The following is a 230,686-nucleotide window of genomic DNA, read 5'->3' as shown; positions in this document are numbered from 1 at the left end:
AGGTCAACGCACTGCAGCTCCGCGTGCAGTATATGTTCTAAGCGCGTAGCCGACTACACTCGATACCGCAGCGGGGCGGGGCAACGACTCAGTTGCTCCGCCCCGCTCTCTTTCTCTCCCATAGGAGTATAGCCCCCATCTACAGGGCTTCACGCCAAGCTCTCATCGCCTATGGAGTACGCATTGGCGTGACGACGATTCTGCGATCTATATTGGTCAGCGGGCTGACCTATATTGGTCGTGACGACGACCTATATAGGTCGCAGCGTGATTCTATATAGGTCAGCCCACCGACCCATATAGGTTCATACCACCCCTCCCCACGGAGGCTCAGTCCTCACGAATGAACTATCTTTGCATAGATATACTTATGCTTAAGCATAGTTTACTCACAAATAGATTTGATTTAGCTCTCAAATGGGAAGTATCCTCGTCATAGTCATCGCTCTCGCCGTCCTCGGCGCCATCGCTGCTCTCGCAGCCACCATACAGTCGTACCTCAAGGCCCGACGCATCGCCCGTGGCGAGGTCATCGAGCCTGAGCCTCAGGAGCTACCCCACGGAGAGGGCTGCTGCGGCAACCACCTGACCTGCGAGACCGATAGCCTGCTGGCTGCCGTCAGCCAGCGCATTGAGTACTTTGATGACGAGGAGCTGGACCGCTTCAAGGGTCGCAGTGCCAGCGCCTACAAGGAGAGCGAAGTCGAGGAGTTCCGCGACGTCCTCCTCACGCTCGATGCCGACGAAGTACCCGCCTGGGTGCGTAGCCTCCAGCTGCGTGGCGTTGAGTTCCCCGAGACGCTCCGCCCCGAGCTCTACCTCATCGTCGGGGAGAACCGCGACTACCACGCCATCGTCGGCCGTCACGAGCCCAGCCCCGCAGCCTAAGTCCCCAGCGCACCGACCTCGACACTATGCCGAGTATCTTCGCCTATCAGTTCTTCCAAAACGCCCTTGCGGCGTCCCTCCTTACCGCCATCGTCTGCGGTATCGTGGGCGCATATATCGTCGTGCGACGCATCGTCTTCGTCAGTGGCGGTATCACGCACGCCTCCTTCGGTGGGATAGGGCTCGGCATCTACCTCGGCATCAATCCCATCCTCTCTGCTGCGGGTGCAGCCATCCTCGCCGCCTTCTCTATCGGCAAGCTCAGCCGTACCGAAGGCATCCGTGAGGACTCTGCCATCGCCAGCATCTGGGCACTCGGCATGGCCCTCGGCGTGCTCTTCATGACCCTCACCCCTGGCTACGCCACCAGCCTCCCCGCCTATCTCTTCGGCAATATCCTGCTCGTCACGGCGGGCGACCTCATCGCGCTCGCCCTCCTTGCCGTACTCTTGATAGCACTCTTCAGCGTCGGCTACCGACAGATACTCTATACCGCCTTCGACCGAGACTTCGCCCGTGTGCGTGGCATGAATGTCGGGCTGTGGGAGCGTGGACTACTCATCCTCGTGGCCGTGAGCCTCGTGCTGACGATCCGCTCGGTGGGTATCATGCTCCTCCTCTCCCTCCTGACCCTTCCCCAGACGACTATCGGGCTCTTCACGGCGGACTTCCGCAAGATCATCTGCGGCTCCATCGTCCTCTGCCTCATCGCCAACGTCGGCGGCCTGCTCCTAAGCTATTACCTCATCAGCGTCCCCTCGGGTGTGCTGATCATCCTCCTGCTCTTCCTCTTCCTTGCCCTCGGCAAATGTCTCAGCGCCATCACACGACGCAGAGCCCAGCACGCCCGAGGCTAAGCCCCCGCGCACTCGGCTCCCTTCTCCTTCTCCTTGCGCTCCTCGGGGCCTGCTCCCGACGCGTGAATACCGCGAGCTCCCGCACGTGGCAGGCCTTCGTCACGCGCTACAACGTCCTCTACAATGCTCGCGAGGCGTACCAGACCACCTACCAGACCGCACTCGATGGCACGACCGACGACTACACGCTCCGTCTGCCAGTCGATCCCGTACTCGCTCGCGCCACGACACCCGGCGCTGCTCCCCGCTTCACCCGCACCATAGAGAAGGCCACCAAGGCCATCGAAGAGCATAGCATCTCCCGCAAGCCCGCTCGCCCTGCCCACTGGAGGCAAGACCCTCGTGCCGTGCGTATGCAGGAGAAGACCGAGTACAATCCCGCCCTCGCCGAGGCGTGGCTCCTCATCGCCCGCAGTCAGCTCTATGGCGGCGACCTCCCCGCAGCACACACCACCCTCACCGACATCCTCCGACGCTACGCTACCGAGCCTGAGGTCGGCGACATCGCCCGCCTCTACCTCTGCCGTCTCTACACCCTGCGTGGCGAGCTCTTCGATGCCGAGGAGGAGCTACAGCAAGCCACCCGTCGTGAGGGAGAAGTCCTCCGCCAAGCACCCCTACTCTACCATACCGCAGCGGCCGAACTTGCCCTTGCCCGTGGAGAAGACTCCACCGCTCTCACACACCTCACCGCCCTCGCTCACTCGGAGAAGACCGCCCTACAGCGTGCCCGCCTCTCCTTCCTCATCGGACAGATCCTCGAGGCTCAGGGCGCACGCGAGGCCGCAAAGGCGGCTTTTGCCCGTGCGGAGCGCACAAGCCCCCAGCCCGCCCTTGAGCTCGCCGCCCAGCTCCGCACTCTTGCGCTCACTACCGAGAGCGAGGCGGGCATCCATCGCCTGCAGCGTCTGGCACGTCTACGCCGCTACGCCCCCCACCGCTCCGCCATCTACCTCGCTCTGGCCGAAGCGCTCCTGGCCTCCGACCAGCGCGAAGCCGCCCGCACCGCCCTCCGTCAGAGCATCGACTCGGCACAGACCTTGCGAGGCGCTGCTGCCGAAGCCTACACCCGCTTAGGCCTGCTGGCGCTCGAAGACCAGCGCTACATAGAGTCCGCCGAAGCCCTCGAGAAGGCCTTCCCCCTCATCCAGCGCCAGCACCCCCACTACGCTACGGTGGAGCGACTCCTACCCGGACTTCGCCTCCTCGCCCCTCACGCACGCACCGCCCATCGTGCCGACAGCCTCCTTCGCCTTGCCGCTCTCCCCACCGACCAGCTGGAGCGCCACATCGATAGCCTCATCGCTCGTGCCGAAGCCTCGGAGGAGAAGGTGCACGATCTCGGTGATGCCGCTCGCTCGCCCTTCGACGAACCGACCACGACCCCACGAAGCACCTCCGCGGGCTTCTACTTCGACGACCCTCAGCAGATCGCTCTCGGCCGTATCGCCTTCCGCCAGCGCTGGGGGAGTCGTCCGCTCACCGACGACTGGAACCGCAGTCTGCGCGCCCTCGATGCCGCGCCCGTAGCCCCAACCACTCCCGAGGAGGCAGGCGCCTCCGATGCCACTTCACCCGATAGAGGCCGAAGCCGTGAAGCCTACCTCCGTGCCCTTCCCCTCACCCCCAAGGCACGCGAAGCGCTGACGGACACCCTCGCCAGCGCCCTCTTCCATATGGCATCCGTCCTCGACGACCCGCTCCAGCGCCTCGATGAGGTGGGTGCCCTCTACACGCGCCTCCTTAGGGACTTCCCCCACTTCGCCGAACGAGAAGAAGTCGCCTACCGTCAGATCCTCCTCGCCCTCCGACAGGGGCGTGATGCCGAAGCCGAAGCCTTACGCAGGGAATACCTACGTCTCTTCCCCAACTCTCCCCGTGCGAAGCTCCTCCATTCGCCCGAGCTCAGACACTCCCTCCAAAGGCTTGCCAACCGCTCCACCGAGCTGTATGATGCCGCCTACAAGGCCTACCGCACGGGCGATGTCAGCCGCGCACACGAGTACCTCACCGAGCTGGATGCCCTCCCCTACCACGACGAAGACCTGCGCCCGAAGGCACTCCTCCTCACCGCCCTCACCGAGGTGCAGGCAGGACAAGAGGCCCAGCTACGCAAGCGCCTGGAGGACTTCGTCCAGCGCTATCCCGAGACCCCGCTGATGCCCTACGCTTCGAGCCTGCTCGCCGCCCTACGTGCGGGGCGCCCCCTCACCACTCCGCCCCTCCTCACTCACCCCGTGACGGGTAGCACCGAGGGGATAAGCGAGACCGAAGGGCCTGCCACGACCTTCGCCCCAACCGCAGCGGGAGAAGTCGTCAGCCTCGTGCTCCTCTACCCCGAGGGGAGCCTACCGCGCCACGAGGTGTACTTCGCGCTGATGAGTTTCGTCTATTCGCACTTCACGCAGTGGACGCTCCAGGTCAGCCCGCTCCCCACGGAGACGGGGCTCAAGGGCTACCTTATCGAAGGCTTCCCCACAGCGAGCGACCTCAAGACCTTCCGTGAGCGCGCTACCTCTGCGACGGGGCTCCTTCCCGCCCTCCCCGAAGGCTCGCTCCTCCTTCCCCTCAGCACGACCAACCGCCCCCTCCTCACCCGCGAGACCCTCGCCGACTACCGCGCCTTCCTCGGCGAATAATCCCCCACCTTTTCCCCACACCTCTTCCCCGCTCCCCTCACGGTGCGAGGCGGAAGGCCTGCGCCCACCCAAAATCAACCAGTACTGGTCACTCGTCTGACCAGTACTACTTCGCGCGGTGACCAGTACTGCTTCCTATGGGTGACTAGTACTGGTTCGATCGCTGACCAGTACTGGTCGCAATCCCCCTCCTCCACGCCTCCTCCCACCTCGCTCTACAATAAGCACTTACACACCCTCCATTTTCGCCTCCCGACCGCCCTTCCTTCCCCCTCCTCCTCCGCGAAAGCAAAGAAGCTTCACCTATATCCAGAAAGCTGATTATTCGCTAATTTTACCCCACATAATACCCCTCATCGCCCGCCCCTCCAGCGGATAAATCCCATGCCTATGGACTCAAACTCTACGCCCTCTTACTCCCCAAAAACAAAGATTAACCAAGTCATAGACAGGCTATTTGCCTACCTACAGCGACGGTGGCGACTCCTTGCCTTAGTTATCCTCTACATCTTCTTTCATCCCACCTTTGAGAGTAAGTTCGTAGCACTCCTACAGTCTTTTGCGCCCAGCTGGGGGAGCTTCATCGTATGGTGTGGGATAATTGTGACTGCACTAACCTATACCTATGTCCTTTGTCGGAGGAGATATGTCATTAGTGAAGGCGTGCGTGCTTGGACTGCCTTCCTATTTCTGGGCTGGGCATACTATCGGTTTATTGGAGTCGAAGACTACGTAGCTACTCCAACCCCCATACCAGGGGTTTGCTATGTAGACCTCCTTCCTATCTTGGGGAGCTGTGTGGCATTGGTTATGGGGTGGTCACATTGGAAGCGCACAAAACCCAAGCAAAAGGATGTCATTAGTAAAGGCGTGCTCTTTGGGACTGTCGTCCTACTTGTGGGCTGGGCATACTATCGTTTTATTGGAGTCGCAGACTACGTAGCTACTCCAACTCAAATACCTGGCATATGCTACGTAGACCTCCTTCCTTTCTGCGGGGGCTGTATGGCAGTTGTAGTGTGGTGGTCGCATCGGCATCGCACAAAACCCAAGCAAGAGGGAGTGGATAACTCTATACGTGGATTTGAAGTCGAATACCCTTGCACATATAAGGATAACGATCTGTTAGGGCGAAGAAAGGAAGCAGAGAATTTAACAGAGAAGATCTTCCATACAGATACTTCAAAGGCTGCATTTACGCTGGGGCTCACTGCACCTTGGGGAGCAGGGAAGACCTCTTTCATGCTTGCTATGCAGCAGTACCTTAGAGATAACCACTGCAGTGAGATAATCCTCATAGAGTTCAACCCTTGGATGTACCGCAAGGCCCCCAATCTGACACAGATCTTCTTCGAGGAACTCAGCCGTACGTTAGCCCCCTACAACTCAGCATTAGCCTCAGGCTTCACACGCTATGTAGATCATATCTTAGATAAGGATGACAGTGCTTGGATACAGCTTGGAGCGCGTCTCTTACCTCAAGGCTTCAAAGCAAAGAGTACAAGTGAGCAGTACGAGTTCTTGAAGAAAGAGATCGGTAAGCTCGGGAGGAAGATAATGATCTTCATCGATGATGTAGACCGCCTTGATGGAGAAGAGCTAATCGAACTCTTTAGCTTGATACGGAATAGCTCTTTATCCTTCCCTAACATGAGCTATATCCTAACTTATGATAAGGAGTATGTTGCCTCCCAGCTCCAAAACAAGTTCGACGCACATACCTACCGCTACATGGAGAAGATCCTGCAGGAGGAATATCCCCTAGCGAAGATTACTCCCGAGCAACTAGAGGAGGCTCTTAGACTAGAGCTTAAGAGAATTGGATATGGTGACCTCTGGAGAGATATTAAAAACTCGGGGTTGCAGCTTAGCCACCATCTCCCCACTCTCCGAGTAATTAAGCGGATCTGCAATACCCTATCATCACGTCGTAAGGAGCTAGAGAGCAATGTTGCTCTCTTCGACTGGTTCATTATCGAACTGATACGTATCCAATATCCTAGATTATTTGACTTCTTAAGAGAGAATTATAGCCGAGTGTTTGATATTCTAGAGAACAAACGAGCAATTAGGACAAATGACTCAAAGGGAGATAAAAGTAGCTGGATGCAAGAGGCGCTATCAGATCATCCAATATATGGAGATAGAATTAATTTTAGCAAGTACATCTCTGAACATCATAAGGATCTTCAGATCAAGCATGTTGGTTTAGTTATGGAGCTTCTAGTAACTCTTTGGGGAGGAGATCGAGATGCAAAGCCACGACAGGCTAATCATGGCGACTACATAGGAATATACTTCTACGGGACTTTACGCGCCGTCGAGATTGATGATCATGAGTTTCAGATAGGTATATCTCAATCTATTGAGAAGGTTCTGCGATATGCTGATCTAAAGTTTAATCAAATGCAGGAGCAGAGCTTATATCGCAAGGTCAAACAAGTGAATATTGATTCCAAGGAGAAGGGGGAAAAGATTCTATCTACACTCTTTTATATAGCGTCTAAAAGTTTGGCACTCGTTACAAGAATAGATATTGACGATGCTATACATGCGCTCAATAAATACATGCCAGAAGGGGAGAGGAAAGAGAAACAGAAGGAAATTTTTGCAAGGCCAGATATCCGACTTGGCGTTCTTCTCTATCTCATAATGGCCATTCGATATAGCGAGCCACCCGAACAAGATCGATATACAGGAGAGGATAAAGGGGCACTCTATTTTTCTTCAGCAGAACTTAATGCTACTAAAGAAGAACTATTCTTAAAGTACCTCAGAGAAAACAAATCCACCCATCCTGGATTCTGTTATATCTTGTGGCGTGAGTGTCGAACCTTTGAACCCACGGGGCTACAGAATAGATGGGGGGAATCGCAACTGAAACCCGTGGTACGTCACCCCGAAATGGATAAGGAGATGAAACAGGCTATCCAAGAGAACTTAGAGGCGGTAATCCCTTACTTCATAGCTCCATACATAGCTCCACTCCGCCCTCCCCAAAAGAACGTCTATACGCTTCTCTTACCTGAACCTATCTGGGGTATATACCCCGACGAGACCTTTGAGAACGAGTCCTTTTGCGACTTCATCAATCGGCAAGATGGTGATTCATCACCAGTGATTAAGGAGTTTCAGGAATTTCTCAAGAGGTGGATCGAGAATAAGGATAGGGCTCAGTTTTATAATGAAGACGAAGATCCTGTGGTTGTAGGGTTTCGCTTTAATCATATTGAACCCAAGGGACGGGAATCCCTTTTCCGAAATGAGGACTGTAAGCCTAGAAACTACCCCGAGGATGAATCAACAGAGGTGTATTGATTCGTCTGGAGCAAGTAGGAATAGTAGGGAAGTTTGGCTAACTTTGCTACAACACCTCTCTTACTAAGGACCGAATCGATTATGCCCGAATTCATCTCCCTCCTTCCAGTATGGCAGCTGTGGCTCGTCGCCGCACTCATACTCTTCGCCCTTGAGGTCATCACGCCAGGCTTCATCTTGGCCTGCTTTGGCGTGGGGGCCCTTCTGGCTATTATCCCAGCGCTCTTCGGCGGAAGCTGGCTCATCCAAGCGATCTTCTTCGGCGTCGGTAGCCTCCTTGCCCTGTGGCTTCTGAAGCCCCTGATGGCACGCTGGTTCGCTGCCCGCGACACCAAGACGGGTATGGATGCCCTCATCGGCCGCAAGGCCTTCGTGAGCGAAGCCATCAAGGTAGGTGATGGTGGTGGCCGCGTCGCTGTCGACGGCGATAGCTGGCGCGCTATCTCCTCCGTCGCCCACGACCTCCCCGCAGGGAGCGAAGTCCGTATCACTGGCTATACCAGCCTCGTCCTTCAGGTCGAGCCTATTCAATAATCACCTTCATTCTCTCCTCTACCATGCCTATTGAGTTCATTATCCCCATCGTCATCGGTGTCCTGGCTATCGTCACCATCTACCAGGGGCTGTGCATCGTCCAGCAGTCTCAGACGGTCATCATCGAGCGACTCGGCCGCTACTACCGCACGCTGTCCTCTGGGGTGAACATCATCATCCCCTTCATCGACCGTCCACGTCCTATGCGCTGGCGCTACACGCTGCCAGGAGCCAACGGGCAGACCCTCGTGCGCTTCACCGAGATCACGAATATCGACCTGCGTGAGACCGTCTATGACTTCCCCCGCCAGAGCGTCATCACGAAGGATAACGTCGTCACCGAGATCAACGCGATCCTCTACTTCCAGATCGTAGACCCCATGCGTGCGATGTATGAGATCCAGAACCTCCCCGACGCTATCGAGAAGCTCACCCAGACGAGCCTGCGTAACATCATCGGGGAAATGGACCTGGACGAGACGCTCACCAGCCGCGACACGATCAACAACAAGCTCCGCATCATCCTCGACGAGGCTACGAACAAGTGGGGTGTGAAGGTCAACCGCGTCGAGCTGCAGGATATCAACCCTCCCCGCGACATCCGTGACGCCATGGAGAAGCAGATGCGTGCCGAGCGTGACAAGCGCGCACAGATCCTCAATGCCGAAGGGCAGAAGGAAGCCACAATCCGCGAGTCCGAAGGGCGTATGCAGCAGGCGATCAACCACGCAGAAGGGGAACGCCAAGCTCAGGTGCTCCACGCTAAGGCCGAGGCCGAAGCCAAGCTCCTCACTGCCGAAGCCGAAGCTCAGGCCATCCGCAAGATCGCTCAAGCTGTCGAAGGCTCAGGTGCCAACCCCGCCCAGTACCTCATCGCTGTCCGCTACCTCGAGACCCTCAAGGAGATGACCTCTGGGCAGGACAACAAGACCGTCTACCTCCCCTACGAAGCCTCCGGCGTACTCTCCTCGCTCGGCGGTATCAAGGAGCTCCTCAAGTAACTCTCTCAGACGTCCATCGGGGGATAATAGACCTCGAGGACACTACGTTATATCTATGCCCTGGGGTACGCTCCAGCGTGGTGTTACCCCAGGGCATCCATTATTCATTCATTATCCCAAACTGCTTATGCAACAAGCCTACCCCCGTACTGACAAAGAAAAACTCAATCTTATTGCCCGTACAGTCTTCGAGCGCACACAGCCTCGGCACCAAGAGACGCTTCGTCAGCTGCGCCTCTTAGCTGCGCTCTTCTAAACCACCTCCCTTCCCTCACCCCCCCCTTTCACTCCAGACTCATGAGCAAGAAGCAGGCGATCGTATCGCCTTCGCTCCTCTCGGCGAACTTCCTTCGCCTAGAGGATGACGTGCGCCTCATCAACCAGAGCGAGGCCGACTGGCTCCACATCGACGTCATGGATGGCGTCTTCGTGCCCAATATTTCCTTCGGGTTCCCCATCCTTGAGGCCATCCGCCCCATCATTGAGAAGCCGCTGGATGTGCATCTGATGATCGTAGAGCCGATGAAGTTCGTCCGCGAGCTGGCAGCTCTGAAGGTCGATACGATGAACGTCCACTACGAAGTCAGCCCACACCTGCACCGCTCCATCGGCGCGATCAAGGACGCAGGGATGAAGGCCGCAGTGACCCTCAATCCTCACGTACCTGTAGAGCTCCTCGTCGACGTGCTCGCTGACCTCGATATGGTCCTCCTGATGAGTGTCAACCCCGGCTTCGGCGGTCAGAAGTTCATCCCTCAGACGATCGACAAGGTCCAGCGCCTGCGTCGTATGATCGATGAGCGCGGACTCTCTACCCTCATCGAAGTCGACGGCGGAGTGAACGCCTCGACGGGTGCCGCCCTCGTAGAGGCTGGCGCCGACGTCCTCGTGGCAGGGAGCTATGTCTTCTCGCATGAAGACCCCAAGGCCGCTATCCGTAGCCTCAAGGCACTCTCTCGTCCATAGGCTTCGTCTAAGCTACGAGCGGGGACTCGTCGCCTCGGTGGTCACGGCCGTGAGCCGTAGCTACACCACCCTCGCCCTCGGTATCCTCCTCCTCGGCTATCTCTCCACAGAGCTCCTCCCCCATAGAGCGCTGAGCCTCGGCTTGGCCCTCTGTGGGGGAGGAGCTTTCCTTTATGGGGCGCTCGTCTCCTTCGCCGAAGGCACACGCCTCAGCCACTATGTAGCGCAAGTAGGGCGCACCCGTGCGCTCCGTCTCGGGCTCACGCTCCTACTGCTTCTCATAGCACGCCTCTACTACGCTCACAGCGTCGAGGCGATCACCGAGGTGAGGCTACCACTCCACACGTCCCTGCGCGCCGTCCTCACCGAAGAGGAGGAAGTCCAGGACACCACGCTCCGCCTGCGCATCCGCCTTTTAGCCGAAGGCAATATCCTCACCGCGCTCCTCCAGCTCACCTGCAGGCGCCCTGACAGCGTGTCTATTCGGGTGGGCGATACCCTTACCCTCAGTCTTGACAGGCTAAGCTATGTCCGTGAGCTACCCGCCGAGCGGGAGGGCTATGCCCGCTACCTCCTGAGCGAAGGCGTGACTGCCCTTGGCCGTGCCCACATCCTCGCCCACCAGCCGACACCCAGCAGTACGCTCCTTCTCCACGCCCCTACACGCTATGCCCGCAGGCTCCGAGATGGACTTACCGCACATATCCGAGCGAGCGCACTCAGCCCCTATGCCCAGCATCTCCTCATCGCGATGGCACTCGGTGAGAAGCGTCACGATGCACTCGGTAGGGAAGTCAGTGCGAGCTTCGTGCGGGGCGGTGTAGCGCATCTCTTAGCCGTGAGTGGCTTCCACTTAGCCGTCGTCATCGGGGCACTGACCTTACTTCTACGATACATACCCTACGTAAGGCGGAGAGACAGACTGCGATGCGCCCTACTCCTCGCTGCTGCATGGGCCTTCACCCTCCTCACGGGAGCGAGCATCCCTACCCTCCGTGCTGCGGGTATGCTCACGATGTATCTTGGCTTCCGCCTCCTGCGTCGCCCCGTCTGCCTCCTCGAGGTCTTCACCCTGCCCGCCCTCCTTCAGCTCCTCTACGCCCCGACGAGCCTCTTCAGTGCGAGCTTCCTCATGACCTATCTTGCGATCATCAGCATACGTCTCTTCTACCGCCCCATTGAGGGACTACTTGGCGAGCTACGCCAACCCCTCCTACGCTATCTGTGGGCGCTCCTTGCGATGACGCTCGCCGTCCAGCCCCTCCTCCTACCGCTGAGCCTCTATCTCTTCGGTGAGAGTTCGCTGGCCTTCCTCTGGACGACGCTCCTTGTCGTACCACTCTCGGCGCTCCTCATCCCTACGAGCCTCCTTATCTTCCTCCTTCTCCCTCTCATCGGGACAGCACCGAGCGGACTCCTTGCCCCACTGGAATGGGGTGCAGGGCTGATGCGGGAGGGCGTCGTGCTTGCCGAAGGGATCCCAGCGCTTATGCTCCACTATCCGCTGGCGCTCGGTGCACTCCTCCTCTATTATATCCTCCTTGCCCTCACGGTCTTCGGCTACCGTCTCCATCGGGAAGAGCTCCCCGCATTGGCCTACTGATAAAGCATACGCCCCCGCAGACACATCGTCGGTCTGCGGGGGCGTATGTATTAGGAGGTAGGGCGGAGCGCCTTAGTCCTCGTTGATCATACTGAAGAGCTCTTCGGCAGCAGCGCGAGGACCGGTCTTTGAGTGGCCTTCGACAGCCAGACCGGTATGCATCTCCCCGACCTTGACGTGGTGCTCAAAGAGTGAGGCGAAGAACTGGCGAATCAGCTGACCTGCCAGCTCCGGCTCCTGCACAGGGCCGAAGGGGTTGGCGAAGTACGAGGTGACCAGACCTTGCTCGGTCGTCGTCCCCTTGGCGCGGCGTGCACCAGCTTCGAAGACCTTGATAGCCTCCTCCATATCGCTGAAGAGGGAGATCTTCTTCTCTACATCCTCGTAGTTATTGGCGTAGAGGAAATAGTCGACGGGGAAGCCCTTTGAGATCAGCTCGTACGTCGAGATGGGGATGGTCACGCGGGCATTGACCTTATCGGGGTTCGTGTAGATCCCGCGATCCAGCTGGCTGAAGGCATAGGTAGGATCGAGGTCGTCGGTGCGGACGAAGGCACCGATCTCCGTACCGTAGGCACGCACCACGCCGTCATCGCCGAGACGGAGGTAACCCATGTCGTCGAAGATGACGCGCATATGGCGGATGTACTTCTCGTTGAGCGTGCGGAAGGCTTCGAGGCTTTCGCTCTTCCCAGCACCGCTGTCACCCATGATGATGATGTTTGCCTCACGGCCATTCTTCAGGATGATATTGACCATAGCCCCGTGGATGGGGAGGTTGCCACGGCTCATCTGCTTGAGGTTGTGCAGCGTGAGGAGCATCTTCTTCATATATCCGAAGTAGTCGATCTCATCGCAGTAGTTGGCGTAGCCGATGAGGATATCATTCTTCTTGTCCTTGTAGTAGAAGGTGCGCTTCTCCTCGTGCCCATCGGGATAGCCGAAGATATAGATCATATCTGGCTTCTTACCGATATACTCATCTTCCTGCGCCAGCTCGAAGAGGTTGGCCAGCCCAAGGCCATGACACATGAAGTCCTTGTGGAAGTAGACGAAGGCCAGGAGGTCACCGACCTTAGCGGGGTATAGGAACCATTCGTCCTCGTTGAGGATCATGTTCGCTACGGGATTCAGCGTATGCTCGCGGAAGATGCCGTCGCGCGTATTCTTCTTTGTGTAGGTGACGTAGGGAGGGTTGATGACGATGGAGTTGATGAAGGGGATCGCCGAGAGGCCCTTATACTCCATAGGGTAGTTCCAAGGGGCATCCATGAGGATGAGCCCAGCGTTGGCTCCAGCAGTCGTCTGGCGGTAGACCTTACTTGCGAAGCCATTGACGACCTCCTTCGTGCGGCGGTAGATCGAGAGGATCAGCTCGTTGAAGAGCTCATAAGCCTGGACGAAGCGGACGTTCTGCACACCATCTCCCTGACGCTGGTTGTGGACGACGGCGATGCGCTCCATACGGCGCCAGTAGTGATAGAGGAGCTCGACGACCTCGAGGAAGAGGTCACGGTCCTTGAAGAAGGGGGCATACTTATTGTTTACCTCGAGGATCTCTTCGACGCTGCAGACGCTCAGTAGGCGGATGACCTCCATGAAGTCACGTATCAGCTCGTCCTCATCGCGGAAGCCCTGGATGAAGGCCTCATAGATGACGGGGTTGTCTCTGCGTAGGTGGGCGATGAAGGATTCGACGACCCGGCTATAGGCGTAGCTGGTAAGGATCTTACGGCGGTTATCGCAGTACTTCGAGGTAAAGTTGATGATCGCTCTACCACGGTTGAGGGTGAATTCCTGTAACATGTTCTCGATTGGTTTAGAGCGGAGCTACGGCGTGTAGGACCACTACAAATATAGATAAAGTTCCTTAATCAAGGGTTACTCGTAGGCTCTCTGCGAAGCTGGTCGCGGGGAGGGAGGAAGGGGTGAGAGAAGAGGAAGGGTAGCACCACTACGAAGCCCCGCAGATAGGGGCGCTGGTCGGTGCTGGATTACGCTCGCTTGTGTAGTGCAAACGTACGCAGAAGGATGAAGAAATACAAGCCTTTACCCCCGTCCAGAGCAAAATACCGAGCAGTAGGTATCTGCCCTCTTACCCGATCCGCTCTCTCTCACGGAATGATGCGATATATCATCTGATAAATCGCTGTCCGCAGCATCTCATCCCTCTCCAGCACTGGGGGATATGCCTCTCCGAAGTGATACACAAGCCCTTCGCCTTATCGTGAGTATTCCTCTTATCCTGCGGAGGGAAAAGTGTCCTTCTCGTGAAGAAAAAAGCACCTTCACGTAGTGGCTTTTCTCTATCTATGCACGTAGTCTTAAAGACCAGGTACGTCAATCCAAATATCCACGTACGTAGATATTAGAGCTACGTACGTAGCCAAAACTTTTCTACCACTCGTCCGCAACTTTTATCCCTATGCAGAGCAATAACCCATATATAGGTTCACCCGCCGACCAATATAGGTGCACACCACCCCTTCGGGGAAAGGGGTATGGGACGAGAAAAAAGTAGGTACGACCCTCTGGCGATATGGCTATCGTCGGAGAGGCGTACCTGTACGTGGAGTTTGTATAGAGTCGCTCTACCGATTAGGCGAGTACCTTAGAGTAGGTAGCGATAGATGAGGTAGCAGATGAGTACAATCGCTATGATGACCTTGAATATGAACTGATAGCGAGCACTTTCTGGGGACTCTGGGTCTGGGGTGTGGCCCTCATAAGTGATCTCAGAGGCGGGGAGTCCGAGGTCGCTTTGCGTGATGGGCTGTAGCTTGAACCCGTCAGGCTCGCCCTTCTTCCCAAAGACGACATAGGGGATATCCTGGCGCAGTGCAGCCTTTTTGTAAGAGACCCCATATTCGGGGAGCGTGTAGATGACGACCCCATCGAAGGCATCGCTGATCATCGAGATGGCTGTCGGCTCCTTGGCATATACCTTGGTGTGCTTCCCCGTCTCTGGCTCCAGCGTCCAGTAGTCTGGGCCTGCACCCATCATCGAGTCGTAGCGCATAGGTCCATAATCAAGCGTGGCAACAGTGGCCTTGATCTGCTGCAGCGTTTCTTGGGCTATCTCGGTACCCTTGATAGGGAAGGCATAGACGCTGTAGAAGCTCTCGTCATAGCAGAAGCGACGAATGGGATAGTTCCGGATGACGCGCGCTTCACTGAGCTTCTGAAAGCGCTTGGATAGCTTCTCGATCACCTTGGGATTGTAGCCCTCGGGTAGCGCTCCTCCGGTGAGCACCGATGTGATCTTGGGAATTTCGTCCATAGGATATTTAATTATTGAGAGGAGATCATATATGCGGATAGGGAGTCAGGGAAAGGGGGAGATACCAGCAAGGGGCTGTATGCAGCCTGTCGACCTGCGAAGCAGAGTAACTTCCTCTGCTCGGCATACACACGATGACGGCTCTGAGCCTACGCATACGTATGTATCTTGTGTAGCAAAGGTAATTGAAGCAACAGATACAGGCAACTATTCACACATCATCAATCCCTTGAGACTTGCAGGCTCTACACCCCTACTCTTAGGATGATCCATCTGGGCGTGAAGTCAAGCATACCACAGCATCAGTCCACCTCGGGCCAGTATAGCTGAGGCGATGGATATAAGCAGTCGAGGCGCTGCGGAGTCGGATGACTCGGCAGCGCCTCGATGATAAGAGGGACTCTACGAAGAGAGCTTAGTTGTTGTTGTTACGGAAGCCGTCGTTACCCTGATACTTCGTAGAGTAGGGGCGAAGCACCTGATAGGTATAGGTACGCAGACGACCACTGACAATCTTGTACTCGCTTGAGGTCTTGGAACGTGGTGTGATCACCCAAATACCACCCTTAGTATCAGCGAATCCATAGATACGATTAGTCGTTCGCTCTCGGTCTGTGGGGAAGTAATCATTGATCATTAAGTTAATCAGTGGATAATAGTCTCTCTGACCAAGGACCTTCCCCATCCATACGTTCTGCGGAGCATCACACCAGTGATTCATCAGAGGTGCAGCCTTGGTCTTGATCTTAAAGTCATCCTTACCCGCGTCCAGCAGTATCTCCTCTTCGCTGATCTGATTGTAGTCGAAGGTGGGGACATTGAGCAGCGCGCGGTCGACACGGTCACGAACGACCTCGGGCTTCTGCCAGAAGCTATTCCCATCCTCGGCATAGAGGAAGGGCTGCGATGCACCACGTGTGACATACAGGGGAGCTGTCATGACATTACCGACGAAGTACTTACCGACGTAGAGCGACTCCATCGTCAGCGTACTGGGATAGATATTATCGCCACCTCGCTGGGGACTATCATCCTCGACATAGATCGTGCTACCCGTCGTCATGACACGCATGATCGTCTGGTACTTACTGCGAGGCTGGTATCCCTTGCTATTGCGGGGCTCCATATAGAGCTGGCGATAGACGGTGCCAAGACCATTCTCTGGTAGCGTCTGGCTTGCGACATGGTAGTCCGCATAGACGAAGCCCTTAGACTGGAAGGGGGTCGATGCACTTGCATCATCCTTGTAGGGAAGCTGTGCTGGGACTACCTGACCGCGATAGGATGGCGTGAAGCCTGCAAGCTCCTTATAGCGCAGATCATTCTTAGGCTTCTCAAACTCGAGAGGACGATTCAGTCCAATGAGGTTGAGCCAGTCTTCATTGGGTAGGTACATCTTCCCCTTAGCAGTCGTCACTCCACCGTTTGCGACACGTGCCTCAGCAGCCTGAGCAGAGTTAACAAGGAGGATGTTATCTGCAGTCGTCTTGCGGTCATCCTTACCTTTATTCTTGAAGCCAGTACCATTACTTGGACTCTTCTTCAGATAGAGACTTGGGTCATTGGAGCCACCACCATCGAAGTTATAGTCCTTCCACGTCGCATCATTTTCCTTGTAGACATAACCCTTAGCGAAGTAGCCCAGCATCTGACGGGGCTGCTCGTAGAACTCGCAGTTCAGCGTGTAGGCCTTACCGCTCTCAGGCGTGAGGTTGGCTCCACCGATAGGCGCGATGCTATAGTTAGGACGTGAAGGCGTCTGACCACCCACCTTGACGTTCTGCCCGTAGACGTGCAGGACAGAGGTCGAGGGAGCAAAGGCGTTGGCCTCCATAGCACTACCATTAGCAGCCGTCAGCTTGTTAGAAGGTGAGACTGCTGTACTCCCCCCCGTATGGAAGCCCCAGAAGACAAATGCCTTGTCAGAGCGCGCGCCACCAGCGGGGACAGAGAAGCTGGAAGAGAAGTCCTTGAAGAAGTACGTGTAGTCTGAGCCACCATTCGAAGACTTCACATAGGAGCTCTTATAGCCAACCGTATTGGAGAAGGCACCACTCTCGATACTATAGGATACGGTCTTATTTTCGTTGTTAGGCCCGAAGAAGGAGTTGGACACCGCGGTGATCCCATCGAAGGTAACCGTCTGCTGCATGTTGTTGCGGAAGGTCACCAGGAGGAGCGAGCCAAGGGGCTTGAGCGTCCCGACAGACGAGCTATTGTCAGGCTTAAGAGCACCGTTCACCACCTTGAAGGCAACGGGCTCAGACTTATAGAGGATAGGCAGCTCGATAGGAGTCGTGGCAAGATCCCTGAGGCTCACCTCTTCCATTACAGACGAGAGCTTGAAGGTCTTATTCGCCTCATCGTACTCACCACCCGCATAGAGCGTGATAGTGGTCGTCGCACCAGAGGCCTGCGCCTGAGTGACCACCGCCTGAGGGATTTCGATATCACCACCAAAGGTGTACTTATCCTTCGTAGGACTGTATTCCATCTTAGCCTGACCGATATAGGTCTTGGTAGCGGAGCCCGCTGGCTTAACGTCAATCTTGACGACAGCGTCGAGGGTAGGATTCTTCTCGATGAACTTAGCACGTGAGCGCGTAAGCACCTTCTGAGCTACAGAGGAGTCGGAGAGGTCGTCATTGAGTTCCTTCTTGCTACCATCCTTGACCGTGATAGGGGTCTTGACGCCTGTATAGGCGCGCGCTTCCTGATCAAGGGACTTGGGGGCATCAAAGGCATCAACGGATACCTCGAGCTCGATGGGTACGGCTACGCGAGGGCCGTCTTCGAGCTGCGTCTTGTTGTCTGCCTGGGGGGCTTCCTGGGCGCAAGAGCCGAGGAGGAAGAGCCCGCAAAGGAGGGCAGAGCACTTGAGTAAATTAAGCTTCATTGAATTCTTGTTAATGTTCCGGAGTAGAAATAATAGAGGGACTCTGAGAAGAGGAGCTTAGAGAGCTTCGCCTTCTTCAAAGTCTTCGAAATCTGCATCACCTGAGAACTGGACACAGATATTCATAGGAGCAGCGCTGAGCGTGAAGCTTTCAGCGATAGGCGCTTCGTAGGGAAGCTTGAAGTCAATTCTATTCATACTATAAATTAATACTGTTTGGGCGGAAGGGAGAGAGCCCTAAAACTCTCTTGTGCTTGGATAAATGGCAGCGCTTAAAAGGCAAGAGCGCGACACCAAAGTGCCAATGAGGAAATACCCTCCCTTGTAATTGCGTTGCAAAGATAATCAAAGCGTTATACATGAACAATTATTCACACGACTATTAATAAAATTCTTTCAGAAGCCCTTTTATATACGCACCTTCCAGCACCTCAACACCCCACATACATATTACAGATCAGCCATATACCTCCCAAGAAAAGCCCACCATCACCAAGAGCAAAGTGTAAAAACGAGACGCTGCAGAGTCGGATGACTCTGCAGCGCCTCAATATCTGAAGGGCTCTGCGATGAGAGCTAACTTATCGTGCCTTCGCTGCTTTTATCCATCGAGGAAAAGAGGGCCCTTAGAGGGCTTCTCCTTCTTCGAAGTCTTCGAAATCTGCGTCACCAGAGAACTGGATGCAGATATTCACGGGAGCAGAGCTGAGCTCAAATTCCTCAGCAGCGGGTGCTTCATACTGAAGCTTTGAATCGATTCTATTCATAACTATAATTATATTCTTTCAATCAAAGAGTGGCTCCTTAAGCCTCCAAGTGCCCAGATAAATAGCACCATTTCAATCACAAAAGCGGTGCCTCGAGGACCATGGAGAGGATACATCTTGTAAATTAACCGGACGCAAAGATAATCAAAGTCGGGTATCTGAGCAATTATTTCTATCTATAGAATGATAAAAAGATACACACATTCTAACAATTGACTAGCCCCCTTCGCCCGGGTTATCCCGAGGCAAAGGGGGCTAGTCATCAATCAGGCGCACCTGTCGCACGCCTGGAGAAGGGGGGCTACTAAAGGGGATCCCCTTCCTCAAAGTCTTCGAAGTCGGCGTCACCCGAGAACTGTATGCAGAGGTCCAATGGCGGAGAGCTCAGCTTAAAGCAGTCGGCCGACGGGGCTTCGTAGTGAAGCTTGCTCGTGGGTGTATTCATACATCACAATGAGATTAAAACAATAGGGAGGTGCGCTGGTGATGCCCATGCAAAGGTGAACGACACGGCTTAGAGGCAATGGCGGAGTGCTCGAAGGGCACGAACTCCTCCCATGGCGAATATTCGCACAAATATAATGAAAACCAATATCATAGCACCACTCCTTGCCCCCCCTGTCCATCAGACCGCCCCCTTCTCAGACAGAGAGGGACGCACCTCCTGCACACAGCTCCCTCCTCTCCTCACACCCGCCAGGAGCACACCTTCGTGAGGGATGAAAAGTGACCAGTACTGATCACCGATCGGAGCAGTACTGGTCACCTATATCAACCAGTACTGGTCGCAACGCTGACCACTACTGGTCACGACGCTAACCAGTACTGGTTACTCATCCCTCCTTATACGAATTCGCTCCCCTACACCGAGCAAAGGCTTATAGGCAGCTGTATCACAGCCCCCTCTACTGCCACGATAGGAGCCAGCAAACCAGGGGAGGAAAATGCCTTGCACCCTGCCAAGCAGCGCTGCGATGAAGGCGCACTTCATAGCGCGGCGAAACGAGGGACTTGGCTCTATCAAAAATAATTCATAACTTTGCCGAGCAAAAAGGACAGCTCCGTCCTCCTAAACCCCAAGCGGGCCTATAGCTCAGCTGGTTTAGAGCACCTGCCTTACAAGCAGGGGGTCATAGGTTCGAATCCTATTGGGCCCACACCGCTGGGGATCGGGAAGGAGCACACCTCACGCACAGCACTTAGGGCCTATAGCTCAGCTGGTTTAGAGCACCTGCCTTACAAGCAGGGGGTCATAGGTTCGAATCCTATTGGGCCCACCTAAGGAACATCCAATGATGTGAATCAATCTGCAAGAGCGGCGATCACCGAGAGGCGATCGTCGCTCACTTTTTATCCCCACGTGAGGGCGCACTCCTGCACTGCACGCCTTCTCCCCCACCCCACACAAAGAGCAAGCCCCAGACACTCATCGCGAGTGCCTGGGGCTTATTACTTGTCTATCACTGAAGCGCTGGAGCGCTCAGCGACGACGCTGATTACTTGCGGCCCGTAGCCTTAGGAGCGGCAGCAGCTGCAGCCGTAGCCTTGATGCCGAGCGCATCCTTGACAGCCTGCGTCAGGTCGAGAGCGCTGCTTCCCATAGCGAGGAGGGCACCCGACTCAAAGATGTAAGCGCAGCCGTTGGCTTCACAAACCTTGTTGATAGCCGTGGTGACCTTCGTGCGGATAGGAGCCATGAGCTTTTCCTGCTCCTTCTGGATCTCTTCCTGCATCATCTGATAGCTATTCTGCGTGCGAGACTCCATCTCCTGGAGCTCCTGCTGACGGCGCTTCTTGATGACGTCGGTCATAGAGGCTTCTTCCTTCTGATAAGCTTCGAGCTTCACCTTCAGCTCATCCTGCATACGCTTGATCTCAGAGTCGTACTGCTTAGCGAGATCCTGGATCTTCGTGGTAGCAGCCTTGACATCGGGCAGGGCTTCCATGATGGCAGCGGTATTGACGACACCGATCTTCTGCTGAGCGTTAGCCGAGAATGCCAGAGGGAGCATCAGGAGGAGGGAAATGAGGAACTTCTTCATTGTCTTGGGTTATTACGTTTAATTAGTTGATTTGACTATTACTATCGGTCAAGACCGAGGGTCGAGACGACTGCTTCGCTGATATCCAGACCTGGGTCAGCGTAGACGATCTTAGAGGAGGAGCGGTCGATGATGAGCTGGAGGCCACCGCGACGAGCGAGCTCCTTCATAGCGGCCCATACGCGATCCTGAATGGGCTTCATCAGCGACTCGCGCTTCTTGAAGAGCTCCCCTTCGGGACCGAAGTACTTACGCTTGAGCTCATAGGCCTGCTTCTCGAGCGCCACGATAGACTCTTCGCGCTGCTTCTTCTGCTGGGCAGAGAGCAGAGCAGCCTCGCTCTGATAAGACTGGTAGGCCTGCTCGGCTTTCTTCTCGTAGCCAGCGACCTCAGCCTGCCACTTCTTCGACAGGTCTTCGATCTGGCGGTTCATCACCGCATACGAGGGGTCTTTCTTGAGGATGTACTCCATATCGACGAGTGCGATCTTCTGGGCCTCGGCAGCTCCGAGAGGGAGCAGGAGCAGGGCCAGAAGGAAAAGAATCTTCTTCATACTGCAATCTTAGGATTTAGTGTGAGACATCACCTCGGCGCGTAGGCTCTACGCACCGAGGCCTTGACTTATGCCACTACAGGTCACGCCCGAGGACAAAGTGGATGTTGCTACCGCCACGCTCATTGTAGCCATTGGGTCGGTCGAAGCCATAGCCCCAGTCAAGCCCGAGGAGCCCGATCATAGGCATCATGACGCGCACACCGACACCAGCCGAGCGCTTGAGGTCGAAGGGATTGTAGCGGCTGATATCCGACCAAGCATTCCCTGCCTCAGCAAAGCCGAGGACCCAAACGGTAGTCGACTGCTCGAAGATCAGCGGATAGCGGAGCTCGAGCGAAGCCTTCATATACGAGTAGGCGTAGTCGTAGTTAGCCCCAGCGATGGAGCCGTTCTTATACCCGCGCAGCCCGATGGTCTCGTTCATATAGTTGCCCATAGAGCCAGACATCATATCACCACCCATATAATAGGCACCGAAGGGCGAGCGCTTGTACTTGTTGTAGCTATTGATGATACCGCCCTCGACGCGTGCCATCAAGACAGGAGTACGCTTGACAGTCGTGGGGTTCATAAGCGGCAGGAAGACCTTACCAGAGTACTTCCACTTGTGATACTCCAGGAAGCGGTATCTATCCGAGAGGGGAAGAGACGGATCGGAGTAGTCCTTCTTATCGAAGAGCGAGTAGGGAGGCGTGAAGCTGACCGAGAAGGAGAAGTCCGAGCCACGACGCGTGTAGACGGGGTTGTCCACGGAGTTGCGGTCGATACGGAGCTCCAGGTTGAGGTCATTAGCCGAGCCCTGGTGGTAGTTCTGGAAGGTGTTGTACGTCCAGTTATTGAGTCGGTAGTGGGTGAAGTTCAGCGACGCTGTGAGCTGGAACCAGTTGTCGGGCCAGTTCAGACGGCGACCATTTGCGATGGTCAGACCGAGGATGCTGAGCAACTTATCCGAGTCGTAGGAGTCTTCGTAGAGCGAGCTCTGAGCCTGACGCGTCTGATCGTAGTAATTGCCATAGCCACCATAGCCGTAGCCACTATAATAGGGATTGTAGTAGCCCGCGCCGTAGTAGTTGCGAGCCTGACCTGAATAGTAGCGCTGGTTGATAGCCGTCATACGTGAGTAGAAGGCACTTACCGAGAGGAGGTTCGGGCGCTTACCACCAAACCAAGGGTCACTGAAGGAGACGCTGATCTGATTGTAGTAGCGGGCATTCGTCTGACCGTTGATCGAGAGCTTCTGACCGTCCCCCTGAGGGATGATCCCCTTGTACATGCTGGGGCGGAAGAGGTTCTGGATCGAGAAGTTCGTGAAGGTAAAGCCGATCGACCCGATGATACCCGTCTGGCTCCAACCGATAGAGAGGTTCAGCTGGTCATTGCTCTTAGGCGTGAGGTCGTACTCGATGTCCACCGTACCGCTCTGAGGATTGGGCACGGGCTTAGGCACGGACTTCTCCGCGTCGAAGTGACCGAGCTGGTTGAGGATACGGAAGGAGTTCATAAGGTCCTCCTTACTGAAGAGCACACCAGGCTTCGTGTAGAGCTCACGGCGCACGACATCTTCATAGACGATGTCATTACCGCGGATCTTCACCTTATCGATGGTCGCCTGAGGCCCTTCGGTGACGCGCACTTCGAGGGAGACAGAGTCGCCCACGATGTTAGTCTCCACGGGATCGACACCAGCGAAGATATAGCCATTATTATAGTAGAGGTTGCTGACAGCATCCTCATCTACGGAGAGACGGTTCTCGAGGCGCTTCTGGTCGTAGACATCCCCTGGGCGGATAGCCAGAAGCTGCGAGAGCAGCTCGGAGGGGTACTTCGTGTTCCCGACGAAGCGGATATCCTTGATATAGTACTTCTGCCCTTCGTTGACCTTGAGGTAGATGTCTACCTTACGGGTACCTGGGACGGGTACGATACTATCGCTCACCAGCTCGGCGTCACGATAGCCCGCAGCCTGGTAGCGCTTGATGAGGTTCTGCAAGTCCTCCTTGTAGTCTGCGTCGACGAACTTCTTTTGCTTGAAGATCTTCAGCAGCGAAGACAGACCACGGCCACGCGAGAGTGCGAAGCCTTCGTTCGTCTTCCCCATCGCCATACGCAGCTGGTAGTCCGTGAGGGAGTGATTCCCCTCGAAGTAAATGTCACGCACCTTGGTCTTACCGCTACGGTCGATGTCGAGGGTGAGGTTCACATAGCCAGGCTGGCCAGGAGCCTCGGTCTCACGTATCGTCATCTTCATGTCACGGAAGCCCTTCTCATCGTAGTACTTCTTGACGAGCTGGCGGGCACGGTCGAGGGTGTTGGGAGAGATGAGTGCCCCCTTCTTCAGGCCCGTGCGCTTCTCGAGCTCCTCACGATCCCCCTTAGAGACGCCCGTGAAGGTAGCCTCAGAGAGACGTGGACGCTCGGTCAGGGCGATCTCCAGGAAGACCTTATCCCCCTCGTACTTATTGATGAGGACACGGACATTGGAGAAGTAACCCGACTGGAGGAAGCGGTTCACCGCAGAGGTCAGTGCGGCCCCTGGGATCTGGATCTCGTCCCCCACGTTGAGGCCAGAGAGGCTGCTCAGGACGAAGTCATCATAGCTCGTCGAGCCCGTGATCTTGACCTCAGCGATGGTCTTCGTCACGGGGCGCTCGTAGCTGATGGAGGGCGCGATGACGACCGACGAAGTGGTCTTCGTCGTGTCAGCGGCCAGCTGAGGGGCGGTATGGGGTGCGGCTTCCACTGCACCTGCCGACAGGAGTGCGGCAAGGAGTAGGAGTGCGGGGATTCTCTGCATAGGATCTTATTATCGTCGTGCTGGAGTGGCCTTAGCGAAGGCTAATCCTCCAGTTGTATTTGTTCGCTTGTCTTGCCAAAGCGGCGCTCACGTGCCGTGTAAGCCTCAAGGGCTTCACGCAGGGCCTCACGGCCGAAGTCGGGCCAGTAGACCGAGGAGAAGAAGAGCTCGGCATAGGCGGCCTGCCAAAGCAGGTAGTTGCTGATACGCTCCTCGCCGCCCGTACGGATCAGGAGGTCGGGATCAGGGAAGGCAGCCGTGTCGAGGTGAGCGGAGATGGTCTCCTCGGTAAGGCTGTCTGCCGAGAGGCGACCTTCGGCGACCTCACGGGCTATCTGGGTGGTGGCACGCAGGATCTCGTCGCGCGAGGAATAGCTGAGGGCCACGATGAGCGTGATGCGCTCACAGGCAGCCGTCGCCTGGATACTCTCGCGGAGGGCCTGCTGAGCGGCCTCGGGTAGACGACTAAGATTGCCAATGGCCTCCAGACGCACCCCTTCCTCGATGAGACTTGGGGTCTCGGAGTGAATCGCCGAGACGAGCAGGCTCATCAGGGCATCGACCTCCTCCTGAGGGCGGGACCAGTTCTCCGTACTGAAGGCGTAGACCGTCAGATAGCGGATACCGAACTCCGCTGCAGCGCGTAGGGTCGCTCTCAGAGCGTCCTGACCACGGATGTGCCCGTCGGTACGGGGCAGTCCACGCTGCTTGGCCCAGCGGCCGTTCCCATCCATGATGATAGCCACGTGCTCTGGGATACGGAGCTCCGTGGTGGGCGCGGATGACTGGGGGGACATTGTCGTTGACACGTTATTCTTATCGTCTTATTAGGCCAGAGACTATGCCCCTAACCTGATACAAATATAGCTATATCTTTTAGTCACAGCTGTACCGCCGCTGTGGCGAGAGGCTGTAGTGCACCCCAACGGACCAGTAGCCGTAGCTATCATGGCCCTTGAGGCTACGACCTCCATCGAGTCCAAAGGGGTCAGCCATCCAGCTTACCGAAGGCTCCAGCCCCTCCAGTCGGTCGGAGAACGTGCGGCGCAGCGACCAGCTTGCCGTGAGCCCCCAGCGCGTGCTGAGGCGGAGCTTCAGGCCGAGACGGGCATACACACCCGGCAAGAGCTGTAGGCGACGATCACTCATCCCACCTGCGAGCCCCAGACCTGCCCCGAGGAAGGGCGTCCAAGAGCGTGTGCCGAGGTAGCGCTCGCGTGCGCTGTAGGGGAAGAAGTTGAACTCTCCTCCGAGAGCCAAATCCAGCAGGGTGCGATGAAACTCACGGCTCCCTACGGCCGATGAGGGGAAGGCATCAGCGGCATAGTCCGCCTTACCACGTAGCCCTCTTAGGGCAAGCTCCCCCATAAGCGCCCAGCGCAGCGACACAGGGCGTCTAAGCTCTAACGCTATCCCCGGCGCTTGTGGTGCTATGAGTCCCCGACGTCCGATATCCCCGAGATAGTAGCTTGAGGAGACGCTCCCTCCGAGTTCGTAGCGATAGTCCTGCGCCGTGAGGCGAGCCGTGAGGCCTACCAAGAGGAGGACTAAGCCAAGCGGGCGGAGCATACGGCCGAGGGGCGGGGTGGGACTATTCGGTGACAGTCTTCAGACCACCGAACTTCCCGACGAAGAGCTTCGCAGACTCTCCTGCGGTCTTAGCCCCACGCAGGAGGTAGACCGTCTCGCCATCCGATGAAGGGAAGGCGACGAGGGGATAACCAGCGAAGTCCGTGCGGGTCAGCCCCGTGAAGGCTACCGTACGAGCCTCCTGCCACGTAGCACCGCGGTCATCCGAGATGTAGAGCTCCAGCGTCGATGCCGTCGAGACGAAGCGATAGATACGCTTCTGCGACTCGACGTAAGCCTGACTCTGTGAGACTGCGCTGACACCAGCCTGAGCCTTACCACCGACGATGAGCCAAGCGGTACCGTTGGTCGTCGCCCAGAGGTTGGGGCTTGCCTTGCCGTCAGCCGTACGGCCACCCGACACATAGAGGGCAGCGCCGTCATAGCTGCTACCGGTGAGCTCATAGCTCAGCGTACTTCCAGCCGTGGGGAAGGAGGAGCTGGGCGTCTCTCCGATCGTGGAGATCGTACCAGCAGATATGTTGTAGCCAAGGAAGGTCGTCGCACCTGCCGCAGTCTTCCCTACGAGAGCGAGGGTGGGCTTACCATCGACAGAGAGCCCGCCGAGGAGCGTCTGAGGCGTAGCCGTCGTGGGGAAGGTCTTTGCTGTGAATGCCGTACCGAGTGCCGAAGCCTCATAGAGGCGCGAGCCGCTCGTCGTAGCGTAGAGCTTGCCTCCATAGGTAAGGAGCGAGCTGAGGCGCTCACCCGAGCCGAGGCCCGTGAGGCTGGAGGTCGTCCAAGCCCCCGTAGGAGTAGTGAAGCTGCTCACCGCATTCGTCCCGTCAGCCTTGACGTAGTAGAGCGCACCACTATTGCCCGAGAGCTCGACCTGTGAGAAGGTGGAGGTGAAGGCGGGAAGTCCCGTCACGGAGGCCTCTGACCAAGCGAAAGCATGGGGATCCTGCTGATAGCGCTTGAAGGTCACCTTATAGGTATAGGTGTTCGTCGAGGTGCCACTACCAGCCGTCGTGATACGCAGCTGGATACCCCTCAGAAGGTCGCTGCTCTTGAAGGTCTGCGTAGCATCCTTCCACGCTACGGTCGTGCCGTCAGCGAGGATGACCTCTACGGTCGCATTGCTGGCAGCCTTCGCCAGGCGCAGGTGCACATTGTAGTCGGCACTGCTATAGGGGAGCGCCTGAGTATTGTAGATCGCCCCAGTAGCCGTATTGCGGATGACGAAGGGGATAGCAGACACAGCTTCCTTCAGCGTAGCCTCATCGGTCGAGAGGGCGAAGGCCGTGATCTGGTTGTCGTAGATCTGGAAGTCCTCCAGCTCTACCTGCTTGGTCTTACAGCTTGTCGTACCGAGCGTGAGTGCCAGAAGGCCCAGAGCTGCGGGGACAAGGGTAGTGATACGTCTCATTGCTTCTATATATATGGAGCGAAAGATACTTGCTCGGATCATCGGAGCTATGCGGAGCGTCTTACTCTAAAGCCTACTCTGCACTATAACTCTAAGTCGCAAAGGTATAAAGAATAACGCAAGTCTCGTGCGCGCAGGTATCCAGCGCACGGACTTGCGTCTAAGTCACTGCCCCAGCAGGGGCTAAAAGCCATTAGCGAAGCACATACTATGCGCTCCGATGATGGGGATTCAGTAGATGATCCTATAAGGCACGGAGTAGTATCCTACTCCTTTTTCTCCATCGTTCCTCCTCAATCGGAGTCTACTGCATAGCGCCCACCTTCTTTGCTCGTACGATAGGAAAGCCACTCCAGATGTAGGCCCAACTTCTTCAAGCGACGACTCTGCTCCAAGGCCTCCTCACTCACGGCCGAGGGCACATCCTCCGTACAAGGGATATAGCCACGGGCATTCAAGAGCACGGGGTGCAGGGCCTCGGGGTTGATGGCATCACGAGGAGCCGTATAGTAGAGACCAAAGACATTTAACTGACAGTAGCGTGTGTGGAACACTGGATAGACCCGAATGCCCTCGCTCGTCACCCGCACGATATAGATCTGCTTGGGTAGACACCTGAGGTCATAGGTGTAGTCACTCACCAGCTTGTCGAGGAGCTTCATCGAGGTAAACTTCACTCCGCGAAGCCACTCTTGCGAACGCTCCATCGGCTCCTCCTTCACATAGAAGGCAAGAAGGCGGGACTTGTTGGCAGGCGACCGTAGTTCATCAGCCATCGAAGCATAGTAGTAGCGGAAGGCGGGATAACTCGCAGAGTCCTGCACACCGCGCCAAGCGGGAGCGAGGAACTCCCACCCAGCGTTAATCATCTCCTTATAATTATGCTTAGCCTTAGCGCGGCTGATCTTATCAGGATCGCGCATCCAGTGCCGGCTCTCTTGATCGTGGTCCAGCAGATAGACCGTATCGGGGAGAGCTGGAAGAGGGGAGGTAGCCCGACGCTTACGCTGTGCCGTAAGAGGTAGTGCCGTAAGAAGGATCAGAAGGGCACATAGTAATGCTCCCTTTTGATTGAGAATATGTACCATAGTTATAGTAGTTCTTTCCTGAGATGGAGGGATAGCTCCCTGCCCTACTCCTCGTCCTTTGTAGTTACCCCGAACTCGGAGAGGTCTGTTAGATAGCGCCCACTGTCTTTGCGCGTGCAATAGCTAAGCCACTCCAGGTCCAAGCCCAACTTCTTCAAGCGGCGACCCTGCTTCAGAGCCTCCTCTATCACAGCCGAGGGCACCTCCTCCGTACAAGGGATATAGCCTCGGGCATTCAAGAGTACGGGATGCAGAGCCTCGGGGTTGATGGCGTCAGAAGGAGCCGTGTAATAAAGACCCAAGAAATCTGCCAGACAGTAGCGCGTGTGGAACACAGGATAGACCCGAATGCCCTCGCTTGTCACCCGCACGATATAGATCTGCTTAGGCAGGCACCTGAGGTCATAGGTGTAGTCATTCACCAGCTTATCGAGGCGATTCATCGAGGTAAACTTCACGCCACGAAGCCACTCCTGCGAACGCTCCACGGGCTCCTCCTTCACATAGAAGGCGAGGAGGCGCGGCTTATTGACTTTTGAGCGAAACTCATCATCCATCGAAGCATAGTAGTAGCGGAAAGCGGGATAGCTCGCTGAGTCCTGCACCCCACGCCAGGCGGGAGCAAGGAACTCCCACCCTGCGTTAATCATCTCCTTCGGACCACGCTTGCGTTCTCTCTCGAGACGCTCATCCAGAGACATGCGACGCCACTGCAGACTCTGCTGGTAGTGGTCGAGGAGATAGATCGTGTCAGGGAGAGATGTTATGCCATTTCGCCTACGATTCGCAGCAAATTCCTCTTCCGTGGGAGGAGACGGTATGTACGCAGGATCACACTTATCCAGCTTCTGATACTCCTCATCTTCATAGCATATATAGTAGCTAAGCCAGGGCACAGTAAGATTATGCGCCCTCAAGCGACGGCTCTCGGCAAAGGCTTCTTCACAAGCAGCCACCGAAGGACCACGCTCCGACCCTGGGGCTTCATACGAATAGAAGGTTGCGGAATGCAACCCTTCGGGGTTAATCCGAGTAAATCTAAACCCCAACGATTGGAGTGCCGCATGCAACCGACTTGTCCAGCTACACTCCGTGTGGAACACCGAGTACATCTGGACAGAACCACCCGTGACCCGCACAATGTAGATTTGCTTAGGCAGACGACTGAGATCGCTCTCCTCGTAGTCCACCAGCTTATCGAGGCGATTCATCGGGGTAAACTTCACACCACGAAGCCATTCCTGCGAGCGCTCTACAGGCTCCTCCTTCACATAGAAAGCAAGAAGGCGCGGCTTATTGGTACTCGACCGTAATTCATCGTCCATCGAAGCATAGTAGTAGCGGAAGGCGGGATAGCTCGCAGAGTCCTGCACCCCGCGCCAAGCAGGAGCGAGGAACTCCCACCCAGCATTAATCATCTCCTTATAATTATGCTTAGCCTTAGCGCGGCTGATCTTATCAGGATCTCTCATCCAGTGCCGGCTCTCTTGATAGTGATCCAGCAGATAGACCGTATCAGGGAGAGCCGGAAGAGGGGCGGTAGCCCGACGCTTACGCTGTGCCGCGAGAGGTAGCGCAGTAAGGAGTATAAGGAGGCCAAGGAGCGGCAAGCGATGCCGACGAGGAGTATGATAGGTCATCATACGGAGCGGTGTTGCGAGGTTAGCGTAGTCTGTGCTGCGTGGTGTGAAGCCTTGCGTTTGGAAGAGCAACGACTTCATCCTCAAAGGTAATGATTTTCTCCACCAAACAATACGCCCAGCCGAGCCCCTCAAGGCAATAGTATCCAGTCGCTTTACCCTCATTCATCCGAAGGCGTACAAAGCAGACTTATCGAGGGAGCGAAGTGGAGCAATAGTCGGACGGCGTCAGACCAATAGTGGTATCGGGTACAAACGAGTAGTGGTATGCATACCAAACGAATAGTGGTTTTTCTCTATCTACGCACGTAGTCTTAATGACCAGGTACGTAAATCCAAATATCCACGTACGTAGATATTAGAGCCACGTACGTAGTCCAAACTCATCTACCACTCGTCCGCAACTTTTATCCCCACGCAGAGCAACAACCTAATAGAGGTCACGTCACAAAGCTATATAGCTTTACCCACGTACCCATATAGCTATATATGGAACCATTGCGCAAAGGCACTAAGAATGAAGACATAAAGAGGGCCCGTAGAGCGAATCATCTACGGGCCCTCTCGTGTAATAGGAGCCTATCGGCAAGCAGTCAAGTAGCCGACTGCGATCGTATCACCAGCCCCAGCGAAGGAGCGTGCGGCGGTAGAGTGCGAGTGCTATGCGGCGGAGCGTATCGTTTTCGGGCCAGAGGTACTCATAGCGCCACCAGAGCTTGTCCCCGACTTCGATGACCTGCTTGCCACGGTGGACAGCCGTCACTTCGGCCAAGATCTCCTCCTGGGTGCACTGCTCACGCTGGTAGGGATTGCCGTCGCCACGTAGGGTGAAGACGCCTCCATCGATACGCGCGATGCGGTGCACCAGATAGCCACGGGCGATGCGCGCCAGGACGACGCGCCCCACCTGATAGGAGTCTTCGGTGAGAGGTGAGAGGACGATCTGATCCTTTCCCCCGCGGATGAAGGGGCGCATACTCGAGCCACGAGGCAGGAGACGAGGGCGCTTGCCCTCAGCGATACGGCTAAGGATCTCGGCGAAGAAGAGCTCGTTGTGTATCAGCAGCTCGCGACGCATAGATGGCGGCTGGGGAGAGTGCCCCATACTAAGAGGCGGATTGAGCGAGGAGTGCTTCGGTCAGGCGCACCGCAGCTTCGTCAGGACGGCAGTCGAGGCGGTAAACGGGTACACGCTCCAGCACGTCGGCCACAGTGTCGAAGGTAGCCAGATGGCGGACCTTATCCGAGTGGAGGAAGGCCGAGGAGGAGTAGATCGAGTCGAAGCTATCACGCCCACGGAGCTTGGTGAGCTTGTTCTCGGGGCTCTGATAGAGATGGACGAAGGCAACGACTCGCGCCGAAGCATTGCGATAGCAAGGTGTGCTTCCGCTCCAAGGGCAGCCGTAGACGCGCACTTCACCGTCATCCATGATACGCACGATGGGCTCATCGTCATTGAGGAGACGCGCACCAGGGACGAACTGACGCCACAGACGGCTATGCGTACTCTTACCCGTGCCGCTGACACCGAGGAAGATCAAGGCACGACCATTCAGCTCAGTGACCGAAGCGTGGACCTTGAGCATATGCTTAGGTGCGATAGCCACACCGTAGGCGATCATGATCAGGCGGTTGATGAAGAAGAATGCCGAGGGGTCATCGAGCAAGACATCTGAGCGCACCTCCTTCCAGTCACGATCGACCTCAATAGCGTGGGAGCCTTGGCGCGTAGCGATCTCGAGACGGCGCTGCCCATCGATGAGCTTGTACACACGGGCACGTACGCCCTCGGAGAGCTTATCTTCGAGGAGGGTCTTGGGCTGGTCTGACGAGAGGCTCTCGCCCCCACGGAAGGTAAAGAGTGGTTCACAGCCATCGGGAAGCTCGGGCACCAGGAAGGGCTCGTAGTTAGGGAGGAGTTCGCGGGTAGCCTCGGCCGATGGGGTATAGAGCAGGATATACTCTTCAGCGATGCGATAGATGAGTTGTTCGTCCATAGTGATGTAGAATTTATTAGCTATGAGCAGGAGTATAGCGCTTCATAGCGAGGAAGAGTCGAGGGGCGGTGAGGAAGAGCGTACGACGGAAGCGCTCTCCAAGGGGTGCCGCAGGGTAACGAAGGCCCCGAAGGCGGCGGGTGTAGGGGCGAAGGGCAGCGAGAAGCCCAGGAGCCTCCTTCTCGTGGCGCATAGCCCACAGCGAGAAGATCAAGAGGCGACGATAGAGCGTCTCATGCAGGAGCGGCAGGGCCTCGGGCGAGGTCGCCCCAATGGGAGCCTCGAGGTCCAGGAGATTCTCAAAGAGGTAGACAAGGCGCTTGTCATAGACCTCGGTGATGCTCCCCACTCGGGCCACGCGGTAGCAGTAGCCGAGCCAAGAGAGGTAGCGGTAGCGTGTAGCACGCGTAAGTGCCTCAAAGATAAAGGGGGTGTCTTCGTAGGGGCGCCCCACTGGGAAGCGCAGTGCCCCCATCGTAGCGGTGCGGAAGATCTTCCCCCAAGCCATCCCCATGACACCGGAGAGGGCTGCGAGGCTTTGGAGGGCTTCCTGTGAAGAGAGCTCCCTCCCAGCAGCCAGCACCAGGCGCTCAGCGCCCGTGCGGCAGTTGATCTCGGTATAGCCGAGCTCGAGGATATCAATGAGCGGGTTCGCCGACAGGACGTTCATCGGCTGCTCCAGGGCATCCTCGGGCAACCAGTCGTCAGAGTCCACGCAGACGAAGAAGTCCCCACGCATCACGTCCATAGCAGCATTGCGCGCTGCGGAGAGCCCAGCATTCGCCTGATGGATGAGGCGAATACGAGCATCACGCTCGGCATAGGTATCACAGATCGCCCCACTACCATCGGTAGAGCCGTCATCGACGACGATCACCTCCAGTGCCGAGTAGGACTGGCTGAGGATCGAGTCGAGGCACTGCTCGAGGTAGGGCGCTACGTTGTAGACGGGGACTATGACCGAGAGAAGCGGCGTGGGTAGACTCATTGAATAAGATAGGTGAAGGGGCGCCTTAAGGCTCACCCTTCGGCTACTCTGAGTAGCGTAGCAAGGAGTATGAGAGAGCCCACCCCCGTCCTTATGGATGGGGTGGGCTCTTATGAAGATTAGCGGAGGCCTAAGCGGCGCAGAAGACCCTTTTTCTTCTTCTTGTTGCCGTAGCCGTAGCCATAGCCGTAGCCATAACCATAGCCGTAACCATAGCCGTAGCCGTGACCACTCTCAGTAGCACCGTTGAGGACGATCGACATATTCGTCAGGATGTTCTCATCATAGAGGTGCTGCAGCTCGGGCAGAGCACGGCGGTCGAGGCGGCCTGCTCGCAGGACGAAGATCGTAAGGTCGGCGATACGGTTGGCGATAGCTGCGTCAGCTACGCTACCGAAGGGCACGTTGTCGAAGAGGACGAAGTCAAACTGCTCAGCGAGCTTCGCTGCCAGCTCATCGAGGCGCTCTCCGAGGAGAAGCTCAGCGGGGTTAGGAGGTACCGCACCCGAGGTGATGACCTGAAGTTTCGGCGCATTGGGATCCTTGTGGAGGATCTGATCAAGGCGTACGTCGGGGTTAGAGAGATACTCAGTAGCCCCCATACCAGCCAGACCGATACGACGTGAGAGCGTACCCTTACGGAGGTCAAGGTCGACGAGGACGACGCTGTGACCAGCGAAGGTGAGTGTCTGAGCGAGGTTGTACGAGACGTATGACTTACCAGCCGACTCCCCGAAGGAGGTGAAGATAACCTTCTTCGCCTTCTTACCTCCGGTGCCGATCATGAAGCGCATGTTCTCACGCAGGACACGGAAGGCCTCGGAGGTTTCGTCACCACCCTGCTCACGCACACCACGAGGCTGGGACTTCTTGCCACCACGCTTCTCTTCTCTGGGGATATCACCAAGGAAGGGAATCGAGACGCGGTCCATAACATCCTTACGCGAGCGCACCTTATTGTCAGCCAGCAGACGGATGATGAGGTAGACCGAGGGAAGGACAAGACCTATGAGGATCGCAATAAGGGCGACACGCAGCGTGTTGGGGCTGACGGGCTTTGAGGGAGCATCATCCATATCAAGCACGTAGGCACTATCCTGCGTCATAGCCTGACGGAGAGCGTACTCCTCACGCTTGTTCAGCAGCTCCGTATAGAGGCGCTGGCGGATCTCCAGACGGCGGTCGATATCAGCCTTTTCGCGACCCTGGTTAGATACCTCGGGGAGCTTAGAGAGGAGGCTTGACTGCTGACCCTGAGTATCCTTGAGGCGCATACGCAGTACAGCAGCCTGCTGGTTGAGGCTTTCGATAGCATTCTTACGCAGCTGAGAGAGTGCGTTGTCGTACTCGGTGATGACAGGATTCTCCGTGCTACCACCAGCACCTTCGACGAGCTTATCGCGCTGCGACTTGAGCTGGTTGTACTGAGCGATATAACCATCCAGCGCCTGATCGGGTACCCCGACGTTCAGGGGGAGGTAACCGTTCTTACGGTGCGAGTTGGAGAACTCCGAGAGCATATAGGAGATGAGCTTCAGCTGGGTCTCAATCTGTAAGGCCTCTGCTTCGCTCTCGAGTGAGCGCGAATTATAGACACCGACCTTACCTTCAAAGTCAAGGGTACGGTTGTTCATAAGGAAGCGCTCCATATCCCCTTCGACAAGACCAAGCTCCTTGCCGAGAGCAGCAAGACGCTCATTGACGAAGTCTGCGGTGTTCTTAGACACCTGGTTGCGCATATCCATCTCCTCCTGGTTGTAGGCTGAGACCTGAGCGAGGAGGATATCAAGAGCACGCTTCTTCGTACGGTCTTGCAGGCGGAGAGTTAACGTAGATGCACGGTTCTCTGGTTCAGCAACAAGAATCGCGTGCTGGTAATAACGCACCGTCTGAGTGAATGGCATGCGATTAACTTCAATGTGCTTATACTCCCAAGGGGTATTGAAGTTCTGATGAGGCTCAATAATGAAGCGCTCATCGCCCAGCTGCACGGGGACGTTAAGTGGCACCACCTGGCTCTTACCCGTGTGTGCAGGAGTGACACGCACATGACCTGCATCTTGGAAGGCTACCTCGTAGGCGCTCTTGTGCTCTGTCGTATCAAGAAACTTCATCGAGAATGGAGCATCGGAGTAGAGCTCAAGGGTGCGTAAGCCACTCTTCACATTATAGAAGACGTTGGCATTGGCCATCTTGACCGTACGCTCAAGGACGCGACGAGATACCAGCTGTACATGCTCATTGTCCATATTGAGACGAGCAGCGCGTGCATAGCGTAGCATTTCTGTATCCATCATCGCACGCTGGGAAGCATCCTTGATGAAGATCTTCACCGAGGACTCGTAGACGTAAGGCTGCTTAGCATTGCGATAGAGAGCCACAGCAAGTACCACACCGATACTCAGGAGGTAGAGCCACCAGAATCGAAGGAGGTAGAAGAAAATATCAAGCAGATTGACCTCCGCAGTCTTTTCACCGGTCTGATTTGGCCGATTCGTTTGTGTAGACATAGGGCTTATGGACTAACGCTTGAAGAGAGCAATAAGAGCGGCAGCAGAAAGTGCGATCGAGAGAGCCGTCGTCACATACCCGAGGGTCGTGAGGACCTTCTGCTCGGTATCACGCTTACGATAGCGGTACTCGGCATAGATGATATCATTCTGCTGGAGGTAGAAGGCGGGCGACTCGAAGATATTCTTTGACTGCATGTCGAGTCGGTAGTAGACATACTCATTACCCACACGACGAATGACATTGAGCTTGCCGAAGTCAGCCTGCTCAGAGAGCCCTCCGACAGTAGCGATAAGCTCAAGGATATTCGTCTGAGCATTATCTAGGTGGAAGGAACCACGATCGGTGATAGCCGCACTTGCAGCACTCTGATTCAATCCCTCGAAAGCACCAAGGAGATAAACGCGGAGGTTCGCAAACTTTGTGATGACGTGAGCATCTGTGAGATAGCGACCAGCCGTGAGCTTGGTACGAATCACTTCACTCACCTGCTCTAAGCTAAGCCCCAAGACGGGAACATTCCCGATGATAGGAAACTGAATATTCCCCTGCGCATCAACCAAGTAGGAAGAGCTGGTATCAGCAGGAGCGACATTCGCCGTGTTCAGAGAGAGACCACCTGCGATGTTGGATGGAGTAGAAGCCTGAGCAGTCTGACGAGTGTTGAAGGGAACCGTCAGCTCAGGATTGCGTATACTCGTCACGAGGATACGTAGCTTATCGCCCTTCTGTACAACGATGCCAGTGTCATGCTTGACACCATAGGTCTTGGCGATCTCAATATCTTGCAGATAATTCGTCTTCTTAGCCGAATCACAAGAGGAGAGCGCACAGAGCGAGAGGACACCGAGGGCAAGTGTCCAGGCATGAGAGAGTCTCTTGATCATTATCATAGGGGTGTATTACTCAGAATTTCTTACCAAATATAATAGAAAAGGCTGTAAGGAAGATAATCTTAACGTCCGTAAAGAGCGAATAGTTATCCAAATACTTGAGGTCAAGACGCAGGCGCTCCAGCATCTTCTCAATGGTGTCAGTGTACCCATTATAAAGGGTAGCGTAGGAGAAGAGCCCTGGACGTACCGTATAGAGGCGAACGTAATCAGGGTTACGCTCCATAATCTGATCAATGAAGAACTGGCGCTCAGGGCGAGGTCCGACGAACGACATCTCCCCCTTGATTACATTCCAAAGCTGAGGGAATTCATCGAGGTGGTGAGCACGGATGAAGGCACCGACCTTCGTCAGACGGCTATCCCCATCGGTGAAGAGCTGAGGACGATTCCCCGCCTCTGCATCCATACGCATAGAGCGGAACTTATATAGCGTGAAGGGTTTACCCTTATAGCCAATACGCTCCTGGCGATATATGACATCCCCCTTGGAGTCTTCCCACTTGATAAGCAGGGCGATCAGAGCGATCAGGGGGGAGAAGAAGATCAGCGAAACCAAGGCTAAGGTAAAGTCAAAGGCTCGCTTGATGATGCGTTCGAAAGTATTCATTACTCGATCTATTTTGAAGGATTTAGGAGTTCTGTATAGATATTGATCAGACTATTGATCATCTCATCTTTAGTAAAGACGTCATAGAAGCGACGACGAGCACCCTTGCTATAGGTCTTCCAAAGCTCTGGATCATCACATATCTTATGGATAGCCTCTGCCAAGGCTGGTGCATCCTCGACTGGGACATTAATCCCAGAGACCCCATCTTCATTGACCCAAGAAACCCCTGATTCGGGAATCTTTGTCGCCACGACTGGGCGAGAGAGAGACATTGCTTCAACCAAAACAATGGCATAAGCCTCCGTTTTGATCGTAGAGCTGAGGCAGAAGATATCACAAGCTGCAAAGTAGGCTGGCTTGAGCTTATCAGAGATAAAGCCAAGGAACTTCACTCGCTCTTGCAAGCCAAGCTTCTCGGTCAAGGCCAAAAGCTCTGCACGCAAGGGACCATCCCCACCAATGAGTAGGACATAGTCATCGCTAAGATACGTCATAGCCTCAATCAGATGGTGGTATCCCTTATAAGGAACAAGGCGTCCCATATTGAAGATAATCTTCTTACCTGGGTATTGCGCACGTATTGCTTCGATCTCATCCGAGAGCCAGGGGTAAGGGTCTACGCCGATTGGGAGAAAGGACGTTTTCTCCTGTACCTTACGAAGGAAGGGCGACTCCTCCACATAAACTGGCGTTGTACCCAAGATCAGGTCCGCACGACGAATCAGCCAGCTCTGGAAAGGCGAGAAGAAGCGTAGCAGGAACTTCTGCTTTAGAATGTCACTGTGCCAATGTAAGACCACCTTCCCTCGGTATCCTGAAAAGAAGAGAGCCAAAGTAGCCATGGGGTCGGGATGGTGCACATGGATGATATCATATTCTGAACAGATACGCCGAAGGCGGAAGATCATCTCGGGGGAGATCATCGTCGCAGCCAGCTTTGTCAGACTCTTTGTACGAAAGATTCGCGACTCCTCAGAGAAGACGATATCAGTCGTCTCCCCATCATGTGAGGCACAGAGCATGTCTGAGGCAAAGCCTCGCTCAGCAAGGCCTTCAGTGAAGATCTCCATGACCTTCTCCACTCCACCTTTGATGGGGTAGAACTTACCAAGTTGTAGAACTTTCATCTTACAATATCTTGTGCCTAAGGAGTAGGCTGGGTAAAGCTATTTGGTTGGGTAGCACCATCGTTCGACAGGAGGAGCTCAAAGAGCTCTGCCCACGATCGTGCACAAGGAGCCAGCAAGGGGCGCTGTGGGACAGGCTTTAGCTGAGTATGATCACCTCGAAGAACTTGCTCCATAGCATCAGCCAAGGCTACGGCAGAGCTCGGATCAAAGAATCCCACAGCACCAGCACCAGCTGCTGTTTCGTGAGCAAATGGGAGATCCGACAAGAGCATCGGGCGATTATAGGGAAGGAATTCCGAAATTGGGAGTCCCCAAGTTTCGATCCGTGAAGGGAAGACCAAGCAGTCAGTACTGGCATAAGTATCCTGGAGCTTATCGCGAGACATAAATCCAGCAAAATCAAGGCTACTCACATTGCCCCACGTAGAGTGAAGCCACTGTGCATACTTATTCTCCGTACCATCGATAGTAAGGACTGTACGGAAAACCTCTGCTCCGACACGCTGCTCCAAGATGCGAGTAGCCTCGGTGAGTAGCTCAAAGTTCTTGTGCACATCAGCAGTCGCAGCAAAGAGGAATGTGAAGCGATGACCATCTGAATGAATCGTAGACTCCTTGGGGGGCAGCTGCTCTCGCTGAGGTGGTGCTACTATAAAGCGATCTTCCGAAAGGCCAAACATCTTGCTAAAGCCCTCTCTCAACCACTGTTGCTGGACGATCAAATAGCGATTACGACGAATCCCAATTTGGTAGGCGAAGCGGGTAAACATCGCAAAGAGTGGGATCTTCTTATCGAAGCGAAAGTCTCTCAGTCTCCATCGAAGGAACGGGAAAGAGGTCTGGCAGTAGACAGCCTGACGATAAGCTTGAACTCGTGGGGTCGTATCGTGTAGGGAAAGCCACAGGTCTATTGCCCCCAGCTCTCGAGAGATTTTCCCCATAGTCACGTACTCACACCAGAGACGCTTCCCCCAGCCATCAATTGCCCAAGGCAACTCTATATACTGGATATTGGGATAGTCTGCCAGCTCCTGCTTGTGCACCAACGCCGTGACTCGATAGCCATGTGCAGGAGCCCATTCAGATAGGAAAGCGAGGCACTGACGGAGGATCGTCAATGTCCCCCCCTTGCGGAGATTGACTGCGGAGATGACAATCTGCTTCATACCGTAGAGGATTAATTGGGGACAAGTGATGAGAAGAGGTCCAACCACTGCCCCATCACGGCATCCACGTCATAGCGAGCAGAAGCCTTGCGAGCATTAGCTCCCATTCGGACACGCTCAGTCTCCGAATCCATCAGCCGGCGGAGGGCCGTAAGGAAACCTTCATCATCTCCCTGAGAGATGAGATAGCCATCTTTTCCTGGATGAATCACATCCTTGGGGCCACAGGGGCAAGCAAACGACACAATCGGAAGCCCCATATGCTGCGCTTCAATAAGGACCATAGGGAGCCCCTCATAGCGAGAGGTCATCGCATAGATTGATGCGCTCTGGTATACCTCCTTCATCCGATGGGTTGGCTTAGCTAGCGTCACAGACGAGGAAAGGCCGAGACGATTCACCTGCAACTCAAGCTCTGGTCTCAGAGCTCCATCCCCATAGATTTCAAGCGACCAGTCTGGATATGCAGGTGCAATACGTCCCCAGAGAACAAGCAACTTAGAGAAGTTCTTCTGGAAATCATAGCGTCCAACAGCAATAACCTTGTGTGAGGTACAAGGTGAAGTCTCTTCAGACACAAAAGGCAGAGGATTCGGAATTACTCGAATATTGGGCAGCGCTCCCCAGTAGCCAGCATCTTCCTCAGTCAATACTACAAAGCTATCATAAGGTCTCACCGTACGCTCGTCAAGCTTTGTGCGAAGGATGTCAACGAGACGCCATAGACCAGTGCGACCATATTGTAGGCGCTTTAGCTTTGAGAAGTGGTATTCTAAGACCTTGCGACTACCATCCTTCATCTGGGGAAGAAGTGTCGCATCCTCCCCAAACATCGAGACAACGATATCCGCACGGAGCTGCCCCAAGAGTTCGCTCAAACGTTGACGATGAAGACGCTTCTTCTTGGGATAAGCCGAGAGCTTAGCCAAGATCCCTTGACCATTGTTCTCGTCATAATTAATGCCGAGGTCATATTGCTTGACTGAACCTTCAAGCGAAAAAAAAGGCTTAGCACCCTTTTGGTCTGTAGTAATGATAATGAGCTCATGGCCCTGCCCCACCAGATAATTTACCTTGCGCGTCAGGACACGCTCCATCCCCCCTGAGTTGGAGGTAGCTGGGATACAATAGACTATTCGCATAACTCTGGTGTTGCTTCGGGGAATATCCCATTAATATGATCACTCTCTTCGGCTGTGAACCAGAAGAAGAAGACGTAAATCATCAAGATATCCGTAGACACCTTTATCCATACGAGGAAAGTCATTGCTAAGAAGCTCACAAAGAGCCAAACATAGCGGGGATACTTGCGAGCGAAGTAATAGGCATAGTAGACGAAGCTCGATGCAAACGTCACAAAGCCGATAAGCCCTGAGTAGAGGATTAATCGGCAATAGCCAATGTCGGTACTGTAGACGAAACCACCATACCATCCCGATCCAATGATCCAGGTCTTATCATCTTCTGGCCAGCGCCACATGGTCTGAAGGACCTCCGTAGACCCCGTCGTGAACTCCCCCTTATTGAAGTAGTTGAAGAACCCTTCGAAGGCAAACATCAGTTGTCCTCGGAAGTATTCACTGGTATTGTAGAGGAGAACCCCAGCAACAGAGAAGAAGACTAGCAGCAAGCTAAAAGTTGCTATCGTCTGTACCATCTCCTTGCGAATCCTAAATCCAATCGCATTACTCCTGAAGAGCAAGAGAACAAGCCCCATAGCCATGCCTGTAGAGGTGGTACGAGCTACCATATTTCCGAGTGCAGAGATAAGAAAATAGGATAGGAGAAGTGAAAATACGGTCCACCGACTCCTCTGCACCTCTGTATCGGTACAAATAACCGTAGAGATAAGAACCAAAACAAGAGAGAATCGCACACCAGCAGGGTCGAGTGCAACACTAAAGCATCGTATTCGGTCGATACTTTCATAGAATTCACCCGCTGTAAATACAATAGAGTCTGTGAAACTCTGCATCGCGGGGAAGTTATCATTCAATAACCCCGTGACACACTGGAAGACAGTCACGCCGACTAAGTAATATGCCATACGGGGGATCGTGACCTCTCCATGGACAATACGTATGCACCGTATCGCAGGGTAGACCGAGAATACCCACACCAAGAAGGTGGTGATATAGTTGGCATAGCTATAGTCATCCGTATTATTTACTTCTACAGCTACTAAGTTGACTAGCGAATATAGAATTGAAAAGATAGCTCCACCAAGGAGTACGCGGGGGATAGATACGCCTTTACCACCACGCCACGAATCATAGAGAAACCAGAGCACCCCGAAGAGCGCTAGGATCATCTTTGTGTTAGGACCAGAAGCCCAGAACGCAAAGTTAAATGAATAGTAGGAGCCGTTCACAAGAACGGCTATGGTCAGGATCTGAATAAGCTTCCACATATACACTACTATTCTTAGCGATAAAGAGCCTTATAGAGCCACTGCATGACGACCTTATCGTAGAGTCTCACAAACCAAAACTGGCCTCGTGAGGCCATCCACTGCAATAGCTTCGTACGCAGCGGGAGATGCTGGTTCTTGAGGATATATTCATTGCTCTCTGGATACATACGAGTCCAGCGCTCATAGTTGCAAGCGCTGTGTGAGAGCAAAAGGGGAAGCTTGAGATTGAGCTTCAGATAGTGGAGAAGCTCCAACGACTCCTTGGAGGCTTGTAGCGTTAGATAGCGCTCAAGCTCCAAGACATTAGTCTGTACTTGCTGCCAGTGCTCGGGGCGATAAGTACTAGTAATTTGGCTATCTGAGCGAACATAGGTATAGAAAGGTTGGTGGACAATAGCCACTCGACCTGCACGCTGGAGCAACTTTCCCATAAGCATCAGGTCCTCCCCCATATTCTCACCGGGAAGGAAGCGCAGTGCAGGGGACCGCTCTATCAGGCTACGACGAAGGAGGAAGAGCCAAAGATTCCACTTCATTCGCCCATAACATATCTGAGCAAAAGCTTCACTCCCTGTCTGCACATCGGGTTGCGTAATAGGTCGCTGACTCGTCCCCTCCTGTAGTAGGTACTCGCACCCAACGACATCAGCCCGATACTCTTCTGCTACTTGGACTAAGGCTGCAATGGCTGTTGGCTGCAAAAGGTCATCAGCATCAACCGAATAGATGTATTCACCTCGAGCAGCATCAAGCCCTGTATTACGAGCAACAGCGACCCCACGGTTAACTTCATGATGCAGGATCGCCACCTCTATACCCGAAGCCTCTAAGCCAGAGCGCTCGCTCTCGAGATATGCAAGACCATCGTCAGGGCTGCAGTCATCAATAAAGACGAGCTGGAGTGGCCGATAGGTCTGAGCCTTCAGCTGAGCTAAACATGCAGGGAGCGTCTCGACTGCACGATACACAGGGATGATAATGGAGACTAGCGGACTCATCAGCCTTCAGTTCAGGGGGTAGATAGGGCTAAAATCTCTTGGAGAAATGCCTTATTACGCGAATTAAATTTGCGAGCAAAGAGATACTCCGTCTGCTGAAGTGCAGGGAGATCCTGAGGGGTAAAATCTATAAGCTGTCCATCATCCCTCCAGCCAATATAGCGCATGGCTCCTCGACTTTCATCGGTGGCATCAAAAAGGCGATCCATGAAGGGAGTACCCCAAATAAGAGTTGGGACGAAGTATTCGTCCGCACCAAAGGTACGAGAAAAGATGGTGAGCGCACTATCCTCTTGCTCCAAGAGATAGTCTATAAGCTTACGAGTAACGCTAACCCATTGCCCCCCCTTGTGGAAGGGAATTGTGGTATTACGTCGGATACCTAAGAGGACCTGGATCTGAACTACCAAGAAGCGAAGTATACGCTTGATCTCAAAGATAGATCCATTCCCTCGGAATGATCGAGTGAAAGGATGCCAATAATGTAGTGCCCGGTCAGCCCGGCTATTCATCGGAAGTTGATGCAGCCCTATAAACTCCTTTCCCTGGTGCTGAGCAAAGAAGCTGTGGATATAGTCTTGATTCTTCAGGGGAAGATCCACTCCAGAGATAAGATGATGATGGCTGTACTGACGGCCAGAGTCCACGACCGCATGGAAGAGCTTATACTCTGCCTCAATCATGCTTACGTCAGCCCAGCGAACATCCACTCGATCCTTGAGGATGTAGAGCCCGGCATGCTGGGTCTTAACGTCAGGTAAGAGTGTTAGCTTACGGTCAAAATGGATATAGATATCATTGCGCGCATCATCCAGTCTCCCGATGAGAAGCGAGAGAAGCTCAGGCTCATTATGAGCCAGTATGAGGTAAGCGTGTTTCATACTGAAATGATGCAGAGAGCAATAGTGTAGTGTAGCTAAATGTAAGGGCCTCCCCCTTAGTAGAGACTATGAATAGCTCAGACTAAAGAGGGAGGCCACTTAGGGGGCTGACCCTGGAATGCAACGAGAGTTGCCTACCCAGGGTCAGTAGGGGGAGTAAGAGGATTACTCAGCGACCTTCGACAGAACTGAGCGGCTGCAACGGGGGTCGTTGTAGTACATGTTAGCAACACCACCGTGCGAATCCTTCTTCAGCTGAGACTCTGAAACACCGAACTCGTTAACGAGGCAGTTGTAAACAACTTCAGCACGCTTGCGAGCGAGGAAGATGTTACGCTTTGCGCTACCCGTACCCTTGTCAGCATAACCAGAGACAGAGTAAACGAGCTTGGGGTTAGCCTTGAGAGCTTCAGCAAGGAAGCCGAGGTTTACACGATCCTTGTTGCTGAGCGTCCAACGGTTGATGGGGAAGGTAACCAGAAGAGGCATACCTGAAGCAACGTTCTCGGGAGTAACTTCGCGGTTGAGAGCTTCCTCGAGCTGACGACGGAGGTCGCTGTTCTGACCTTCGAGGTCGCTCAGACGGCCACGGAGGTCGTTGAGGACGTTTTCGTTGACACGGATCGTGGTGACCGTGCTACGATCCCAACCACGCTTGGGGAAGTTGTAGCTAACACCTACAGTAGCGGTCAGGAGACCTTCACCCCAGCGACCAGACGTATTAACGGGCTGACCAGAAACGGTAGCAGAAACGTCTTCCTGATCGAAGTGGTCACCAACGTAAGCACCACGGATATCGAGGTTGATATCCCAAGCACGGTTGATACGGAAGCGGTTGAGGATACCGACGCTTGCAGTCACTTCATTAGAGTGACGACCCGTCGTAGAAGCACGCTCGAGAGTCGTAGCGAAGCCAAGACCAGCGTAAGGAATCAGCGAGTAGAAGCGATCTTCGTTGTAACCGCAGACCATCTGCGTAAGGTTGAAGAGCACGTCAGCGTGAGCGTGGATGTACTGCTGTTCGGTTTCATAGAGAGGATAACCTACGTTAGCGTGCTGGTAGACCTTACCAGTGTGCGTAGCGGGATTCCAATCCGTGATGAAGCCACCGTAGTTACCGCGGTTGAGACTGGGGATAGCATTGTTGTGTCCCGTCCAACCAGATACACCCTTGATCTTATAGCCATTAGCACCAAGACGGATACCAATACCAGGGGTGAACCACTTACCGAAGTAAGCTTCGAAGTTAGGGGTGATACGGTCGACAAAGCGCATCTGCTTGTCGTGGTCACCAAAATACATCTGTGCACCAGCACCAATACCAGCGAACCAGTTAGCGCCGAAGCGATTCGTTTCTACACGATACTTATCAGCATCCTTCACCTCTACCGTGTACACGGAGTCGGTCGTCTGCTGAGCACGCAGAGCAGGAGCCAGTGAAAGGCAAGCAACTGCAGCAATTAAACTCTTTCTTAACATCATATTCATATTTAATTATTGAGTACACGTTCTTCTTTACACTCACAGATGGGCTAGGGCAGACAGCGTGAGGCGCACGCAAAGTCCTTGAGAGAGGCGACCTTGAGCTGTTTTACAAGGATCTCTCATTCATCTATGGGAGGCAGAGTAAGCCCCTAAAGCAGCAAGCCGTAAGCAGGGACACACCCTGTGGCCCTTCGCATAGAGCCACATTTACACACGGCAAAGATAACGTTTTTATACGAAAACGCAATGAATCCCAATTATTGACCTTCATAATATCAGCAGATTGCACCGACTTCTGAAGGCAAAGGGCTGGCTACGCTTCGATCAAGGTAGGTCAATAAGCCCCTGCTCTCCCTGGGGGATACTCAGCTCTTCTGCTACCGAAGGATCAGCCTGACAGAGAGCCAAGAGCGCACGATGCGCAGCATCCTGGTGGGCAACCTTTTTATTCGGACCACTCCCGACGCCGACCTTGCGCTCATCGACGTAGACTCCACAGACGAAGGGTGCTCCACTGCGCTTCGGCTCCTGAAGCATACGGAAGTCAAGAGTAAGGTGGTGCTTCTGCGTCCACTCTAAGAGCAGCGACTTATAGTTCGTCGTCTGCTCTCGTAGGCTTGCCTCAAGCTCCGTAAAGAGGGGCACCATACGCTGGTGGACGAACGCCTCGGCACGGGCATAGCCCTGATCAAGGAAGATTGCCCCGATGAGCGCCTCCAGCGTATTACCATATATATCGGTACTACTCTGACGTGCCTCGCGACGGATCTGAAGCAGACGATCAAGGCCCATGCGCTGGGCGACAGCGTTGTTGACCTTGCGCCCGACGATAGCACCACGGCGCTTACTCATCTCTCCTTCATCCCAGTGTGGGTGACGCTGGTAGAGGTAATGACTCATTGCCGTGGCCAGCACCGAGTCACCGAGGAACTCCAAGCGCTCATTATTGAGCTTGAAGCCCTCCTTGTCGGTCTTACTCACCGAGCTGTGACGGAAAGCCAAGTCGTAGAGCTCGGGGTCATGTGGTTCAAAGCCGAGGAGCTCGACGAGTAGGAAGAGAGGCTCCTTGGGCTTGCGCCCAAAGAGCCTCATAAGTCCGTCTCGCACGATACGTATAATCATAGAGCTATAGAGGGAGTCTTGATAATACGTGGCTGTGGAGCCGTATTACTTCTCGTACTTCTTGAAGATGACACTCGCGTTGTGCCCACCGAAACCGAAGGTGTTCGACAGGGCAGCACGGACGGTACGACGCTGAGCCTGGTTGAAGGTGAAGTTCAGCTTGTAGTCGATCTCGGGATCTCCGTCGTCGGCAGCATGATTGATCGTGGGGGGGACAATGTCCTCCTCTACGGCCTTGAGCGCGAAGACAGCCTCGATAGCACCAGCGGCGCCGAGGAGGTGACCCGTCATAGACTTCGTAGAGCTGATATTCAGCTTGTAGGCAGCGTCACCGAAGACTTCCTTAATAGCCTTGGACTCGGAGATATCCCCGACAGGCGTAGAAGTCCCGTGTACGTTGATGTAGTCAATATCTTCAGGGGAGAGCCCTGCATCCTCGAGTGCATTAGTCATCACCAGCTTAGCACCCAGCCCATCAGGGTGAGTAGCCGTGAGGTGGTAAGCATCAGCCGAGAGGCCAGTACCTACGAGCTCAGCGTAGATATGTGCACCACGAGCGACGGCGTGCTCGAGCTCCTCGACGACGAGGCAAGCAGCACCTTCGGCCATGACGAAGCCATCACGCGAAGCGCTGAAGGGGCGGGAAGCACCCTGAGGGTCGTCATTGCGAGTGGAGAGGGCATTCATCGCATTGAATCCACCGACACCAGCAGCGCAGATAGAGGCTTCGGCACCACCAGTGATGATGACGTCGGCCTTACCGAGGCGAATGAGGTGGCAGGCATCGATCAGTGCGTTCGTAGACGAAGCACAGGCCGAAGCCGTGGAGTAGTTGGGCCCGTGGAAACCATACTTCATCGACACCTGACCTGCGGAGATATCCGAGATCATCTTGGGGATGAAGAAGGGATTGAAGCGAGGACCTGCTTCGGCGTCATAGCCGCGCACTTCCTCTTCAAAGGTCCCGAGACCACCGATACCGGAGGCGATGATGACCCCGACACGGTTCTTATTTACTGTCTCTACGTCAAGCTTGGAATCGGCGATACTCTCTTCGGCTGCCACCATGGCAAACTGAGCATAGCGATCTAAGCGGCGAGCCTCCTTCTTATCGATATACTTGCTCACGTCAAATTCCTTGACTTCGCAAGCAAACGTGGTCTTGAACTTTGAGGCATCGAAGAGCGTGATGGGGCCTGCCCCACTCTTCCCCGCTACGACAGCCTCCCACGTCTCGCGGGCCGTAGCCCCGAGAGGTGAGATAGCGCCTATTCCAGTGATGACGACTCTCTTGAGTTCCATCAGCAAATTCCTTTATCTCGACGAGAGGGCTATTAAGCCTTCTTGCTTTCGATGTAGTTGATAGCGTCGCCGACCGTCTTGATCGTCTGAGCGTCCTGATCGGGGATCTGGATGTCGAAAGCCTTTTCGAATTCCATGATGAGCTCTACGGTGTCGAGAGAGTCAGCACCGAGGTCGCTGGAGAAGTTTGCTTCAGGAGTTACTTCGCTTGCTTCGCAGTTGAGCTTTTCGACGATGATTTCGACTACCTTTTCGTTGATCTGTGACATGATTCTTTTTCTTTACTTAGTTATGTATTCTTTCTTTACACTGCATTGCTCTACCTTTGTACCGTATAATGAGCGGCACTCAGGGGAGTAGCTCGGAGTATTCCCGCGTGGCGCTTACGCACTGCACAGATACGCTCCATTTGTGCACAAAGATACAACTATTTATGAAACAAATAGCAATACTTGCTTCTGGCAATGGCTCAAACGCCGAAGCTATCGTCCATCATTTCCGCGCTACAGGCGAGGCGGAGGTGGCTATGATCATCACGAACAAGCCTCAGGCAGGGGTCATCCAGCGGGCTGAAAGACTGGGTGTACCTTGTCATTATTTTACAAACGCAGAGCTTCGTGAAGGCACGCACCCGATAGCTCTGATGAAGGAGCACGGCGTCGAGCTCATCATCTTGGCGGGCTATCTCTGCCTCATCACTCCTATATATATAATGGAGTACCCCGAGCGCATCATCAACATCCACCCTGCACTCCTCCCCTCTTTCGGCGGTCAAGGCATGTACGGCGACCGAGTGCACGCTGCCGTCATCGCCTCGGGAGCGAAGGAGAGTGGTATCACCATCCACCTCGTCGACGAAGACTATGACCACGGGCGTCACCTCCTGCAGGCGACCTGTCCCGTGCGCCTTGATGACACCGTCGAGACGCTCGCCACGCGCATCCACGAGCTGGAGCACCGCTTCTTCCCCACGACCATCGCCCAATACCTGCGCTTCCTCTAAGGAGGCTCCTCCCATACATCACCAAGCCGCCCCACAGCGAGTCACATCAGTGAACTGCTGTGGGGCGGCTCTTTTTCTCTCGCGTGGCGCGCGGGCGCACATATATATTATATATAATGTATATGCGAGAGCTAAGGGGGCGAGGAAGCACGCCTGAGGAGAGCGGGAAAAACGTCCGTTTTTCGCAGTACGGGCTAAGTAAGTACTTTTGTATACCTACATAATAGGTCCCTGTGAGCCGACTGCATCCCCCGCAGGCACGCCCTCAGACAATCCATCATCTCTCCCACTCCACAAGCCCCTCACATCCCACCGATATGGCCCAGCGACTCTTCCTCCTCGATGCGTACGCCCTGATCTACCGCGCCTACTACGCCTTCATCAAAGCCCCACGCTTCGACAGCAAGGGGCGCAATACCAGTGCTGTCTTCGGCTTCGTCCTCATGCTGGAGGACCTCCTATCGAAGGAGAATCCCGAGGAGATCGCCGTCGTCTTTGACCCCGCAGGTGGCACCTTCCGACACCGCGAGTACCCCGCTTACAAGGCGCAGCGCGAAGAGACGCCCGAAGGGATCCGCATCGCCGTACCGCTCATCCGTGAGCTTCTGGCCGCCTACCGCATCCCCGCTGTTGAAGTCCCCGACTTCGAGGCGGACGACGTCATCGGTACGCTAAGCGATCTGGCGGCTCGCGCGGGCCACGAGGTGCTGATGGTCACGCCCGACAAGGACTACGGGCAGCTCGTCACCGAGCACGTCCGTATGTACCGCCCGATGCAGGGCGGGGGCTACGAGATCTGGGGCGAAGCCGAGATACGGGAGAAGTTCGGCCTCGGCTCCCCCGCACAAGTCATCGACTACCTCGCACTCCTCGGGGACAAGGTAGACAACATCCCCGGCTGTAAGGGTATCGGTGAGAAGGGCGCACAGAAGCTCCTCAGCGAATATGGTACAGTAGAGAACCTCCTCGCCCACGCCTCGGAGATCAAGGGGGCTACGGGTAAGAAGCTCATCGAGGGCGCAGACGACATCCGCCTCTCCTACTATCTGGCGACCATCCGCCGTGACGTGCCCATCAGCTATACCGCTGGCGACTACGCCCGCAGAGAGAAGGACGAAGAGGCGGTGCGCCGACTCTTCGAGGAGCTGGAGTTCCGCACGCTCCTCTCTCGCGTCCTCGGCACTGCTCCCGCACCCGCCCCAAAGAAGGTCGCTCTCCCTCCCGATGACCTCTTCGCAGGACTCGAGGAGACCGAGGAAGCCGAGACACCTGCCCCCACGGATGTACCACAGATGCGCATCGAGGTCCTCAACCCGACGACCCTCCCTGCCTTCGTCGAGCGTGCGGCAAAGGCCCAGGTCGTCACCTTCGACACCGAGACCACGGGCGCCGATGCGCTGACGGCAGAGCTGGTAGCCATCACCTTCGCCCTCGACAGAGAGACGACCTATTACCTCGATGTGCCCGCTGAGCGTGAGGCCGCTACGGCACTCCTCGACCAGCTCCGCCCCATCTTCGAGAGCACGACCTCGCTGAAGGTCGGGCAGAACCTCAAGTACGACCTCCATATCCTCCTCTCCTACGGCATCGAGACGGCTGGCGAGCACTTCGACACGATGATCGCGCACTACCTGCTTTACCCCGATATGCGCCACGGGCTGGACGAGCTGGCGGAGAAGTTCCTCAGCTATAAGATGATGCCCTTCGAGGAGATGATCGCCCCGCAGACGACGAAGCAGTTTGACCTGCGTCAGGTCGAGCCCGAGCGCCTGCAGTTCTACGCTGCGGAGGATACGCACATCACCCACCTCCTCTATGAGTACTTCGCAGAGCGCCTCGAGAAGGCAGGGCTTACCGAACTCTTCCGCACCATCGAGATGCCACTGATGAAGGTACTCCTCGGCATGGAGCGCGAGGGCGTACGCCTCGACAAGGCGTGCCTCGCTCGCCAAGCGGGCGAGCTACAGAGCCAGCTGGAGCGCCTCGAGGCGGAGATCAGCACGCTCATCGGCCACCCCATCAATGTCAATAGCAGCAAGCAGGTCGGCGAAGCCCTCTTCGACGAACTCCAGATCATGGAGAAGGCGAAGAAGACCAAGACAGGGGGCTACACCACGAGCGAAGAAGTTTTAGAAAAGCTCCGTGACAAGCACCCCGTCGTGGGCAAGATCCTCGACTACCGCGGCGTGAAGAAGCTCCTCAGCACCTACATCGAGGCGCTGCCCGACCTCGTCTACCCCGATGGGAAGATCCACACGTCCTTCAACCAGACCATCGCTGCCACGGGTCGCCTCTCCAGCAGCAACCCCAACATCCAGAATATCCCCATCCGTACGCCCGAGGGTCGTGCCATCCGCGAGGCCTTCGTACCCGATACAGGCTGTACCTTCCTCAGCGCCGACTACTCGCAGATCGAGCTGCGTCTGATGGCGCACTTCAGCGAAGACCCCGCCCTCATCGAGGCCTTCCGCTCTGGGCAAGATGTCCATCAGGCTACCGCAGCGAAGATCTACGGCCTCACACCCGAGGAGGTCACGCCCGATATGCGTCGCCGCGCGAAGACCGCGAACTTCGGTATCATCTACGGTATCTCCGCCTTCGGCCTTAGCGAGCGTCTCTCCATCCCCCGCAAGGAAGCCAAGGAGCTCATCGACGGCTACTTCGCTTCGTACCCTGGGGTGGCAAACTATATGTCACGCGTCGTCGAGGAAGCCAAGCATCGTGGCTATGTGACGACCCTCCTCGATCGTCGCCGTAGCCTCCCCGATATCAATAGCGCGAACGCTGTCGTACGTGGCTATGCCGAGCGCAATGCGATCAACGCTCCCCTCCAAGGCTCAGCTGCTGACCTCATCAAGATCGCGATGATCCGCCTCGATGCCGCTATCCGTGAGCGAGGTCTCAAGAGCCGTATGATCCTGCAGGTACATGACGAACTGAACTTCAACGTCCCCACCGACGAGCTCGCAGAGATGACCGAGCTGGTCCGCAGCACGATGGAGTCCGTCTACCCCGACCTGCGCGTACCCCTCGAGGTAAGCATCGGCCATGGCCCCACGTGGCTCGATGCACACTAAGCCTCTCGCCCCCGATTTATACTCCACAAAGACTGAATAATGAAACTATTAGCACTTGATATTGACGGCACGCTGATCACCAAGGAGCACGTCCTCACCGAGGGCGTCCGCTCGGCCCTGCTCCGTGCCCAGAGAGACTACGACACCCGCATCATCCTCGCCTCGGGTCGCCCCACCCCTGCCCTCGGTGCGCTGGCCGAAGCTCTGCAGATAGCGGACTACGGCGGCTACCTCATGCCCTTCAACGGCGGGAAGATCCTCGAGGCGGGCTCCAAGCGCCTCCTCAGCGCCCAGCTCCTCGATGCCGACCTCATCCCCCAGCTCTACCGCCTCGTGCAGGAGCATGGGGCAAACATCCTCACCTACACCGAGGAGCACATCCTCACCGAGCGCGAAGATGACCCCTACGCAGAGAAGGAAGTCGTCATCACGGGCATGCCCCTCAAGCGTGTACCCAACTTCGTCGAGGCCGCTACGGAAAGCCTCCCGAAGTGCCTCGCCGTCGGCCCTCTGGAGAAGCTCATCCCGCTCGAGGCCGCTGTCAAGGAGCAGCTCGGCACGCGTGTCGGCGCCTTCCGCTCCAGCGACTACTTCCTCGAGCTCGTCCCCCTTGGTGTGAATAAGGGCAGTGCACTCGCTCGCCTACTCGATGTCCTCGGCATGACCCCACAGGACCTCATCGCCATCGGCGACAACTACAACGACCTCGAGATGATCGAGCTGGCCGGCACAGGCGTCGCCATGGGCAATGCGCCCGAGGATATCCAGCGCCGTGCGGATTTCGTCACCCGCTCCAATGCCGAGGACGGTGTGGCCTATGCCCTCGAGCAACTCCTCTTCGTCTAAGCCCCCCACCCCTTCACCGCACGGGCTGCAGTACACCTTCGGTACTGCAGCCCGTGCGCTTCTATATGGTGCGCTTCACAAAGCACCCAAGGGAAAGCCTTTACCCTCACGAGAAAAAGCTCCGAAGTCATATTCCACTCCCTCGATCTACGTACGTAGACGATAGGACAAGGCACGTGGATTTTAGAGCGCTCGTACGTGGACAAATGATCCACGTACGTAGACCGAACTTTTCCCATAGATGAGCCAAAGAATCTCCCCTCAAGGGACGAAGTATAGGAGTAGTGCTCTGCGATAGTTCTCGCGCTGAATGAAGGTATCTATCCGTATAGATGTAAGCGACTTACCCGACGAGGAGAGCAAGAAAACAAGCGGAGGTAGTAGGGCCGAAGTAATAGTGTGACTCGGGGCGTACTCACGGGCGGGATAGAAGCCCTCACAATACGCGCGAGATAGGTACACTGCGGGAAAATCGTTATTTTTGTGTGGCTTAGTAGCTTAGCACGGATAGCCTCCGAGTGGAGGTGAGGTGCTGATCGCCGTATTTTACATCACACTTTGACTTAGCTTAGTAACTCATGGAGAAGGTCATACGTCGAGCACTTGTCTCGGTATACCACAAGGAAGGATTAGCAGAAATCTTAAAGCTCCTGCACGAGCAGGGCGTAGAGTTCGTCTCCACGGGGGGCACCAGCACCTTCATCGAAGGGCTCGGGTACCCTTGTGTTGCCGTCGAAGACCTGACTAAGTATCCCTCGATGCTCGGGGGGCGCGTCAAGACCCTTCACCCCGCTATCCAGGGCGGTATCCTCGCCCGCCGCGGACACGAGACCGACCAAAAGGAGGTCCTCGAATACGGCCTATCCCTCATCGACCTGGTGATCGTAGACCTCTATCCCTTCGAAGCTACGGTAGCCTCGGGCGCCAGCGAAGAAGATATCATCGAGAAGATCGATATCGGCGGTATCAGCCTCATCCGTGGGGCAGCGAAGAACTTCGAGGACGTCGTCATCATCCCCTCGCAGGCAGACTACGCTACGCTGCATGAGATCCTCCGTGAGCGTGGCGCTCGCACGACCCTTGAGGAGCGTCGCCACTTTGCTCGCCGCGCCTTCGCTGTGAGCTCGCACTACGACTCGGCTATCTTCCGCTACTTCGACGCTGAGGACCACTCGGCTCTCCGCCTCACGGCAGACGAAGCTAAGCCCCTGCGCTACGGCGAAAACCCCCATCAGAAGGGCGTCTTCTACGGCGACCTCGACCGCTACTTCGAGCAGCTCCACGGCAAGGAGCTCTCCTACAACAACCTCCAGGATGTCGAGGCAGCTGTCTCACTCATCCAGGACTTCACTGAGCCCACCTTCGCCATCCTCAAGCACAACAACGCTTGTGGCTGCGCCTCTCGCCCCACCCTCCTCGAGGCTTGGACGGATGCGCTGGCAGGTGACCCCGTCTCTGCCTTCGGTGGTGTACTCGTAGCCAACCGCCCCATCGACGTGGCGACGGCGCGCGAGATCGACAAGCTCTTCCTCGAGGTGCTCATCGCTCCCGACTTCGATGCCGAGGCGCTCACCATCCTCGAGGGCAAGAAGAACCGCATCCTCCTGCGTCAGAAGGAGGCCATCGATGCCCGCTGGTCTTACCGCTCGATGCTCGGTGGTGTGCTGGCTCAGGAGACCGACCGCGCAGTAGAGACTACGGCTGAGATGAAGCCCGTTACTAAGGTAGCACCCACGGCTGAGGAGCTTACGGATCTGGTCTTCGCGACCAAGCTCGTCAAGCACAGCAAGAGCAACGCTATCGTCCTCGGCAAGGGCGGTCAGCTCATCGCCTCGGGTGTCGGACAGACCTCACGTGTCGATGCGCTCAAGCAAGCCATCGAGAAGGCACGCCACTTCGGCTTCGACCTCAAGGGAGCTGTACTGGCGAGCGATGCCTTCTTCCCCTTCGACGACTGCGTCACCCTCGCTGCCGAAGCTGGCATCACCGCTATCGCTCAGCCTGGTGGCTCAGTACGTGACGCTGACAGCATCGCCGCTGCAGATCGCCTGGGCGTAGCCATGGTGATGACGGGGGTGCGTCACTTCAAGCACTAAGAATACGAATCGACTAATAGATAAGCATGGGACTATTTTCCTTTAGGCAGGAGCTGGCGATGGACCTGGGTACTGCCAATACCATTATCATCAAGGACGACAAGATCGTACTCGATGAGCCCTCAGTAGTAGCCTTCGACAACCGCACGGGCGAGATGATCGCCGTCGGGACCAAGGCTCGTGAGATGTACGAGAAGGGCAACGCCAACATCCGCACGATCCGCCCCCTGCGCGAAGGAGTCATCGCAGACTTCGATGCCGCTGAGCACATGATCCGCGGGATGATCCGCATGATCAGCCGCCGCCGTGGGTGGTTCACCCCCTCACTGCGCATGGTCGTCTGTATCCCCTCAGGGAGCACGGAGGTAGAGATCCGTGCCGTACGTGACTCCAGCGAGCACGCTGGTGGCCGTGACGTCTACATGATCTACGAGCCTATGGCTGCAGCTATCGGCGTCGGCATCGACGTCCTTGCCCCCGAAGGCCATATGATCGTGGACATCGGTGGTGGTACGACGGAGATCGCTGTCATCTCGCTCGGTGGTATCGTCGAGGATCAGTCCATCGACACCGCTGGCGACGAGCTGACGCAGGACATCATGGATCACATGCGCGAGAAGCACCAGATCAAGGTCGGGGAGCGTACCGCTGAGCAGATCAAGATCCAGGTAGGTGCTGTCTATGCTGACCTCGATGACGCTCCCGCAGACTTCACCGTCTGGGGTGCAAACATGATGGATACCATGCCCCGCAAGGTAGAGGTCAACTATCGTGAGATCGCCGAGTGCCTCGACAACTCAATCGGCAAGATCGAGAGCGCTATCCTCCGCACGCTCGAGGCTACGCCTCCCGAGCTCTACGCCGACATCGTCGCCAATGGTGTCGTCCTCACCGGTGGTGGTGCCCTCCTGCGTGGTCTCGACAAGCGCCTCTCCAAGCGCTTCGGTCTTGACTTCAAGATCGCTGAGAACCCCCTGCACTCTGTAGCTCTCGGTACGGGCATTGCGCTGAAGAACATCCACAACTTCAACTTCCTCTTCCGCTAAGCCCCGTAGCCTACTCCGCCCGTGGATAAGCTCTTAGAGTTCCTCCAGAAGTATAGACACTGGTTCGTCTTCCTCATCTTGGAGACGATCGCTCTCGTCACGTACCTAAGTGGCTCCCTCTACTCGAGGAGCCTCGGCTGGTACGCGACGAGTGCCGTCTTTGGGCGGGTCAATGAGCTGATGACCGAGGGCTGGAGCTATGTAGGCCTGCGCCCTCGCAATGAGGAGCTACTGAGGGAGAATGCACGTCTACGTACGGCCTATACCCTCCTGGCACGTCAGATGCAGGACGCCGAAGCCCACGGCCTGCTGCCTCGTCTGCACGCTACCGACAGCCTCCCCATCGATCCCTCGGCAGTCATCATCGCCCGAGTGGTCAATCGTGTGACGCACACGGGTGAGGTCTACTACACCATCAACAAGGGGCGCCGTGACGGCATCGAGACCGACATGGGCGTGATGAGTGCTTCGGGCGTCGTCGGCGCCGTGATGGCGGTCTCCGACCACTACGCGCTCGTCATCCCCGTCCTCAACCCGAAGATTCGCCTGGCATGTACCCTCCTCGGGCAGGAGGTCAGTGGCACCCTCACAGCTTCCTCGAGCCCGAATGCCAATGAGGCGATCCTCAGCAACGTCCCCCCACACGCCCACCCCCAGATCGGTGACACCATCACCACGAGTGGCTACTCCTACCTCTTCCCCGAGGGGATGATGGTCGGGACGATCGCCGACTCCGTCCCCGCTCGCGTCAAGGGCAGCGCTGGGACCTTCGCCAACTATCCTGTGCACCTCTCCACGGACTTCCAGGGTCTACGCTACGTCTACGTGATCCGTGAGAAGCCCACCCACGAGGTACGCGCCCTCGAAGACTCGATCAGACCCAATGAATAGCTCCACCTATCTGCGCTTCATCCTCTTCGCCCTCCTTATGGTGGCCCTGCAGGTGTGGGTACTGAGTCCCATCGCCCTCTTCCGTGTGGCGACCCCTTACCTCTATCCCTTCGTGCTGCTGCTCCTGCCGGTAGACACGAACCGCACCGTACTCTCGATCTCGGGCTTCGCCGTAGGGATGCTCATCGATATCTTCAGCCTCACGCCTGGCCTGCACGCCTCAGCCTTCACGCTGACAGCCTTCATGCGCCAGCCCATCCTCTCACTGCTCACGGACAAGAACACGATACCGCACGCCCTGCCCCTCTTCCCCACGCTGCGTGGAGGCTCGGTGATGCTCATCACGCTGCTCCTGCTCGTGCACCACGTCACGCTCTATATCCTCCAGGCCGCAGGGATGCGCATGGGGGCCCTACATATCATCATCAGCTTCGCCTCGGGCTATGCCTTCTCGTGGGTGCTGGCGGTGATGACCCTCTTCTTCTTCGGCACGGGGGAAGGGGCTCGCTCGAAGTGATGCTCTCCTATGGTCAACGACGAGCTCTTCCGTAGACGGTGGCTGATCATCGGCCTCACCTTCGCCATCGTCACCATCTTCATCATCCGCCTCTTTACCCTGCAAGTAGCCAGCAATGACTACAAGCGCCGGGCGGAGAATAATGCCTACTTCATCCTCTCTACCATCCCCTCGCGTGGCGTCATCTACGACCGCAAGGGACAGCTCCTTGTGGCCAATCGCCCCATATACGACCTGATGATCGTGAACCACGAGGCGAAGGGAAAGCTCGACACCACACTACTTGCAAATACGCTTAGCCTACCTCGCGAGGAGATCGTCCAGAAGCTCACCGCCGTACGTGACCGCAGTATCAACCGCGGCTACAACCCCTACACCCCGCAGGTCTTCCTCTCACAGCTTGAGCCCGAGGAAGTAGGACGCTTCGAGGAGCAGCTGTATAAGTTCCCAGGCTTCTCGGTGCGCTCCCGTACCGTCCGACAGTACAACTACCACAATGCCGCCCACCTCTTGGGCTACCTCTCCGAAGCCAGCCTTACTGACCTCGAGCGTGACAGCACGATCATGCGCGGGGACTTCGTCGGACGAAGCGGGGTAGAGCGCACCTACGAAGAGGTACTGCGTGGCGTCAAGGGTGAGGAGATCTTCTACCGCGATGCCCGTGGCCGTATCCAAGGACGTCTGGATGGCGGTTCGCACGACCGTGCTCCCGTCCCAGGGCGTGACCTCACGCTCTCCATCGATGCTGGCCTGCAAGAGCTGGGCGAGCGCATGATGCGCGGTAAGCGTGGTGCCATCGTCGCCATTGAGCCCGAGACGGGTGAGATCCTTGCCCTCGTCACGGCACCGAATTACGATCCCGAGCTCCTCGCTGGGAAGAGCAAGGGTGCCAACCACCGCATGCTTGAGGAGACCTTCGGTAAGCCGCTCCTCAACCGCGCGATCCAAGGGAACTACCCTCCTGGCTCAACCTTCAAGCCCTCGCAGGGAGCTATCTTCCTTGAGGAAGGGGTCCTCACACCCTCCACAGCACTTGCCTGTCATCACGGTTACCCCCCGCTGGGCAACCGACCCAAGTGCCACAGCCACGGCTCGCCCACCTCACTCATCCCCGCCCTCTCCACTTCGTGTAATGCGTACTTCAGCTGGGGTCTGCACTTCATGCTCGACGACCGCCGCTATTACCCCTCGGCAGCCGTCGCACTGGAGCACTGGAAGCAGCGTATGGTCTCCCTCGGTTTCGGCTACCGCCTCGGTATCGACCTGCCGGGTGAGAAGCGCGGATATATCCCCAATAGCGGCGTCTACGATAAGTTCTACAAGGGCGCATGGAACGGTCACACCATCATCTCCATCGCCATCGGGCAGGGGGAAGTGCTCGCCACGCCCTTGCAGATAGCGAATCTCGCCGCCCTCATAGCCAACCGCGGCTACTACATCCGCCCGCACGTCGTGCACTCCATCGGCGGTATGCCTCTGGACTCGATGTACCGCAATCACCAGCCCTCAGGGATCTCCCGCGAGAACTGGGAGTATATCGTCGCAGGGATGGCTGGTGCTGTCACGGGCGGTACGTGTCGTGCTGCGAACTTCGCTCCTGGTGAGATCGAGGTATGTGGTAAGACAGGTACGGCAGAGAATCCCCACGGTAAGGACCACTCGGCCTTCATCGGCTTCGCGCCTCGCTCCAAGCCACGCATCGCTGTCTCGGTCTATGTCGAGAACGGGGGCTTCGGTGCGCAGTTCGGTGTGCCTATCGGCCGTGTGATGATGGAATACTATCTCCGTGACGGCAAGCTCTCGGGCAGTGGCGAGGCCATCGCCTCCTCGATGGAGCACCGCAGTATCTCCTACCTCAACGATATATAGCGCCCGCCATGCGACAGTCCTCCTCACAGCCATTCTATAAGTCCATCGACTGGGTGACGATCTTGATGTACCTCATCATGGTCTTCTTCGGCTGGCTCTCTATCTGTGGCGCCTCGTACAACTTCGAGACGGAGGCCCTGCTGAGCCCTGGCGGTCGCCCGATGATGCAGCTGCTGTGGATCGGCCTCGGGCTGGTCTTAGGCTTCGCTGTCATCTCGCTCGACACGGACATCTATGAGGTGGGAGCCCCGCTCTTCTATGGGGCGATGATGCTCCTCTTGATGGTGACGATCGTCATCGCACCGGATATCAAGGGCTCACGCTCGTGGCTCGTCTTAGGGCCGGTGCGCCTACAGCCGGCGGAGTTCGCGAAGGTCGCTACCGCCCTGACGCTGGCGTGGCTATGCAATCAGTATGACTTCAAGATCGAGTCGATACGCAGCTATCTGAAGATCTTCGCTATCATCTTCTTCCCCATCGGGCTCATCCTCCTGCAGCAGGAGACGGGCTCGGCGCTCGTCTTCCTTGCCCTCTTCCTTGCCCTCTTCCGCGAAGGCTTCTCAGGGCTCTTCATGGGGCTCAGTGCCTCGGCAGCGGTGTACTTCATCGGGGCGCTGGTCTTAGAGGACACGCTATGGTGGAGTGCTACGGACGCGGATCTCTTCTTCGTCTCGAACGCTATCCTCGTCTTCACCACCACCCTCTACGCCGTCTACACCCAGGACTGGCGCAACCGCTGGCGCTACCTCCTCTACGCCGTAGGTGCCGTCCTCGGCGTGTATCTCATCGCAGGAGTGGTGAACTTCTTCGTCGCCTTCAACCTCGCCTATGTGGCTGTAGCCCTCGTCGTCATCGCCGTAGGCACACTCTTCTACCTCGCCCTGCGCGAATACCTCCTGCGCTACCTCTTGATGGCCATCTTCGCCATCGGATCGCTCGGCTTCTTCTACTCGGTGAACTACGTCTTCAACGATATCCTCCAGCCCCACCAGCAGGTACGTATCAAGATCGCCCTCGGCATCGAGAGCGACCTCAAGGGGAAGGGCTACAATGTCGACCAGTCGAAGATCGCTATCGGATCGGGTGGGCTCACCGGTAAGGGCTTCCTCAAGGGCACACAGACGAAGCTGAACTACGTGCCTGAGCAGGAGACGGACTTCATCTTCTGCACCGTCGGAGAGGAGTCGGGCTTCGTAGGCTCAACGGCGCTACTCATCATGTACGCCGTCTTCATCCTGCGTATCGTGGCGCTTGCCGAGCGGCAGGTGACACGCTTCGGGCGGGTCTATGGCTACTGCGTGGCCTCGATCTTCCTCTTCCACCTCTTCATCAATGTGGGGATGGTGCTGGGGCTCGTCCCCGTCATCGGTATCCCCCTACCCTTCTTCAGCTACGGGGGCTCCTCGCTGTGGGGCTTCACGTTCCTGCTCTTCATCTTCCTCGGCATCGACTCCCGTCGCAAGCAGCACACCGCCCGCTAAGGCAAGAGTGTGCCACTCTGGATGCCGTAGACGCACGTATCCCCCGCCACCATCTCGTGGCACCAACACATAGACATACGATGAAAAAAGACTTGACCTATAAGGAAGCTGCAAGCCGTCTCGACGAGATCGTCCGCCGCATCGAGAGCGAGAGCCCCGATGTAGACGAGCTCACGGGCCTCGTGAAGGAGGCTGTCGAGCTCTCGAAGCACTGCCGTGAGAAGCTCACACAGGCCGACAAGCAGCTCACGAGCCTCATGGCACAGCTCAGCGAAGACCCTCAAGCCGAAGGCTAATGGCACATCGCTACGCTATCATCGTCGCTGGCGGGCGCGGCCTGCGTATGGGTGCCGACCTGCCGAAGCAGTTCCTCCCCCTGCGTGGTGAGCCCGTCCTGATGCACACGCTACGGCAGTTCGCCCCCGAGGTCGAGGAACTCATCCTCGTGCTCCCTGCCGAGCAGCAAGACCTCTGGCGAGAGCTTTGTGCCGAGCATCACTTCACCCTCCCACACCGCATCACCACGGGTGGCGCCACGCGCTTCGACTCCGTACGCTCGGGGCTGAGCGAGCTCCCCGCTGAGGGCCTTGTCGCCGTCCACGATGGGGTGCGCCCGCTCGTGTCACGCACACTGATTCGCCGCACCTTCGAGGTAGCCGAAGAGACGGGTGCCGCTCTACCTGCCTGCCCCGTCACCGATAGCCTGCGCTTCCTCGGTGAGGACGACACGAACGAGGCTGTCGATAGAGCCCGCTACCGTGCGGTACAGACCCCGCAGACCTTCGACCTGGAGCGCCTACACCACGCCTATAAGCAGCCCTTCAGCCCGCAGTTCACCGACGACGCTTCGGTCTACGAAGCTGCTGGCCTCGGTGCTATCACGCTCGTCGAAGGCGAAGAGACGAATATCAAGCTCACCACACCGAGAGACCTCCTCTTGGCTGATCTCCTTCTGGACTAACCCCGCCCGAGAAGGGCAGGCGCTACGATGGCTAAGGACTTCCTCCTCACCCCACTGACCTACCTCCCAGGTGTCGGACCGCGGAGAGCGAAAGCGCTCGCCGAGGAGCTGGACCTATATACCTACCTCGACCTCCTGCATTACTTCCCCACGAAGTACGTCGACCGCTCGCGCATCTACCAGATCCGTGAGCTCCGAGGTGAGATGCCCCACGTGGAGCTGAAGGGCTATATCCGTGACTTCAAGGAGGTGGGCGAGGGGCGTAAGAAGCGTCTCGTCGCGTACTTCACCGATGGCACAGGCACGATCGAGCTGGTATGGTTCCGCTCCATGCCCTACATCCGCCAGCGCTACATCCCGGGGCAGTGGTATCTCGTCTTCGGCAAGCCCGTCTTCTTCAACGGCGCCTACAGCATCAGCCACCCCGAGATCGACGAGGAGTCGAAGGCCGCACAGGTCAGCGGTGGCCTCATGCCCGTCTATCCCCTCACTGAGAAGCTCACCCGCGCTGGGCTGAATAGCCGTCAGATGCGCCAGCTCCTCTATGTGCTGAAGGAGGCCTGCGTACCCCACATTACCGAGACGCTCACCCCCGAGATCATTGAGCGGGCACGCCTCATGTCCTATGCCGAGGCCATCGAGCAGATCCACTTCCCCGTGACGAAGGAGGGACTGGAGGCAGCACGCAGACGATTGAAGTTCGACGAACTCTTCTTCATCCAGCTCCGTCTCCTCGGTATGAAGCGTGACCGTAAGGCCGCTTCTCCTGGGCTTCTCCTGCCACGTGTCGGCGATGCCATACGTGGGCTCTATGAGAGTCTGCCCTTTGACCTGACGGATGCGCAGAAGCGTGTCATCCGCGAGATCCAAGCCGATGTCATCAGCGGCCGTCAGATGAATCGCCTCATCCAAGGGGATGTAGGGAGCGGGAAGACCCTCGTAGCGCTCTTCTCCATGCTTCTCAGCGTGGACAACGGCTATCAGGCGTGTATGATGGCGCCCACCGAGATCCTCGCCCGTCAGCACTACGCTTCTCTCTGCGAATACCTCGCACCGCTGGGTATCGAGGTAGGCCTACTGATCGGGAGCACGAAGAAGAAGGAGCGCACACGCCTCCTCGCAGATCTCAGCACAGGCGCGCTGAAGATCATCGTCGGCACGCATGCCCTCTTAGAGCCTGTGGTGCAGTTCGCCCATCTTGGGCTGGCAGTCATCGACGAGCAGCACCGCTTCGGTGTCGTGCAGCGCTCGGGGCTGTGGCAGAAGGGCGAGCAGATCCACCCGCACATCCTCATCATGAGCGCTACGCCCATCCCGCGTACGCTCGCTATGACCCTCTATGGCGATCTCGATATCTCCGTCATCGACGAGCTCCCACCCGGGCGCAAGCCTATCGAGACCTACCACCAGAGTGAGAGCGAGATGTATCGGGTATATCAGTTCCTCGAGCGTCAGCTGGAGGAGGGCCGTCAGGCCTATGTCGTCTTCCCTATGATCGAGGAGAGCGAAGAGGAGTCGATGCGCACGCTCGACGAAGGCTTCCGCCGCTACAGCGAGCACTTCGCCCACCGTAAGATCGTGCGTGTACATGGTAAGATGAAGCCCGATGAGAAGGACGAGGCCATGCGTAGCTTCGTCTCGGGCGAAGCACAGATACTCCTGGCGACCACCGTCATCGAGGTTGGAGTGAACGTGCCCAACGCCTCGGTGATGGTCATCGAGGGTGCCAACCGCTTCGGGCTCTCCCAGCTCCATCAGCTCCGTGGGCGTGTCGGCCGTGGCGCCAGCCAGAGCTATTGCATCCTGGTCACAGGCAAGGACCTCGGCGAAGATGCCAAGCGCCGCATCGCTATTATGGTAGAGACGAATGATGGCTTCGTCATCGCCGAAGAGGATATGCGCCTGCGTGGCTTCGGGGAGATCGACGGCACGCGTCAGAGCGGTCAGCAGCTGAGCCTACGTATCGCCAACCCGGCCCTCGATGGCGCCATGGTGCAGTACACCCGTACCCTCGCCGAGGAGATCCTCAGCGAAGACCCCGACCTACAGCTCCCGAAGAACGAGATCCTGCGCCATCGCCTCCACGAGATCTACTACGAGCGCCCCTCCTGGAGCCAGATCTCCTAAGCCGCTCTTTCCCACAAGCTTTCTATCCTTCATACCTCCTCTATGGGTGATTCGTACTCATAGGGGAAAAGTAAGCAGTACTGGTCAGTGATCCGAGCAGTACTGGTCGACGTGCGAAGTAGTAGTGGTCACTATATGTTACCAGTACTGGTCCGATCGCTGACCAGTACTGGTTCGCATCAGCCCCTCTCGAGGCCCGCTAAGGTAGGCGCTATGAGCGCCCCTCCTGGGGCCAGATGTCCTAAGCCTTACTACCGCTCTTCGCCTTACGCTTCTTCCCCCACTTACGCTGGTAGAAGATATAGTAGCCCGTCAGCGGAAGCGATGCACCAAAGAGCGCCGCTAAGAAGTAGCAGATACGCGTGAAGAGACCGCCCCAAGCCCCTGTGTGAATCGAATAGATCCAGCCACGGAGCTTCTTATCCCGCTTCGCCTCACTATAAGCCTTGTAGTCGGTCATCTGCCCTGTCTTTTTGTCGAAGCGAAAGCTATCCGCAGCACGGATATTGCCCAGTCCAGCAAGGGGTACCTCGACCTCACCATCCTTGACCGTGATCTCCGTATAGTCTGCTTCGGAGGCCTCTATGACATAGCTCACAGCCTCCTCCCAATAGATATAGGAGGCAGGGAGCTTGGCCTGCTCGGCACCCTCCTCACGGGGGGCATCCTTGCTCTTATCCTTCTTGGGGCCCTTATCACCCTTGCCCGCCTCGGCCATCTCGGCACCAAAGACCTTATAGAAGCCCGTGCGATACCACTCGAAGGACCACGTAAGCCCCGTCATAGCCATCGCTAAGAGGAGTACGAAGACATACACCCCACCGACCGTATGCAGGTCGGTGAAGAGGCGCTGACGCCCACGACCAAGCGAGATCTTCAGCCGCTTCCCTATCCCCTTGAGCTTCTTCGGCCACCAGAGGAAGAGCCCCGTGAGGAGGATGCAGACGAAGAGGAGCGTACTTGTCCCAACGATGATGCGCCCCCAGAAGATCCCTTCGCTATCTGGCTTCATACTATCGAGTAGCCAGCGGTGTAGCTCGCGTACCGTCGTGAAGAAGGGGAGGCGCCCGCTCTGCCCCACGATCTTACCCGTATAGGGATCGACAAGGACTCCCGCACGACGAGGCTTAGAGAGCCCCACGGTATAGGCGCGGCGGAAGTCAGAGGGTATGGTGACGCTCGTGATCTGCACGCTATCGGGCGTCTCGCTGGCGACCCGCTCCAGGAGGGACTGGAGGGAGAGTCTCCCCGTCTTACGCACGGGTATCGTATAGCTATCGCGGCGTACCAACTCGGTGATTTCCTTCTCGAAGACGAGGAGAGCCCCTGTGAGGCAGGTCGTCATAATGATGAGCCCAAAGGGCAGGGAAAGCCACAGATGGAGCTTCTTGAAGAGTTTGCGTACAGTCATAACTCGGCTATTTAAGTAAAAGGCTCCCTCCTCGGGGAGCTGGGGAACCTGATCGAATGCGCCTCGCTTATGCGCCTCACGGTGCATATCGAGGAAAGAGAGCTATAGGCATAGCCGCTCCTTGAGGGTCAAAGATATATATTCTACCTATTCCACCCCCTACTGATAGAGCCGAGCTGGAGGAAGCTGTACTGGAGGGTAAATCATCCTATATGGATCGCTGAGCCAACCTATATAGGTCCGTGAAGCGATCTATATAGGTCGGCGTGATGACCTATATAGGTTGACTCAGCGACCAATATAGGTTCGCACCACCCCCCTCCCGAAGTCCACTAAGGATAGACACTACGAGTGCGGAGCAATAGTCGTTTGCGAGCAAACCAATAGTGGTACGAGGTGAGAACCAGTAGTGGTTTGGATGCAAGCGAATAGTGGTTCGCACCTCGTACTTATAGTGGTTCGTACACAAACGAGTAGTTGTTCATCTACAAGGCACTATGATTAGGTATTCCCTCCATCCGCACCTCGGCGGTCGGAGCTAAGGTGCGGGGCAGAGGCACTTGGGGCGCTTTTGCGTACTTTTGTGCCACCCACATCAGGGATATTTCCCCCTAAGAGCGTAAGATGAATATACGACCCCAAGAGATCCAGATAGCCGACTACGACTACCCCCTGCCCGACGAACGCATCGCCAAGTACCCCCTTGCCGACCGCAGCAGCTCCAAGCTCCTCCGCTACCAAGCTGGCGAGATCGAAGAATTTACCTTCCGTGACCTGCCCCGTCTCCTGCCCGAGGGCGCCGTACTCGTGCGCAACAACTCCAAGGTCATCCGTGCCCGCCTCCTCTTCCATAAGGACTCAGGAGCGCGCATCGAGATCTTCTGCCTCGATCCCGCTGCCCCCACCTCCTACGAGCTCTCCCTCGGGGAGCGCCATCGCTGCTCCTGGCACTGCCTCATCGGCAATGCCAAGCGCTTCAAGGAGGGCACGCAGCTCACCCGCCTCCTCCACCGCGAGGGGCAGGGCGAAGTGACGCTGACGGCTGAGCGCGGCGAGGAGGGGGTCATCCACTTCTCTTGGGACAATGATGCCTATACCTTCGGCGAACTCTTAGAGCTGATGGGTATCCTCCCCATCCCACCCTACCTCGGGCGTGAGACGGAGGAGCAGGATCTGACGACCTATCAGACGGTCTATGCCGAGACCGAAGGCTCGGTAGCAGCCCCCACAGCGGGCCTGCACTTCACTCCCGCAGTCTTCGAAGAGCTACGCGCTCAGGGCACGCCCGTGCTGGACGTCACGCTCCACGTAGGCGCTGGCACCTTCCGCCCTGTCAAGGCCGATCACATCGGCGATCACGAGATGCACGCGGAGCTGATCAGCGTCAGCCGCTCGACGCTCCTCGCCCTTCGTGAGCATATCGGGCAGATCATCGCCGTGGGTACGACGAGCGTCCGCACGCTGGAGAGCCTCTATCATCTGGCCATCGCCCTGCGTCGTCAGCCCGACACGCCTCCAACGGCCCTGCACGTAGAGCAGTGGCTCCCCTACGAAGAAGGCGCGGACGAAGAGTTGACGACAGAGGAAGCCCTCGACACGCTCCTCAGCTATCTCGATGCGCAGGGAGAGGATACCCTCGTCTTCCCCACGAGCATCATCATCGCTCCCAGCTACCGCTACCGCGTTATCCGCGGTATGGTGACGAACTTCCACCAGCCCCACAGCACGCTCCTCTTGCTCATCGCTGCCCTCATCGGTGACGACTGGCACCGCGTCTACGACTGGGCACTCACCCACGACTTCCGCTTCCTCAGCTACGGCGACAGCTCGCTGCTCCTGCCTTAGCGAAGCCGATACTATTATAAAGCAGAGCGCCTCCCGCCTGAGTCCTCGGACTCGTAGGCGGGAGGCGCTTGCCTTATAGGTAAGGGGTGGAGGAAGCGAGCTTACTGCTTCTTCTTAGCCCAGTAGATGGGCGTGAAGACCTTATCCTCGCCACCGAGTGCCTTGATAGCAGATTCATAGCCGGGCTTATTGCCGTTGACGATGCTGCTAGGCAGGGGCAGACGCTGAGGATAGTAGTCGACAGACACCGTGGAGTAAGTAGAGGCGGTGAGCTGGGGCATGTTGTCCAGCGCCTTCTCTACCGCAGGCGTTTCGAAGAAGGGAAGACCCAGACGACGGTGGTCACTCCACGTCTCGAGAGGCAGCCAAGGCGTGTTGGCGATGAACTTCTGCGTGATGATCTTCGTCAGGTGGTCGTTCATAGCTGCCTTATAGAGGCGGCTCTTCATCTCAGGATAGCGGTAGGTGTAGTTCTCCGTCTGACCCGTGTAGCCGTTCGTGCACTTCATCGTCACGGTAGCTGCGGGCTCCGTGGTGTGATCCCAAGCGACGGACGTCCCTACGCGGTTGTAGGTCTGTGAGGTGAGGTAGCTATCGACGGAGCCAGCACCCTGATAGGCGAAGCTCGCGCGGATACCCTTCTCATAGGCGTCCTTACCCGTCAGAGGCACCGTCCAGCCACGTACAGCGGCCTCAGCGATGAGGAAGTAAGTCTCCCATTCGCCGAAGAAGACACGCTTATTCGTGCTGTTGCGGTACTTCAGACCGAGGCGGGGCATCGTACCGACCTGCACGAGGTCGTTGATGGCATTGAGGTCACCCCACGATCCACCTACCCACGCATTCCACGTGTACTTAGCATTGATCGTCTTGAAGTCCTTCTCCTTGTCGGTAGCATCCTTCAGCTTGTACTCGGTCGTCGTAGCGGCCTTGCTCCACGAGGGATAGTAGCAGAAGTCGGGGTTCTCCGTATCACCAGCGATGATGAAGGTCTTATAGGCACGAGGGTCGATGATACCTGGTAGGCCATCCATATAGAAGCCTGCCGAGGGGTCAGTCGTCGTCAGAGGGAAGTGCTTATCGTAGCGCACGCCGAGGTAGTCAGCAGGCTTGATATGGCTTGCATAGCGGCTCTCTGGGAGCTGTGTAGCGGAGCTGACACCACCCAGACCGAGGACGAGGTTGCTATACGTAGGAGAGAGGATCTGGTGATTCCACTGACGGCTCATGACGCCTGTCAGGTCATCCCAGCCGTCCTTCTCCTGGACCTCGAAGCGGTCGCTTGCCGAGGTGATACCCCCTGCAGCAGCAGCTTCCTCGAAGTGCGTCTTAGCCGTCGTAGGGTCGACCTCAGAGAGGCGCATCGAGAGGCGCATACGCATCGAGTTGGCATACGCACGCCACTTAGCAGTGTTGTAGCCATAGGCACGGTCGAGCTTGTTCGTCTCGCCGTTGTCCGAGCCAGGAGCGGTAGCGAGGATGTCAGCGGCCTCCTTCAGCTCGGTGAGCATATAGGCATAAGCCTCCTTAGCACCTACGTAGGTGGGGTTGCCACCCTGATAGCCGTCGATGGAGACGACACCGAAGTTGTCACAGAGCTCGGAGAGCATATAGACGCGCCAGATACGAGCTACCTGCTGGAGGCTCTTATCATAGGTGCGTGCTGTACCGTCCTTGATACGCTTCTCGCACATAGCGATAGCATCGGTGAGGGGCTTGAGGCATTCCTCAGCCATACGGCTATAGTAGTCGGAGCTCCAGCCGTCACTGAAGCCACCTACGGCAAGACCGCCACCACGGTGCTGGTGGCCGCCCGTCTTCCAGTAGAGGACGAAGGCACGCTCCGCGACGTGGGGATTCTGCTGGGCAGCTATGATCGCGCGGTTGATGAGGTACTCGGGGAGCACCTGATCCTGCGAAGCGGCAGTGGGGTTGGTATTGACTTCGTCGAAGTCGCGGCACGAGGCGATACCCATCGTAGCGCACAGGCACAGACCCCAGAGGAGAATATTCTTCTTGTTCATGATATACATGGCTTAGCGACTAGAAGCCGAGGGTGATATTGAAGAGGAAGGAGCGGGTCGTGGGAGAAGAGGCGAACTCATACCCCGTAGCGTTGGAGCCCGTAGCGAAGACCGACTCAGGGTCGATGCCGTTCATATAGCTCTTGATCATCCATACATTGTTGCAGGAGATACCGAGCTTAGCCTTCGTGATAGGCGTATTCTTCAGCAGGCTCTTGGGGAGCGTATAGCTGAGGGCGATGTTACGCAGACGTACGCTCGTAGCGTCGTAGATGTTCGCCTCGTTGATACCGAGGTTCCCGCTACGACCGACGATAGCACCCCAGTAGTCCTGAGGCGTGACTTCGACGGTGTTCTTCGTGTAGACCGTCTTACCAGCGACTTCGCTCTCGACGGCGCCGTCGACGACGAACTTATCGCGAGCACCGTTGACGACGGTAGCAGCAGCGGCACCACCAGCCTGTAGGGCGTGGTTCGTACCAGAGAACATCTTACCGCCAAAGCGAGCATCGATGAGGAAGCTCAGGTCGAAGCCAGCGAAGGAGAAGCTGTTCGTAAGACCAGCCAGGAGGTCAGGCTGCTGGTCACCGAGCTTCTTCTCATCGCCTGCGATGGGCAGACCGTTCTCGTCGGTGATGATCTTACCATAGAGGTCGCTCGTCTTGTCCTCGACGCGCTTGTAGCTTGAGCCCCAGATCTCACCGTACTTACCGCCTTCGCGAGCGAGGATCTTCAGGTTGTCGTACGTACCGAGGTTGTACTCCGTCACGGGAGACTCGATACCACCGCCATCGTAGAGCTTGATGATGCGGTTCTCGTTGTGCGAGAGGTTCAGCTGAGCATTCCACTTCAGCCCTTCGCTGCGGATGATGTCAGCGGTGACCATGAACTCAATACCTTCGTTCTGGATGTTACCTGCGTTGATCATCTTAGCATCGTAGCCGCTGGCAGGGTCCATACCGAGGCGGATGAGCTGGTTGGTAGCGTTGGTGCGATACCAAGCGAAGTCTACACCGAAGCGGCTATCGAAGAAGCGCATCTCCAGACCCAGCTCGTAGGACTTGATGAGCTCACTGCGGACCTTATCGTTGTAGAGGACGTTATCGATGTTGGCCATCGTACCGCCGAGGGGGTCCTTCTCGATGCGGTAAGCGCTGTAGAGCTGGTAAGGCTCGAGGTCATTACCCACCTGAGCAGCCGAGGCACGTACCTTAGCGAAGGAGAGCCATGAGGGAGCATTCACATCCATCTTACGGAGCATGTCGGTGATGACCAGCGACGTGCTGATAGAAGGATAGAGGAAGGAGCGGTTAGCCTTCGCCAGCGAAGACGACCAGTCATTACGCAGCGTACCGTCGAGGAAGAAGTACCCGTCCCAGTTCAGCTGTGCCGTACCGTAGAGTGAGTTGATCTTCTTGTGGCTGTAGGACTCGGAGTTGTCGGGCTTGTCGGTACCGTTGGTCAGCGAGAAGAGGTTAGGCACGATGAGCTGGCTGACGCTGGCACGAAGGCCATTGTGCTTGCGCTCCATGAGGTTCCCCCCGACGGAGCCCGAGAGGCCAAGCTTACCGAAGACGTTGTCACGCTGTGCCGAGACGAGGAAGCTGTAGTTGTTCTCATAGAACTTGATCTGCTCCGTCTCATACTTACCCCCACCACCTGCGATAGGCGAGCCAGCGTAGGTCTTACGCTCGATGCGCGTAGAGTACTGGTCAGAGCCCACACGCAGCTCAGCATTGAGCCAGTCGGTGATCTTGTACTTCAGCGCTGCACTGATGAGGAAGCGGTCACGCGTATCGTTGTTGAGGTTGTACTTGCTTGCCCAGTAGGGGTTCGTCTGATTACCTACACCATACCAGCGCATAGCACCCTGAGGCGTACGGGCTTCCTCGAAGTCGCGGATGTCCATACTGCGGGGCAGTGAGTACATGGTATAGAAGGCATTGGAGGCATTAGCACCATTGAGCGGACGGTTCTGCACGAAGGAGCGGATGTACTGGACCTTCGTATCAGTGCTCCAGCGGTCGCTGGGGCCGAACTTCGTCGTGGCGCGCAGCGTCATATTCGTACGGCCGAGCGAAGCGCCAGGGATGTGGCTCTTATTGTCGGTACGTGTCAGAGAGGAGTAGATGGACGTGCGGTCGTACATCTGAGAGAAGGCGATGTTCTCCGTCAGGTCGATCCCAGGAGACTTGAAGTAGCTAGCTACGTTGTCGTAGGCCTGCATGGTGGTCTTCGTGCCGTCCCACTTCGTGTACTCCTGCCCTTCGATGCGAGGACCCCAGCTGGAGGAGACGTCGTTCTTATAGGCGCCGTCAGTACCTTGACCGAACTGGCTCTGCAGTCTGGGTACCATGAAGAGGCGCTCTACACCTACTGAGGAAGAGATCGTGACACCGAGGCCGTTGTTCTTACGACCACTCTTGGTGATGATCTGAATGACCCCGTTACCAGCGCGCGAGCCGTAGAGGGCAGCTGCCGAAGCACCCTTCAGCACGGTCATGCTCTCGATATCTTCGGCATTGATATCGGAGAGACCGTTACCCATATCGGCTGCGGGATTCCAGAAGTCATTGTTCGTAGCACCTGTCGTGTTGTCCATAGGCACACCGTCGACGACGATGAGGGGCTGGTTGCTGCCCGAGAGCGAGCTATTACCACGCAGCACGATCTTCGAGGAGGAGCCGGGGCTGCTGGAGCCCTTGATGATCTGGATACCAGATACCTTACCCGAGAGTGCGTTGGTGATGTTAGGCTCGCGTACAGCCATGAGCTGGTCACCCTTGACCTCCTGCATGGCGTAGCCGAGGGCTTTCTTTTCACGGCGGATACCGAGTGCGGTGACGACGACACCACTAAGCTGGGTCATCTCATCCTCGAGCGTGATGGAGAGGGGTGTGCCCGTCCAGCGTACGGTCTGGGTCTTATACCCTACACAGGAGATGACGAGTTCGGACCCTACCTTGAGTCCGCTTAGGGTAAAGTGTCCCTTGGGGTCGGTCAGTGTCCCCTTGCCCTTAGCCTGGCCTTTGACCAGGATAGTAGCACCGACGATTGCCTCGCCCTTGGAGTCTTGTACGGTCCCTGTGAAGGCGACCTTACGATCCTGAGTCTGTGTCATGGCGGTCTCTACCGGCGTGGCATAGGCATTTTCTAAGGCGAGTCCTGGCAGCGAAAGACCCACAAGGAGCACGCTGCAGACTGTCTTCATTCGTTTCATAGGCTTATATCGTGTTAGTGATAAAAGGTCTATAAAGATAGATATTCTTTTAGCAAAGCAATGGCGTAATCGCCTATAACTAAAAACTTTACAAATGAATACAATTATCTAATCCCTAAGGAAGATATCCAACTCCTTATAGCTCGGTGGCTTACACCTTCGATAGATCGACCACTATCCTACCCAAAGCGCGCGATGAAGGTGGCACGCTCGCCCCGCACTTCTCCCCCGAGAAGCTATGTCTTAGTACCAGCTACGCTACCCCGCTCCACGGAGATAAAAAAGTAACCACTACTGGTCGCTGACGGAAGCAGTACTGGTCACCGTGCGAAGCAGTACTGGTTCGTAATAGTGACCAGTACTGGTCAGATGACGAAGTAGTACTGGTCGCTTTACCCCCATATATAGAGGCTCCCCCTGAGGTGGTGCAGCGGAGCGCACCTACCTTAGGGGGAGTAATATATGTAGCGTGTGGGGCTACTCGTTCGGCAGGGGACCTAAGTGCAGTCCCTTCGCACGGAAGAGGCGGATATCCTCCTCGGGCAACTCGAGTGCCTCGATGGGCACGCACTCGTAGCGGTCATTGAGGTAGAAGCGCACACCGCCCTTGAAGCGCGAGCTGACGACCGAGAGGTCATCACGGCGATAGGATGTGCGGATGCCTGCCAGCTCGAGGAGCGTGTGGAAGACGGAGTTCGACGAGACGGCCTCACGGCTATTGGAGCGCCCCTGAGCGAAGAGCTGTGGGTGGGCATCTCGCCAGCGCTTGTCGCCCCAGATGAGGAGTGGTACGTGGAGCTGGTAGTAGGAGACGTCGGGCGAGGAGTGGAGGAAGCGCTCACGATCATCATCATAGACGTCCTCCCCGTGGTCGGAGATATAGACCATCGAAGCAGCACGATCGCCACCCTCGAGGACGCGGACGACGGAGTCGACGAACTTATCCGTCTGGCGCACGGCATTGTCATAGGCATTGCGCAGGACAAGGCTGTCGGCCTCCGATCCCGAGTAGTGCCCCTTCACAGGGAAGAAGGTATCCTCCTTCGGATAGCGGTCACGATAGCTGAAGTGACTGCCGTAGGTGTGTAGCACGACGAAGAGCTTTGGGTGCTCGCTCGCCATAAGGCGCTGCAGATAGGGGATCATATCGCTATCGTAGAGACGGCGCTTCTCACGGCGAAGCTCCTTGCGGATGGGGTGATGCTCGTCCCCCTGCATAGCGAAGAAGTCCACATAGCTGTGGTTCCCTGGCTGGTTGGAGATGAAGGCCGTATAGAAGCCCGCTTCACGGAAGGCCGAGAGGATCCCCTGCACACGGGGCAGATTCTCCGCCGAAGACGCATCGGCAGGCGAGAGGATGATGGGGATACTCTTATACGTCGTATTCGACTGCGTCAGGACGTCAGCGAAGGCGATAAGCCCACCATCACGGTGGAGCGAATCGATGTGTGGGGTCGTCTCACGGGGATAGCCGTAGAGGCTCCAGCTGTGTGCACGCGACGTCTCACCGAGGATGAGGACGTAGATCTCACGCTCATCCTTGGCACGCTCGGAGGTAGCCTTGTAGCAGAAGTCCTGGCTGGTGCGGTCGTAGTGCAGCACCTCATAGAGCTTCGTCGTCGCCAGATACATATTATGGAAGACGCTCATCGGATAGACCTCGGCACGCAGATGCACGTAGGGGAAGCGCTTCTTCGCCCCTATATATATAGGTAGGGCGACGAGAAGGATAAGCGCAGAGACGAGGGCCATACGGCGACGGAAGCGGGGTGCGAGGCTCTCACGGCTACGCGCTGAGAGCGTCGCCACGACAAAGGTCAGGGCGTAGAAGCCCCCGCTGGCGAGGATGGGCCAGAGGATGTTGGAGAGGAGTTCGCCCGCTTCATCAGGCTCCGAGGTGAAGATATTCAGGAGCATATCCACCGCGACGACGGAGCCACTGAATATCGTGAGGAGTACGAGCTGGAAGGCATGGAGCAAGACCAGGACGAAGAGCCCCCAGTAGACACGCCCAGGACGCTTAGCCGAGAGCAGGAGAAGCATATACACCGGTAGCATCAGCAGGATATTCAGCACACGCCCTACGGCGGGCTGCTGCATGACGACGGAGAGCACGACATTGGGCAGGAGAAGCGCCAGCGTCAGTATCCAGTAGTAGCATCGCTGGTCAGCACGGCTTACCCAAGCCTGGAGCCGATCCCATATACGCATATAGAGAGAAATAAAATCTTAGTGATATGTGTAGAGATAAGACATAGGCACTACCCTACTCGTGGTGATAAGGCTCGCCTCTCAAGATCGTCTGCGCACGGTAGAGCTGCTCCACAGCGAAGAGACGTACCATCTGATGAGAGAAGGTCATCTGACTCAGCGACACGCGGTCATCTGCCCGATTATAGACCTCCTCCGAGAAGCCGTAGGGGCCTCCTATGACGAAGACCAGACGGCGCACACCCGATACCATCACCCGCTCGATATACGAGGCGAAGGCGGTACTCGAGAACTCTCGCCCGCGCTCATCGAAGAGCACTACCCTATCCGACGTACTGGTCTGGCGCAGGATCTCCGCGCCCTCCATCTGCTTCTGTAGCTCGGGGGTGAGCTTGCTGGAGCGGCGGATATCGGGGATGATCTGCAGGGTGAAGGGCAGGTAATGGCCGAGGCGATCAGCGTAGAGCTTCGTCAGCTCTTCGATCGCACGGCTATCGGTCTTGCCCACAGCGAGGAGAAGGAGGTGCATCGGCTATGAAGTAGCGGGGTGAAGGCGAGGGGTAAGTGTCTATATCCACCAGACCCATTAGACTTCACTCTTGGGCACAGGGCTCGACGGGATCGTCTAATGGGTCTGGCGTCTACAGGCGGTAGTCTACCACCAGTAGCTTAGAAGGGCAGATCATCTGCAGCACCAGCGGGAGCTACAGGCTGGGCAGCAGGAGCTGCGGCAGGTGCCGCTGCGGGAGCAGCGGGAGGCTGAGGTGCGCTATAAGCAGCAGGAGCGGGAGCAGCTACACCGGGGAGCTGGATACCCTGGACTATGTTCCAAGCGCGGACATCTGTGTACCAACGACCATTAAATTCGCGGCTCTCAATGTCGATAGATACCGTCACTTCTTGTCCTACCTGCAGGGGAAACTTGTTCACATTATCCCCGAAGAGATTAAAGCACACCTTGCGGGGGTACTGCGTGCCGAGGGTTTCGAGGATATATTCTTGCTTCTGCCAAGAGTTACCTGCCTTACTGGTACCGCTCTGTAAGGGGAGTACCTGGACGATTTTACCGATTAATTCCATGGGGAGTATCTTATCTAAATTGAATGATTTTGCTTAGCGGGGGCGGAAGCCGATGATGTGACGGACCTCATCGATCGTCTTCGAGGCGGACTCACGAGCCTTCTCAGCACCGATGCGAGCCACACGGGAGAGGAGCTCCTTGTCGCCCTGGATATCAAGGATGCGCTCACGGATAGGTGCGCAGAAGGCGTTGATATCGGCAGCGAGCTGCTTCTTCATATCGCCGTAGCGGATAGCGCAGTCGTTGTAGAGCTCATCGAAGTGCTGGTAGACCTCAGGCGCGGAGACGATCTCCATCAGCGTGAAGAGGTTCTGGATAGGCTCGGGCTTCTCGCTGTTAGGCTCCGTAGGACCAGCGTCCGTGACGGCACGCATGACCTTCTTGCTGATGGTCTTCTCGTCGTCGATGAGGTAGATCGCATTGCCTTCGCTCTTACCCATCTTCCCTGAGCCGTCGAGGCCAGGGACCTTCAGTGCACGCTCTCCGAGGGAGAAGGACTGGGGCTCGGTGAAGAAGTCCACGCCGTAGATGGTATTGAAGCGGCGGGCGAACTTACGCGCCATCTCCATATTCTGCTCCTGATCCTTACCGACGGGTACCTTGACGGCCTTGTGCATGAGGATGTCAGCAGCCATAAGGGAGGGGTAAGTGAGCAGACCAGCGTTGACGTTGTCGGGCTGCTGGCGTGCCTTGTCCTTAAAGGAGGTCGTACGCTCCAGCTCACCGAGGTAAGCGTTCATATTGAGGTAGAGATAGAGCTCCAGCACCTCACGCACGTCGCTCTGCACATAGATCGTAGCCTTCTCGGGGTCGATACCACACGCCAGGTATTCGGCGAGGATGGTATTCGTACTACGGATGATATCATCGGGATGCGGATGGGTCGTCAGCGAATGCCAGTCAGCGATGAAGAAATAGCAGTTATACTCATTCTGCATCTGCGTGAAGGCACGTACAGCACCGAAGTAGTTACCTAAGTGAAGATTACCTGTGGGACGGATCCCGCTGACTACTGTTTGCATCGTCTAATAACTATGATCTATAATGTGGTCCTATATTAGTTTGCGAAGATAGCTAATAATTCACAATCTTGCCCCCAGATGAAGCATAGTGAAGTCCTTCCCGAGGTGCATCCCACGCATCCATACGACCCTGCTTTTGCAAACCTATATTGGTCGCTGAGTGAAGCTATATAGGTCACTGCGACGACCTATATTGGTTCGCGTCACGACCTATATAGGTCAGCCCGTCGACCAATATAGGTTCATACCACCCCCATCCTATATTCACTCCTGAGAGGGGCTATACTCCCCCACTCTATCTCGTAGAAAGGTACGGATACAAAGCGGGCTGAGCACCCCACATCCCGCGCAGGAGATGTGAGGCGCTCAGCCCGCCTATGATTTGTCTTGTGTAGAAGAAGACTACTTCAAAGCAGTCAGCGAACGCACTAAGAAGTCAAGCGCATCGGAAGAGAAGTGCCCTCTCAGCGTAGGATATTCCATAGGCGAACCCGTAGACGAAGGCAGGAAGAGATGATTGAGCTTAGGGAAGACCTGCACCTGAGCCTTGGGCTGGAGACGCAGTAGCTCGGCCGCATTGGTGGGTAAGACCTGCTTGTCCATCTCGCCGAAGAGCCCGATGACGGGGCACTTGACAGCACGCCACGTCCCTGCGACATCCAGACTGAGGAGCTGTCGGAGGTAAGGTGTGAGCTGGCTCATGATCTGCGTGCGGATCGCCTCGTGGGTACTCTTGTCGGGGCTAAAGACGGGGAGGAGTGGATCGATCACCTTTGCCGCACGTGCCTTCACCTCGTCCAGCGAGAGGCGCTTATCCTGCATCAGGCGATAGATCTCGCGGTTGGCTTTGCTGAGCGTCGCACGCTCGCTCTCGCTCTTCCCCGCGAGGATATTGAGGGCATCCATCTGATCCAGAAGGATGCGATCCATCGCGAAGGCAGGGCCCGCTAAGGACACGACCCCAGCTATCGAGCGGTCTTGACCAGCGACCTTCGCAGCGATATAGCCCCCTTCGCTATGCCCGACGAGGAAGATACGCTGCGCCTGGACGCTCTTATTCCCCTTGAGGGCAGCGACGACAGCCTCAGCATCGTGCACAAAGTCCGTGATACTCGAGGCGAGGAAGACACCTGTGCTCTTCCCCACTCCACGGTCATCATAGCGGAAGACAGCGAAGCCCGCTTCGGTAAGTCGGCGGGTGATATCCAAGAAAGGCTTACAGCCGAAGATCGTCTCATCACGATCCTGCGGACCACTGCCCGTGATCAGGACGAGCGTAGGATAAGGTGCCTGCCCCGTCTTAGGTAGGGCAAGGCTACCCGATAGAATGACAGACGAGCCCGAGACGGGGATGCTTAGCTCCTCCTCCGTATAGGAGGCAGGCGCTTGGGGAGCGTCTTGCTTCTCGGTCGAGCGCTCCATATCCAGCGGGAGACTCATACCTCCCTGCTGGAAGTTGCCCGAGAGCTTGTCATCCGCCGTGCGCACGGCAGTATAGGTCAGGCGTAGACTACGAAGCTCTATACGCAGGCTATCGCCCGAGACATGCACCTCATCGGCACGTAGAGCGTAGGCACCTTGGTCTGGGCTATCCAGGGTAGCCGACCAGCGCCCCGCCTCTTCGGAGAGGTGGATGACGATACGGAGCTTGCCCATAGGGAGTGAGAGCTTACCCGACCAATCCCCACGGAGGCTCTGGGCGCTCACGACGAAGGGGAGGAGAAGAAGGAGGGAGAGAAGGAAGCGTTTCATAGTGGTAGAGATAGTAGTGCGTAGTGGTATGAGGCCTCAGCCTTTGAGACGGCTTCGGCGATTCATATAGTAGGTGAGGAAGAAGTTCTGCCAAGCGATATAGCCCGCTATACCAGGAGCGACGAGCGGATGCATGAAGGTGATGCATAGCCAGAGCGTCAGGGCGGTGTTCTTCTGCCCCATAGACTGACGGCATGCGACCTCCTCGACGCCGATACGGCGCGCCAGATGACTGCCGAGCGTGAACTGAATAGCGCACGCCAAGAGCCCGACAGCGAAGGAGGCGATGAGTAGCCCGACCTGCTCCGAGCCTTCCTTCAAGACGAAGGAGACGCTCTTCCCCAAGATGAAGAGCAGCGAGGAGAGCCACAAGAGGTAGGTGAGTTTCTTCGGTGGGTGAGGGGTCTTCCCCATACTCTTCATCACACCGCGCACGAGCCATGCCAGCACGATAGGTAGCATGACCATACGGATCACCAGGAGCGCTATCTGCCCTGAGAGCGTCCAGAAGGGCAGATGGCTGTGCGAATCAAGTAGGGGGAGTAGGAAGGGTGCTACCAGGCAGATCAGCCCGTGTGTGACGATGGTGTAGCCCGTAGCGAAGCCTGTATCACCATCCATGAGACTCGTCATCGCTCCCGCAGCTGCAGCAGCTGGTGCGAGGAAGCACATGAAGAGACTCGTAGCGATGACGTGATCCCACGCCGAGAGAATGAAGTAGAGCGTCCCCCCGATAGCGAGCTGGAGGACGAAAAGTAGGAGATGCTTCGGTCGTGGAGCGGCAGCGCTGGGTGGCATATTGAGCACAGCGAAGAAGAGCATCGCTGAGATGATCCACGGCGCCAGCCAACCATAGGGCGCGGTGATACGCCACGATAAGAGCCCCATCGCGATGAAGAAGAGCGGTGCAAAGCCCTTCAGCCGACTCCAAAGGCTACCGAGCATAGGACAAATAGGTACGTTATCCGATGAGCTTAGGATCAGCTACGATACGCTCTATACCGGCACGTATCGAGCGCAGACCAAAGGCCTCGGGACGGAGGTCTGCTGGGTCGACGATGACCAGCTCACCAGCATCATCCATAGCCGTCGCCCCGTCGAAGCTCTTCACACGCGTCAGGTAGAAGAGATCCGCCGTATAGACATCGACACCCGAATAGGGGTAGACATTGGGGATCGAGAAGAGTAGACGTACCTCCGTTGCCTCGAGACCCGTCTCTTCGCGTAGCTCACGACGCACAGCATCATCCACCGTCTCCTCGGGGTCTACGAAGCCACCTGGGAGGTCCAGCGTGCCCTTCTCGGGATCACGTGCACGGCGTACAGCGAGGATACGCCCCGCCTCGTCGAGGACGAAGCAAGCGACAGCCGAGGCGACATTGTGGAAGTAAGTGAGGTCACAGCTCGGGCAGTGGATGGCACGGCCGTGTACATGCTCCAGCCCCTTCTGCCCGCAGCGGGGGCAGTAGCTGAAGCTCGATAGTGGATGTGTGTGCATAGGGGATAAGGGATGGGGAAGGCGTGTGGGGGGAAAGACAACAGACGAGCGCGGCAGTGCACCGGCTCGTCTGTCATCATAGGGATCGAAGGAGATTAGATTTCCTTGGCTTCCCAGCCGAGAGCGCTGGCACCGAGGACGGCAGCGTCGCTCTCCTTGAGCTGAGAGACGAGGAGCTTGGTCTTGCCTTCGTAGATCTTGAGGATGTTCTTCTCCATGTGGTGACGGATGGGGTTCATCAGGAGGTCACCAGCCTTGGTGAGACCACCGAAGAAGATGATCGCTTCGGGAGAGGAGAAGGTGACGAAGTCCGCGCAGGCTTCGCCGAGGATAGCCCCCGTAGATTCGAAGATCTCGAGCGCGAGACGGTCGCCAGCCGAAGCCGCGTCAAAGACGTCCTTACTCGTGATCGTGTCGATATCCAGATCACGGAGCGAGCTCTCGTCGGAGCGGATAGTGAGGTATTCGCGAGCCGTACGTGCTACACCCGTAGCCGACGTGTAGGTCTCGAGACAGCCCTGACGGCCACAGCCGCACATACGACCATTGCGACGGACGATCATGTGCCCGAGTTCGCCAGCGAAGCCATCGTGCCCGTAGACGAGCTGACCGCCGACGACGATACCACTACCGACGCCCGTACCGAGGGTGATGACGATGAAGTCCTTCATACCGCGTGCAGCACCATAGGTCATCTCACCGATAGCGGCAGCGTTAGCGTCGTTGGTGAGTGCCACGGGGATACCGATGCGATCCTGGATCATCTGAGCCAAGGGGATCTTACCCTTCCAAGGGAGGTTGGGTGCGAACTCGATAGAGCCGTTGAAGTAGTTACCGTTAGGCGCACCTACACCGATACCACGAATCTTGTCCTTGCCACCGACCTGCTCGATGAGCATGTTGAGTCCTGTGACGAGGTCATTCAGGTAGAGCTCAATATCGTTGTGCGTACCAGTCTTGATCGAGGCATTGACGACGACATTACCACGGGCGTCGACGACACCAAAGACGGTGTTCGTCCCACCGAGGTCTACACCTATTACATAGGGCTTTTCCATTAGCTGTGCTTGTGTACTATGATGTGAGATATTCTTGTTATTGAACAAAGATAGTTTTTTTCACCGATCAGTTGGCTCCGCCCCCCACGCATTCCCCGCGTGGAGTCCCACAAGTTGGTACCATAAGACACCAGCATAGGGTAGTGGCATACCTTACATTCAGGCCTCCCGCTCCCGACGGCTCGACTTATCCCCAGTGCTTAATATAAGTGAAGTATATAGAGGAAGAATAAATTTTTTCTTTCTATCTCCTATTGTTATTATAGTCGGTGGAATCGTGGGTAATCCCCTCACGGCTTCACTTCCTCCACTCGGCTCCTCCACGGACTTATCCTAATGCTTTGCGCTTCCTGCCCACAGGGTATTCACAAGTGACTTTCCGCTTATAGCTGGGCTTTGGGTGCAGTCGAGGGGAAGGCATCCACATCTCGGGGGATTGCGCTGCTCGCTCTCGCCTCTTTCGGTATGTGTATTGGAGTGGGATAATCTCGTGAGTTATCTACACCCCGAGGGAAGGGGGGAGAGGGGAGTAAGGTCGTCGCTGGAGGGGTGGGGATGAGTCTCCTATTTATCCCACGCTTACCCACTTGTTTTCCCCAGCTCACTGAGGGGGTGGAGTAGGGTGCTTATCGCGCTTCGTGGAGGTAGCTCAGGATAGCTCTTGCGGCGCGTGGGGCGCTGGGCTCGGTGCCCATCAGCTCCTGCAGCTGGGCGAATGCCTGCAGCTGGTCCGTGCGGCGGTGATCCTCCTCGGGGATGAGGTGGGAGAGGATTGAGAGAATCTGCACGGAGTGAGCGCGGTCGGCGAGGAGCTCGGGGACGGCAGGCCTGTCCAGAATGAGGTTGACCAGCGAGAAGTAAGGCACACGGAAGAGGCGCTCGAAGACGAGGCGAGCGATGCGCTTACCGCCCATACGATAGCAGACGACCATAGGGATGCCCCATAAGCCTGCCTCCAGCGTCGCTGTACCCGAGGTGACGAGGGCAGCATGGGCACGGCGCATGAGTCCGTAGGTATCTCCGAAGAGGATGGGGGTATCGCTGTACTTACCGAGGTGGGGGGCGTAGTCTGCAGCGGTGAGACCTGGAGCACCAGCGATGACGACACGCCAGCCCAACTGAGAATAGGCAGCGGTAGCTGCGAGCATCTCTGGGAGGTTGTCCCGCAGCTCAGACTGACGGCTCCCCGGTACGAGGAGGAGCATCTGCTCACGCTCTACGGGCTCGGGATGCTCAGCGAGGTAGGTGAGCTTAGCATCGACGCAAGGGTTACCTATATACGCTGTGCGGAGGCCGCGGTCGCTGAAGTAGCTGGTCTCGAAGGGCAGGATACTCAGCCCGAGATCTACATAGCGGCGGAGCTGGCGTATGCGCCCTGCTCTCCACGCCCAGAGCTTGGGGAGGATATAGTAGATGATGGGGCAGCGTAGCTCCTTCTTGGCGTAGGGGAGGATGAAGCGGAAGTTGAAGTCTGCGTAGTCCACAGGGATGACCACATCGGGGGCGAAGTCACGCATGGCAGCCTGTATCTGTCGGCCGATGCGGGTGAGCTTCCCGAGGTTCTTGACGACGCTGACGATGCCCATGAAGGCGACCTCACGGTAGTGGACGATGGGGGCGACGCCTGTTGCGGCCTCCATCTTGTCTCCACCCATAAAAGCAAACGAAGCCTCTGGATCCTCAGCCCGCAGCGCCCGTATGAGCGCCGAGGCGTGGAGGTCGCCAGAGGCTTCGCCTGCGACTAAGAAGTAGCGCATAGTGCTATGCTGAGCGTTCGGCCAGGGCTTCGAGTTCCTCGAGCCACTGATAGTTCGTGCAGTCGAGCTGGAGGGGCGTGAGCGTCGCCCAGCCATCCTTGAGGTAGTGCCAGTCGGCTTCCTTGGTATCCTCGGCGGGATCTTGGCGACCCGTGAGCCAGTGGATACGCTTGCCCTTGCCGTCCTCAGAGTGGACGAACTCCTCGACGAAGCGTCCTACAGTCATGGGGCATACCTTCAGACCCTTGGGCTTCGTCTTGGGGACGTTCAGCGAGAGCATCGTCTGCCAGGGTAGGGGCTTCTCAAGCATCATCTTCACCACACGTATGGTATAGTCGATGCTGTCGGAGAAGTCGGGGTGCCAAGCGGTGTCATCGAGCGACACGGCCAGCGATGGGATGCCGTAGATACAGCCTTCGCGGGCAGCACCGAGCGTGCCGGAGTAGCTCACGCAGATGCCCTCGTTGCTCCCGTGGTTGATGCCCGAGATGATGAGATCGGGGCGCTGGTCTACGAAGAGGGTGTTCAGTGCGAGCTTGACGCAGTCCACAGGTGTACCCTCGCAGCTATATACAGCGAGGTTACCTTCGGTGGTGCGGTGCTTGAGGCGTAGGGGTTGGGTCGTGGTGATAGCACCAGAGAAGCCCGAGCGGGGCCCATCTGGAGCGACGATAGTCACCTGACCGAAGGCGAGCATCGCCTGAGCGAGCTCTTGGATACCTGCGGCGCGGAAGCCGTCGTCATTGCTGAGGAGTATATGCATCTATAGGGTATAGGATCCTTAGTTCGTGGAGGGCTTGATGACGCTCCCGAGGCGGACACGGTAGTATAGTGAGGTATAGCTCTCGGTACGCTCCAGCATATTGTTGGTATTGAGGTACCAGGGCACTACGATAGAGGCTTCCGCTCCCTGATGGAGGTTCTGCACAGCGATCTGCAGGCCTACGGGGAGGCTGGCGACGGTCTCCTGCTGGACGGAGTTGAGGTCAAGGGTCTGGCGCACACGCATAGCCTTGAGGTTGTCCTTGATCCAGTCGCTCGTCGAGTAGGCGTCACGGAAGAGCGTGACGGCATCGGTATAGTCCACCCCGACAGACGCATCGCCTGCCTTGGTGACCTTCATATAGATGAAGCCACTACCCGTGATACCGGGTACGGTGACGCGCTGGAAGTCCGTGCTGTCGGCGAAGGCGCGGAAGGCCCGCTCATTCGTGGCACGGCGCTCCTGGGCGACGTCGATAGTGCTATTGCAGCTCGTGAGGCTGAGGAGCGTAAGCAGGGCGAGGCCTGTGGTGATCTTGCTTATCATCATTGTCTCTTAGATGAAGTGGTGGGCAGCTCTCTTGGGTGGGGGTTAGATCTTTCGCAGCAGGCTCTTCAGCGAAGTAGCCTCGTAGAGTACGCGGGAGAGCTCGCTGATGGCGACGCGCTCCTGCTGCATCGTGTCGCGGTGACGCAGGGTGACGGTGTTATCCTCCATCGTCTGGTGGTCGATGGTGACGCAGTAGGGCGTACCGATAGCGTCCTGACGGCGGTAGCGCTTACCGATAGAGTCCTTCTCATCGAGCTGGCAGTTGAAGTCGAACTTCAGCTCGTCGTAGATCTCCTGTGCCTTGGCATCGAGGCCGTCCTTACGCACCAGAGGCAGGATAGCGAGCTTGACAGGAGCGAGAGCTGCGGGCAGGCGAAGGACTGTACGCTTGTCACCACCCTCGAGAGCTTCCTCTTCGTAGGAGCCACAGATGAGGCTGAGGAACATACGGTCGACACCGATAGAGGTCTCGATGACGTAGGGCACATAGCTCTCACCCAGCTCGGGATCGAAGTACTGCATCTTCTTGCCGCTGAACTCCTCGTGACGCTTCAGGTCGAAGTCCGTACGGCTGTGGATACCCTCTACTTCCTTGAAGCCGAAGGGCATCTCAAACTCGATATCCGTAGCAGCGTTGGCGTAGTGCGCCAGCTTCTCGTGGTCGTGGTAGCGGTACTTTTTGTCGCCGAGGCCGAGGGCCTTGTGCCAGCGAAGACGCAGGTCCTTCCAGAAGTCGAACCACTTGAGCTCCTCACCAGGGCGGACGAAGAACTGCATCTCCATCTGCTCGAACTCGCGCATGCGGAAGATGAACTGACGGGCAACGATCTCATTGCGGAAGGCCTTACCGATCTGTGCGATACCGAAGGGCACCTTCATACGGCCCGTCTTCTGCACATTGAGGAAGTTCACGAAGATCCCCTGAGCCGTCTCGGGGCGCAGGTAGACCTTCATCGCACCGTCGGCTGTGGAGCCCATCTCGGTGGCGAACATGAGGTTGAACTGACGGACCTCCGTCCAGTTGCGCGTGCCACTGATGGGGCAGACGATCTCGTAGTCGAGGATGATCTGACGCAGCTCCTCGAGGTTGGTATCGTTCATAGCAGCAGCGAAGCGGCTGTGCAGCTCTTCCCACTTAGCCTGATACTCGAGTACACGGCCGTTGGTAGAGCGGAACTGTGCTTCGTCGAAGCTCTCGCCGAACTTCTTCGCAGCCTTGGCTACCTCCTTATTGATCTTCTCCTCGATCTTGGCCAGCTGATCCTCGATGAGGACGTCAGCGCGGTAGCGCTTCTTCGAGTCCTTGTTGTCGATGAGGGGGTCATTGAAGGCGTCGACGTGGCCAGAGGCCTTCCAGATCTTTGGGTGCATGAAGATCGCTGAGTCGATCCCTACGACGTTAGGAGCCAAGAGGGTCATCGCCTCCCACCAGTAGCGCTTGATGTTGTTCTTCAGTTCGCTACCGAGCTGTCCGTAGTCGTAGACAGCACCGAGGCCGTCGTAGATTTCGGAGGAGGGGAAGACGAAGCCGTATTCCTTACAGTGGGCGATCACCTTCTTAAAGAGGTCTTCTTGCTGTGCCATGAGAGCAGTTGCTTATTCTATTATCTATTTGGATTGTATCGATGTGATAGCTGCGACGCACCGACACGAGGCGCGCACAGTCCACAAAGTTACACATTCTCCTCTACTTACGTACGCTACGGATCGGCTCCGAAAGGCCCGCTCGCTGACCGCACTTCGGGCGGGTGACTCTCGTCCGTGTAGAAGTCAGCACCTCATCAATAAGCTGGAGGTCCTCCAGCTACCTAATTAGCCTTCTTCTGAGTACCGAAGTAGCCCTACCATACGCCCTAGATAAACACTCGTGCGGGATGCCCTTGGCTTAGCCGAAAGCATCCCGCACGGAGTAGGGTGAGTACCCTGAGTATGATAGGATGGAGCTTATTTTGCTCGCTGGATGACCGTCATACTTGGGGAGGCGAGACCCTTGTGGTTATCCTGGGCAACGAAGTCAACTGACCTATCCTGTCCCGTTTCATTCTTCTGGACTTCGACATCGATCACGGACTTGTTCTCTCTGACGATAAAGGCTACCCAGTCGTAAGATATCTTGAGGTCTCCATTCGATAGGGTGTCGATCTTCTTCGTTAAGTAGGTCTCAGACTTTGGATCTAGTATACCGATGATATGCCAATCTATTTTATGGTTGTACGGCTTTCCTGAGGCCGTCAACACACGGAAGGACTTTTGCTGGGCTTGGCTATCGAAGAACTTATTCATTTTACCCTCAATAGTGGGCTCATCCGTGACTCGGTCACAAGACGTGAGTACGAAGGTGAGCGCCATAACTACTGCCCAAAGGAGCTTAGATGCTTTCATAAGAGTCTTTATACCTGAATGTGTTTTAGGTTTGTGAGTTCGTTTCGATACCAAATATAGATATATCCTTTCAGTTTCTACAAGGTGTCTCTGTGAGCACTGCAGGAAAACTCCCGCACGCGTGGTGGAAAAGTCTCTTAGGACTACGGCTAAAGCTTTATCTCGGTACGTGGATCTTAGGACTACGTAGGTGGATGATAGGATCTACGTGCAGAGTCTATAAATCTACGTACCTGGATAGAGGATATGCTGTATAGGAGGGGACTTATAGCACTGCGGGTAGGGCGTTAGTTCTTCTATGCGGAAAGGAAAAAGGCTGTATAGTCCGCCACATCATCGCCGTAGTGAAGGGATCTATAAAAGCCGTGCGGGACGCCCTCGGCTTAGCCGAAAGCGTCCCGCACAAGGTAGGGGAATGCGCTATTAGTACAGGATGCTGATCTCGCCTTCTTTGGTGAAGAGGTCCCACATACCTTCCTGTCCATTCGGGGATGGGTGGGCATTGCAGATGAGCATAAATTGCTCGTAGAAGGGGATCTCACGCGGGCGACTGATAGAGAGGGAGCTGACCCATGCGCGCCCAGTGGTGTCGTCCGAATCGATGACGCATTGGGCCGACTCGCTCAGCTTCGTATTGATCTTAGGGGAGACGAATAGCTTCACAGCTTTATCCAGTGTGCCGATGGCCTTCTCTTTGCTCTTAGGATCGGTGGGGTCATACGTGGCGGTGAAAGCGCTGAGCTCGCTTTCGGAGAAGTTCTCCAAGCTGGATAGATGTCCTCTCTTTGCTTCTCTTTGTGAGGTAGGCAGGGCTTTCTCTGCGCTCTTCTCACAGCCCAAGTTGGGGAGAAGAAGGAAGAGAGCAAGTCCCCCTATAAGGAGCTTACTATTCATAGGTTCGTCGGAGTTAGGTAGTGAGTATTGCTACTCCAAAGATAGAGAATCGTAGGAATCTCTACGCCTTCGCTGAAGGGGGCTATTTCGAGGTCTTTATGCGCAGAGCCTTGAGTAGGGTCTTGGTGTCGGGATCGATGCGGCGCGACTCGCAGATCTTCTGGATAGCCTTGTTGTGCACCCACGGCTCGAAGCGCTTCTCAGCGAGGTAAGGGTGGGTCTCGGTGGGGTAGAAGGTGTAGCACTCAGCTATAGCCCACGCCAGCGCCATACGCACGTAGTAGCCCTCGTGGCTCACGGCGAGGTAGTGGCGGAGTAGCTCGTCTATATGCTCATCGTCGATGAAGTACTGCATGAGGGCGACGATGCCGAAGCGCACCTCATACTCCCCGCTATGCTGGAGGTAGGGGACGAAGAACGCCCAGAGCTCGGGGCTATGCTCACGGAGGAGCTTCTTCGGCTGGGGGAGGCTGAAGGAGTCACAGACCGACCACGAGTGGATGACCCGCACCCAGTGCGAGAGGTGGGTGAGGTAGTCGGAGAAGTCATTCACAGGGAGCATACCGAGGACGAGGCCCTGCAGGGTACGTGCCTCCATAAAGTCCTCCTCTCTGGGGCGCTCGCCACGCTCAGCTTCCGCAAGGTAAGCAGGCCAGCTCCCACTGCGTACGATGCGGCGAGCGAGCGCACGTAGATCGGGCAGACATACACCGAGTACGCCTGCTATATCGGGATGTAGCCGCTGGGTAAAGGGCTGATTGCCCCGCTGAGCAAGCTCCAGAAGGTGCTCTGTGATGCTTCGCTCGTCGATGCGGTAGGGGCTGGACATAGGCCTTGGACAGCAAAGGCCCCCGTGGGGAATTAGTCTAAGAGCAGGTGATTGGCATCCTCGATCTTCTCGATGGTGCCAGAGAGGACGGAGGTGCTACGCGAAGCTTGGTTGTGCGAGTAGACATTCGAGGTGATGAATGCCTTACAGGTACGCTCGTCGAGGTCAAGGACCTGGCTCACGGTCGTGCCATCGGCCTCGACCCAGTTGACGAAAAAAACACTCGTGCCGATACGTACGGCGCTGTAGTTGTCTTCGCCTTCCTTGCTACCGTGGACGGAGTCCTTACTCCTCCAGAAGAGGTGCTTGTGTGATAGGTACTCGACGGTAGAGACGTTCTCAGGGAAGCGCAGGTGTAGGCGCTTCCCGACGAGTGTCGTATCCGTAGTCTGTACGGGAGGTGCGTCCTCTTGGCTCGTCTTAGTGCCTGAGGAGTCCCCACTGCACGCTGTGAGGAGCGATAGCGCAGCGGCAAGGGTGAAAAGAGGGCGTAGATACATGATAGATCTATGGCTAATGTGTATAGTGTAGTGCGGTGCGGCTTAGTCACGCGAGAAGAGACGCGCGAAGAAGCCACGCTTCTCCTCCTCCTCTTCGTAGAGACCCAGTCGGTGCCACTCGCCATCGAGAGCCTTACCGGCCTGGATGCGGTGGTAGATCGTGCCCCAGTCGGGCAGACCACCGAAGCTGCGGTCATCGAGGAAGAGATCGGCCTTGAGCTTGCGCGAGAAGCCCGATCCCGTAGCGTCTTCCTCGGGGAAGTCCCTATTGATAGCGTAGAACTCCACGCCACGCTGGCGGCACCACTCGACGGCTTCGTCCAGCAGAGCGCCCTCACGGACGGTCCAGAGGATGAGACGATGCCCATCACGTATCAGCATCGCGAGGGTCTGGGTGGCGAAGGGGATTTCCTCGCCGATCTTGGGATAACGGTGACGCACGATCGTGCCGTCGAAGTCAACAGCTATAATCATCAGTAGAGTGGGGGAGTATAGGATAGAGTTTTAGAATCCAGAGAAGCGGATGACGTTCTCAGGCGTCTCCTCGGTCTTCTCTTCTTCGGGCTGAGTGGCCTCCTCTACGGGCTCTGGACGTGATGGCGTAGAGGTGGTGAAGGTCGTCGAGCTCGTCGTGTACTGCGAAGGCTCGGGGCGGGGCGTATGCAGGTCGAAGGCCGACAGCGTGCTACGCTCACGAGCGCTCTGGCTGGCCGTACCATAGTTGTTGATACGGATCGCTCTGTTGTTGGTCTTATCGATGCGCTTGCTCTCGAAGATGCGGTGATCACGGCGGAAGGAAGGCGTCTCCTCGAGGATGAGGAGGAGCTCTTCGTCATCAAGCTCGTCGATGCTTAGAGCTACGGGCTCGGCCTTCGTGCGCTTGGTAGCATGCTCCCCGTAGATACGCTCGATGAGACGGTGCTGCTCGTCGCGCTCCTTATCTTCGTTGATCTTAGTGAGCGGATCGCGCTTCTTTACGGTCTTGGGGATGAAGATATCTTCGTCGAAGCCAAAGCCCGAGGCAAGGATGGTGACACCGAGCTTGGTGCCAAGCCCCTCCTTGCGAGAGATACCATGGATGGTATTCACCTCGTCAGAGAACTCGCTGGTGAACTCGTGGATCTGACTAAATTCGTCGACCGTCAGCGGAGCTTTATCATCATAGTAGACGTTGATGAGGAGCTGGCGGGCCTTGCTGATGTTGTTGTTATTCAAGAGGGGGGAGTTCAGCGCCTCTTGGATAGCCAGAGTCATACGATCTTCGCCTTCAGCATAGCCGGTATTGATGACGGCCACACCACCACCACGCAGGACGGTATCGACGTCGGCAAAGTCGAGGTTCACTTCCCCTGCGATATTCACCAGCTCGGAGATACCACGAGCAGCATTACTCAGCGTATCGTCGGCCTTGGCGAAGGCTTCGGATACGGTGAAGTTCTTGTACACCTCGATGAGGCGCTGGTTATTGATGACGAGGAGAGCATCTACACTCTCGCGCATCTGCTTGACCCCTTCGAGGGCTTGGAGGATCTTCGCCGTCCCCTCAAAGAGGAAGGGGATCGTGACGATACCGATGGTCAGCAGGCCCGCCTTCATGGCGATCTTGCCGATGACGGGGGCTGCACCCGTACCCGTACCACCACCCATACCAGCGGTGATGAAGACCATACGCGTCTCTCCAGCGGTGAGAGCAATACGGATCTGCTCCCCACTCTCTTCGGCTGCATCTTTGGCGCGCTGAGGCTTAGCTCCAGCACCGAGACCCTTAGTGACCGTAGGGCCGATCATAATCTTATCCTCTACGGGGCTATGGTCAAGTGCCTGCTTATCGGTATTACATAGGAGGAAGGACACGCCAGGGACAGAGCCACTGGTGAACATCTTCGTGACGGCATTACCGCCACCACCTCCTACGCCCACGACCTTGATGAGCTGCTTGATCTCACTCTCAGAGTATTCGAATTCAATGTTACCTCGTTCCATTGTATCTATCTTATCTAAAGGTATGGGCTAAAAATCATCACCACCATCATTCGCGCCGAAGAGCCCGTTGATGCTGTTTATGAAGGAATTGAGGCTCCACGACTTCTTCTCCTTGCGCTCACGCTTCGTCTCGCGCTTGGTGTCCTCCTCCTCTTCGTCCTCCTCCTCTTCGCTGTAGTCGAAGTAATCATCTTCATCATCGTCGAGAGGGACGCGCTGAGCTTCGCTGATAGTCGTGTAGGTGTAGGACTCTTCCTCGGCCTCCTTGGGCTCTTCTATGGGTTCAGTAGGCTCGCTGCTACGCGCCTCGGGCTGCTCCTGCAGGAGGGACTCAAGAGGGCGGAGCTCGTAGCTTACGCCCGGCTCGCTGGCCTGAGCTGCGAGAGCGATCTCGGTGATATAGTCAGAGAGGAGTTCTTTCTGAACACCATCCTCATAGATATCTCGGCGTAGGGAGACTTCGCGGTACTCGGGAGAGAGCTTGCGCAGCGTCTCGAAGAAGTGGTCGGTCTTCGTCACGCCACCAGCGAAGACGAAGCCCTTAGGGATACTCTCGCTGCAGCCTGCTTCGTGGATGATGCTCACTACGTTGCTCAGGATCTCGAGGATACGTGCGCTGATGTAGCGGTTCACCTCGAGCTGGCTGAAGTGCTTGGTGGTACTACCATCAGCCGACTTAGCCTCGATCTCTTGGGTGCGAGATACGGAGAGGTTCATCGAGCCTCGCTCGATCTTCAGCTTCTCAGCGTCGGCCTCGAGGAGGGGTACGGAGAGCTGCGTGAGGTCGCGCGTCACATTGTTCCCACCCAGCGGCAGGACGTAGAGAGCGACGGGGAAGCGCTCCTGATAGATCGCGATGGAGGTGGTACCACCGCCGATGTTGACGTAGGCACAGCCGAGGGCCATCTCCTCGATCGTCATCGTAGCAGCAGCCTCAGCGATAGGCGTGGGGAGGATGCCCAAAAGGCGCAGACCTAAGCGATCTTCGATGGTCTCGCGGACGTTGATGATGATGTTCTGGCGGGCTACGATGAGCAGATACTGGGCCTCCAGACGGCGACAACGCACACCTCTGGGGTTGGACTCACGCTTGCCATCGCAGCGGTAGCGGGGCTCGGTGATGGAGAGGATCGTCATGCCGGGATAGCTGGCATCACTGACCTGGTCCTTGAGGGTAAGTAGGTGCTCGGGGGTGACGACGCTACCTTCTTCACCGAGGTCGATGAAGGAGTCATAGCGCTCGGAGCGCATGGAGCGGCACTCCAGCCCTACATACACGCCGGAGATCTGAGCCTCCTCGGGTAGGGCGGTGCTGAGCTTATCGAGGAGCAAAAAGATACGCTTGGCAGCCTCCTCGATGTTGTGTATAGAGCCTTGGCGCACGCAGCCAGCCGTGGGGACACGGTGGGCGGCGATGGGCACGACGCGTCCCTGTGGGGACTTCGTGGCGAGCATCCCAGAGAGGGAGGTGCTGCCTATGTTGATGACGGCGTATATGCTATCCCTACGATCGTTCATTTCTTCTGTGGCTTGTTAGGTTTGCCCTTCTCGGCGGGCTTATTGGGTTTCTTGGGGGTGGGGGCTTGCTGAGGAGCGGGCTTCTTAGTATCCTTCTTGGGGTCCTTCTTCGGCTCTTTCTTATCGGTCTTCGCCTTGTCGCCCGGCTTGCTTGCAGGCTTATCCTTGGGCTTGTCCTTAGGGGCTTCCTTAGCCTTCTCGCGGGGCTTCTCCGTGGCGGCAGGCTTCTTCGGAGCGGGAGCCGCAGAGACTGCTGGCGCAGGCTTGGGGGCGGGATCGGGTGTAGGAGCTGGTGCAGCGACGACTTCACCTTCTTCGTCGAAGGTCTCGCCCTCGGGGGCATAGCGGCTACGGGCGATGATCTGCGTGCCGTAGTCGAGGTTGACGTAGCTGAAGGCATTCATCCCGCGCTTGGGGAGTACGCTCTCAGCGAAGATGCGCCACTTACGGAGCTTCTCACTCCAGTTAGACTCGCGGCCCATAATGACTCGCGTCGTGCCGATACGTGGGATGAGCACGATACCATCGGTCTCGTCGACGTAGACCTGCCCGAAGTAGTCGGTGAAGTAAGGGTCTTCGCGCAGGGCGGCCATGAGGTCGTAGACGGGACCCGTAGCCATCTTGAGGTCTACAGCACCGCTGACGATGGGGAGGTAAGCTGCGAAGGTGGGGTTCACCGTGATGGTACCCTTACCCTGCGTGACGTAGTAGCTCTTACCCGAGGCTTCCTGCACGATGTAGAGGGGGTGCTTCTCCGTCAGACGGATCTGCACGGAGGAGGATGAGGGGGCGATGAAGGCCTCAGCACGCTTGTAGATAGGCATACTGAGCAGCGTACGCTCGATCTTACGGAGGTCGATGGAGTCAAGGCGCTTCCCTCGTAGCTGGATGCCACGGCGGGCAAGCTCATCGGTGATGCGGTCACCGGTGAGGAAGAGCGGTTCGCCACCCGCCTCGGTCTTTACCTCGACGGTGACAGCTTCGCAGCGGTCGGTGGAGGTGACGCGTGGGGAGCGGATGAGTAAGTACGCGATACCTCCTATCAGTGCGACTGACAGGAGGAGCAGGAGTAGGTTGCGTACGAAGGCTCTATTCTTCATAGCCTGCGGCGGATCTCATCTGCTACCTGGGGCACCAGGCGGTCAATATCTCCAGCGCCGACCATCAGGATGACTTCGGGGAGCTCCTGACGCTTCTTGAGCTCGGGGAGCAGGCCTTCCTTGGGCAGGACAAGCACATCCTTATGCTTCATCACGTCGGCGATCATTTGCGAAGTGACGCCTGGGATGGGGAGCTCGCGAGCAGGATAGATATCGAGGAGGATGACTTCGTCGAGCTGGTCAAGGCTCGCGGCGAACTCCCGATAGAAGTCCTGCGTACGGCTATAGAGGTGCGGCTGGAAGATGCCGAGGATCTTGCGGTCGGGATAGAGCTCACGCACCGAGCGGATGCTGGGATCAAGCTCATTGGGGTGGTGGGCGTAGTCATCGATGAGCACGCAGCGGGGATCATCGATGAGGCGGTCGAAACGGCGATAGACCCCACGGAAGGAGGCTACACCTGCGGCCAGCTCTTCGAGGGTAGCGCCACAGAGGTAGGCTACGGCCATAGCTGCTACGGCATTCTCCACATTGATGAGGAGGGGCACACCGAGCTCGACGTGGAGCGTACCAGCAGGGCGCCCTTCGATAGCGGGATAGTGCCAGTCGAAGAAGAGGTGCCCATCACGGATCTCGATGCCGTCGGCACGGAAGTCCGCTTCGTCGGCACCGGTGGTGTAGGTGAAGAGGCGCGTTCCTTCCTTGAGGCGGGGCGTCACGGGGACACCCTTCTTCATCACCAGAGCACCCTCTGCGCTGATGAGCGAGGTGAAGTGCTCGAAGCTTTCCCGATAGGCCTCGGGCGTATGGTAGATGTCGAGGTGGTCGGGGTCCGCGGAGGTGATCACCGCGATGTATGGTGAGAGATGGTGGAAGGAGCGGTCGAACTCATCGGCCTCGATCACGGCATAGTCGCTGTGGTCGGAGATGAGGCAGTTGGTCTGGTAATTATTCGAGATACCGCCGAGGAAGGCGTGGCAGTCGACGTGGCTCGAGCGCAGGAGGTGTGCCAGTAGGGTAGAGGTCGTCGTCTTGCCGTGGGTACCAGCGACGCAGAGCCCGCGCTCACGGCGGGTCAGTTCGCCGAGGAGCTCAGCACGCTTCATCACACGGTTGCCCTGTGCGCGGAAGAATGCCAGCTCGCGGTGGTCGTGGGGAACGGCTGGAGTGAAGACGACGAGGGTATCCTTTGTGCGGAAGGGCTCGGGGATTAGCTCGGGATCGTCTTCGTAGTGGATGGTAGCACCCTCTTCGCTCAAGGCGTGTGTGAGGGGCGAAGGTGTCAAGTCATACCCTGCTACGCTATCTCCCTTGCTGAGGAAGTAGCGCACGAGAGCGCTCATACCTATGCCACCGATACCAATAAAATACAGCTTCATACACTATCTCTATTTTACCATTTTACGCAAAGGTACAAAGAAAGTAAGACCGAGCGCCAGAGTCCTTATATAAAGCGGGTAAAGTCTTGGCTTTTATCGATGGAATTAAGTGAAAGAAGAAGATCCAGAGGAGTAGTACATTTTGCACAGCTCCTCTGGACCTTTGTGATAGGGCTTAGAATGACCCTTACTCCGCCTTGCCGGAGCCTAAGTGGTAGTAGGCGCAGTGGGGGTATTCGTAGGCGTCAAGACCGAGTAAGTTGATGTTCGTCCGATAGACATGGCTATCATTTTCCGTATAGCTCTCTGCAGGGAGTAGTCGGAAGTAAACTCGTGCATAGAGCGTATGAGCATTATTCCCCAGAGTCCCAGAGCGCTTCTCATAGATTTCAGCTCGCTCTGCAGGTACGCTGATGAAGGTTATTCTCTGTTGAGTGGTGAGGTAGAGCGAGACCTTATTGTTACCTGGAGTAGAGAGGTAGGGGAGTGTAGACCCATATAACTCTCCATAAGGGTAGCCAGATCGTGTGAAGTCATATCCTTCGGTGGTGAACTGATGCCTTGCATAGTAAGTTCGATTCAGGTCGAACTTCTCCACGGCTTCCTTCAGCTTCTCTAAAAGATTAGCTCGTTGTCGTTGGTATTCGAAGGGATTAGAGGTCGGCGATGACTCGCTATCCCCCAAAGATTGAGCGTATGCCTTGAGCGCTACATCCGAGTATGTCGTGTAGCCAGCTTTGATAAGTGCAGGGACATAATCCGCAGGTAGAAGCTCCACGGCCTCTGGGTGTAGAGGTGTATGCTCTATCGGGTCAGTTATGATTTCCCCCTTCTGTATGGCTCTGGCAAGCTCTACGACGAGGCTATCCTTAGGATACTTTGGGAGACTCAAGAAGTACACAGTGTCTTGCGGGATGAGATTTCCAAAGATGTTTTTCTTAGGGGCAGGAATACTCCACTTGAGTTTTCCTCTCGTGAAGGCTGGAATCTCCCTATCCTCCCATGATGGATGTCTAATGGTTTTGTACCTTTTGCTAGGCTCATTTTGATACCGCTCTTCTGGTTGATAAGGCAGGCCTATGGTGAGGCTATCGCCCATGTGGAAGGTGTGTCCATTGATGGTGGCGACGGGCTCTTGGGCTGCAATGGAGCCCGTGCCAAGCAGAAGGAATAGGAAAAGATAGAGGTAGTTACGCATAAGGAATAGGTTGTATTTGTGTGAGTTGGAGGTGTGTCAAAGCCTTTTTCCTATGGATAAAGTTACTTCTTTTTTGCGGGCTATGGGTGGTAGGGCACTTCCACCGCCTTGCTGGAGCCGAGGTGGTAGTAGGCGCAGTGGGGGTATTCGTAGGCATCAAGGCCAAGGTAATCTACGGGGAGGATGTAGATGAGGGGCTGATCCGCTACATAGGATGTCCCTGGGGCGATACGGATATAGGACTTGACGTAGAATGCCTGCATACCCATTCCTTTTGTATCTGTGCGCTTCTCAAAGCGCTCCGCTCGGTCAGCAGGGACGCTGATGAAGGGAACTTCCTTTTCTGTAAAGAAGGATGGTCTGATCGCTTCCTTCCCCATAATATCGGGGTCAGGTAGGGGGCCGTCTACTCCTGGCTGCCAGGCATAGCCCGAGCGCTTGGGGTCGTATCCCCTGGTGATGACCTTGTGTCGCAGGTAGTAGACCCGATCGAGATCAAACTTCTCGACGGCTGCTTTCAGCTTCGCCAATAGGGGCGCTCGCTGTCTCTGAAACTCGCGGGGATCGTCAATGTCATCGATCGTCTGCTCTCTGTCCTTCAAGTTTTTGGCGTATACCTGGATGACTTCGTCGGTGTAGGTTAGGGTGCCGATCTTGATAAGAGCCACGATATAGTCTGAGGGGCGTAGCTCTACGGCCTCTGGATAGAGCGTCTTATCCTCCCGTATGGGCTCCGTCAGGATCTCCCCACGCTCTACGGCTTCCTTGAGGTCGATGATGAGGCTATCCTTGGGGAACTGTGGGAGGCTGAGGAAGTACACGGTATCTGGCTCATTGAGCCTCTCGCCGAATACATTCATTTTAAAGGGCTTGATATGTATCTTGAGTTCGCCTTTTGCGAAGGTGGGGATCTCCATATCTTCCTGCGACCAAGAGAGTGCTTTGTAAATACCGCTGGGATCATCATCATGGGGCAGACCTATGGTGAGGCTATCGCCGAGGTGGAAGGTGTGTCCGTGGATCGTGACGACAGGCTTTTGGGCTGAGATACAGCTTGTCCCAAGAAGAAGGAATAGGATGAGATAGAGGTAATTACGTATGGTGAATAGCCCGTGTTTGTGTGACTTAATGTGGAGGGATGATGTCCTTTCTCTGGGGTAAAGTTACTCGTTTTCCGAAGAGTAGGGTAGGCGATAGGTCGAGTGCGAAGCGATGCCCTTTCGCAGGATATGACCCGCTGTGACAAAGGACTTTAGCTCTGCTGTGGCGGCCGTCGGGGAGAGCCCTGTGAGCTTCACATATTCGCTCCGGGTGAGGATGTGGTGGATGTGTAGATAGCTGAGGAGCTGGCTAAGGCGCCGCTCACGCCCCTCTCGAGGGCGCGTGTAGCTGCGATGCGGGGCGCGCTGGAGCCTGCAGACCCTACGGGTGCGCTGTACGAGTCTGTGGTCAGCGTGGAAGCGCACATCGGCGAGCTCCAGGCTGGCGGCATTGCGTGTCGCAGTCTCTTCGCCTTCGGGGGGAGCAACCTCCTTGCGGTAGCCGAGCTTGGGGCGGAAGCTCCCCACGCCATCGATATGTACGATATAGCCGTCTGCGAGCCTCTTAGCGAGCTCTTCGCCGAGGAGCTGGAGTACGCCTTCAATTTCAGCGCGTGAGAAGGTACAGCCTTCGGCCATACGTTCGGAGATGTCCTCGGTGCTGAGTCGTCCTTCGCTGATCAGGCGAGGGTGCTGGCTGGGATGCTTCCCAAGGCCTTGAGGAACTTGCCTCATTGTGTACTTTGCCATCGTCGTGTCGTGTATTGGGGTACTTGTCTTACTGATAGGAGAAGCTCTCTGCTCTTCCTGAGGCAAAAGTACGGCGGGGCGGAAAGAAAGGGCGGCACCTTTAGTGCTATTTGGTCGGCTATGTGCGTAGTCCTATCATCTACGTGCCTAAATCCAAAGATCCACGCACGTGGACGATAAGACTACCGACGTGGATGGAGCTTATCTCCCGCTGCTTCGCAAGAATCGCACCGCTGGGGTAGGGGAGTGCTTGTATTGGATGAGGATTTTCTTTCATGAAGGGGCTACTTGCTCCCCGTAGATGTGCGGGGCGTAGTGAGCTACAAGAGCCGTGTATATACAGCACGTCCCGACAGTCAGATGACTGCCGGGACGTGCTGTATAAAGTGATGGGGTAGGGGAGACCCTTACTGAAGGGCTACCCAGCGCACGAGCGCGAAGTCCATACGATGTGGGAGCTCGGGGTGCGAAGGCAGGATACGCAGAGCGCGCTTGTAGTGCCCAGGACGAGCCTGCTTGAAGCGGAGCTCGTAGACCTCACGTGAGCCATTGCGCTCGACGAGTGTCAGGGCAGTCTTCGCTACGAAGCGGAGTCGACCCTGAGCATCTTCGCGTGCGTCGACGAGCTCGACCTCAAGATCCGAGGTGAGTGCACCCTTGTCGAGGACAAGGCGTACCGTCTCTTCGTCTCCTGTGTGGCGCTCGTTGGACATATATGCTGCGCTCTCGGAGCACTCGACAGAGATGACCTGCATGCTATCCCAAGCCTCGGCGGTAGTGCGCTTCCACTCGGTGAGTTCGCGGGCGATACGGTTCGAGTCTGCGTGCAGGCGAGCTGAGCGCTCGGCGAGCTTCGTGTAGAAGCGCTCGTAGTAATCGTCCATCATGCGGCGCATGGTGTAGTGAGGAGCGATGAAGTTCATCGAGTTCTTCATCGTCTGTACCCAACCATCGGAGTAGGGCTTGCCATCGCGCTGGAAGTAGAGGGGTACGATCTCCTTCTCGAGAAGGTCGTAGATCGTCGTAGCGTCGAGCTTGTCCTGCAGCGACTGATCAGCGAAGGTACGCTTGTCGGTGAGTGCCCAACCAGCACCCTTGCGGTAGCCTTCGTACCACCACCCGTCGAGGACGGAGAGGTTGAGGACACCGTTCATCTCGGCCTTTTCGCCTGAGGTACCCGAGGCTTCGAGAGGACGAGTAGGGGTGTTCATCCAGATATCTACGCCAGCGATGAGCTTGCTGGCAAGGCGCATATCGTAGTTCTCGAGGAAGATGATCTTCCCGAGGAACTGAGGCAGGCGGCTGATCTCGAGGATGTGCTTGATGAGGCCCTGACCGCCACCGTCGGCGGGGTGTGCCTTACCCGTGAAGAGGAACTGTACGGGGTACTTGGGGTTGTTGACGATGCGCTCCAGACGCTCAAGGTCGGTGAAGAGGAGGTGCGCACGCTTGTAGGTAGCGAAGCGACGACCGAAGCCGATGAGCAGGGCGTTGGGGTTGATGCCTTCGAGGACGGATACCGTCGTCTCGGGATCACCGCTGTTGTGTAGCCACTTCTCGCCGTAGAAGGAGCGGATATGCTCGACGAGGCGGAGCTTGATCGCCTGGTGTGTCTCCCAGATCGTCTCGTTGGGGAGCTGCTGGATCTTCGCCCAGGTAGCTTCCTCGGTCTGCTTCTTGATGAAGTCCTTGCCGAAGTGCTTCGTGTAGAGCTCCTGCCACTCGGCAGAGGCCCATGTAGGCAGGTGGACGCCGTTGGTGACGTAACCAACGTGCAGCTCTTCGGGGAAGAAGCCCTTCCATACGGGGGCGAACATCTCCTGCGAGACGCGGCCGTGCAGCAGGCTCACACCGTTGGCTTCCTGACAGGTATTCAGTGCGAAGACGCTCATGGAGAACTTCTCGTTGCTCTCGGGATTCTCACGGCCGAGGCTGATGAAGTCGTGCCAAGAGATGCCGAGACGCCCAGGGATGTGACCGAGATACTTGCCGAGGAGCTCCTCGTCGAAGTAGTCGTGACCAGCGGGGACGGGCGTGTGACAGGTGTAGATCGAGGAGGCACGGACGAGCTCAAGAGCTTCGTCGAAGGGAAGACCTTCGCCCTCGACGTAGTCCAGGAGGCGCTGTACGCTCATGAAGGCAGCGTGACCTTCGTTCATGTGATAGACGTCCTTCGAGATGCCGAGGCGGTTGAGGAGGAGCACACCACCGATACCGAGGAGGTACTCCTGCTTCATACGGTTCTCCCAGTCACCGCCATAGAGCTGGTGCGTGATGGGGCGGTCCCATTCGCTATTCTGTGGAATGTCGGTGTCGATGAGGTAGAGGCTGATACGGCCGACGTTTACCTTCCAGATGTGGCTGTATACGATGTGACCAGCATAGGGCACCTCGAGGATGAGGGGCGTCTGTCCGTCCTCTTCGAAGATCTGCTCGATGGGAAGCTGGGTGAAGTCCTGGGCTTCGTAGTTCGCCTGCTGCTGGCCTTCGGGGGTGAGGCTCTGGGTGAAGTAGCCGTAGCGATAGAGGAAGCCGACGGCGGTGAGGCGGACGTTGCTGTCGCTGGCCTCCTTGAGGTAGTCACCAGCGAGGACGCCAAGACCGCCGGAATAGATCTTGAGGATATTCGTCAGACCGTACTCCATGCTGAAGTAGGCGACGGAGGGACGTACTGCATCTGCAGGCTCGTTCATATAGGCCTGGAAGTCGGCATAGACTTCGTCCAGCTGCGCCATGAAGTCCTTGTCAGCGACGAGGGCTGCCATCTCCTCGGCGGAGAGCAGGCGAGTGAGCGTGATAGGATTGCCTTCGGTCGACTCCCAGAGTTCGGGAGAGATACGGCGGAAGAGATTCTGTGCCTTGGGGGTCCATACCCACCAGAGGTTGTGGGCGATCTCGTCGAGTCTACGCAGCTCAGCGGGCAGCTGGGCATAAGCATAGATGTTCGTCCAGACGGGATCGTTGGCGCGCTTTGTTACGATCATAAATATATTCCTTCTTCTAAGCAATCGAGACAGTCGGTCGACTATCCTTTTTTGATGGTGCAAAGGTACTGATAATAAACCACTGCCCCTTACTTTACGACAAGATCGTAAAGCAAGGGATAGTGGTATCTCTATGAGGTGGGGTAGGGGTGCGCCTATTTCTTCGCTGGAGTGAGGCCGAGGGCGGCTGCTTCGCGGAGCATAAATTCGTAGGCGGGCTCGTATTCGTTGGGGATCGTGCCGTCGAGGATAGCGTCCTTGATGGCGTCCTTGATGAGTCCTACCTCGCGGCAAGGCGTGAGGGCGAAGGTGTCCATGATGAGCTGGCCTGAGATGGGCGGCTGGAAGTTGCGGATGCGATCCTTCTCCTCGATGTCGACGAGCTTCTGACGAACAACCTTGTAGTTGTCGAGGTACTTGCGTACGCGCTGGGGATTCTTGCTCGTGATGTCGGCTTCGACGAGGAGCATGAGGTCGTCGATATCGTCTCCTGCCTCGAAGAGCAGGCGGCGCACAGCGGAGTCCGTCACGCCCTCATCGACGAGGGTGGCGGGGCGCATGTGCAGGTCGACGAGCTTCTCCACGTAGTGCATCTTGTGATCAAGCGGAAGGCGGAGGCGGCGGAAGATCTTCGACACCATCTTCATGCCGATGAAGTTGTGGTTGTGGAAGGTCCAGCCGAGGCGCTGGTCAAAGCGCTTGGTGCGGGGCTTCCCGATGTCGTGGAGGAGCGCTGCCCAGAGGAGCCAGAGATTCATCTCGTGCCCAGGGCGGGCGGTGGAGAGTGCCTTGGCCATGTTGTCCACGACCTTGTAGGTGTGGGTGAGATTGTCCTTGTGGCCGATGCCGTCACGCGTCTCGGCGCCCTTGAGCTCGAGGAGCTCGGGGAAGACGAGCTTCATCAGACCGGTCTTCTCGAAGAGCTCGAGGCCGATGGATGGGCGAGGGGAGAGGAGGATCTTGTTGAACTCCGTCGAGATGCGCTCGGCGGAGATGATCTCGATGCGCCCTGCATTTCGCCCGATAGCAGCGAAGGTGTCGGGGTCGATGAAGAAGCCGAGCTGCGAGGCGAAGCGTATGGCACGCATCATGCGCAGCGGGTCATCGCTGAAGGTGATGTCGGGATCGAGTGGCGTGCGCAGGGTGAGCGCCTCCATATCGTGCAGGCCGTCGAAGGGGTCGACGAGCTGACCGAAGCGGTCGGCGTTCAGGCAGATGGCCAGAGCATTGACCGTGAAGTCACGGCGCTCCTGATCTTCCTCCAGCGTGCCGTCCTCGACGAAGGGCTTGCGACTGTCGGGTGTGTAGCTCTCGCGACGGGCGCCTACGAACTCGATCTCCAGGTCGCCCTGCTTGACCTGTGCCGTGCCGAAGCGAGCGAAGACCGAGATGCGTGCACCACGCCCGAGGCGCCCCGCTACCGCCTGCGCCAGGTCGATGCCGCGCCCGATGGAGACGACGTCGATATCCTTCGAGGGGCGGTAGAGGAGGAGGTCACGCACATAGCCCCCGACGATGTAGGCGTCTACGCCGAGTTCGTCCGCGGCTTCGCCGATGAGGTGAAAGAGGGGGGTGTCTACCTTGTCGTAGATCTCATCTTCCTTTTCGTAGAGCAAGTCTTCGCTGAGCATCCTTTCTTAGTTGGGTTTCTTCGGCTGCAAAGATACGGGTTTCTTGCGTGGGGAGTGCGGTCACCCACGCTTTATGAAAGAAAAGCATCGGGTGCGTTTCACGTGGAACTGCTCACGTGGAACTGCACCCGATGTCCTCTCGCGCTTCGCGCGCGTACGTATATAATATGCTTAGGGCTCGATGTCGTGGAGTACGCGATCAGCGTCGGTGATCTCGCGAAGAGGGCGGCAGGGGTTGCCAACGGCGATGACGCCTGCAGGGATGTCGCGCGTGACGACGCTGCCTGCTCCGATCACGGCACCTTCGCCGATGGTGACACCACCGAGGATCGTTACCGAGCCGCCGATCCACACGTTGTCGCCGATCTTCACGGGCTTGCCTTCCTCGTAGCCTGTGTTGCGCTCCTCGGTGAGTAGCGGATGGGTCGGGGTATAGATGCTGACATTCGGCCCGATGAAGACGTGGCGGCCGATATCGATACGCCCCGCATCAAGCGCGGTGAAGTTGCTGTTGGCGAAGCTGAAGTCTCCGATGTGGACGTTCGATCCGTAGTCAAAGAAGACGGGAGGCACGAAGTGGCACCGTTCGCCCATCGTGCCGAGGAGCGAGCGGATAATCTCGCTGGCTTCTTCGTGCTCGTCGGGGCGCAAGGCATTGTACCGCTGGATGAGGTCTTGTGCTCGCAGTCGCTCCTCGTGGATCTCGGGGTCGATGGCGCAGAAGTATAGTCCTGCTTGGCGTCGCTCTCTCTGGGTCATAGGGTGTGGCTTGGTGTAGTGATGTGTGGGTGGAGTGGGTGAGTGTTCCACGTGGAACGTACCTCTGTTTTCTTCGCTTTCCTGCGGTGCACTTCGCTGTTTACTCGCGCGCCTTGCTGTCGATCCAGATGGTCACGGGGCCGTCGTTCGTTAGAGACACCTGCATATCGGCGCCGAAGCGACCCGTACCGATGGGGCGACCGAGTCGCTCCTCAAGGGCGCGGACAGCCTCATTGTAGAGGGGCTCGGCGACCTCGGGGCGGGCGGCACGGATGTAGGATGGGCGGTTGCCCTTCTTCGTCTCCGCCATGAGGGTGAACTGCGATACGGCGATGATGTCCCCGCCGACGTCGAGGATGCTGCGGTTCATCACCCCGTTTTCGTCGTCGAAGATACGCAGCTGTGTGGCCTTCTTCACGAGGTACTCGATGTCCTCCGCGGTGTCGTCGGGAGAGATGCCGATGAGGATGAGCATGCCGAGGCCGTGGCTCTCGGCTAGGATTGTGTTTTGGTTAGAGACGCTACCCATTTGGGTACGTTGAATGAGAAATCGCATAGGAAAGATTGTTCTTGTTGAATCTTCTTAGCCTCTTCTTCCTCTTTTTCGAGGGTTATGATTCCTTTGCTATGTGCTAAGCCTTTTAACCTTTTGAGGAAGGGACCTGTGATAAAGAATAGTATTAAGATTGCTGAGATTATTGCAAGAATTACATAACGGGTGTCTGTGAGGATTAGCCCAATTATGCAGCCAATATGTATGCAGGATGCTCCCCCAAAGATGAAGAGTAGGATTTGTCCCAACATAATGTTTATTCTCGATACAGAGTAGGTTCCTGGGTCTGTGGAGAGGAAAGAATTATCTAATCTCCATGGTGCTCCAGGCTGCATCTTGTATTCTACTCTGACTTGGAGCTCCTTCTCTATTTGACATATTCTCTTTTCATAGATTTCATACCAAGCTTTTGATCCCTTGGCCATCATAATCCAAATGGATGAGAAGATAAATCCTAAGATAGCTAGAATGCAGCAAATCACGTGGATGTGTATATCGCTAAAGTCGCTGTTTGTTAGCCATTTGTCGCGTTCTAATAGAAGCTTTTCTGTGAGATTAGCATACCCTGTGATAAGTATGACTATGAATGTGATTAAGAATATGGAGCGCTGCCAAAGATTCTGTATCTCAAACTTTCGAATCTTGTAGAATTCTTTTCTAAGTTCCTTGAGGGGAACTCTTTTATCTCCAAGGTATCTGATCTGCTTTACCTGTGTAGATGTTTCTGGCATGTCTTTGTTTAATATGATTATGAGTACTAGTTTTCGGGGTGGAAGGCGGTGTAGATGATGCGGGCCTTGGCGGGGCCGATGACGGCGGTGAGGTCGTCGAGGCTCGCGGAGGCGATGGCTTGCACGCTGCGGAAGGCCGTGAGGAGCTCGTCCTTCGTCTTCGGGCCGATACTCTTGATGTAGTCGAGGCGTGAGGAGAGCTGGCTCTTACTGCGCTTGTCACGGTGGAAGGTGATGGCGAAGCGGTGCACCTCCGCCTGGATCTGCTCGAGGAGACGGAAGGTCGGGCTGTGGTGGCGCACGGGGATCTCATCGAGGGTGTCCGTGCCGAAGAGGAGCCCTGCCGTGCGGTGGCGGTCGTCCTTCACCAGCCCCGCTACGGGGATGGCGAGGCCCAGCTCAGAGAGGGCTTCGCGTATGGCGCCTATCTGCCCCTTACCTCCGTCGGCGAGGATGAGGTCGGGGAGACCTTCGCCTCCTGCCTCTTCGCTCAGGCGGCGGTAGCGGCGTGTGACGACTTCGCGCATGGAGGCGTAGTCGTCGGGTCCTTCGACCGAACGGATGTTGAACTTCCTGTAGTCCTTCTTCGACGGGCGCCCGCGCTTGAAGACGACGCAGGCTGCTACGGGATCGGAGCCTTGGATATTCGAGTTGTCGAAGCACTCGATATGTAGGGGGAGCTTATCCAGATGCAGGAGGTCCTTCAGCTCGGTGACGATCTGCATGAGGCGCTGGTCGGGGTTGAGCCGCTCGGCACGCTTGTACTTGTCGACCTTGTACTGGCGGACGTTGCGCTCGGAGAGCTCGAGGAGCTTCTTCTTGTCGCCACGCTGGGGGATGGTGATCGTCACGCTGGCATCGTCCTGCCACCCGGGATCGAAGGGCAAGATCAGCTCCTTGGCGCGTGAGGCGAAGCGCTGGCGTAGCTCGGTGATGGCGCTGGCGAAGAGCTCCTCGCGCGTCTCGCCTTCGATGAGGCTACGGTACTCGATGGTATAGACCTGCGTGACCATCCCTTGGGTGAGGTGCATGAAGTTCACGTAGGTCGCGCCGTCTTCGTCCTCGTCGAAGCTGAAGACGTCGACATTGTGGATGTGGTGCGGGGCGACGGTGTGCTTGACCTGATAGTTCTCGAGGTACTGAAGGCGCTCCTTGTAGATCTGCGCTTCCTCGAAGCGAAGCTCCTCGCTGAGGCGAAGCATCTCCTCGCGATAGAGGTCGATGACGTCACGGAGGTTCCCACGCAGGAGGTTCGTGATCTCGCGGATGTTGTGCGCGTAGTCCTCGGCAGTCTGGTAGCCGACACAGGGCGCCTTGCACTTCTTCATGTGGTACTCGAGGCAGACCTTGTACTTGCCCTGGGCGATCTTGTGCGGGGAGAGGTCAAGGTCGCAGGTGCGGATTGGGTAGAGGTCGCGCACCATGGCTACGGCGGCGTGTGCCATACCTACGTTGGGGTACGGGCCGAAGCGCACCGAGCCATCGTGGGCGGGGCGGCGCTCGACGCGGACGCGGGGGAAGGGCTCGTGGCGGATGACGACCTCGGGATAGGTCTTGTCGTCCTTGAGAAGGATGTTGTAGCGGGGCTGATGCTCCTTGATGAGGGAGTTCTCGAGGATAAGGGCCTCAGCTTCGGAGCCCACGACGACGTACTCGATACCGCGGATCTGGCGCACCAGAAGGCGGGTCTTCGAGCTGGGTACGTCGCGCTGGAAGTAGCTACTGACGCGGCGACGCAGGTTCTTCGCCTTCCCGACGTAGATGATCGTGCCCTCCTGGCCGATGTACTTATAGCAGCCGGGGGCTTCGGGGAGCGTAGGGAGGATCTTGCGTATTTCGTCGAGCGTCATCGTGTCTTATCTGAGGGAGGTGGGGCAAAGTCGCCCCCATTACAACAAAGATACGGGAAAGATGGTGGTGGGAATGCACCATCTTTCCCGTGTATCTTATCACCTCTCTATAAGAATGGGTATGTCCAGGCTTCTACTTTCAGTTACAGAGCCTGTGGGTTTTCGTTTCTCTCTCTGGGGTAGCTACTTCCGTTGGTAGATGTACAAGGTGTAATCAAAGTCTATTATATATAGCTTATCTCCTGATATATATAGGCGTGACATCTTGGGATCAAGGCGACGAGAGGTAGTTCTCTTTTCTTGCCTGGGAATCACACTATCAGCCCATGTCATCTTGCGAGTCTTGAGGTCAAAGATTCCAGCCCAATCACCACTCATGGCGAGATATAGGTATCTCTCTTCCATTGGAGTTCCGACGAAGGTGAGACTATTCCCTTGAAGTATAGGAAGGGAGTAGAATAAAAAGCTGCCTATCCCAAGAGGATCTACATTTTGGAAGAAATAGCTTTCAATACATTCTGCTGTAGCCGTGTCAAAGATCTTAACACCGAAGCAGCTGATGGCTATGATGGCTTTGTCTGTTTCTCGCATATAGCATGTTCGCTCCCGATAAAGCTCAGGATATTTATTTGCTATATGTGCATAACAATCGGATAGTTGATGAGAGATCTCACCTGTTTCTATATTGATACCGATGATGTCTGGTAGTTGAATCCACAGCATCCCGTGTGCTATCCCGATTATCTCGTACTTTTTACTTGCTACAGCATCTAAGGAACAAGTCCAAATAACATCACCGGTGTGATCTAAGCGATGGATCTTTGTTTTACTATAGCCAAAGATCAGGCCATTCTCTTCGTAGAGGCGATATGGGACTCTTTTTGTGAGGACTTCTTTACCGTCTATAGGAGAAATGAGATTATGTCCTTCTTGATCACGTTTTCCTATGTAGGTACTTTGAGGCCCCAAGGAATAGACCTCCTTAAACACATTAAATAGCTCTCCTTCTGATAAATATATTTGGAGTTTATTCTTTCCTCTACTGCCCTTCCACCATACTCCAATATAATTCTCTATTGTTGCAATAAATTCAGGCCAAGTGCCTTGTACGATTCTGTAGGGCTTAAAATCGATATTGATTTGTACACCATTGAGAGAGAGGTAAAATTCACTTCCATCCTTCATATGGACATAGTTCCCCGTTGCTGGGTCAAGGGCAAATACATTTTGGATCTTCTTGATCTTAATGTACTCGTCCATGCCTAGGGTCGCGGGAGCAGTTTCTTTATACATACTGATCCTTATTTGATTTGTAATTCTGGGTGTTGTAGACATCTCAATGGCATCGGGGCTGATCTCTGTAGGGTGTGCCTTTGGGGTATCTATTGCTCATAGCAAATATACATAAAGTTGTCTTTGTGAGTTACAGGGGGGGGATGTGGCTATTAGGGGTAAATATAGAATCGCCTTTTCCTGCGCAAAACAAAGAGGCAAGGAGGGGTATGACGAATTTCTATGGGGCGGTAGAATCCAGGTTTGCGGAGGAGGTGATGCAAACGAATACTCGTTCGTGGTGTGAACCTATATAGCTTCGTCGTCGGAGCAATATAGGTCAGCCCGCCGACCAATATAGGTCGATTTATCACCCTGCGGTAGGGTGGTGGCGCAAGCGGTGTCTATCATAGATAGAGCTATAGCGAAAGGCTGTCACGACAAGAAGAGGAGAAGGATATGCGAACCAGTACTGGTCGCCGACGTGACCAGTACTGGTAACTGATATCAACCAGTACTACTTCGCGCTGCGACCAGTACTGGTCAGACGAGTGACCAGTACTGGTTACTTTCCCCTCCTTGTGTGGGTGTGCGGTATGGGATTGTAATACAGAGTGTTGTGTTGTGCTCGCTTGGAGTGCCTTTCCCAGCTGAGAAAAAGAAATCTCCCCGAGGAGCGGGATTGTCGGCTTGGTGTGAGGTGGAGGCTACTCCAGCTCGATGGGATTGAAGGGGATCGTCCAAGAGAGTGTTTCGCCAGCCGTCAGGAACTTCCCCTGCGCATCCCGTGGATATACCCGCTGGCCATTGGCCTCAAAGGTCTGAATCGGATGCTTGTGTAGCCGCTGATAGTAGTCTCTGAACTGTGCGCGACTGACCGACTTCACCAAGCGAATCTTCCACTCCACGATGTCCGCACTACGCTGACATAGGGCGTCGAGTACGAAGTGATGCGTTCCATCCATGCTGTGCAGCTCGAGGATCAGCCCAGGGAGGCCGCCAAAGAAGTTCGGGCCAGCGGAGATCGGGATGCTGGGAGTAAACCAAGCTTCGTAGCTTCTCCCGCGGAACTGGCACGTGGCACGCTGTGCCTCGTAGTCCGAGATGACCTTCTTCTCACCTGTCAGCGTCCATGAGAACGTCGGGGTGTCGGTGTACTTCAGCGTGGGGCCTGAGAGAGGCGTCCTGTAGTAGACCTGCGTCGTGCCATTGGTCAGATCGCGGTAGTAGCAGAAGGGAGACAGACCGCCTTCGGGGGTCTGCATCGTACCGTTGGGGTTGGTGATCTGTGTCAAGAGGGAGTCTGCCTGCCAGAGTCTGTAGCTGTAGGACTTGACAAGCGCCTTGCCCAGCTCCACGCGGATGATGTCTTCTTGGAAGTCTTTACTCTCGGCAGGTGTCTTGTGGCGGTAGGTGTAGTCCACGAAGTACTCGGACTTCCCGAGGATCTTCCCTGCTTGCAGGCGCATCGGTATAGCAGGGAGCTGTGCGAGCAGGCCGAGGGGGCTGATGCTCACGAAGGTGAGTAAGAGGAGAAAGAGGTTTCGCATAAGGCAGTCTGATATGATGTGTCATCCCATCAGCTACTCCAGCTCGATGGGGTTGTAGTAGAAGGTCGGGTTTTTGATTTGGATGCCTGCGCGAGGGAAAGATGTCGTGAGCGTCTGCACGATATCGGCATGCATGCGCCTACATAGATCACGGACTTGGCTCCGATCTGTGCGCTTGTAGTTGTCTTTATACTTGACGATGGGCAAGGCCTTGGGGAGCTGTGAGATGCTTGTTGCCTCGAAGATGTACTCCCTCTTGGCATCATAAGCCTCTAAGATCAGTCCAGGAGAGCCACCCAAGAGCCACGGGCCATTAGAGATGGGGATATCCGTCGCTACCCAAGCGGTATAGTCACGGCCTCGGAAGCGCGCTGTCGCCTTCTGGCAAGAATAGCCGAGTACGTCCTTGCGCTCATTGGTGAGTGTCCATGACTGGGGGTGTAGCTCATCAGAGTAGATGAGGGTATATCGGTAGGAGTAGATGAAGAGCCTAAAGGTAAGCTCGCTATAGGGCTTGGTGCCGCTCAGGTACTTATAGACCTCCATACCTCCCATTCCCCGCGCCTCGATACCAGGTCCAGCCTCTTGGCTCTCTGCTGCGATAAGCTCCTGCTGGTTGTCCAGGACGCAGACGTGTCCGAACTTCGAGATCTTCCGCCCGACGAGGAGGTACATCTCGTTCGTCACCTTGTCGTGCTTCTTCGGGTCAAGGAGGCAGGTCGTCTTGTAGTCAATGCGATAGTTCGCTGAGTCCAGGACGGTGTATTTCCTGATATCGAAGGGGTGTATACTGCCGATGGGACTCTGAGCACGGGAGGTCAGACAGATGCAGAGTAAGAGTAAGGAGAATGCGAAGGACTTCATGGAGATGTGACCGTTAGAAGAGTTTGAAGTGCGCCTTCAGCATGATCGTCGAAGTGCTCCATCTATGTTGTGTAGCTCGAGTATCAGCCCAAAGAGGCCGCCAAAGAAGTTCAGGCCAGCGGAGATCGGGATGCTGGGAGTAAACCAAGCTTCGTATCTTCTCCCGCGGAACTGCCACGTGGCACGCTGTGCCTCGTAGCCAGAGATGACCTTCTTCCCACCCGTTAGCGTCCATAAGAACGTCGGGGTGTCGGTGTACTTCAGCGTGGGGCCTGAGAGAGGCGTCCTGTAGGAGACCTGCGTCGTGCCATTGGTCAGATCGCGGTAGTAGCATAAGGGAGATAGAGAGGGTTTATTCCAGCTCAATAGGATTGTAGGGGAACGAAACGTTATCTTCATCTCCATCTCGAAACATCACCATCCCATTGGTCACTATGCGCATATACGTTTTGGGCTTCTTGTGCATTCTCTCTACATACTTGCGTATGTCCTTTCGATTATTCTCTTGATACTTCCAGTCCCATAGATGTATGCCTTCTTTGACCGATCTGATGCCTATGGCTCTGAAGATGTAATCTTGCTTCGCATCCTCTACTTTCAGGATTAGTCCTGGAAGCCCTCCAAATTTCCATGGTCCGACCGAGAGTGGAATATTCATTGTAAAGAGGGCTCTATAGTCTCGCCCCCTGAAACTCATTTGTGCCTCTGAGCAGGGGTAGCTGAGTACAGTAGAGTCTCTAGCGGATGTGACCCAATTAAACTTCGGAGTAGGTTCCTTATATTTCAGAGGTGGGCCAGGCTCAAAACTGCGATAGACTGCTGTAATTTGTCCCGTCTCCAAGTTGCAATAGGTATCCTCAGGAAAGGTGAGAAAGTATACGCTTGGGGCATTTTGACCAAGTTTAAACAAACTATCTTTCTGTAGCCTCATTCGTTTTAATCTGGGTTATAGGTCTGGGTATACTTTTTCCCAATGAGTAGGCTGATCGTGTCTGTTATTATTCTTTTTCCCCAGCGCATCTGGACTTGGTATAGCACCTCATACGAAGCCGTATCCAAAACTTTTGAAGCCGATAACGGCTCGTAGCAGGTCGCCCACTGTGCAGGAAGATTGTCGAGGCATAGTAGCAGGACAGACATTACAATTGCGATTCTTTTGATGGTCATAATAGTATCATAAGGGAGATAGAGAGGGTTTATTCCAACTCAATAGGATTATAGGGGCAAGTGTAATTTGCTCCAAGAGGGCCATTGGGTGTGAATACCTGGGGGGCTCCTATCGACCTAAGGAACTGAGTTGGTTTACGGAACATACGCGCAATGGTCTGGTTAGCCTTTTCCCTTGTGGTATCTGTATAAGGCCAATTCCAGAGCTTTATGAAGGTCGTCCTGTGTAAAATCTCATCTGCTGTATACTTTACTTCACCTGTATCATCATAGACCTCAAGGATAAGGCCGGGGAGAGAAGAGAACTTCCAAGGACCAGCAGAAAGAGGCAGTGCGAGTGTAAACCAAGCACTATAGTTTCGTCCTCGGAATCGACAGGTAGCTAGTTGGCAAGAATAGCCTAGGATAGTCTTCTTTTCACTAGACAATTCCCACTTAATCTGAGGTAAGGGTTCCTGATAGCGTAAGACTGGACCATCAGAGAACATCCTATATACCGTGGTCACAGATTTATCCTCTAGGCAGGTATATATATCCTCCCTTTGCGTATAGTTAGAATATGTAGGTAGCACTCGTGCCCCCTTTTTTAGCATGATGGTAGCGACAGAGTCTGTCTGGTATAGGTTCTCACTATAGGATTTGGTGTACCTATCTCCAATCTGGAGTGTTACGACATCTTCGTCTGCCACTTCCTGCTGTGTGGAAGCTTTTGATATGTACCTATATCTGACAAGATATCGCGCTGTGTCTAGAGTCCTGTATCTAGCTAGAGAGCGAGCTGTGGTGAAGATACAATCTCGCTGTGCCAACAGAGCTGATGTGGATACAAGAAATAGAATAGCAATGAATACTAGCCGTTTCATAGTACTTATACTTTAAAAAGAGGGTATTAAGCAAGCTCTCACAAGTAAAGAGTACTCAATACCCTCTCTCATTTGAAAGCTAATGTTTGCGCTTACTGCTATCGGTTTGATTGCTTGAGGTTATTCGGAGGATTAGAAGAGCTTGAGTCGCGCCTTCAGCATGATCGCCGAAGGGCGGATATCGTAGTAGCTGTGCGAGGCGACGAGGTCGGAGAGCGTCCCCGAGCTGTAGAGGCGCGCACCGAGGATATTCGTCCAGTCGAGGGTAAGGCGCACCTTCTTCCACGTGTAGGCGAGTCCAAGGTCGGCGAGTGTGAAGTGCCGTCCCTCAGTCACTGCATCGTTGTAGTAGTGCTCGGCGGTGAGCTTGATAGCGACATCCTCGAGGACATTCACGTGCGAGATGACCTTGTGGCTGAGGCTCTGTATGGGTGTGAGCCAGCTCCTATTCTCCAGGCGACTGCGGTGCAGGCCCCATGCGACGTTGTACTCCATCGTGAGCCATGATAGCGGCTTGAGGGAGCACCTCCCGCTGGCGCTGGCCCACTGACTCGTATAGCCGAGGAGCTTGCCCTCGAGATAGCTCTTACCCTCGCTCTGGCCGAGGGCTGCATCCCCAGAGACCGAGAGGGAGATCCAGTCATAGCCTTTGCTGAAGCGTGCATTGGCCGAATAGCTCTGCCCCGAGTGCGGCAGGGGAAGGCGCTCTATGACGGTGAGTGGGGGCTCGATCTTCAGCGAAGAGATGGCTTCACTGCGGTGATGGCTGTAGCTGACCCCCGCGCTGAGGAAGAGCATCGAGAAGATATCCTTGTAGCTGAGTGTGAGCCCTGTGCTGGCCGTGCGCGAGCTGAACTGACGCATCTCGTGGCGCGTCAGGCTGCGGTAGCTCTGCATGATATACCCTGCGTAGAGCGAGCTGAGGGTGGGCTGTGTGAGGGCTATCGAGCCATTCAGCTTGAGCGTGAAGTCCGAGGCGAACTTATAGCTCACCCAGCCCCGCGGCTCGAAGTACAGCTTCCCCTCCGAGAGCCTTTCGCTTGGGCGGAAGCCGTCCTGCATCAGTGTGTGGTAGTAGAAGAGCGGGAGTACGGCGTCGAGGCTGAAGACCTCGGACTTGTAGCTCAGCTCATGACCCAGCCCAGCACCAAGGCGAGTGAAGCTGATCCCGTTGTGCATATCCCGCGAGGGGAGTGGCTGATAGGTACCCGTGAGGCTCGTCGCTCCCAGCTCGGTATCCAGCGCCTGATGCTGGGCTTGGAGGAAGAGCCGTGGGCTGATGTGTAGCCCCCCGATATGCCATGCGGAGAGCAGGGCAAGCTCGGCGAAGCTGAGGAAGGCGCGGTGCCGTACGTCTTGCGTGAGCTCGGCATAGGGCGATCCGCTATTGATGCGGGGGGCATAGAGCCCAGGCTGGATGCTTAGACGGTGCGGGGAGGTCGCTACGGCATTGCGCCAGAGGATCTCACCGCCCTTGCCATCTGCCTTCGTCCGCACCCAGTGTGAGGTGTTGGTCGCTGAGAGGTAGCGCTGGCGCATCTGCTGTGTGAGGTCCTCTCCCGCTGAGACGATGCCGTGCTCTTGCTCCCACGAGGCCTTGAGCTCAAGGAGGTTATTGAAGTAGAGCTGCTCCTTATTGATGTTGTAGCGTAGCTCGCCCTCGAGCTGGTCGATCGTACCGCGATTGCGCAGGTCTTCGCTGAAGACCTTCGTGCCCTCGGGTAGGAAGTAAGTCGTCTGCGAGGCACCATGTGTGCGCTCTCGGTCGTGGAAGAAGATGAGGTTGGCGTTCAGCTCCGCTTCATTCTTCAGCTTGTAGAGGTTGTTGGAGGAGAAGGCGTGCGTGTCGTTGTCATAGTAGCGAGGGCGAGAGATGCGGGGCTCGTCGGGCTGCTGTAGTGAGGTCATCGTGAGGCTGGGGAGGGGAGAGTCCGCGGTGAAGGAGCGCAACTCGCGGCGTATGTCCTCCCCGTTATCATTGCTCTTGGCAGTCAAGACGTGCTGTCGCAGCTTGGAGAAGTATAGCCCGATCAGCTCTTCGCTGCGCCTCACCCTACCGTCATAGCCGAGGCCGAGCTGTGCCGTCATGCTGAAGGTGCCCTTGACTTCGTCCTTCAGCTTGAGGTTGATGGCGGCATCGCTGCTGGGCAGGGTCTTCTCGAGCGCCTTGACGGGCTGGTGGTTCTCGAGGACCTGCACGGTGGCGACGTCTTTGGCCGATATGTTGTTCGTCGCGATGCCGTAGCGCCCTTGCAGGGCATCCAGCCCCTCGATGTAGAACTTATTGATCGGTTTCCCTTGGTACTTGATGAGGCCGTCCACCGAGACCTCTATATTCGGGAGCTTACGCAGGACGTCGGCGATGACTACATCATTCTTCCCGATGAAGGCGCCGACGGAGTAATTGACCGTGTCCTTCTTCCCCCAGATCTTACGAGCCTTCACCTGTACCTCTCTTAGGAGGGTGCGTGACTCTTTGACTCGGAAGTCGCAGGTCTGGCTGACGTTCTCCACGCGGCGGTCCATGCGCTCGATCTCCATGCTCGCTACGCTGATGAGGAGCTGGGGCTGCGTGCTGCTGACGCTTAGGCGGTAGCTGCCGAGGGCATCGGTGAAGGTGTAGGCTAAGATCGTGCTGTCCGTCGGCACTAAGGCCAGCACGCGGGCGTACTCTACGGGCGTCCCTTGGAGGGTGCGTACGTGCCCCGTGATGATACTCTGTCCGTAGGAGGATGACAGAGAGAGTAGGAGGGCGAGGAGGAAGAGGATGCGTCGCTTCATGATAGCGCTGGTAGTAAGGTGAGTGAAGGGCGGGGTGCTACTCTGCCTCCAGCCATAGCCAAGGGAAGGAGAAGTCTCGATTCTTATTGGTATTCCCTATGTAAATGTTGATGCCAAGCGACTGCTCGCAGAAGAGGATCGGCTGCTTGTGCATGCGTAGGATGGTCGCGCGTAGCTTCTCACGCGTAGACTTGGTGTGCGGGTAGGTCCAGAAGCGGATCGGTGTGCTCTTATTATCAACGCCTATGCAGGTGAAGACAAAGTATGCCTCCGTATCTTGTACCGCCAGGATGAGCCCCGGCAGTCCGCAGAACTTCCACGGGCCGTCAGAGAGGGGAATGTCTGAGGTGAACCAAGCGATGTACTTCCTCCCACGGAATTCCCCGAGGGCTTTCTGACACGTGTAGCCGAGGATCTTCGTAGTCTCCGACTGGATCTGCCACTTGAAGTCGGGCAATGCCTCGGTATATTGCCCGTAGCCCGCGCTGAGGAAGAGGCGGTAGGAGGTCGTCAGTACACCTGGCTTGGGGTAGCCCTTGAAGACATCTTCGGGGAAGGTAATACCACTAAAGTCATCGACCGTCTCCGCGCCCTGCTTTATCTCGGCATCCGCTTTCTCGCGGGCTTTTAGGATATCACGGCTATAGGTCGCAGAGATACGCTTGCCGATGAGTAGCGTCTGCGTGTCCTTATAGGCGATGTGGCTATACTTAGGTTTGGGATTGAGCTTGGCTGCGATCTGATAGGTGATCTCATACTTGGCAGTATCGACTACTTGGTACTTATCCGATGGCCCGTAGGAGGTCGGGAATTTGAACATCTGGGCGGACAGCGTCAAGGCTTGCATTGATAAGCACAGCAGGAAGGCTTTTACGAGTCTCATAGTTTCCGATGGGGTTGGGTGATCGTGGGTTAGCGTGGTATGGTGCGGCCCTCGTCGTGGCGCACCTTAGGCGTTTGTCGCGTGGTGTATTGTCTTTGAGGTATGAGGGTGTGAGGCCCTTCGTGCGGCAGGGGAGGCGGGTGATGCGTTAGGTAAAGCCTCTCGAGCCGAAGGATCGCTCGGACTCAGTTATCTACCACAAACTTAGTAAAAAAACACCACTGCAAATGCGCAAAGAAAGAGCCCCCTGACGCACGGCTATCCGCATACGTCAGGGGGCTTGCTGGCTATACTTGTGGGAGGGGGGGTATGCGAACCAGTACTGGTCGCCGACGTGACCAGTACTGGTAACAGATATCAACCACTACTACTTCGCGCTGCGACCAGTACTGGTCAGACGAGTGACCAGTACTGGTTACTTTCCCCTCCTTGTACAGGTGTGCGGTATAGAGCTGTAGTACAGCATGTTGTGATGTATTCGCTTGGGGCACCTTTCCCCTGCTGAGAAAAAGAAGTCTCCCCGAGGAGCGGGAGGCGCATCCTCGGGGAGATCCTAATACACAAGTAAGAAGTGAGCCTATCAGAGGGCTACTTCGTGGGGCGGGGGCGAATGACGCTCAAGAGGCTGACGTCAGAGGCGTAATGGAGGTCGAAGGTGCGTAGCTCCTTCACGCTCTCGCTGGGGCTCGTGGGGAGCTGGAGCAGGAGGAGCTTCGTCAGGTCGTGCAGGAGGGGACCCGAGCGGCCTTGGTCGAGGTACGACACCAGCACCACATTCAGGTAGGGATGATAGCCGACTTGCATCTTGAAGCCCTGACGGTTGTTCGCCTCGGTACGCCCTGCGATGGTGTAGAGGAGCTGTGAGGTGAGGCCCTGTACTTCACTTGCGGGACGGCTGGTGTCAATGGTGGCGGTGTAGACACTGCGCTCCTTGGCCTCGGCGCCGTTGAGATTGGGCGTGCCACCCGAGTAATAGATACGGTGCGTGGCGGGGTCGATGGTGACGCTGCGGCCGATGGGTTCGCTGAGCGTGAAGACAGCGAGGACCTTCCCCGTGGCGAGGTCGAAGAGGTAATAACGGTTCGCCGTGTCACGCAGGACGACCTGAGCGCCCATACGGAAGATGTCCTTGATCTGTGCTCCCGAGAGGGCAATGGGTACCTTGCGTGCGGCGGTGCTTCCCTTGTCGAAGGCGAAGGCCGCGGACTCATAGCGCACGAAGAAGTAGCCCTTATCGCCCCAAGCAGCTGCCCCTGTAGGATAACCGAAGATCCCCGTGAGGGCGGTCATCTTCCCCGTCTCGGGGTCGAGGCGGTAGAAGTGCTTCTTGTCGAAGGAGAGGTAAGTCGTGCCGTCGTCGAAGGTGAAGGAGTGGCGCACCCATTCATCGCCGTCGGGCTGGGTGATACGTAGGTTCTTCGTGAGGCGCATCGTCTTGCGGTCGAAGAGGAGGAGGCGTGAGGCGTGCTCGCTGTCGTCGGTGAAGTCGTACTTCGCCATATAGGCCAGATAGTCGCCCGCTTCGCTCAGCGTGCCTTCGCAGAGGTAGCCCTGGCCGTCGTACTCCTTATTAAGCGGGGTGGCCTTGTCGGAGAAGACGGGGAGGAGGGTCTTCGCCTCACGGTCGAGGAGGCTGAGGCTGGAGGCCACGCCCACGCCATCGGGCTGGCTCGTCAGGACAGCGGCAAGGCCTTGGTTGAAGATCAGGGTATAGCCCTCATAGTCCTTGTAGGCGGGCGGTGTGGGCTCTGGTGTCGGTGTGGGTACAGGCGTTGGTGTCGGCGTCGGCTGGGGGAGGGGCGTAGGCTTATCACCGCAGGCCGTGAGGAGGCTGAGGGCAAGGGCTACGCTGTAGATGCGGTAGTTCATAGTCGGCGTGTATCTAAGGGTCGGGGAGGAAGAAAGGCGAGGTAGCCACGGGTGTGGTACTGCCTCGCCTTTGCCTATAGGGGGATTATTTCAGTTCCTTGACGGTGAAGTTCTTCCACTTACCGTCGGTGATCTGATAGCTTGCCTTATTTGCAGGGGTCACGTAGAGGACGGGGTCCTTCATCTGACCAAAGGCTACGCTACCATCGTGGAAAGGGTCATCATCGCTGTAGGGGGTGAAGTCTACCTCGGGCATAGCACCAAGGAGGACAGCGACACCAGAGTTCTTGTAATTGCCGTGGAATGCTCCGCGACCGATCTTCTTCACAGCTGGTAGGCTGATGTAGGTGATCTTGAGACCATTGCCACTGATGTTGGAGCCACCATTGAAGCAGATATGTCCGATCTCCTCGAGGTGGGGGAAGTTCACAGCCGTCAGCGAAGCGTTGTCGGTGAAGACTGCTTCGCCGAGCTTCTTCAGCTTGGGCAGGTGAGCGAAGTTGAGGCTACCCGTCTGCTGGAAGGCGAAGCTACCTACCTCTGTCACCCCTTCGGCGTAGATCGCCTTGAAGTTCTGGAATCGCTGCGTGAAGACGCCATTGTCGATACGTGTGATGCTCGAGGGGAGGACGAGGACACCATTGCGGCCCTGACCAGCGAGGTAGCTCTGACCAGCGCTCGTGATGTCCGTCAGCACGCCGCCCTTGACCTTGAAGTACTTGCTGTCGAGGCTCTTGGGGATGGTGATACCGTCGAGCTTGGCGAAGTGGTGGCGTGCGATGAACTCGAAGTACTGCAGGAAGTTCGGGCTCTTGCTCTCATCGAAGACGAGGACCTTCTCCTCGGGTGTGCCCCAGAAGGCATCTTCAGCCGTGCCGTAGGTCTTGTCGGTCTCATCGATAGCCAGCGGTGGACGCTGTGCACCACCGAAGTCAACGGTCATAAGAGCGGAGCAGTTCTTGAAGGCTGCCTTACCGATCTTCTTCACACCAGGGGCGTGGATAGCCGTGAGCTTCGTATTGTCGAGGAAGACGCCATCTGCGATCTCCGTGACGGTAGCCTCGAGGGTGACGACACCATCTGCGGGGGTCTTGTCAATAGGATAGGTGACAAGTACGCCATCCTTGATCTCAATCTCGGTGCCAGGGATGGGCGCACCATTGATGGTCTTGAAGTGGTGCTTCTTCGCGAAGGCGGCGAAGTCAACGACCTTGTCTGCAGGGACGACGAGGTTCTTCTCTTCGGACGTGCCTTCGAAGGCATCATCGCTTGTCGTGGGGACGGTAGCACCGAGCTCGAGGCTGGTGAGTGCCGAGCCCTTGAAGGCAGCATCACCGATCTTCGTGAGCTTGGGGGCCTTGACGGTCTTCAGCGTCTTGTAGCCCTCGAAGACCTTGGCAGAGATCTCGGTGACTTCGGGGAGGGAGACGAGGCCCGTAGCAGCGATCTCCTTCTCGGGATAGGCTGAGAGGACGCCGCTCTTGATCGTGATACCGCTCTGAGGTACGACGGGCGTGTCGGTCTTGCTACATGAGGCGAGACCCAGAGTGAGGGTTAAGGCAAGGGGGAGAAACTTCTTAATCATAGTTGTGGGTTGGGGTGAAATATAGAGGCACGCCCGCCCTCGTGCTGCGAGAGCTAAGGGCGGGTGTGCGGGAGGAGTTACTTAGGCTCATTAGAGAAGCCGTAGCCAGCCTGCTGAGGCAGGAGGAGCTGCAGCGTCTTGGGATAAGCGAGGTATTCAGCGGGGATCTTGCCCGTGAGCTTATTGCCTGAGAGGACGAACATCGTGTAGCCGTAGTCGGGCAGGCCATGCAGGCCAGCGTACTTAGCTGCATCGGGCAGATAGCGCTTGATGCGTGCGGGGATCGTGCCCGTGAGGTCGTTGTCGCTCAGGTCTACCGAGATGAGCAGGCTCTGCTGTGCGCCACCGAGGTCCGTGGGGATCGTGCCTGAGAGCTTGTTGCCCTTGAGGTCGATGACGTAGATACCCGTGAGGTGTGCGAGCTCAGCAGGGATAGTGCCCGTGAGCTGGTTGCCTGCGAGGTTGAGCTGCTGGAGCGTCTTCAGTGCACCGAGAGAGGTGGGGATAGCGCCCGTGAGCTTGTTGCCCGAGATGTGGATCTCGCGGATGCTCTTCAGCGAGCCGAGGGAAGCGGGGAGGCTTCCCGAGAACTCATTGAGGCCTGCGGAGAGGAACTCGAGCTGAGCGAGTGCGCCGAGAGAGGCAGGGAGCTCACCTGAGAAGTGACAGCCATAGAGGGAGAGGTACTTAGCGCTCTTCAGTGCGCCGATCTCCGTGGGGAGCGTACCCGTGAAGCCCTGGAAGGAGAGGTCGATATAGCGTGCCTTCGTCAGCTGACCGATCTCGCGGGGGAGTGAGCCCGTGAGGGTCTTCCCGTTGGGGCGGTGCTCCTTGGCGGTAGCAGGATCACCATTCCACCACATGCTGAGGTCGTAGCGGCTATTGCTGAGGTCGAGGGTATCGAGCTCGGTGAGCTTGCCGATGGCGGGAGATACCTCGCCCGTCAGGCTCGTGAAGCGCAGACGCAGCGAGCGCAGGTGGGTCAGCTGATAGAGCTCGGCGGGGATGGTACCCGTGAGCTCGCGGTTGTACTGCAGCTGGAGCGAACGCAGAGCGGTGAGCTGTCCGATGCTCTTAGGCAGGGTGCCACGGAGCTTGTTGCCGCCGAGGTAGAGGGCGGTGACACGAGGTGCGCCTGCGACGTCGCTTACCTGGACGCCTGCCCAAGTAGCTACGGGGCGAGAGCTATTCCAGTTGTTGGAGTGCGACCAGCCCATCCCGTCGAGGCTCTTGTAGAGGTCTACAAGGGCGAGGCTGTCGGTCTGGATCGACCCCGTGATCGTCTCGCCTGCGGGGAGCTCCGTAGCGCGAGCGCTGGTGTTGCCAGCGGGCTGAGGCGCATCCTTCTGCTCCTTGCCGCAGCTGGTGACGACTCCACCGAGGGCAATAAGCGCGAGGGTAGAGAGGAGAGTTTTCTTCATTTTCAAGTGAATATTAAGTGAACTAATTAGGATAAATCATCGGTTGGCCCCAGTGCGGTTGGCCGCATTAGGGATGAAGAAGAAGCCTGCGGGGAAGGAATTTACCTTCTCCTTCAGAAGGAGCTTCGTGCCGTCGGCCTTGAGGACCATCGTCACGTTCTTCTTGTTGTAGGTGCTGAAGTCCTCGAAGGCTGCGTAGTAGAGTTCGCCCGTAGCAGGATCGACGCCGAGGCTGTTGTAGTACATATTAGCGGACGTACCTACGCCATCGATCGTCTTGACATCGATGACCTGAGAGGTCTTATTCGTAGCGAAGTCGTGGCAGTAGATGACGGAGCTTTGGCCCGTGAAGTAGAGCTTGTCGCCGTGAGCGAAGAAGGCGGAGGTGGCAGACCAACCCGAGGAGATGGACTTGTCGAGGACGTGTGTGTCGAGGGCGACGAAGTTGTCAGGGGTGGGGTCTACCTTGAGGATCGCATTGGGGCTCGTCGTAGATACCCAGAGCTTACCATCGTGGCTGACGGCGATACCCGAGGGCTTGGCGGGTGAGAGGTCCAGCTCACGGACGACCTGAGTACCCTGGATCATCAGCACCTTGCTGTCGGAGGTGAGGGCGAAGAGGCGCTCACCGATCTGTGCCATACGCAGCTTCTTGGCCTTGCTCGTACCTGGGATGGAGACGAAGCCGCCATCAGCCGTGCCGCGGTAGATCCCATTGCGGTCGGTGCGCAGGTAGATCTGGTCGCGCAGGACAGCGATATGCGTAGGCCACTGCTGTGCGAGGGTCTCGTCGTTGTAGACCTTGACCTTCTCGAGGGAGTTGCTACGGGCGATAGTTAGCAGGCCTTCACCGCCGTTCTTGGGGCCGTTCTGCGAGATGATATAGATCTGGTCATTCCCGAAGGCGAGGTCTTGGCAGACATTCCCGAGCTTCGTGCCATTGATGTGGAAGTAAGCCTGATCGATGACGAGCTTCTTGGAGGGGTGGATGTAGGTCAGTGAGCCCGTCCCATTGCCGAAGTTCCCTTCGTTGAGGAGGAAGGCGCCTTCGGAGAAGCGGGGAGCGACGGTGTAGGTGTGCTTAGCGCTCTTGCCGTCGACAGTGAGCGTGACTTCATACTTACCTGGGTGAGCGGTGGTGAAGTCGAAGGTAGCACCTTCGGCAGCCTTCGCGCCGTTCACTGCCCATACGGCTTTGGCAGCAGCGTCCTTCGCTACACCAGCGACGCTCAGGTGAGCGGTGTCGAGCTGGTAGAACTCTAAGGTGCTTGCCACTCCGTCGATCGTCAGACCTGAGGGAGGATTAGGGCTTGGTGTGGGATCGTCCTTCTTACAGGAGGCGAGGCCAGCGATGAGAGCGAGGCTGGCGATGAGGATCTTCTTGTACATAGTGGAGGAGGTTAGTGAAGTTAGTTAGGGATGTCTTCCTTGAGGACGTGGAGGTCATTGACGCCTGAGATCTCGGTGGAGCATTCGCCGAGCCAGCCGTTCTCCTGATTTACGCCCGTGTATATCTTGATGAAGTCGACACCAGGGAGGTGGACCTTACGGCCCTTCTTGTCTACTGCCCAGTCGATGTCGATGGCGGAGTCCTTGCGGTCGTTCAGCTCGTTGTCGGCATAGCCGTAGCGGAACTTATACAGCACATAGTACGTGCCGACGCCGCTCTGGTCTTGGGAGTTCTGTGGGAGGCGCGTACCGCGGAAGGTGAGCTTGTCGCCCTTGACCCACTGCGGGAAGTAGGGCTGTGCGTGCCACTGGTTCTTGACCTTGTAGCCGGAGTTGCCCTTGTTGTCCTCCCAGCGTATGTAGGTGCCCCAGCCGTCCTTGGACTCGGGCTCCTGGGCGGGGCGGTGGTAGGTCATCTCGAAGTCGCGGTAGAAGTTGAGGTCTGCACCAGGGACCTTCGTCTTGACGAGGGTATACCAAGGCTCCTTGGTGTGGTCGACGTGGGCGCTCCCCTCGATCTCGTACCACTCGTCTTCGTCGGGGAGGCCATTGCGGTTCGCATCGTAGGCGACCATGATGATACCAGGCTCACAGCTCCCGCCCTCATAGGCCTCCTTGTTGTCGTTGCCGAAGAAGGCATTGCCGAGGACACGGAAGTCACGCTTGCCCGGGACGTTGAGGATCGTGTGGTCGAAGCCCACGACGATGTAGCCACCCCAGCCACCGAGGGTGACGAGGCTACGCTGGTTGTCCTTGAGGTACTCGAGGGCCTTGCGGTTCATATCCTCCTGTGTGTCACCTGCCTCATATTCGGGGAGGGTGTTGGTGAACTGACCGACAGCGGGCATATACTCAAGGACGCGGGTGACGTAGGGCGTCGCATTGGGATTGACGTCGGGCTTGGGGAAGACCGGCTGTGGCTGCGGCGTGGGGGTATCGCTCTTACATGCTGCGAAGGAGAGCGAAGCGATGAGGGCGAGCGCCGTGAAGGCGCGCTGGATATACTGAGGTCTCATTACTGTTGTGGAGTTGCGGGTTTGAGAGGCTGGAGTTCGTATCGGGTGAAGGCGAAGTGCGCGGGGATATCGCCCGTCTTGACGGTCCACTTGCGTGTACCCGTCTTGAGGTCGTAGCAGTGGAGGCGCCCTGGGGTCACGTAGTTCTTAGCGTCGGTGAGGTAGAACTCTCCCTGCTCTCTATTCACCGCGATGCCGTAGGGGATCTTGATCTCCTTCTCCGTGCCGTCCTTGATGAAGTTGCGGTCGATGACCTCTTGGCTCTTGGTGTCGATGACGGTGTAGCTGATCGTGTTCGCTCCCGTGATATAGCTCCATTCGGTGCTGTAGACGAAGAGGGAGTCACCGGCGAGCGTCATGTTGGAGCAGGAGACGTCGAGCGTCTTCGTCACCTGCTCGGTCTTGGGGTCGAAGACGAAGATCTTCGAGGGAACATTATAGTAGTCCCCACGGGAGGATACCCAGATCTTCCCGTAGTTATCCAGCTCGAGGCGGTGGAGGTTGATGGCGACATCGACCTTCTTCACCTCGGTGAAGGTCTTCAGGTCGATGACGGAGATGGTCTTGTCGTAGTTGGGTACGCGGTAGCCACCGGAGTTCGCTACGTAGAGCTTATCCCCCGAGATGACGAGCTCGTCGGGCTGATAGCCTACGGGGCACTCAGCTACGACCTGGAGGGTGGCGGTATCGACCTTCGCCACATAGCCGAGGCGTGCGTTGGGGTCGATCTGGACGGGGCCAGCGTAGGAGCTGACATAGGCGAAGCCATCCTTGAAGGTGATGTAGCGGCAGTTGGGGATGGAGATCTTGCCGATGTGCTTGGCGGTGCGTACGTCCATGACCTCGATGAGGTGGGAGACGTTGATGACGGCATAGAGGCGGTTGCCATAGATCTGTAGGTCGTTACCTACATCACCGAGCTCCTTGACGACTCCGGGATTGCGCTCCGCATAGATATTGCGGGTGTACTTACCGGTCTCGTAGTCGTAGTAGTCGAGGGTGGACTTATTGGAGCCCATGTTCGCCTCGTTGAGGAGGAAGAAGCCCTTAATCGGGCCAGCAGGTTCTGGCTTCCCCCCTTGCTCTTCGGTAGAGGGGATGATCTCATCCTCCTTGCGACAGGAGGATAGGGAGAAGGCAAAGATGCTTACCCAGAGGAGTAAGCGGGTGATGGATGAAGTCTTCATAGCTAGCTGGTGGTCATAGTGTGTATTCGATCTTGACCTTGGCGTGGGCGCCAGGCATAGGGTAGGAGCGCACGACCTCGTACTGCTGGTCGAAGATGTTACTTACTTCAGCCGTCAGGCGTAGGCTGTGGCCACGGAGAGAGAAGGGGCGGGATAGTGTAAGGTCGCTGGTATACCAGGGGCGGATATAGTTCTCGCGGATGTTGGCACTGGCATCATAGCGCTCGCCCGTGTAGATGAAGCTGTAGTTAAGCTCCCAGCCACGCCAGCCGAGGGTGACGATGGCTGATCCGCTGTGCCAAGGGATATAGGGTATCTGCCCTCCGTAGTAGCTGTCGGAGGGATCGGTGAGGTCTTGGGCCTTCTGATAGGTGTAGGTGAGACGGGTCGAGGCGGTGACGGCACCCAGCAGCCACTGCGTCTCGAGGGCAAGGTCGATACCGCGGATGCGGACGTGCCCGAGGTTGACCATCGTCCACTGGAACTGGTTCGAGGTCGGCATGGCGATGATCTTGTCATCGACATAGTTCAGATAGCCATCTGCCTGCACCTCCATACGGCGCAGAGCTCCGTGCTGGAAGGCCTTCGTGTAGACCACGCCGAGGTCGTACTGCGTGGTGTACTCGGGGCGGAGGTACTTATTCCCGATGAAGGTATAGTACAGGTCGTTGAAGGTCGGCATGCGGAAGATCCGCTTGTAGAAGCCGCGCAGGCTGAGGTCGTGCTGACTCAGGGGCTTGTAGCTGGCGATGAGGGTGGGTGTCCACTCGCTCTTCTCGGGGGCTTGGCCGTCCTTGGCCTTCGTCCAGTCGTGGACGTAGGTATGCAGGAGGCTGGCTTGTGCCTTCAGCCCGCCGTGGCTGTAGTCGGCGGCGGCAGCGGTGAGGAGCGTGAGGCGTGTGGGGTAGGCGAAGGCGTAGAGGTCGGCCGTGAGGCTATTGTACTGCACATCCGAGGCCAGTGCTACGCGCCAGTCGTCGCCGAGGCTGAGCTGATGGGCGGTGGAGAGATAGCCCTCCTGCTGGTGGTAGTGGTTGTTGACGTACATCGTCGTCACATCCAGCCGTGGGTCGGAGAGGTAGTGGAGGTAGTCGTAGGCGTACTTCGCATTCGCCAGCAGGGTGTACTGCCCGAAGGTCTTGCGCAGTGTGCCTTGCGCCATCACGTCGGTATCCCACTGACGGTCCTCGTGCTTGAACTTCCCCGGCTCTTCGCGCACGAAGGCTCCGGGGTAGCCACGCTCCGAGCGATAGAGATAAGCCTTGGCGCGCCACTCGCCTTCGTCGAGTCGTCCGAAGAGCCCCGTCTCAAGGCGTAGGGAGTGGACATCGCCATTGTGGCGAACGGACGTCGTGTCGTAGCCATCCTTCTTCTTGTAGGTGAAGCGGTAGCGCCCCGAGGTATAGAGGTATTCGCCACTCATCGAGAGGTCGAGGGTGGGGGAGAGGCGCTGCTCGTAGAGGAGGGAGGGATTGATGGTGGAGAAGGAGCCTGCCTTGAGAGCAGCCTTGAGGTTGGTCTTACGCTCGGCGGCGAAGGTGGGGCGGCGCGTCGTCATGTAGAGCGCGGCAGCCGAGGAGAAGCTCTTCGCAGGCTGGAGGATGGTGCTACGCTGACCATTATATATGGAGACGGTCTCCATGTTGTCGAGGGAGAAGCGCCCGAGGTCTATCTGCCCGTTCTGCGCATTGCCCAGCTGCAAGCCATCATAGAAGACGCCCACGTGCTGGGAACCCATACTGCGCACGTTCACCGTCTTCAGCCCCCCGATGCCGCCGTAGTCCTTGATCTGGACACCAGCGAAGTAGCGTAAGGCATCAGCTACGCTCACGGCACTAAGGCGCTGGAGGTCGCGCCCGCCCAAGACTTGTGCGGGGATGACATCCTTCGGGATCAAGCGCTCCGTGACGACTACGCCCTCGAGGACGTGGATACTGTCAATATGCCCAGCAGCCCAAGCCTTGGTCAGAGGAAGGAGCAGGAGGCACAATAGCAGGAGCGCACGCTGTCTGCTATGATGAAGTTTCATTAAGTCGGTTTCAGTTAGTAGTCAGAGGGGGAGCTTGTCATGGTAGCGTCTCTCTGATACCAGCTATTGAGTACAAAGGTAAGGCTTTTGGTGCGGTTACCCGCGGGAGTGCTACGAGGCGCGGTAGGATGCAGTCTTGCGGAGGAGGGGATACAAACCACTACTCGTCCGTGGTACAAACCAATAGTGGTACGCGTGCATATCACTACTCGTTCGGGGTGCAAACCACTATTGGTTTGTAGTAGTAACCACTACTGGTCCGCACGCTGACCAATAGTGGTTGCTTTATCGACCTGAGGTAAGGGGGGAGATAAAGTGAAGCAGTGCCCCTCGGAGCTTCTTGACAAGACGCGTTAATCGGCCAGCCCGCTGGTAGATGCGTACCTCATCGTGGGAGTGGGCGATCATTCGGTTGCCGACGATGTGCACGGAATTGATATCCCAACCACCCCAGAGGTCATGCCAAACAAACTCCTCCGTCTGCACGTCAAAGGCTGCAAGGAAGAAGATACCCGACACCCGCACCGAGACGTAGAAGATCCCTTCGTGTAGCAAGAGGCCCGTGTACTCCGCACTATACTCCTTCCCTTCGTGGGTGAACTTGTCGAGCAGTCGACAGGACAGCAGTCGTCGGTTCTCAAAGTCCATCACCGTATAGAAGCCGGAATAGATGGCATAGCCAATCCCTCCATGATGAGACATCTTCGGCAAGAACTTATCCTCCAGCGTGCCAAGCTTCTGCCCAGTCGCTATATCAATTCGATAGACCCGCTCGTAAGTCGACACCCAAAGATCGGAGTCATAGAAGTTGATGAAGTAGACCTGCCCAGGCTCTACATTACGACTATAGCTTGGCTTGCATCGATCGCTCTCTGCAAAGTCCAGCCGATAGACCTCCTCCAAGCCTTGACCATCCTTATCTCGCATGGCTACCAGCTGGCTCTGCCGTTCACAAGTGAAGAAGTGAAGACCACGGTGGCTACCCTCATAAAAGAAGGGTTCTTTAAGAGGAAACATGCCCAGATCCCGATACTCATGAGTGGAGAGATTGTACTTAATGAAGCGTTCATTTATAAGATAGACCCAGTTCTCCTCCGTCTTTAGGATATATAGATCTGCATGCAGATGAGGGATGGTCTGCTGCCATTCTCCTTCAATCGAATATATATGGGTATCCTCTTTAGAGGCTCCCTCGTACTGGATAAGCCAAAGGCCACTACGCAGATAGATCCAACTAATCAGACCCTTCTTGGAGAACTTAAGTTCTTCCCCAAGCTCCCCATCAAGGGAGTAGGGATAAAGATGGCGTTTTCCATCAGAAGTTCGAAAGCCAAGGAATACCCGATCCGCGTATGTCCTCACTAAGGAAAAGGAGTGCTTTGAGAGAGGCTGAAACATACTTATTGGTTTGTTATTTCGAAGCTGGCACCATGCTCATCAATAGAGCGGCTTCATCACGAACGAGGTGTGAGGAGCTGGTGTCTCCCTCTTCCTCTCATGCCAAGGAGTCTCTTTGTAGGCTATCATAGTCGTCTGAATAAGCTATTTCCTTTGGGGGGATGATGGGGGAGTTCGCTATCAAAGTTAGCCCTTTCGGCGAGAGTACGGCTGGGGCGCTATGGGAGGGAAGGATGCGGGCTTGCGGAAGGGGTGGTATGAACCTATATTGGTCGGCGGGCTGATCTATATAGGTCGTCATCGCGACCTATATAGCTTCGTCGTCGGACCAATATAGGTCAGCCCGCCGACCAATATAGGTCGATTTATCTCGCTGTAGTAGGGTGATGGAGCAAGCAGCGTCTATCATAGATAGAGCTGTAGCGAAAAGCTACCACGACAATACGGAGGAGGGGGGATGCGAACCAGTACTGGTCGCCGAAGTGACCAGTACTGGTAACTGATAGCAACCCGTACTGCTTCGCGCTGCGACCAGTACTGGTCAGCCGAGTGACCAGTACTGATTACTTTTCCGCCGTCGTAGGCTCCTGAGCAAGAGTACGATACGAAGCACCTCTTGCGAGTCGTAAGAAGTGGTTCATGTGAGAGGGCTATTCGTGCTGATAACGCTGTTGTAGAGATTGTTGCGTGCAAGAGGGTAGGGTGCTTCCCGTGGGTGAGGTGAGGCTTACTAAGGAAATGTAATAAGGAGATGTGGTAATGTGGGGGCGAATGCTTAACTTTGAGACAAAGGTTACAGCCTGGCTGGCTGGGACCTCACGGCAAGATACATTCATTACCTTCACTGTACTACGATTATGATCCTCGAGACCAGTTGGGAAGTCTGCAATAAGATGGGAGGGATCTATACCGTCCTCTCCTCACGTGCAGACGTGATGACCCAGCACCACCCCGCACAGGTATGCTTTATCGGGCCACTCCTCGCCGACGAAGGTGCGGCGCTGCCCCTTGACTTCATCCCCGGAGAGATCCCCGAGCTCCAAGGCTGGCTGCGAGAGGTCCTCCCGAGCCTCGGTCTGCGTGTCGTAGCAGGTCGCTGGGGTATCGAGGGTGAGCCCCCCGTACTCCTCGTGGACTTCAAGCCTCTGTGGCGGGAGAAGGATGATCTCTACTTCGAGCTGTGGAAGGCCTATGGCCTCGAGAGCGACAAGGGCTATGGGGACTATGACGAGAGCAGTCTCTTCAGTATCGCTGCCGCGCGCCTTATGGCCAGCATCGCCGCCTGGCGCATCGATGAGCGCACCATCGCTATCTTCAACGAGTGGCAGACCGCCATGGGCCTGCTCTACCTACGACAGCAAGCTCCCAGCGTCCGCACGCTCTTCATCACCCACGCTACGACCGTCGGCCGCTCTATCGCGGGGAATGACAAGGAGCTCTACACCTATATGGATGCCTACGATGGCGACCAGATGGCACGTGAGCTGGGTGTCGAAGCCAAGCACGAGGTAGAGAAGCTCGCCGCACACCAGGCCGACGTCTTCGCTACCGTCAGCAAGCTCACCGCCCGCGAAGCCAAGCAGCTCCTCGGGCGCGAACCCGTCGTCTTGCCCAATGGCTTCCACGTCGGGACCTCCCCCCTCGCTGCTCCCATGCTTTCGAAGCGCCGTAAGTCGCGCCGTCTCCTCGGTGCCGTGGCTTCGCGCCTCTACGGGCAGCACATCGATCCTGCACGCTCCTTCTTCATCTCTCTCGGCGGGCGCTATGAGTACCGCAATAAAGGGATCGACCTCTTCATCGAGTCCCTGCACCACTTCGCCGAGAGCTATACAGGTGACCGCGACATCGTGGCCTTCCTCCTCGTGCCCGCATGGCAGGCAGGCCCCCGTGCCGACCTGCAGTACCTCCTCTCACATCCGCAGGACGAGCAGGAGAGCCCCCTGCAGTACCCTATGCTCAGCCACTGGCTCTACAATACCGAGCATGACCGTGCCGTCTGCCACATCCGTCACCGTGGCCTCGACCGCACCGACCGCCGTGTGAAGGTCGTCTTCGTACCCTGCTATCTCAATGGGCTCGACGGCATCCTTGACCAGAGCTACTACGACCTCCTCGTGGGTATGGACCTGACCATCTACCCCAGCTACTACGAGCCCTGGGGCTATACGCCGCTGGAGAGTGTACGCTATGGCGTGCCTACGATCACGACGACGCTGGCGGGCTTCGGCCTGTGGGCTGAAGAAGAGCAGACGAAGAAGCCCTTCGCCTCCGCCCCTCACAAGCCTGTGCATATCGTCGAGCGCACGGATACCAACATCCCCGAGACCATCGAGGCGATCTCCCGTCTCATCGGCGAGCAGCTTGCGCTGACGCCCGACGAGCAGAAGGCCCAGCGCAAGAAAGCCTACGAGCTGGCGCGCTGTGCTGACTGGAAGCTCTTCTATCAGCACTACGAGGACGCCTACGCCCTCATGCCGTAGCCTATACCTATATATATAAGGAGCTGGGCGCGTGCGCACGCGATAGAACGCGGGGAGGGTGCTGCTTATGTTACTTCTTCAAAGAGAATACATATCTTTGCTGTAATTATATACGACAAAGCATGGGAGAAGTACGTGTCGATAAGTGGCTCTGGGCCGTCCGCATATTCAAGACCCGTTCGCTGGCCACAGACGCGTGCAAGAAAGGGCGCGTCAGCATCGGCGGAGTGACTGTCAAGCCCTCACGTACCCTCCAGCGAGGGGACATCGTCTCGGTGCGTAAGCCACCGGTCGAGTACTCCTTCCGCGTGGTAGAGCTTCTGGCGAGCCGTGTCGGTGCTAAGCGTGTGCCTGAGTTCATGGAGAACGTCACGCCCGCCGCACAGTATGAGCTGCTCGAGCTGCAGCGTATCTCGGGCTTCGTCGATCGGGCCAAGGGTCTCGGACGTCCTACGAAGAAGGACCGCCGCGACCTGGATCAGTTCGCCGAGGACATGCCTGAGGATCTCGACCTCTTCGACTGGGATGAGGACTGGGATTAGCCACCCCTACAGACGACTAAACGACAAACGTATCACAGATAATGAGAATTAAGGACCACATCTCTCTACGTAAGATTGCGGATGAGTACATCATGATCGCAGGCTCGGGAGATAGCTTGGACTACACGCAGGCGGTGAGCCTCAACGATAGTGCAGCCTACCTCATCGAGAGCGTGCGTGAGCGCGACTTCACCCTTGAGGACTGGGTCGAGCTACTCACCGACCGCTACGAAGTGAGCCAGGAGCAGGCACGTGCAGACGTCGAGCTCCTCTCGCAAATGCTCAAAGAGGCCGGGATCATCTGTTGAGCCAAATAGCCCCGCTCTCGCATGATGAGGAGCTATTCCTCAAGCTCCTGAGCTGTGCCCTACACTCAGAGCTCCCCGAGGCTCGTGACTTCACGGGTCTGGAGGAAGCGTCGTGGCGTAGGATCCACCGCTTAGCAGCATCGCATGCAGTGCCGGCCTTCGTCGGGGACCGTATACTTACCCTGCCGAAGGAAGCCCTGCCCAACCGCGATATGCGCCTGATGATCTTCTCGGAGATCGAGCTCACACGGCGGGGTAATGCCTATTTAACCAAAGCCTTAGGCCAGCTACAGAAGACCTACGAAGCCGCAGGCCTGCCCTTCATCTTACTCAAGGGGCTGAGTCTTGGCTGCTTCTATCCCGATGCCACCCTCCGCTCTGGAGGCGACTTGGATATCCTCTTCCATTCGGATGCCGACTACGAGCGGGGCAATGAGCTCCTGCGCAAGGCCGGTCACAAGCTCCACGACGACTCCGAGGTGCGCTATGGGCATACGGCCTTCACCTACGGCCGTACCATCGTGGAGAACCACGCTCGTGCCGTCTTCTTCGATCACAAGCGCCACAATAGGCACTTCGATGCCCTCATCCAAGAGGCTATCGGCAGTGGGAGTCTCATCACCCAGCACCATGGGGACTACACCATCCAGACGCTCCCCCACGAGCTGAATGTCGTCTATATCTTTATTCATCTCTTCTTCCATTGGCTTCACTGGGGCGTCGGCTTCCGTCAGTACTGCGACTGGCTGCTGATGATGACCAAGCTCAAGGGCCAGCTCGACGAAGAGAAGATCCTCAGCATGGCGAAGGATCTCGACATCCTCTACCCGATGCAGCTCTTCGCGCAGGCCGCTATCCGCTACCTGCGTGTCTCGCCGGAGATCTTCCCCTTCCCGCTGCTGAGCGAAGACGATCCGCACACCGAGCAGATCATCCGTGACGTGATGCATAGTGGGAACTTCGGCTTCGCCCAGCGCCCCATCAAGGCGCAGAATAAGTGGGTGACCAACTGGCGTAAGTTCCGCTTCAAGATGCGCCGCTCCCGTCGACTCTACGCCATCACGCCGACCCATGCCTCACGCATCATCTGGGGCTCTGTCCTGGGGCACCTCATGCTCATGATCCGTCGGCGGAGATGATCGACCTCGTACGCTTCATACTTAGAGGACATAAGTGGGGTATCCTGCTGATCCTCCTCTTTGGCTTGGGGACAGTCGCTACCAACCTGATCTTCATCTGGCTATCGAAGTGCGTCATTGATATCGCCGCACACCAGCGCGGTGGCTCCATACACACCTATTCGGCAGCGCTCATCCTCACACTCGCTCTGCAGGTCCTCTGCCGAGTCATCACCGTCCGTCTCTCGAACTATACCGCTGCACGCATGAGCAATGCCGTGCAGTCGAAGGTCTTTGCACACCTGCTCTACACGCGCTGGTCGCACCTCGGGCAGATGCATAGCGGTGATATGGTCGTGCGCATGCTCAAGGATACGGATAGCCTCGTCGCCCTCTTCGTCACGTCCCTGCCGTCGGCTCTCATTGCCTTAGCGCAGCTCGTCGGCGCTCTCTGTCTGCTGTATTACTTCAGCCCTCCGCTGGCCCTTATCCTCGGCGTGGGGATGCCGCTGCTCGCAGTCTTCAGCAAGGTCTACTACAAGCGCATGCGTCGCTACACCGATGAGATGAAGCAGTCGGAGAGCGAGATCACGGCGCACATCCAGGAGTCGCTACTGAACCAGACCGTCATCCGTACCTTCGAGCACCAAGCCTCCTCCATCGACCATCTGGCGATGCGTCAAGGGCAGTACCTCGGTGCGGTGAAGCGTCAGACCTTCGTCTCGGTCTTCGCGAACCTCATCATGCAGGGAGCCTTCTCGTGTGGCTACCTCGTGGCCTTCCTCTGGAGTGCTCGAGGGCTGTATGGTGGTACGATCTCCTTCGGGCTCATGACGTCGTTCCTCCAGCTCGTGGCACGTATCCAGAGTCCGCTGACGACGCTTATCAGCCTCCTGCCGACACTTATCTCTGCGAAGAGCTCGCTGGATCGTCTGGCGCATCTCCTCGAGTTCAAGACCGAGCAGATCGGTCGCAGTGTCCAGCTCACCAGCCCTATCCGCCTCGCTGTCGAGGATATGGGCTTCCACTATCCCGACGGCGAAGAGTGGATCTATCGCCACTTCTCCCTCGAGGCTTCGACGGGCGAGATGGTGGCACTTATGGGGCGTACGGGCGCTGGTAAGACCACGCTCCTGCGTCTACTGCTTGGGCTTGTCTCGCCTGTCGAGGGGGCTATCCGCCTCTACTCTGGTGGCAGTAGCTATGTGGTGAGCGAGACGACGCGCTCCAACTTCGTCTACGTCCCGCAGGGCGGCTCGCTCTTCAGCGGGACGATCCGTGAGAATCTCCTCCTCGGCGATGAGTTCGCTACGGAGGCCGACCTGCATAAGGTGCTGCATCTGGCTATCGCGGACTTCGTGCTTGACCTACCGAAGGGCCTTGATACGACCATCGGCGAGCGTGGGCTGGGCCTCTCCGAAGGGCAGGCGCAGCGTATCGCTATCGCCCGCGCGCTCCTTCGTCCTGGGCGTATCCTCCTCCTCGACGAAGCCACTTCGGCGCTTGACCAAGCGACGGAAGCGCAGTTCCTCAAGAATCTCCGTGAGCACGCCTCCGACCGCCTTATCATCTTCATTACTCACCATCCTGACGTCGCGGCGGCCTGTGACCGCACGCTACAGCTGTAGCAAGGGCATCGGGTTCCCTACGTTAATTTATTCACCCCAAGGGGGAGCATTACCCTCCCCTCTCAATGATATTTTATGGCAGAAGAATTAGAGAACGAATACCTCCGTATCGAGGAAGATATAGTAGCTGCACTACGCACCGTCTACGACCCCGAGATCCCCGTGAATGTCTACGACCTCGGGCTGATCTACTGTGTGGAGCTTACCGATGAGAAGTTCGTCACCATCACGATGACCCTCACGGCACCCAACTGTCCCGCCGCCGACTTCATCCTCGAGGACGTGCGTATGAAGGTCGAGGACGTCGAGGGCGTCACGGGTGTCGAGATACAGCTCACCTTCGAGCCCGAGTGGAGCAAGGATATGATGAGCGAAGAGGCGATGCTGGAGTTAGGCTTCCTTTAGTAGCGATGAGCGAGCGCAAGAAGGTCTTTTTCACCAGCGATGCCCACCTTGGCTCGGGCTATCATGCGGATCCTCGTGCTGTAGAGCAGCGCCTGGTGCGCTGGCTGCGAAGTATCGAGGATGAGGCGCGTGCGGTCTACTTCCTCGGGGATATGTTCGACTACTGGTTCGAGTACCGTGCGGTCGTCCCCCGTGGGCACGTGCGCTTCCTTGGGCAAGTCGCTGAGATGAGCGACCGTGGTATCGAGATCCATTTCTTCGCGGGCAACCACGATGTGTGGTTCGCCGACTACATGCAGACGGAGCTGGGGGCGAAGGTCCACCACCACGCCGAGGTCATCGAGCTCGATGGCAAGGCCTTCCGTCTGGCGCATGGCGACGAGGAGTACTGTGGCTACCGCCGCATGGATAAGTTCCTCTACCGCCTCTTCCGCTGCCGTCTGGCGCAGGTGCTCTATGCCGCTGTCCACCCCCGCTGGACGGTAGGCTTCGCGCTCTCCTGCTCGCTGCGTAGCCGTAAGAAGGGCCTCAAGCGTGCCACCCTCGGCGAGGTGCCCCACGCCTATCAGAATGATTACTTCGACGTCGAGAAGGAGTGGCTGGTGCGCTGGACCAAGGCCTATGCTGCCGAGCACCCCGAGATCGACTACTACCTCTTCGGGCATCGCCACCTCTTGATCGACCTGGCGCTGCGTGGCGACAAGCGTATCGTCATCCTCGGCGACTGGCTCCAGTACAATTCGTTTGCGGTGTGGGACGGCACGTCGCTCTTCGTGGATCAGTTCATCGAAGACGAAGCGTAGCCCCGCCCTTCACCGCTCCCACCAAAGCGCCACGGGCTCGGTAGCCGATGCTGCCGAGCCCGTGGCGCTTTGTATGCTCTCGGTCGTAGGTGCTACTCCCGCTGGTAGATGCGCAGGGCTTAGCGTCCACTTTTTATCCCGAGTTCTTCACACTTGCTCGCATAAAGCTCCTGGAGAGAGTAGTAGTGGCTCACGGCGGAGAAGATGTCGAATCCCACGCCAGGGCTCTGGAGCTGCATGTGATAAATGTATGTACTATCCTCCCGCATTATCACTCCGATCTCACCTACTTTATCCTTGAGGCGCTCCGTCTGCAGGAAGTAATAGACCTTATAGTGAGGGTAGCGAAGCAGCGTGTCGACTGAGATGTTGCTCCAAAAGATCTCTTCGATCTGCCTCTGCCTATTACGCATAAAGTAGGGGGCTTCTTTGAGAAGCACTACCTGAGACTTTGTGTCTTGAGTTATAATCAAGCTACTTGCTAAGGTGGAGTGTTCGTGAGATGGAGAGAATATATCCAGTCTGAAGTGCCAGATAAGCATCCCCAGAAGCAAGACGATGAGGTACGGTAGCAGTCTGGGTATTTTTTTGCACAGGCTTATGATGAATAGAGGTGTAGGCCTATCTCCCTCTGTAGGCGGTGGGGTAGCAGATACGGCTGGGGTGATGTACTGTGCAGCGGTGGAGATCACCTCGCTCTGTGGACGTAACTGCGCATGTAAGCGCCATTGCTTTTGGTAGATATGCAGAGTGCTCTCAGCATCCTTGATGTAGAGCTTATCTCCTGCCATCTGCAATGGGAACTCCGCAAGCAGGTGATTACCTATAGGCTCTTCCTCCGAGATTATATCCCCTATCCAATAGAACTTGCGAGCCTTCAAATCAAAGATCCCAGCGCAGCGATATCCATCGAGTGCGTAGTGTCGCTCTGCTATGAATGTAAGGTGCTCTCCGTATAGTTGTGGAGCATTGAGGGTATCAAAAGCCTTTCTACCATAAGGGTCTACTTCTGAGAACTCATATCTCTTGATGATCTTGGCAGTAGCAGCGTTGAGGATGCATATTCCCCAATTGCAGACTAATACGATATCCTTTTCAGCTTCACGGAAGAAACACCACCTCAGCACTTCGATGATAGTATAGTTGGAGTAATAATCTTCAATACAGACTCTCCCCGAGAACTGATGCATAGGCTTACCCGTCTCCAGATCCAGAGCTATAAGTCGACACCAGCGGGTGCAGATCCAGAGTAGGCCTTGTGCTATACCCAGCACCTTTTCAAGATGGTCAAGGTTGTCGGGGTCATTGCTACTACTATCACGCAGGGGTAGGTCGAAGGTCCAAAGCACTTCTCCCGAGGAATTCAAGCGACTGAGTTTAGACTCGAAGTCCCTATAGCCGATGATCTCCTCTCCCACTTTATATAAGTGGTAAGGGACGTTTTGTGCTAAGAGAGGTTGCCCGTCTGGGACTGAAAGGATATTCTCACCCGTCTCTAAGGTTTTAGGATCGCAAGTATGATGCCCAATGTATGCGCCTGCATCTCCATCAAGTAGGCGGACCTTCTGCTCAAATACCTTCAGCAAGGTATGCCCCGAATAGACTTCTATGCAGCCATAGCTATACCAAGCGTAGGTGTATTCGCCTACGGAGACGAGCTGACTTGCTGGTCTCTCTTTTTCAAGTAAGACGCCATCAATATAGAGGTAGCCACGCCCATTCTCCTCATAAGAATAGTCTCCCGTGATGGGGTTAACGCCCCGTACATTCTTGATTTGAGCAATCTCTTTGTAGGCTATCATTGTCGTCTGAATAAGCTATTTCCTTTGGGGGGATGATGGAAAAGATGGTGCGCTCCCGCTCGCACGCAAGCCGTCGGCTCGCGAAGCGCCTACTTCGTGGGGTGCTCGTAGCGGTCTATGTCTCGCTGGAGGTACTCGCGGAAGGCGGGGAACTCCTTGTCGGTGTACTCGAGGATTCGCTCCCGCGCCAGCTGGGGGATACGGTCCAGACGAATGAGCTGGTCGTATTCACCGAACTTTGGATAGTCCACCCAGAGCTTCTCCAGCTCCTCCGCTGAGATCGGGGGATAATCCGTGCGGATCTCCTCATAAGTCCCATCATACGACTCCCCTTGGTAGAGGAGAGATGAGTAGTCTCCTTGTTTAGTATATCTGAAGTCTATACGTATCTTCTTCTCTGTCGTCCCAGGGTAACATTCGAATAAGGTGATGACTTTTAGGAAGAGCTTCCCACTATGCTCATCTTCCCTATACTCATATAGCAAATAGTTTTCGTATTTATTCCCGAGGAAGTCGAGCCCGAAGTACCCGACGTTGGACTCCATCGCGCAGTAGGGGCTACCATCATCGTTGAGGATCGTGGCGAAGTAAACCGCCTGCCTCTCGTGGGCTTCGCGCGAAGCCAGCTCCAGCAGACCCTCCTGCTTCTTACGACGCGAGTAACGCGTCTTGTTGTAGCGATCTAACATGCGTAATGAGGCTTCAGCTCTCAGCAGTTCTTTATAGCCGTGATTCCAGGCTTCTAATGTTACTTTCATCTTTCTAGATTATATATTTTCCCTTTAACATCTCTAATTTGAATCTTATTCTCAATAGCATAGCGTAATACACTCTCGGGTACTGGCTCCTTCTGCACAGGCACCTCAAGGATCATCTGCCCACGAAGGGTTTTCCCCCCATTCTCTTCAAAGATCCCAGCATTAGCTCCCACTCTATTAGAGGGAACATCTGCGATCACCGACCCTGGCGAGTATTTTTCTGACAGCTCTTTCAGGTAGCCGATCGCTGTCTTTTCTAAGATTTCACTAAGCTGGGTACGCCCGTAACAAACACCTTTTCGACTGCATAAATGTTCTTTCTTTATTCTAATAAGGTTACTTCCGAATGAATATCCGTAGGCCTTAATAAAGAATAATCGAGCATAAATTGTATAACTCGGCAACTCACCCGGAATAATAGCGACGTAAGTAAATTCCCCAAATGTAGCCTCCCTTCTTATAACACTACTACAATCCAATACGACGTTGTCAATCAAAATATCGTCTTTAAAATACTTCGAATAAGGCAATGAGTCGGCAGCCTCCCTTCCCAACAACCGCAAGTAAGAAGAGCCATCAAATTCCTCCAAGGGAATATCGCTTTTTAGGAATATATAAGTCTCATTTTTTGAGCGGTCAAACCATGTGGTCTCAAATTCCAAAGTAGGAGCATCAAGGAGATTAAAGTATAATCTAAAAGATGTAAAACACCATAGATAGAACCCTACAAGAGCCACAAAGAGGATCACTACAGTTATAGTAATCGCCTTACAAACGAACTGCATTCTCATATAAGTTACCTTGAATTAAATATAGTGGTACGAGGTGCAAGCCTATAGTGGTTCACGAGTCAACCAATAGTGGTCGGTGGTAGTAACCTATAGTGGTTCGCACCTCGATCAATACTGGTCGCCCCACTGACCACTATAGGTCGCTACTACCTCCCCACAGAGGGAGTGGTGACGCAAGCGGCGGAGGCGGTCACCTCGCTCTGCGGACGCACTTGCGCATGTAAGCGCCATTCCTTTCGGTAGATATGCAGGGTATCGCTGTTGTCCAAGACGTAGATCTTGTTTCCAGCGTAGTACACGGGGCGGGTAATGACCAGATGAAGGCCCTTTGTTCTTTTCTCTTTGGGGGTGACTTCATCCGTCCACAGCAACTTACGAGCCTTTAGGTCAAAGACACCAGCCCACCCCGTGCCATAAGATTCGTACGGGCGCTCGGCAATGAATGTAAAGTAGTCCCCTTGGAGTCGTGCGGCATCGAAATACTCGAAAGCCCCGATCCCTTGCGGATCAACCTTCGAAAAAGAATAGCCCTCGATGATCTTGGCTGTAGCAGCATCAAGGATCTGCACCCCCAAATTGCTGATTAATACGATGGTTTTTTCAGCTTCACGGAAGAAGCACCACCCCAAGCCATCTAAAACAGTGTAGTTGGAATGATCTTCATCAAACCAGCCTCCAGAGAACAGATGCACGGGCTTACCCGTCTCCAGATCCAGAGCTATAAGTCGGAACCAACGGGTGCAGATCCAGAGCAGACCTTGTGCTATCCCCAGCACCTTATCCAGTTTATCGTGGTTATCGTAGTCGTCAGGTTCATCGCGACTACTTTCGCACAGGGGTAAGTCAAAGGTCCAAAGCACCTCGCCAGAGTAGTTCAAACGGCTAAGCTTACACTCGAGAATCTTATAACCGATGATCTCCTCACCCACTTTATACAAGCTATAAGGGACATTTTGCGCTAAGAGAGGTTGCCCGTCTGAGACCGAAAGGATATTCTCACTCGCCTCAAAGGTCTTAGGGTCGCGAATATGATACCCAATGTAACTGCCTATATTCCCATCAAGAAGGAAGACCTTCTTCTCAAATACCTTGAGTAAGGTATGCCCCGAATAGATCTCTATGGTTCCATAGCGACTGTACCACGCATAGACGTATTCACCTACAGAAACGATATCAAGAGGAGGCTCCTCTTTTTCAAGCAAGACACCATCAATACAGAGGTAGCCCCGCCCATTCTCCTCATAGGAATAGTCTCCCGTGACGGGGTTAAGGCCCCGTACATTCTTGATTTGGGCAATCTCTTTGTAGGCTATCATTGTCGTCTGAATAAGCTATTTCCTTTGGGGGGATGATGAGGGAGTTCGCTGTCAAAGTTAGCCCTTTCAGCGGGGAGTATGGCGGGGAAGCTATGGGAGAGGTAGGATGCGGGCTTGCGGATGGGGGTGGTATGAACCTATATTGGTCGGCGGGCTGACCTATATAGGTCGTCATCGCAACCTATATAGCTTCGTCGTCGGATCTATATAGGTTAGCCCGCTGACCTATATAGGTTGCTTTCCCCTCCTTGTGGTAGGGCGGTGGTGCAAGCGGTGTCTATCATAGATAGAGCTATAGCGAAAGGCTGTCACGATAAGACGGAGGAAGGGGGAGGCAAACCAGTACTGGTCGCCGACGTGACCAGTACTGGTAACTGATATTAACCCGTACTGCTTCGCGCTGCGACCAGTACTGGTCAGACGAGTGACCACTACTGGTTACTTTTTGCCCTTCGAGAAGGTGGATGGGCAAAGGGCTGGAGAAGGGGGACGAAGGAGCATCGGGGAGCAGGTCGTCGGCAGGTCGTTGGTGGGGCTTTGTGGGGTGGTTTGCAGAGCAAAATGGGCGGTAAGGGCACACTTACCAAAATATTTTCGGAAATAAGTCATAGGTGTGGATAAATTTCTGTAATTTTGTATCGCAAGATGTTCCCCGCACCAAGGGGCTATCATCCAGCAACAGAGAGATTCAGTAAATCAGTTTAACGAAACGAATAATAAAGATGATTAAAGTAGGTATCAACGGCTTCGGACGTATCGGCCGTTTTGTCTTCCGTGCTGCCCAGAAGCGTAGCGATATCGAGATCGTAGGTATCAACGACCTCCTCGATGCAGAGTATATGGCTTATATGCTCAAGTATGACACGATGCACGGCCGCTTCGACGGTACGGTCGAAGTCAAGGACGGTAACCTCGTCGTCAACGGTAAGACGATCCGCATCACCGCTGAAAAGAACCCCGCTGACCTCAAGTGGAACGAAATCGGTGCTGAATATGTCGTCGAATCAACGGGTCTCTTCCTCTCTAAGGAAAAGGCTCAGGGTCACATCGACGCTGGTGCAAAGTACGTCGTCATGTCTGCTCCTTCTAAGGACGACACGCCTATGTTCGTCTGCGGTGTCAACACCGACAAGTACGTCAAGGGCACGCAGTTCGTATCTAACGCTTCTTGCACGACGAACTGTCTCGCACCTCTGGCGAAGGTCCTCCACGACAACTTCGGTATCACCGACGGTCTGATGACCACGGTTCACGCTACGACGGCTACTCAGAAGACTGTCGACGGTCCTTCTGCCAAGGACTGGCGTGGTGGCCGCGCTGCTGCTGGCAACATCATCCCTTCTTCTACGGGTGCTGCTAAGGCTGTAGGTAAGGTCATCCCCGAGCTCAACGGTAAGCTCACCGGTATGAGCTTCCGCGTTCCTACCCTCGACGTCTCTGTCGTTGACCTCACGGTCAACCTCGCTAAGCCTGCTACCTACGCAGAGATCTGCGAAGCTATCAAGAAGGCTTCTGAAGGCGAACTCAAGGGTATCCTCGGCTACACGGACGAAGATGTCGTATCAAGCGACTTCCTCGGCGACACGCGTACGTCTATCTTCGACGCTAAGGCTGGTATCGCTCTGACGGACAAGTTCGTCAAGCTCGTCAGCTGGTACGACAACGAAATCGGCTACTCCAACAAGGTCCTCGACCTCGTAGCTCACATGGCTAAGGTCAACGGCTAATCCCCCGACCGAGTTCATAAAGCTCTTATCAGCCCCCCGCTGTGCCTATGGTATGGTGGGGGGCTGATCTCTTACTATCTACCTCTACTACCACACAGACCTCGACCTAACTATGACCTTTCGCTCCTTCATGACGCGCACGCACCGCTTCCTCGGTGCGCTGATGAGCGTCCTCTTCGTGGCCTGGTTCGTCTCAGGCCTTGTCCTTATCTACCACGCCTATCCCAAGTACTCGATGGACGAGGAGCTGAAGCACAGCACCCGTCTGCCCGAGAGCTTGCCCACGACAGATAGCCTGCATGCCCTCTTCACCTCCCTCCAGCTCGACACGGTGCCGCTGGAGCGCCTGAAGATCTCAGGCGGGACGTATGCCGACAGCCGTGCGCGTCTCGTCATCCGCCCCGTAGAGGGGGAGCGCCGTGAGCTGGCCTTTGACGGTGACAGCCTGCGCTCGCTCCAGCTCGATAGAGCGTATCTGGAGACCATCGCCGCCCGCTGGGGGCAGCGTATCGAGCGCATCGACACCATCACGGAGCTTGACCAGTGGACGCCCTTCTCGCGCCTCACGGAGGATCTCCCCTTCTATCGTCTCCTCCTCACCGGTGGGGCAGGGCATGAGGTCTACGTCTCGAGCGTGACGGGCGACGTGCTGCAGGAGTCCACCCGCAGCGAGCGCCTCTGGGCGTGGGCTGGCGCTATCCCGCACTGGATCTACTTCACCTACATCCGCTCGCGTGCTGACCTCTGGCGCTGGGTCATCATCGTCCTCGGCGCTATCGGTACGTTTATGGCGCTGACGGGCTTCTACCTAGGCATCGTGCACTACCGTAGCCGTGCGAAGAAGAAGGCGGCGAAGCTCTTCTCGCCCTTCCCCCGCAAGCGCTACCAGTGGCACCACTTCTTCGGTACCGTCGGCGGTGTGCTCATCATCGCATGGGTGCTGACGGGGCTCCTCTCCGTCGTGCACTTCCCCCATACCGAGACGACGGACTACCCCGTGGAGCAGCTCGAGGGGCGCCCGCTCGGCATGACGGACTACTGCACCGACCTCACGGCCCTGCGTCAGGCAGAGCCCGAGCTACGCGCCCTGACCTTCACCTCGCTGGGGCATATCCCCGTGCTGAAGGCCGATGGGCAGGAGGCGCACTACTATGATGGTCGCTCCGTAGTACCCAAGCGCCTCAGCCTCGACAGCGCCGAGATCGTCACCGAGCTCCGTACGGTCTTCGGCGAAGGTCACCACTACACGACCGAGCTGATGGACAAGTACGACACGTACTACATCAGCCGCTCTGGCAAGCTCCCCTTGCCCGTCTGGCGCATCGCTATCGACACGAAGGACCACCACACCTACTACGTCGATCCCAAGACGGGTATGTGGCGTATGTATGCGGATAGTGAGCGCATCGATGCGTGGATGTTCATGAAGCTCCACCGCCTGCAGTTCGCTCCCTTGGTGAATACCCCAGGGGCATGGCCCGTCGTGATGTGGGCGTTCATGCTCATCGGGCTCATTACCTCGCTGACGGGGCTGATGCTCGCCTTCGACTATGTGCGCCGCCTCCTGCGTCGTCGCGGGAAGAAGAAGCACTAAGCGCCCTCACCCACCTATATACACGTATCCCCCACGACCCGAGCGGATCGTGGGGGATACGTGCTTTTAGGGGAAGTCCTTAGCGCAGGGCTTAGAACTGGTAGCTAAGCTTGAAGCGTACCGTACGGCCAGGCATGTGGTAGCCGTCCTTCTCGGTGTAGTGCTCGTCGTAGAGGTTGTCTACATTGACCCCCAGACCGAGGCGCTGCTTGATGGTGTAGTGCAGTGAAGCACCGAAGATCAGTGCCGAGGGGTGCTGGAGACGACGGCCCCACTCGGGCTGCTCAGCTGCTACGCGTGCAGCGAGCCCCGTGCGGATATCGGGGTAGTAGCCGAACCAGTTGTCCTCCCAGCGCTGGCCGATGTAGCGACCCGAGAGGCCGAACTGCAGGCCTTCGCGCGTGGTGAAGTCGAGGCCGAAGGTGACGTTCTGCGAGCGCACGTACTTGATAGGCGTCCAGTCGCTGGCGGCAGCGAGCTTCATCTTCGAGTGGAGAAGGAGCGTAGCGTTGGCGTAGGCCTTCAGTGAGAAGGCGTAGTCCACGAGGCTACCGAAGTCGTAGGCGGCCATCAGCTCGAGGCCGTGCATACGAGCCTTGTCGCTATTGATGAAGGTCTTCGTAGCCGTCTTGTCGGGATTCGTCGTGACCTTGTCGACGATCATATCCTTGTGGTCGGTGTAGAAGTACGTAGCGTCGAGGTCGATACCCTTCTCATAGTTGGTATAGCCGATCCCCCCGTCGATGGTCAGCGAGCTCTCGGGGCGCAGGTCGCGATTCCCTACGGTCGTCGTCTTGCCGCTGGTGTACTGACCTGCCTTGCGGTAGGCGTCAGGAGCAGCGAAGGCCGTCCCAGCAGAGGCGTGTAGACGCAGGCCACGGGCGAGCTCATACTTCAGGCCGAGGTTGGGGCTGAAGACGAGGTGCTGCTCGTGCTTAGCTTCGCTATTGAGGCGGCTGTCGGCACTGAGGTCGAAGCGCATGAGGTCGAGGCGTGCGCCCGCCGAGACGATGAAGCGCTCGGTGACGCTGAGGTTCGTCTGGGCGAAGAAGCCGAGGCTGGAGGTCGAGTAGTCGGGATTGTAGCTCGCCTTCTGGGCGCCCGTAGCGTCGAAGGACTTGGTCTTCGTGTCGCTCTTCTTGTAGTCGGCACCGAGGGTCAGGCGGTGTGCGCCGAGGGTCATGTCGTCCTGCAGGATAGCCCCGTAGTCCTGACCATTGCGGCGGTAGTTGATGATAGCACCGCTACCAGCCTTGTCGTAGTTCTGCGACACCTCGAAGGAGTAGTAGGGGCGCAGTGCGAGGCGATGGATGCCGACCTGCCCGAGGACTTCGAGCGAAGTGAGCGAGCGCGTGATATCCTTCTGCGAGAGGCCGTAGACCCCGTAGATGCTACCACCGGTGCGGATAGCGTCGCCGATGAAGAGGTTCTCGTAGGCGTTTACCGACCAGTTGGGCGAGAAGTCATAGCCGAGGCGAAGGCTACCGGTGTAGACACCATAGGTGCTACCTGGCATCGTAGCGCCACGCGTCTCGGGGTCTACGATAGCCTTGGCGAGGCTGTTGTGACGGAGGATATCGTTGTTACCAGCCTTGTAGTTCGTGTGCTCGCTGGTGTAGCCAGCGCTGAGGTCGAAGGACAGGCCCGAGACGATGCGCCCACCGAGAGCGAGCGTACCGGCGTAGGTGTCGTAGCTACCAGCCGTAGCGGAGACGCGACCCGTGAGCTGCTCCTTGTGCTGTACGGTGACGATGTTGATGACACCGCCCATAGCATTCGTACCATAGACCGAGGAGAAGGGTCCCTTGAGGATCTCTACCTGTGCGATGTCCGAGAGGGCGATGGTGGAGATGTTCTCCGACGCCGTGGGGATCCCGTTGATGAGGACGGTGGTATAGGCCTTACCAGGCTTGAAGCCACGGATACCGACGGTAGCGTTGAAGCCAGGGTACTGGATGACGTCGACGCTGCTGTAGTTCTTCAAGAGGTCGGGCAGGCTGGTGAAGCCCGAGCGCTGGATGGTCTCGGCGCTGATGACCTCGATCTTGCTGGGCACCTTCTTCAGGGGAAGGATGGAGCGCGTACCGTAGACGAGGACCTCATCGAGGTTCGTGGTACGGAGGCTATCCGTAGTGCTTGCTGAGAGCGGGAGGGCCAGTGAGGCCGCCGCGATGAGAAGCGTTAGCTTTTGTTTCATACGTTCGTTGCTTGGTTAATATACAGATGCACTGCGCTCTCCGAGGGTGGAGAGGAGTGCGGTGATAGAGTGATGCTGGGTCGTGATCCCCGTAGGGGTGCGGAGCGTCCAGCCCGCTTCGCTGATGGTGATGCTACTGGTCTCGGGCGGTAGGTCGCCAGAGATGATGCCGTAGCCGAGGCGGTGAAGCGCACGGCACGTCCAGCTGTAGCGTAGGCCTTCGCCCGTGAGATGGATCTGCTGACCTGGCTCTTCGGCGATGGAGAATTCCCCTCGCTCGCTGTCGAAGCGCAGGCGTGGGTCACCGAAGACACGCTCGATATCGCCATCGAGGATGAGGTCTTCGGGCGCCTTGGCTGTGATAGCTCCCGAGCGGTCGAGGAGCCAGATGGTGTCCGCCCAGCCGAGGGCCAGATCCAGCTCGTGCGTGGAGATGAGGATGCTCTTGCCGAGCTTGTGGGCGAGCGTGCGGAGCATCGTCGTCACCTCCAGACGGGAGGGGAGGTCAAGGTGCGCCGTGGGCTCGTCGAGGAGGATGAGCGGAGTCTCTTGTGCCAAGGCACGGGCGATCATCACGCGCTGCTTCTCGCCGTCACTCAGCGTGTCGAAGATACGCTCACGCAGCTCCGTGAGACGGCACGTGGCGAGTGCCTCTTCGCAGATACGCTTGTCCTCGGCACTGAGCACACCACGGAAGCCCGTATAGGGGTAGCGACCGATGGTGACGACCTCCCAGACGTCCATATTGCCCGCGGGGATGCGCTCGGTGAGTACGAGGCTCAGCTGACGGGCGACCTCCTTCATCGTGAGGCTGGAGAGAGGCTTTTCGCCCAGCTCTACTTCGCCTGCAAGGGGTGGGAGCAGGCCTGCCATGGTGTGCATGAGTGTGGACTTCCCACTGCCGTTGGGCCCCATGAGCATGACGATCTCGCCTGGGCGAATGGAGAGACAGAGGTCGGGGGAGATGACGACGCTACGGCGACGCTCCGTGTAGCCTGTGCGGAGGTGGCGGAGCTCGATCGTGAGGTGCTGTGTCTTACTTGAAGGCATTGCGCTTACGCTTATTACCCAGGATGACGAGGATGACTACGGGGGCGCCGAGGAGCGAGGTGATCGCATTGATCGGGAGGACGAACTGATGGCCTGGGGCCTGTGTCAGGAGGTCGCACACGAGGAGGAGGAAGGAGCCCGAGAGGATCGTCGCTGGGACGAGGATATGGTGGTCGGCCGTGCGGAAGAGCAGACGGACGAAGTGCGGGACGGCCATGCCGAGGAAGGCAATAGGTCCCGTGAAGGCCGTGATACAGCCCGTGATGATGCTGGTGATGACGATGAGTAGGCGACGTACCAGACGGATGTTCGTCCCGACGGAGCGCGCATAGTTCTCCCCGAGGCCGAGGGCATTCATCTGCTTCGGCATGAGGAGGGCCGCGATGAGCCCGACGAGGACGACGGGGAGCATGAGCTGCAGCTGGCGCCAAGTCGTGCCCGCCACGCTACCGAAGCTCCAGATGAGGTAGGTCTTCAGCGTCTCTTCGTCACTGAAGTACTGCAGGATAGAGATGACGCTCGAGGCGAGGAAGCCGATCATCACCCCGACGATGAGCACCGAGACGATGTCGTGCAGACGGCTCGAGACGGCGGAGATCATCAGGAGGACGCTGAGCGCGCCGATGCAGGCGGCGAGGATGATGCCCCACGTGTTCGCCACGCCTGCCGTAGAGAGGAGCGAGGGGAAGAGCGTGTAAGCCATCGTATAGATCGCTACGCCCACGCCTGCACCGCTATTGATCCCGAGGATTGAGGTATCGGCAAGGGGGTTGCGGAAGAGCGTCTGCATCTGCAGGCCTGCGATGGAGATCCCTGCGCCAGCGATGAGCGAGGTGAGTGCCTTCGGCAGGCGGAAGTTCAGGACGACGTAGCTCGTCGTCGTATGCTCACCACGGCCGAGGAGCGTGTCGATGACGTCGCTCGCAGGCAGAGAGACGCTGCCCCACATGATGTCGAGCACGAAGGCCACGACGATGCCGAGCGAGATGAGGAGGAAGAGGATCGAGTGACGTGCGCGCATGGGCTACTGTAGCTTGACCCAGTAGGTCGTCTCGTAGTTGGGGAGGAGGTGCGGACGCGTGATCTTGATGAGGTCCTTCAGGATGAGGTGCGGGTTGTAGGGCCCGCTCTCCCAGTAGTCATTACCCCCGTACTCATTGACGCGCTTGCGGTCGATCCACACGTTGCCCGCCTTGGCTGCGTCGAAGTGCTGGTAGCGCTCGTTCATCGAGAGGAAGTCCTTCAGGGTAATGTCCTTGCCGACCATCATGCTGAGCCATACGGGGGCGTGGCGGTGACGGCTGAAGACGTATTCAAAGCTCATGGGCTTATTCGCTACCTGCCCAGGGATGAAGTCATACTTGATGTGTGCGTCGGTGAGCATCGAGGTGACGTAGGAGTATTCGCCTGGGACGTACCACGAGCCCTTGTAGTCCTGCCCGTAGAGGACGGGGAGGAAGTCGGGCTCTTGTGCAGCGATCTTCTTCGCCTCGAGGTACTCACGCTCGATACGCTGGAAGGTCTCTTCGGCACGGACATTGCGCCCGAAGAGCATCCCGATGAATTTCATCCACTCGGCACGCCCGAGGAGGCTCTGCTCCTTCCAGTTGTTGAAGAAGACGATCTCGATGCCCGAGGCGCGGATATCCTCGTCCTTGGCATCGGACTCCTGCAGGCCCTGCATAATGATCTCGGGGTGGGTGGCGATGATCTGCTCGACATTGCGCCCCATGCCACGGCCGATCTCGGCGATCTCGCCACGGCGTGTGCGCTCGGCGAGGATGCTGTCATTGATGTTGCGCGGGTCGCTACATGCCACGAGGACGTCACGCAGGTCGAGGAGCGTCAGTGCGCCGATCTCCGTCGTGGAGAGCGTACCCATGGTGCGCACGGGTACGGCGATGTAGCGTGCGCCAGGGGCAGTCACCTCGGGCTTATGGCCGCGGGGATAGAGGAAGTAGCGGGCGAGGGTGTCGGGCTCGTCGGGGGTGAAGATAAACACCTCCTTGTAGCCAGGATGGTTGGCTACTTGGATGCCCTTGGCATAGTCGAAGTGCACGGCATGCGCGAAGTCCGCGCTGTCGGCGACGATGCTATCTGTGGTAGCCGTACTCTGGCTGGAACGTCCTGTGCAGCTCCCCAAGAGCATGAGGAGGCACGCAAGGAGAAGTAAAGGCTTGGTCATGCGTAATTACATTTATGATAGGTGTGCCTCCAAAGAGGCACGAGGAACCGAAATTCCCGCTACAAAGGTACAAGAAGAATACGGCTTCTTCATATAGAGCGCTTTGCGCCCTGCGCTGAAGGCTCCGCATAGCTCCCCGATGCATGGCTCTTCCGCTACGATGATGGGGTAGCGAGCTATACAGCCCTTTCCCCCGAAGAGTAGGAGAAAAACGGCCGTCCCCGTAGTGCTATAAGTCAGCTCCTATACAGCTTTTCCTTCGTCTTGGTGCGTGGATTTATAATCTCGGTACGAAAATCCTATCATCCACGTGCGTAGTCCTAAGATCTACGTGCGTGGACAAAGCTTTAGGCGTAGTGCTACGCAGCTTTTTCTCGTAGACTTTGAGGCATTTTCTCAAAGAAGACGTACAGCTATCATATAATGAGCGGCGGCAGCCCCCATCGGGGACTGCCGCCGCTCGCTTGTGGAGTGGGGTCGATCGGACTAATAGAACATACCGCCCGTCTTCTCGTTGGCGCGGGGTGCTACAGCATTGTCCGTGAAGTCAGGGCCGATATTCGCCCAGGCCTTGCCGAGGATCTTCTCGAGGCGGTAAGCCGCAGCCTTCGCCAGAGGCACTTCCTTACCCTCAGGGTCTTCATCTTCTACAACCCCAGCGGCGAAGTCCTCAATGGGGCGTAGCGGCTTCTTGATATCGTTCGTCGAAGCGTACTGCTTGATCGAGTAGGGGCCGTAGATGTAAAGGGGGATGCTGAGGTGGAGGAGACGATTACCAGCCTTCACCGTCGCATTAGGGGCGTAGACGGGGGAGACGTTTCCGCCCTCGAGCTTACCCTTCGTGGTAGCGTAGAGGTCGAAGTTCAGCGTCATCTGTGAGCCGAGCTTGGGGAAGATGGCGTAGCCCTTGAGGTTGACGGGGTCCTTCTCGTCGCGGAACTTCGTCTGACCGTGGTGTGCAGACTTCGTGAAGTCCTCCGTATCAAGGTTCGTGTACTCAAAGACATCGGAGAAGTCCGACTTGGTCGTGATAGCCGACTGGCTGTCGTAGTCCTTCACGTCGGAGGGGTAGATGAAGAGCTGGTAGGCACCCTTAGCGGAGAGCTGCTTGTCGAGGAGCTCGCCCTTCGAATTGTAGCACTCGAAGAGGATGCCGTACTGAGGGTAGTCGCTACCCGAGATCTCGCCCGTGAAGGGGTTCTCGCGGCGCGTGTCACTCCAGCGCAGGGCGAGCAACTTGTCGAGCGTGTAGGTCACGCTTGCGTTGCCGATCTTCGCCGTGCTCTCGCTGAGCTTCCACTCGCTGCCCTGCTTGGTGTAGGTGACGACCTGCTCATCCTGCAGGTTGCGGTTCTCGAGGTCAGCCTCGGAGGGAAGGTAGTGGAAGCTCTTCTTGCCGTGAAGGTGGCCGATCTGCAGGCGGATGACGACCTTGGCGATGTCGAGGTCAGAGCTGGGGGTGACAGGTGAGGGAGTAGGTGTGGGTGTGGGCGTCGGAGGTACGACGGGTTCGTTATTGGACTTACCGGAGCAGGCCGTAGCGACGAGGCTGAGGGCTGCGATACTGGCGAAGGCAAAAGCCTTGAGACGGTTCGTTGTCATACGTTTCTGAGGGATTAATTAGTTAGAAGAAGCTTCTTCACGACCCGTGAGGTCGGTGGTGCCGGCGTCGACGACGAAGGTGACGTTCAGCGAGATATCCGACTCTTGGTCGATGGGATAATAGAGGTTGTTGTAGAAGGGCATCGCCTGACCGTTGTAGATCTTCGGCTGGTGCGCATGCATGAGCATGATCGTCAAGAGGAACTTCCAGTCGGCGCGTGTGAAGCGGATGAGACCCTTGAAGCCCATGGGATTGCTTGTGCCCGTGAACTTGCTCTCGGGCGCGTTGTAGGGCTGATTCCACGGCGTGACGTCGACGTAGCGGTAGTCATAGCCGAGCTCTTTGGGCTCCTTGACGGCGTAGGTACGCCACTTGCCACGGATGAACTCGCGGGTGAAGCGCTCGAAGAAGTGCTGGTGGATGCGGTCTTGGCCGTTCTCGATGAACTGCCCGTTCATCAGCTCACGGCGGGCGTCGAGGTAGTCGATCTCGAGGAGGTAGACGACATCCGACTCGGTATCGGTGCTCTTGACGGAGAACTGCGATACGCCCTGCTCTTCGCTGGCGAGGAAGCCCTTACTGGTGAGTGAGAGGGTCATCTTCTCCTCACGGCCCGTGAGGGTGATATCGGCGAGTGTGGGCTCAGCATCCCAGCGGGTGGGGTTGTTGAGCTTGGCTTCCTTGAGCGTGAAGATGACGTAGGAGGGGTTATCGTGGCGCTTATTCAGTAGCTCGTTGGTCGGCTCCTTGGGGTCGCAAGACGTGAGAATCGGGACAAGCACGAGGAGCAGAAGGAGGAGCCTCTTGGGGCTCCCGCATAGCTGTCGTAGAGTCATAGGATGAGAGAGATAAGCGAGGTGATCAGAACTTCCACAGGAGTGAGGCGCGGATATCGCGACCCGCTTCGTGGGCATAGTAGCGAGCGCGGTTCGTATACTCCTTGTATTCGGCATTGAGGAGGTTGTCGCCCGTGAGGAGGAGGCGCAGGGACTGGCCATTCTTCAGCGTCTTCGAGAGCTCGACTTCGGCGCCCCATACCCCGTAGGCAGGCGGTGCGTCAGCGATGTCGATAGCGGAGTCGAAGCGCGTCTGGCGAGCGACGAAGAGGTGATTGAGCGTGACCTTACCCGAGAAGCCCCCGCCGAGCTTAGGGCTCCAGCTGAGGTGCTGACCGAGGTGGAAGGAGGGGATATAGGGGAAGAGCTGGCCCGTGCCACGCTCGTTAGCCCATACCATGAAGCTCTTCACCCCGTACTCAATATCCTGTGGGAAGCGGTACGATGCGTCGATGTCGAAGCCACGGAAGAAGGCATCACGCTGCTGATAGGTGAAGAAGGGATATTCGCCCGAGAGCGTCGTGTGCATCGTGTGTGTCGGCGCATCGAAGATATAGCCGTCGATCCACTGCAGATAGCCGTCGGCACGCACGTGTAGGCGCTCACCCGAGTGCTCTACGGAGGTGATCCACTTGTAGCCGCGCTCACTCTTGAGGTCGCGGTTCCCACGGATGTAGATCGCCGAGCCGTGCTGGTTACCTTCGCTGTAGAGCTCGTGGACGTGGGGGGCGCGGAAGGCTGCCCCGAGGTTCGTCGTGAGGTGCCACAGGGGCGAGAGGTGGTAGTGCCCGCCGATGCTGTAGGTGACGTTCGTGAAGCGCTTCGTGTCCTTGAAGAGCTGCTGATAGATGTCGTAGCCAGCTACCTTGAGCGTCATCTGGTCGAGGCGCAGGCCGACCTCAGCGCCCCAGCGCTCGGCTTGGTACTTCTGCAGGAGGTGTGCTGCACCCGTGACCTCGGTGTAGTTCGGGATGATGGGCACGACGCCCGTGCCAGGTCGGTTGTAGTTCTCCGTGCCGACGAAGTGCAGGCCCACCTCCGTATCCCAGCGGTGGTAGTGCTTGCGCCAAGCCGCATCTGCCTGGAAGCTCTTCAGATCGAGCGCCAGCGTGGGGAAGGAGGAGCGGTCATTGCGGCGGATGTTGTACTCATCTCGGCGGTCAGTCTGCAGCGAGGTCTGCAGGGTGAAGGTGCCGAGAAGCTCATCATCATAGCGCCCCTTGACGCTCCACAGGCGGTGCAGGACGTCGTGGTGAGGGTAGTCAATATGGCGGGAGAAGGGGCGGAAGGTCAGCGGACGACCACGCTCGATGAGCGCCTCGATCTCGTTGGCATTCTTGAGGTGACCCGAGGGAAGAAGCCCCGTCTTATTCTGATACTGGCTGAAGTAGCTCTCGAGAGAGAGGTGTTCGCCGCGCCAACCGAGGGCGAGTGAGTAGTCCAGCTCCTTGACGCCCGTATTGGTGAGGAGGTACTTCGCCGTCGAGCGGTCACCCGCATTGGTGTAGGAGAGCTGCGCACGCCAAGCGAGCGAAGGCAGGAAGGGCAGAGCGCCTTCGAGCTTCGCTACCTCGGTGAAGCGACGGCCGTTGGTGGCGAAGCTCGTCGCCAGCGTCCCCTGCAGGCTACGCCCATGATAGGGGAGAGGACTCTGCCCGAGGATGATGACGCCCGCGAGGGCTTCGGAGCCATGTGCTACCGCTTCGGCGCCCTTGACGACGTGGACCTGGTCGTTGGCGTCGACGCTGACCTCGGGGGCGTGGTCGTCGCCCCACTTCTGGCCCGACTGGCGGACGCCATTATTGACGATGAGCACACGCGTGCCGTACATACCGTGGATGACGGGCTTCGCTGTCGTCGTGCCCGTCTGCAGGCTCGTGACGCCGCTGACCTCGGTGAGGAGGGCGGCGAGGTTACGCCCGAGGTTACGCTCGATGCGCTCGGTAGAGACCTTCGTGGAGACGACGTTGGCGGAGACAGGACGGCGGGTACCGACGACCTTCACCGAAGAGAGATCACGCTCCTCAGGGCGCAGACGCAGGGTGAAGGGGCTGGGGGTGCTGCGGAGCTTGTCCAGAGGGATGAAGCCTTCGTGATAGCCGATGAGATGGACGTGCAGGCCGTCCTCCTCGCTCCCCGTGAGGGCGAGGGTCAGCTGGCCCTTGAGGTCGGTCTGCATGGAGCGACGGCCGATGTGGCCGACGGCGCCTGGGAGGGGCTCTCCAGTTCGATCGTCAAGGACCTGGATGATGAGGCTACGGCTCTGGGCATGTACAGGGCATGCACCCAGGGCAAGGGCGAGGAGCATCCCCAGAGATAGGAGGACGCCGCGCCATCTTGCCAGTGATAGATAGCACATAGGTAGGAAAAGGATGATATGGATGAAGGGTCGGGAAGAGGCTATGGCATAGCGGTCCTCTTCGCGGATATAGCCAGCTGTAGCCACGAGCTACACGGCCAAGCGTAGCACTCCCATACAGGCCGGGAGCACGCTATAAGTGATAGGCGGGGGTAGAGGCAGGGCAAAGATTACCCTACACGTGGCCTCTGGTGAGTGATTTAGGCGAAGGTGGGAGGGGCCCGTAGCTGTACCGCATCCCTGCGGATCGAGTGGGCAAGGCGCACCAAGCGCACCCCGAGGATGCGCACGCCGAGAGCCACTGCTGCGAGCAGCGTGCCGATGGCGAGAGCTAAGAACGGGGTATGGACGAAGTGACAGATCGAGCAGTCGGTCTTCGTCACGTGGGAGGTGTAGCCCTCTGTAGACACGACATCCTGCACGGCGTCAGCGCGGTGGCTGAAGTCGTGTAGGCTGACCATCGCCAGGAGACTCAGGAAGAGCCCGAGGAAGAGGGTCGCCAGCCGACGGGTATATCGCTCGTTGGTCTGCATAATCTTGTGCGAGGTGCTACTGCCTGCAAATATAACGAATTCAGAGCGAAGGCTTATATCAAAGGAAGAGAATCCGCCTGAGGAAAAGTGGTATTTCCGTGGAGAAAAAAGTAGCTTCCCGTAGTGATCTTCCTCTGTCTACCCGCGTGGTCTTAAAGACTACGTACGTAAATCCTAATGACCACGCACGTAGATATTAGAGCCACGTACGTAGATGAAGCTTATCTACCATAGGTTCGCAGCTTTTCTTCGCACGGATAGGAGGTCATTCCACTATTGTCCCTTGTTTTTACCTGCGAAGAGGCGAGGGCTCACGCCGCACTGCTATGCGCCGCGTAGCGTACGGCACGGTGCAAGCGTCTTGTAATGGATGAGGCGGTATCCCTGCTCTTCGCTCCTTTGCTCGCCCATTCCTTCGTGCGCTCGATATATAATGTCGTACTCGCTGACAGCAGTAGGTGGGGGCGGTGTGTCATATTGGCAGGAGGTGTGCAGAATGGGGCTTCGCTGGGCTTTGGCACGCTCCTTGCTCGGTAGAGGACGTGGGTGGGGAGCCTTATACCCCAGTCCCAAGCGAAACGAAGAATATAAAACAACACATATAACTACTTAGATCATGAGCATTAAGCCCCTGGCAGACCGCGTACTCATTCGCCCCGCTGCCCAAGAAGAGAAGACCGTGAGCGGTATCATCATCCCCGATTCAGCTAAGGAAAAGCCCCTGCGTGGCGAAGTCATCGCCGTAGGTGGTGGCACGAAGGACGAAGAGATGGTCCTCAAGGCTGGCGACGTCGTCCTCTATGGCAAGTACGCTGGCACCGAGATCGAGCACGAAGGTGAGAAGTACCTCATCATGCGTCAGTCCGACGTACTCGCTACGATCTAATCCCTTCTCACTAAGTAAGAAATACAGATATCAGATACAATCATGGCAAAAGAAATCAAGTTCGATATAGAGGCACGTGAGAGCCTCAAGCGCGGCGTCGACGCTCTGGCTAACGCTGTCAAGGTAACCCTCGGCCCTAAGGGTCGCAACGTTATCCTCGGTAAGACCTACGGCGCACCCCACATCACCAAGGACGGTGTCTCCGTAGCCAAGGAGATCGAGCTCGAAGATCCATTCGAGAACATGGGTGCTCAGCTCGTCAAGGAAGTTGCTTCGAAGACCAACGACGATGCTGGTGACGGTACGACCACGGCTACGATCCTTGCCCAGAGCATCATCGGTGTCGGGCTGAAGAATGTCACCGCAGGTGCCAACCCCATGGACCTCAAGCGTGGTATCGACAAGGCTGTCGCTAAGATCGTCGCTGAGATCCGCTCTATGGCGCAGGAGATCGGTGACAACTTCGAGAAGATCGAGCACGTAGCTAAGATCTCCGCTAACGGTGACGAGCAGATCGGTCAGCTCATCGCCGAAGCTATGCGCAAGGTCAACAAGGAAGGTGTCATCACCGTCGAAGAAGCCAAGGGCATCGAGACGACGGTCGAGGTCGTCGAAGGAATGCAGTTCGACCGCGGCTATATCTCTCCCTACTTCGTCACCAACTCCGAGAAGATGGAGGCGCAGCTGGAGAATCCCTATATCCTCATCTACGACAAGAAGATCTCTACGCTGAAGGAGATCCTTCCTATCCTCGAGCAGACCGTACAGACGGGTCGTCCCCTTCTCATCATCGCCGAGGATATCGACAGCGAAGCCCTTGCTACCCTCGTCGTCAACCGCCTGCGTGGTGGTCTGAAGGTCTGCGCCGTCAAGGCTCCAGGCTTCGGTGATCGCCGTAAGGCTATGCTGCAGGATATCGCTATCCTCACCGATGGCGTCGTCATCAGCGAAGAGACGGGCCTCAGCATCGACGCTGTCAGCCTCGATATGCTCGGTAAGGCTGAGAAGATCAGCGTGAACAAGGACAACACCACCATCGTCAATGGTGCTGGTGACAAGGAAGCCATCCGCGAGCGTGCCGCTCAGATCAAGGCACAGATCGCTAACACGACCTCCGACTACGACCGCGAAAAGCTCCAGGAACGTCTGGCTAAGCTCTCCGGTGGTGTCGCCGTCCTCTACGTCGGTGCTCCCAGCGAAGTCGAGATGAAGGAGAAGAAGGACCGCGTCGACGACGCCCTCAGCGCTACGCGTGCTGCCGTCGAAGAAGGTACCGTCCCTGGTGGTGGTACGGCGCTCCTGCGTGCTGTCCGCGCCCTTGACGGCCTTGTCGGGGAGAACGAAGACGAGACGACGGGTATCGAGATCATCCGCCGTGCTGTCGAAGAGCCCCTGCGTCAGATCGTCGCCAACGCTGGTAAGGAAGGTGCTGTCATCGTGCAGCGCGTCAAGGATGGCGAAGGTGACTTCGGCTACAACGCTCGCCTTGATCAGTTCGAGAACCTCTACGCTTCGGGCGTCATCGACCCAGCGAAGGTCACGCGTGTAGCGCTGGAGAACGCTGCTTCGATCGCAGGTATGTTCCTCACGACTGAGTGCGTCATCGCCGACAAGAAGGAGGATGCTCCCGCTATGCCCGCTATGAACCCCGGTATGGGTGGTATGGGCGGCATGATGTAAGCCGTCCCCGCGACACTCCAAGTACATATAGCTACGCCCCGCTTTCGTCCAACGAAGGCGGGGCGTAGTGCGTTTATTTTCCTGGTCTAATACCCTGTATGCGTGCGCCCTCCAATACCCAGCGCGAATTCTTTACCTTTGCAATACAGCGTCCCCGCTTGATGCTACAACCTCAATACCAACTCACTTATCTCAGCGTATGAGTAAAACGACTACTACTTGCCCTATCTTTCGGCGTGGAGCTTTCCAAATAGCCCTTGCCGTTGCAGCCTTCTTCATGGTAGATCCGTATATACGGAAGCTCTTGTCCTTCGTGCAGGAGCATTGTATCGCAGAGCTGTCTCCGCACTGGTTTGGAGCTTTTGTCTGTTTGTTAGTGGTCTGTTGCTTCTACATATTGCTTGGGCGATATAGGAATACCTACATACCCGTACAGCTCCGTTGGGGGCTACTCCTTTTGGCGGTAGCTTACCTATACTATAGGATAAGCCCTTGCTATTATTATAGGCTAAGCCCCGAGTTTTACTTCTGGAGAATACCATTAGGAGATTGGATGGTATTCCGTGCAACTTGGACGGACCTCCTCCTCTTGCCTCTTGTTGTTTGCGTATGGTTAGCTCGTAAAAAGAAAGACGTCAGTGGGGCAATAGAAGAAGCTGCTCTTGAGCAAATGGGAGCTCAGGCCATTCAAAATGATGTAGCTATTGAAAGAGAGTGTGATGATTGGCTGGGCTTTAGTTCTATGGTTGGGTTGCTTTTCGAAGATCTAAGTTCGCTTGATTTGAGCGGAGAATCATTGACTATGGGGATTATTGCTCAGTGGGGGAAAGGGAAGAGCTCCTTTATTAATCTTTTGATGAATAAAGTTAAGGAGCATGGAGATATCATTATTCGCTTCAATCCCCGCAGCTCAAAGAATGTATCTCAAATTCAAGAAGACTTCTTTGATGCTTTTGCCAAGGAATTATCCAAGTACTACATAGGCTTCGGCTTTTTACTTGGACGATATACCAAGCACTTAGGGTTGCTTGGACAGTATGAATGGACGCGCCCCTTGGAGAGTCTACTGACACTCCTTCTCCCAGAGAAGGACGAGCAAGCGATTAATGCTGCTCTATATTCTATCGGTAGGCGAGTGTACGTCGTCATCGATGACCTCGACCGCTTGACAGGAGAGGAGATAATTGAGGTACTGAAGCTCGTTGATCGCAATGCCTCTTTCAATAATGTAGTCTTTGTCATGGCATACGACAAGGAATACATCAACAACGTGTTGAGGAAGCACTTGGATCATGGCTTAGATCATAGCTTTATCGATAAGTATGTGACTTGGGAGGTGACCATTCCTGAGGTTGATGGGGAGGTGTTGAAGGCTGCAATGGAACGGTACTTAAAGCTTCGTATGCCTAAGCTATCCATTGAGGAACTACAGCAAACACTGGACGGATGGGGATCAGTCTCCGATATTATTACGGGGTATTTGGAGTCTGTGCGCCATCTTAAGCGGTATTTGAATTTAATGATCCCCAGGTATAGGGAGGTATATTATAGGGTTAATCCAGCTGATTTCTTCTTAGTTTCACTACTTCAGTACAGGTATCTTAGTATCTATAATAACCTTACATGGCGTATGTATGTAGAGCTGAATGATAGTATGCATGAGCCCTGTTACTACATAAGTCCAGAGCGGTGGACTTCTCTAAGGAAAGAATTACCTCATGAGGTGCTCCCTATACTTAACCGATTATTTGTTAAATCAGTGAACGACAGAAATGGAGTAGTATCATATAGACGCCGGAAATTGATCCGTAGCACGGATGCCTTCCCTTACTACTTCCGATATGAGAGGGGTAAGGCAGAGGAGAAATAGCTTTAGGCTTGATACAAAAGCAAGGGGCAGTTCACGATGAGTGAACTGCCCCTTGGCTTTATGAGGGATAGGATTGCGTGTCTTACATCTTCACCATGCCGCTGAAGCCCATGAAGGCCATAGCGAGGATACCGGCGGAGATGAGGGCGATGGGAATGCCCTTCATCGAGGCGGGGAGCTCGGTGCGAGAGAGTTGCTCGCGGATGCCAGCGAAGACCACGAGGGCGAGCGTGAAGCCGATAGCGATGGAGATCGCGTAGACGACGCTCTCCAGAAGCGTGTATTCCTTCTGGATGACGAGGATGGCGACCCCGAGGACGCAGCAGTTCGTCGTGATGAGCGGGAGGAAGACGCCGAGGGCTTGGTAGAGTGCAGGGGACACCTTCTTCAGAATGATCTCGACCATCTGCACGAGTGCGGCGATGACGAGGATGAAGGAGATGGTCTGCATATAGACCATGTCGAAGGGCTCGAGGACGAACTTCTGCAGGAGGAAGGTGCACATCGTCGAGAGCGCGAGGACGAAGGTCACGGCAGCGCCCATGCCGATAGCCGTGTCTACCTTCTTTGAGACGCCGAGGAAGGGACAGATACCGAGGAACTGCGAGAGGACGACATTGTTGACGAATACCGCCGCAACGAAGAGGAGGAGATAGTGAGTCATGAGATTTACTTCTTTGCGCTCAGCTTATTCTTCAGAGCAATGAGATAACCCAAGACGAGGAACGCCCCAGGAGCGAGGACGAAGAGCAGAGCGCCGTACTGCTTGGGGAGGACTTGGAGGGTGAAGATAGAGCCGCTACCGAGGAACTCACGGACGAAGCCCAGCAGCGTCAGCGAGAGGGTGAAGCCGAGGCCAATACCCACGCCGTCGAGTGCGCTGTGGAGCACGCCCTGCTTAGCCGCTACGGCTTCGGCACGCCCGAGGACGATACAGTTCACCACGATCAGCGGGATGAAGAGGCCGAGGGAAGCGTAGAGCGAGGGGACGAAAGCCTGCATGAGCATCTGCACGATGGTCACGAAGCCAGCGATGACGACGATGAAGCTCGGGATACGCACGGCGTCGGGGACGAGGTGCTTGATGAGCGAGATAGCGGTATTGGAGCAGATGAGTACAAACATCGTGGCCAGACCCATCGCCAGCCCATTGAGTGCGGAGGTCGTGGTCGCCAGCGTGGGGCACATCCCCAGGAGGAGTACGAAGGTCGGGTTCTCCGTCGCGATCCCGTTGCGAATGATATCAAGTGGTTTCATAGGGGGGACTATTCTTGAGAGTTCGTAGCGGGTGCTGTGGCGGTGCCTTCGAGGGAGGAGAAGGTGCGCCAAGCGCGGTTCACAGCGTCGAGGAAGGCGCGGCTACTGATGGTGGCTGCGGTGATGGCGTCTACCTTCCCGCCGTCCTTCGAGACGGTGAGCGGAGCCGAGGCCTTCATATCGAGGCCACGCACGTCACGTATGCCGCCCGTCTCGCTCTTCTCGTGGTACCACTCGGGGATACGCGAGCCGAGGCCCGGGCTCTCGGAGTGCTGGAGGACGGAGAAGTCTACGAGGCGTCCCTCGGCATCGAAGCCGACCATCACACGGATGAGGCCGCTGAAGCCCTTCTGCGTGTAGCTCTCGATGGCGAAGCCGACGAGTGCGCTACCCTTCTTTGCGGGGTAGACGGTGAGGCTGTCGGTCTCGCCTTCGGGCAGGACCATGAGCTTCTCAGCGAAGGGATTATTGTCAAAGGCTGGTGCTACGGCACGTATTGCCTCGACCTTCGCCCGCATCTCTGCCTCGGCGATAGGCGCGGTCGTGACCTTGTTGACTACGGCGAGGATCCCAGAGACCAGGACGCAGATGCCCCCGAGCGAGAGGAGCATGTTGGGGAGTGTCGAACTGAGCTTCTTCATAGCATTAGCGCCCGCCGAAGTGCTTCGGACGGATATACATATTGATCAGAGGAGTGAAGCTATTCATGATGAGGATGGCGAAAGACATCCCCTCGGGATAGCTACCGAAGAGTCGGATGAGGATCGTCAGGAGCCCGATGAGTGCGCCATAGAGGAGCTGTCCGCGGGTGCTCATGGGGCTGGTCACGTAGTCCGTAGCCATGAAGATCGCCCCGAGCATCATCCCCCCCGTGAGGAGCTGGAAGAGCGGTGCGGGGTAGAGAGCGGGGTTGACGAGGTGCATGATACCGCCGAAGACGAAGGCCGTAGCGAGGATCGACACGGGGATATGCCAAGTGATGACGCGGCGATAGAGCAGGAAGCCGAGACCGAGGAGCAGTGCCAGCGCACTGACTTCGCCGAGGCTACCTCCGTGGATGCCGAAGAGCAGGTCGGAGGTCGCAGGGATCTGATCCCAGCTCATGCCAGGTGTACCAGCCTGTATGCCCTTGGCGATGCCCAGAGGTGTGGCGCTTGTGACGGCGTCGGTATAGCTGAAGTACTGCCCAGCCTTGGGCCACAGCGTCATCTGTGCGGGATAGGCGATGAGGAGGAAGACACGGCCTACGAGTGCGGGGTTGAAGATGTTCCCACCGAGCCCGCCGAAGCTCATCTTACCTACGGCGATAGCGACGATGGCACCGATGACGATGATCCACCAGGGGAGACTCGAGGGGAGGTTCATCCCGAGGAGGAGTCCTGTGAGGATGGCCGAGCCGTCACCGATGGTGGAGGGTTGCTTGTAGAGGTACTTCGTGATGACCCATTCTGTGAGGACGCAGGCCAGCACGCTCACGGCGAGCACGATGAAGGCACCGAGGCCGAAGGTCACCAGCGAGACGAGGCACGCTGGAGCGAGTGCGATGAGCACAGCGTACATGTTGCGCTCGACGCTGTCACCGCTGTGGATGTGGGGGGAAGGGGATATAATGAGGCGATCCATAGGGCAGGGTTAGCTTTTGCGTGCACGGATGAGGGCGGATACCTTCTGCTTGCCGGTGCGGATGTAGTCGAGTAGGGGGCGGTTAGCAGGGCAGGTGTAGCTGCATGATCCGCACTCGATACAGTCGACGATGTAGCCCTTCTCGGTAGCATCCCAGTCGGCATACTGGACGTCGCGCATAAGGAAGGCGGGGTTCAGCCCCATGGGGCAGACGGTGACGCACTTAGCGCAGCGGATACAGTTGCGCATGGGGCGGCGGGTGGACTCCTCACGTGGGAGGATGAGGATGCCCGACGTGCCCTTGGTCACAGGGATCTCCGTGGAGAGAAGTGCCTTACCCATCATAGGGCCACCGCCGATGATCTTACCCGTGTCCTCGGGCAGGCCGCCTGAGGCGGTGATGAGGTGGCCGATAGGCGTACCGATACGGGCGCGGTAGTTCGAGGGGGTCTCGAGGTGCTTGCCCGTGACGGTGGTGATACGCTCGACGAGGGGCTTATTCTTCTGTACAGCTTCGTAGACAGCGAAGACGGTACCTACATTCTGTACGACAGCGCCAGCGGAGATAGGCAGGGCGCCGCTCTTGACCTGCTTGCGCAGGACAGCATCGATGAGCTGCTTCTCACCGCCCTGAGGGTACTGCACCTTGAGGGGCATAACCTCGGTGCCAGGGTAGTCCATGGCGATCTGCGAGAGGCGGAGGATGGCGTCCTTCTTATTGTTCTCTACGCCGATGACGGCACGGCTCACGCCGAGGGCGCGCTTGAGGATCTCGACGCCGACGAGGATCTCGTCGGACTTGCTCATCATCAGGGCGTGGTCGCTGGTGAGGTAAGGCTCACACTCGACGGCATTGATGATGAGGACCTCAGCCTTCGCCCCTGGGGGAGGGGAGAGCTTGACGTGCGTGGGGAAGGTCGCACCGCCGAGGCCTACGATACCTGCGGCACTGATGCGGTCGATGATCTCCTTAGGCTCGAGGGTGCACTCCTTGACGAGGGTCGTGGAGCGGTCGATGCCCTCTTCCCACTGCTCCTCTTCGCCCTGTGTGACGGCGATGACGATGGCGGGGCGCTTGTAGCCGCCCGCATCGAAGAAGCTGTCGATTTTTGTGACCTTTCCTGTGACGGAGGAGTGGATGTTGGCCGATACGAAGCCAGACGTCTTGGCGATGATGGTACCTACCTTGACGAGGTCGCCCTTTTGGACGGTCGGGGTGGCGGGTGCGCCGATGTGCTGGCCGATGGGTATGATGACCTCACGAGGCAGTGGGAGCTCCTCGATGGGGCGCTTAGCTGAGAGCTTGTTTTCGGGTGGGTGAATCCCCCCGAGGCGGAATGTGCGAAGCATAAACGTGTATGGCTGAGGTCTACGATTGGGCGGGAGTGGGGGTCTCTGTAGGCGTAGGTGCTGCAGGTGCCGGAGTAGGTGTGGGGGCTTCGGCCTCCTTCTTGGGAGCCTCTTCCTTAGGCTTGGGAGGGGGGAAGCCGATTTCATGGATAGCGTTCGTCGGGCAGACGGAGACGCACTTACGGCAGAGGCGGCACTTGGTGTGGTCGATGTAGGAGAGGTTGTCGGCTATGGTGATGGCCTCGAACTTACACTCCTTGAAGCAGAGCGAGCAGCCGATACAGGCATTGCCACAGGCCTTCTTAGCGACCCCACCCTTATCCTTGTTGACGCAACTGACGAAGATGCGACGGCTCTTGGGACCCTTCTTACGCAGCTCGATGATGTACTTCGGGCAGGCCTTGACGCAGGCGCCGCAGGCTACGCACTTGTCCTCGAGGATGACCGGTAGGCGCGTCTCGGGGTCCATATACATGGCGTCGAAGTTACACGAGTGGACGCAGTCCGCCAGGCCCAGACAGCCCCAGCTACAGTCGGTATCGCCCTTGTAGAGCGCGGCAGCGATGGTACAGCTGCTGGCACCGTCATAGATATTGGTACGTGGGCGCGCGTCGCAAGTACCATTACAGCGCACGACAGCGACCAGCGGATCCTGCTTCTGGGCGGCGACACCGAGGATGCCTCCGACCTTCTCCATGACGGGCGTACCGCCGACGGGGCAGAAGAGTCCTTCGAGGGTCTCACTCTTACAGCAGGCGCCAGCGAAGGCGGCGCATCCAGGGAAGCCACAGCCCCCGCAGTTGGCCTGGGGGAGGACTTCAGCGACCTCCGCGATGCGGGGGTCTTCCTTGACCTCGAACTTGCGTGATACGACGTACAGCAAGCCGGCGCCGATCACACCGATGAGGGTCAGGACGATGATAGTGATATACATAGGGGTAGGGTGCTATTCGTGGTGCGGGGTGATGGGCTCTACCATAAGGACGAGACGCCCCTCGAGGCGACGGCGCTGGGTGTAGAGCACGAGATAGTAGAGGCTGAGTAGGCCGATAGCGACAAGCACAGCCGCAGCCTCGCTGAGGGCGAGGAACGTCTGTGCGATACTCAGTGTGAGGACGAGGAGGAGGAGGGGCAGGACGAAGGCCAGGAGGACTGCCAGGCGTCCTACGCTCCGGCGGGCCACGACGAGGACCTGCTCTCCGATAGAGAAGTGCTGTCCGTAGGTCTTCAGCTGGAGCAGATGCTCACGGCACTCCGAGCTCACGCACAGGTCGCGTGCGTGGCAGCCGCTGCAGGCGCTCTGCTGCTGGATCTGGACGGTCACGATGTCGGGGGATATAGCTGTGACGATCCCCGGGCGCTGCTCCGTCCCGTTAATAGTTCCGTTCATGTGGTGAAGTCTTGATGGGTGAGGGGTCGTAGTTATCGACCCAAATTCCTCGGTGGCTTCCCCCTGTCGCGTGCATCGGCATAAGGCGCAGGGAGTGTGGCTTCCGAGCCATTCTATTCACTGAAACAAATGTATGTAATCACGGACAAAAGTGCAAACGAGACTATAGCCGTGCGCGCGTAAGCTGTATGCTTAATATGCACGCTGTGAGCGGGGTAGGGGGTATGTGCATCGCAGGGTAAAGGTAAAAAGCATCGCTCCACGGCAGGGGATCCTACCGTGGAGCGATGCTTAAATATTTTAGGAAGGTCGGAGCTGTGCGCTACGACTATTCTTCGATGAGGGCTACATCCGAGGCGACGAGCTGATCCTTCTCGCTGCGGCCGAGGCGTGCCTCGACGATATCCCCGACGAGGAGGTCATTGAAGTTGATGCCGTTGAGGCTCTTGTAGTGGAAGAAGGCATTCTCCTTTACACCGACGTCGATGAAGCCAAAGCCTGCCTTGAGGGCGTTGATCTGGCCACGGACAAGGCCGTCGTGAAGCTCTTCGCCGAGGACGAGGGCGGGCTTGTGCTCGGGCAGATCGATATGACCGATGACCTTCACCTCGGGCGTCTCTAGCGAGTCGTGTACGCTCAGCGTGATCTCGGGCTCGGGGCCTGTGGCGAGCTGTACGGTTTCAGTGGTCTTGTCGGGAGCGTCAGTCTCTGCCTTGACGAGGGCTGTGGGCTCCTCGGCGCTCTTTACCGTGGCGGGGTCAATGGGGCGTGTACGCGCCTGTGGGGCTTGGTAGGGACGACCCTTGACCTCACGATTGCGCTCCTCGCTCTGACCCTTGTTCACAAAGAGACCATTGACGATGGGGTCGCTACGGAAGGCGCGGCTATCGATCAGCTCATTCATCATCACGGGGTAGGTAGCTTCCTCGAGGAGCTCGTATGACGTGTAGGTCGTCGTGTTGTCTCGGCGGCCGTCACCTTCGTGCTCGAGATCCCAGCCAAGGACCATCACACGGGTACCGAGGGCGTGGAGCTTGCGTACCAAGGGGATATAGTCTCCATCGGCAGCGATGAGTACGACGACGTCAAACTGATTCTGCAATGCACGTTCGTAAGCCTCTAGAGCGAAGAGCACATCGACGCCCTTCTCCTTCTTCTTATTGCCCTTGCCCGTGCGAGAGAGGGGCAGGTGGTGCATCATCACACCCTCCGAATTCAGTACATCGTCAAAGAGGCGCTCATAGAAGAGCACATCGCCCGAAGCCTTCGCGGCCTCGGCTGCTGACAGGCGTCCACGGAAGTAATGCGCGTCTACGATCTTGCACAGCTCGGGAGAAGTCCCCTCAAGTTGGGCGATCTGATACTTCAGGAAGCGGTGTAGGCCCCCGACGCTCAGGCGGCTTTTTCGTTCGTGGAACTGATAGTAGAAGGTACTGACGTGCCAAAAATAGTTGCCGTCATAGAATATCCCGATGCGGGTGAGATGTGGATTTTTTTCTTTTGGTGCCATAATAATTCATATAATTTAAAAAATTAAGCGAGTTAATGTGCGAAGTTACCATTTTCCTCCGAAATAATAACATAGCTCTCAGCAATATGTTCGCTTTTTAAGCGACTTTATTCCGCTGATTTTGCGAATGTATTTCCTATAATTCTCATAGTGATCCTCCCGTCGACCCATAGAGCGGGGATTTTTGCCTCGGGAGGAGGGGGTGTGTAACAGCGCTATAAACCCTTGAATGATCGCTCTATATAGGTTAGTGTGTTTTATTTGAATAAGGTTTAATCTTATGGCTCTCTCTGGGGGCATTCTATAGAAGAAGCATTTTTGTCTCGTGCGAGAAAACTTGCGTTTATCTAAAGAAATGACTGGTGAAGGAGTATGGATTTTAATAAGTCTACGTGCGTGGCTCTAAAATCCACGTACGAGGCTCTTAAAATCTACGTGCCTGGCTCTAAAGACTACGTGCGTGGACGAAGGTTTTGCGCTACGGGATCGGGTTTTTTCTCTGTGCAGCTCTGGAGTTATTCTTGTATTGCTTTCGTGGGTAAGCAGTGGTGGAGTGGGGTTCACCCCGTAGTGTGAGGGGGCGTATAGCTCGGGGAGGGAGTAGTACCTTATTATAGTGTGTATATCGGTGCTTCGTGGGGAATATAGTTTCTCCAGTGGGTGCGAAGCTGGGGGAGTGGTGCGTTTTACTGGAGCTTGTGGCGTGCGATTTTTGGAGAAAGTACTGCCGATATGACGAAGGTATACGCTTATTTGTGAAATAATCTTACCTTTGCTTGGACGCTATGTTCATATTTGTTCACAATTCGGACTTGCTATGATGGTCGATTTAAGCACTTCGTTTGCTGGGCTCACACTGCAGAGCCCTCTCATTCTCGGGAGCTCTGGGCTTACCCGCAACGTGGATCGTACGTGCGCCTTGGTAGAGGCTGGCGTGGGTGCTGTCATCCTCAAGTCGCTCTTTGAAGAGCAGATCTTGATGCAGACAGGGCACCTCGTCGCTAAGAATGACTACCCCGAGGCTAACGACTATATCTCATCCTATGTGCGGAGCGAAGCTATCGAGGACTATATACGTATCGTGCGCGAGGCGAAGGCTAAGCTCACTGTGCCGGTCATCGCCAGTATCAACTGCACCGAGGCGGGTAGCTGGGTCGAATTTGCAGAGCGTCTGCGTGATGCAGGGGCAGATGCCCTGGAAGTCAATGTGATGCGCCTCGAGACGGAGCTCTTCGCAGATCCAGCTGAGATCGAGGCTTACTACGTCTCCATCGTCACGGCGCTCGCTGGCAAGGGGCTCCCTATCATCGTGAAGCTCTCGCGCTACCACACGAACCTGCCGATGCTCGTCGATAAGCTCCGTGCTGCAGGTGCTGCCGCTGTGACACTCTTCAACCGCTCCTACCAGATCGACATCGATCTGAATCGCGAGCAGCTCATCGGCGGTGAGGTCTTCTCTCGCGAGGGTGACTTCACCGAGACGCTCCGCTTCACGGGCGTGATCCGTGGCTGCGTCCCCAATGTGGGTATCTCTGCTTCGACGGGGATCTACACTTGGGAGGAGCTGACGAAGGTGCTCTTGGCGGGTGCCGATACCGCGCAGATGTGTACGGCGGTCTATAAGCAGGGTGCCACTGCTATCGCAGAGGCGCTGAAGGGTCTTCGCCACTGGATGATCGAGCACGGCTATCAGAGCCTCTCGGAGCTACGTGGTCGTCTGAGCTACGGAGCCGTAGCTGACCCAAGTCTTTTTGAGCGAATTCAGTTTATGAAGTATTTCAATGCCCGCGCTGCTCAGGACTAAGAGCAAAGGTGTCGGTCAGAGAAACAGAATTAAATTAATAAGTAGTATATAATTATGAAGAAGCAATCTCTCGCGGCAGCCTTCCTGGCTGGCGCACTCGTCCTCTCAAGCTGTGGTGCAAGCAACGCTGTCAAGGGCGCTGGTATCGGTGCCGCTGGTGGTGCTGCTATCGGTGCTGGTGTCGGTCGCGTACTTGGTAATACTGCTGTCGGTGCTGTCATCGGTGGTGTCGTAGGTGGTACGGCTGGTACGCTCATCGGTGAGAAGATGGACAAGCAGAAGAAGGAACTGGAGCGCGACGTCAAGGACGCTAAGATCGAGTCTGTCAACGACGGTCAGGCTATCCGCGTCACCTTCGACAGCGGTATCCTCTTCGCTACGGGTTCGGCTTCGCTGAGCTCTACGTCACAGGCTACCCTGCGTAAGTTCGCTGCTAACCTCTCTGAGCACAGCGATACGGATCTGATGATCATCGGTCACACCGACAACACGGGTACGGACCGCGTGAACAACCCCCTCTCTTACAACCGCGCTGCAAGCGTCCGCTCTTTCCTTGCTGGTCAGGGTGTCTCTTCTTCGCGTATGAAGGTCGAGGGTAAGGGTAGCTACGAGCCTGTCGCTGACAACTCTACCGCTGCTGGCCGTCGCGAAAACCGCCGTGTCGAAGTCTACATCCTCCCCAGCAAGGCGATGGTGAAGGCTGCTCAGGACGGTACGCTCCGCTAAGCACAAGCTTAATCATAGCTGAAGACCTCCGCTGGTCTTCGCTTCCCCTACCGAGGGACTTTGGGCGAATTTGCCTGAGGTCCCTCGGCCTTTTCTACTCAAGCTATAGCTGCATATCTCTACGGGCTTTCTCCACAAAATCAATTGTATAGTATTGTATATTCGCAGATTATGTGTACCTTTGTGCACCCGTGGTATATGCCTGTGGTGTGTACTGCGACTACTAAAGAGTAGATAAGTTATTCAAACATAAGTAGAAACGAAATGCCAACTATTCAACAATTGGTTAGAAAGGGACGTGAGTCACTCGTCGAGAAGGGTAAGAGCCCTGCTCTGGACTCCTGCCCCCAACGCCGAGGCGTCTGTGTGCGTGTGTACACGACGACCCCTAAGAAGCCAAACTCTGCGATGCGTAAGGTCGCTCGTGTCCGCCTGACGAATGGTAAGGAAGTCAATGCCTACATCCCAGGTGAAGGTCACAACCTGCAGGAGCACAGCATCGTGCTGGTACGTGGTGGTCGTGTAAAGGACCTCCCAGGGGTACGTTATCACATCGTACGTGGCTCGCTCGATACAGCTGGTGTCAATGGCCGTCTGCAGCGTCGCTCCAAGTATGGTGCTAAGCGTCCTAAGCCCGGTCAGGCAGCTGCTCCAGCAAAGGGTAAGAAGTAATTCTCCCTCCGGCGAAAAATCCTAACCCCCGAGAGCTCGTGCAGCTCTCACCTGGCGAGCCCGCCACATATATATATAATGTATAGGGCCGCCAAGCTAAGAGTCAATAGAACCAAGTTTCTTGAGTTCGTTGGATAGGCTATCAAGGTTGAGTAAATGCTCCAGCGGGAGCGTTGAAGTAAGATCACAGCACAACCAATCGACAGAAACGCAATTTACATTAAGCAATGAGAAAAGCTAAACCCAAAAAGAGACAGGTACTCCCTGATCCCGTATTTGGTGACGTTAAGGTGACGAAGTTCGTTAATCACCTGATGTACGACGGTAAGAAGAGCATCGCCTTCGATATCTTCTACACCGCGCTCGAGATTGTAGGCAAGAAGATCCAGCAGGAAGACAAGTCTGCCCTGGAGATCTGGAAGGCTGCCCTCGACAACATCACTCCTCAGGTAGAAGTCAAGAGCCGCCGTATCGGTGGTGCTACCTTCCAGGTGCCTACCGAAATCCGCGCCGAGCGTAAGGAATCTATCTCCATGAAGAACCTCATCCTCTTTGCTCGCAAGCGTGGTGGTAAGACCATGGCAGATAAGCTTGCTGCAGAGATCGTGGATGCATTCAATAGCCAAGGTGCCGCCTTCAAGCGCAAGGAAGATATGCACCGTATGGCAGAAGCCAACCGCGCATTTGCTCACTTCCGATTCTAAGAATAGCAAAAGACAATGGCTGACAACAAACACTTAGAGCTCACGAGAAATATCGGCATCATGGCCCACATCGATGCCGGTAAGACGACTACGTCTGAGCGTATCCTCTTTTATACGGGTCTGACCCACAAGATCGGTGAAGTACACGATGGTGGTGCTACGATGGACTGGATGGAGCAGGAGCAGGAGCGTGGTATCACGATTACCTCCGCTGCTACGACTACCTTCTGGAACTACGACAACACCAAGTACAAGATCAACCTCATCGACACCCCAGGGCACGTTGACTTCACCGTCGAAGTAGAGCGCTCGCTCCGTATCCTCGATGGTGCTGTCGCTACGTTCTGTGCTGTCGGTGGTGTACAGCCCCAGAGTGAGACCGTATGGCGTCAGGCTGACAAGTACCGCGTACCCCGTGTGTGCTACGTCAACAAGATGGACCGCTCCGGTGCTAACTTCTTTGAAGTAGTACGTCAGATCAAGGCCGTCCTCGGTGCTACCCCTTGCCCCATTCAGATCCCCGTCGGTCAGGAAGAAACTTTCCGCGGTGTCGTTGACCTCGTCACGATGAAGGCTCTTGTATGGGATGACGAGACGATGGGTGCTCACTACGACACGATCGACATCCCTGCTGAACTGCAGGCTGAAGCCGAAGAATGGCGTGATAAGATGCTCGAGACGCTCGCTGACTGCGATGACGTCCTCATGGAGAAGTACTTCGACGATCCCTCTACGATCACCGAAGACGAGATCCGCGCTGCCCTGCGTAAGGGTACGCTCGCGATGAAGATCAACCCCATGCTCTGCGGTTCTTCGTTCAAGAACAAGGGTGTCCAGACCCTCCTCGACGCTGTCGCAGCTTACCTGCCCAGCCCTATGGATACCCCCGAAGTCATCGGTACCGACCCCGATGATCCTGAAAAGGAAATCGTCCGTAAGGTAGACCCCAGCTCGCCTCTGACGGCTCTGGCGTTCAAGATCGCTACGGACCCCTACGTAGGTCGCCTCTGCTTCTTCCGCGTATACGCTGGTGAGCTGCCTGCAGGCTCCTACGTCTACAACTCCCGCTCGGGCAAGAAGGAGCGTATCTCACGCCTCTTCCAGATGCACTCCAACAAGCAGAACCCCATGGAAGTCATCGGCTGCGGTGACATCGGTGCTGGTGTAGGCTTCAAGGATATCCGTACGGGTGACACGCTCTGCTCCGAAGAAGCTCCTATCATCCTCGAGTCTATCGACTTCCCCGAGCCCGTTATCGGTATCGCTGTTGAGCCTAAGACGCAGAAGGATATGGACAAGATGGGTGTCGGTCTGGCTAAGCTCGCCGAAGAAGACCCCACCTTCCGTGTGCAGACCAACGAAGAGACCGGTCAGACCGTCATCAGCGGTATGGGTGAGCTCCACCTGGAGATCATTATCGACCGTCTGAAGCGCGAATTCAAGGTCGAAGCTAACCAGGGTAAGCCCCAGGTATCTTATAAGGAAGCTATCACGAAGCCCGTTGAGCTCCGTGAAGTCTACAAGAAGCAGACGGGTGGTCGCGGTAAGTTCGCTGATATCATCGTCCGTGTAGAGCCCGCCGACGAAGGCTTCGAAGGCGATCTGCAGTTCGTAGACGAAGTCAAGGGCGGTAACGTGCCTAAGGAATTCATCCCCTCTGTACAGAAGGGCTTCCAGAAGGCTATGACCAACGGTGTCCTCGCAGGCTATGCGCTGGATAAGCTGAAGGTAACGCTCCTCGACGGTTCGTTCCACCCCGTGGACTCTGACCAGCTCTCCTTCGAGATCTGTGCTATCCAGGCATTCAAGAACGCTTCTGCTCAGGCAGGTCCCGTTCTCCTCGAGCCTATCATGAGACTCGAAGTCGATACGCCTGAAGAAAACATGGGTGACGTGATCGGTGACCTCAACAAGCGTCGCGGTCAGGTAGAAGGTATGGACACCACTCCTTCGGGTGCACGCCTTGTGAAGGCTAAGGTGCCTCTGGCAGAGATGTTCGGTTACGTGACGAGCCTCCGTACGATCACTTCTGGTCGTGCTACCTCGTCGATGACCTTCTCTCACTACGAAGCAGTATCCTCTTCTATCGCTCGCCAGGTCCTCGAGGAAGTAGGCGGCCGTGTAGATCTCATCAAGTAAATAGTACTATAACAGAGATATGAGCCAAAAGATTAGAATTAAGTTGAAGTCGTACGATCACACCCTGCTCGACAAGTCGGCAGAGAAGATCGTCAAGACCGTCAAGGCCTCTGGTGCTGTAGTCAGCGGACCAATTCCCCTGCCCACGCACAAGCGTATCTTCACGGTGAACCGCTCGACCTTCGTCAACAAGAAGAGCCGCGAGCAGTTCGAGCTTAGCTCCTACAAGCGACTCATCGACATCTACAACTCCACGGCTGAGACGATCGATGCTCTCATGAAGCTCGAGCTCCCCAGCGGTGTAGAAGTAGAAATCAAGGTGTGATTATTAATACGAAACTGAAATGCCAGGTTTATTAGGAAAGAAAATCGGAATGACATCCGTGTTCAGTGCCGAGGGGAAGAACATCCCATGCACTGTTATTGAAGTAGGTCCTTGCGTGGTGACGCAGATCAAGTCTCTGGAAAAGGATGGCTATGAAGCACTTCAGCTTGGGTTCGTTGATGCTAAGGAAAAGCACACGTCCAAGCCTCTTCAGGGTCACTTCCAGAAGGCTGGCGTTGCCCCCAAGCGACACTTGGCCGAGTTCAAGGGGTTCGATTGCAGCCAGTATAATCTGGGTGATGTGATCGACGTGAATTTCTTCGAAGGGACGGTATTCGTCGACGTCGTCGGCACCTCCAAGGGTAAGGGATTCCAGGGTGTAGTCAAGCGTCACGGCTTCGGCGGTGTCGGTCAGGCTACGCACGGTCAGCACAACCGTCTTCGTGCTCCCGGGTCTGTAGGTGCGTGTTCGTATCCTGCTAAGGTCTTCAAGGGTACGCGTATGGCGGGCCAGACGGGTAATGAGCGTGTAACCGTTCAGAACCTCGAAGTGATCAAGGTAATGCCCGAGCACAACCTCCTTCTCCTCAAGGGTAGCGTGCCAGGTGCTAAAGGTTCAATCGTTGTAATCGAAAAGTAAATGGAACTGAGTGTATATAACATCAAGGGAGAAGATACCGGTCGTAAGATCACGCTCGATGATGCTATCTTCGCTATCGAGCCTAACGACCACGCCATCTACTTAGATGTAAAGCAATTTTTGGCCAACCAGCGCCAGGGTACGCACAAGTCTAAGGAGCGTAGCGAAATCTCGGGTAGTACCCGCAAGCTCATCCGCCAGAAGGGCGGTGGCGGTGCTCGCCGTGGGGATATCAACTCTCCCGTACTCGTCGGTGGTGGTCGCGTCTTCGGGCCTACCCCACGTGACTATGGCTTCAAGCTCAACAAGAAGGTAAAGGCTCTGGCTCGCCGCTCGGCTCTGACCTACAAGGCTCAGAAGCAGGAGATCGTCGTAGTCGAAAACTTCGAGCTCGCTGCCCCCAAGACTAAGGACTTCGTCGCTCTGTCGAAGGCACTTCAGGTCGCTGACAAGAAGGCCCTCTTCGTCGTCGAAGCTCTCTCGGACAACCTCGTCCTCTCTTCACGCAACCTCCGCACTGCTCGCGTGATGAACGCCTTCCAGCTGAACACCTACTCGGTGCTCGACTGCAAGAAGCTCATCCTCACCGAGGCTGCTGTTGCTGTGATCAACGAACAGTTTAAGGCATAATCAATAGGAGAAACGAATCATGGGAATTATCATCAAGCCGGTTATCACCGAGAAGACAACTGCCCTGACAGAGAAGACTGCTGAACGCTACGTCTTCCGTGTCTCTCCTGATGCCAACAAGATCGAGATCAAGAAGGCCATCGAGGCGCTGTACAATGTAAAGGTCGAGAGTGTAAACACCGTGAATTATAGCGGTAAGCGCAAGGCTCGCTATACGAAGAGTGGACTCATCCGCGGCAAGGTCGCTGCGTTTAAGAAGGCTGTCGTTACACTTGAGAAGGGTCAGACCATCGACTTTTACGCTAACATCTAAGTTCAACAATGGCAATACGTAAACTCAAGCCCACAACGCCGGGGCAAAGACATAAGGTTATTGGTGCGTTCGATAACATCACTGCCAGCGCACCAGAGAAGTCCCTTGTCGTAGGTAAGAAGAAGTCCGGTGGTCGTAACAACACCGGTAAGATGACCATGCGCTACATCGGTGGTGGTCACAAGCAGAAGCTTCGTCTCATCGACTTCAAGAGAAATAAGGACGGTATCCCTGCTACGGTCAAGAGCATCGAGTACGATCCCAATCGTACAGCTCGCATCGCTCTGCTGTACTACGCTGATGGTGCGAAGGCTTATATCCTCGCTCCCAACGGTCTGCAGGTAGGTCAGAAAGTGATGTCAGGTGCAGAAGCTGCGCCTGAGGTAGGGAACAGCCTCCCACTGGCTAACATCCCTGTCGGTACGATCATTCACAACATCGAGCTTCGTCCAGGTCAGGGCGCTAAGATGGTCCGCTCTGCTGGCGTCTTCGCTCAGCTTACTTCTCGCGAAGGTCTCTACGCCGTCATCAAGATGCCTTCGGGCGAGACGCGCCGTATCCTCTCCGCTTGTAAGGCTACCATCGGTGCCGTAGGCAACTCCGACCACGCTCTCGAGCGCTCCGGTAAGGCCGGTCGCAGCCGCTGGCTCGGCCGTCGTCCTCACAACCGTGGTGTCGTCATGAACCCTGTCGATCACCCAATGGGTGGTGGTGAAGGCCGCGCTTCTGGTGGTCACCCACGCTCACGTACGGGTCTCTACGCTAAGGGTCTCAAGACTCGTGCTCCTAAGAAGCACTCGTCTAAGTACATCATCGAGAGACGTAAGAAGTAACTGATTAATCAAAAAGAATTATGAGTCGTTCATTAAAGAAAGGTCCATATATCAACCTGAAGCTCGAGAAGAAGGTCTTGGCGATGAATGAATCCGGCAAGAAGGTCGTCATCAAGACTTGGGCTCGCGCCTCGATGATCAGCCCTGACTTCGTCGGTCATACGATTGCCGTACACAACGGGAATAAGTTCATCCCCGTCTTCATCACCGAAAACATGGTAGGTCACAAGCTCGGAGAGTTCTCTCCCACGCGTACCTTCCGTGGTCATGGCGGTAATAAGAAGAAGTAATTCGGCTGGAAGTAATTCAGACCTTTAAGTAAGAAAAGAAACAATGGGTGCAAGAAAGAAAATATCAGCCGAAGAAAGAAAGCAAGCCCTGAAGTCTACGTACTTCGCTGCGCTCCGCAACGTCCCTACGTCGCCTCGTAAGATGCGCCTCGTAGCTGACCTCGTGCGTGGCATGGAAGTAGGTCGTGCTCTTGGGGTACTCAAGTTCTCTAACAAGGAAGCCGCTGCTCGCGTGGAGAAGCTCCTCCGCTCAGCTATCGCTAACTGGGAAGAGAAGAACGGACGCAAGGCCGAAGACGGTGAGCTCTATATCTCCCGCATCTTCGTCGATGGTGCTGCTACGCTCAAGCGTATGCGCCCCGCCCCTCAGGGTCGTGGCTATCGTATCCGTAAGCGTTCGAACCACGTCACGATCTTTGTCGATTCAATAACCAATAAAGAGAACTAAACCAGATGGGACAAAAGATTAATCCTATAAGCAATCGTTTGGGATACATCCGTGGATGGGATTCCAACTGGTATGGCGGTCGTAAGTACGGTGACAAGCTTCTTGAAGATAGCCGTCTGCGTCGCTACCTGAGCGTCCGTCTGGCTAAGGCAAGTGTCTCTCGTATCGTCATCGAGCGTGCTCTCAAGCACGTCACTATCACGATTTGCACGGCTCGCCCCGGTATCGTGATCGGTAAGGGCGGTCAGGATGTAGACACGCTCAAGGAAGAGCTCAAGAAGATCACCAACAAGGATGTTCAGATCAACATCTTTGAAGTTCGTCGTCCAGATATCGATGCTGCGATTGTCGCTGACAACATCGCTCGTCAGCTCGAAGGGAAGATCGCTTACCGTCGCGCAGTCAAGGGTGCCATTGGCGCTGCTATGCGTGGTGGGGCAGAAGGGATCAAGGTACAGATCTCTGGTCGTCTGAATGGTGCAGAAATCGCCCGCTCCGAGATGTACAAGGAAGGCCGTACGCCTCTGCACACGCTTCGTGCAGACATCGACTACGCTCAGGCTGAAGCTCTGACGAAGGTCGGTATCCTTGGTATCAAGGTGTGGATCTGCAAGGGTGAAGTCTACGGCAAGCGTGACCTCGCTCCTTCGTTCACCAACCCTCAGCCAGGACATGGTGGTCGCCGTGAAGGCGGTCGCGAACGTCGTGATGGCCGTCGTGATGCTCGTGGTGGCAGACGTGGGGGTAATCGCTAACGTATAAGAACAGAAGACAGCAATGTTACAACCTAAGAAAACTAAGTTTAGAAGAGTCCAGAAGGGTCGCGCTAAGGGTAATGCCCAGCGTGGCAACCAGCTCGCCTTCGGTTCTTTCGGGATCAAGTCTCTGGGTACGCGCTGGATCACCGGTCGTCAGATCGAGGCCGCTCGTATCGCTGTGACTCGCTATATGCAGCGTCAGGGTCAGGTATGGGTACGTATCTTCCCCGATAAGCCTATCACCAAGAAGCCTGCCGACGTCCGAATGGGTAAGGGTAAGGGTTCGCCCGAAGGCTTCGTGGCTAACGTAACTCCAGGCCGTATGCTCTTCGAAATCGAAGGGGTATCCTTCGAGATCGCTAAGGAAGCTCTCCGCCTGGCTGCACAGAAGCTCCCCGTGACGACGAAGTTCGTCGTCCGCCGCGACTACGATATGTCTAACACTAACCTGTAATAGAAGAGATGAAATTAGCAGAGATCAAGGCGCTCACTACGCCTGAGCTACAGGAGCGTGTAGTAGCCGAAGAGGCAGCTTACAACAAGAAGTGCATCGACCATGCTGTGACCCCCGCAGACAACCCTGCTGAGATCCGCCGCATGCGCCGCACGATCGCTCAGATGAAGACCATCCTTCGTGAGCGCGAACTCAACAACAATTAATGTGTCCTCCCGATGGAACAGAGAAGATTAAGAAAAGAACGTGTAGGCGTCGTTTCTTCCAATAAGATGGACAAGACCATTACGGTCGCTGTCAAGTGGAAGGAAAAGCACCCTATCTATGGTAAGTTCGTCAACAAGACGAAGAAGTACCATGCTCACGACGAGAAGAACGAGTGCAACATCGGTGATACGGTCCGTATCATGGAGACTCGCCCTTTGAGCCGTACCAAGAGATGGAGATTAGTCAATATTATCGAAAGAGCTAAGTAGTATATGATCCAGCAAGAATCAAGACTCGTAGTAGCAGACAATAGCGGTGCAAAGGAAGCCCTCTGTATCCGCGTCCTCGGCGGTACGCGCCGTCGCTATGCCTCTGTCGGTGATATTATCGTCGTTGCTGTCAAGAGCGTCATCCCCTCTTCTGACCTGAAGAAGGGTGTCGTATCTAAGGCAATCATCGTCCGTACGAAGAAGGAAGTTCGTCGTCCCGACGGCTCCTACATCCGCTTCGATGACAACGCTTGCGTCCTGCTCAATGCTGCTGGCGATATGCGTGGTAGCCGTATCTTCGGCCCTGTAGCTCGTGAGCTGCGTGCCGTGAATATGAAGATCGTTTCTCTCGCGCCTGAAGTCCTCTAACCCTTAAAGACGAAAGAAGAAATGAGTAAGTTACATATCAAGAAGGGCGACCAGGTCGTCGTCCTCAGCGGTGTAGATAAGGGGAAGACGGGCCGTGTGCTTGAAGTCCTCGTAGACAAGCAGCGCGCTATCGTCGAAGGCGTAGCCATCGTCGCTAAGCACGCTAAGCCCAGCGCAAAGAACCCTCAGGGAGGGATCGAGAAGAAGGAAGCTCCTATCCATATCGCTAAGCTCAACCTCGTCGATCCTAAGACGGGTAAGGCTACGCGTATCGGTCGTCGTCTCAACGACGAAGGGAAGCTCGTACGTTATTCCAAAAAGTCAGGAGAGGAGATTAAGTAATGAGCAATACTGCAAGTCTTAAGAACGAATATAAGGAACGCATCGTTCCCGCCCTCATCGAGCAGTTCGGTTATCAGTCTCGCATGCAGGTGCCCGTCCTGAAGAAGATCGTCATCAACCAGGGCCTCGGTATGGCTACGGCTGATAAGAAGATCATCGACGTAGCTATCGCAGAACTCTCTGCCATCACCGGTCAGAAGGCTGTTGCTACGGTTTCGAAGAAGGACATCTCTAACTTCAAGCTTCGTAAGAAGATGCCTATCGGTGTTATGGTTACCCTGCGCCGCGAGCAGATGTACGAGTTCCTCGAGCGTCTGATCCGTATCGCGCTGCCCCGTATCCGTGACTTCAAGGGGATCGAAAGCAAGTTCGATGGCCGTGGTAACTATACCCTCGGTATCAGCGAGCAGATCATCTTCCCTGAGATCAACCTCGACGGCATCACCAAGATCCTCGGTATGAACATCACGTTCGTTACCTCGGCTCAGACTGACGAAGAAGGTTACGCACTCCTCAAGGAGTTCGGCCTCCCATTCAAGAACGCTAAGAAAGGCAACTAAATACTATGGCAAAGGAATCAATGAAGGCACGCGAAGTAAAGCGTGCAAAGCTCGTCGCTAAGTATGCTGCCAAGCGTGCTCAGCTCAAGGCCGAAGGGAACTACGAAGCACTTCAGGCTCTGCCTAAGAACGCTTCTCCCGTACGTCTGCACAACCGCTGCAGCATGACGGGTCGTCCCAAGGGCTACATGCGCCAGTTCGGCATCTCTCGTATCCAGTTCCGTGAGATGGCTTCTGCCGGTCTCATCCCTGGGGTGAAGAAGGCCAGCTGGTAAGCACTTAGCTATCCAACCCTAAGGAAGGAGACTGTACCACCATCCCGTGGTATGGTCTCCTTCTTCTTTTTTTTCTCCAGCGCTCATTCCGCATCTCTGTGGCATCACCACGCGTGTGGTGCTCAGAAGCACTACTGCATAGTGGAATGAAGCTATATAGCTTCGTCGTCGGACCACTATTAGTTCGTCTTCGGAGCAGTACTGGTTCACGCTCGTTCCTATATAGGAATGCCCAGCGATCAGTATAGCTTTCCTCTCCCCACACTATAGCTCCGCCTCTTGGGTTATATTGCTTAGACCTATTTCTCTTTATGAAGCGTCGATTACTCCTCTCTCTATTCACCTTCTCCCTCCTTGCTGCTTCGTCTCTCTCCTGCACCTCTTCGCATGCTACCGAAGGCGGTCGCTGCACGGGTAAGAAGTACTGTACCGCTTGTAAGAACTGCCGTTACTGCAAGCATTGCGCCAAGGGCGGTGGTAGTTGCGGTATCTGCACCCCCTCCCGCCGCTAAACCTTCCGACTTCATTAGCTTCGGGATCGCTTGGCTTGTTGTCAAGCTACAGGATCTCATCGGCTACCACGTGTTGAAGTAAGACGAGCACTCGTAGCAGAAACAAAAAAGTAGCGGCCCCCACCTCAATCGTGAGGTGGGGGCCGCTGCTTTTATAATAGGTGTGTGCTTTAAGAGAAGAGGGTAGCTTCGACCTGCTCGATGCGCTCCTTGAGAGCGGGCTCGAGGGAGAGGCGGCCTTCGATAGCCTTGCAGCCGTGCATGATCGTCGTGTGGTCGTTGCGGTTCAGCAGCTGGGCAATCGTATTGTAGGACGCGCTGGTGTGCTTCTTCACGAGGTACATCGTGACCTGGCGGGGCAGGGCAAGGATGGCCTTACGTGAGGGTGTGCGGAGCTGTGCCTTCTCGACGCCGAAGACGGAGCAGACGGTATCGAGGATGGACTCGGGCGTCACCTCACGGCGCTCGATGGAGACGGTACCCCCGACGATGCGGCGCGTGGCCTCGAGGTCTACTGCACCATGATCGGAGAACTGCGAGTGCGTGATGATCGTACGGATAGCCCCCTCGAGCTGACGGACGTTGTCCTGCATACTCTCGGCGATGAACTCTACGCACTCTTCTCCGAGCTCGACACCGCTGTCAGCGACACGGCGCTGGAGGATCTTGCGGCGAAGCTCCAGATCGGGGCGGTCAATGCGTAGCATCATCGCGCTCTGGATACGCGTCATGATACGCGTCTCCATACCCTTGAGGTCCACAGGAGGGACGTCACAGGTGACGATGATCTGCTTGCCAAGGAGGTAGAGGTGATTGAAGATATCGAAGAAAGCCTGCTGCGTCTTCGTCTTACCGATGAGTCCCTGGATATCGTCAATGATGAGCATATCCATCTGCTGGTAGAAGTCTACGAACATACCACGCTCGGGACCGCGCATCAGGCTGTCACGGACGAATTGCGCTTCAAACTTAGAGCTCGACACATAGCAGACACGCATCGTGGGGTGGAGCTCCATGGCGCGCTGCCCAATAGCCTGCGAGAGGTGGGTCTTCCCTACGCCACTGGGGCCATAGATGAAGATGAAGTTCAGCGGAGCCTGCCCAGGGCGTGCAGCCGTAGCTTCGGCGATGCGCAGGGCCTCGCGGTTACAAGCACTCTCGTAGAAAGTCTCGAAGCGGAGGTCGGCACTGAGGTGCGACGTATAGTCTTGCGTGCGCGCCAGCTTAGGCTGAGGTGCTGGCTGAGCCGTCTGAGCGGGTGTCAGGTAGATCTCGAGCCCTTGAGGAGAGAGGATCTCGTTCTGAGCTCGTACGAGTAGGGTCTCATAGGTGCGTACGAGTTCCTCGTAGAACGCCTTCGAAGGGACCTCGAGCACGAGCGCTTTGAAACGCCCCTGCTCATCCTCGCGCGTCTCAATGCCGAGCGGGCGGATGGGAGCGAACCAGCGCTGGAGCGTCTGGGGGTCACAGGAGCCAGCTATGATCTGGAGGCATTGCTTCCAGAGCTGCTCCCCTGAAGAAGGAGGAGTTGTCGTTTGCATGAGGGGTTGCCTTACGTAGTCGTGGACCAAGGGCATTACTATATTTAGGAGCCAAGCGGGGGTGTCGGGCGCGGTGATAGGCGCTCGTGCTGCTGGGCCTCAGTTGCTATGGGGTGAGGAGGTTATCCACAAGGTGGTTTTTCCCTTAATGTGCTATACATTAGTAGTATAGTGTGTCGTAGGGGGTGTCTTGTGTGACCTCTTATCTGGTGCAAAGTTTGCCAAAAGTGCGGAGAAAAAAAAACGGCCTTGAGGCTTGCTTTTCTCATACTAATTCTATGGGTTTTGTTCTCAAGCGATTACCACCTTCCTCGGGAGGGGGGTAAGGAGGCATCGGCATAAGGGCTTATAAATCAAGCCTTCTCTTCGCTATGCACAGAGCTACTCACAGAGTTATCCACACGATGTCGTCGGGGTAAGATGTTGAGGATAAGTCTTCTTCTTCTTTTGGGACAAAAGATTTCCACAGGTGGGTTACTGCTTGCTTTAGGCGGGGGAGTGCAAACTTTTCCGCGGAAGGGGGAGCGGAGGGTGCACGGAAGAGGGGTGGGGAGGAGTGTAGAAGGATGGCTGTGAGGTGCTGAGGATAGGGTGAGTGCGTGCGGAAGAGGGGTGGAGAGCTGTACGGAAGGGTGGAGAGGGCTGCAGAGGGCTGGGTGAGAACGTGCGGTAGGAGGCGGGTGCGAGGTGCATATATAGAGGTAGAGTATGAAGGGGAGGAGGTCGGGTGTGGTGAGGTGCGTATGTAGCGGTCGAGTATGGCGAGCCGGTGGAGCGTGGCGATCGGGTGGAGTATGCTGAGGAGTTGGGGTGGGGGCGCGGGTGGTATGGCGAGGGTGAGAGCGTGGCAGGTAGGTGACGTGGGTGGCGAGGCGTGGGCATCGACTACCGGCGGTAGTGGTAGTCGATGCCGAAGAGGGCGCCAGCGAAGGTCATCACCTCGCCGTAAGCAATGAGGACGCTGGAGTGAATCTCCCCAGGTGGGGCGGTGACGAAGGCTGCACCGAGGAGGAGCATGCCGAAGAGGCTGAGCAGGGTGGCGATGACGAGCTGGAGCGTCGCCTTGGATTTATTCGGTTGCATGGCTTACGGGGCTGATGGAGATGTCGTGATATTCCCTCTGGGCATCGAAGCAGGGGCATAGCTTGATCCATTCGTCGGGCGTGATATGCCCATCACCGTTGCGGTCGGGGCTGAGGTCACGGTGGCCGAGGATGGTAGCTTGCGGGGCGAGTGTGTGGAGGTGCTCAAGGAGCTGACGGAGGGCCGTGCGCTGCTCGGCGGTGCGGGTATCTGCTGGATGGCCCGTGTCATCTAAGCCACCTTCGTAGCAGACGCCGTAGCTCGAGCGGTTGTAGCCTCGTGCGTGGGCACCTATCTGCTCAAGCGGGCGCAGAGGGATGATAGCACCCGAGCGACGGATGTAGAAGTGATAGCCTGCCGAGCGGAAGCCACGGGCACGATGGTCACGCTCCAGGGCTTCGGGCGAATAAGACTGGCTGGCACGCGTGGCGCTGCAGTGCACGACGATGTAGCGGATGTCGGTGGGTTTCATCGCTTGGTCCTCCTATAAGTAAGGTAGACGGCTCCGAGAAGGAGGGGAAGGGTGACGCCGAGGGCGAAGGGATGTAAGGGGCTGGCTGGTACCTTATGCGAGGTGGTGCCCTTATCCGTGGTGTGGGTCGTGGAGCGAAGGCTATCTGCCTCCCGTAGAGCGCCCGTGGTGGTCGCCTGATGCCGCCCGATCTGTCGGAGGTGGTAGTGTGCTACCCAGCCTGCGCCCTTCGCCTTGGAGGAGGCGGTAGTATCAGTGTGCGGAGGGAGGAGCTGCACGACCTCGGTGAGGTCCAGTGTGAGGGTGTCGAGGGCGTGCTCCTGCTGGGTGGTGTGCAGGGTGCGCTGTAGGTCGCTCGTGGTGTGGCTCTCGGTCGTGCTCTCGTGTGTCGTGCGGCGGTGTGCGGCACAGCCATAGAGCCCGATGAGGAGGGCTAAGGTGAGGAGCCTCGGCTGCGGAATGGTGGTGTACATAAGTCAATCAATAAAGAGGAATACAACCCCTCTCTGGGGGCGCTCCGCCTACCTTGGGGAGCGATACAAAGGTAGTAGGGCAAGGTAGGGGTGGTGGTCTTTATTGGTCGTCTTCGTCGGTGATGGCTCGTACCTGCGTTCTCCCTCGGTGGTGTGTGTGGCGGAGGAGGGCGAGAGAGGCAGTGTGTCGCCTGACTCTGGTAGGACTGTGTGGGGCGTGTGCGTGGTGCGCGGTCCCTATGAAGGTACTCGGTCGTGCTGGGAAGGTAGCGGAGGGAGCCGTGAAGGGGTGTGTGGGAAGGTATAGTATATATAAGGTTACGCGCGCGCGAAAGGGCGTGGCTTTATGGTAGGGATAGATAAGACTCGGGGGCTACATCATCAGCTAAGTGCTGGGTGTAGCCCCCGAGAGGAGTGGTTGCCCTATGGGCGGTGTCGCTTACTTCTTAGCGCGGCGAGCACGGATGACGTGGCGAACTTCCTCGAGCTGCTCTACGCGACGCAGACGTTCGGGTTCGCTCTCTACGAAGAGCTCTTCCTTCTCAGCGGGGCGGACGTAAGCGAGGGCTTCACCCTTGCGGATGTTAGCACCCTGAGCAGCTACCTCAGCGAGGCGGCCGGTGAAGTTCGAGAGGACGGGCTCGAAGTAGCCTGCGGTCGTCTGGATGTAGCAGAGAGGCTCACCCGTCTTGATGAAGGTACCGAGGGCAGGAGCCGTAGAGTAGTCTTCGGGATCGACCTCCCAGATGATCTGACCAGAGGCAGGAGCTTCGATAGGCTCGGTACCCTGGCGCTTGATCTTCACTGCATCTTCGGCGCTGTAGCCCTTCTTGACGAGGGCGTCGGTCTTGGCCTTGTCGAGCTCAGCCTGGAAGCGTTCCTTAGCTGCGCCGCTCTTGTAGTCGCGGTACTGAGCTTCGTGCATAGCGAATTCGAAGAGTTCTTCGTCGTCTTCGCCGAGCTCCCAGCCGTTCTCCTTCATCTCAGCGCGGAACTTATCCAGCGCATCGGGGTAGTTGAGCTGAGGATCTTCGGTGGTGAACTCGAAGCCCTTTTCCTTCGCCAGGTCGATGATCTCCTGATCGAGCTTGCCTGGCAGACGGCCAGACTTCCCGAGGATCATACCCCACGTATTGTTGTCGATAGCCTCCCAGCGGCCCTTGCCGATGATGAGGTTGTAGACGTTCATCAGAGCGACGTTCTTGACGTACTGGCTGAATGGCGTGACGAGTGGGGGATAGCCGAGGCGAGGCCATACGTAGGCGACTTCGTCGAAGAGGCGGACGAGCAGGTCGTCGACGCTCAGCTCGGGTTCGCCCTTCTTACGCAGGTGCATGTTGATACCAGCGTGTACGCCCTTGAGGTCAGCCATCATCGAGCCCATCATACCGCCAGGCAGACCGCAGCCTACGAGGAGCGAAGAGGTCAGCATATTGGAGGGGTTGATGAAGTAGCCGAGGAAGTCATCGATGAACTCCTGCGTGAGGGCACGAGCCTTCATATAGGCGTCCATGTTGATGTCAGCGACCTTGTAGCCAGCGTCGATGAGCATCTCGCGGATGGTGATGACGTCTGGGTGGATCTTACCCCAAGAGAGGGGCTCCATAGCTACGTCGATGACGTCAGCGCCGTTGTCGCAGACCTCGAGCATGGAGGCTACGGAGAAGCCAGGGCCTGAGTGACCGTGGTACTCGATGATGACCTCGGGATGCTTGGTCTTGATAGCCTTCACCAGACGGCCGAGGAAGCGAGGACGGCCGATACCTGCCATATCCTTGAGGCAGATCTCGGGGGCACCAGCAGCGATGAACTGGTCTGCCAGGTCAGCGTAGTACTCGACGGTGTGGACGGGGGAGTGGGTGATACAGAGCGTAGCCTGTGGGATCATCCCAGCTTCCTTCGCGTAGTGGATGGAGGGGATGACGTTGCGGGGGTCGTTGAGCCCGTCGAAGATACGGGTGATATCGACACCCTGGGCCTTCTTGACCTTGTACATCAGGCGACGTACGTCAGCAGGGACGGGGAACATACGCAGGCCGTTGAGACCACGGTCGAGCATGTGCGTCTGGATGCCAGCTGCGTTGAGGGGCTTAGTGAAGGCGCGGACGGCCTTGTTGGGGTTCTCCCCATAGAGGAGGTTGACCTGTTCGAAGGCCCCCCCGTTGGTTTCGACGCGTGCGAAGCAGCCCATCTCGACTAAGACGGGGGCGATACGCTCGAGCTGGTCCTTGCGGGGCTGGTACTTCCCTGAGGACTGCCACATGTCACGGTAGACAAGGCTAAGTTTGATTTCTCTCTGTGCCATAAGGGTGAGTTATTGATAAGGGATTATTTCGTGTATTATTTCTCGTGTGTCGTGGGCCTACGCTGGCTGGTCATATCGAGTGTGTGTAGCCATTGCAGGGCGATGAGGCTGGCGGTCTCGGTGCGCAGGCGGCTCGCTCCGAGGGTGATGGGCTGGCACCCGCGACGGGTAGCCTCCTCGATCTCCTCGACGGAGAAGTCTCCTTCGGGCCCGACCATCAGGAGCGTCTTCGCCTCGGGGCGGAAGAAGTGATCGATGGTGTGGCGCTCGGGGCCGACCGTGCTACGGCAGTGGGCCATGAGCCGCAGGTCATAGTCCGCTGTCATCTCAAGGAGCTGGGCAAAGGGCACGTCGGGGATGAGGCGAGGAAGGAGGGCCTTGTGGGACTGCTTCATCGCGCTCTGGATGATGCGCTCCAGACGCTCGGCGCTGGTATGCTTGCGCTCGGAGTGCTGGGTGCGGATGAGGTAGACTTCATCCAGACCTACCTCGACCATCTTCTCGAGTGTCCACTCGAGGCGGTCGATGTTCTTCGTGGGGGCGACGGCTACGGCCCAGTGCCCTCTCCAGTACTTCTGCCAGGGCTCCTCGCGCTCTATCGAGAGGAGGCAGTGACGGCGGTCTACGCCTGAGACGCGGGTCTCGAAGAGGGTGCCACAGCCATCGGTGACGAGGAACTCATCGCCTACCTTCGCGCGCAGCACACGTATGGCATGCTGGGCTTCTCCCTCGGGGAGCTGGAGCTCCTCACGTAGGGCTGGGGCATAGAAGAGCGGTAGGTCTTTCATCTTTGTGCTCATTGATTTCCTCGTACCAAAGTTACGCTTTTTACCGCGGAATAAAGAAAGAAAACGGCAATTGCACACTATTCATCTTAGTGTGCTTGTTCTCTGCTGTTTGTTCGCTCCAGAGGAAGGGGGGAGTCCCTCCTTGCTGGCGGGGCGACCCAATGCTCCAGATCAGGGATTTATCTCCCTCTATGGATGGGGGCAAAGCAACCTGTATTGGCCAGCGGGCTGACCTATGTGAGACGGTTGCGGGAGAGTCCTGCTCTCTATTTATTGTGCTAAGGCATCGCGCGCCCAGTCCCCCGATATACCCCCCCGAAGTGACACGCAAGCTCCTCGCCTTATCGCGAGTATTCCTCTTATTCAGCGGAGGGAAAAGCATCGTTCTCGTGAAGAAAAAAGCGCCTTCACGTAGTGGTATTCTTCTATCTATGCACGTAGTCTTAAAGACCAGGCACGCAAATCCAAATATCCACGTACGTAGATATTAGAGCCACGTACGTAGTCCAAACTTATCTGCCTCTCGTCCACAACTTTTCTCCCTACGCAGAGCAATAACCTCGTATAGGTCACTTCACAAAGCTATATAGCTTTCTTCGCCATCCTATATAGGTCGCCATCGCGACCTATATAGCTTCGTCGTCGGACCAATATAGGTCAGCCCGCCGACCAATATAGGTCGGAGCAATGACCAATAGTCGTTCGGACTCGGTTCAGTAGTTGTTTGGGGTGCGAACGAATAGTGGTTTGACCCCCGAACCCATAGTGGATTGAGTGCAGACCAATAGTTGTCTGCGGATCGACCTGCTAAGCATCCTCTTGGGAGCACCATACTGTATGAGCAGGGTGCCATCTCGAAAGCCCCTGCAACGAGCTTCTACGAGCGGGCGGTCTTACCAGAGAATTCGCTTAGTTTCGGTTGATACAGGCTTGATGTGCTCCTCGGATTTAGTTTGGAAGCTATGGATTTGGTAGTCTGGGGATAATTGGTTACGTTTGACTCGTTAATTACATACTAACTAATCTGGTCTTATGAAACAGAAAAAACTATCTCGTTTGGTCGCCCTCTGTGGGGTGTCTATGACCCTGCTTGCGGGCGTGATCTCCTGTAAGCAAGATGCTCCTACTCCTGCATCAAAGCAAGAAGCTCCCTCAAAGGAAGCTGCCACGAGTGTTCAGCTCAGTGAACAGCAGGCTCGTATGTACGCTACTATGTTCCTCAAGCATGAGGATAGTATCTCTCGTCCTCAAAACTTGAGATCTATCGCTGTACCACGCGAGATTTCGGATGTTAATTACTACGTGGAGGGGCGTGATACGCTACTCTATGCAATTAACTACGGAAATAATGGAGGATTCGTGATCCTGTCAGGTGATAATAGCTCATTCCCGATTGTTGCTCATTCAGATAAGGGACACCTTGTCCTCTCTGAAGTGTCGTCGGAAAATCCTCTGTATGGAGCACTTCAGGGCTACATAGATAAAGCGAAAAAGAATATCAATGATCCCAGTCGGGTTAACTCCCCCTACTTCGAAAAGTGGAAGGACTTGGGAAAGAAAGACTATGAATATGAAATAGTCCCGGAGAACACTGCGCCTGTTGCAGGGATGCGATCAACTCGAGAATATTCATCTGGCAAGCCAGCGATATACCCGCATACGGGGAAAGACCTTAATTGGTCGCAAGCTGGGAACTTTAATTCTGCTGCAAAGGATGGGAGCTTAATCGGATGCCCTGCAGTTGCTATAGGGATGTTGCTCTACGATTGTGAGCATCGTATCAATGGTAGCTACACTTCTGTAACTCCAAGTGTTCACTATGATGCCAAGTTTGCCACTGCAAATAACATCCAAGGAAGAGAGGTCTCGAAGGTTCTTCGTCAGATAGCAGATAGCATACCGAACTATCGCTGGAGTCCATATGTTAGTGGAGCAAATCCTGATGAGATCATTGATGGATTGCGTAAGCTCGGCTTTCCAGATGCAGGCCGTGTGAATTATGATATTGAGACACTCTATAAGAACCTTTCGTTTAAGGCTCGTGTCTATGGTGATCAGGAGGTTGATTGCCAAAGAGGAGTTCTTTTGATAGGCTACAGGAATGGCACTGGATATGATGGTCATATCTGGTTCTGTGATGGATATTATGAACAGGCTTATAAGGTCACGAAGAAGTTCTTGTTCATCAAGCTTAAGACGTGGACAGAATATGAGGATCGCATCTATATGAACTGGGGGTGGGGACCCGATGGAGGAAACGGGTGGTACACTGCAACCGATGACGTATGGTTGGATGAATATAAACGCCCCCGTCTACAAAAGGATAAGCCTCAAATTGTGGTTGGGCTTCATCGCTATCATACTCCAAGGGTTCCTGCTTTATGAAAACAATCTCTCGTCTGATGCTGCTATGGCTTATAGCCGTAGTGTGCTGCGCTTGTCACAAGGATACTCCTCGCCGTGTCACGGGGATGGATGAGCCCTATCGACAGCGCCCCGTAAAGAGTAATTTCCATGTCCTCGTCGTCAATGACCAGCAGCAGGATATTACTGTGGAGGTGTATCAGAAGCATCTCTTAGGCTTTGTCGATGGGAAGACGAATAGGCTGCTTAAAGATAGCTTGGATGTGGCGGACAATTCAATTGTGATCACAGCTCCACGCCCCGATTTCTACCCTCTTGAGGGGAAGATTGACCCCTCGTTTGTGCGCGTGCTGAGTGCCAATGGGGGGGCGGAGCTGGAGTGTGAGTTTCTTCCTCCCGTGATTAATAATTCGACTTGGCTTGTCAATGGGACAGAGACAATCCTCTCCTTGGTGGGGATTTATAATGGGGGTAAACCTATTTATGAGATCTCAGTGCCGAACAGGCCGGGGGGTATTTGGGTGAAGCTTCAGCTCTCCGATGGCGTCGTCACACCTCTCAAGTGGAAGGGTGAGTAAGCTGTAGGATATGTAAATGATAGGCGCTTATCCAAGCGCTGTGATGTGTGATGCGAGGGGGCTCTCTTAGAGACCTCCTCGCATTTCGCTATCTTTGCACCTTATAATAAGGTATATAATCAATACGCATAATGGCCCTACAATGTGGTATCGTAGGCTTGCCCAACGTCGGTAAGTCCACCCTCTTCAACTGCCTCTCCAACGCGAAGGCGCAGTCCGCTAACTTCCCCTTCTGCACCATCGAGCCCAACGTCGGGGTCATCACCGTCCCCGATGAGCGCCTGACGAAGCTGGCTGAGATCGTCCAGCCCCAGCGCATCGTCCCCACGACCGTCGAGATCGTCGACATCGCTGGTCTGGTGAAGGGTGCGAGCAAGGGCGAAGGGCTGGGGAATAAGTTCCTGGCCAACATCCGTGAGACGGATGCTATCCTGCACGTGCTGCGCTGCTTCGATGACGACAACATCACGCACGTCGACGGCAGTGTCGACCCCCTGCGCGACAAGTCGATCATCGACACCGAGCTGCAGCTCAAGGACCTTGAGACCGTCGAAGCCCGCCTGCAGAAGGTCTACAAGCAGGCTCAGACGGGCGGTGACAAGCAGGCTAAGCTCGCCTGCGACGTCCTGATGCGCTACAAGGAAGCTCTGGAGCAGGGCCTCAACGCCCGCACCGTCTCCTTCGAGACGAAGGATGAGCAGAAGGTCGCTCGTGAGCTCTACCTCTTGACCAGCAAGCCCGTACTCTACGTCTGCAATGTCGACGAGGCCTCCGCAGTCTCGGGCAACGAGTATGTAGAGCGTGTCCGCGAGGCTGTCGCCAGCGAAGGGGCCGAACTCCTCGTCGTCGCTGCGAAGATCGAGAGTGAGATCGCTGAGCTGGAGACCTATGAGGAGCGTCAGATGTTCCTCGCGGAGATTGGTCTCGAGGAGTCGGGCGTGGCGCGTCTGATCAAGGCCGCTTACAAGCTCCTTGATCTGGAGACTTACTTCACCGCTGGGGTGCAGGAGGTACGTGCCTGGACCTACACCAAGGGCAGCAAGGCGCCCCGTGCCGCCGCCGCTATCCACACCGACTTCGAGAAGGGCTTCATCCGTGCCGAGGTCATCAAGTACGAGGACTTCCTCCACTACGGCAGCGAGTCGGCTGTCAAGGAGGCCGGTAAGATGGCTGTCGAAGGCAAGGACTACGTCGTGCAGGATGGGGACATTATGCACTTCCGCTTCAACGTCTGATGCCCCACTACGACATCATCGTCATCGGGGCTGGCCATGCCGGCTGTGAGGCTGCCGCTGCTGCGGCACGCCTCGGCTCTCATACGCTCCTCATCACACCCGATATGAATAAGATCGGGCAGATGAGCTGCAACCCCGCTGTGGGCGGTATCGCCAAGGGACAGATCGTCCGCGAGATCGATGCCCTCGGGGGGCGCATGGGGCTTATCACCGACCGCACCTCCATCCAGTTCCGCATGCTCAATCGCAGCAAGGGCCCCGCTATGTGGAGCCCTCGCGCGCAGAGTGACCGCATGCGCTTCATGGAGGCTTGGCGTGAAGAGCTGGATAGCGAGCCACTACTCGATCAGTGGCAGGACACCGTCACGCGCCTCACCCTCGAGGAGGGGCGTGTGCGTGGCGTAGAGACCCAGCTGGGTGTGCACTTCTCTGCCGATGCCGTCATCTTGACCGCGGGGACCTTCCTCTCGGGGCTGATGCACTTCGGTGAGCTGCAGATCACGGGCGGTCGTATCTCCGAGCCAGCTACCTACGGCATCTCCGAGCAGCTGCAGGAGGCGGGTATCCGTACCGACCGCATGAAGACGGGTACGCCCCCACGTATCGATGCTCGTAGCCTGCACCTCGATGAGATGGGCGTACAGGAGGGCGAGGATGATCATCATAAGTTCTCCTACCTCGATACGCCTACCCGCTCGACGCTGTGTCAGCTCCCCTGCTATACGCTCTATACCAATGAGGCCTGCCACGCCGTGCTGCGTGAGGCCCTCGACCGCTCGCCGCTGTACAATGGGCAGATCCAGAGTATCGGCCCCCGCTATTGCCCGAGCATCGAGACGAAGATCGTCACCTTCGCCGACAAGGACCGTCATCAGCTCTTCCTCGAGCCCGAGGGTGAGCGCACGAATGAGTACTACCTCAATGGCTTCTCCTCCTCGCTGCCCTTAGAGGTGCAGCTCGAGGCCCTGCGCCAGATCCCCGCACTGCGTGATGTGCGCCTCTATCGCCCAGGCTACGCCATCGAGTACGACTTCTTCGACCCCACACAGCTGCACCATACGCTCGAGAGCAAGGTCATCGCAGGCCTCTTCCTCGCAGGTCAGGTCAACGGGACCACCGGCTACGAAGAAGCAGCAGGCCAAGGGCTCATCGCGGGTATCAATGCCCACCAGCAGGTGCACGACCTCCCTCCCTTCACGCTCAGCCGCTCCGAGGCCTATATCGGGGTGCTCATCGACGACCTCGTCACGAAGGGCGTGGACGAACCCTACCGTATGTTCACCTCGCGCGCCGAGTACCGCATCCTCCTACGACAGGATGATGCAGACGTGCGCCTCACGCCCCGTGCTGCCGAGATCGGCTTAGCTACGGAGGAGCGTGTGCGCCTTCTCGAGGAGAAGATCCGCCTGCGCGACGAACTCATTGCCTTCATCTCGGGCTACTCCATCCGCCCCGACAAGATCAATCCTCAGCTCGAGGCGCGTGGGCTCGCTCCGCTTCGTCAGGGCTGTAAACTCGTGGATCTCGTCCTGCGCCCCCAGCTGACGCTCTCCGACCTCAGCGAGATGGTCCCAGCTCTCCGACGTGCCATCGAAGCCATCCCTTCGCGCCGCGAGGAGATCGCCGAGTGTGCCGAGATCCTCATCAAGTACAGCGGCTATATCCAGCGTGAGCGTGAGCAGGCCGAGAAGCTCGAGCGTCTGGAGTACGTCTTCATCCCCGAGGGACTTGACTATGCCGAGATACAAGCGCTGAGCACGGAGGCACGGCAGAAGCTCGACCGCATCCGTCCGCGCACCATCGGTCAGGCCTCACGTATCCCAGGTATCTCGCCCCACGATGTGAGCGTCCTGCTCGTCCTCTCGGGGCGCTAAATGTGCCTGACGACGCCCACGCTACCCCTGGGTAGCGTGGGCGTCGTCGTCAGAGACTAGTATCATTTGGCAATAAAAGATTATCCCTACATTTACGATATCATATACAAAGCAAGATAACTATGCAGCAAAAGGAAGAAGGGAACCTACAGCATTCACTCTATGAGTGGGCAGAACGTGTAGTCGGTGTATATAATCCTATCGCTAAAAAAGAAGGTGTGAACTATTACACACAGTCTAATCTAAGTCTGCTCCATTCGGCTCCTAAGCTTCTATTGCTTGGGATTAACCCTGGATCGGCAGATAGTGATGGGAAAGAACTCACTGCGAAAGAATTTCTCCAGGGGAATCGAGAATATCACACGAAAGGCTCGTGGACAATGTGGCAAAGACTGTGTCGCCTGTTCGCTCAAGGAAATATGCTGGAGATGCTTCAAGATGATGAATCTCTTGTGTGGAGCAATGTCTTTCATTTTAATTCTAAAAAAGAAAGCGGGCTAACCAACCCTATGAAAGCCCCTGAGGTGGTTCAACTAACACGGGATTTAATCCAAATTCTCCAACCTCAGAGGGTATTATGCCTCGGTGGAGCGAACTGCCTCTATCAGCTTTTCCCCAAGTATGAGACTACCTTAGAAGCTCTTATCCCAGGCGTGCTTTGGTATACGAGGATCGGCTCTACTCCTGTCTACGGCATACCCCATACGAGCAGTTGCTATACCAATGAGCAAACAGATCTGCTAGGTAAGGTCTTAGCATTCCTATTTAATGCTTCTGAGGCTGATCATACTGCAGAGGCAATTGAGTCCAAATTCCCTCTGGAGCTCCGAGCCTATCGGGAGCGTCTGAAAGGCAGTAGCGCAAAAGTCTTTCTCCTGGAAGTCGGGCGTATCGTCAAAGAGGAGATCGCTTTAGCGTCATCTGACGATAAAAATCTGATCTACCTCAATGATTACCTCCAAGTGCGCATTGCAGAAACGAAAGATTGCTCGTTGAATATTAGCTATCGACGCGGCTATAACAAAAGTTGCCCTTTCAAAGATGAAGTTGTAGCGTGCTTGGAGCAGAGGGAGGCTTGGGATAAGAGAAAGTACGTCCCATTTAGGAATCCTGGTGCTCCTGCGAATATTCGCTGTCTCAGATTGGATCCTGACCTCAAGACCTATATCTCCAAAGAAAACGGAGCATATGAACTTGCTCAACTGATTAGGCAAGAGTTAGAGAGCTTGGCGGATGCACTTGGTGAAATATTCAAGGATTAACCTTGCATAAACGGCAATTGGGGGATAGAACGTCTGGTTCTATCCCCCAATTACTATTTCATTAGTTGAGTACTCCTTGCTTAGATGTTGTATTTCTGGATAAAGCTCCTGACGGTGTTGCACTCGCTCTCGTCCTGTCTTCGGCTTTTTGCCCTAATTTTGTAGTGCTGGTTCTCCACGTGGATGCCTTCATATTCCGATGTGAGCGTCCTGCTCATCCTCTTCAAAAAGGGGGGCGAGCTACAGGAGTTATACTAAATTGGCAGACAAATCGTAGTAAGATATAAGGGTAGAGACTGCGGCGACGCTGCTTTAAGTCCCCTCATCGCTACCCCGATCCCTTCACTTCCTAATCACTATCCGTCAGATGTTCATTTCCGTCTCATCTAACTACTCTCCTATTAAGGTCTTCGAGGTCAACCTCAAGTCTCCCCTCTCTGGTGAGGTAGAGACCCTCGAGCTCGTCCTGTACTCTCTTACTGTCGAGACGTGGCTCTCTCGCAATGTGCGCAAGAAGCCCACGGCTGCCTACCGCGTCAAGGCCACGGGCGAGGATATCGCTGCGGCTCACTGGACCGATGAGATGGAGGCTTTCTATAAGGAATGCGCCGCTACCTGCACCCCCGTGCCCGGAGCTGGTACGCGTCTCACAGTGGGGGGTAAGGCTATGGTTACGCTGGCTGTCCTCTTCGTTCTCCTTACAGCCTTCGCCATCATCAAGGAGCTTACGTATGATAGCTGGGAGAAGGCTTCCGCTACGGAAGAGGTGACAAAGCCCCCCGTCAAGGGTGATGAATATCATATCGGTCTGCCTATCGTGACCTACAAGCCTGATGGTAAGCCTGCTTCGAGTGGTGTCAATATCAACTGGTGCCGTATCATTGGTGTGGAGCCTGATGGCGCCTTCCGCCTGCAGGCTACCGAGCCTCTTGGTCCGGGAGAGCAGTTCGACGGCCCCTTCGCTAAGGAGATCAGTGCCGATGGCACGTTCACGGCAGTCTTCCGTATGGAGCCCGGGAAGTCCTCATCAGACTATCCCAGCATCTACTTCCAGTCTACAGGCTCGGGTGAGCGTCTCGAAGTCTTCTATTATGGTAAGTTAGATAACTCCAAGCGTCCGGCTAAGTAATCCCCACGTCTTTCAATTCATAAATCCCTATAAGCAATGAGCAACGACAACGACAACAAGTTCATCTCCCGTAATATGTACACGGGTTCTGGTAGCCGTAAGCCTATTACCGGTGCTATCCTCTCCGCTGTCTGCGGTCTTATCGTTATTGGTTTCGGTATCTTCCGCTTTGTCACTATGACAGCTACCTACGACGCAGGGGGGACGGTCTCCGTCAACCGCTACGAGCACCTCGTCTATAAGATCGGTGGCTTCCCTGGTATCCTCATCACCTATATCCTCATCGGTATCGCTGTCATCTACTACGCTTACAGCGACTACAAGAAGAAGACTGAGGCCAATCCTAAGGACGATCAGCAGTAGTCCTCTCGTAGCCTGACGTGCTACGCTAAGACATCGCCCCGCCCCATCTACCGCTCTTGCGGTCGGTGGGGCGGGGCACTTGTATAGGGGTGAGCTGTTGCCTCAGCGCGTATAGTCGAGGTGTGCTTCGGGGCGAGGGTACGATGAGAAACCCCTCCCCTCGGCATTTTCTCCTAACTTTGTAGGAGAGCATATTATAGGCTGGCAGTAGCTCCCCTTTGGGCCTCGCCAGCGAGACTTCAATAGATAGTATGAGACGAGTAGACTCTTCGGCTGCGCTCTTTGAGCGCGCCTCGCAGTATATCCCCGGCGGGGTCAATAGCCCCGTGCGTGCCTTCCGCTCGGTAGGCCTCACCCCCCTCTATATCGATCACGGCAAGGGCGCCCACGTCTTTGACGTCGATGGGAATGAATACATCGACTACATCAGCTCCTGGGGGCCCCTGCTCCTCGGGCACGCTTACCCTCCCATCCAGGAGGCTATCCGCCGTGAGCTGGAGAAGGGTACGAGCTACGGGGCTTGTAATGCCCGTGAGGTCGAGATGGCAGAGCTTATTTGCACGAAGTTCTTCCCCTCGGTAGAGCGTGTGCGCATGGTGAACTCGGGGACGGAGGCGACGATGAGTGCCGTCCGTCTGGCACGTGGCTTCACGGGTCGTGACAAGATCATCAAGTTCGAGGGCTGCTACCACGGCCATGCCGATACCTTCCTCATCTCGGCGGGCTCGGGGCTGGCTACCTTTGGTCAGACATCGAGTGCTGGTGTGACGAAGCACATCATCGAGGACACGCTGGTCGCTACCTACAATGATATCGAGAGCGTGCGCCGCACCCTCGAGGCGCATCGTGGTGAGGTCGCTGCTATCATCCTCGAGCCGATCATGGGCAATATGGGGCTCATCCCTCCCGCACCAGGCTTCCTCGAGGAGCTGCGCCGTGTGACGGAGGAAGAGGGCGTACTGCTCATCTTCGACGAAGTCATCAGCGGCTTCCGTGCTGCCCGTGGTGGTGCGCAGGAGCTCTATGGTATTCGTCCTGATCTCACCTGCCTCGGGAAGATCATCGGTGGTGGGCTCCCCGTCGGGGCCTTCGGTGGTCGTGCCGACATTATGGATCGCTTGGCGCCGCTCGGCGACGTCTATCAGGCAGGGACGCTCTCGGGCAATCCGCTCGCTCTGGCAGCAGGTATCACGATGCTCCAGACGCTCGCCGAGCCTGACTTCTATACCCGTCTTGAGGAGAAGGGGCAGGCCTTCGAGGCAACGATCCGTCCTATCCTCGACCGCTACACCGACCGCCTCTCGTACAACCGTGTGGGCTCACTCTCGACGATCTTCTTCACACCCGGTGGCGTGCACTCGAATGCCGATGCTAAGCGCTCCGACACGGAGGCTTATGCCCGCTACTTCCGTGGTATGATCGAGCGTGGGATCTACCTGCCCCCCTCACAGTTTGAGTGTATCTTCCTCTCGATGGCCCACAGCCGTGAGGACTTCGACCGCACCGCTACCGCTATGGATGAGGTGCTCCGTGAGGTCTTAGGCTAACGGCTCTCCCGCCTATTCATCCCTATCTATCCCTATGCAATACCTACAGCTGACTATCAGCTACCACTACGATAGCGCCGCCACGTCTCTTCGTGATGAAGACCTTAGCGACTGGCTTATCGCCGAGCTGGAGCCCTTGGGCTTCGATAGCTTTGAGCAAGATGCCTACGAGCTGAAGGCCTTCATCCCTACGGAGCAGTACGACGCCGCAGCGACCTGCGAGCTCCTCGATGGCTTCCCCGTCGCAGGCTTCTCCTATACGCTTACGGCGGAGGAGCTGCCCGACATCAACTGGAATGAGGAGTGGGAGAAGAATTACTTCCAGCCCATCCTCCTCGGTGATGGCGCGTGCCTAATCCGTGCCCCCTTCCATGACCCACGTCCCGAGGTGCCTCTGGAGATCATCATCAACCCCAAGATGGCCTTCGGTACGGGCAATCACGAGACGACCTCCCTCGTCGGGGAATGGATCCTCTCGCACGACGTCTCGGGACAGCGTGTCCTCGATATGGGCTGCGGTACGGGTATCCTCGGCCTTATCGCTCTCAAGCGTGGCGCGCGTCACCTCACGGCTATCGATATCGACCCTTGGGCCTATGCCAATGTGCAGGAGAATGCCGCACTCTCAGGCGTCACCATCGACGAGATGCTCTGCGGAGATGCAGCCCTACTCGAGGGACGCGAAGGCTACGACCTCATCTTGGCAAACATCACGCGCAATATCCTGCTCGAGGATATGCCCCGCTACCGCGAGGTGATGCTCCCTGGCGCACGTCTCATCCTCAGCGGCTTCTACGAGGAGGATATACCGCTCCTGCGTGCCCGAGGCGAAGAGCTTGGCCTCACCTTCGTCAGCAGCGAAGTGCGTCAGCGCTGGAGCCGTGTCGAGCTGCTCCTCCCCGCTTAGCCCACGAAAGACGAACATTCACACCCTACATTATGATACATAAGAACCTCTTTGGCGCCCTCGCCTTGACCGCGCTCACGCTCACCGCGCCCGTGGCAGCGAAGGCCGCTCCACAGCACAACCGCCCCCGCATCGTCGTCACGATGATGGTCGACCAGATGACGTGGGACTACCTCTACCGCTATCAGGCTCGCTTCGTCGAGGGTGGCTTCAAGCGCCTCCTCACGCAGGGCTTCAACTGCGAGAATACCCGCATCAACTACATCCCCGCCTATACCGCTATCGGCCACAGCTCCGTCCACACGGGTAGTGTCCCCTCAATCCACGGTATCGCAGGGAATGACTTCTTCAAGGATGGCAGCCCCATCTACTGCACGCAGGACACGACGGTAAGCTCGGTCGGTGTACCCAACGGCGTCAGCGGGCAGATGTCTCCCCGCAACCTCCTCACTACAACTATCTCCGATGAGCTGCGCATCGCTACGAACTTCCGCTCGAAGACCATCGGTGTCGCTATCAAGGACCGCGCCTCCATCCTCCCCGCAGGCCACACGGCTAACGGTGCCTACTGGCTGGATGACAAGACGGGCAACTTCATCACCAGCACCTACTATATGCAGGACCTGCCCGAGTGGGTGAAGAAGTTCAACGCTCGTGGTCGTGTCGCTGAGCTCCTCAAGGACGGCTGGAACACGCTCTATCCTATCAATACCTATCGTGAGAGCACGGCCGACGCTGTGCCCTATGAGCAGCCCTGGGATAAGGACGGCAAGTTCCCCGCTACGCTCCCTCTCAACACCGCTGAGCTGGCGAAGATCAAGGGCCCTGGTGTCATCCGCACCACGCCTATGGGGAATACGCTGACCTTCGAGATGGCTAAGGCCGCTATTGAAGGGGAAAGCCTCGGCTCGCGTGCTGACGAGACGGACTTCCTCGCTATGAGCCATTCGGCTACCGACTATGTGGGGCACCGCTATGGTACCTTCGCTGTCGAGACCGAGGATACCTACCTCCGTCTGGATAAGGATCTCGCCGACTTCTTCGGCTACCTCGATGGGCGCTTCGGTCGTGACGGCTACCTCTTCATCCTCACTGCCGACCACGCTGCTGCGCACAACCTCACCTTCGACCGTGACCACAAGATCCCCGGGCAGGCCTTCCGCAGTGATCTGGCTCGTCGTATAGCCGACTCCGCAGCCTGTGCTTACATCGGACGTGATGCACAGGTCGTCCGCGGGTATATGAACTATCAGGTCTTCTTCCGTCAGGACCTCATCGACTCGCTTGGCGTCAACCGCCACGGCCTCTATCAGGCGATCTGCAAGGCCCTCAAGGATAAGCTCCCTGGTGTAGCCTACGCTGTGCCTGCCGAAGAAGTGGCTATGGCTGCGATCCCCGATGCGATCAAGACGCGTATCATCAACGGCTACCGCAAGGGGCGCAGTGGTGATATCTTCATCGTACCCGATCCAGGGTGGTACTCGAAGTCAGGTACTTCGCTGCCGCAGGGTACGACACACGGCGTGTGGTCTCCCTACGACACGCACATCCCCCTCATCTTCATGGGGCATGGCGTCCGCGCAGGCCATCTCTATCGTGAGACGTATATCACGGATATCGCCGCTACGCTGGCAGCTCTCCTGAAGACGCAGTACCCCTCGGGTTGCATCGGTCATCCTATCACCGAAGCCTTCGCACCCGCCGCGACTTCGGCTGCCCCCGCTGCTACCACGACGCGCCGCAGATAGCCTCTTTCCTCCGGAATAACCACCTTACATCCGCGCCCGATACCCACCGAGGTATCGGGCGCGGATGCTTTGTATAGGGGTGCTGATAGACTTTCTCTATGGAGGTGGAAAGTCCGTAGAGCTATATTGAGCTATCTTTGCACTCCATATCTCTATTTATCACAAATGAACAGGAAAGATTACGAAATCATGGCCCCCGTGGGCTCCTATGAGTCGCTCATGGCAGCTATCAATGCGGGTGCTGACTCCATATACTTCGGTATCGAAGGCCTCAATATGCGCTCGAAGAGTGCGAATAACTTCACCACCGAAGACCTCTATAAGATCGCGGCGATCTGCCGTGAGCATGACGTCAAGAGCTATCTTACCGTCAATACCATCATCTACGACGAAGATCTTGAGCTCATGCGCAAGGTCATCGACTCGGCGAAGGATGCCGACGTCTCGGCTATCATCGCTGCCGACGTCGCCCCTATGCTCTACGCGCGTAGTATCGGTGTCGAAGTCCACCTCTCCACCCAGCTCAATATCACCAACGTCGAGGCGCTGCGCTTCTACGCGCAGTTCGCTGACGTCGTGGTCTTGGCACGTGAGCTGAATATGGATCAGGTCGCTGCCATCCATAAGGCGATTATCGAGGAGCCCATCGTCGGCCCTGCTGGCGAGCCCATCCGTATCGAGATGTTCGCCCACGGCGCCCTCTGTATGGCCGTCTCGGGTAAGTGCTACCTCAGCCTGCACGAGCAGGGTAAGAGTGCTAACCGCGGCTCTTGCTCGCAGATCTGCCGCCGCTCCTACGAGGTCAAGGACAAGGAGACGGGCATCGAGCTGGAGATCGACAACCAGTACATCATGTCGCCCAAGGATCTGAAGACGATCCACTTCCTCAATAAGATGCTTGATGCTGGTGTACGCGTCCTCAAGATCGAGGGCCGTGCGCGTGGCCCCGAGTACGTCGATACCGTCGTGCGTGCTTACCGTGAGGCCGTCGACACCTATTGCGCGGGGAACTTCACCACGGACAATGTCGAGAAGTGGGACAACCACCTCGGGCAGGTCTTCAACCGCGGCTTCTGGGACGGCTATTATCTCGGTCAGCGCCTCGGCGAATGGACGTCGAGCTACGGCTCTTCGGCTACGAAGCAGAAGGTCTACGTCGCTAAGACGACGAAGTACTTCGGTAAGGTCGGTGTCGGGGAGTTCGCCGTCGAGAGTGGCGAGCTGAAGGTCGGTGATGAGATCATCATCACGGGGCCGACGACGGGGCTTGTGCGCTTTGTCGTCGAGGAGATCCGCGTGGACATGGAGCCTGTAGAGAAGGCCGTCAAGGGTCAGCTCTGCTCGATCGCTGTCCCCGAGAAGGTGCGCCCAGGCGACCGCCTCTATCTCTTCACCGATCGTAAGGTGATGCAGTAGTTGCTACCCATTGCTTCATCTCCCGCCCCTTTATCTGGCGGGCTAATGACACATCCCCTACGGAGTAGCTCCGTGGGGGATGTGTCGTATATGTGGTAGGGTAGTGGCGGTGGGGCTGATGTGCTCTCTGCGGGGGAGCGATGTGAACCTATATTGGTCGCTGGGCTGACCTATATAGCTCCGTGTGACGACCAATATAGGTCAGCCCAGCGACCAATATAGGTCGGGGCAATGACCAATAGTCATTCGGCTTTAGAGCAGTATTCATCCGTATGCGAACGAGTTGTTGTTTGCACCTTGACTTACCGAGCTTCATCCGCGAAGCCTATAGAAATAAAGGAGTCGCATAGCACAGGGGTAGGGGAGTGGCACGGCTATCTGACGGGCTTTCTCGATAGGGGAAAGTAACCAGTACTGGTCGCACGACGAACCAGTACTGGTCACCATAGTCAACTCGTACTGGTCACTCGCGTGACCAGTACTGCTCGCTTCACTGACCAGTACTGGTTGCTTTTTGCCCCCTCAAAGGTGCTTATATCTCAGTGTCTTGCAAGGGACGATTTTTCTCCCCGCTTCGGGTACTTCACCCGTCCGGCATCCTTTGCTACCCGATCTACACGAATTATCTTCCACGTTGCCGTAATGCCGTGAACTGCGCGCCACATCGCTCGGGAAGCGTATTCGAGTAGCTTATACATATATAGGTAAGGGTGATGAATTTGCTCAGGGTGTTTGGTGGATAAATAATTTGTTATACCTTTGCACTCGCAACTGAATGCTGCTCATGTGGTAGGCGGTTGACATTGGGAGGCCCATTCGTCTATCGGTTAGGACGCAAGATTTTCATTCTTGAAAGGGGGGTTCGATTCCCCCATGGGCTACGATAACAACAAAAAGAAAAGATACAAATGGCAAATCATAAGTCATCCATCAAGAGAATCCGTCAGACCAACGCTCGTCGTCTGCACAACCGCTACTACGCCAAGACGGCTCGTAACGCTGTGCGTCGCTTCCGTGCGCTGACCGATGCTGCTGAAGCTCGCGCAGCTCTGCCCCAGCTCAGCTCGATGCTCGACCGCCTCGCTGGCAAGAAGATCATCCACAAGAACAAGGCTGCAAACCTCAAGAGCAAGCTCGCTAAGCAGATTGCACGCCTCGGCTAAGAGTAGCCACTCTCCCCATCTGCTGTCAAGCACCTCTCTCCGAGAAGATGTGAGACAGAATTCAGGCGGCCCCTTCGTCTATCGGTTAGGACGCAAGATTTTCATTCTTGAAAGGGGGGTTCGATTCCCCCAGGGGCTACCAAGCAAGAAGCACCGACATCCTCCTCGTGAGGTATGTCGGTGCTTCGCTTTTATAGGCTCGCTATATGAAGAGGACTGGTCAAGAGTCCCTTTTGTAATAGCCTGCTCTATATGACGATGCCCCCTCCATCTCTACTGATGGAGGGGGCATTGCTATAGGGGGGCGTGGGATTTACTGCTGTGTGATCTTGCCCGTCAGGCGCGTGGCGGAGCGACTTGTCTGCCCCTCTGTGAGGGGGGCGTAGATGAAGGCGGTGACTTGCTGGGCCTTGAGGTCTACGATATGTGCGACGACTTCGCCGCTCGCCTCCTGCCAGGTGGCGAAGGTACGCCCATCGCCGAGGGCTTCGTAGTTGGGCTCTTCCTTCGTCTGCTCAGAGGTCTTGCCGTCGGGAGAGCTGGTCTGCCAGATGAGCGTGTCTTGCCCGTAGGTCACGATCGCCTGCATCTGCCCGTAGTCGATATGGAGCGTTCGTCCGATGAGGGGGAGGCTGTCGGTAGCAGAGGTCTGCTCCTGGGGGGCTATCGTGCCCTTGCTGCCTTTGCCGCAGCTGGTGAGCAGAGCGGGGATCATAATGCTTGCGATGATGAGTGATTTTGTCATTGCTTGTGATGTGTTACGATCTGTACTCTTGCGATGAATGAGAGAGGGGAGCCTCCCTTGAGAGTAAAGTAAAGATAGGTGATTGCTGTTCGAGGCTCATTCCAAGAGGGATTAGATGCTTTGAGAGAAGCAGGTAGGGAAGTGCTCCGAGGGAAATTCCGTATCTTTGTAGAAGCTCTATGCCCTATCAGCGGCGGGGCTACTACGGCGCCCCCTCGGGGGAGCCGCATCAAAAAGTATAATCGATAGACGAATGAAATCAAGACGAATATTGTATATCTCGCAGGAGATCTTCCCTTACCTCCCCGAATCCGATATCGCGACGACGGCACGTCAGCTGCCGCAGGGGATTCAGGAGCTGGGTAATGATATCCGCATCTTCATGCCCCGCTTCGGTGTCATCAACGAGCGCCGCAATCAGCTGCATGAAGTCATCCGCCTCTCGGGGATCAACATGATCATCAATAACAATGACCATCCACTGATCATCAAGGTCGCTTCACTGCCGACCGCCCGCCTGCAGGTATACTTCATTGACAACGATGATTTCTTCAAGCGTAAGACCGTCTTCGACGTCGACCCCAAGGTGGGCAACGACAACGACGAGCGCTCGATCTTCTTCGTGCGTGGTGCCCTCGAAGCCATCAAGAAGCTCCGCTGGATCCCCGACATCATCCACTGCCACGGTACCTTCACCGCGCTGGGTATGCTCTATCTGAAGAAGTACTACCACGATGACCCTTGCCTGAAGAAGGCCAAGATCATCTACTCACTCTACGATGAGCCCGCTCCCGTAGAGATCCCCGACACGCTCTTCGAGTGCCTGAAGTTCGACAAGATCAAGCCCGCAGCTCTCTCCGTACTCGATGGCAAGACCGACTACGAGGCACTGAACCGCCTGGCCATCCACTACGCCAACGGGGTCGTACAGGGTAGTGCCGAGATCTCGCCCAGCCTCAAGCAGTACATCGACGAGAGTGGGGTGAACTTCCTCCCCTATACTCCTGTCGAAGGGTGCGCCGAGGTGTATAATGAATTCTATAAGAAGATCCTCCCATGATGAAGCTTGCTTCAGCTCTATATGTAGGCCTCCTCTCGCTGGGCCTTGTGACGCTCTCCTCCTCCTGCGCCGAGGACAACCTCTCGGGTATCGGTGAGAGCATCCAGCCTAACCGCGACAAGGTCACCGGGCTTGCGACGACGATCACCTTCGACGCCACCACGGTAGCCACCCCTACACTCTATACCGATGGTACGACTTCGCTCCTCGGTACGCTCATCGACGAGACGGGCTCGACCATCACGGGTGAGTTCATCAAGCAGATCCGTACTGCCGAAGGGGTTGCCTTCGAGGAGGCTGACAATGCCCAGCTAACCATTGACTCGGTCTACTTCCGTATCTATTCGGACCGCACCGAGGGGAATGCAGATGCCCAGATCAAGGTCAACGTCTACAAGCTCGCTCAGCCCGTCACCACGGCTGGTACCTCGAGCCAGACGCTCGGCCAGTACCGCACGGGCGCGACGCTCTTGGGCTCTGCCACCATCCAGCCCAGCGCTGGGACGCTCATCCAGCAGAACTCCACGATGCGCTACTTCACCATCCCTCTGGATGTGAGCCTCGGGAAGCACTTCCTCGATGCGACGCGCTCGTCGACGCTGAAGAGTGCCTTCAACTCGCAGTCGCGCTTTGACCGCGAGATCTTCCCTGGCTTCTACGTAGCACCTGTCACGGGTCGTGGCTTCCTCCTCGAGGTCACGGAGGTCGCTCTCATGATCCACTACAGTGTGCCCAACAAGGAGAAGCCCGCCGAGCGCGTGAAGTACGTGAAGACCTTCGTCGATACGAAGCTTACCTCACGCCTGAATGCCCTGAGCAGTGGCGACATCTCGAGCCTCACGGCTCCGTCTACGGAGTATAGCTATGTCAAGGGCCCCGCTGGCGTGACGACGAAGTACACGCTCTCGGTGAGCGAGCTGCAGAAGCTCCTCGCTTCCGCGCCTAAGCCCACCACGACGCCTGTGCCCAGCGACTTCATCGGCCGCGCTTGGATGCTCGCTGATGCGAACTTCTCCATCAAGGTCAATAGCCCTGAAGGGCAGCGCACGAACCAGCCCGACTACCTCCTGCTCCTCCCCTCAGACAAGGTGACGGAGTTCTTCTCGGCCGATGTGCAGGCCGTCCAGTCGGGTAAGTCGTACCTCTCGAAGAAGTACGCCGCCAGCGACAAGGCGTATAAGTTCAACAACATCGCCCGCATCGTCACGGAGCATCTGGCAAAGTACGCCACCTACTCCGCCGCTACGGGCTGGACGATCTCCACGCCACTGGAGCTGAGCCTCGTACCCGTATCGGTGACGTCATCGCGCTCCAACGGCCCTGCAAGCATCGCTGAGCTCATCCGTCCGAGCTTCCTCCGCCTCTCGAAGGCTACCACGGACCTTCAGGTGAGCTTCGTGAGCGTACAGCTCCAGCAGCAGTAAACCCCTATCTGACGCCCACAGAGAACAGGCCTCGTCACCCCGAGAACCCCCTGCTCTCTGTGGGCGTCACTCTATACACTACCTAAGCACATATACGACTACGTCTATGCAGTCCTCCATCAAGCTCCGCCTGACGGTGATGAACTTCCTCCAGTTTGCAGTCTGGGGGGCCTACCTTACTTCTATGGGGCGCTACCTCGGTACCGCAGGCTTCGGCTCCGAGATCGGGAACTTCTACGCCATGCAAGGTCTCGTGTCGCTCTTCATGCCTGCTCTCATGGGTATCGTCGCAGACCGCTGGATCCCAGCACAGCGCCTCTTAGGGGTCTGCCATATGTTGGCAGGGATGCTGATGCTCGGCGTCTTCCTCTACACGCAGACCGACACGCCCTCTTATCCCACCCTCTTTGCGCTCTACTCGCTGAGTGTCGCCTTCTACATGCCGACGCTGGCACTGAGCAACTCCGTCGCCTACACCTCGCTTGACCAAGCGGGGCTGGATCTGGTGAAGAGCTTCCCTCCGATCCGTGTCTTCGGTACGGTGGGCTTCATCTGCACGATGATCGCGGTGAGCCTGCTCGGTCTCGAGGCTACGAGTGGGCAGTTCGCTGTCTCGGCTATCATCAGCCTCGTCCTCGCGCTCTACGCGCAGACGCTACCCAACTGCCCCACGGCTCCCAAGGGGCAGAGCAAGAGCCTCGTCGAAGCCCTCGGCCTACGTGCCTTCGTGCTCTTCAAGCAGCGTAAGATGGCGCTCTTCTTCATCTTCTCGATGCTCCTCGGCGTCAGCCTGCAGATCACCAATGGCTTTGCTAACCCCTTCATCAGCACCTTCGGCGAGATCCCTGCTTACGCTGATACCTTCGGCGTGAAGCACGCGAATATCCTCATCTCCCTCTCGCAGCTCTCCGAGACGCTCTGCATCCTGCTCATACCTTTTGCGCTGCGTCGCTTCGGTATCCGCCGTGTGATGCTCATCGCTATGGTGGCGTGGGTCCTGCGCTTTGCCCTCCTCGGTCTTGGTAACCCAGGTAGCGGCGTATGGCTCTTCCTGCTGAGTATGATCGTCTACGGGGTGGCCTTCGACTTCTTCAATGTGTCGGGCTCGCTCTTCGTGGATAAGGAGACTGACCCCTCGATTCGCTCCAGTGCGCAGGGGCTCTTCATGATCATGACCAATGGTATCGGTGCGACGCTTGGCTCGCTCGGTGCGCAGGCGGTGATCAATCGCTTCGTCTACTCTCAGAGTGAGGCGACGGCGATCCTCTCGGGCTGGAGCATGAGCTGGTATATCTTCGCTGGCTATGCTGCTGTCGTAGCCGTGCTCTTCGCGCTGCTCTTCCGCTACAATACCGCCACCGAGGCGAAGTAGTGCACTCGTCCCCGTCCCTTATCCCTCTTGTAGCCTCACTGAGCCGATGAATATCGCCTTCGATGCCAAGCGCATTACTCACAATGCTACCGGCCTCGGGAACTACAGCCGCTTCGTGCTCGATACGCTCACGGAGTTCCGCCCAGAGAACCGCTATCTGCTCTTCTCGCCCTCCACGGGTGACCCCTCGCTCTACAAGCGCTTGCTGTCCAATCGCTCGGTGCGGCTCATCACGCCCCATCGTGCACTGGCCTTCGCAGGGGGCAATCTCTGGCGCAACTTCTCCGTGGCCTCGCGCTGTCGTACGGAGCAGGTCGACCTCTTCCACGGGCTGACCAATGAGCTTCCCATCGGGCTGTACAATGCCCAGCGCATAGGTACGGTCGTCACCATGCACGACTTGGCCTTCATCCGCTACCCGCAGTTCTACAAGCCCATTGACCGCCTGCTCTACCGCAAGAAGTACGGCGCCTCAGCCCGTCATGCCGACCACGTCATCACCGTGAGCGACCAGACGCGCCGTGATGTCATCGATATCTTCGGCATCGAGGAGGAGCGTGTGACGACCGTCTATCAGGGATGCTCCGAAGCCTTCGCGGCGGTGACGCCCGAGGATGTCGTAGTGGCTCGTCAGGCACTGAACCTCCCCGAGCGCTATATCCTCTTCGTCGGGAGTATCGAGGAGCGTAAGAACCTCGCCCTCATCGTCGAGGCACTCGCTCAGCTTCAGGATAAGGACATCCACCTCGTGGCGGTCGGTCGTAAGACGCCCTATGTGAATACCGTCGTCGACAGCGCCCGCCGCTTGGGCGTCCTCTCCCGCCTGCATCTCATGCACGGCGTCGGCTCGGCGATGCTCCCTGGTATCTATGCCGGGGCGAAGGTCTTCGTCTACCCCTCGCGCTTCGAGGGCTTTGGTATCCCGCTCATCGAAGCTCTGAATGCCGGTGTGCCCGTCATCGGTGCTACGGGCTCTTGTCTGGAGGAAGCTGGTGGCCCCAGCAGCCTCTACACCGATCCCAGTGACGCCACGATGCTCGCCAGCATGATCGACCGCGTCCTCATCGACATCTCCCTGCGTCAGAAGATGATCACCGATGGCCGTGAGTACGTAGAGCGCTTCACGCCGAAGCGCCTGGCTCGGGATCTCTCTGCCGTGTATGAGAACGTCCTCCTCACCTACGAATAACCCCTTACCCCACTCAATGAAATACCTCATCGTAGGCCTCGGCAATATCGGGGCTGAATACGATATGACCCGCCACAATATCGGCTTCCGTGTAGCCGACGCTATCGCTGCCCGTCTGGCTGTGCGCTTCGAGACGAAGCGCTACGGCGATGTCGCTATGGGTCGTGCTAAGAGCGCACAGATCGTCCTGCTCAAGCCCTCTACCTATATGAACCTCAGTGGCGAAGCTGTCCGCTACTGGATGAGCACGGAGAAGATCCCCATCGAGCGCGTGCTGGTCATCGTCGATGACCTCGCTCTGCCCTTCGGTGCGCTCCGCCTCAAGGGCAAGGGAAGTGACGCGGGTCACAATGGGCTGAAGAATATCGCCCAGCTCCTCGGCTCGCAGTCCTATGCCCGTCTGCGCTTCGGTATCGGGAATGACTTCCCACAGGGCGCACAAATAAACTACGTCCTCGGGCGTTTCTCCCCAGAGGAAGAGGTACAGATGCCCGAGCGTCTGGAGACCTTCGTCAACGCCTCCATCGCCTTCTGCCTGGAGGGGATCGCCTCCACGATGAACCGATTCAACGCTAAGTAATCGCCCCCGTCGTCCAACTATTCATCACCTAAATACAACCTCTTACTCATGAAGCAAGTCATTGCCACCACCAAGGCACCAGCCGCTATCGGCCCTTACAGTCAGGCTATCCTCGTCGGAGATATGCTCTTCGCATCCGGTCAGCTCGGTATTGATCCCGCTACGGGCGAGTTCCCCGAAGGCGTCACCGCTCAGACCGAGCAGGTCTTCCGCAATATCCATGCGATCCTCGCTGAAGCTGGCTTCACCATCGATCAGGTCGTCAAGACTACGTGCTTCCTCGCTGATATGGGCGACTTCGCTGCTATGAACGCCGTCTATGAGAAGCAGTTCACGGGCACCTTCCCCGCGCGCTCTGCCGTCGCTGTGAAGACGCTGCCTAAGAACGGTCTCGTAGAGATCGAGATCATCGCACACCGCGGCTAAGCCACTGCGGCAAGGTTCACCCACCACACATCAGCCCCACGGCTTCCCTCACGAAGGGAGGCCGTGGGGCTTCTCTTTTCACTCCTCCCTGCGCGCCCTCTGAATGTGACTGTTGCCTTAGAATCCTGTCCTCTATTTAGTATGCAAAGGTATCGTACGCCCAGCTCCCCGATACGCCTCGCCGTAGTGATACGCAAGGCCTTCGCTTTATTGCGCGTATTCCTCTTATCCAGCGGAGGGAAAAGTGTCCTTCTCGAGAGGGAAAAAGCGCCTTCACGTAGTGCTTTTCCTCTGTCTACGCACGTAGTCTTAAAGACCAGACACGTCAGTCCAAATATCCACGTACGAAGCTATTAGATCCACGTACGTAGCCCAAACTTATCTGCCACTTGTCCACAACTTTTATCCCTGCGCGGAGCAACAACCTGATATAGGTCACTTCACAAAGCTATATAGCTTTCTTCGCCATCCAATATAGGTCGATACCACCCCCTCGTAGTGTGGAGGGGCAAAGGGTCGGGGTGAAGGTGAATATACCTCCCTGATGAGCGGGATTAGCGGGGCAAGCCGTACCTTTGTGACACGAAGGAGTACCAGCCTGCTCCTGCTATGCGTCTATCTATTACTAAGGAGATATTCAGTATCTTCGTGTACTTCGCTCGGGGCAATGAATCCCCGCTGATGATCAGAAAAGAAACTAACACAACAGGAAATATGGGTGCCAAGAAAATGAAGCTGACCTCAGCTTCGCATAGTGACTTCATGCTGGAAGCCTTGAGACAAATAGCTCCATCCGCCTTCACCGAAGTGCGTGATGAGCATGGTGAGCTGACACACAAGGTCGACTTTGAAGCCTTGAAAGAGTTACTCGGAGACAATATCAGCAATAGCAATGCGGAGCGCTTTGGCTTCTACTGGGTCGGTAAGCAGGACGCAAAGCGTGCGGCGGATGAGCCTACACGCAAGACGCTGCGCCCCATCGTGGAGGGTAGTGTGGACTGGGACAATACGCAGAACCTCTATATCGAGGGTGATAACCTCGAGGTTCTCAAGCTTCTTCGGAACTCCTATATGGGCAAGGTCAAGATGATCTACATTGATCCCCCATATAACACAGGGAAGGACTTCATCTACCGCGACAACTTTACAATGAATCAAGATGAGTATGGCAGGTTCGCTAGTGATGTCAATGCAGAAGGCAATCGCCTGCATGCTAATGAAAAGACCCATGCACGCTATCATTCTGATTGGTGCTCGATGCTGTATAGTCGCTTGAAGGTAGCACACTCACTTCTTTCTCAAGATGGAGTTATCTTCATCTCCATTGACGACAATGAGGTGCATCATCTCCGTATGATCTGTGATGAGGTCTTCGGAGCAAGTAACTTCGTCGGGACATTTAACTGGGTAAAAACGGAAACGCCAGAAAATTTATCGAAGAAGTGTAGGCAAATGGTTGAATATGTACTCTGTTATCAAAAACAGATGCTCTCGCAAACTAGATTTAATGGAGTATCAAAGAGCTCAAAGAGTTCAAATGGCCTGTTAAATCAATCTAATGCAGTGGGAGTTCTTACTTTTCCTGGAGGTAAGGTGTTAACATCTATGCAGGATCAAGTATTGAAGGCTGGCTCATATGGAACAGGAAAATATGTGATTGAGCTTCTGCAGGATGTAGAGGTTAAAGATGGTGTGTTTGTTTCCGATTTCTCTCTGAAGGCAAAGTTTAAATGGAGCCAGTTATATCTTGACCAATCTCTTAAGGAGGGGGTTATTATTCGAATTCCGAGAAATACCCTTAGTCCTTCATATGAAAAACCAGAGTATGCCCCAGAGGTGCCAACTAACCTCATTAATGCTAAGGTGGGTGTAGAGACAAATGAGAATGCAGGGGAGTATCAGCTTAAGCTATTTGACAAGAAAGTATTTAGCTTCCCAAAGCCTTGTAGCCTTATTCAGTATCTATTGAATTTCATCAAGCCAGAAGAAGAATTCATTGTTTTAGACTTCTTCTCTGGGTCTGGGACAACTGCCGAGGCTGTAATGAATATGAATAAGGAGCATATCGGAGGAAAGGCTAAGTTTATTCTCGTTCAAATTGCAGAGGATTTCGAGCAGACCCCAAAACGGGAGATAAGTAAGGCGCAGAAAGAGATAATTGATAATGCTGTTGCCTTGCTCAAGAGCTTAGACAAGCCTTTCAATATCTGCGAGCTTGCAAAGGAGCGTATTCGTAGAGCTGGTGATGAGATTCGGAAGGAACATCCCGAGGTTGATACGGGCTTCCGTGTGCTTCGTGTTGATACGTCGAATATGAAGGAGGTGTACTTTGATCCAGCCACGCTGGAGAAAGATCAGCTCTTCGCAGATAGCGTGAAGAAAGGCCGCAGCGATCTGGATTTGCTCTTTGGATGTATGTTAGACTTGGGAATAGAGCTGAGTGTCCCCCTTCGCCAAAAGGAGGTGACAGGCAAACGCTTACACATCGTGAATGAAGGGGCTTTGGTTGCTTGCTTCGACGTGGGCATTGACCTCGAGGTGATTTGTGCGATAGCTGAGCTGAATCCCTTACGTGTGCTCTTCCGTGAATCGTGCTTTGCGGCCGATGAAGATAAGCTCAACATCTATGAGCAGTTCAAGCAACGCTGTGGCTGGAGTACGGAGGAGAGTCGTCGTCGTATCCATATCATATAGGGGGCTATGAAACTACAGTTCAAGCATCAGGGGTTTCAAATAGAGGCAGCTAAAGCCGTGGTAGATGTCTTCAAAGGACAGCCACGCCAAGGTCTTCTGAGCTACATTCAGGGAGAGCGCGAGGGAGAATTGCCTATGGAGCAATATGGCTTCTGTAATCAGGAGCTTTTCCTCCAGGATCAAGCCTTACTACAGAATATCCGTGCCGTGCAAGCGCGACACGGACTTCAGTTGATCCATGCCGTGCAACGTGATGAGCATGGTACCTTACCTCTGAGTATTGAGATGGAGACAGGTACGGGGAAGACCTATACCTATATCAAGACGATGTACGAGCTACACAAACACTACGGATGGACAAAGTTTGTCATCGTGGTGCCCAGTGTAGCCATTCGTGAAGGTGTCATCAAGAGCCTTGATACGATGTCAGATCACTTCGCGACGGAGTACAGTGAGCGTATGCAGTACTTCGTCTATGATAGCTCCCGCTTAGTGGATATTAATCAGTTTGTATCGGATCCGAAGCTCCAAGTAATGGTCATCAATATGCAGGCCTTCAACGCTACGGATGATAAGGCTCGACGTATCTCAATGCAATTAGAATCGTTCGGTTGGCAGCGCCCAATTGAGGTGCTTGCGGCAGCACGACCCATCCTGATTATTGACGAGCCTCAGAGTGTCCTTGGAGCAGATAAGCAGAATAAGACACGTGAAGGGCTGAAGCAATTCAATCCACTCTTCTACCTCCTATATAGCGCGACGCACCGCCCCGAAGATGTCTACAACCAGGTGTATCGTCTTGATGCGATTGATGCCTACGATAAGCGTCTGGTCAAGAAGATCGAGGTAATCGGGGTACATCAAGTGGGTACAACAGGCACCACGGGGTATCTCTATCTTGATGAGATCATACCCCCTAAGAATAATGGAGCTCCGCGTGCACGCATCGTCTATGAAAAGAAGCAAAAGGATGGAATAGGTTTTTCCAGATGTCTTATCGATAAAGGAGGTGACATCTATGAAAAGAGCGGAGGACTGGAGGCTTACCATAATGGCTATCGCATTGATGATATTGATGTAGCTGGAGGCTTCATTCGACTAAGTAGCGGTAGAAAACTTGCTGTGGGGTGCACCACAGGAGGGGTCACTAACCGGATTCGTCGTGAACAGATTCGTCAAACCATCCGGACACACTTTGAGCGTGAGAGGCAGCTCTATCGACAGGGTATTAAGGTCTTGAGTCTCTTCTTTATAGATGCGGTAGATAAGTACCGCATCTATGATAGAAGTGGCATGGTAAAAAAGGGAAGCTGGGCGAACATATTTGAAGACGAATACCAAAAGGAGCTACTTGCGCTACGAAAGGAGCTTGACCCCGCAAAAGACAAAGATTACCTTGCCTATCTTGATGAACTTGATAGGAAGTGGAAGGAGGAAAATAAGGCGCCACATAATGGCTACTTCTCGCAAGATGCAAGAGGAAAGACAAAGTCTCAATCTGGAGCTGATACAGAGGATGGCTCTGATGCTTATCAGCTCATCATGCGTGATAAGGAGCGTCTCCTCTCTTTTGAAGAACCTGTACGTTTTATCTTCTCCCACTCTGCGCTCAAGGAAGGCTGGGATAATCCAAACGTCTTCCAAATATGTACGCTTAAGCATAGTAACAGCACCACCAAGAAGCATCAAGAGGTTGGTCGAGGAATGCGTCTGTGTGTCGATCAAAACGGTGTGCGCCAAGATAGTGATCTCTTAGGCGATGCTGTGCATGATACCAACATCCTCACAGTTATCGCCAGTGAGAGTTACCAAGCCTTTTCTGAAGCCCTGCAGAAGGAGATTATCAATGGTACTTCACGCCCTACACAGGTGGATGAGGATCTATTTATAGATAAGACTATTGATGATGGTAATGGAAGTCGCGTGTTTAATGAACAGGATGCCTCAGGGCTCATCTGGGAGCTTATTAATGCTGGCTACATAAGTAAGCTAAAGCTACTTACTGCTAAATACTTCAAGGATAAGGAGGCAAAGCCTGTACCATATCCCTTGACTCCTTCATTGATACAGGTGCTTGACCGAGTGGTTGATCCTACGAAGGTTAAGATTGAAGATGCTCAAACGAAAAGGACGGCTAAATTCTGCAAAGCGCGCTTTAATAAGTTCGAAGCGCTGTGGGATCTGATCAAAGAGAAGACCTACTATCAGGTGGAGCTTGATACACCGCAGCTGATAAAGAATGCAATTGAGGCACTGGATACTGAGTTGTCAGTCTCTACAGTCCAGATTGCGGTGACCTCAAAGTATAGGAGTACGTCTAGCTTGGTACCTTCTTCACCTTCTTCTACTCTACAGTATGACCTTATTGGTGAGTTGGTGCGACGTACAAGACTCAAGCGCCAGACCATTGCTGAAATCCTACGAGGTATCAAGCCTGCTACCTTCAAGCTGTACAGTCAAAGTCCAGAGGAGTTCATCATCAAGGCTGGCGACATTATTGATGGGAGGAAGATTAGTGCCGTCACTAAGGGTATTACCTATCGTGCGATGACGCCGAAATCCCAGATATATAGCCAGGCGATCTTTGAGGATCAAGAGCTTCGAGGAAGTATAGGTATTGATGCATTAGAAAGCGAGAAGGCTCTCTATGACCTTATCGTCGTGGATAGTTTAGGGACAGAGATGGAGTTCGCCAAGGAGCTGGAGAAGCATGAAGAGGTCGAGGTGTACACCAAGCTCCCACGTAGCTTCTATATCAATACCCCTGCAGGAAGATATAATCCTGACTGGGCTATTGTCTTCCGAGAGGAAAAGGGAAAGGGAAAGGAAACGGTGAACCACGTCTATTTCGTCGCTGAGACTAAGGGCTCTGAGAGTATGCTCCAGCTAAGAGAAATCGAGAGGATCAAGATCGAGTGTGCACGTAAGCACTTTGATGCGATCTCAGGAGGTAAACTCAAGTTTGATGTCGTGACGAGCTATGCCTCCCTACGTGATAAGGCTAAGAAGAAGTGAGTGCATCTGTGAGCGAGCGGGATTAGCGGGGCAAGCCGTACCTTTGTGGCAAATAGAAATAGATCTACTCGTCGCACGATGCGCTCACGAATCCTTTACCTCCTCCGCTTCGCCCTCGTGGTGCTGCTGAGCTTCCTTGTCCTCAAGGGCTGCTTCCTGCTGCTCGTCCCAGCCGAAGGGGCGCTGAGTATGGGGGACATCTTCGCTGTACTCTATTATGGGCTGAGCTTGGACTTCTCCGTGCTGGGCTACCTGCTCGTCATACCCCTCTTGACGACGGCAGTGAGCTGCTTCTTCCGCGCCTTCCCCGCCCGTCGCGCCCTCCGACCTTATCACATCCTCACGGCTGCCCTCATCAGCATCGTGGGCATCACCGATGTGCGGCTCTATCCCTTCTGGGGCTTCAAGCTCGATGCTTCGATCTTCCTCTATCTGGACCAGCCAGGCGAAGCCTTCGCAAGTGTCAGCCTTCCCTTCATCCTGCTCTCGATCCTTCTTGTGCTCGTCATCGGCCTATCCGTTGGCTTCGCCCTCGACCGCACGACGGAGGTGCGCTGGCCCCAGCTTCGCCGTGGCGGACTCTACGCCCTGCCCTTCGTCCTCCTCTTAGGCCCGACCTTCCTCATGATCCGTGGGGGCGTGAGTCAAGCGACAGCCAATGTCGGGCAGGTCTACTTCAGTGATCGCCAGTACCTCAATCATGCTGCCGTCAATCCGCTCTTCAGCCTCTTCTCCTCGCTCGGGAAGGCCGAGGACTATGATGCCGAGTATAATGCCTTCGATGAGAAGACGCTCGGTGAGCTGACCAAAGACCTCTTCCCCGCCGAGTCCCTTGAGGGCGATACGCTGCTGACGACCCGCAGACCGAATATCGTCCTGCTGATCCTCGAGAGCTACGGCGCACGCTATACGGGTGTATTGGGCGAGAAGCCCGAGGTCAGCCCGCACTTTGATAGCTTGGCTCGTGAGGGTGTCCTCTTCTCGCGCTGCTATGCCAATAGCTACCGCACCGACCGCGGGCTCATCTCGATCCTCAGTGGCTACACGAGCTTCCCCACGCACTCGGTGATGAAGCTCCCTGTGAAGAGCCGTACCCTGCCCTCCATCGCGGGGAGTCTGCGTGAGGCGGGCTATGCGACGAGCTTCCTCTACGGGGGCGATGCGAACTTCACCGGTATGAAGGGCTACCTCCTCGGATCGGGCTATCAGCAGGTCACCGACGATCACACGCTCCCTCGTAGCCTCCCGCGGACGAACTGGGGTGTGCCTGATGGCCCTGCCTTCGACGTCCTCTATGATGAGATCGTCCGTATGCCTTCGGATCGCCCGTGGTACAAGACGATGCTCACGCTCAGCAGTCACGAGCCCTTCGACGTGCCGTACAAGCGCCTGTCTTCGCCCGTGTCGAATGCCTTTGCCTACCTTGATGAGTCGCTGGGACGCTTCGTTGCTCGTCTCAAGGCGACCCCGCAGTGGAAGGACCTCCTCATCATTTGTGTAGCAGATCACGGCTATTCGGAGCTCGGCTCGGACGACCGCAATAGCACGGCTGTGCACCACATCCCGCTGCTCTGGATCGGTGGTGCCGTGCGCTCGCCCCGTGTCGTCGATGCGCTGATGACGCAGTCCGACCTCTCGGCGACGCTCCTGGCGCAGCTCGGACTCAGCTACCGCTCGTTCACCTTCGCCCGCAATGTCCTTGCGCCGAACTATACCCATCCCTTCGCCTACTACACGTTCAATGATGGCTTCGGCTTTGTCGACAGCACGGGCGTCACGGTGATGGACAATGTCAGCGGCCGTGGCATCGAGGTGACTCCCGCGCCCTCGGAGTACCGCACCGCCCTTGGCCGTGCGCTCCTCCAGCTGACGCACGACGACCTCGCCCGTAGGTAGCACTTCGCATCAGATATAAAGCAGCCCGCCCCCGTCCAACATAAGTGGACGGGGGCGGGCTGCGCTTTGTGGGGCTGGGCTTACTTCTTCTTGCGCTCGCGCCAGCTCTTGATGATGGGGTAGAAGACCGTGACGCCCGAGAAGGCGAGCATGAGGATCGTCAAGCCATCGAGGCGCAGGCCAGAGGAGATGATCCAGATGACCAGCGCCAGCCAGAGGATGGTGATGACGACCATCTGCGTCGGGGTCAGGGGGCGACGGTAGGCCATAGCGATCGGCTCTTAGCGGCGAAGAAGCTCAGCGGCTTCGCGTGCGAAGTAGGTGAGGATGAGGTCGGCACCAGCGCGCTTGATCGAGAGCAGGCTCTCCATCATAATACGCTCGCGGTCGATCCAGCCATTGAGACCAGCAGCCTGGATCATGGCATATTCGCCACTGACCTGATAGGCGGCCAAGGGCAGGTCGTAGCGGTCGCGTGCCCAGCGAATGACGTCGAGGTAGGGCAGGGCGGGCTTGACCATGACGATGTCAGCACCTTCGGCGATATCGCCTTCGATCTCACGCATGGCCTCACGGATGTTCGCAGGATCCATCTGGTAGCTACGGCGGTCACCGAAGCTGGGGGCGGAGTCGGCAGCATCACGGAAGGGGCCATAGAAGGCGGAGCTGAACTTCGCAGCGTACGACATGATGGGGAGCTGCTCGTAGCCAGCTTCGTCGAGGGCCTGACGCATGGCGGCGATACGGCCGTCCATCATATCGGAGGGCGCGACGATGTCGGCACCTGCCTCGGCGAAGGAGACCGCCTGACGGCAGAGATAGGGGAGCGTGGCATCATTGTCCACGGTATAGTGGTCGTGGAGGATACCGCAGTGGCCGTGGTCGGTGTACTCGCACATGCAGATATCTGCGATGACGATGAGGTCGGGCAGAGCGGCCTTGAGGGCGCGGATACCCTGCTGTACGATGCCGTTGTGTGAATAGGCTTCGCTACCGGTGTGGTCCTTGTGCTCGGGGATACCGAAGAGCATCACCGAGAGTACGCCTACACTGTAGAGGCCTTCGCACTCCTTGACGAGCTCATCGACCGAGAGGCGGTACTGCCCAGGCATGGTCTTGATCTCCTCGCGGATGCCACTGCCGTGGACGACGAAGAGGGGAGCGATGAAGTCAGCGGGCTCAAGAGCGGTCTCACGAACGAGCGCACGGAGGTTGGGAGTCATGCGTAGGCGACGCAGACGACTGATTGGATACATAGGGCTTATGGTTGATTAGGAATACTATCTGTGGCGTGTGCTGCCGTGCCATCTACGAAGTAGGGGCTGAGGCGGATGCTATCCTCGCGGGAGAAAGGCCCCGCAGAGCGTAGGACTGCCCAGCTAAGGTGCTTGCCGTGGCGTAGGATGAGCTTGCGCAGGGTGGCACTCTGCTCTCGGGAGAGGTAGGGATGCCAGGGGAGGGAGTCGGCACGGAGCTGGGGGAGGGCGAAGCGCTTCGGGGGCGTCTTGATGACGAACCATGGGCGCAGGGCGAGGAACTTATCCTCATCCATACCGTAGACCTCCTGTAGCTGTAAGACGGTGTAGTAGCCACCGAGGCGCTCGCGTAGAGCGAGGATGCGATGGGCATAGGCGGGGCCGATGCCCGGGACACGCAGGAGCGTCAGCGAGTCAATGCGGTTGAGGTCAAGGCTGACGTAGTGGGCGAACTTCTCCCCACGCGCTGCAGCTCCTGCTGGCGGGCCGACATAGTGCGGGTCACGTATGAGGCTATCGCGGTGGGGCTGCTGTCCTTTGGGAGCGTTGCTTTCGGAGGTGCTTCTCGCTTCGGTCGCCTGCATAGGCTGTGGGGCAGGCGAGCTGTGCGGGGCGAAGGCGTAGAGTGCCAGCCCCGAGAGGGTGATGAGCGAGAGGATGAGCAAGAATAGGCGCTCACTGCGGCTCGTGGTGGTCTTCCTCTGACGCATCGCTGGGGTGGCTTAGCCGACGTGCTCCTCGGTGGGGGCTTCGGTGCGGGTGTGTATGGCCTCGATACGGCCGTCACGCAGCACGATCATGCGGTCGGCTTGGGCGGCAAAGTCGGGGTCGTGGGTGACGATGACGAAGGTCTGGCCGAGTTCGTCACGCAGATCGAAGAAGAGCTGGTGAAGGCTCTGCTTATTCGCCGTGTCAAGGCTCCCTGATGGTTCGTCGGCGAAGATGACCGCAGGCGAATTGATGAGGGCGCGGGCTACGGCGACACGCTGGCTCTCACCGCCCGATAGCTCGGCAGGCTTGTGCGAGGCACGCTCCGCAAGGCCGAGACGCTCAAGGAGTCCAAGGGCGCGCTCACGTACCTTCGAGCGGGACTCTCCAGCGATGAGGGCGGGGAGCATAACGTTCTCCAGTGCAGTGAACTCCGGCAGGAGCTGGTGCGCCTGAAAGATGAAGCCTATCTGACGATTGCGGAGCTCGGCTTGACGGCGGGCGCTGAGGCGGGTGACTTCCTCCCCGCAGATCTTCAGCGAAGCACCTTCGGCAGGGGCTTCGAGTGTGCCGAGGATCTGGAGTAGGGTCGTCTTCCCTGCACCGCTGGCTCCGACGATGGAGATGATCTCTCGGGGTGCGACGGTGAGGTCGATACCCTTGAGGACCTCAAGAGAGCCGAAGCTCTTATGTATATGGGTAGCCTCGATGATCATAGGCTGGTAGGCTCAGTGGTGGGGTGATGCTGGATATGCTGGATGACGTAGGCCGCCAGATGACAGCCGAAGAGCGCGGGCATATAGGAGACAGTGCCAGCGGTAGAGCGCTTGCACTGCTCGCCCTCGATCTCCTTGACGGCGTCGGAGTCCGGTAGCTCCGCGGAGAAGACCACGGGGAGTCCCTTGTGGATGCCGAACTTACGCAGGCGCTTGCGCAGGGCACGTGCCAGCGTACAGTTGTAGCTCTTATTCAGGTCGGCCTGGTGGATCTGCGTCGGGTCGCTCTTGGCGCCTGCACCCATAGAGCTGATGATCGGCAGGCCGCGCTCTATGGACTTGGCGATGAGGTGCACCTTCGGGCTCAGCGAGTCGATGGCGTCGATGACGTAGTCGTAGCGGTGACGGTCGAGGAGCTCGATCATGTTCTCATCCTTGAGGAAGGCCTCGATGACCTCCAGCTGGATGTGAGGGTTGATGGCGCGAAGGCGTGCAGCCAGAACGCTGGCTTTCGCCTTGCCGATGGTCTCGTTGGTGGCTACGAGCTGGCGGTTGATGTTCGAGGGCTGCACGATGTCGGCGTCGACGATGGTCATACGACCGATGCCTGCGCGGGCGATGAGCTCGGCAGCGAAGCCACCGACACCGCCGAGACCGACGATGAGGACGTGGCACTGGGCGAGCTCGCTCACGCGATCGTCACCGAAGAGGAGGCGGGTACGCTCGGTCCACGCCTCGGGAGGAGTCTGTTGCTGGGGCTGGTTCATTGGATGCCTCGGTCGTTGAGGGCTTGCTGGTAGCGCTTAGCATTCAGCATATGCACGGCGAAGGAGGAGGCGAAGTTGTGGTAGCCTGAGAAGTCCTCCTTAGCACACATATAGAGGTAGTCGTGGCTCTCGGCAGCGAGAACGCTGTCGATGGTGCTCGTGCGGGGCTGGATGATAGGCGTCGGGGGAAGGCCCGTGACCTTGTAAGTGTTGTAGGGGGAGTTCACCATGAGGTGCTCGCCACGGATGCGCTTGAGATCGAAGTTGCCGAGGGCGTACTTGACCGTGGGGTCAGACTGCAGGCGCATCTCCTTGCGCAGGCGGTTGAGATAGAGCCCAGCGATACGGCGGTACTCGTCGCGCTTGCCTGATTCGCTCTCGACGATAGAGGCAAGTGTCGTCACCTCGAGGGGATTCAGCCCAAGGCGCTCAGCCTCTTCGGTGCGCTTACCCTTCCAGAAGAGCTGGTAGTGGGCTTGGAGGCTGTCGAGGACTTCGCGCCCTGAGGCAGCCCAACGTAGGGTGTGGGGCTCGCGGATGACCTTGGAGTAGAAGGCTCCAGGCTTCGTGCCATACTGCGCCATAAGGGCTGAGTCAGCGAGGAGCGTGCGGAGCGTGTCGGCCTTCACCCAGAGGTGCTGGGCGAGGAAGTCCACGAGCTCAGAGTCCTTGCGTACGGAGGGAGGGGTGAGCTTAAGTGGGCTGTCCTTCCCTTCCTTGAGGAGGGTGATGAGCTCCTGCATCGTCGTGGAGCGGAGGACGGCATAGCGACCTGGGCGCAGGGCGTCGCCCGTCTCGCTAAGCCCCTGCACTGCCGCCAGACGGTCGAAGACACGGGGGAAGCGCAGCCAGAGCTTCTTCTGCATCTGCTCACGTAACTCGGCATAGTTGCTCCCTGGGGCTACGAGGAGGTAGGTCGTGTCGGTGGCGGGGCGACCTGCAGGCGTAGTATAGAGATAGCCACCCGCGAGGGCTGCTGCGGCTACGACGATGAGGATCAGGATGACGAAGACGCGCGTGCCTCGGCCACGACTGCGGTGGGGCGAGGGGAAGGAGCGTCGGCCATTGAGCCGCTGGTAGTGGGCTACTGAATGCTTACTCATACGGAGTGGGATGTCGGATTAGCGGAAGATATCGGCGGGCTCAGCGAGGCGCTTCAGCTCGCTACCGCGGATAGCATAGAAGGAAGGCAGGCTCTGGGTATTGTAGTCCTGAGCTGCGGTATGGTTGAGGTCTTGGACGCAGATCCAGGGCAGAGCGCGTGAAGCATTCTTCCACAGATAGGCGTCTTGGTCTTCGGAGACTTCGAAGATGATGAGGTCGGGGTGGGCGGACTGCAGGGCGCGCAGCTCGGCGACGAGGGCGGGAGACCAGTCGCCAGCGTAGGCGGTGAAGCAGACGAGGACGGGGTGGCCCTTAGCGACCTCAGCAGTGAGGGAGCGCATCTGCCCCTTCTGGTCACGCAGGCGGATCTCGGGGAAGGCGACGACCTCCACGGGGGCTGCCGTCATCGTCGTGTCGGGATGGGCCTCGCGCTGACGAGCACGCGCCATAGCGATGGAGCGCAGAGCCGCCTGCTTCAGGAGCGGCGTGTAGGGGGCATTGGGGTGGAAGGCATCGTAGGCCGTGGCGACAGCAGCGAAGGCGCGGTCATCGCCAGGATGGTCGATGGAGAAGTACGTCCCGCCGAGGTAGCTCTGGAAGAGGGCGTAGTAGGCGGCAGCGCCCTTGGGGTCGCTGAAGATGTACTTGCTCGTGAGGGTATTCTTCAGCTGCGTGGAGAGTGAGTCGATACGTGCCAGAGCGATGCCACGGTCGAGGGTGCCATTATTGAGCTGTGTGAGGATCGCCTCGATAGCCTTGTCGGTGGCGGTGCGCAGCTGACCGATCTCACGGATCTGTTTATTGGCCTCGTCGCCCGACTCGATCTTGTAGGTCGAGAAGAGATCCTTGCCCGAGGCGGAGAGGGTGAGGTGCGTGACGGAGTCGGCTGCGAAGGGGATGAAGCTCTCCCCGAGGCGCAGGCGGTAGAAGGCGGGATAGCTATGTGCCTCGCGACGGAAGCGGAAGCGACCCTTCTCGTCGAGGGTCACGGAGTCGATGAGCTGAGGTTCGTCGGTGTCGGTCGTCTCGAGGTAGAGCGTCTTGCCTGCGGCATCGGTGATGGTGCCTTCGGCGGTGAACTCATTGCCTCCGCTCTTGGAGCAGGAGCCGAGAGAGAGGGAGCCGAGGAGAAGGAGGGAGAGGCGGAGCTTCGTCTTATTCATTGTCTGCCGTGTGAGGTATGTGATAGATGGGGCTATTAGAGTGCGGGGGCGTCCCAGTGCTCGCCGGTGGCGAGGAGCATCTCCTCAGCGCGGGCGACCTCGGCGAAGAGCTCTTCGCGTGTGGCAGCCTTGAGCATAGCGATGCGTACGGGGCGGAAGTTATCGATACCCTTGAAGATCGGGCTGGCGGCTATATGGCGACGGCTGTGGAGGATGCCACGGCGCTCGTCGAGCTTGCGGATGTTGTTGTCGACGAGCTGGCGAAGTACGTCGACGTAGAAGGCCTTCGGGTGGCGGGGAGCAGGCTCGCCCGTCTGGAGGTAGTGCTTCATCTCCTCGAAGATCCAGGGCTGGCCGATGGTAGCACGCCCGACCATCACGGCATCGACGCCGTAGGTGTCGAAGGCACGCTTGGCCTCTTCGCCCGTGGTGATGTCACCATTGCCGATGATAGGGATGTGCATGCGCGGGTTCTCCTTCACCTTGCCGATGAGCGTCCAGTCGGCAGAGCCGGTGTACATCTGGGCGCGGGTACGGCCGTGGATGGTGAGGGCTTGGATGCCCACGTCCTGGAGGGCTTCGGCGAGCTCGACGATGATCTTACTATCGTTGTCCCAGCCGAGGCGGGTCTTCACGGTGACGGGGATCTTCACGGCCTTGACGATCTCGCTGACGATGCGGAGCATGACGTCGGGGCAGCGAAGCATACCGCTACCAGCGCCCTTGCCAGCGACACGCTTGACGGGGCAACCGAAGTTCAAGTCCAGCACCTCGGGGCCAGCGGCCTCGGCGATACGGGCGGCTTCGACCATAGGCTCGACCTTGCGGCCGTAGATCTGGATGGCTACGGGGCGCTCTTCGGCGCTAATCTCGAGCTTGCGCGTCGTGCCAGCGACCTGACGGATGAGGGCGTCAGCACTGAGGAACTCGGTGTAGACCATGTCTGCACCGAAGCGGCGACAGAGGAGACGGAAGGCGGCATCCGTCACATCCTCCATGGGGGCCAGTAGTAGGGGGCGCTCCCCGAGATCGACCGTACCTATTTTCATTCGCTTATCTGGGCTATGTATTGGGAGGCCGTCGTGAGGGCCTCGTGGATATTGGGGCAGATGTAGGTATCGCCGATGAGGTCGGCGATACCTGTGGCACGCAGGGTCTCATGGACGCTGGGGCGCACGCCCGAGAGGACGAGCTGGATGCCCTCAGCCTGTGAGGTCTCGATGAGAATGCGGAGGTTGCGCACGGCCGTCGAGTCCATAAAGGGCACCTGACGCATACGCAGGATGCGCACCTTCGGGCGCGCCTTGGTGGCGAGGACGATCTCCTCGAAGCGGTTGGCGATACCGAAGAAGAAGGGCCCTTCGATCTCGTAGACCTCGACGCCCTTCGGCAGGTCGAGGGCTTCCTCACGACCTGCGAGCTGGCCGTCATCCTCGGAGCTGTGCACGTGGAGCTTGTCGCGGGAGACGACGATGCGTGTGGACTCGATGATGCGGCGCATGAAGAGGAGCATGGAGAGTAGGAGACCCAGCTCAATAGCTATGGTGAGGTCGAAGAGTACCGTGAGGAAGAAGGTGACGGCAAGCACGGCGATATCGCTCTTCGGGCCACGCAGCGAAGCGCGTACCGAGCGCCATCCGCTCATGTTGTACGAGATGACGACGAGCACACCCGAGAGGCAGGCCATAGGGATGTAGGCCATCAGGGGCATGAGGAAGAGGAAGATCAGTAGGAGGACCAGAGCGTGCGTGATGCCTGCGATGGGCGTGCGGGCGCCGTTGTTGATGTTGGTCATCGTGCGGGCGATAGCTCCCGTGACGGGGATCCCACCGAAGAAGGGAACGATGATATTGGCTACCCCCTGGGCCATCAGCTCGGTATTCGAGCGGTGGCGCTCACCGATGACCCCGTCAGCGACGCTGGCAGAGAGGAGGGACTCGATAGCGCCGAGGAGGGCGATGGTGAAGGCGGGGCCGATGAGGTGCTGCATCGTCGCCCAGCTCAGCTCGGGCACGACGAGGTCGGGGATCTTCGAGGAGATCGTATAGCGGTCGCCGATGGTGTCAAGGCCCGTGACGCCAGCATACTCCTTGAGGAGGTAGCAGACGATGGTCATCACGATGATGGCGACGAGGGAGCCAGGGACGACCTTCGTCAGCCGTGGGGTGAGCTGGATGAGGAGGATGCTCCCCAGACCGATGGCGAGCGTAGGTAGGTGGACGGAGCCGAGCGAGGAGAGGAGGACGCCCCACTTCGGTACAAACTCCTTCGGTAGACCCGTCAGCCCAAGGCCGAGGAGGTCATTGACCTGCGTGGTGAAGATGGTCACAGCGATACCAGCCGTGAAGCCTAAGATAATCGGATAGGGGATGAACTTGATGAGCGATCCGAGCTTCAGTGCGCCCATCAGCAGGAGGAGGATCCCCGCCATCAGTGTGGCGATGAGTAGTCCGCCCTGACCGTACTCGCCGATGATGCCGAGGACGATGATGATGAAGGCGCCCGTCGGCCCCCCGATCTGTACGGAGCTACCCCCGAGAGCCGAGACGATGAGCCCCCCGAGGACGGCGGTGACAAGCCCCACTTCGGGAGATACCCCGCTGGCGATAGCGAATGCGATGGCCATAGGTAGGGCGACGATCCCCACGATGAGCCCCGCTAAGAGGTCACGAGTGAGGCCCTGCCGCGTGTAGCCCTTGAGGCTATCGATGAGCATGGGGCGGAAGTTCAAGCGCTGCATGTCGAGTAAAAAGTAGGTTTTCTTCCTATACGATTAAATAGCTGTTAGGTTACAAAGATAAGGAAAAGCCCCCGTGCCTCTGGGGGCGCTGACCTCGTGGGCAGGGCTTACGCATCGAAATCCTCCCGTGCCGTTGGCGTCTATACGCCGCATCGTCTGCACGTCTACTCCTCTTGCTCATCGCGACCTCTGCATATCCTCTTGCCCATCAGCGGGGGAAAGTGCCAGAGACAAGACAGGAGAAGGCGATTGCCTTCTCCTGCTATTTCGATTGAGGTAGTCCCCGTGTCAAGGTGGGCTTCCGTATGCTTTACCCGAGGCTGTATAAGGAGCTTCCCCTACTTCTTCACGCGTCGTAGCGTGCAGACCTCAGCGTCATACGGGACCGATAGATAATCAGGTATGATCACAGGACGATCGATTCCGACCAAGTGGCTTCGGCGTACTACTATCGTATCGTGTGCCGCATTCAAGCAGAGAAGTACATTGGCAAGCTCCTGATAGGGCTTGTCAGCTTTGCCATAGAAGAAAGGCATTCTGTAAACATCTAATTGTAGAGACCTCTTCTCTCTGTCCCAGATAAATCCCCCGCCTTGAATAAAGGAGGTCCCAGGCAGGAAGGAGTCCGTCGGGGTGATACATGCTTTCCCATTCTTTGTGATTGATAGCTCTAAGCCAAGAGCATCGTACCAGTAGGAATCGTAATAGTTTGCCTTTTTCTGCACGATGATACGGGCACGCCACTGGTGGCCAACAAAGCCCGTGCCTTCCCACTCTCCAGCAAACTTATCGAGGTCGTGGTGTCTGTCCTCAAAGTAGTAGCCTTCAGGGTTGCCACGGTTGTTGTCCGACACGCGCATGAAGTCACGTAAGTCCACGACTTGCGTCTGAGCATGGGAGACCTCCGAAAGGACGAGTAAGGCAGGAAGTAAGAGTAAGGCGAGCCTAATGGTAGAGGTGATGAATCGGAGCATAGGTATAGAGCGTATGTTGTTTGTGTGATGTAATCTCCTATCTCCCTACGCGTCGTAGCGTACAGACATCTGCCAGATAGCCCTCCCCGGGAGGGATATAATCAGGGATATTCGGAATTTCATCAATCGCAATAACAGCTCCCCGACGTAGCACGATCGTATTTTGATCAGCACTTATATAGAGACGCACTTGTACTGCTGCCTTATAGGGGTGATCTGCCTCCCCATAAGAGAAGAGCATCGTATAGATATCGGGATCTACTGATTTTTTATCCCTATCCCATAGAAATCGAGCGCCTTGAATGAAGGAAGTCCCAGGTATTAGATTTCCGGTCGGTGTGATAGCAGCCTTGCCATCCTTCGTGACTGATAGCTCTAAGCCCAAAGTATCAGCCCAATAGGAGCCGAAGAAGTCTGACTTCTTTTGCTCTACGATACCTATGTGCCAATGATAGTCCCCAAAGCCAATGCCCTCCCACTCACCTACGAACTTGTCGAGGTCGTGGTGTTGGTCCTCAAAGTAGTAGCCTCGAGAATTGTAGTAATTGTTTTCTGTTACTTGGTGGTAGTCGCGTAAGGCTGCGACTTGCGTCTGAGCAGAGACCCTCGCTCCCGAGAGGAGTAGTATGAGGGATAAGAGCCTAATTAGCTTGGTCATAGTAAAAAGGGGCGGGTTTATTCGGTGAGTAGTTCGGGTGACGAGTTGGTGTATCATGCAGGGGAACTTCCCCTACTTCTTCACGCGTCGTAGCGTACAGACCTCAGACAGATAGCCCCCAGGGGGGATATAATCAGGGATGTTCGCACTGTGCTCTATCTCGATAGTATATCCCCGACGTATCACGATCGTGTCATGGGTCGCATTGATATAGAGAAGCACTTCGACTGTCCCTCGGTAAGGCTCATCAGATATACCGTAAGCGAAGAGGACTTTATAAATGTTAGGATCTACAGCCTGCTGCTGCTTCACCCATCGAAGCCCAAATCCTTGAATAAAAGAGGTCCCAGGGATTAGATCTCTGGTTGGCGTGATAGCTGCCTTGCCATCCTTCTTGATTGATAGCTCTAAGCCAAGGACATCGGACCAATAGGAGCCGTGGCGGTCTACCTTCTTTTGGACAGCGATACGGGTACGCCACTGATAGCCACCAAAGCCAGTACCCTCCCACTCGCCAGCAAACTTATCGAGGTCGTAGTTTCGATCTTGAAAGTAGAAGCCTTGGGGATCACCTCGATTCTCTCCTGATACCCGATGGAGGTCACGTAAGTCTGCGACTTGCCTCTGAGCATTTCCTTCTTTAGGGAAGAGAAGGCTGAAGAAGAGTAAGATAGAGAACGCTCTAACGGCCGAGGGGATCGGATGGGTGAGCATCTTGAATTGGCGTCCGACTTGTTGGGTAGCTTTGATCGTGTATTCTCCGAGAGTAAAGAGGTCCATAGAGTAGCTGTAAGTGTTAGATGACTCAAAGGTAATAAGTTTTCCCTTGGATTTTAGGGGAGGAAAAAGGGTGACGAGTAGCTGGATAACTTCATCCGAGTGCGGGGAAAAGTCGCGGACGAGTAGTAGAAAAGCTTTGTCTACGTGCGTGGCTCTAAAATCTACGTACGTGGATCATAGAGATTACGTGCCGAGTCCTTAGGACTACGTGCGTGGACAGAGGAAATGGCGTAGAGGAAGGGGCTTTCTTTTCGTGGAGGATGAGGCTTTTCCTTCCGCTGGATGAGAAAAATCCCCGCGATAGGCGAGGGGCTCGGACTATGGCGGGGAAGAGGGTTGCTGGGCTGAGGCGAGCGGGTGTGTCGTGGCTTAGCTCGGTGTCGCGCCTTCGCCTGCCTGGAGCTTCTTGCGGTACTCGGTGGGTGTGAGGCCCGTCTGCTGCTTGACGAACTTGCCGAAGAAGGCAAGGCTCGAGAAGCCCTGCTGGAAGGCAATCTCCTTAGCTGTCTTGCTTGAGTAGCGTAGCTCCTGCGTGATGGCGCGCATCATGTACTGATGGATGAAGTGGATGGGTGTCTCTCCCGTCTGCTCCTTGATGATGCGTGAGAGGTACTTCGGCGTGAGGTTCATCAGGGTAGCAACCTCCGAGACGGAGCGTATGCGGCCGCGTTGCATGCCCAGCAGGTCGAAGAAGAGACGTGCCTGCTGGCTGGCACGGGTCAGGTCTTGCGGGGTCGCTTGGCGGAGCTCTTCGCTGACCTCACGGATGAAGGAGTAGAGGAGTGCCTGGATATGGATGTGCAGGAGTTCGTCACGGAAGAGGGGATTGGCCGAGTGGCAGAGGGTGTGGATCTGCTGGTGGTAGATCTTGCTGAGCTCTATCGCATCCTCGCTCAGCGTGTAGATGGGCGACCTGCGCACATAGTCCGCGATGCTCCATACCACGGTATTCAGTGCTTCGGTCGCCCCGATGAGCTCCCATGAGAGTCCCATGAGGACCAGATCGGCATCGCTCGAGGCGAGGCATTCCTCGATGAGAGAGCCCTCTTGGTAGCTAAGCCTCTGCCCCTGCTCGAGGCGGTACTGTCGGCCGTCAATGGCGATCTGTATCGTACCCTGACGGCAGTAGATCGCCATGCCGAAGTGCATACGAGCCCCTATCATCCGCTCGGGGAGCGTGTGTAGGCTATGTGCAAAGAGGAACTTGTCATGGCAGTAGTCTATGCCAGGATCTCCCTTGAAGTCATTGGTCGTCCACTCGTGCGGCTGCATGCTGTCTTGCTGATGTATCTGGGGCTGTACTTATGGGTGTAAAGGTAGGGGATATATGTGATACTTTGTGCTCGTCTAAATGTCGCATGGGGCAGGTAAAGCTTTTCCTTTCTTCGCATCGAGGGGAAGGTGGGGGAGAAAAAGCGACTATTTGCCCCCTCCGTGCAACGGTGTAGCGCTCCTTCCCCGCGCGAGTGCGCACGCATACAGCTTGCATATATGGGCGAAAATGACGAAAATTGTAGTCTAAAAGCAGGCTATGCGAGGTAGGGTGAAGAGGTCCTTTGCCCTACCTCCCATTGCACCCCATAGCAAGACAAATAAGATGATAGAAGAGAAGTTCCAGGCCGTCGTCCTGGGCGCTGGCGAAAGCGGTGTCGGCGCAGCCCTATTATACCAGAGTCGTGGTATATCCGTCATGGTCTCCGACTACGGGCATATTGCCCCGAAGTACAAGCAGGAGCTCGAAGCCAATGGCATCCCCTACGAAGAGGGTAGCCACACCACCGAGCTCATCCTGCGTGCCGAGGAGATCGTCAAGAGCCCTGGTATCCCTGAGAAGGCGCCTATCATGGTGGCTATCCGTGAGCGTGGCATCCCCGTCATCTCCGAGATCGAGCTGGCAGGTCGCTACCTCAAGGGCAAGGTCATCGGTATCACGGGGAGCAATGGGAAGACCACGACGACGATGTGGCTGCACCACATCCTCACCGAGGCGGGTATGAAGCCCGCACTGGCTGGGAACGTCGGCTTCAGCCTCGCCCGTCAGGTGATCCCCGACGAGCAGCCCGACTACTTCGTCGTCGAGCTGAGTAGCTTCCAGCTGGATGATATGTACAAGTTCCGCGTGCATATCGCCCTCTTGATGAACATCACGCCCGACCACCTCGACCGCTATCACTACAACTTCGAGGAGTATGCTATGGCGAAGATGCGCATCCTGCAGAACCAGACCGCGGAGGATGCCTTCATCTATTGGGGTGAAGATGAGTTCGTCTCTCGCTACGTCATGAGCCACCAGCCCATGCCGATGCAGACGCTCTCCTTCCTGACCTATCCGCAGGTAGGCTCCGCCGCCGACAAGTCGGACGACAACATGATGCGCCTGCACTTCGACGGGAAGAGCTTTGAGTTCCCCATCGATCAGCTCGCACTCCAGGGGCCGCACAACCTGCAGAATGCTATGGCTGCCTCGATCGCAGCCCTGCGCCTCGGTGTCTCGCATGACGTCCTGAGACGTGCGCTCAGCGACTTCGTGAACGTGCCCCACCGCCTTGAGAAGGTCGGGGTACTCGATGGCGTGCGCTATATCAACGACTCCAAGGCCACCAACGTCAGCTCTACCTACTATGCTCTGCGGACGATGACCACGCCCTACGTGCTCATCCTCGGTGGCGAAGACAAGGGGAATGACTATATGGATATCACCGAGCTCATCACCTCTGGGGCGCGTGGGCTCGTCTTTCTCACGACCGACGTGCTGAAGCTGTACAAGAGCTTCCACGGCAAGGTGCCTCAGATCGCCTCGGCACTCTCTATGGAGGAGGCTATCGCCCACGCTCGTGAGATGGCTCAGCCAGGCGACACCGTCCTGCTCTCTCCAGCCTGTGCGAGCTTCGACCTCTTCACCAGCTACATCCATCGAGGCGACCGCTTCCGCGAAGTGGTACAGGGCCTGATCCAAGCTGAGGAGAAGCATGCCTAACGATCAGACGACCTCCCTCCAGCCGAAGGACTCGTGGCTGCGCCGCATCTTCGCGGGCAACGGCCTCATGTGGGCACTCTACTTCGTGCTCGTCTTGGTCTCGCTCTACACCGTATCGAGCGCGCTGAGCTCGGAGATCTATAAGAGCCTCTCCGTCGGGCGACTGAATCCCATCCTCAAGCATGCGCTCATGCTCGCTATCGGTATCTGCTCGGCTATCTTGCTGAGCCGATGCTCCGGGCGCTTCTATCGCTATACCCTGCCACCGCTCTCGGCGCTCCTCATGGTGGGGCTCTTCTTCGCGCAGCTCCTCTTAGGGCAGAGCACCAATGGGGCAGAGCGCTGGATCGACTTGGGCTTCATCACCATCCAGCCCGCCGAATTCCTGCGTGTCTATATCGTCATCTGGGGCGCTTATGTCGCGGGTAAGGATGTCGTGGAAGACCCGAGGAAGGAGCCTCGCTACTGGGCCTACTGGGGGTGGATCTTCATCCTCTCGATTATGGTGCTCTTGAGCAACCTGTCGACCTTCCTCATCATCTTCTCTTTCCTCTACCTCTACTCGTGGGTACTCAAGGCGCCTAAGCGCTTCATGTACCGCATCACGGCTATCGGTGCCATAGCGGTGGTCTTGGGTGGTGCCTACCTCTACTTAGCCCCCGAGAGCATGCTGCCTGGTCGTGCCGTCACGTGGCACAACCGTCTGCATGGCGCCGTCAAGGAGCGAGAAGACCGCTTCGCTATCACCGACGAGAACCGTCAGGAGCAGATGGGCCGTATGGCTATCGCCAACTCCAAGCTCGTCGGTCGTGGCCCAGGGAATAGCAAGCTGCGTGACTCCCTCTCGCAGGCCTACTCCGACTACCTCTACGCCATCATCATCGAGGAGTATGGCATCCTCGGTCTGCTCTTCATCCCATCGCTCTATCTGGTGTGGATGCTCATCGGCTATCGTGAGGCACGCAAGCAGACGAACGTCTTCCGCAGCAACCTCATCAAGGGCTTTGGCATCCTCTATCCGCTGCAGGCGCTGGTGAATATGATCGTCGCCTCGGGGATCATCACCACAGGGCAGACGCTCCCGCTCATCAGCTACGGGGGGTCGTCGATCCTGGCGACAAGCATGGCCTTCGGCATCATGATCGGGGCCTCGCGCGTCGACAAGCCCAAGCGTGAGCCCCACACGGAGGAGGCAGAGTTCACTGAGGTCGCCGCGACCGAGGAGGTCGTGGAAGAGCCTCTTCTCGATACCGACACACAAGACTACGTATAGAAATATGATCCAGCGAGCTATCATCAGCGGCGGTGGCACAGGGGGGCATATCTTCCCTGCCGTATCCATCGCCGAAGCCCTTCGCCGGCGCTACCCCGAGATCGATATCCTCTTCATCGGTGCCGAAGGGCGCATGGAGATGGAGCGTGTACCCCAGGCGGGCTTCCCCATCCGCGGTCTGAAGATCCGCGGCCTTGACCGCAAGCGCCCTTGGCGCAATATCGGAGTCATCCGTGACTTCCTGCGTGCGCTCATCACGGCACGCGATATCATCCGTGACTTCCGCCCCGAGATCGTCATCGGCGTCGGGGGCTATGCCAGCGCACCTACGCTGAAGGCTGCACAGAGTCTCGGCATCCCCACGCTCATTCAGGAGCAGAACTCTTATGCTGGCGTGACGAATAAGTTCCTCGCTCGTCGTGCCGACCGCATCTGCGTAGCGTACCCCGAGATGGAGCGCTTCTTCCCGAAGGATAAGATCGTACTGACGGGGAATCCCCTGCGTCCTGCTATCGAATATATGCAGGACGGGCTGCGCGAAGAAGCGCTACGTCACTTCGGCTTGCCAGCTGATACGAAGCGCGTCGTCGTCGTCATCGGCGGGAGTCTCGGTGCTCTGAGTATCAACGAGAGCATCGGTTCGCGCCTCGAGGAGTGGGCTCAGTCGGGTGTCGCCCTCATCTGGCAGACGGGTAAGGGCTTCGAAGCCAAGGCGCAGGAGCTACTCAAGGCGTATGACTTCCCCGTCTACTCGTCGGCCTTCATCCAGCGTATGGATCTGGCTTATGCTGTGGCAGACGTCGTGGTGTCGCGTGCTGGTGCCAGCTCGATCTCCGAGCTGTGCTTCCTCGGCAAGCCTACCATCCTCGTCCCTTCGCCCAACGTAGCCGAAGACCATCAGACGAAGAACGCGCTGGCGCTCTCGACGCGCTCGGCCGCGCTCCTCATCCCCGACGACAAGGCTCGCGAAGAACTGACGCCCCGCGCCATCGCCCTCGTGCAGGACGCTGCGCAGTGCGCTTCGCTCTCCGAAGAGATCCGCAAGCTCGCCCTCACCGAGGCTGCTGACCGCATCGTCGACGAGGCCGAGCGCCTCGTGGCCTTCGCCCCCAAGCGATAGACGTCGTACTATAATAGTATATAAAAGAGCAGCGGCTGCGACC

Annotated in this window: 200 protein-coding genes and 4 tRNA genes (1 of these 204 cut by a window edge); 85 read left to right on the top strand and 119 right to left on the bottom strand. The window is 56.5% G+C overall.

Features of this window, described 5'->3' with window-relative positions:
- The 10 genes from KO088_RS03535 to KO088_RS03495 form a co-directional block, all read left to right on the top strand.
- Window positions 1-41, top strand: the final stretch of a protein-coding gene (locus tag KO088_RS03535; protein ID WP_215493597.1) for a porin. Its footprint begins 1,132 nt before the window's first position; 41 of the gene's 1,173 nt are visible here — the last part of the coding sequence; its start codon lies beyond the left edge, outside the window; the stop codon is at window positions 39-41.
- A 376-nt stretch (window positions 42-417) separates the two neighbouring features.
- The gene (locus KO088_RS03530; RefSeq protein WP_215493596.1) at window positions 418-888 is read left to right on the top strand and encodes a phospholipase; all 471 of its coding nucleotides are present in this window, start codon (window positions 418-420) and stop codon (window positions 886-888) included.
- 26 nt (window positions 889-914) lie between these two features.
- Window positions 915-1,745 carry a metal ABC transporter permease gene (locus KO088_RS03525; RefSeq protein ID WP_215493595.1) on the top strand — a complete coding sequence of 277 codons (831 nt, stop codon included), beginning with the start codon at window positions 915-917 and terminating at the stop codon, window positions 1,743-1,745.
- Complete coding sequence (porW, locus tag KO088_RS03520) at window positions 1,697-4,384, top strand: type IX secretion system periplasmic lipoprotein PorW/SprE (RefSeq protein ID WP_215493594.1); 2,688 nt, start codon at window positions 1,697-1,699, stop codon at window positions 4,382-4,384. Before KO088_RS03525 ends, porW begins: the two co-directional genes overlap by 49 nt.
- 390 nt (window positions 4,385-4,774) lie before the next feature.
- Window positions 4,775-7,702, top strand: coding sequence for a KAP family P-loop NTPase fold protein (locus tag KO088_RS03515; protein ID WP_215493593.1), 2,928 nt, complete (start codon window positions 4,775-4,777; stop codon window positions 7,700-7,702).
- Window positions 7,703-7,783: 81 nt separating this feature from the next.
- Window positions 7,784-8,236, top strand: coding sequence for an NfeD family protein (locus KO088_RS03510; RefSeq protein WP_215493592.1), 453 nt, complete (start codon window positions 7,784-7,786; stop codon window positions 8,234-8,236).
- Between the two features lie 23 nt (window positions 8,237-8,259).
- Window positions 8,260-9,237, top strand: coding sequence for an SPFH domain-containing protein (locus KO088_RS03505; protein ID WP_188807810.1), 978 nt, complete (start codon window positions 8,260-8,262; stop codon window positions 9,235-9,237).
- Between the two features lie 127 nt (window positions 9,238-9,364).
- A complete protein-coding gene (locus KO088_RS08870; protein ID WP_255344659.1) occupies window positions 9,365-9,493 on the top strand; it encodes a hypothetical protein in 129 nt (42 codons plus the stop codon).
- Window positions 9,494-9,534: 41 nt separating this feature from the next.
- Window positions 9,535-10,203, top strand: coding sequence for a ribulose-phosphate 3-epimerase (rpe, locus tag KO088_RS03500; protein ID WP_215493591.1), 669 nt, complete (start codon window positions 9,535-9,537; stop codon window positions 10,201-10,203).
- Entirely contained in the window at window positions 10,151-11,806 is a 1,656-nt protein-coding gene (locus tag KO088_RS03495; RefSeq protein ID WP_215493590.1) for a ComEC/Rec2 family competence protein, read from the top strand. Before rpe ends, KO088_RS03495 begins: the two co-directional genes overlap by 53 nt.
- 72 nt (window positions 11,807-11,878) lie before the next feature.
- Here KO088_RS03495 and KO088_RS03490 read toward each other — a convergent pair whose 3' ends face one another.
- The 6 genes from KO088_RS03490 to KO088_RS03465 form a co-directional block, all read right to left on the bottom strand.
- Window positions 11,879-13,612: a phosphoenolpyruvate carboxykinase gene (locus KO088_RS03490; protein ID WP_215493589.1), complete on the bottom strand. Its 1,734-nt coding sequence runs from the start codon at window positions 13,610-13,612 to the stop codon at window positions 11,879-11,881.
- 805 nt (window positions 13,613-14,417) lie between these two features.
- Entirely contained in the window at window positions 14,418-15,086 is a 669-nt protein-coding gene (locus KO088_RS03485) for a hypothetical protein (RefSeq protein ID WP_215493588.1), read from the bottom strand.
- 415 nt (window positions 15,087-15,501) lie between these two features.
- Window positions 15,502-17,982: a hypothetical protein gene (locus KO088_RS03480; RefSeq protein WP_215493587.1), complete on the bottom strand. Its 2,481-nt coding sequence runs from the start codon at window positions 17,980-17,982 to the stop codon at window positions 15,502-15,504.
- A 57-nt stretch (window positions 17,983-18,039) separates the two neighbouring features.
- Window positions 18,040-18,180: a hypothetical protein gene (locus tag KO088_RS03475; RefSeq protein ID WP_215493586.1), complete on the bottom strand. Its 141-nt coding sequence runs from the start codon at window positions 18,178-18,180 to the stop codon at window positions 18,040-18,042.
- Window positions 18,181-18,608: 428 nt separating this feature from the next.
- Entirely contained in the window at window positions 18,609-18,749 is a 141-nt protein-coding gene (locus tag KO088_RS03470) for a hypothetical protein (protein ID WP_215493585.1), read from the bottom strand.
- A gap of 304 nt (window positions 18,750-19,053) precedes the next feature.
- Window positions 19,054-19,194, bottom strand: coding sequence for a hypothetical protein (locus KO088_RS03465; RefSeq protein ID WP_215493584.1), 141 nt, complete (start codon window positions 19,192-19,194; stop codon window positions 19,054-19,056).
- A 637-nt stretch (window positions 19,195-19,831) separates the two neighbouring features.
- On the opposite strand from KO088_RS03465, the gene KO088_RS03460 reads away from it, so the two are divergent.
- Window positions 19,832-19,906 (top strand) — tRNA-Val (locus KO088_RS03460).
- A gap of 45 nt (window positions 19,907-19,951) precedes the next feature.
- Window positions 19,952-20,026: transfer RNA gene (locus KO088_RS03455), tRNA-Val, on the top strand.
- 219 nt (window positions 20,027-20,245) lie between these two features.
- Here the strand turns inward: KO088_RS03455 and KO088_RS03450 are convergent.
- The 24 genes from KO088_RS03450 to KO088_RS03335 all read right to left on the bottom strand — a co-directional run bounded on the left by KO088_RS03450 (window position 20,246) and on the right by KO088_RS03335 (window position 47,636).
- Window positions 20,246-20,791: an OmpH/Skp family outer membrane protein gene (locus KO088_RS03450; protein ID WP_009432614.1), complete on the bottom strand. Its 546-nt coding sequence runs from the start codon at window positions 20,789-20,791 to the stop codon at window positions 20,246-20,248.
- A gap of 41 nt (window positions 20,792-20,832) precedes the next feature.
- On the bottom strand, window positions 20,833-21,345 hold the full coding sequence (locus KO088_RS03445) for an OmpH/Skp family outer membrane protein (RefSeq protein ID WP_215493583.1): 513 nt from the start codon (window positions 21,343-21,345) through the stop codon (window positions 20,833-20,835).
- A 76-nt stretch (window positions 21,346-21,421) separates the two neighbouring features.
- A complete protein-coding gene (locus tag KO088_RS03440; protein ID WP_215493582.1) occupies window positions 21,422-24,142 on the bottom strand; it encodes a BamA/OMP85 family outer membrane protein in 2,721 nt (906 codons plus the stop codon).
- A gap of 41 nt (window positions 24,143-24,183) precedes the next feature.
- The gene (uppS, locus tag KO088_RS03435; protein WP_215493581.1) at window positions 24,184-24,939 is read right to left on the bottom strand and encodes an undecaprenyl pyrophosphate synthase; all 756 of its coding nucleotides are present in this window, start codon (window positions 24,937-24,939) and stop codon (window positions 24,184-24,186) included.
- Window positions 24,940-25,018: 79 nt separating this feature from the next.
- On the bottom strand, window positions 25,019-25,711 hold the full coding sequence (locus KO088_RS03430; RefSeq protein ID WP_215493580.1) for a DUF6089 family protein: 693 nt from the start codon (window positions 25,709-25,711) through the stop codon (window positions 25,019-25,021).
- A gap of 22 nt (window positions 25,712-25,733) precedes the next feature.
- A complete protein-coding gene (locus tag KO088_RS03425) occupies window positions 25,734-27,140 on the bottom strand; it encodes a DUF6242 domain-containing protein (RefSeq protein ID WP_215493579.1) in 1,407 nt (468 codons plus the stop codon).
- A gap of 293 nt (window positions 27,141-27,433) precedes the next feature.
- Window positions 27,434-28,228, bottom strand: a complete 795-nt coding sequence (locus KO088_RS03420; protein ID WP_215493578.1) for a hypothetical protein — start codon at window positions 28,226-28,228, stop codon at window positions 27,434-27,436.
- A gap of 44 nt (window positions 28,229-28,272) precedes the next feature.
- Window positions 28,273-29,949 carry a hypothetical protein gene (locus tag KO088_RS03415; RefSeq protein WP_215493577.1) on the bottom strand — a complete coding sequence of 559 codons (1,677 nt, stop codon included), beginning with the start codon at window positions 29,947-29,949 and terminating at the stop codon, window positions 28,273-28,275.
- Window positions 29,950-30,484: 535 nt separating this feature from the next.
- Complete coding sequence (locus KO088_RS03410; protein WP_251419771.1) at window positions 30,485-30,946, bottom strand: S24/S26 family peptidase; 462 nt, start codon at window positions 30,944-30,946, stop codon at window positions 30,485-30,487.
- Window positions 30,947-30,974: 28 nt separating this feature from the next.
- On the bottom strand, window positions 30,975-31,865 hold the full coding sequence (locus tag KO088_RS03405) for a hypothetical protein (protein ID WP_215493575.1): 891 nt from the start codon (window positions 31,863-31,865) through the stop codon (window positions 30,975-30,977).
- A gap of 16 nt (window positions 31,866-31,881) precedes the next feature.
- Entirely contained in the window at window positions 31,882-32,853 is a 972-nt protein-coding gene (locus KO088_RS03400) for a glycosyltransferase family 2 protein (protein WP_215493574.1), read from the bottom strand.
- A 119-nt stretch (window positions 32,854-32,972) separates the two neighbouring features.
- Entirely contained in the window at window positions 32,973-35,363 is a 2,391-nt protein-coding gene (locus tag KO088_RS03395) for a GumC family protein (RefSeq protein ID WP_215493573.1), read from the bottom strand.
- A gap of 12 nt (window positions 35,364-35,375) precedes the next feature.
- Complete coding sequence (locus KO088_RS03390; RefSeq protein ID WP_251419769.1) at window positions 35,376-36,251, bottom strand: polysaccharide biosynthesis/export family protein; 876 nt, start codon at window positions 36,249-36,251, stop codon at window positions 35,376-35,378.
- A 19-nt stretch (window positions 36,252-36,270) separates the two neighbouring features.
- A complete protein-coding gene (locus KO088_RS03385) occupies window positions 36,271-36,867 on the bottom strand; it encodes a sugar transferase (protein WP_215493571.1) in 597 nt (198 codons plus the stop codon).
- 8 nt (window positions 36,868-36,875) lie between these two features.
- On the bottom strand, window positions 36,876-37,997 hold the full coding sequence (locus tag KO088_RS03380) for a glycosyltransferase (RefSeq protein WP_215493570.1): 1,122 nt from the start codon (window positions 37,995-37,997) through the stop codon (window positions 36,876-36,878).
- 17 nt (window positions 37,998-38,014) lie between these two features.
- Window positions 38,015-39,166, bottom strand: coding sequence for a glycosyltransferase family 4 protein (locus KO088_RS03375; protein WP_215493569.1), 1,152 nt, complete (start codon window positions 39,164-39,166; stop codon window positions 38,015-38,017).
- A gap of 11 nt (window positions 39,167-39,177) precedes the next feature.
- Window positions 39,178-40,263, bottom strand: coding sequence for a glycosyltransferase family 4 protein (locus KO088_RS03370; protein WP_251419767.1), 1,086 nt, complete (start codon window positions 40,261-40,263; stop codon window positions 39,178-39,180).
- A 35-nt stretch (window positions 40,264-40,298) separates the two neighbouring features.
- On the bottom strand, window positions 40,299-40,916 hold the full coding sequence (locus KO088_RS03365) for a hypothetical protein (protein WP_251419765.1): 618 nt from the start codon (window positions 40,914-40,916) through the stop codon (window positions 40,299-40,301).
- A 674-nt stretch (window positions 40,917-41,590) separates the two neighbouring features.
- A complete protein-coding gene (locus tag KO088_RS03360; protein ID WP_215493566.1) occupies window positions 41,591-42,577 on the bottom strand; it encodes a glycosyltransferase family 2 protein in 987 nt (328 codons plus the stop codon).
- An 11-nt stretch (window positions 42,578-42,588) separates the two neighbouring features.
- Window positions 42,589-43,458, bottom strand: coding sequence for a beta-1,6-N-acetylglucosaminyltransferase (locus KO088_RS03355; protein ID WP_215493565.1), 870 nt, complete (start codon window positions 43,456-43,458; stop codon window positions 42,589-42,591).
- A 165-nt stretch (window positions 43,459-43,623) separates the two neighbouring features.
- The gene (locus tag KO088_RS03350) at window positions 43,624-44,940 is read right to left on the bottom strand and encodes an OmpA family protein (RefSeq protein WP_251419763.1); all 1,317 of its coding nucleotides are present in this window, start codon (window positions 44,938-44,940) and stop codon (window positions 43,624-43,626) included.
- A gap of 327 nt (window positions 44,941-45,267) precedes the next feature.
- Window positions 45,268-46,065 (bottom strand): ribonuclease III, encoded by a 798-nt coding sequence (rnc, locus tag KO088_RS03345; protein ID WP_215493564.1) that lies wholly within the window; start codon window positions 46,063-46,065, stop codon window positions 45,268-45,270.
- A gap of 45 nt (window positions 46,066-46,110) precedes the next feature.
- A complete protein-coding gene (gene fabF / locus KO088_RS03340) occupies window positions 46,111-47,367 on the bottom strand; it encodes a beta-ketoacyl-ACP synthase II (RefSeq protein WP_215493563.1) in 1,257 nt (418 codons plus the stop codon).
- Between the two features lie 32 nt (window positions 47,368-47,399).
- Window positions 47,400-47,636 carry an acyl carrier protein gene (locus tag KO088_RS03335; protein ID WP_009432584.1) on the bottom strand — a complete coding sequence of 79 codons (237 nt, stop codon included), beginning with the start codon at window positions 47,634-47,636 and terminating at the stop codon, window positions 47,400-47,402.
- Window positions 47,637-47,800: 164 nt separating this feature from the next.
- Between KO088_RS03335 and purN the strand changes: the two genes are divergently transcribed.
- The 12 genes from purN to recG all read left to right on the top strand — a co-directional run bounded on the left by purN (window position 47,801) and on the right by recG (window position 63,281).
- On the top strand, window positions 47,801-48,370 hold the full coding sequence (purN, locus tag KO088_RS03330) for a phosphoribosylglycinamide formyltransferase (protein ID WP_215493562.1): 570 nt from the start codon (window positions 47,801-47,803) through the stop codon (window positions 48,368-48,370).
- A gap of 317 nt (window positions 48,371-48,687) precedes the next feature.
- Entirely contained in the window at window positions 48,688-51,447 is a 2,760-nt protein-coding gene (gene polA / locus KO088_RS03325; protein ID WP_215493561.1) for a DNA polymerase I, read from the top strand.
- A gap of 39 nt (window positions 51,448-51,486) precedes the next feature.
- Window positions 51,487-52,293 (top strand): Cof-type HAD-IIB family hydrolase, encoded by an 807-nt coding sequence (locus tag KO088_RS03320; RefSeq protein WP_215493560.1) that lies wholly within the window; start codon window positions 51,487-51,489, stop codon window positions 52,291-52,293.
- Between the two features lie 578 nt (window positions 52,294-52,871).
- Window positions 52,872-54,389, top strand: a complete 1,518-nt coding sequence (gene purH, locus KO088_RS03315) for a bifunctional phosphoribosylaminoimidazolecarboxamide formyltransferase/IMP cyclohydrolase (protein ID WP_215493559.1) — start codon at window positions 52,872-52,874, stop codon at window positions 54,387-54,389.
- Between the two features lie 26 nt (window positions 54,390-54,415).
- Entirely contained in the window at window positions 54,416-55,435 is a 1,020-nt protein-coding gene (locus KO088_RS03310) for a rod shape-determining protein (protein WP_044115020.1), read from the top strand.
- A gap of 21 nt (window positions 55,436-55,456) precedes the next feature.
- The gene (gene mreC / locus KO088_RS03305; protein WP_215493558.1) at window positions 55,457-56,326 is read left to right on the top strand and encodes a rod shape-determining protein MreC; all 870 of its coding nucleotides are present in this window, start codon (window positions 55,457-55,459) and stop codon (window positions 56,324-56,326) included.
- Window positions 56,319-56,843 carry a hypothetical protein gene (locus tag KO088_RS03300; RefSeq protein ID WP_060935423.1) on the top strand — a complete coding sequence of 175 codons (525 nt, stop codon included), beginning with the start codon at window positions 56,319-56,321 and terminating at the stop codon, window positions 56,841-56,843. The genes mreC and KO088_RS03300 overlap by 8 nt, the downstream gene beginning before the upstream one ends.
- A 9-nt stretch (window positions 56,844-56,852) precedes the next feature.
- Window positions 56,853-58,712 carry a penicillin-binding protein 2 gene (gene mrdA, locus KO088_RS03295; protein WP_215493557.1) on the top strand — a complete coding sequence of 620 codons (1,860 nt, stop codon included), beginning with the start codon at window positions 56,853-56,855 and terminating at the stop codon, window positions 58,710-58,712.
- 8 nt (window positions 58,713-58,720) lie between these two features.
- Window positions 58,721-60,193 (top strand): rod shape-determining protein RodA, encoded by a 1,473-nt coding sequence (gene rodA, locus KO088_RS03290; protein WP_215493556.1) that lies wholly within the window; start codon window positions 58,721-58,723, stop codon window positions 60,191-60,193.
- Window positions 60,194-60,273: 80 nt separating this feature from the next.
- Window positions 60,274-60,489 (top strand): exodeoxyribonuclease VII small subunit, encoded by a 216-nt coding sequence (gene xseB, locus KO088_RS03285; protein ID WP_009432559.1) that lies wholly within the window; start codon window positions 60,274-60,276, stop codon window positions 60,487-60,489.
- On the top strand, window positions 60,489-61,154 hold the full coding sequence (locus tag KO088_RS03280; RefSeq protein WP_215493554.1) for a 2-C-methyl-D-erythritol 4-phosphate cytidylyltransferase: 666 nt from the start codon (window positions 60,489-60,491) through the stop codon (window positions 61,152-61,154). The genes xseB and KO088_RS03280 overlap by 1 nt, the downstream gene beginning before the upstream one ends.
- 27 nt (window positions 61,155-61,181) lie before the next feature.
- The gene (gene recG / locus KO088_RS03275) at window positions 61,182-63,281 is read left to right on the top strand and encodes an ATP-dependent DNA helicase RecG (protein WP_188807845.1); all 2,100 of its coding nucleotides are present in this window, start codon (window positions 61,182-61,184) and stop codon (window positions 63,279-63,281) included.
- Between the two features lie 241 nt (window positions 63,282-63,522).
- Here the strand turns inward: recG and KO088_RS03270 are convergent, their stop codons facing one another.
- Window positions 63,523-64,692 carry a PepSY-associated TM helix domain-containing protein gene (locus KO088_RS03270; RefSeq protein ID WP_215493553.1) on the bottom strand — a complete coding sequence of 390 codons (1,170 nt, stop codon included), beginning with the start codon at window positions 64,690-64,692 and terminating at the stop codon, window positions 63,523-63,525.
- A 624-nt stretch (window positions 64,693-65,316) separates the two neighbouring features.
- On the opposite strand from KO088_RS03270, the gene KO088_RS03265 reads away from it, so the two are divergent.
- Window positions 65,317-66,537: an S-adenosylmethionine:tRNA ribosyltransferase-isomerase gene (locus tag KO088_RS03265; RefSeq protein ID WP_215493552.1), complete on the top strand. Its 1,221-nt coding sequence runs from the start codon at window positions 65,317-65,319 to the stop codon at window positions 66,535-66,537.
- A gap of 101 nt (window positions 66,538-66,638) precedes the next feature.
- Here KO088_RS03265 and KO088_RS03260 read toward each other — a convergent pair whose 3' ends face one another.
- The 48 genes from KO088_RS03260 to KO088_RS03030 all read right to left on the bottom strand — a co-directional run bounded on the left by KO088_RS03260 (window position 66,639) and on the right by KO088_RS03030 (window position 126,506).
- Window positions 66,639-68,561, bottom strand: coding sequence for a SusD/RagB family nutrient-binding outer membrane lipoprotein (locus KO088_RS03260; RefSeq protein ID WP_215493551.1), 1,923 nt, complete (start codon window positions 68,559-68,561; stop codon window positions 66,639-66,641).
- Window positions 68,562-68,580: 19 nt separating this feature from the next.
- Window positions 68,581-71,781, bottom strand: coding sequence for a SusC/RagA family TonB-linked outer membrane protein (locus KO088_RS03255; RefSeq protein ID WP_215493550.1), 3,201 nt, complete (start codon window positions 71,779-71,781; stop codon window positions 68,581-68,583).
- Window positions 71,782-72,258: 477 nt separating this feature from the next.
- Window positions 72,259-73,992: a phosphoethanolamine transferase family protein gene (locus KO088_RS03250; protein WP_215493549.1), complete on the bottom strand. Its 1,734-nt coding sequence runs from the start codon at window positions 73,990-73,992 to the stop codon at window positions 72,259-72,261.
- 55 nt (window positions 73,993-74,047) lie between these two features.
- A complete protein-coding gene (rlmH, locus tag KO088_RS03245) occupies window positions 74,048-74,521 on the bottom strand; it encodes a 23S rRNA (pseudouridine(1915)-N(3))-methyltransferase RlmH (RefSeq protein WP_215493548.1) in 474 nt (157 codons plus the stop codon).
- A gap of 140 nt (window positions 74,522-74,661) precedes the next feature.
- A complete protein-coding gene (locus KO088_RS03240; protein WP_215493547.1) occupies window positions 74,662-75,072 on the bottom strand; it encodes a DUF3127 domain-containing protein in 411 nt (136 codons plus the stop codon).
- 33 nt (window positions 75,073-75,105) lie between these two features.
- Window positions 75,106-76,095 carry a tryptophan--tRNA ligase gene (gene trpS / locus KO088_RS03235; RefSeq protein ID WP_215493546.1) on the bottom strand — a complete coding sequence of 330 codons (990 nt, stop codon included), beginning with the start codon at window positions 76,093-76,095 and terminating at the stop codon, window positions 75,106-75,108.
- 402 nt (window positions 76,096-76,497) lie between these two features.
- Entirely contained in the window at window positions 76,498-77,847 is a 1,350-nt protein-coding gene (locus tag KO088_RS03230) for an alpha/beta fold hydrolase (RefSeq protein WP_215493545.1), read from the bottom strand.
- A 36-nt stretch (window positions 77,848-77,883) separates the two neighbouring features.
- Window positions 77,884-78,792: a sodium Bile acid symporter family protein gene (locus KO088_RS03225; protein WP_215493544.1), complete on the bottom strand. Its 909-nt coding sequence runs from the start codon at window positions 78,790-78,792 to the stop codon at window positions 77,884-77,886.
- A gap of 16 nt (window positions 78,793-78,808) precedes the next feature.
- A complete protein-coding gene (locus tag KO088_RS03220) occupies window positions 78,809-79,345 on the bottom strand; it encodes an NUDIX domain-containing protein (protein WP_215493543.1) in 537 nt (178 codons plus the stop codon).
- Between the two features lie 95 nt (window positions 79,346-79,440).
- A complete protein-coding gene (locus KO088_RS03215; protein ID WP_215493542.1) occupies window positions 79,441-80,403 on the bottom strand; it encodes an ROK family protein in 963 nt (320 codons plus the stop codon).
- A 626-nt stretch (window positions 80,404-81,029) separates the two neighbouring features.
- A complete protein-coding gene (gene lpxB / locus KO088_RS03210) occupies window positions 81,030-82,160 on the bottom strand; it encodes a lipid-A-disaccharide synthase (protein ID WP_215493541.1) in 1,131 nt (376 codons plus the stop codon).
- 4 nt (window positions 82,161-82,164) lie between these two features.
- The gene (surE, locus tag KO088_RS03205) at window positions 82,165-82,923 is read right to left on the bottom strand and encodes a 5'/3'-nucleotidase SurE (RefSeq protein WP_215493540.1); all 759 of its coding nucleotides are present in this window, start codon (window positions 82,921-82,923) and stop codon (window positions 82,165-82,167) included.
- Window positions 82,924-82,941: 18 nt separating this feature from the next.
- Window positions 82,942-83,472, bottom strand: coding sequence for a hypothetical protein (locus KO088_RS03200; RefSeq protein WP_060935404.1), 531 nt, complete (start codon window positions 83,470-83,472; stop codon window positions 82,942-82,944).
- 42 nt (window positions 83,473-83,514) lie between these two features.
- A complete protein-coding gene (locus KO088_RS03195) occupies window positions 83,515-85,056 on the bottom strand; it encodes a glycine--tRNA ligase (protein WP_215493537.1) in 1,542 nt (513 codons plus the stop codon).
- A 360-nt stretch (window positions 85,057-85,416) separates the two neighbouring features.
- On the bottom strand, window positions 85,417-85,854 hold the full coding sequence (locus tag KO088_RS03190) for a hypothetical protein (RefSeq protein WP_188807862.1): 438 nt from the start codon (window positions 85,852-85,854) through the stop codon (window positions 85,417-85,419).
- A 423-nt stretch (window positions 85,855-86,277) separates the two neighbouring features.
- The gene (locus KO088_RS03185) at window positions 86,278-86,748 is read right to left on the bottom strand and encodes a hypothetical protein (RefSeq protein ID WP_215493535.1); all 471 of its coding nucleotides are present in this window, start codon (window positions 86,746-86,748) and stop codon (window positions 86,278-86,280) included.
- Window positions 86,749-86,830: 82 nt separating this feature from the next.
- A complete protein-coding gene (locus tag KO088_RS03180) occupies window positions 86,831-87,577 on the bottom strand; it encodes a DNA alkylation repair protein (RefSeq protein WP_215493533.1) in 747 nt (248 codons plus the stop codon).
- Window positions 87,578-87,609: 32 nt separating this feature from the next.
- Window positions 87,610-88,077, bottom strand: a complete 468-nt coding sequence (locus tag KO088_RS03175) for a MoaF-related domain-containing protein (RefSeq protein ID WP_215493532.1) — start codon at window positions 88,075-88,077, stop codon at window positions 87,610-87,612.
- A 42-nt stretch (window positions 88,078-88,119) separates the two neighbouring features.
- The gene (locus KO088_RS03170; protein WP_215493530.1) at window positions 88,120-88,551 is read right to left on the bottom strand and encodes a BT0820 family HAD-type phosphatase; all 432 of its coding nucleotides are present in this window, start codon (window positions 88,549-88,551) and stop codon (window positions 88,120-88,122) included.
- A gap of 30 nt (window positions 88,552-88,581) precedes the next feature.
- Window positions 88,582-90,060, bottom strand: a complete 1,479-nt coding sequence (gene ftsZ, locus KO088_RS03165; RefSeq protein ID WP_215493528.1) for a cell division protein FtsZ — start codon at window positions 90,058-90,060, stop codon at window positions 88,582-88,584.
- A gap of 27 nt (window positions 90,061-90,087) precedes the next feature.
- The gene (locus KO088_RS03160) at window positions 90,088-91,578 is read right to left on the bottom strand and encodes a cell division protein FtsA (protein ID WP_215493526.1); all 1,491 of its coding nucleotides are present in this window, start codon (window positions 91,576-91,578) and stop codon (window positions 90,088-90,090) included.
- Window positions 91,575-92,678, bottom strand: coding sequence for a hypothetical protein (locus KO088_RS03155; RefSeq protein WP_215493524.1), 1,104 nt, complete (start codon window positions 92,676-92,678; stop codon window positions 91,575-91,577). Before KO088_RS03155 ends, KO088_RS03160 begins: the two co-directional genes overlap by 4 nt.
- Window positions 92,675-94,057, bottom strand: coding sequence for a UDP-N-acetylmuramate--L-alanine ligase (murC, locus tag KO088_RS03150; protein ID WP_215493522.1), 1,383 nt, complete (start codon window positions 94,055-94,057; stop codon window positions 92,675-92,677). The genes KO088_RS03155 and murC overlap by 4 nt, the downstream gene beginning before the upstream one ends.
- A 187-nt stretch (window positions 94,058-94,244) precedes the next feature.
- Entirely contained in the window at window positions 94,245-95,255 is a 1,011-nt protein-coding gene (locus tag KO088_RS03145; protein WP_215493520.1) for a DUF4852 domain-containing protein, read from the bottom strand.
- An 80-nt stretch (window positions 95,256-95,335) separates the two neighbouring features.
- Complete coding sequence (locus tag KO088_RS03140; RefSeq protein WP_215493518.1) at window positions 95,336-96,115, bottom strand: hypothetical protein; 780 nt, start codon at window positions 96,113-96,115, stop codon at window positions 95,336-95,338.
- A 303-nt stretch (window positions 96,116-96,418) separates the two neighbouring features.
- A complete protein-coding gene (locus KO088_RS03135; RefSeq protein WP_215493516.1) occupies window positions 96,419-97,045 on the bottom strand; it encodes an HU family DNA-binding protein in 627 nt (208 codons plus the stop codon).
- Between the two features lie 407 nt (window positions 97,046-97,452).
- Window positions 97,453-100,029 (bottom strand): alpha-glucan family phosphorylase, encoded by a 2,577-nt coding sequence (gene glgP, locus KO088_RS03130; protein ID WP_215493514.1) that lies wholly within the window; start codon window positions 100,027-100,029, stop codon window positions 97,453-97,455.
- A gap of 155 nt (window positions 100,030-100,184) precedes the next feature.
- Window positions 100,185-101,660 (bottom strand): CCA tRNA nucleotidyltransferase, encoded by a 1,476-nt coding sequence (locus tag KO088_RS03125; RefSeq protein ID WP_215493512.1) that lies wholly within the window; start codon window positions 101,658-101,660, stop codon window positions 100,185-100,187.
- 171 nt (window positions 101,661-101,831) lie between these two features.
- Complete coding sequence (locus tag KO088_RS03120) at window positions 101,832-102,419, bottom strand: sugar O-acetyltransferase (protein ID WP_215493510.1); 588 nt, start codon at window positions 102,417-102,419, stop codon at window positions 101,832-101,834.
- 100 nt (window positions 102,420-102,519) lie between these two features.
- Complete coding sequence (dtd, locus tag KO088_RS03115) at window positions 102,520-102,975, bottom strand: D-aminoacyl-tRNA deacylase (protein ID WP_215493508.1); 456 nt, start codon at window positions 102,973-102,975, stop codon at window positions 102,520-102,522.
- Window positions 102,915-103,703, bottom strand: a complete 789-nt coding sequence (locus KO088_RS03110) for a RipA family octameric membrane protein (protein ID WP_215493506.1) — start codon at window positions 103,701-103,703, stop codon at window positions 102,915-102,917. Before KO088_RS03110 ends, dtd begins: the two co-directional genes overlap by 61 nt.
- A 26-nt stretch (window positions 103,704-103,729) precedes the next feature.
- Window positions 103,730-105,553, bottom strand: a complete 1,824-nt coding sequence (gene uvrC, locus KO088_RS03105; RefSeq protein WP_215493504.1) for an excinuclease ABC subunit UvrC — start codon at window positions 105,551-105,553, stop codon at window positions 103,730-103,732.
- 183 nt (window positions 105,554-105,736) lie between these two features.
- A complete protein-coding gene (locus KO088_RS03100) occupies window positions 105,737-106,846 on the bottom strand; it encodes a hypothetical protein (RefSeq protein WP_215493503.1) in 1,110 nt (369 codons plus the stop codon).
- 686 nt (window positions 106,847-107,532) lie between these two features.
- Entirely contained in the window at window positions 107,533-108,375 is an 843-nt protein-coding gene (locus tag KO088_RS03095; protein WP_215493502.1) for a GLPGLI family protein, read from the bottom strand.
- 33 nt (window positions 108,376-108,408) lie between these two features.
- Window positions 108,409-109,239 (bottom strand): GLPGLI family protein, encoded by an 831-nt coding sequence (locus KO088_RS03090; RefSeq protein WP_215493501.1) that lies wholly within the window; start codon window positions 109,237-109,239, stop codon window positions 108,409-108,411.
- Window positions 109,240-109,275: 36 nt separating this feature from the next.
- Window positions 109,276-109,605, bottom strand: a complete 330-nt coding sequence (locus KO088_RS03085) for a GLPGLI family protein (protein WP_215493500.1) — start codon at window positions 109,603-109,605, stop codon at window positions 109,276-109,278.
- Window positions 109,592-110,170 (bottom strand): GLPGLI family protein, encoded by a 579-nt coding sequence (locus KO088_RS03080; protein ID WP_215493499.1) that lies wholly within the window; start codon window positions 110,168-110,170, stop codon window positions 109,592-109,594. Before KO088_RS03080 ends, KO088_RS03085 begins: the two co-directional genes overlap by 14 nt.
- 265 nt (window positions 110,171-110,435) lie before the next feature.
- Window positions 110,436-111,269 (bottom strand): GLPGLI family protein, encoded by an 834-nt coding sequence (locus tag KO088_RS08885; protein WP_215493498.1) that lies wholly within the window; start codon window positions 111,267-111,269, stop codon window positions 110,436-110,438.
- A gap of 132 nt (window positions 111,270-111,401) precedes the next feature.
- On the bottom strand, window positions 111,402-114,050 hold the full coding sequence (locus KO088_RS03075; RefSeq protein WP_215493497.1) for a carboxypeptidase-like regulatory domain-containing protein: 2,649 nt from the start codon (window positions 114,048-114,050) through the stop codon (window positions 111,402-111,404).
- 37 nt (window positions 114,051-114,087) lie between these two features.
- Complete coding sequence (locus tag KO088_RS03070; RefSeq protein WP_215493495.1) at window positions 114,088-114,933, bottom strand: GLPGLI family protein; 846 nt, start codon at window positions 114,931-114,933, stop codon at window positions 114,088-114,090.
- Window positions 114,934-115,521: 588 nt separating this feature from the next.
- Window positions 115,522-116,802, bottom strand: a complete 1,281-nt coding sequence (locus KO088_RS03065; protein ID WP_215493493.1) for a hypothetical protein — start codon at window positions 116,800-116,802, stop codon at window positions 115,522-115,524.
- Window positions 116,803-116,887: 85 nt separating this feature from the next.
- Complete coding sequence (locus KO088_RS03060; RefSeq protein WP_215493491.1) at window positions 116,888-118,387, bottom strand: leucine-rich repeat protein; 1,500 nt, start codon at window positions 118,385-118,387, stop codon at window positions 116,888-116,890.
- Between the two features lie 77 nt (window positions 118,388-118,464).
- Complete coding sequence (locus tag KO088_RS03055) at window positions 118,465-119,808, bottom strand: leucine-rich repeat domain-containing protein (RefSeq protein WP_215493490.1); 1,344 nt, start codon at window positions 119,806-119,808, stop codon at window positions 118,465-118,467.
- Between the two features lie 36 nt (window positions 119,809-119,844).
- Window positions 119,845-121,197, bottom strand: coding sequence for a DUF5074 domain-containing protein (locus KO088_RS03050; protein WP_215493488.1), 1,353 nt, complete (start codon window positions 121,195-121,197; stop codon window positions 119,845-119,847).
- Between the two features lie 20 nt (window positions 121,198-121,217).
- Window positions 121,218-122,273, bottom strand: coding sequence for a PKD domain-containing protein (locus KO088_RS03045; protein ID WP_215493486.1), 1,056 nt, complete (start codon window positions 122,271-122,273; stop codon window positions 121,218-121,220).
- Window positions 122,273-123,460: a YncE family protein gene (locus KO088_RS03040; protein ID WP_215493484.1), complete on the bottom strand. Its 1,188-nt coding sequence runs from the start codon at window positions 123,458-123,460 to the stop codon at window positions 122,273-122,275. The genes KO088_RS03045 and KO088_RS03040 overlap by 1 nt, the downstream gene beginning before the upstream one ends.
- Before the next feature lie 13 nt (window positions 123,461-123,473).
- Window positions 123,474-125,489: a TonB-dependent receptor gene (locus KO088_RS03035; protein WP_251419761.1), complete on the bottom strand. Its 2,016-nt coding sequence runs from the start codon at window positions 125,487-125,489 to the stop codon at window positions 123,474-123,476.
- Window positions 125,490-125,774: 285 nt separating this feature from the next.
- The gene (locus tag KO088_RS03030; RefSeq protein ID WP_215493482.1) at window positions 125,775-126,506 is read right to left on the bottom strand and encodes a hypothetical protein; all 732 of its coding nucleotides are present in this window, start codon (window positions 126,504-126,506) and stop codon (window positions 125,775-125,777) included.
- Between the two features lie 150 nt (window positions 126,507-126,656).
- Between KO088_RS03030 and KO088_RS03025 the strand changes: the two genes are divergently transcribed.
- From KO088_RS03025 to KO088_RS02990, 8 genes are all read left to right on the top strand, one after another.
- Complete coding sequence (locus tag KO088_RS03025) at window positions 126,657-126,854, top strand: hypothetical protein (protein WP_215493480.1); 198 nt, start codon at window positions 126,657-126,659, stop codon at window positions 126,852-126,854.
- Window positions 126,855-127,744: 890 nt separating this feature from the next.
- A complete protein-coding gene (locus tag KO088_RS03020) occupies window positions 127,745-129,367 on the top strand; it encodes a glycogen/starch synthase (RefSeq protein WP_215493478.1) in 1,623 nt (540 codons plus the stop codon).
- Window positions 129,368-129,489: 122 nt separating this feature from the next.
- Window positions 129,490-129,909, top strand: a complete 420-nt coding sequence (locus tag KO088_RS03015; protein ID WP_044114952.1) for an RNA-binding S4 domain-containing protein — start codon at window positions 129,490-129,492, stop codon at window positions 129,907-129,909.
- Between the two features lie 41 nt (window positions 129,910-129,950).
- A complete protein-coding gene (locus KO088_RS03010; RefSeq protein WP_044114951.1) occupies window positions 129,951-130,217 on the top strand; it encodes a PqqD family protein in 267 nt (88 codons plus the stop codon).
- Complete coding sequence (locus tag KO088_RS03005; RefSeq protein ID WP_215493476.1) at window positions 130,214-131,356, top strand: nucleotidyltransferase domain-containing protein; 1,143 nt, start codon at window positions 130,214-130,216, stop codon at window positions 131,354-131,356. The genes KO088_RS03010 and KO088_RS03005 overlap by 4 nt, the downstream gene beginning before the upstream one ends.
- Entirely contained in the window at window positions 131,353-132,963 is a 1,611-nt protein-coding gene (locus KO088_RS03000; RefSeq protein WP_215493474.1) for an ABC transporter ATP-binding protein, read from the top strand. Before KO088_RS03005 ends, KO088_RS03000 begins: the two co-directional genes overlap by 4 nt.
- A 75-nt stretch (window positions 132,964-133,038) precedes the next feature.
- A complete protein-coding gene (locus tag KO088_RS02995; RefSeq protein WP_215493472.1) occupies window positions 133,039-133,368 on the top strand; it encodes a metal-sulfur cluster assembly factor in 330 nt (109 codons plus the stop codon).
- A gap of 5 nt (window positions 133,369-133,373) precedes the next feature.
- Window positions 133,374-134,171 (top strand): UDP-2,3-diacylglucosamine diphosphatase, encoded by a 798-nt coding sequence (locus KO088_RS02990; protein WP_215493469.1) that lies wholly within the window; start codon window positions 133,374-133,376, stop codon window positions 134,169-134,171.
- 119 nt (window positions 134,172-134,290) lie between these two features.
- Here KO088_RS02990 and KO088_RS02985 read toward each other — a convergent pair whose 3' ends face one another.
- The 4 genes from KO088_RS02985 to KO088_RS02970 form a co-directional block, all read right to left on the bottom strand.
- A complete protein-coding gene (locus tag KO088_RS02985; RefSeq protein WP_215493467.1) occupies window positions 134,291-135,361 on the bottom strand; it encodes a hypothetical protein in 1,071 nt (356 codons plus the stop codon).
- Between the two features lie 701 nt (window positions 135,362-136,062).
- Window positions 136,063-136,731 carry a hypothetical protein gene (locus KO088_RS02980; protein WP_215493465.1) on the bottom strand — a complete coding sequence of 223 codons (669 nt, stop codon included), beginning with the start codon at window positions 136,729-136,731 and terminating at the stop codon, window positions 136,063-136,065.
- A complete protein-coding gene (locus tag KO088_RS02975; protein ID WP_215493463.1) occupies window positions 136,728-137,522 on the bottom strand; it encodes a hypothetical protein in 795 nt (264 codons plus the stop codon). Before KO088_RS02975 ends, KO088_RS02980 begins: the two co-directional genes overlap by 4 nt.
- A 146-nt stretch (window positions 137,523-137,668) precedes the next feature.
- A complete protein-coding gene (locus KO088_RS02970) occupies window positions 137,669-138,838 on the bottom strand; it encodes a hypothetical protein (RefSeq protein ID WP_215493461.1) in 1,170 nt (389 codons plus the stop codon).
- A gap of 722 nt (window positions 138,839-139,560) precedes the next feature.
- Between KO088_RS02970 and gap the strand changes: the two genes are divergently transcribed.
- Together gap and KO088_RS02960 are read left to right on the top strand one after the other, a co-directional pair.
- Window positions 139,561-140,565 (top strand): type I glyceraldehyde-3-phosphate dehydrogenase, encoded by a 1,005-nt coding sequence (gene gap / locus KO088_RS02965; RefSeq protein WP_215493459.1) that lies wholly within the window; start codon window positions 139,561-139,563, stop codon window positions 140,563-140,565.
- Window positions 140,566-140,677: 112 nt separating this feature from the next.
- Complete coding sequence (locus KO088_RS02960) at window positions 140,678-142,159, top strand: PepSY domain-containing protein (protein WP_215493457.1); 1,482 nt, start codon at window positions 140,678-140,680, stop codon at window positions 142,157-142,159.
- A gap of 91 nt (window positions 142,160-142,250) precedes the next feature.
- Here the strand turns inward: KO088_RS02960 and KO088_RS02955 are convergent, their stop codons facing one another.
- The 8 genes from KO088_RS02955 to KO088_RS02920 all read right to left on the bottom strand — a co-directional run bounded on the left by KO088_RS02955 (window position 142,251) and on the right by KO088_RS02920 (window position 152,922).
- Window positions 142,251-144,356 carry a TonB-dependent receptor domain-containing protein gene (locus tag KO088_RS02955; protein ID WP_215493455.1) on the bottom strand — a complete coding sequence of 702 codons (2,106 nt, stop codon included), beginning with the start codon at window positions 144,354-144,356 and terminating at the stop codon, window positions 142,251-142,253.
- 15 nt (window positions 144,357-144,371) lie between these two features.
- Window positions 144,372-145,406 carry an ABC transporter ATP-binding protein gene (locus KO088_RS02950; RefSeq protein ID WP_215493453.1) on the bottom strand — a complete coding sequence of 345 codons (1,035 nt, stop codon included), beginning with the start codon at window positions 145,404-145,406 and terminating at the stop codon, window positions 144,372-144,374.
- Entirely contained in the window at window positions 145,393-146,427 is a 1,035-nt protein-coding gene (locus KO088_RS02945) for a FecCD family ABC transporter permease (RefSeq protein ID WP_215493451.1), read from the bottom strand. The genes KO088_RS02950 and KO088_RS02945 overlap by 14 nt, the downstream gene beginning before the upstream one ends.
- 3 nt (window positions 146,428-146,430) lie before the next feature.
- A complete protein-coding gene (locus KO088_RS02940) occupies window positions 146,431-147,591 on the bottom strand; it encodes an ABC transporter substrate-binding protein (protein WP_215493449.1) in 1,161 nt (386 codons plus the stop codon).
- A gap of 486 nt (window positions 147,592-148,077) precedes the next feature.
- The gene (locus KO088_RS02935; RefSeq protein WP_215493447.1) at window positions 148,078-149,193 is read right to left on the bottom strand and encodes a hypothetical protein; all 1,116 of its coding nucleotides are present in this window, start codon (window positions 149,191-149,193) and stop codon (window positions 148,078-148,080) included.
- 18 nt (window positions 149,194-149,211) lie between these two features.
- Window positions 149,212-150,030 (bottom strand): hypothetical protein, encoded by an 819-nt coding sequence (locus KO088_RS02930; protein ID WP_215493445.1) that lies wholly within the window; start codon window positions 150,028-150,030, stop codon window positions 149,212-149,214.
- 25 nt (window positions 150,031-150,055) lie between these two features.
- Complete coding sequence (locus KO088_RS02925) at window positions 150,056-152,476, bottom strand: TonB-dependent receptor (RefSeq protein WP_215493443.1); 2,421 nt, start codon at window positions 152,474-152,476, stop codon at window positions 150,056-150,058.
- Window positions 152,477-152,589: 113 nt separating this feature from the next.
- Window positions 152,590-152,922, bottom strand: coding sequence for a hypothetical protein (locus KO088_RS02920; RefSeq protein ID WP_215493441.1), 333 nt, complete (start codon window positions 152,920-152,922; stop codon window positions 152,590-152,592).
- Window positions 152,923-153,538: 616 nt separating this feature from the next.
- On the opposite strand from KO088_RS02920, the gene KO088_RS02915 reads away from it, so the two are divergent.
- From KO088_RS02915 to KO088_RS02905, 3 genes are all read left to right on the top strand, one after another.
- Complete coding sequence (locus KO088_RS02915) at window positions 153,539-153,808, top strand: co-chaperone GroES (protein WP_009432230.1); 270 nt, start codon at window positions 153,539-153,541, stop codon at window positions 153,806-153,808.
- 42 nt (window positions 153,809-153,850) lie between these two features.
- Window positions 153,851-155,488 (top strand): chaperonin GroEL, encoded by a 1,638-nt coding sequence (gene groL, locus KO088_RS02910; protein WP_215493439.1) that lies wholly within the window; start codon window positions 153,851-153,853, stop codon window positions 155,486-155,488.
- Window positions 155,489-155,687: 199 nt separating this feature from the next.
- Window positions 155,688-157,358, top strand: coding sequence for a P-loop NTPase fold protein (locus tag KO088_RS02905; protein ID WP_215493437.1), 1,671 nt, complete (start codon window positions 155,688-155,690; stop codon window positions 157,356-157,358).
- An 82-nt stretch (window positions 157,359-157,440) separates the two neighbouring features.
- Here KO088_RS02905 and rsxA read toward each other — a convergent pair whose 3' ends face one another.
- From rsxA to KO088_RS02865, 8 genes are all read right to left on the bottom strand, one after another.
- Window positions 157,441-158,022: an electron transport complex subunit RsxA gene (gene rsxA, locus KO088_RS02900; protein WP_009432238.1), complete on the bottom strand. Its 582-nt coding sequence runs from the start codon at window positions 158,020-158,022 to the stop codon at window positions 157,441-157,443.
- 5 nt (window positions 158,023-158,027) lie between these two features.
- On the bottom strand, window positions 158,028-158,615 hold the full coding sequence (locus tag KO088_RS02895; protein ID WP_009432252.1) for an RnfABCDGE type electron transport complex subunit E: 588 nt from the start codon (window positions 158,613-158,615) through the stop codon (window positions 158,028-158,030).
- 8 nt (window positions 158,616-158,623) lie between these two features.
- Window positions 158,624-159,256 carry an RnfABCDGE type electron transport complex subunit G gene (locus tag KO088_RS02890; protein WP_215493435.1) on the bottom strand — a complete coding sequence of 211 codons (633 nt, stop codon included), beginning with the start codon at window positions 159,254-159,256 and terminating at the stop codon, window positions 158,624-158,626.
- A 4-nt stretch (window positions 159,257-159,260) separates the two neighbouring features.
- Complete coding sequence (locus tag KO088_RS02885) at window positions 159,261-160,238, bottom strand: RnfABCDGE type electron transport complex subunit D (RefSeq protein ID WP_215493433.1); 978 nt, start codon at window positions 160,236-160,238, stop codon at window positions 159,261-159,263.
- Window positions 160,239-160,247: 9 nt separating this feature from the next.
- Entirely contained in the window at window positions 160,248-161,588 is a 1,341-nt protein-coding gene (rsxC, locus tag KO088_RS02880; protein ID WP_215493431.1) for an electron transport complex subunit RsxC, read from the bottom strand.
- Window positions 161,589-161,607: 19 nt separating this feature from the next.
- The gene (locus tag KO088_RS02875; RefSeq protein ID WP_060935685.1) at window positions 161,608-162,522 is read right to left on the bottom strand and encodes a Fe-S cluster domain-containing protein; all 915 of its coding nucleotides are present in this window, start codon (window positions 162,520-162,522) and stop codon (window positions 161,608-161,610) included.
- A gap of 12 nt (window positions 162,523-162,534) precedes the next feature.
- The gene (locus KO088_RS02870; protein WP_215493429.1) at window positions 162,535-162,978 is read right to left on the bottom strand and encodes a SoxR reducing system RseC family protein; all 444 of its coding nucleotides are present in this window, start codon (window positions 162,976-162,978) and stop codon (window positions 162,535-162,537) included.
- A 328-nt stretch (window positions 162,979-163,306) separates the two neighbouring features.
- Window positions 163,307-164,488, bottom strand: coding sequence for an NYN domain-containing protein (locus tag KO088_RS02865; protein WP_215493427.1), 1,182 nt, complete (start codon window positions 164,486-164,488; stop codon window positions 163,307-163,309).
- 817 nt (window positions 164,489-165,305) lie between these two features.
- Here KO088_RS02865 and KO088_RS02860 point away from each other — a divergent pair.
- The 21 genes from KO088_RS02860 (at window position 165,306) to KO088_RS02760 (ending at window position 177,758) form a co-directional block, all read left to right on the top strand.
- Window positions 165,306-166,292: a dihydroorotate dehydrogenase-like protein gene (locus KO088_RS02860; RefSeq protein WP_251419759.1), complete on the top strand. Its 987-nt coding sequence runs from the start codon at window positions 165,306-165,308 to the stop codon at window positions 166,290-166,292.
- Between the two features lie 54 nt (window positions 166,293-166,346).
- The gene (locus KO088_RS02855) at window positions 166,347-167,018 is read left to right on the top strand and encodes a YiaD family glycine zipper/OmpA-like lipoprotein (protein WP_215493425.1); all 672 of its coding nucleotides are present in this window, start codon (window positions 166,347-166,349) and stop codon (window positions 167,016-167,018) included.
- Between the two features lie 264 nt (window positions 167,019-167,282).
- Window positions 167,283-167,690: a 30S ribosomal protein S12 gene (gene rpsL, locus KO088_RS02850; protein WP_044114917.1), complete on the top strand. Its 408-nt coding sequence runs from the start codon at window positions 167,283-167,285 to the stop codon at window positions 167,688-167,690.
- Between the two features lie 227 nt (window positions 167,691-167,917).
- Entirely contained in the window at window positions 167,918-168,394 is a 477-nt protein-coding gene (rpsG, locus tag KO088_RS02845; protein ID WP_044114916.1) for a 30S ribosomal protein S7, read from the top strand.
- Window positions 168,395-168,409: 15 nt separating this feature from the next.
- Window positions 168,410-170,533, top strand: coding sequence for an elongation factor G (gene fusA / locus KO088_RS02840; protein WP_215493423.1), 2,124 nt, complete (start codon window positions 168,410-168,412; stop codon window positions 170,531-170,533).
- A gap of 19 nt (window positions 170,534-170,552) precedes the next feature.
- On the top strand, window positions 170,553-170,858 hold the full coding sequence (gene rpsJ / locus KO088_RS02835; protein WP_005468099.1) for a 30S ribosomal protein S10: 306 nt from the start codon (window positions 170,553-170,555) through the stop codon (window positions 170,856-170,858).
- Between the two features lie 19 nt (window positions 170,859-170,877).
- On the top strand, window positions 170,878-171,498 hold the full coding sequence (gene rplC / locus KO088_RS02830; protein WP_044114914.1) for a 50S ribosomal protein L3: 621 nt from the start codon (window positions 170,878-170,880) through the stop codon (window positions 171,496-171,498).
- Window positions 171,499-172,128: a 50S ribosomal protein L4 gene (rplD, locus tag KO088_RS02825; RefSeq protein ID WP_009432235.1), complete on the top strand. Its 630-nt coding sequence runs from the start codon at window positions 171,499-171,501 to the stop codon at window positions 172,126-172,128.
- A 19-nt stretch (window positions 172,129-172,147) separates the two neighbouring features.
- On the top strand, window positions 172,148-172,441 hold the full coding sequence (gene rplW / locus KO088_RS02820) for a 50S ribosomal protein L23 (RefSeq protein WP_009432241.1): 294 nt from the start codon (window positions 172,148-172,150) through the stop codon (window positions 172,439-172,441).
- A gap of 8 nt (window positions 172,442-172,449) precedes the next feature.
- Window positions 172,450-173,274, top strand: coding sequence for a 50S ribosomal protein L2 (gene rplB / locus KO088_RS02815; protein ID WP_044114911.1), 825 nt, complete (start codon window positions 172,450-172,452; stop codon window positions 173,272-173,274).
- A 20-nt stretch (window positions 173,275-173,294) separates the two neighbouring features.
- On the top strand, window positions 173,295-173,564 hold the full coding sequence (rpsS, locus tag KO088_RS02810) for a 30S ribosomal protein S19 (protein WP_009432244.1): 270 nt from the start codon (window positions 173,295-173,297) through the stop codon (window positions 173,562-173,564).
- 43 nt (window positions 173,565-173,607) lie between these two features.
- Window positions 173,608-174,012, top strand: coding sequence for a 50S ribosomal protein L22 (rplV, locus tag KO088_RS02805; RefSeq protein WP_009432229.1), 405 nt, complete (start codon window positions 173,608-173,610; stop codon window positions 174,010-174,012).
- Window positions 174,013-174,017: 5 nt separating this feature from the next.
- Window positions 174,018-174,767, top strand: a complete 750-nt coding sequence (rpsC, locus tag KO088_RS02800; protein WP_009432220.1) for a 30S ribosomal protein S3 — start codon at window positions 174,018-174,020, stop codon at window positions 174,765-174,767.
- Window positions 174,768-174,789: 22 nt separating this feature from the next.
- Complete coding sequence (gene rplP / locus KO088_RS02795) at window positions 174,790-175,224, top strand: 50S ribosomal protein L16 (protein ID WP_009432248.1); 435 nt, start codon at window positions 174,790-174,792, stop codon at window positions 175,222-175,224.
- A gap of 8 nt (window positions 175,225-175,232) precedes the next feature.
- A complete protein-coding gene (gene rpmC / locus KO088_RS02790) occupies window positions 175,233-175,430 on the top strand; it encodes a 50S ribosomal protein L29 (RefSeq protein WP_009432251.1) in 198 nt (65 codons plus the stop codon).
- Between the two features lie 12 nt (window positions 175,431-175,442).
- On the top strand, window positions 175,443-175,700 hold the full coding sequence (gene rpsQ / locus KO088_RS02785) for a 30S ribosomal protein S17 (protein ID WP_044114910.1): 258 nt from the start codon (window positions 175,443-175,445) through the stop codon (window positions 175,698-175,700).
- Window positions 175,701-175,703: 3 nt separating this feature from the next.
- On the top strand, window positions 175,704-176,069 hold the full coding sequence (gene rplN / locus KO088_RS02780) for a 50S ribosomal protein L14 (RefSeq protein ID WP_009432249.1): 366 nt from the start codon (window positions 175,704-175,706) through the stop codon (window positions 176,067-176,069).
- Between the two features lie 21 nt (window positions 176,070-176,090).
- Window positions 176,091-176,411, top strand: coding sequence for a 50S ribosomal protein L24 (rplX, locus tag KO088_RS02775; protein ID WP_009432225.1), 321 nt, complete (start codon window positions 176,091-176,093; stop codon window positions 176,409-176,411).
- Window positions 176,411-176,971, top strand: a complete 561-nt coding sequence (rplE, locus tag KO088_RS02770; RefSeq protein WP_044114908.1) for a 50S ribosomal protein L5 — start codon at window positions 176,411-176,413, stop codon at window positions 176,969-176,971. The genes rplX and rplE overlap by 1 nt, the downstream gene beginning before the upstream one ends.
- Window positions 176,972-176,976: 5 nt before the next feature.
- A complete protein-coding gene (gene rpsN / locus KO088_RS02765; protein WP_021667372.1) occupies window positions 176,977-177,246 on the top strand; it encodes a 30S ribosomal protein S14 in 270 nt (89 codons plus the stop codon).
- Between the two features lie 311 nt (window positions 177,247-177,557).
- Window positions 177,558-177,758, top strand: coding sequence for a hypothetical protein (locus KO088_RS02760; RefSeq protein ID WP_215493421.1), 201 nt, complete (start codon window positions 177,558-177,560; stop codon window positions 177,756-177,758).
- A 170-nt stretch (window positions 177,759-177,928) separates the two neighbouring features.
- Here the strand turns inward: KO088_RS02760 and dnaA are convergent, their stop codons facing one another.
- From dnaA to KO088_RS02730, 6 genes are all read right to left on the bottom strand, one after another.
- Window positions 177,929-179,299: a chromosomal replication initiator protein DnaA gene (gene dnaA, locus KO088_RS02755; RefSeq protein ID WP_215493419.1), complete on the bottom strand. Its 1,371-nt coding sequence runs from the start codon at window positions 179,297-179,299 to the stop codon at window positions 177,929-177,931.
- 885 nt (window positions 179,300-180,184) lie between these two features.
- Complete coding sequence (locus KO088_RS02750) at window positions 180,185-180,382, bottom strand: hypothetical protein (RefSeq protein WP_009432862.1); 198 nt, start codon at window positions 180,380-180,382, stop codon at window positions 180,185-180,187.
- Window positions 180,369-180,854 (bottom strand): N-acetylmuramoyl-L-alanine amidase, encoded by a 486-nt coding sequence (locus KO088_RS02745; RefSeq protein ID WP_215493417.1) that lies wholly within the window; start codon window positions 180,852-180,854, stop codon window positions 180,369-180,371. Before KO088_RS02745 ends, KO088_RS02750 begins: the two co-directional genes overlap by 14 nt.
- A complete protein-coding gene (locus tag KO088_RS02740) occupies window positions 180,851-181,327 on the bottom strand; it encodes a hypothetical protein (RefSeq protein WP_215493415.1) in 477 nt (158 codons plus the stop codon). Before KO088_RS02740 ends, KO088_RS02745 begins: the two co-directional genes overlap by 4 nt.
- A 439-nt stretch (window positions 181,328-181,766) precedes the next feature.
- Window positions 181,767-183,632: a hydroxymethylglutaryl-CoA lyase-like TIM-barrel protein gene (locus KO088_RS02735; protein ID WP_215493413.1), complete on the bottom strand. Its 1,866-nt coding sequence runs from the start codon at window positions 183,630-183,632 to the stop codon at window positions 181,767-181,769.
- Window positions 183,633-183,667: 35 nt separating this feature from the next.
- A complete protein-coding gene (locus KO088_RS02730) occupies window positions 183,668-184,432 on the bottom strand; it encodes an RsmE family RNA methyltransferase (RefSeq protein ID WP_251419757.1) in 765 nt (254 codons plus the stop codon).
- 1,020 nt (window positions 184,433-185,452) lie between these two features.
- Between KO088_RS02730 and KO088_RS02725 the strand changes: the two genes are divergently transcribed.
- The 14 genes from KO088_RS02725 (at window position 185,453) to KO088_RS02660 (ending at window position 200,148) form a co-directional block, all read left to right on the top strand.
- Window positions 185,453-186,805, top strand: a complete 1,353-nt coding sequence (locus KO088_RS02725; RefSeq protein ID WP_215493411.1) for a Spi family protease inhibitor — start codon at window positions 185,453-185,455, stop codon at window positions 186,803-186,805.
- Window positions 186,802-187,362 carry a hypothetical protein gene (locus KO088_RS02720; protein ID WP_215493409.1) on the top strand — a complete coding sequence of 187 codons (561 nt, stop codon included), beginning with the start codon at window positions 186,802-186,804 and terminating at the stop codon, window positions 187,360-187,362. The genes KO088_RS02725 and KO088_RS02720 overlap by 4 nt, the downstream gene beginning before the upstream one ends.
- Before the next feature lie 131 nt (window positions 187,363-187,493).
- The gene (ychF, locus tag KO088_RS02715; protein WP_009432847.1) at window positions 187,494-188,597 is read left to right on the top strand and encodes a redox-regulated ATPase YchF; all 1,104 of its coding nucleotides are present in this window, start codon (window positions 187,494-187,496) and stop codon (window positions 188,595-188,597) included.
- Window positions 188,597-190,471, top strand: a complete 1,875-nt coding sequence (mnmG, locus tag KO088_RS02710) for a tRNA uridine-5-carboxymethylaminomethyl(34) synthesis enzyme MnmG (RefSeq protein WP_421957756.1) — start codon at window positions 188,597-188,599, stop codon at window positions 190,469-190,471. Before ychF ends, mnmG begins: the two co-directional genes overlap by 1 nt.
- A 122-nt stretch (window positions 190,472-190,593) precedes the next feature.
- A complete protein-coding gene (locus tag KO088_RS02705; RefSeq protein WP_215493408.1) occupies window positions 190,594-191,733 on the top strand; it encodes a hypothetical protein in 1,140 nt (379 codons plus the stop codon).
- A 367-nt stretch (window positions 191,734-192,100) separates the two neighbouring features.
- On the top strand, window positions 192,101-192,862 hold the full coding sequence (locus KO088_RS02700; protein WP_215493406.1) for a hypothetical protein: 762 nt from the start codon (window positions 192,101-192,103) through the stop codon (window positions 192,860-192,862).
- Window positions 192,863-192,898: 36 nt separating this feature from the next.
- Window positions 192,899-193,225: a hypothetical protein gene (locus tag KO088_RS02695; RefSeq protein ID WP_215493404.1), complete on the top strand. Its 327-nt coding sequence runs from the start codon at window positions 192,899-192,901 to the stop codon at window positions 193,223-193,225.
- Window positions 193,226-193,476: 251 nt separating this feature from the next.
- Complete coding sequence (hemL, locus tag KO088_RS02690; RefSeq protein ID WP_188807932.1) at window positions 193,477-194,772, top strand: glutamate-1-semialdehyde 2,1-aminomutase; 1,296 nt, start codon at window positions 193,477-193,479, stop codon at window positions 194,770-194,772.
- A 34-nt stretch (window positions 194,773-194,806) separates the two neighbouring features.
- The gene (gene prmA / locus KO088_RS02685) at window positions 194,807-195,679 is read left to right on the top strand and encodes a 50S ribosomal protein L11 methyltransferase (protein ID WP_215493402.1); all 873 of its coding nucleotides are present in this window, start codon (window positions 194,807-194,809) and stop codon (window positions 195,677-195,679) included.
- Between the two features lie 32 nt (window positions 195,680-195,711).
- Window positions 195,712-197,427: an alkaline phosphatase PafA gene (gene pafA, locus KO088_RS02680; RefSeq protein WP_215493400.1), complete on the top strand. Its 1,716-nt coding sequence runs from the start codon at window positions 195,712-195,714 to the stop codon at window positions 197,425-197,427.
- A 165-nt stretch (window positions 197,428-197,592) separates the two neighbouring features.
- The gene (locus KO088_RS02675) at window positions 197,593-198,843 is read left to right on the top strand and encodes a U32 family peptidase (RefSeq protein WP_215493399.1); all 1,251 of its coding nucleotides are present in this window, start codon (window positions 197,593-197,595) and stop codon (window positions 198,841-198,843) included.
- 809 nt (window positions 198,844-199,652) lie between these two features.
- Window positions 199,653-199,724: transfer RNA gene (locus KO088_RS02670), tRNA-Glu, on the top strand.
- A 27-nt stretch (window positions 199,725-199,751) separates the two neighbouring features.
- On the top strand, window positions 199,752-200,006 hold the full coding sequence (rpsT, locus tag KO088_RS02665; RefSeq protein WP_009432837.1) for a 30S ribosomal protein S20: 255 nt from the start codon (window positions 199,752-199,754) through the stop codon (window positions 200,004-200,006).
- 67 nt (window positions 200,007-200,073) lie between these two features.
- Window positions 200,074-200,148, top strand: a tRNA-Glu gene (locus tag KO088_RS02660).
- 171 nt (window positions 200,149-200,319) lie between these two features.
- Here KO088_RS02660 and KO088_RS02655 read toward each other — a convergent pair.
- Window positions 200,320-200,751, bottom strand: coding sequence for a MoaF-related domain-containing protein (locus KO088_RS02655; protein ID WP_215493397.1), 432 nt, complete (start codon window positions 200,749-200,751; stop codon window positions 200,320-200,322).
- A 253-nt stretch (window positions 200,752-201,004) separates the two neighbouring features.
- Here KO088_RS02655 and KO088_RS02650 point away from each other — a divergent pair, with 253 nt between their 5' ends.
- The 9 genes from KO088_RS02650 (at window position 201,005) to KO088_RS02610 (ending at window position 214,407) form a co-directional block, all read left to right on the top strand.
- Window positions 201,005-201,811 (top strand): glycogen/starch synthase, encoded by an 807-nt coding sequence (locus tag KO088_RS02650; RefSeq protein WP_060935659.1) that lies wholly within the window; start codon window positions 201,005-201,007, stop codon window positions 201,809-201,811.
- Window positions 201,808-203,235: a DUF4270 family protein gene (locus KO088_RS02645; RefSeq protein WP_215493396.1), complete on the top strand. Its 1,428-nt coding sequence runs from the start codon at window positions 201,808-201,810 to the stop codon at window positions 203,233-203,235. The genes KO088_RS02650 and KO088_RS02645 overlap by 4 nt, the downstream gene beginning before the upstream one ends.
- Before the next feature lie 106 nt (window positions 203,236-203,341).
- On the top strand, window positions 203,342-204,607 hold the full coding sequence (locus tag KO088_RS02640) for an MFS transporter (protein WP_215493395.1): 1,266 nt from the start codon (window positions 203,342-203,344) through the stop codon (window positions 204,605-204,607).
- Window positions 204,608-204,653: 46 nt separating this feature from the next.
- Entirely contained in the window at window positions 204,654-205,796 is a 1,143-nt protein-coding gene (locus KO088_RS02635; protein WP_009432832.1) for a glycosyltransferase family 4 protein, read from the top strand.
- A 16-nt stretch (window positions 205,797-205,812) separates the two neighbouring features.
- A complete protein-coding gene (pth, locus tag KO088_RS02630) occupies window positions 205,813-206,376 on the top strand; it encodes an aminoacyl-tRNA hydrolase (protein WP_215493394.1) in 564 nt (187 codons plus the stop codon).
- A 48-nt stretch (window positions 206,377-206,424) separates the two neighbouring features.
- Window positions 206,425-206,802, top strand: coding sequence for a RidA family protein (locus KO088_RS02625; protein WP_060935655.1), 378 nt, complete (start codon window positions 206,425-206,427; stop codon window positions 206,800-206,802).
- Window positions 206,803-207,483: 681 nt separating this feature from the next.
- Complete coding sequence (locus KO088_RS02620; protein WP_251419755.1) at window positions 207,484-209,496, top strand: site-specific DNA-methyltransferase; 2,013 nt, start codon at window positions 207,484-207,486, stop codon at window positions 209,494-209,496.
- A 6-nt stretch (window positions 209,497-209,502) separates the two neighbouring features.
- The gene (locus KO088_RS02615; RefSeq protein WP_215493393.1) at window positions 209,503-212,511 is read left to right on the top strand and encodes a restriction endonuclease; all 3,009 of its coding nucleotides are present in this window, start codon (window positions 209,503-209,505) and stop codon (window positions 212,509-212,511) included.
- A gap of 78 nt (window positions 212,512-212,589) precedes the next feature.
- On the top strand, window positions 212,590-214,407 hold the full coding sequence (locus tag KO088_RS02610; RefSeq protein WP_215493392.1) for an LTA synthase family protein: 1,818 nt from the start codon (window positions 212,590-212,592) through the stop codon (window positions 214,405-214,407).
- A gap of 80 nt (window positions 214,408-214,487) precedes the next feature.
- Here the strand turns inward: KO088_RS02610 and KO088_RS02605 are convergent, their stop codons facing one another.
- From KO088_RS02605 to KO088_RS02545, 13 genes are all read right to left on the bottom strand, one after another.
- Entirely contained in the window at window positions 214,488-214,676 is a 189-nt protein-coding gene (locus KO088_RS02605; RefSeq protein ID WP_060935653.1) for a hypothetical protein, read from the bottom strand.
- 12 nt (window positions 214,677-214,688) lie between these two features.
- On the bottom strand, window positions 214,689-215,663 hold the full coding sequence (gene hemB / locus KO088_RS02600) for a porphobilinogen synthase (RefSeq protein ID WP_044114881.1): 975 nt from the start codon (window positions 215,661-215,663) through the stop codon (window positions 214,689-214,691).
- 5 nt (window positions 215,664-215,668) lie between these two features.
- Entirely contained in the window at window positions 215,669-216,373 is a 705-nt protein-coding gene (locus tag KO088_RS02595) for a ComEA family DNA-binding protein (protein ID WP_215493391.1), read from the bottom strand.
- 12 nt (window positions 216,374-216,385) lie between these two features.
- Window positions 216,386-217,087: an ABC transporter ATP-binding protein gene (locus KO088_RS02590; protein WP_198019158.1), complete on the bottom strand. Its 702-nt coding sequence runs from the start codon at window positions 217,085-217,087 to the stop codon at window positions 216,386-216,388.
- Window positions 217,084-217,854, bottom strand: a complete 771-nt coding sequence (locus tag KO088_RS02585; protein ID WP_215493389.1) for a tRNA threonylcarbamoyladenosine dehydratase — start codon at window positions 217,852-217,854, stop codon at window positions 217,084-217,086. The genes KO088_RS02590 and KO088_RS02585 overlap by 4 nt, the downstream gene beginning before the upstream one ends.
- Window positions 217,851-218,957, bottom strand: coding sequence for an endolytic transglycosylase MltG (gene mltG / locus KO088_RS02580; protein ID WP_215493387.1), 1,107 nt, complete (start codon window positions 218,955-218,957; stop codon window positions 217,851-217,853). Before mltG ends, KO088_RS02585 begins: the two co-directional genes overlap by 4 nt.
- An 18-nt stretch (window positions 218,958-218,975) precedes the next feature.
- Entirely contained in the window at window positions 218,976-220,121 is a 1,146-nt protein-coding gene (locus tag KO088_RS02575) for a DUF4369 domain-containing protein (protein WP_215493385.1), read from the bottom strand.
- 35 nt (window positions 220,122-220,156) lie between these two features.
- On the bottom strand, window positions 220,157-221,170 hold the full coding sequence (gene dusB / locus KO088_RS02570) for a tRNA dihydrouridine synthase DusB (RefSeq protein ID WP_215493383.1): 1,014 nt from the start codon (window positions 221,168-221,170) through the stop codon (window positions 220,157-220,159).
- Window positions 221,167-222,861 carry a SulP family inorganic anion transporter gene (locus KO088_RS02565; RefSeq protein ID WP_009432835.1) on the bottom strand — a complete coding sequence of 565 codons (1,695 nt, stop codon included), beginning with the start codon at window positions 222,859-222,861 and terminating at the stop codon, window positions 221,167-221,169. The genes dusB and KO088_RS02565 overlap by 4 nt, the downstream gene beginning before the upstream one ends.
- Before the next feature lie 338 nt (window positions 222,862-223,199).
- Window positions 223,200-223,835 carry a hypothetical protein gene (locus tag KO088_RS02560; protein WP_215493381.1) on the bottom strand — a complete coding sequence of 212 codons (636 nt, stop codon included), beginning with the start codon at window positions 223,833-223,835 and terminating at the stop codon, window positions 223,200-223,202.
- 37 nt (window positions 223,836-223,872) lie between these two features.
- The gene (locus KO088_RS02555; protein ID WP_215493379.1) at window positions 223,873-224,493 is read right to left on the bottom strand and encodes a hypothetical protein; all 621 of its coding nucleotides are present in this window, start codon (window positions 224,491-224,493) and stop codon (window positions 223,873-223,875) included.
- A 72-nt stretch (window positions 224,494-224,565) separates the two neighbouring features.
- On the bottom strand, window positions 224,566-225,273 hold the full coding sequence (locus KO088_RS02550) for a hypothetical protein (protein WP_215493377.1): 708 nt from the start codon (window positions 225,271-225,273) through the stop codon (window positions 224,566-224,568).
- A gap of 369 nt (window positions 225,274-225,642) precedes the next feature.
- Complete coding sequence (locus tag KO088_RS02545) at window positions 225,643-226,545, bottom strand: helix-turn-helix domain-containing protein (protein ID WP_215493375.1); 903 nt, start codon at window positions 226,543-226,545, stop codon at window positions 225,643-225,645.
- Window positions 226,546-226,870: 325 nt separating this feature from the next.
- On the opposite strand from KO088_RS02545, the gene murD reads away from it, so the two are divergent.
- From murD to murG, 3 genes are read left to right on the top strand one after another with little or no spacing between them, the layout of a single operon-like run.
- On the top strand, window positions 226,871-228,250 hold the full coding sequence (gene murD, locus KO088_RS02540; RefSeq protein ID WP_044114872.1) for a UDP-N-acetylmuramoyl-L-alanine--D-glutamate ligase: 1,380 nt from the start codon (window positions 226,871-226,873) through the stop codon (window positions 228,248-228,250).
- Window positions 228,243-229,523 carry an FtsW/RodA/SpoVE family cell cycle protein gene (locus tag KO088_RS02535; RefSeq protein ID WP_215493373.1) on the top strand — a complete coding sequence of 427 codons (1,281 nt, stop codon included), beginning with the start codon at window positions 228,243-228,245 and terminating at the stop codon, window positions 229,521-229,523. Before murD ends, KO088_RS02535 begins: the two co-directional genes overlap by 8 nt.
- Before the next feature lie 4 nt (window positions 229,524-229,527).
- Window positions 229,528-230,643, top strand: coding sequence for an undecaprenyldiphospho-muramoylpentapeptide beta-N-acetylglucosaminyltransferase (gene murG / locus KO088_RS02530; RefSeq protein ID WP_215493371.1), 1,116 nt, complete (start codon window positions 229,528-229,530; stop codon window positions 230,641-230,643).
- Window positions 230,644-230,686 lie beyond the last annotated feature (43 nt).

The sequence above is a fragment of the Porphyromonas bobii genome, assembly GCF_943169685.1.
Taxonomy (GTDB): Bacteria; Bacteroidota; Bacteroidia; order Bacteroidales; family Porphyromonadaceae; genus Porphyromonas; species Porphyromonas pasteri.
The sequence above is the reverse complement of the archived record's forward strand: the minus strand, read 5'-3'. Positions and strand labels throughout refer to the sequence as shown.

Excerpts from the sequence above, each read along its gene's own strand:
- KO088_RS03530 (WP_215493596.1), top strand. The coding sequence starts at position 418 with ATGGGAAGTATCCTCGTCATAGTCATCGCTCTCGCCGTCCTCGGCGCC.
- KO088_RS03525 (WP_215493595.1), top strand. The coding sequence starts at position 915 with ATGCCGAGTATCTTCGCCTATCAGTTCTTCCAAAACGCCCTTGCGGCG.
- porW (WP_215493594.1), top strand. The coding sequence starts at position 1,697 with ATGTCTCAGCGCCATCACACGACGCAGAGCCCAGCACGCCCGAGGCTA.
- KO088_RS03515 (WP_215493593.1), top strand. The coding sequence starts at position 4,775 with ATGGACTCAAACTCTACGCCCTCTTACTCCCCAAAAACAAAGATTAAC.
- KO088_RS03510 (WP_215493592.1), top strand. The coding sequence starts at position 7,784 with ATGCCCGAATTCATCTCCCTCCTTCCAGTATGGCAGCTGTGGCTCGTC.
- KO088_RS03505 (WP_188807810.1), top strand. The coding sequence starts at position 8,260 with ATGCCTATTGAGTTCATTATCCCCATCGTCATCGGTGTCCTGGCTATC.
- KO088_RS08870 (WP_255344659.1), top strand. The coding sequence starts at position 9,365 with ATGCAACAAGCCTACCCCCGTACTGACAAAGAAAAACTCAATCTTATT.
- rpe (WP_215493591.1), top strand. The coding sequence starts at position 9,535 with ATGAGCAAGAAGCAGGCGATCGTATCGCCTTCGCTCCTCTCGGCGAAC.
- KO088_RS03495 (WP_215493590.1), top strand. The coding sequence starts at position 10,151 with ATGAAGACCCCAAGGCCGCTATCCGTAGCCTCAAGGCACTCTCTCGTC.
- KO088_RS03490 (WP_215493589.1), bottom strand. The coding sequence starts at position 13,612 with ATGTTACAGGAATTCACCCTCAACCGTGGTAGAGCGATCATCAACTTT.
- KO088_RS03485 (WP_215493588.1), bottom strand. The coding sequence starts at position 15,086 with ATGGACGAAATTCCCAAGATCACATCGGTGCTCACCGGAGGAGCGCTA.
- KO088_RS03480 (WP_215493587.1), bottom strand. The coding sequence starts at position 17,982 with ATGAAGCTTAATTTACTCAAGTGCTCTGCCCTCCTTTGCGGGCTCTTC.
- KO088_RS03475 (WP_215493586.1), bottom strand. The coding sequence starts at position 18,180 with ATGAATAGAATTGACTTCAAGCTTCCCTACGAAGCGCCTATCGCTGAA.
- KO088_RS03470 (WP_215493585.1), bottom strand. The coding sequence starts at position 18,749 with ATGAATAGAATCGATTCAAAGCTTCAGTATGAAGCACCCGCTGCTGAG.
- KO088_RS03465 (WP_215493584.1), bottom strand. The coding sequence starts at position 19,194 with ATGAATACACCCACGAGCAAGCTTCACTACGAAGCCCCGTCGGCCGAC.
- KO088_RS03450 (WP_009432614.1), bottom strand. The coding sequence starts at position 20,791 with ATGAAGAAGTTCCTCATTTCCCTCCTCCTGATGCTCCCTCTGGCATTC.
- KO088_RS03445 (WP_215493583.1), bottom strand. The coding sequence starts at position 21,345 with ATGAAGAAGATTCTTTTCCTTCTGGCCCTGCTCCTGCTCCCTCTCGGA.
- KO088_RS03440 (WP_215493582.1), bottom strand. The coding sequence starts at position 24,142 with ATGCAGAGAATCCCCGCACTCCTACTCCTTGCCGCACTCCTGTCGGCA.
- uppS (WP_215493581.1), bottom strand. The coding sequence starts at position 24,939 with ATGTCCCCCCAGTCATCCGCGCCCACCACGGAGCTCCGTATCCCAGAG.
- KO088_RS03430 (WP_215493580.1), bottom strand. The coding sequence starts at position 25,711 with ATGCTCCGCCCGCTTGGCTTAGTCCTCCTCTTGGTAGGCCTCACGGCT.
- KO088_RS03425 (WP_215493579.1), bottom strand. The coding sequence starts at position 27,140 with ATGAGACGTATCACTACCCTTGTCCCCGCAGCTCTGGGCCTTCTGGCA.
- KO088_RS03420 (WP_215493578.1), bottom strand. The coding sequence starts at position 28,228 with ATGGTACATATTCTCAATCAAAAGGGAGCATTACTATGTGCCCTTCTG.
- KO088_RS03415 (WP_215493577.1), bottom strand. The coding sequence starts at position 29,949 with ATGAAGTCGTTGCTCTTCCAAACGCAAGGCTTCACACCACGCAGCACA.
- KO088_RS03410 (WP_251419771.1), bottom strand. The coding sequence starts at position 30,946 with ATGCGTCGCGAGCTGCTGATACACAACGAGCTCTTCTTCGCCGAGATC.
- KO088_RS03405 (WP_215493575.1), bottom strand. The coding sequence starts at position 31,865 with ATGGACGAACAACTCATCTATCGCATCGCTGAAGAGTATATCCTGCTC.
- KO088_RS03400 (WP_215493574.1), bottom strand. The coding sequence starts at position 32,853 with ATGAGTCTACCCACGCCGCTTCTCTCGGTCATAGTCCCCGTCTACAAC.
- KO088_RS03395 (WP_215493573.1), bottom strand. The coding sequence starts at position 35,363 with ATGTCTACACAAACGAATCGGCCAAATCAGACCGGTGAAAAGACTGCG.
- KO088_RS03390 (WP_251419769.1), bottom strand. The coding sequence starts at position 36,251 with ATGATCAAGAGACTCTCTCATGCCTGGACACTTGCCCTCGGTGTCCTC.
- KO088_RS03385 (WP_215493571.1), bottom strand. The coding sequence starts at position 36,867 with ATGAATACTTTCGAACGCATCATCAAGCGAGCCTTTGACTTTACCTTA.
- KO088_RS03380 (WP_215493570.1), bottom strand. The coding sequence starts at position 37,997 with ATGAAAGTTCTACAACTTGGTAAGTTCTACCCCATCAAAGGTGGAGTG.
- KO088_RS03375 (WP_215493569.1), bottom strand. The coding sequence starts at position 39,166 with ATGAAGCAGATTGTCATCTCCGCAGTCAATCTCCGCAAGGGGGGGACA.
- KO088_RS03370 (WP_251419767.1), bottom strand. The coding sequence starts at position 40,263 with ATGGAGCGTGTCCTGACGCGCAAGGTAAATTATCTGGTGGGGCAGGGC.
- KO088_RS03365 (WP_251419765.1), bottom strand. The coding sequence starts at position 40,916 with ATGGTAGCTCGTACCACCTCTACAGGCATGGCTATGGGGCTTGTTCTC.
- KO088_RS03360 (WP_215493566.1), bottom strand. The coding sequence starts at position 42,577 with ATGAGTCCGCTAGTCTCCATTATCATCCCTGTGTATCGTGCAGTCGAG.
- KO088_RS03355 (WP_215493565.1), bottom strand. The coding sequence starts at position 43,458 with ATGAAACACGCTTACCTCATACTGGCTCATAATGAGCCTGAGCTTCTC.
- KO088_RS03350 (WP_251419763.1), bottom strand. The coding sequence starts at position 44,940 with ATGATGTTAAGAAAGAGTTTAATTGCTGCAGTTGCTTGCCTTTCACTG.
- rnc (WP_215493564.1), bottom strand. The coding sequence starts at position 46,065 with ATGATTATACGTATCGTGCGAGACGGACTTATGAGGCTCTTTGGGCGC.
- fabF (WP_215493563.1), bottom strand. The coding sequence starts at position 47,367 with ATGGAACTCAAGAGAGTCGTCATCACTGGAATAGGCGCTATCTCACCT.
- KO088_RS03335 (WP_009432584.1), bottom strand. The coding sequence starts at position 47,636 with ATGTCACAGATCAACGAAAAGGTAGTCGAAATCATCGTCGAAAAGCTC.
- purN (WP_215493562.1), top strand. The coding sequence starts at position 47,801 with ATGAAACAAATAGCAATACTTGCTTCTGGCAATGGCTCAAACGCCGAA.
- polA (WP_215493561.1), top strand. The coding sequence starts at position 48,688 with ATGGCCCAGCGACTCTTCCTCCTCGATGCGTACGCCCTGATCTACCGC.
- KO088_RS03320 (WP_215493560.1), top strand. The coding sequence starts at position 51,487 with ATGAAACTATTAGCACTTGATATTGACGGCACGCTGATCACCAAGGAG.
- purH (WP_215493559.1), top strand. The coding sequence starts at position 52,872 with ATGGAGAAGGTCATACGTCGAGCACTTGTCTCGGTATACCACAAGGAA.
- KO088_RS03310 (WP_044115020.1), top strand. The coding sequence starts at position 54,416 with ATGGGACTATTTTCCTTTAGGCAGGAGCTGGCGATGGACCTGGGTACT.
- KO088_RS03300 (WP_060935423.1), top strand. The coding sequence starts at position 56,319 with ATGAATAGCTCCACCTATCTGCGCTTCATCCTCTTCGCCCTCCTTATG.
- mrdA (WP_215493557.1), top strand. The coding sequence starts at position 56,853 with ATGGTCAACGACGAGCTCTTCCGTAGACGGTGGCTGATCATCGGCCTC.
- rodA (WP_215493556.1), top strand. The coding sequence starts at position 58,721 with ATGCGACAGTCCTCCTCACAGCCATTCTATAAGTCCATCGACTGGGTG.
- xseB (WP_009432559.1), top strand. The coding sequence starts at position 60,274 with ATGAAAAAAGACTTGACCTATAAGGAAGCTGCAAGCCGTCTCGACGAG.
- KO088_RS03280 (WP_215493554.1), top strand. The coding sequence starts at position 60,489 with ATGGCACATCGCTACGCTATCATCGTCGCTGGCGGGCGCGGCCTGCGT.
- recG (WP_188807845.1), top strand. The coding sequence starts at position 61,182 with ATGGCTAAGGACTTCCTCCTCACCCCACTGACCTACCTCCCAGGTGTC.
- KO088_RS03270 (WP_215493553.1), bottom strand. The coding sequence starts at position 64,692 with ATGACTGTACGCAAACTCTTCAAGAAGCTCCATCTGTGGCTTTCCCTG.
- KO088_RS03265 (WP_215493552.1), top strand. The coding sequence starts at position 65,317 with ATGAATATACGACCCCAAGAGATCCAGATAGCCGACTACGACTACCCC.
- KO088_RS03260 (WP_215493551.1), bottom strand. The coding sequence starts at position 68,561 with ATGAACAAGAAGAATATTCTCCTCTGGGGTCTGTGCCTGTGCGCTACG.
- KO088_RS03255 (WP_215493550.1), bottom strand. The coding sequence starts at position 71,781 with ATGAAACGAATGAAGACAGTCTGCAGCGTGCTCCTTGTGGGTCTTTCG.
- KO088_RS03250 (WP_215493549.1), bottom strand. The coding sequence starts at position 73,992 with ATGCGTATATGGGATCGGCTCCAGGCTTGGGTAAGCCGTGCTGACCAG.
- rlmH (WP_215493548.1), bottom strand. The coding sequence starts at position 74,521 with ATGCACCTCCTTCTCCTCGCTGTGGGCAAGACCGATAGCCGTGCGATC.
- KO088_RS03240 (WP_215493547.1), bottom strand. The coding sequence starts at position 75,072 with ATGGAATTAATCGGTAAAATCGTCCAGGTACTCCCCTTACAGAGCGGT.
- trpS (WP_215493546.1), bottom strand. The coding sequence starts at position 76,095 with ATGCAAACAGTAGTCAGCGGGATCCGTCCCACAGGTAATCTTCACTTA.
- KO088_RS03230 (WP_215493545.1), bottom strand. The coding sequence starts at position 77,847 with ATGAAACGCTTCCTTCTCTCCCTCCTTCTTCTCCTCCCCTTCGTCGTG.
- KO088_RS03225 (WP_215493544.1), bottom strand. The coding sequence starts at position 78,792 with ATGCTCGGTAGCCTTTGGAGTCGGCTGAAGGGCTTTGCACCGCTCTTC.
- KO088_RS03220 (WP_215493543.1), bottom strand. The coding sequence starts at position 79,345 with ATGCACACACATCCACTATCGAGCTTCAGCTACTGCCCCCGCTGCGGG.
- KO088_RS03215 (WP_215493542.1), bottom strand. The coding sequence starts at position 80,403 with ATGGAAAAGCCCTATGTAATAGGTGTAGACCTCGGTGGGACGAACACC.
- lpxB (WP_215493541.1), bottom strand. The coding sequence starts at position 82,160 with ATGCGCTACTTCTTAGTCGCAGGCGAAGCCTCTGGCGACCTCCACGCC.
- surE (WP_215493540.1), bottom strand. The coding sequence starts at position 82,923 with ATGCATATACTCCTCAGCAATGACGACGGCTTCCGCGCCGCAGGTATC.
- KO088_RS03200 (WP_060935404.1), bottom strand. The coding sequence starts at position 83,472 with ATGATGATAAGCAAGATCACCACAGGCCTCGCCCTGCTTACGCTCCTC.
- KO088_RS03195 (WP_215493537.1), bottom strand. The coding sequence starts at position 85,056 with ATGGCACAGCAAGAAGACCTCTTTAAGAAGGTGATCGCCCACTGTAAG.
- KO088_RS03190 (WP_188807862.1), bottom strand. The coding sequence starts at position 85,854 with ATGAAAGCATCTAAGCTCCTTTGGGCAGTAGTTATGGCGCTCACCTTC.
- KO088_RS03185 (WP_215493535.1), bottom strand. The coding sequence starts at position 86,748 with ATGAATAGTAAGCTCCTTATAGGGGGACTTGCTCTCTTCCTTCTTCTC.
- KO088_RS03180 (WP_215493533.1), bottom strand. The coding sequence starts at position 87,577 with ATGTCCAGCCCCTACCGCATCGACGAGCGAAGCATCACAGAGCACCTT.
- KO088_RS03175 (WP_215493532.1), bottom strand. The coding sequence starts at position 88,077 with ATGTATCTACGCCCTCTTTTCACCCTTGCCGCTGCGCTATCGCTCCTC.
- KO088_RS03170 (WP_215493530.1), bottom strand. The coding sequence starts at position 88,551 with ATGATTATAGCTGTTGACTTCGACGGCACGATCGTGCGTCACCGTTAT.
- ftsZ (WP_215493528.1), bottom strand. The coding sequence starts at position 90,060 with ATGGAACGAGGTAACATTGAATTCGAATACTCTGAGAGTGAGATCAAG.
- KO088_RS03160 (WP_215493526.1), bottom strand. The coding sequence starts at position 91,578 with ATGAACGATCGTAGGGATAGCATATACGCCGTCATCAACATAGGCAGC.
- KO088_RS03155 (WP_215493524.1), bottom strand. The coding sequence starts at position 92,678 with ATGAAGAATAGAGCCTTCGTACGCAACCTACTCCTGCTCCTCCTGTCA.
- murC (WP_215493522.1), bottom strand. The coding sequence starts at position 94,057 with ATGAAGCTGTATTTTATTGGTATCGGTGGCATAGGTATGAGCGCTCTC.
- KO088_RS03145 (WP_215493520.1), bottom strand. The coding sequence starts at position 95,255 with ATGCGTAACTACCTCTATCTTTTCCTATTCCTTCTGCTTGGCACGGGC.
- KO088_RS03140 (WP_215493518.1), bottom strand. The coding sequence starts at position 96,115 with ATGAATGTATTCGGCGAGAGGCTCAATGAGCCAGATACCGTGTACTTC.
- KO088_RS03135 (WP_215493516.1), bottom strand. The coding sequence starts at position 97,045 with ATGGCAAAGTACACAATGAGGCAAGTTCCTCAAGGCCTTGGGAAGCAT.
- glgP (WP_215493514.1), bottom strand. The coding sequence starts at position 100,029 with ATGATCGTAACAAAGCGCGCCAACGATCCCGTCTGGACGAACATCTAT.
- KO088_RS03125 (WP_215493512.1), bottom strand. The coding sequence starts at position 101,660 with ATGCTCAGCGAAGACTTGCTCTACGAAAAGGAAGATGAGATCTACGAC.
- KO088_RS03120 (WP_215493510.1), bottom strand. The coding sequence starts at position 102,419 with ATGACCCAGAGAGAGCGACGCCAAGCAGGACTATACTTCTGCGCCATC.
- dtd (WP_215493508.1), bottom strand. The coding sequence starts at position 102,975 with ATGCGATTTCTCATTCAACGTACCCAAATGGGTAGCGTCTCTAACCAA.
- KO088_RS03110 (WP_215493506.1), bottom strand. The coding sequence starts at position 103,703 with ATGCCAGAAACATCTACACAGGTAAAGCAGATCAGATACCTTGGAGAT.
- uvrC (WP_215493504.1), bottom strand. The coding sequence starts at position 105,553 with ATGACGCTCGACGAAATACGCAAGATCCTCCCTACGCTCCCCGAAGCC.
- KO088_RS03100 (WP_215493503.1), bottom strand. The coding sequence starts at position 106,846 with ATGTATAAAGAAACTGCTCCCGCGACCCTAGGCATGGACGAGTACATT.
- KO088_RS03095 (WP_215493502.1), bottom strand. The coding sequence starts at position 108,375 with ATGCGAAACCTCTTTCTCCTCTTACTCACCTTCGTGAGCATCAGCCCC.
- KO088_RS03090 (WP_215493501.1), bottom strand. The coding sequence starts at position 109,239 with ATGAAGTCCTTCGCATTCTCCTTACTCTTACTCTGCATCTGTCTGACC.
- KO088_RS03080 (WP_215493499.1), bottom strand. The coding sequence starts at position 110,170 with ATGAGGCTACAGAAAGATAGTTTGTTTAAACTTGGTCAAAATGCCCCA.
- KO088_RS08885 (WP_215493498.1), bottom strand. The coding sequence starts at position 111,269 with ATGAAACGGCTAGTATTCATTGCTATTCTATTTCTTGTATCCACATCA.
- KO088_RS03075 (WP_215493497.1), bottom strand. The coding sequence starts at position 114,050 with ATGAAGCGACGCATCCTCTTCCTCCTCGCCCTCCTACTCTCTCTGTCA.
- KO088_RS03070 (WP_215493495.1), bottom strand. The coding sequence starts at position 114,933 with ATGAGACTCGTAAAAGCCTTCCTGCTGTGCTTATCAATGCAAGCCTTG.
- KO088_RS03065 (WP_215493493.1), bottom strand. The coding sequence starts at position 116,802 with ATGAACTACCGCATCTACAGCGTAGCCCTTGCCCTCAGCCTCCTCACG.
- KO088_RS03060 (WP_215493491.1), bottom strand. The coding sequence starts at position 118,387 with ATGATTAAGAAGTTTCTCCCCCTTGCCTTAACCCTCACTCTGGGTCTC.
- KO088_RS03055 (WP_215493490.1), bottom strand. The coding sequence starts at position 119,808 with ATGAAGAAAACTCTCCTCTCTACCCTCGCGCTTATTGCCCTCGGTGGA.
- KO088_RS03050 (WP_215493488.1), bottom strand. The coding sequence starts at position 121,197 with ATGTACAAGAAGATCCTCATCGCCAGCCTCGCTCTCATCGCTGGCCTC.
- KO088_RS03045 (WP_215493486.1), bottom strand. The coding sequence starts at position 122,273 with ATGAGACCTCAGTATATCCAGCGCGCCTTCACGGCGCTCGCCCTCATC.
- KO088_RS03040 (WP_215493484.1), bottom strand. The coding sequence starts at position 123,460 with ATGAAGACTTCATCCATCACCCGCTTACTCCTCTGGGTAAGCATCTTT.
- KO088_RS03035 (WP_251419761.1), bottom strand. The coding sequence starts at position 125,489 with ATGAAACTTCATCATAGCAGACAGCGTGCGCTCCTGCTATTGTGCCTC.
- KO088_RS03030 (WP_215493482.1), bottom strand. The coding sequence starts at position 126,506 with ATGTTTCCTCTTAAAGAACCCTTCTTTTATGAGGGTAGCCACCGTGGT.
- KO088_RS03025 (WP_215493480.1), top strand. The coding sequence starts at position 126,657 with ATGGGTATCCTCTTTAGAGGCTCCCTCGTACTGGATAAGCCAAAGGCC.
- KO088_RS03020 (WP_215493478.1), top strand. The coding sequence starts at position 127,745 with ATGATCCTCGAGACCAGTTGGGAAGTCTGCAATAAGATGGGAGGGATC.
- KO088_RS03015 (WP_044114952.1), top strand. The coding sequence starts at position 129,490 with ATGGGAGAAGTACGTGTCGATAAGTGGCTCTGGGCCGTCCGCATATTC.
- KO088_RS03010 (WP_044114951.1), top strand. The coding sequence starts at position 129,951 with ATGAGAATTAAGGACCACATCTCTCTACGTAAGATTGCGGATGAGTAC.
- KO088_RS03000 (WP_215493474.1), top strand. The coding sequence starts at position 131,353 with ATGATCGACCTCGTACGCTTCATACTTAGAGGACATAAGTGGGGTATC.
- KO088_RS02995 (WP_215493472.1), top strand. The coding sequence starts at position 133,039 with ATGGCAGAAGAATTAGAGAACGAATACCTCCGTATCGAGGAAGATATA.
- KO088_RS02990 (WP_215493469.1), top strand. The coding sequence starts at position 133,374 with ATGAGCGAGCGCAAGAAGGTCTTTTTCACCAGCGATGCCCACCTTGGC.
- KO088_RS02985 (WP_215493467.1), bottom strand. The coding sequence starts at position 135,361 with ATGCATCAGTTCTCGGGGAGAGTCTGTATTGAAGATTATTACTCCAAC.
- KO088_RS02980 (WP_215493465.1), bottom strand. The coding sequence starts at position 136,731 with ATGAAAGTAACATTAGAAGCCTGGAATCACGGCTATAAAGAACTGCTG.
- KO088_RS02975 (WP_215493463.1), bottom strand. The coding sequence starts at position 137,522 with ATGAGAATGCAGTTCGTTTGTAAGGCGATTACTATAACTGTAGTGATC.
- KO088_RS02970 (WP_215493461.1), bottom strand. The coding sequence starts at position 138,838 with ATGATAGCCTACAAAGAGATTGCCCAAATCAAGAATGTACGGGGCCTT.
- gap (WP_215493459.1), top strand. The coding sequence starts at position 139,561 with ATGATTAAAGTAGGTATCAACGGCTTCGGACGTATCGGCCGTTTTGTC.
- KO088_RS02960 (WP_215493457.1), top strand. The coding sequence starts at position 140,678 with ATGACCTTTCGCTCCTTCATGACGCGCACGCACCGCTTCCTCGGTGCG.
- KO088_RS02955 (WP_215493455.1), bottom strand. The coding sequence starts at position 144,356 with ATGAAACAAAAGCTAACGCTTCTCATCGCGGCGGCCTCACTGGCCCTC.
- KO088_RS02950 (WP_215493453.1), bottom strand. The coding sequence starts at position 145,406 with ATGCCTTCAAGTAAGACACAGCACCTCACGATCGAGCTCCGCCACCTC.
- KO088_RS02945 (WP_215493451.1), bottom strand. The coding sequence starts at position 146,427 with ATGCGCGCACGTCACTCGATCCTCTTCCTCCTCATCTCGCTCGGCATC.
- KO088_RS02940 (WP_215493449.1), bottom strand. The coding sequence starts at position 147,591 with ATGACCAAGCCTTTACTTCTCCTTGCGTGCCTCCTCATGCTCTTGGGG.
- KO088_RS02935 (WP_215493447.1), bottom strand. The coding sequence starts at position 149,193 with ATGACAACGAACCGTCTCAAGGCTTTTGCCTTCGCCAGTATCGCAGCC.
- KO088_RS02930 (WP_215493445.1), bottom strand. The coding sequence starts at position 150,030 with ATGACTCTACGACAGCTATGCGGGAGCCCCAAGAGGCTCCTCCTTCTG.
- KO088_RS02920 (WP_215493441.1), bottom strand. The coding sequence starts at position 152,922 with ATGCAGACCAACGAGCGATATACCCGTCGGCTGGCGACCCTCTTCCTC.
- KO088_RS02915 (WP_009432230.1), top strand. The coding sequence starts at position 153,539 with ATGAGCATTAAGCCCCTGGCAGACCGCGTACTCATTCGCCCCGCTGCC.
- groL (WP_215493439.1), top strand. The coding sequence starts at position 153,851 with ATGGCAAAAGAAATCAAGTTCGATATAGAGGCACGTGAGAGCCTCAAG.
- KO088_RS02905 (WP_215493437.1), top strand. The coding sequence starts at position 155,688 with ATGAGTAAAACGACTACTACTTGCCCTATCTTTCGGCGTGGAGCTTTC.
- rsxA (WP_009432238.1), bottom strand. The coding sequence starts at position 158,022 with ATGACTCACTATCTCCTCCTCTTCGTTGCGGCGGTATTCGTCAACAAT.
- KO088_RS02895 (WP_009432252.1), bottom strand. The coding sequence starts at position 158,615 with ATGAAACCACTTGATATCATTCGCAACGGGATCGCGACGGAGAACCCG.
- KO088_RS02890 (WP_215493435.1), bottom strand. The coding sequence starts at position 159,256 with ATGAAGAAGCTCAGTTCGACACTCCCCAACATGCTCCTCTCGCTCGGG.
- KO088_RS02885 (WP_215493433.1), bottom strand. The coding sequence starts at position 160,238 with ATGGATCGCCTCATTATATCCCCTTCCCCCCACATCCACAGCGGTGAC.
- rsxC (WP_215493431.1), bottom strand. The coding sequence starts at position 161,588 with ATGCTTCGCACATTCCGCCTCGGGGGGATTCACCCACCCGAAAACAAG.
- KO088_RS02875 (WP_060935685.1), bottom strand. The coding sequence starts at position 162,522 with ATGTATATCACTATCATCGTCCTGACCCTCATCGGTGTGATCGGCGCC.
- KO088_RS02870 (WP_215493429.1), bottom strand. The coding sequence starts at position 162,978 with ATGAACGGAACTATTAACGGGACGGAGCAGCGCCCGGGGATCGTCACA.
- KO088_RS02865 (WP_215493427.1), bottom strand. The coding sequence starts at position 164,488 with ATGGCACCAAAAGAAAAAAATCCACATCTCACCCGCATCGGGATATTC.
- KO088_RS02860 (WP_251419759.1), top strand. The coding sequence starts at position 165,306 with ATGATGGTCGATTTAAGCACTTCGTTTGCTGGGCTCACACTGCAGAGC.
- KO088_RS02855 (WP_215493425.1), top strand. The coding sequence starts at position 166,347 with ATGAAGAAGCAATCTCTCGCGGCAGCCTTCCTGGCTGGCGCACTCGTC.
- rpsL (WP_044114917.1), top strand. The coding sequence starts at position 167,283 with ATGCCAACTATTCAACAATTGGTTAGAAAGGGACGTGAGTCACTCGTC.
- rpsG (WP_044114916.1), top strand. The coding sequence starts at position 167,918 with ATGAGAAAAGCTAAACCCAAAAAGAGACAGGTACTCCCTGATCCCGTA.
- fusA (WP_215493423.1), top strand. The coding sequence starts at position 168,410 with ATGGCTGACAACAAACACTTAGAGCTCACGAGAAATATCGGCATCATG.
- rpsJ (WP_005468099.1), top strand. The coding sequence starts at position 170,553 with ATGAGCCAAAAGATTAGAATTAAGTTGAAGTCGTACGATCACACCCTG.
- rplC (WP_044114914.1), top strand. The coding sequence starts at position 170,878 with ATGCCAGGTTTATTAGGAAAGAAAATCGGAATGACATCCGTGTTCAGT.
- rplD (WP_009432235.1), top strand. The coding sequence starts at position 171,499 with ATGGAACTGAGTGTATATAACATCAAGGGAGAAGATACCGGTCGTAAG.
- rplW (WP_009432241.1), top strand. The coding sequence starts at position 172,148 with ATGGGAATTATCATCAAGCCGGTTATCACCGAGAAGACAACTGCCCTG.
- rplB (WP_044114911.1), top strand. The coding sequence starts at position 172,450 with ATGGCAATACGTAAACTCAAGCCCACAACGCCGGGGCAAAGACATAAG.
- rpsS (WP_009432244.1), top strand. The coding sequence starts at position 173,295 with ATGAGTCGTTCATTAAAGAAAGGTCCATATATCAACCTGAAGCTCGAG.
- rplV (WP_009432229.1), top strand. The coding sequence starts at position 173,608 with ATGGGTGCAAGAAAGAAAATATCAGCCGAAGAAAGAAAGCAAGCCCTG.
- rpsC (WP_009432220.1), top strand. The coding sequence starts at position 174,018 with ATGGGACAAAAGATTAATCCTATAAGCAATCGTTTGGGATACATCCGT.
- rplP (WP_009432248.1), top strand. The coding sequence starts at position 174,790 with ATGTTACAACCTAAGAAAACTAAGTTTAGAAGAGTCCAGAAGGGTCGC.
- rpmC (WP_009432251.1), top strand. The coding sequence starts at position 175,233 with ATGAAATTAGCAGAGATCAAGGCGCTCACTACGCCTGAGCTACAGGAG.
- rpsQ (WP_044114910.1), top strand. The coding sequence starts at position 175,443 with ATGGAACAGAGAAGATTAAGAAAAGAACGTGTAGGCGTCGTTTCTTCC.
- rplN (WP_009432249.1), top strand. The coding sequence starts at position 175,704 with ATGATCCAGCAAGAATCAAGACTCGTAGTAGCAGACAATAGCGGTGCA.
- rplX (WP_009432225.1), top strand. The coding sequence starts at position 176,091 with ATGAGTAAGTTACATATCAAGAAGGGCGACCAGGTCGTCGTCCTCAGC.
- rplE (WP_044114908.1), top strand. The coding sequence starts at position 176,411 with ATGAGCAATACTGCAAGTCTTAAGAACGAATATAAGGAACGCATCGTT.
- rpsN (WP_021667372.1), top strand. The coding sequence starts at position 176,977 with ATGGCAAAGGAATCAATGAAGGCACGCGAAGTAAAGCGTGCAAAGCTC.
- KO088_RS02760 (WP_215493421.1), top strand. The coding sequence starts at position 177,558 with ATGAAGCGTCGATTACTCCTCTCTCTATTCACCTTCTCCCTCCTTGCT.
- dnaA (WP_215493419.1), bottom strand. The coding sequence starts at position 179,299 with ATGCAAACGACAACTCCTCCTTCTTCAGGGGAGCAGCTCTGGAAGCAA.
- KO088_RS02750 (WP_009432862.1), bottom strand. The coding sequence starts at position 180,382 with ATGCAACCGAATAAATCCAAGGCGACGCTCCAGCTCGTCATCGCCACC.
- KO088_RS02745 (WP_215493417.1), bottom strand. The coding sequence starts at position 180,854 with ATGAAACCCACCGACATCCGCTACATCGTCGTGCACTGCAGCGCCACG.
- KO088_RS02740 (WP_215493415.1), bottom strand. The coding sequence starts at position 181,327 with ATGTACACCACCATTCCGCAGCCGAGGCTCCTCACCTTAGCCCTCCTC.
- KO088_RS02735 (WP_215493413.1), bottom strand. The coding sequence starts at position 183,632 with ATGGCACAGAGAGAAATCAAACTTAGCCTTGTCTACCGTGACATGTGG.
- KO088_RS02730 (WP_251419757.1), bottom strand. The coding sequence starts at position 184,432 with ATGAGCACAAAGATGAAAGACCTACCGCTCTTCTATGCCCCAGCCCTA.
- KO088_RS02725 (WP_215493411.1), top strand. The coding sequence starts at position 185,453 with ATGAAACAGAAAAAACTATCTCGTTTGGTCGCCCTCTGTGGGGTGTCT.
- KO088_RS02720 (WP_215493409.1), top strand. The coding sequence starts at position 186,802 with ATGAAAACAATCTCTCGTCTGATGCTGCTATGGCTTATAGCCGTAGTG.
- ychF (WP_009432847.1), top strand. The coding sequence starts at position 187,494 with ATGGCCCTACAATGTGGTATCGTAGGCTTGCCCAACGTCGGTAAGTCC.
- mnmG (WP_421957756.1), top strand. The coding sequence starts at position 188,597 with ATGCCCCACTACGACATCATCGTCATCGGGGCTGGCCATGCCGGCTGT.
- KO088_RS02705 (WP_215493408.1), top strand. The coding sequence starts at position 190,594 with ATGCAGCAAAAGGAAGAAGGGAACCTACAGCATTCACTCTATGAGTGG.
- KO088_RS02700 (WP_215493406.1), top strand. The coding sequence starts at position 192,101 with ATGTTCATTTCCGTCTCATCTAACTACTCTCCTATTAAGGTCTTCGAG.
- KO088_RS02695 (WP_215493404.1), top strand. The coding sequence starts at position 192,899 with ATGAGCAACGACAACGACAACAAGTTCATCTCCCGTAATATGTACACG.
- hemL (WP_188807932.1), top strand. The coding sequence starts at position 193,477 with ATGAGACGAGTAGACTCTTCGGCTGCGCTCTTTGAGCGCGCCTCGCAG.
- prmA (WP_215493402.1), top strand. The coding sequence starts at position 194,807 with ATGCAATACCTACAGCTGACTATCAGCTACCACTACGATAGCGCCGCC.
- pafA (WP_215493400.1), top strand. The coding sequence starts at position 195,712 with ATGATACATAAGAACCTCTTTGGCGCCCTCGCCTTGACCGCGCTCACG.
- KO088_RS02675 (WP_215493399.1), top strand. The coding sequence starts at position 197,593 with ATGAACAGGAAAGATTACGAAATCATGGCCCCCGTGGGCTCCTATGAG.
- rpsT (WP_009432837.1), top strand. The coding sequence starts at position 199,752 with ATGGCAAATCATAAGTCATCCATCAAGAGAATCCGTCAGACCAACGCT.
- KO088_RS02655 (WP_215493397.1), bottom strand. The coding sequence starts at position 200,751 with ATGACAAAATCACTCATCATCGCAAGCATTATGATCCCCGCTCTGCTC.
- KO088_RS02650 (WP_060935659.1), top strand. The coding sequence starts at position 201,005 with ATGAAATCAAGACGAATATTGTATATCTCGCAGGAGATCTTCCCTTAC.
- KO088_RS02645 (WP_215493396.1), top strand. The coding sequence starts at position 201,808 with ATGATGAAGCTTGCTTCAGCTCTATATGTAGGCCTCCTCTCGCTGGGC.
- KO088_RS02640 (WP_215493395.1), top strand. The coding sequence starts at position 203,342 with ATGCAGTCCTCCATCAAGCTCCGCCTGACGGTGATGAACTTCCTCCAG.
- KO088_RS02635 (WP_009432832.1), top strand. The coding sequence starts at position 204,654 with ATGAATATCGCCTTCGATGCCAAGCGCATTACTCACAATGCTACCGGC.
- pth (WP_215493394.1), top strand. The coding sequence starts at position 205,813 with ATGAAATACCTCATCGTAGGCCTCGGCAATATCGGGGCTGAATACGAT.
- KO088_RS02625 (WP_060935655.1), top strand. The coding sequence starts at position 206,425 with ATGAAGCAAGTCATTGCCACCACCAAGGCACCAGCCGCTATCGGCCCT.
- KO088_RS02620 (WP_251419755.1), top strand. The coding sequence starts at position 207,484 with ATGATCAGAAAAGAAACTAACACAACAGGAAATATGGGTGCCAAGAAA.
- KO088_RS02615 (WP_215493393.1), top strand. The coding sequence starts at position 209,503 with ATGAAACTACAGTTCAAGCATCAGGGGTTTCAAATAGAGGCAGCTAAA.
- KO088_RS02610 (WP_215493392.1), top strand. The coding sequence starts at position 212,590 with ATGCGCTCACGAATCCTTTACCTCCTCCGCTTCGCCCTCGTGGTGCTG.
- KO088_RS02605 (WP_060935653.1), bottom strand. The coding sequence starts at position 214,676 with ATGGCCTACCGTCGCCCCCTGACCCCGACGCAGATGGTCGTCATCACC.
- hemB (WP_044114881.1), bottom strand. The coding sequence starts at position 215,663 with ATGTATCCAATCAGTCGTCTGCGTCGCCTACGCATGACTCCCAACCTC.
- KO088_RS02595 (WP_215493391.1), bottom strand. The coding sequence starts at position 216,373 with ATGCGTCAGAGGAAGACCACCACGAGCCGCAGTGAGCGCCTATTCTTG.
- KO088_RS02590 (WP_198019158.1), bottom strand. The coding sequence starts at position 217,087 with ATGATCATCGAGGCTACCCATATACATAAGAGCTTCGGCTCTCTTGAG.
- KO088_RS02585 (WP_215493389.1), bottom strand. The coding sequence starts at position 217,854 with ATGAACCAGCCCCAGCAACAGACTCCTCCCGAGGCGTGGACCGAGCGT.
- mltG (WP_215493387.1), bottom strand. The coding sequence starts at position 218,957 with ATGAGTAAGCATTCAGTAGCCCACTACCAGCGGCTCAATGGCCGACGC.
- KO088_RS02575 (WP_215493385.1), bottom strand. The coding sequence starts at position 220,121 with ATGAATAAGACGAAGCTCCGCCTCTCCCTCCTTCTCCTCGGCTCCCTC.
- dusB (WP_215493383.1), bottom strand. The coding sequence starts at position 221,170 with ATGAAAATAGGTACGGTCGATCTCGGGGAGCGCCCCCTACTACTGGCC.
- KO088_RS02565 (WP_009432835.1), bottom strand. The coding sequence starts at position 222,861 with ATGCAGCGCTTGAACTTCCGCCCCATGCTCATCGATAGCCTCAAGGGC.
- KO088_RS02560 (WP_215493381.1), bottom strand. The coding sequence starts at position 223,835 with ATGCTCCGATTCATCACCTCTACCATTAGGCTCGCCTTACTCTTACTT.
- KO088_RS02555 (WP_215493379.1), bottom strand. The coding sequence starts at position 224,493 with ATGACCAAGCTAATTAGGCTCTTATCCCTCATACTACTCCTCTCGGGA.
- KO088_RS02550 (WP_215493377.1), bottom strand. The coding sequence starts at position 225,273 with ATGGACCTCTTTACTCTCGGAGAATACACGATCAAAGCTACCCAACAA.
- KO088_RS02545 (WP_215493375.1), bottom strand. The coding sequence starts at position 226,545 with ATGCAGCCGCACGAGTGGACGACCAATGACTTCAAGGGAGATCCTGGC.
- murD (WP_044114872.1), top strand. The coding sequence starts at position 226,871 with ATGATAGAAGAGAAGTTCCAGGCCGTCGTCCTGGGCGCTGGCGAAAGC.
- KO088_RS02535 (WP_215493373.1), top strand. The coding sequence starts at position 228,243 with ATGCCTAACGATCAGACGACCTCCCTCCAGCCGAAGGACTCGTGGCTG.
- murG (WP_215493371.1), top strand. The coding sequence starts at position 229,528 with ATGATCCAGCGAGCTATCATCAGCGGCGGTGGCACAGGGGGGCATATC.